Annotated in this window: 163 protein-coding genes (1 of these 163 running past the window's edge); 90 read left to right on the forward strand and 73 right to left on the reverse strand. The window is 65.7% G+C overall.

The genetic code is table 11. The features are described from left to right. Together C4S73_RS03600 and C4S73_RS03605 are read right to left on the reverse strand one after the other, a co-directional pair. Nucleotides 1–35: the 5' end (the start) of a pirin family protein gene (locus tag C4S73_RS03600; RefSeq protein WP_103871054.1), read on the reverse strand. 886 nt of this gene lie to the left of the window's left edge; the window shows 35 of its 921 coding nt (coding positions 1–35); its start codon is at nucleotides 33–35; the stop codon falls past the left edge of the window. 129 nt (nucleotides 36–164) lie between these two features. Continuing rightward, on the reverse strand, nucleotides 165–728 hold the full coding sequence (locus tag C4S73_RS03605; RefSeq protein ID WP_103871055.1) for an NAD(P)H-dependent oxidoreductase: 564 nt from the start codon (nucleotides 726–728) through the stop codon (nucleotides 165–167). A gap of 86 nt (nucleotides 729–814) precedes the next feature. Here C4S73_RS03605 and C4S73_RS03610 point away from each other — a divergent pair, with 86 nt between their 5' ends. Beyond that, nucleotides 815–1,738: a LysR family transcriptional regulator gene (locus C4S73_RS03610; RefSeq protein WP_103871056.1), complete on the forward strand. Its 924-nt coding sequence runs from the start codon at nucleotides 815–817 to the stop codon at nucleotides 1,736–1,738. 11 nt (nucleotides 1,739–1,749) lie between these two features. On the opposite strand, the gene C4S73_RS03615 is transcribed toward C4S73_RS03610, so the two are convergent. The 3 genes from C4S73_RS03615 to C4S73_RS03625 form a co-directional block, all read right to left on the reverse strand. Next, nucleotides 1,750–2,007, reverse strand: coding sequence for an exodeoxyribonuclease VII small subunit (locus tag C4S73_RS03615; protein ID WP_103871057.1), 258 nt, complete (start codon nucleotides 2,005–2,007; stop codon nucleotides 1,750–1,752). Nucleotides 2,008–2,070: 63 nt separating this feature from the next. Continuing rightward, nucleotides 2,071–2,535, reverse strand: a complete 465-nt coding sequence (locus C4S73_RS03620) for an Lrp/AsnC family transcriptional regulator (RefSeq protein WP_103871058.1) — start codon at nucleotides 2,533–2,535, stop codon at nucleotides 2,071–2,073. 150 nt (nucleotides 2,536–2,685) lie between these two features. Next, the gene (locus tag C4S73_RS03625) at nucleotides 2,686–3,198 is read right to left on the reverse strand and encodes a tyrosine phosphatase family protein (RefSeq protein ID WP_103871059.1); all 513 of its coding nucleotides are present in this window, start codon (nucleotides 3,196–3,198) and stop codon (nucleotides 2,686–2,688) included. 113 nt (nucleotides 3,199–3,311) lie between these two features. On the opposite strand from C4S73_RS03625, the gene C4S73_RS03630 reads away from it, so the two are divergent. Beyond that, on the forward strand, nucleotides 3,312–3,872 hold the full coding sequence (locus tag C4S73_RS03630) for a thioesterase family protein (RefSeq protein ID WP_103871060.1): 561 nt from the start codon (nucleotides 3,312–3,314) through the stop codon (nucleotides 3,870–3,872). Between the two features lie 179 nt (nucleotides 3,873–4,051). Here the strand turns inward: C4S73_RS03630 and C4S73_RS03635 are convergent, their stop codons facing one another. Continuing rightward, the gene (locus C4S73_RS03635) at nucleotides 4,052–7,624 is read right to left on the reverse strand and encodes a PAS domain-containing hybrid sensor histidine kinase/response regulator (protein WP_103871061.1); all 3,573 of its coding nucleotides are present in this window, start codon (nucleotides 7,622–7,624) and stop codon (nucleotides 4,052–4,054) included. Nucleotides 7,625–7,946: 322 nt separating this feature from the next. On the opposite strand from C4S73_RS03635, the gene mscL reads away from it, so the two are divergent. The 3 genes from mscL (at nucleotide 7,947) to C4S73_RS03650 (ending at nucleotide 10,884) form a co-directional block, all read left to right on the forward strand. Further along, nucleotides 7,947–8,366: a large conductance mechanosensitive channel protein MscL gene (mscL, locus tag C4S73_RS03640; RefSeq protein ID WP_103871062.1), complete on the forward strand. Its 420-nt coding sequence runs from the start codon at nucleotides 7,947–7,949 to the stop codon at nucleotides 8,364–8,366. Nucleotides 8,367–8,487: 121 nt separating this feature from the next. Further along, nucleotides 8,488–9,681 carry a pyridoxal phosphate-dependent aminotransferase gene (locus C4S73_RS03645; protein ID WP_103871063.1) on the forward strand — a complete coding sequence of 398 codons (1,194 nt, stop codon included), beginning with the start codon at nucleotides 8,488–8,490 and terminating at the stop codon, nucleotides 9,679–9,681. A 141-nt stretch (nucleotides 9,682–9,822) separates the two neighbouring features. Further along, entirely contained in the window at nucleotides 9,823–10,884 is a 1,062-nt protein-coding gene (locus C4S73_RS03650; RefSeq protein ID WP_160115661.1) for an AbrB family transcriptional regulator, read from the forward strand. A gap of 73 nt (nucleotides 10,885–10,957) precedes the next feature. Here the strand turns inward: C4S73_RS03650 and C4S73_RS03655 are convergent, their stop codons facing one another. The 3 genes from C4S73_RS03655 to C4S73_RS03665 form a co-directional block, all read right to left on the reverse strand. After that, entirely contained in the window at nucleotides 10,958–11,350 is a 393-nt protein-coding gene (locus C4S73_RS03655; protein WP_103871065.1) for a hypothetical protein, read from the reverse strand. 67 nt (nucleotides 11,351–11,417) lie between these two features. Then, nucleotides 11,418–12,350, reverse strand: coding sequence for an SMP-30/gluconolactonase/LRE family protein (locus tag C4S73_RS03660; protein ID WP_103871066.1), 933 nt, complete (start codon nucleotides 12,348–12,350; stop codon nucleotides 11,418–11,420). Nucleotides 12,351–12,410: 60 nt separating this feature from the next. Then, a complete protein-coding gene (locus tag C4S73_RS03665) occupies nucleotides 12,411–13,316 on the reverse strand; it encodes a LysR family transcriptional regulator (protein ID WP_103871280.1) in 906 nt (301 codons plus the stop codon). Nucleotides 13,317–13,549: 233 nt separating this feature from the next. On the opposite strand from C4S73_RS03665, the gene C4S73_RS03670 reads away from it, so the two are divergent. The 4 genes from C4S73_RS03670 (at nucleotide 13,550) to glcF (ending at nucleotide 17,972) form a co-directional block, all read left to right on the forward strand. After that, nucleotides 13,550–14,986: an FAD-linked oxidase C-terminal domain-containing protein gene (locus tag C4S73_RS03670; protein WP_103871281.1), complete on the forward strand. Its 1,437-nt coding sequence runs from the start codon at nucleotides 13,550–13,552 to the stop codon at nucleotides 14,984–14,986. Between the two features lie 80 nt (nucleotides 14,987–15,066). Next, a complete protein-coding gene (locus tag C4S73_RS03675) occupies nucleotides 15,067–15,330 on the forward strand; it encodes a GIY-YIG nuclease family protein (protein ID WP_244595415.1) in 264 nt (87 codons plus the stop codon). A gap of 69 nt (nucleotides 15,331–15,399) precedes the next feature. Further along, on the forward strand, nucleotides 15,400–16,587 hold the full coding sequence (locus C4S73_RS03680; protein WP_103871067.1) for an FAD-binding protein: 1,188 nt from the start codon (nucleotides 15,400–15,402) through the stop codon (nucleotides 16,585–16,587). Between the two features lie 8 nt (nucleotides 16,588–16,595). Continuing rightward, the gene (glcF, locus tag C4S73_RS03685; RefSeq protein WP_103871282.1) at nucleotides 16,596–17,972 is read left to right on the forward strand and encodes a glycolate oxidase subunit GlcF; all 1,377 of its coding nucleotides are present in this window, start codon (nucleotides 16,596–16,598) and stop codon (nucleotides 17,970–17,972) included. 206 nt (nucleotides 17,973–18,178) lie between these two features. On the opposite strand, the gene C4S73_RS03690 is transcribed toward glcF, so the two are convergent. Next, entirely contained in the window at nucleotides 18,179–18,880 is a 702-nt protein-coding gene (locus tag C4S73_RS03690; RefSeq protein ID WP_103871068.1) for a DUF3053 family protein, read from the reverse strand. 151 nt (nucleotides 18,881–19,031) lie between these two features. Here C4S73_RS03690 and hisS point away from each other — a divergent pair, with 151 nt between their 5' ends. The 5 genes from hisS (at nucleotide 19,032) to C4S73_RS03715 (ending at nucleotide 23,933) form a co-directional block, all read left to right on the forward strand. Continuing rightward, nucleotides 19,032–20,606 (forward strand): histidine--tRNA ligase, encoded by a 1,575-nt coding sequence (gene hisS, locus C4S73_RS03695; RefSeq protein ID WP_103871069.1) that lies wholly within the window; start codon nucleotides 19,032–19,034, stop codon nucleotides 20,604–20,606. Between the two features lie 83 nt (nucleotides 20,607–20,689). Continuing rightward, nucleotides 20,690–20,983, forward strand: coding sequence for a GIY-YIG nuclease family protein (locus C4S73_RS03700; protein ID WP_425290308.1), 294 nt, complete (start codon nucleotides 20,690–20,692; stop codon nucleotides 20,981–20,983). Between the two features lie 161 nt (nucleotides 20,984–21,144). Next, a complete protein-coding gene (locus C4S73_RS03705; RefSeq protein WP_244595416.1) occupies nucleotides 21,145–22,254 on the forward strand; it encodes an ATP phosphoribosyltransferase regulatory subunit in 1,110 nt (369 codons plus the stop codon). Next, a complete protein-coding gene (gene hisG / locus C4S73_RS03710; RefSeq protein WP_425290309.1) occupies nucleotides 22,251–23,261 on the forward strand; it encodes an ATP phosphoribosyltransferase in 1,011 nt (336 codons plus the stop codon). The genes C4S73_RS03705 and hisG overlap by 4 nt, the downstream gene beginning before the upstream one ends. Nucleotides 23,262–23,450: 189 nt before the next feature. Continuing rightward, on the forward strand, nucleotides 23,451–23,933 hold the full coding sequence (locus C4S73_RS03715) for an META domain-containing protein (RefSeq protein WP_244595417.1): 483 nt from the start codon (nucleotides 23,451–23,453) through the stop codon (nucleotides 23,931–23,933). A gap of 338 nt (nucleotides 23,934–24,271) precedes the next feature. On the opposite strand, the gene C4S73_RS03720 is transcribed toward C4S73_RS03715, so the two are convergent. The 3 genes from C4S73_RS03720 to groES all read right to left on the reverse strand — a co-directional run bounded on the left by C4S73_RS03720 (nucleotide 24,272) and on the right by groES (nucleotide 28,695). Beyond that, nucleotides 24,272–26,371, reverse strand: a complete 2,100-nt coding sequence (locus C4S73_RS03720; RefSeq protein ID WP_103871072.1) for an ABC transporter ATP-binding protein/permease — start codon at nucleotides 26,369–26,371, stop codon at nucleotides 24,272–24,274. Between the two features lie 354 nt (nucleotides 26,372–26,725). Then, nucleotides 26,726–28,363: a chaperonin GroEL gene (gene groL, locus C4S73_RS03725; protein WP_103871073.1), complete on the reverse strand. Its 1,638-nt coding sequence runs from the start codon at nucleotides 28,361–28,363 to the stop codon at nucleotides 26,726–26,728. A gap of 44 nt (nucleotides 28,364–28,407) precedes the next feature. Continuing rightward, entirely contained in the window at nucleotides 28,408–28,695 is a 288-nt protein-coding gene (gene groES, locus C4S73_RS03730; RefSeq protein ID WP_103871074.1) for a co-chaperone GroES, read from the reverse strand. A 232-nt stretch (nucleotides 28,696–28,927) separates the two neighbouring features. On the opposite strand from groES, the gene C4S73_RS03735 reads away from it, so the two are divergent. Next, nucleotides 28,928–29,395, forward strand: a complete 468-nt coding sequence (locus tag C4S73_RS03735; RefSeq protein WP_146071268.1) for a MarR family winged helix-turn-helix transcriptional regulator — start codon at nucleotides 28,928–28,930, stop codon at nucleotides 29,393–29,395. A gap of 75 nt (nucleotides 29,396–29,470) precedes the next feature. Further along, on the forward strand, nucleotides 29,471–29,950 hold the full coding sequence (locus tag C4S73_RS03740; RefSeq protein ID WP_103871075.1) for a PaaI family thioesterase: 480 nt from the start codon (nucleotides 29,471–29,473) through the stop codon (nucleotides 29,948–29,950). 60 nt (nucleotides 29,951–30,010) lie between these two features. Here C4S73_RS03740 and C4S73_RS03745 read toward each other — a convergent pair whose 3' ends face one another. Beyond that, complete coding sequence (locus tag C4S73_RS03745; RefSeq protein WP_342210558.1) at nucleotides 30,011–30,832, reverse strand: helix-turn-helix domain-containing protein; 822 nt, start codon at nucleotides 30,830–30,832, stop codon at nucleotides 30,011–30,013. Between the two features lie 184 nt (nucleotides 30,833–31,016). Here C4S73_RS03745 and C4S73_RS03750 point away from each other — a divergent pair, with 184 nt between their 5' ends. Further along, nucleotides 31,017–31,400: a VOC family protein gene (locus tag C4S73_RS03750; protein WP_103871077.1), complete on the forward strand. Its 384-nt coding sequence runs from the start codon at nucleotides 31,017–31,019 to the stop codon at nucleotides 31,398–31,400. Here the strand turns inward: C4S73_RS03750 and C4S73_RS03755 are convergent. Both C4S73_RS03755 and C4S73_RS03760 read right to left on the reverse strand, forming a co-directional pair. Then, entirely contained in the window at nucleotides 31,387–32,229 is an 843-nt protein-coding gene (locus C4S73_RS03755) for a DMT family transporter (protein ID WP_103871078.1), read from the reverse strand. The genes C4S73_RS03750 and C4S73_RS03755 overlap by 14 nt on opposite strands. Continuing rightward, nucleotides 32,226–32,729, reverse strand: coding sequence for a GNAT family N-acetyltransferase (locus tag C4S73_RS03760; protein WP_103871079.1), 504 nt, complete (start codon nucleotides 32,727–32,729; stop codon nucleotides 32,226–32,228). The genes C4S73_RS03755 and C4S73_RS03760 overlap by 4 nt, the downstream gene beginning before the upstream one ends. 224 nt (nucleotides 32,730–32,953) lie before the next feature. On the opposite strand from C4S73_RS03760, the gene C4S73_RS03765 reads away from it, so the two are divergent. Then, nucleotides 32,954–34,384: a lipopolysaccharide biosynthesis protein gene (locus C4S73_RS03765; RefSeq protein ID WP_103871080.1), complete on the forward strand. Its 1,431-nt coding sequence runs from the start codon at nucleotides 32,954–32,956 to the stop codon at nucleotides 34,382–34,384. Nucleotides 34,385–34,625: 241 nt separating this feature from the next. After that, nucleotides 34,626–35,444, forward strand: a complete 819-nt coding sequence (locus C4S73_RS03770) for a L,D-transpeptidase (protein WP_103871081.1) — start codon at nucleotides 34,626–34,628, stop codon at nucleotides 35,442–35,444. 39 nt (nucleotides 35,445–35,483) lie between these two features. Here the strand turns inward: C4S73_RS03770 and mbfA are convergent, their stop codons facing one another. The 4 genes from mbfA to C4S73_RS03790 form a co-directional block, all read right to left on the reverse strand. Then, entirely contained in the window at nucleotides 35,484–36,440 is a 957-nt protein-coding gene (gene mbfA / locus C4S73_RS03775; RefSeq protein WP_103871082.1) for an iron exporter MbfA, read from the reverse strand. A gap of 124 nt (nucleotides 36,441–36,564) precedes the next feature. Continuing rightward, a complete protein-coding gene (locus tag C4S73_RS03780) occupies nucleotides 36,565–37,365 on the reverse strand; it encodes a DUF2076 domain-containing protein (RefSeq protein WP_103871285.1) in 801 nt (266 codons plus the stop codon). A gap of 88 nt (nucleotides 37,366–37,453) precedes the next feature. Continuing rightward, nucleotides 37,454–38,155 carry a L,D-transpeptidase gene (locus tag C4S73_RS03785; RefSeq protein ID WP_103871083.1) on the reverse strand — a complete coding sequence of 234 codons (702 nt, stop codon included), beginning with the start codon at nucleotides 38,153–38,155 and terminating at the stop codon, nucleotides 37,454–37,456. A gap of 255 nt (nucleotides 38,156–38,410) precedes the next feature. Next, nucleotides 38,411–39,805 (reverse strand): MATE family efflux transporter, encoded by a 1,395-nt coding sequence (locus tag C4S73_RS03790; RefSeq protein WP_103871084.1) that lies wholly within the window; start codon nucleotides 39,803–39,805, stop codon nucleotides 38,411–38,413. A gap of 161 nt (nucleotides 39,806–39,966) precedes the next feature. Between C4S73_RS03790 and C4S73_RS03795 the strand changes: the two genes are divergently transcribed. From C4S73_RS03795 to C4S73_RS03850, 12 genes are all read left to right on the forward strand, one after another. Further along, a complete protein-coding gene (locus tag C4S73_RS03795) occupies nucleotides 39,967–41,196 on the forward strand; it encodes a M20 family metallo-hydrolase (protein ID WP_103871085.1) in 1,230 nt (409 codons plus the stop codon). A gap of 141 nt (nucleotides 41,197–41,337) precedes the next feature. Then, nucleotides 41,338–42,750 carry an amidase gene (locus C4S73_RS03800; RefSeq protein ID WP_103871086.1) on the forward strand — a complete coding sequence of 471 codons (1,413 nt, stop codon included), beginning with the start codon at nucleotides 41,338–41,340 and terminating at the stop codon, nucleotides 42,748–42,750. Between the two features lie 218 nt (nucleotides 42,751–42,968). Then, nucleotides 42,969–44,567 (forward strand): ABC transporter substrate-binding protein, encoded by a 1,599-nt coding sequence (locus tag C4S73_RS03805; RefSeq protein ID WP_103871087.1) that lies wholly within the window; start codon nucleotides 42,969–42,971, stop codon nucleotides 44,565–44,567. A gap of 27 nt (nucleotides 44,568–44,594) precedes the next feature. Continuing rightward, on the forward strand, nucleotides 44,595–45,536 hold the full coding sequence (locus tag C4S73_RS03810; protein ID WP_103871088.1) for an ABC transporter permease: 942 nt from the start codon (nucleotides 44,595–44,597) through the stop codon (nucleotides 45,534–45,536). A 14-nt stretch (nucleotides 45,537–45,550) separates the two neighbouring features. Beyond that, complete coding sequence (locus tag C4S73_RS03815) at nucleotides 45,551–46,444, forward strand: ABC transporter permease (protein ID WP_103871089.1); 894 nt, start codon at nucleotides 45,551–45,553, stop codon at nucleotides 46,442–46,444. Between the two features lie 196 nt (nucleotides 46,445–46,640). Then, a complete protein-coding gene (locus tag C4S73_RS03820) occupies nucleotides 46,641–47,576 on the forward strand; it encodes an N-carbamoyl-D-amino-acid hydrolase (protein WP_103871090.1) in 936 nt (311 codons plus the stop codon). 67 nt (nucleotides 47,577–47,643) lie between these two features. Next, a complete protein-coding gene (gene vapB, locus C4S73_RS03825; RefSeq protein WP_103871091.1) occupies nucleotides 47,644–47,880 on the forward strand; it encodes a type II toxin-antitoxin system VapB family antitoxin in 237 nt (78 codons plus the stop codon). An 11-nt stretch (nucleotides 47,881–47,891) separates the two neighbouring features. Then, entirely contained in the window at nucleotides 47,892–48,278 is a 387-nt protein-coding gene (vapC, locus tag C4S73_RS03830) for a type II toxin-antitoxin system tRNA(fMet)-specific endonuclease VapC (protein WP_103871092.1), read from the forward strand. A gap of 55 nt (nucleotides 48,279–48,333) precedes the next feature. Continuing rightward, the gene (locus tag C4S73_RS03835; RefSeq protein WP_103871093.1) at nucleotides 48,334–49,497 is read left to right on the forward strand and encodes an amidohydrolase/deacetylase family metallohydrolase; all 1,164 of its coding nucleotides are present in this window, start codon (nucleotides 48,334–48,336) and stop codon (nucleotides 49,495–49,497) included. A gap of 25 nt (nucleotides 49,498–49,522) precedes the next feature. Continuing rightward, nucleotides 49,523–50,047, forward strand: coding sequence for a GNAT family N-acetyltransferase (locus C4S73_RS03840; protein ID WP_103871094.1), 525 nt, complete (start codon nucleotides 49,523–49,525; stop codon nucleotides 50,045–50,047). 42 nt (nucleotides 50,048–50,089) lie between these two features. Then, nucleotides 50,090–50,548, forward strand: a complete 459-nt coding sequence (locus tag C4S73_RS03845; RefSeq protein ID WP_103871095.1) for a RidA family protein — start codon at nucleotides 50,090–50,092, stop codon at nucleotides 50,546–50,548. Further along, nucleotides 50,545–51,621, forward strand: coding sequence for a D-TA family PLP-dependent enzyme (locus tag C4S73_RS03850; RefSeq protein ID WP_103871096.1), 1,077 nt, complete (start codon nucleotides 50,545–50,547; stop codon nucleotides 51,619–51,621). The genes C4S73_RS03845 and C4S73_RS03850 overlap by 4 nt, the downstream gene beginning before the upstream one ends. Nucleotides 51,622–51,868: 247 nt before the next feature. Here the strand turns inward: C4S73_RS03850 and C4S73_RS03855 are convergent, their stop codons facing one another. From C4S73_RS03855 to C4S73_RS03875, 5 genes are all read right to left on the reverse strand, one after another. Next, nucleotides 51,869–52,597, reverse strand: coding sequence for a DUF1028 domain-containing protein (locus C4S73_RS03855; RefSeq protein ID WP_103871097.1), 729 nt, complete (start codon nucleotides 52,595–52,597; stop codon nucleotides 51,869–51,871). A gap of 13 nt (nucleotides 52,598–52,610) precedes the next feature. Further along, entirely contained in the window at nucleotides 52,611–54,410 is a 1,800-nt protein-coding gene (locus tag C4S73_RS03860) for a gamma-glutamyltransferase family protein (RefSeq protein WP_103871098.1), read from the reverse strand. Between the two features lie 184 nt (nucleotides 54,411–54,594). Continuing rightward, nucleotides 54,595–55,485 (reverse strand): ABC transporter permease, encoded by an 891-nt coding sequence (locus tag C4S73_RS03865; RefSeq protein ID WP_103871099.1) that lies wholly within the window; start codon nucleotides 55,483–55,485, stop codon nucleotides 54,595–54,597. Next, nucleotides 55,485–56,429, reverse strand: a complete 945-nt coding sequence (locus C4S73_RS03870) for an ABC transporter permease (RefSeq protein WP_103871100.1) — start codon at nucleotides 56,427–56,429, stop codon at nucleotides 55,485–55,487. Before C4S73_RS03870 ends, C4S73_RS03865 begins: the two co-directional genes overlap by 1 nt. A 217-nt stretch (nucleotides 56,430–56,646) precedes the next feature. Then, nucleotides 56,647–58,152 carry an ABC transporter substrate-binding protein gene (locus tag C4S73_RS03875; RefSeq protein WP_103871101.1) on the reverse strand — a complete coding sequence of 502 codons (1,506 nt, stop codon included), beginning with the start codon at nucleotides 58,150–58,152 and terminating at the stop codon, nucleotides 56,647–56,649. A gap of 394 nt (nucleotides 58,153–58,546) precedes the next feature. On the opposite strand from C4S73_RS03875, the gene otnK reads away from it, so the two are divergent. The 3 genes from otnK to C4S73_RS03890 all read left to right on the forward strand — a co-directional run bounded on the left by otnK (nucleotide 58,547) and on the right by C4S73_RS03890 (nucleotide 62,844). Beyond that, the gene (gene otnK, locus C4S73_RS03880; RefSeq protein ID WP_342210559.1) at nucleotides 58,547–59,821 is read left to right on the forward strand and encodes a 3-oxo-tetronate kinase; all 1,275 of its coding nucleotides are present in this window, start codon (nucleotides 58,547–58,549) and stop codon (nucleotides 59,819–59,821) included. Nucleotides 59,822–59,939: 118 nt separating this feature from the next. Further along, entirely contained in the window at nucleotides 59,940–61,274 is a 1,335-nt protein-coding gene (locus C4S73_RS03885; RefSeq protein ID WP_103871287.1) for a malonyl-CoA decarboxylase, read from the forward strand. 40 nt (nucleotides 61,275–61,314) lie between these two features. Further along, nucleotides 61,315–62,844 (forward strand): malonate--CoA ligase, encoded by a 1,530-nt coding sequence (locus tag C4S73_RS03890; protein WP_103871102.1) that lies wholly within the window; start codon nucleotides 61,315–61,317, stop codon nucleotides 62,842–62,844. A gap of 208 nt (nucleotides 62,845–63,052) precedes the next feature. On the opposite strand, the gene C4S73_RS03895 is transcribed toward C4S73_RS03890, so the two are convergent. Together C4S73_RS03895 and C4S73_RS03900 are read right to left on the reverse strand one after the other, a co-directional pair. After that, entirely contained in the window at nucleotides 63,053–63,817 is a 765-nt protein-coding gene (locus tag C4S73_RS03895) for an MBL fold metallo-hydrolase (RefSeq protein ID WP_103871103.1), read from the reverse strand. A gap of 269 nt (nucleotides 63,818–64,086) precedes the next feature. Further along, on the reverse strand, nucleotides 64,087–64,677 hold the full coding sequence (locus C4S73_RS03900; protein ID WP_200827907.1) for an NADPH-dependent FMN reductase: 591 nt from the start codon (nucleotides 64,675–64,677) through the stop codon (nucleotides 64,087–64,089). Between the two features lie 76 nt (nucleotides 64,678–64,753). Here C4S73_RS03900 and soxR point away from each other — a divergent pair, with 76 nt between their 5' ends. Then, entirely contained in the window at nucleotides 64,754–65,209 is a 456-nt protein-coding gene (gene soxR, locus C4S73_RS03905) for a redox-sensitive transcriptional activator SoxR (RefSeq protein WP_103871104.1), read from the forward strand. A 173-nt stretch (nucleotides 65,210–65,382) separates the two neighbouring features. Here the strand turns inward: soxR and C4S73_RS03910 are convergent, their stop codons facing one another. The 3 genes from C4S73_RS03910 to C4S73_RS03920 all read right to left on the reverse strand — a co-directional run bounded on the left by C4S73_RS03910 (nucleotide 65,383) and on the right by C4S73_RS03920 (nucleotide 68,340). Next, nucleotides 65,383–66,180 (reverse strand): creatininase family protein, encoded by a 798-nt coding sequence (locus tag C4S73_RS03910; RefSeq protein WP_103871105.1) that lies wholly within the window; start codon nucleotides 66,178–66,180, stop codon nucleotides 65,383–65,385. A 31-nt stretch (nucleotides 66,181–66,211) separates the two neighbouring features. Further along, complete coding sequence (locus C4S73_RS03915; RefSeq protein WP_103871106.1) at nucleotides 66,212–66,871, reverse strand: NAD(P)H-binding protein; 660 nt, start codon at nucleotides 66,869–66,871, stop codon at nucleotides 66,212–66,214. A gap of 77 nt (nucleotides 66,872–66,948) precedes the next feature. Continuing rightward, a complete protein-coding gene (locus C4S73_RS03920) occupies nucleotides 66,949–68,340 on the reverse strand; it encodes an FAD-binding oxidoreductase (RefSeq protein WP_103871107.1) in 1,392 nt (463 codons plus the stop codon). A gap of 234 nt (nucleotides 68,341–68,574) precedes the next feature. Here C4S73_RS03920 and C4S73_RS03925 point away from each other — a divergent pair, with 234 nt between their 5' ends. From C4S73_RS03925 to C4S73_RS03940, 4 genes are all read left to right on the forward strand, one after another. Further along, nucleotides 68,575–69,606 carry an ABC transporter substrate-binding protein gene (locus C4S73_RS03925; protein WP_103871108.1) on the forward strand — a complete coding sequence of 344 codons (1,032 nt, stop codon included), beginning with the start codon at nucleotides 68,575–68,577 and terminating at the stop codon, nucleotides 69,604–69,606. Between the two features lie 151 nt (nucleotides 69,607–69,757). After that, on the forward strand, nucleotides 69,758–70,573 hold the full coding sequence (locus C4S73_RS03930) for an ABC transporter ATP-binding protein (RefSeq protein ID WP_244595419.1): 816 nt from the start codon (nucleotides 69,758–69,760) through the stop codon (nucleotides 70,571–70,573). Then, nucleotides 70,570–71,460: an ABC transporter permease gene (locus C4S73_RS03935; RefSeq protein ID WP_103871110.1), complete on the forward strand. Its 891-nt coding sequence runs from the start codon at nucleotides 70,570–70,572 to the stop codon at nucleotides 71,458–71,460. Before C4S73_RS03930 ends, C4S73_RS03935 begins: the two co-directional genes overlap by 4 nt. 121 nt (nucleotides 71,461–71,581) lie before the next feature. Next, the gene (locus C4S73_RS03940; RefSeq protein WP_103871111.1) at nucleotides 71,582–72,970 is read left to right on the forward strand and encodes an FAD-binding oxidoreductase; all 1,389 of its coding nucleotides are present in this window, start codon (nucleotides 71,582–71,584) and stop codon (nucleotides 72,968–72,970) included. On the opposite strand, the gene C4S73_RS03945 is transcribed toward C4S73_RS03940, so the two are convergent. Continuing rightward, entirely contained in the window at nucleotides 72,958–73,851 is an 894-nt protein-coding gene (locus tag C4S73_RS03945) for a hypothetical protein (protein WP_103871112.1), read from the reverse strand. The two genes, C4S73_RS03940 and C4S73_RS03945, sit on opposite strands and share 13 nt — an antisense overlap. A gap of 343 nt (nucleotides 73,852–74,194) precedes the next feature. On the opposite strand from C4S73_RS03945, the gene C4S73_RS03950 reads away from it, so the two are divergent. From C4S73_RS03950 to C4S73_RS03965, 4 genes are read left to right on the forward strand one after another with little or no spacing between them, the layout of a single operon-like run. After that, complete coding sequence (locus C4S73_RS03950; protein ID WP_103871113.1) at nucleotides 74,195–75,343, forward strand: MlaE family ABC transporter permease; 1,149 nt, start codon at nucleotides 74,195–74,197, stop codon at nucleotides 75,341–75,343. Nucleotides 75,344–75,381: 38 nt separating this feature from the next. Then, complete coding sequence (locus C4S73_RS03955) at nucleotides 75,382–76,209, forward strand: ABC transporter ATP-binding protein (protein WP_103871289.1); 828 nt, start codon at nucleotides 75,382–75,384, stop codon at nucleotides 76,207–76,209. Nucleotides 76,210–76,212: 3 nt separating this feature from the next. After that, nucleotides 76,213–77,355, forward strand: coding sequence for an MlaD family protein (locus C4S73_RS03960; RefSeq protein ID WP_103871114.1), 1,143 nt, complete (start codon nucleotides 76,213–76,215; stop codon nucleotides 77,353–77,355). Nucleotides 77,356–77,362: 7 nt separating this feature from the next. Beyond that, nucleotides 77,363–77,962, forward strand: a complete 600-nt coding sequence (locus C4S73_RS03965) for an ABC-type transport auxiliary lipoprotein family protein (RefSeq protein ID WP_103871290.1) — start codon at nucleotides 77,363–77,365, stop codon at nucleotides 77,960–77,962. A gap of 34 nt (nucleotides 77,963–77,996) precedes the next feature. On the opposite strand, the gene C4S73_RS03970 is transcribed toward C4S73_RS03965, so the two are convergent. Together C4S73_RS03970 and C4S73_RS03975 are read right to left on the reverse strand one after the other, a co-directional pair. Next, nucleotides 77,997–78,824: a phosphogluconate dehydrogenase C-terminal domain-containing protein gene (locus tag C4S73_RS03970; protein ID WP_103871115.1), complete on the reverse strand. Its 828-nt coding sequence runs from the start codon at nucleotides 78,822–78,824 to the stop codon at nucleotides 77,997–77,999. A gap of 211 nt (nucleotides 78,825–79,035) precedes the next feature. Then, entirely contained in the window at nucleotides 79,036–85,155 is a 6,120-nt protein-coding gene (locus C4S73_RS03975; RefSeq protein WP_160115662.1) for an apolipoprotein A-IV repeat region-like domain-containing protein, read from the reverse strand. 263 nt (nucleotides 85,156–85,418) lie between these two features. Between C4S73_RS03975 and C4S73_RS03980 the strand changes: the two genes are divergently transcribed. Both C4S73_RS03980 and C4S73_RS03985 read left to right on the forward strand, forming a co-directional pair. After that, nucleotides 85,419–85,757 (forward strand): Hpt domain-containing protein, encoded by a 339-nt coding sequence (locus tag C4S73_RS03980; RefSeq protein WP_103871117.1) that lies wholly within the window; start codon nucleotides 85,419–85,421, stop codon nucleotides 85,755–85,757. 84 nt (nucleotides 85,758–85,841) lie between these two features. Beyond that, on the forward strand, nucleotides 85,842–86,162 hold the full coding sequence (locus tag C4S73_RS03985) for a 2Fe-2S iron-sulfur cluster-binding protein (RefSeq protein WP_103871291.1): 321 nt from the start codon (nucleotides 85,842–85,844) through the stop codon (nucleotides 86,160–86,162). 2 nt (nucleotides 86,163–86,164) lie between these two features. On the opposite strand, the gene C4S73_RS03990 is transcribed toward C4S73_RS03985, so the two are convergent. After that, entirely contained in the window at nucleotides 86,165–87,403 is a 1,239-nt protein-coding gene (locus tag C4S73_RS03990; RefSeq protein ID WP_103871118.1) for an MFS transporter, read from the reverse strand. A 205-nt stretch (nucleotides 87,404–87,608) separates the two neighbouring features. Here C4S73_RS03990 and C4S73_RS03995 point away from each other — a divergent pair, with 205 nt between their 5' ends. Beyond that, entirely contained in the window at nucleotides 87,609–88,031 is a 423-nt protein-coding gene (locus C4S73_RS03995; RefSeq protein ID WP_103871119.1) for a universal stress protein, read from the forward strand. 15 nt (nucleotides 88,032–88,046) lie between these two features. On the opposite strand, the gene C4S73_RS04000 is transcribed toward C4S73_RS03995, so the two are convergent. The 3 genes from C4S73_RS04000 to C4S73_RS04010 all read right to left on the reverse strand — a co-directional run bounded on the left by C4S73_RS04000 (nucleotide 88,047) and on the right by C4S73_RS04010 (nucleotide 90,678). Next, the gene (locus C4S73_RS04000; RefSeq protein WP_146071269.1) at nucleotides 88,047–88,649 is read right to left on the reverse strand and encodes a hypothetical protein; all 603 of its coding nucleotides are present in this window, start codon (nucleotides 88,647–88,649) and stop codon (nucleotides 88,047–88,049) included. 422 nt (nucleotides 88,650–89,071) lie between these two features. After that, a complete protein-coding gene (locus C4S73_RS04005; protein ID WP_103871121.1) occupies nucleotides 89,072–90,247 on the reverse strand; it encodes a vWA domain-containing protein in 1,176 nt (391 codons plus the stop codon). Nucleotides 90,248–90,330: 83 nt separating this feature from the next. After that, nucleotides 90,331–90,678: an HU family DNA-binding protein gene (locus C4S73_RS04010; RefSeq protein WP_342210560.1), complete on the reverse strand. Its 348-nt coding sequence runs from the start codon at nucleotides 90,676–90,678 to the stop codon at nucleotides 90,331–90,333. Between the two features lie 214 nt (nucleotides 90,679–90,892). Here C4S73_RS04010 and C4S73_RS04015 point away from each other — a divergent pair, with 214 nt between their 5' ends. After that, nucleotides 90,893–92,137: a flavin-dependent oxidoreductase gene (locus C4S73_RS04015; protein ID WP_103871293.1), complete on the forward strand. Its 1,245-nt coding sequence runs from the start codon at nucleotides 90,893–90,895 to the stop codon at nucleotides 92,135–92,137. A gap of 56 nt (nucleotides 92,138–92,193) precedes the next feature. Here the strand turns inward: C4S73_RS04015 and C4S73_RS04020 are convergent, their stop codons facing one another. The 14 genes from C4S73_RS04020 to C4S73_RS28435 all read right to left on the reverse strand — a co-directional run bounded on the left by C4S73_RS04020 (nucleotide 92,194) and on the right by C4S73_RS28435 (nucleotide 108,409). Then, nucleotides 92,194–92,556, reverse strand: coding sequence for a PilZ domain-containing protein (locus C4S73_RS04020; protein ID WP_103871122.1), 363 nt, complete (start codon nucleotides 92,554–92,556; stop codon nucleotides 92,194–92,196). Nucleotides 92,557–92,672: 116 nt separating this feature from the next. Next, nucleotides 92,673–93,131 (reverse strand): cupin domain-containing protein, encoded by a 459-nt coding sequence (locus tag C4S73_RS04025; protein WP_103871294.1) that lies wholly within the window; start codon nucleotides 93,129–93,131, stop codon nucleotides 92,673–92,675. A gap of 205 nt (nucleotides 93,132–93,336) precedes the next feature. Then, nucleotides 93,337–94,035 (reverse strand): ABC transporter ATP-binding protein, encoded by a 699-nt coding sequence (locus tag C4S73_RS04030; protein WP_103871123.1) that lies wholly within the window; start codon nucleotides 94,033–94,035, stop codon nucleotides 93,337–93,339. 160 nt (nucleotides 94,036–94,195) lie between these two features. Beyond that, complete coding sequence (locus C4S73_RS04035) at nucleotides 94,196–94,960, reverse strand: ABC transporter ATP-binding protein (RefSeq protein WP_103871295.1); 765 nt, start codon at nucleotides 94,958–94,960, stop codon at nucleotides 94,196–94,198. After that, nucleotides 94,953–95,945, reverse strand: a complete 993-nt coding sequence (locus C4S73_RS04040) for a branched-chain amino acid ABC transporter permease (protein WP_103871124.1) — start codon at nucleotides 95,943–95,945, stop codon at nucleotides 94,953–94,955. Before C4S73_RS04040 ends, C4S73_RS04035 begins: the two co-directional genes overlap by 8 nt. After that, a complete protein-coding gene (locus C4S73_RS04045) occupies nucleotides 95,942–96,868 on the reverse strand; it encodes a branched-chain amino acid ABC transporter permease (RefSeq protein WP_103871125.1) in 927 nt (308 codons plus the stop codon). Before C4S73_RS04045 ends, C4S73_RS04040 begins: the two co-directional genes overlap by 4 nt. Nucleotides 96,869–97,070: 202 nt before the next feature. Beyond that, nucleotides 97,071–98,240: an ABC transporter substrate-binding protein gene (locus C4S73_RS04050; protein WP_103871126.1), complete on the reverse strand. Its 1,170-nt coding sequence runs from the start codon at nucleotides 98,238–98,240 to the stop codon at nucleotides 97,071–97,073. Between the two features lie 295 nt (nucleotides 98,241–98,535). Then, the gene (locus C4S73_RS04055) at nucleotides 98,536–99,615 is read right to left on the reverse strand and encodes a BMP family ABC transporter substrate-binding protein (protein ID WP_103871127.1); all 1,080 of its coding nucleotides are present in this window, start codon (nucleotides 99,613–99,615) and stop codon (nucleotides 98,536–98,538) included. Between the two features lie 29 nt (nucleotides 99,616–99,644). Continuing rightward, nucleotides 99,645–100,568, reverse strand: coding sequence for an ABC transporter permease (locus C4S73_RS04060; RefSeq protein ID WP_103871128.1), 924 nt, complete (start codon nucleotides 100,566–100,568; stop codon nucleotides 99,645–99,647). Between the two features lie 202 nt (nucleotides 100,569–100,770). Then, nucleotides 100,771–101,835, reverse strand: coding sequence for an ABC transporter permease (locus C4S73_RS04065; RefSeq protein ID WP_103871296.1), 1,065 nt, complete (start codon nucleotides 101,833–101,835; stop codon nucleotides 100,771–100,773). Then, nucleotides 101,828–103,387 (reverse strand): ABC transporter ATP-binding protein, encoded by a 1,560-nt coding sequence (locus C4S73_RS04070; RefSeq protein WP_103871129.1) that lies wholly within the window; start codon nucleotides 103,385–103,387, stop codon nucleotides 101,828–101,830. Before C4S73_RS04070 ends, C4S73_RS04065 begins: the two co-directional genes overlap by 8 nt. Continuing rightward, complete coding sequence (xdhC, locus tag C4S73_RS04075) at nucleotides 103,371–104,237, reverse strand: xanthine dehydrogenase accessory protein XdhC (RefSeq protein WP_103871130.1); 867 nt, start codon at nucleotides 104,235–104,237, stop codon at nucleotides 103,371–103,373. Before xdhC ends, C4S73_RS04070 begins: the two co-directional genes overlap by 17 nt. Nucleotides 104,238–104,469: 232 nt before the next feature. Then, a complete protein-coding gene (gene xdhB, locus C4S73_RS04080) occupies nucleotides 104,470–106,812 on the reverse strand; it encodes a xanthine dehydrogenase molybdopterin binding subunit (protein WP_103871131.1) in 2,343 nt (780 codons plus the stop codon). Further along, entirely contained in the window at nucleotides 106,805–108,409 is a 1,605-nt protein-coding gene (locus C4S73_RS28435; RefSeq protein ID WP_200827908.1) for a xanthine dehydrogenase small subunit, read from the reverse strand. The genes xdhB and C4S73_RS28435 overlap by 8 nt, the downstream gene beginning before the upstream one ends. Before the next feature lie 281 nt (nucleotides 108,410–108,690). On the opposite strand from C4S73_RS28435, the gene guaD reads away from it, so the two are divergent. Next, on the forward strand, nucleotides 108,691–109,998 hold the full coding sequence (gene guaD, locus C4S73_RS04090) for a guanine deaminase (protein ID WP_103871132.1): 1,308 nt from the start codon (nucleotides 108,691–108,693) through the stop codon (nucleotides 109,996–109,998). A gap of 134 nt (nucleotides 109,999–110,132) precedes the next feature. On the opposite strand, the gene C4S73_RS04095 is transcribed toward guaD, so the two are convergent. The 6 genes from C4S73_RS04095 to C4S73_RS04120 all read right to left on the reverse strand — a co-directional run bounded on the left by C4S73_RS04095 (nucleotide 110,133) and on the right by C4S73_RS04120 (nucleotide 117,794). After that, nucleotides 110,133–110,990 carry a D-amino-acid transaminase gene (locus C4S73_RS04095; RefSeq protein WP_103871133.1) on the reverse strand — a complete coding sequence of 286 codons (858 nt, stop codon included), beginning with the start codon at nucleotides 110,988–110,990 and terminating at the stop codon, nucleotides 110,133–110,135. 134 nt (nucleotides 110,991–111,124) lie between these two features. Next, nucleotides 111,125–112,726, reverse strand: a complete 1,602-nt coding sequence (locus C4S73_RS04100; protein ID WP_103871134.1) for a peptide ABC transporter substrate-binding protein — start codon at nucleotides 112,724–112,726, stop codon at nucleotides 111,125–111,127. A 143-nt stretch (nucleotides 112,727–112,869) separates the two neighbouring features. After that, entirely contained in the window at nucleotides 112,870–113,976 is a 1,107-nt protein-coding gene (locus C4S73_RS04105; RefSeq protein WP_103871135.1) for an alpha/beta fold hydrolase, read from the reverse strand. A 63-nt stretch (nucleotides 113,977–114,039) separates the two neighbouring features. Continuing rightward, a complete protein-coding gene (locus tag C4S73_RS04110) occupies nucleotides 114,040–116,337 on the reverse strand; it encodes an NADP-dependent malic enzyme (RefSeq protein WP_103871297.1) in 2,298 nt (765 codons plus the stop codon). 343 nt (nucleotides 116,338–116,680) lie between these two features. Continuing rightward, entirely contained in the window at nucleotides 116,681–116,917 is a 237-nt protein-coding gene (locus C4S73_RS04115) for an Lrp/AsnC ligand binding domain-containing protein (RefSeq protein ID WP_038361355.1), read from the reverse strand. Between the two features lie 52 nt (nucleotides 116,918–116,969). Continuing rightward, nucleotides 116,970–117,794, reverse strand: coding sequence for an alpha/beta hydrolase (locus C4S73_RS04120; protein WP_103871136.1), 825 nt, complete (start codon nucleotides 117,792–117,794; stop codon nucleotides 116,970–116,972). A gap of 147 nt (nucleotides 117,795–117,941) precedes the next feature. Between C4S73_RS04120 and C4S73_RS04125 the strand changes: the two genes are divergently transcribed. Both C4S73_RS04125 and C4S73_RS04130 read left to right on the forward strand, forming a co-directional pair. Then, complete coding sequence (locus C4S73_RS04125) at nucleotides 117,942–118,940, forward strand: asparaginase (RefSeq protein ID WP_103871137.1); 999 nt, start codon at nucleotides 117,942–117,944, stop codon at nucleotides 118,938–118,940. Between the two features lie 322 nt (nucleotides 118,941–119,262). Further along, nucleotides 119,263–120,735, forward strand: a complete 1,473-nt coding sequence (locus C4S73_RS04130; RefSeq protein ID WP_103871138.1) for a vWA domain-containing protein — start codon at nucleotides 119,263–119,265, stop codon at nucleotides 120,733–120,735. A 150-nt stretch (nucleotides 120,736–120,885) separates the two neighbouring features. Here the strand turns inward: C4S73_RS04130 and C4S73_RS04135 are convergent, their stop codons facing one another. From C4S73_RS04135 to meaB, 3 genes are all read right to left on the reverse strand, one after another. After that, complete coding sequence (locus tag C4S73_RS04135) at nucleotides 120,886–122,250, reverse strand: TIGR03808 family TAT-translocated repetitive protein (RefSeq protein WP_146071270.1); 1,365 nt, start codon at nucleotides 122,248–122,250, stop codon at nucleotides 120,886–120,888. A 69-nt stretch (nucleotides 122,251–122,319) separates the two neighbouring features. Next, entirely contained in the window at nucleotides 122,320–122,937 is a 618-nt protein-coding gene (locus C4S73_RS04140; RefSeq protein ID WP_103871140.1) for a pyroglutamyl-peptidase I, read from the reverse strand. Between the two features lie 17 nt (nucleotides 122,938–122,954). Further along, the gene (gene meaB / locus C4S73_RS04145; RefSeq protein ID WP_103871141.1) at nucleotides 122,955–123,941 is read right to left on the reverse strand and encodes a methylmalonyl Co-A mutase-associated GTPase MeaB; all 987 of its coding nucleotides are present in this window, start codon (nucleotides 123,939–123,941) and stop codon (nucleotides 122,955–122,957) included. A gap of 147 nt (nucleotides 123,942–124,088) precedes the next feature. Here meaB and C4S73_RS04150 point away from each other — a divergent pair, with 147 nt between their 5' ends. Both C4S73_RS04150 and C4S73_RS04155 read left to right on the forward strand, forming a co-directional pair. Further along, complete coding sequence (locus tag C4S73_RS04150) at nucleotides 124,089–125,246, forward strand: alpha/beta hydrolase (protein ID WP_103871142.1); 1,158 nt, start codon at nucleotides 124,089–124,091, stop codon at nucleotides 125,244–125,246. Between the two features lie 149 nt (nucleotides 125,247–125,395). Next, nucleotides 125,396–126,394 carry an alpha/beta hydrolase gene (locus tag C4S73_RS04155; RefSeq protein ID WP_103871298.1) on the forward strand — a complete coding sequence of 333 codons (999 nt, stop codon included), beginning with the start codon at nucleotides 125,396–125,398 and terminating at the stop codon, nucleotides 126,392–126,394. Nucleotides 126,395–126,434: 40 nt separating this feature from the next. Here the strand turns inward: C4S73_RS04155 and C4S73_RS04160 are convergent, their stop codons facing one another. Then, entirely contained in the window at nucleotides 126,435–126,893 is a 459-nt protein-coding gene (locus C4S73_RS04160; RefSeq protein WP_103871143.1) for an Lrp/AsnC family transcriptional regulator, read from the reverse strand. A 158-nt stretch (nucleotides 126,894–127,051) separates the two neighbouring features. Between C4S73_RS04160 and C4S73_RS04165 the strand changes: the two genes are divergently transcribed. Next, on the forward strand, nucleotides 127,052–128,335 hold the full coding sequence (locus C4S73_RS04165) for a cystathionine gamma-synthase family protein (RefSeq protein ID WP_103871144.1): 1,284 nt from the start codon (nucleotides 127,052–127,054) through the stop codon (nucleotides 128,333–128,335). A gap of 27 nt (nucleotides 128,336–128,362) precedes the next feature. Here C4S73_RS04165 and C4S73_RS04170 read toward each other — a convergent pair whose 3' ends face one another. The 3 genes from C4S73_RS04170 to C4S73_RS04180 all read right to left on the reverse strand — a co-directional run bounded on the left by C4S73_RS04170 (nucleotide 128,363) and on the right by C4S73_RS04180 (nucleotide 129,754). Beyond that, nucleotides 128,363–128,686, reverse strand: a complete 324-nt coding sequence (locus C4S73_RS04170; RefSeq protein ID WP_103871145.1) for a type II toxin-antitoxin system PemK/MazF family toxin — start codon at nucleotides 128,684–128,686, stop codon at nucleotides 128,363–128,365. Continuing rightward, entirely contained in the window at nucleotides 128,683–128,904 is a 222-nt protein-coding gene (locus C4S73_RS04175) for an antitoxin MazE family protein (RefSeq protein WP_103871146.1), read from the reverse strand. Before C4S73_RS04175 ends, C4S73_RS04170 begins: the two co-directional genes overlap by 4 nt. An 82-nt stretch (nucleotides 128,905–128,986) precedes the next feature. Then, a complete protein-coding gene (locus C4S73_RS04180; protein ID WP_425290310.1) occupies nucleotides 128,987–129,754 on the reverse strand; it encodes a DUF3750 domain-containing protein in 768 nt (255 codons plus the stop codon). 111 nt (nucleotides 129,755–129,865) lie between these two features. Between C4S73_RS04180 and C4S73_RS04185 the strand changes: the two genes are divergently transcribed. From C4S73_RS04185 to C4S73_RS04205, 5 genes are all read left to right on the forward strand, one after another. Beyond that, complete coding sequence (locus C4S73_RS04185; protein WP_103871148.1) at nucleotides 129,866–130,978, forward strand: polyamine ABC transporter substrate-binding protein; 1,113 nt, start codon at nucleotides 129,866–129,868, stop codon at nucleotides 130,976–130,978. A gap of 40 nt (nucleotides 130,979–131,018) precedes the next feature. After that, nucleotides 131,019–132,173: an ABC transporter ATP-binding protein gene (locus C4S73_RS04190; RefSeq protein WP_103871149.1), complete on the forward strand. Its 1,155-nt coding sequence runs from the start codon at nucleotides 131,019–131,021 to the stop codon at nucleotides 132,171–132,173. A gap of 160 nt (nucleotides 132,174–132,333) precedes the next feature. After that, entirely contained in the window at nucleotides 132,334–133,233 is a 900-nt protein-coding gene (locus C4S73_RS04195; RefSeq protein ID WP_103871150.1) for an ABC transporter permease subunit, read from the forward strand. Continuing rightward, nucleotides 133,230–134,018 carry an ABC transporter permease gene (locus C4S73_RS04200; RefSeq protein WP_103871151.1) on the forward strand — a complete coding sequence of 263 codons (789 nt, stop codon included), beginning with the start codon at nucleotides 133,230–133,232 and terminating at the stop codon, nucleotides 134,016–134,018. The genes C4S73_RS04195 and C4S73_RS04200 overlap by 4 nt, the downstream gene beginning before the upstream one ends. A gap of 156 nt (nucleotides 134,019–134,174) precedes the next feature. Further along, nucleotides 134,175–134,444, forward strand: coding sequence for a hypothetical protein (locus C4S73_RS04205; RefSeq protein WP_103871152.1), 270 nt, complete (start codon nucleotides 134,175–134,177; stop codon nucleotides 134,442–134,444). A 59-nt stretch (nucleotides 134,445–134,503) separates the two neighbouring features. On the opposite strand, the gene scpA is transcribed toward C4S73_RS04205, so the two are convergent. The 4 genes from scpA to C4S73_RS04225 form a co-directional block, all read right to left on the reverse strand. Continuing rightward, entirely contained in the window at nucleotides 134,504–136,669 is a 2,166-nt protein-coding gene (gene scpA / locus C4S73_RS04210) for a methylmalonyl-CoA mutase (RefSeq protein ID WP_103871153.1), read from the reverse strand. Then, nucleotides 136,666–137,490, reverse strand: a complete 825-nt coding sequence (gene thiD, locus C4S73_RS04215; RefSeq protein WP_103871154.1) for a bifunctional hydroxymethylpyrimidine kinase/phosphomethylpyrimidine kinase — start codon at nucleotides 137,488–137,490, stop codon at nucleotides 136,666–136,668. The genes scpA and thiD overlap by 4 nt, the downstream gene beginning before the upstream one ends. 14 nt (nucleotides 137,491–137,504) lie before the next feature. Continuing rightward, on the reverse strand, nucleotides 137,505–139,484 hold the full coding sequence (locus tag C4S73_RS04220; RefSeq protein ID WP_103871155.1) for a methylmalonyl-CoA mutase subunit beta: 1,980 nt from the start codon (nucleotides 139,482–139,484) through the stop codon (nucleotides 137,505–137,507). Between the two features lie 173 nt (nucleotides 139,485–139,657). After that, nucleotides 139,658–140,044, reverse strand: a complete 387-nt coding sequence (locus C4S73_RS04225) for a hypothetical protein (protein ID WP_103871156.1) — start codon at nucleotides 140,042–140,044, stop codon at nucleotides 139,658–139,660. 149 nt (nucleotides 140,045–140,193) lie between these two features. Between C4S73_RS04225 and C4S73_RS04230 the strand changes: the two genes are divergently transcribed. After that, complete coding sequence (locus C4S73_RS04230) at nucleotides 140,194–141,753, forward strand: helicase HerA-like domain-containing protein (protein WP_103871157.1); 1,560 nt, start codon at nucleotides 140,194–140,196, stop codon at nucleotides 141,751–141,753. A 130-nt stretch (nucleotides 141,754–141,883) separates the two neighbouring features. On the opposite strand, the gene C4S73_RS04235 is transcribed toward C4S73_RS04230, so the two are convergent. Then, nucleotides 141,884–143,224 carry an Nramp family divalent metal transporter gene (locus tag C4S73_RS04235; RefSeq protein ID WP_103871158.1) on the reverse strand — a complete coding sequence of 447 codons (1,341 nt, stop codon included), beginning with the start codon at nucleotides 143,222–143,224 and terminating at the stop codon, nucleotides 141,884–141,886. 229 nt (nucleotides 143,225–143,453) lie between these two features. Here C4S73_RS04235 and C4S73_RS04240 point away from each other — a divergent pair, with 229 nt between their 5' ends. The 9 genes from C4S73_RS04240 (at nucleotide 143,454) to C4S73_RS04280 (ending at nucleotide 150,660) form a co-directional block, all read left to right on the forward strand. After that, complete coding sequence (locus C4S73_RS04240; RefSeq protein ID WP_103871299.1) at nucleotides 143,454–144,836, forward strand: dipeptidase; 1,383 nt, start codon at nucleotides 143,454–143,456, stop codon at nucleotides 144,834–144,836. Further along, a complete protein-coding gene (locus tag C4S73_RS04245; RefSeq protein WP_103871159.1) occupies nucleotides 144,833–145,414 on the forward strand; it encodes an LOG family protein in 582 nt (193 codons plus the stop codon). Before C4S73_RS04240 ends, C4S73_RS04245 begins: the two co-directional genes overlap by 4 nt. A 159-nt stretch (nucleotides 145,415–145,573) precedes the next feature. Then, nucleotides 145,574–145,969: a hypothetical protein gene (locus tag C4S73_RS04250; protein WP_103871160.1), complete on the forward strand. Its 396-nt coding sequence runs from the start codon at nucleotides 145,574–145,576 to the stop codon at nucleotides 145,967–145,969. After that, complete coding sequence (locus tag C4S73_RS04255; RefSeq protein ID WP_483189218.1) at nucleotides 145,911–147,215, forward strand: DNA-packaging protein; 1,305 nt, start codon at nucleotides 145,911–145,913, stop codon at nucleotides 147,213–147,215. Before C4S73_RS04250 ends, C4S73_RS04255 begins: the two co-directional genes overlap by 59 nt. An 83-nt stretch (nucleotides 147,216–147,298) precedes the next feature. Next, nucleotides 147,299–148,483 carry a phage portal protein gene (locus C4S73_RS04260; protein ID WP_103871161.1) on the forward strand — a complete coding sequence of 395 codons (1,185 nt, stop codon included), beginning with the start codon at nucleotides 147,299–147,301 and terminating at the stop codon, nucleotides 148,481–148,483. Then, nucleotides 148,480–148,680, forward strand: coding sequence for a hypothetical protein (locus C4S73_RS04265; RefSeq protein ID WP_342210561.1), 201 nt, complete (start codon nucleotides 148,480–148,482; stop codon nucleotides 148,678–148,680). The genes C4S73_RS04260 and C4S73_RS04265 overlap by 4 nt, the downstream gene beginning before the upstream one ends. Continuing rightward, on the forward strand, nucleotides 148,677–148,859 hold the full coding sequence (locus C4S73_RS04270) for a hypothetical protein (protein WP_103871162.1): 183 nt from the start codon (nucleotides 148,677–148,679) through the stop codon (nucleotides 148,857–148,859). Before C4S73_RS04265 ends, C4S73_RS04270 begins: the two co-directional genes overlap by 4 nt. Next, nucleotides 148,856–149,377, forward strand: a complete 522-nt coding sequence (locus C4S73_RS04275; protein ID WP_103871163.1) for an HK97 family phage prohead protease — start codon at nucleotides 148,856–148,858, stop codon at nucleotides 149,375–149,377. Before C4S73_RS04270 ends, C4S73_RS04275 begins: the two co-directional genes overlap by 4 nt. Before the next feature lie 23 nt (nucleotides 149,378–149,400). Next, on the forward strand, nucleotides 149,401–150,660 hold the full coding sequence (locus tag C4S73_RS04280; protein ID WP_103871164.1) for a phage major capsid protein: 1,260 nt from the start codon (nucleotides 149,401–149,403) through the stop codon (nucleotides 150,658–150,660). A 51-nt stretch (nucleotides 150,661–150,711) separates the two neighbouring features. On the opposite strand, the gene C4S73_RS04285 is transcribed toward C4S73_RS04280, so the two are convergent. Next, entirely contained in the window at nucleotides 150,712–151,554 is an 843-nt protein-coding gene (locus tag C4S73_RS04285) for a S1 family peptidase (protein ID WP_103871165.1), read from the reverse strand. A gap of 64 nt (nucleotides 151,555–151,618) precedes the next feature. Further along, nucleotides 151,619–152,395 (reverse strand): S1 family peptidase, encoded by a 777-nt coding sequence (locus C4S73_RS04290; RefSeq protein WP_103871166.1) that lies wholly within the window; start codon nucleotides 152,393–152,395, stop codon nucleotides 151,619–151,621. Between the two features lie 74 nt (nucleotides 152,396–152,469). Between C4S73_RS04290 and C4S73_RS04295 the strand changes: the two genes are divergently transcribed. The 22 genes from C4S73_RS04295 to C4S73_RS04400 all read left to right on the forward strand — a co-directional run bounded on the left by C4S73_RS04295 (nucleotide 152,470) and on the right by C4S73_RS04400 (nucleotide 174,710). After that, nucleotides 152,470–153,039: a head-tail connector protein gene (locus tag C4S73_RS04295; protein ID WP_103871167.1), complete on the forward strand. Its 570-nt coding sequence runs from the start codon at nucleotides 152,470–152,472 to the stop codon at nucleotides 153,037–153,039. 2 nt (nucleotides 153,040–153,041) lie between these two features. Beyond that, nucleotides 153,042–153,386, forward strand: coding sequence for a phage head closure protein (locus C4S73_RS04300; protein ID WP_103871168.1), 345 nt, complete (start codon nucleotides 153,042–153,044; stop codon nucleotides 153,384–153,386). Further along, on the forward strand, nucleotides 153,383–153,793 hold the full coding sequence (locus C4S73_RS04305; protein ID WP_103871169.1) for a DUF3168 domain-containing protein: 411 nt from the start codon (nucleotides 153,383–153,385) through the stop codon (nucleotides 153,791–153,793). The genes C4S73_RS04300 and C4S73_RS04305 overlap by 4 nt, the downstream gene beginning before the upstream one ends. A 24-nt stretch (nucleotides 153,794–153,817) precedes the next feature. Further along, nucleotides 153,818–154,228: a phage major tail protein, TP901-1 family gene (locus C4S73_RS04310; protein ID WP_103871170.1), complete on the forward strand. Its 411-nt coding sequence runs from the start codon at nucleotides 153,818–153,820 to the stop codon at nucleotides 154,226–154,228. Between the two features lie 10 nt (nucleotides 154,229–154,238). Then, nucleotides 154,239–154,598 (forward strand): gene transfer agent family protein, encoded by a 360-nt coding sequence (locus C4S73_RS04315; RefSeq protein WP_103871171.1) that lies wholly within the window; start codon nucleotides 154,239–154,241, stop codon nucleotides 154,596–154,598. Next, nucleotides 154,595–154,804, forward strand: coding sequence for a phage tail assembly chaperone (locus C4S73_RS04320; protein ID WP_280177569.1), 210 nt, complete (start codon nucleotides 154,595–154,597; stop codon nucleotides 154,802–154,804). The genes C4S73_RS04315 and C4S73_RS04320 overlap by 4 nt, the downstream gene beginning before the upstream one ends. 109 nt (nucleotides 154,805–154,913) lie before the next feature. Beyond that, nucleotides 154,914–155,435 (forward strand): phage tail tape measure protein, encoded by a 522-nt coding sequence (locus C4S73_RS04325; RefSeq protein WP_244595420.1) that lies wholly within the window; start codon nucleotides 154,914–154,916, stop codon nucleotides 155,433–155,435. A gap of 40 nt (nucleotides 155,436–155,475) precedes the next feature. Further along, entirely contained in the window at nucleotides 155,476–156,117 is a 642-nt protein-coding gene (locus C4S73_RS04330) for a DUF2460 domain-containing protein (protein WP_103871173.1), read from the forward strand. Nucleotides 156,118–156,126: 9 nt separating this feature from the next. Further along, nucleotides 156,127–157,008 carry a DUF2163 domain-containing protein gene (locus tag C4S73_RS04335; protein WP_103871174.1) on the forward strand — a complete coding sequence of 294 codons (882 nt, stop codon included), beginning with the start codon at nucleotides 156,127–156,129 and terminating at the stop codon, nucleotides 157,006–157,008. Continuing rightward, nucleotides 157,005–157,448, forward strand: a complete 444-nt coding sequence (locus C4S73_RS04340) for an NlpC/P60 family protein (protein ID WP_103871175.1) — start codon at nucleotides 157,005–157,007, stop codon at nucleotides 157,446–157,448. Before C4S73_RS04335 ends, C4S73_RS04340 begins: the two co-directional genes overlap by 4 nt. Beyond that, complete coding sequence (locus tag C4S73_RS04345) at nucleotides 157,448–161,362, forward strand: baseplate multidomain protein megatron (protein ID WP_103871176.1); 3,915 nt, start codon at nucleotides 157,448–157,450, stop codon at nucleotides 161,360–161,362. Before C4S73_RS04340 ends, C4S73_RS04345 begins: the two co-directional genes overlap by 1 nt. A 64-nt stretch (nucleotides 161,363–161,426) precedes the next feature. Then, nucleotides 161,427–161,747: a PepSY domain-containing protein gene (locus tag C4S73_RS04350; protein WP_103871177.1), complete on the forward strand. Its 321-nt coding sequence runs from the start codon at nucleotides 161,427–161,429 to the stop codon at nucleotides 161,745–161,747. Nucleotides 161,748–161,809: 62 nt separating this feature from the next. Beyond that, complete coding sequence (locus tag C4S73_RS04355) at nucleotides 161,810–162,478, forward strand: response regulator transcription factor (RefSeq protein ID WP_103871178.1); 669 nt, start codon at nucleotides 161,810–161,812, stop codon at nucleotides 162,476–162,478. Between the two features lie 9 nt (nucleotides 162,479–162,487). Beyond that, a complete protein-coding gene (locus tag C4S73_RS04360; protein ID WP_103871179.1) occupies nucleotides 162,488–163,867 on the forward strand; it encodes an ATP-binding protein in 1,380 nt (459 codons plus the stop codon). A gap of 76 nt (nucleotides 163,868–163,943) precedes the next feature. Further along, a complete protein-coding gene (gene ccmI, locus C4S73_RS04365; protein WP_103871180.1) occupies nucleotides 163,944–165,047 on the forward strand; it encodes a c-type cytochrome biogenesis protein CcmI in 1,104 nt (367 codons plus the stop codon). After that, the gene (gene ccmE / locus C4S73_RS04370; protein ID WP_103871181.1) at nucleotides 165,044–165,556 is read left to right on the forward strand and encodes a cytochrome c maturation protein CcmE; all 513 of its coding nucleotides are present in this window, start codon (nucleotides 165,044–165,046) and stop codon (nucleotides 165,554–165,556) included. Before ccmI ends, ccmE begins: the two co-directional genes overlap by 4 nt. A 7-nt stretch (nucleotides 165,557–165,563) precedes the next feature. Continuing rightward, nucleotides 165,564–167,546, forward strand: coding sequence for a heme lyase CcmF/NrfE family subunit (locus C4S73_RS04375; RefSeq protein WP_103871182.1), 1,983 nt, complete (start codon nucleotides 165,564–165,566; stop codon nucleotides 167,544–167,546). A gap of 5 nt (nucleotides 167,547–167,551) precedes the next feature. Next, nucleotides 167,552–168,019: a cytochrome c-type biogenesis protein gene (locus C4S73_RS04380; RefSeq protein ID WP_103871183.1), complete on the forward strand. Its 468-nt coding sequence runs from the start codon at nucleotides 167,552–167,554 to the stop codon at nucleotides 168,017–168,019. A gap of 163 nt (nucleotides 168,020–168,182) precedes the next feature. Beyond that, nucleotides 168,183–169,358, forward strand: coding sequence for a trypsin-like peptidase domain-containing protein (locus C4S73_RS04385; RefSeq protein WP_103871184.1), 1,176 nt, complete (start codon nucleotides 168,183–168,185; stop codon nucleotides 169,356–169,358). A 185-nt stretch (nucleotides 169,359–169,543) separates the two neighbouring features. Beyond that, nucleotides 169,544–170,227, forward strand: a complete 684-nt coding sequence (locus C4S73_RS04390; protein WP_103871185.1) for a response regulator transcription factor — start codon at nucleotides 169,544–169,546, stop codon at nucleotides 170,225–170,227. Nucleotides 170,228–170,255: 28 nt separating this feature from the next. Beyond that, nucleotides 170,256–171,740 carry a HAMP domain-containing sensor histidine kinase gene (locus C4S73_RS04395; RefSeq protein WP_103871303.1) on the forward strand — a complete coding sequence of 495 codons (1,485 nt, stop codon included), beginning with the start codon at nucleotides 170,256–170,258 and terminating at the stop codon, nucleotides 171,738–171,740. 15 nt (nucleotides 171,741–171,755) lie between these two features. Further along, complete coding sequence (locus C4S73_RS04400; RefSeq protein WP_103871186.1) at nucleotides 171,756–174,710, forward strand: bifunctional [glutamine synthetase] adenylyltransferase/[glutamine synthetase]-adenylyl-L-tyrosine phosphorylase; 2,955 nt, start codon at nucleotides 171,756–171,758, stop codon at nucleotides 174,708–174,710. Nucleotides 174,711–174,713: 3 nt separating this feature from the next. Here C4S73_RS04400 and C4S73_RS04405 read toward each other — a convergent pair whose 3' ends face one another. Both C4S73_RS04405 and pepN read right to left on the reverse strand, forming a co-directional pair. Further along, nucleotides 174,714–177,014, reverse strand: a complete 2,301-nt coding sequence (locus tag C4S73_RS04405; RefSeq protein WP_103871187.1) for a PAS domain-containing sensor histidine kinase — start codon at nucleotides 177,012–177,014, stop codon at nucleotides 174,714–174,716. A 214-nt stretch (nucleotides 177,015–177,228) separates the two neighbouring features. Continuing rightward, nucleotides 177,229–179,874, reverse strand: coding sequence for an aminopeptidase N (gene pepN, locus C4S73_RS04410; RefSeq protein WP_103871188.1), 2,646 nt, complete (start codon nucleotides 179,872–179,874; stop codon nucleotides 177,229–177,231). Between the last annotated feature and the right edge of the window lie 492 nt (nucleotides 179,875–180,366).

Below are 180,366 nucleotides of genomic sequence, written 5' to 3' on the forward strand. Positions count from 1 at the left end.
CCCGGGATGGGGTCTTCTGCGGGGAGTTGGGACATGGCGTGCTCCTCTGTCTGGCGCGGAGCCTGACGGGAACGGCGCGCTTCGGCAAGGGTGTGCTTCGGCAAGGGTGTGCTTCGGCAAGCGTGTACTTCCGGCAAGAGTGCGCCGGGCCAACCGCAGCATTTTCAGGCGCTCGCGCTTGCGGGCATGGCCCGCGCCGCGAGCCGGCCCAACCTTGCGACATAATGCTCGCCTGCGGCCTGCAAGGCTTCCTCGTCTGCCTTATGGGCATCGTAGATCAGGAAGGGCTCGGCCCAGTCGAGTTTGCAGCGGTGTGCCGTCGCCTGTAGCGGGCGCAGCAGCTCACGCAAGGGGAACAGGTTCTGGCCCTGTGGCGCATAGGCCTCCGGCACATTGCCGGCCGTGGCGGCGATCAACAGCGGCTTGCCGGCGAGCCTGGCTCCCTCCGCTTCGGGATGGATGTAGAACATCCGCGTCAATACGGCGTCCTGCCATGCCCTTAGCAGCGGCGGGGTCGAATACCACTGCACCGGGAACTGGAAGACGATGCGGTCGGCCGACAGCAACTGGCGCACCTCGGTATCGGTGTCGATCTGCCCATCGGGATATAGCGCCTGCATGTCGACGACCTCTGTGCCGGGCATGCTCCTCGCGGCCGCTGCGAGCGCCCTGTTGGCGCGCGAGCGCTCGAAATGCGGGTGGAACAGCAGGATCAGGGTCTTGGTCATGGCAATCTCCTTTGCGGTGATCAGGAGGATGCCGGCGTCAAGAAAATCATTCCAATGGATGGTTTGTATATCGTATTATCGATTTCATGAATTTACGTGGCGTTGATCTGAACCTTCTCGTCATCCTCGATGCGCTGCTCGACGAGGCGCATGTCTCACGCGCCGCCGAGCGTGTCGGCCTGTCGCAGCCGGCGGCGTCGAGTGCGCTGGAACGCTGCCGGCAGCTTTTCGGTGACCGTCTGCTGGAGCGTGGCGCCGGAGGCATGGTGCTGACGCCCAGGGCGCAGGCGCTGGCACAGCCGGTCAAGGACGTGCTGGCCGGCATGGCCGTGCTGCTGGAGCCGCGCCGGCCCGACCTTGGCGCCATCCGGCAGACGGTGAGGGTGCTGATGTCCGATCAACCTGCGGCAGCGATTGCGCCGGCATTGCAGGCGCAACTGGCGCGGACCGCGCCGGGCATCACGCTCGCCATCATGCCCTGGCATGGCGCCGACGCTGCGCTCGAAGGCCTCGCGCGCGGCGCTATCGATCTTGCGGTCTCGGTTTTTCCAATGGTCGAGGCCGATTTCACCCGCAAGGAATTGTTTCGCGAGCGCTATCTGGTCGCGCTGCGCCAGCACCACCCGGCGCTCGACGGGTTCGATCTCGACCGCTGGTTGGCTTTTCCGCATGTGCTGGTCTCGGGCCGCGGCGAGACGCAAGGGGCGCTCGACGAGGCGCTGGCCCGGCTTGGCCGGACCCGGCGCATCGGCTTCGTCGTGCCAAGCTTCCTGATGGTGCCGCCTTTGCTCGCGGGCTCGGACCTGATTGCGCTATTGCCGAGCCGCTGCCTGCCGCCAGCCACGCGCGCCGATCTCGTGGCCTTGCCGCCGCCGATCCCGGTCGAGGGCTTCCCGCTGCATATCGCCTGGCACAGGCGGCGCGGCAGCGACGCCGGCGTCCAGCATGTTGCGGGGTTGGTCGAGTCGCTGATCGGTGGGCTCGAAACCTGGGACGGCGCGGCCGCCTGAGGCCTGCGCGCCTATTTGTCGACGTCGAGTGCCGTCGCGCCCGTCGGCTTGCCATCGGCTCCGAGCGTGATCTTCTCGATCCGCGCCTCGGCATGCTTCAGCAGCGCATCGCAGCGGGCTTTCAAGGTCTCGCCGCGGGTGTAGATGTCGATCGATTCCTCGAGCGGCACGTCGCCGCGCTCGAGACGGGCAACGATCGCTTCGAGTTCCTTCAGCGCCGCCTCGAAGGGCAGGGTGGCGACATCGGCGTTGGTTTTGGCTTCGCTCACGGCATGATTCCCATTTGCGGCAAGCTTATCCGCCGGAGTGGCTCATGCTGCAACCCTCGGCGGTCAAACCGGCAGCGCAGAACTCTTCTTGATGGTGCGCAATGTCAGTGTCGACTGCACGCGGGTGACGCCCGGCAACTGCGTGATGATGTCGGTATGGATGCGTTCGAAATCGGCGCTGTCGCGATAGATCACCCGCATCAGATAGTCATGGGCGCCGGCAAGCAGATGACATTCCAGGATCTCGGGCAGGCTCTGCACGGCCTGCTCGAAACCTTCGAGCGAGGCGCGGCCCTGCTGGTCGAGCGTGACGAAGACGAAGGCCGTGCCCGGAAAACCCGCGATCTTGTCGTCGAGCATCATGGCATAGCCACGGATCAGCCCGCTCTCTTCGAGCTGGCGAACGCGGCGCAGGCAGGCCGACGGCGACAGGTGCACCTTTTCGGCGAGGTCCGAATTGGTGATCCGGCCATCCATCTGCAGGATGCGCAGAATGGAGCGGTCGCGGGAATCGAGTTCGATCGTCATGGCTTCGGCTGGCCCCCTCTTGCGCGATGCATTGTCGCAAATTTAGCCGGAGGCAAGCAATTTTCTGCATCATTCTTGAAATCGAGCGCTCATATCCGCGTCAGCATCGCGATGGGCCGCACGAAGCTGCATGGGCAAAGTGCCTGCCGCTCAGGCCAAGGCGAGGGCGAAAGGCGTGCCCTCGAAGGCATCCGCACCACGGCCAATCCGCTCGATCGCGCTGCTCATCCGGCCCTCCCGGCCTAGCATCTGGTCGGCGATCGCGACCAGCCGCGCATTGGGCGTGGCCGAGGGCGATGCGGCGCGCAGGATCTGCGCGATCTCATCCTCGTCGCGTGCGGGACCAAGCGCACAGGCCGCGATATAGGCGGCGGCCGTCGAGCGGCTGATGCCGGCCCAGCAATGAATGACCAGCGGGGCGTTGCGGTCCCACTCCCTGACGAAGGCCAGGAAACGTCCGACATGTTTTTCCGCCGGAATAACATGCCCGTCCATCGGCGCGACGATGTCGGACATGCCGAGAAACAGGTGGTTGGCCTTGTTGATCCCGGCGGGGCGCTCGACGACGGTGTCGACATTGATCAATGTCACGACATGGCTGGCGTGCACGGCGGCGACTGTTTCGTGCAGCTTCGACAGCGATGAGACATGCAGTGTCGGCATCGGCACAATCCTGATGGTGGCGAGGTTCGGCTAAGACAATACCATGATCGACTTCGCCGGGATCTCCTTTAGAAGCGCCTGAAATCCTCTCGCCCACATCATTTGGAGCCGCGATGAATCTCTGGTTCCGGCTGTTCTGGCTGCTGTTGTCGACGCCGTTTCGGCCCAAGCTGAAGGCGCCGCATGAGCGGTCCCTGCTTCCCTTCCGTGTCTGGTTCCACGATCTCGACACCAGCCTGCACATGAACAATGGCCGCTACTGGTCGCTGATGGACCTTGGCCGTACCGACCTGATGCTGCGCACCGGGCTATGGCGCGCGGTGCTGCGCCATCGCTGGCTGCCGGTGGTCAATGCGGGCACCATCCGCTTCCGGCGCGAATTGCGCCTGTTCCGCCGCTTCGAGGTCGAGACCACGATCCTGTGCTGGAGCGAATCCTGGCTCGTCATGCAGCATCGCGTCCTGGCGACGGGGCGGGACGGCAGCGAGATCGTGGCTGCGGTCGCTCTGGTGCGCGCGGCACTTTATGACAAGGCGGCCAAGAGCTTCGTGCCGGTCGAGCGCCTGCTGGGCGAGATCGGCGCCGCCACGCCAAGCCCCGAGCCTGCCCCGGAGGTCGCCGCATTCCTCGCCTCCGAAGAAGCGATGCGCAGCGCGGCCTCGCGCGGTCGCTAGAACGCGCTGCTTTTCAGCCGGAAGTAAGTCATCCCGGACAAGCGGCGTAGCCGCGCTGATCCGGGATCCATTCCGAAACCTTATCGACCAGCGCTCCGGAATGGATCCCGGGTCTCCGCTTCGCTACGCCCGGGATGACCGCGGGTTTCCTTATAAAAGCAGCCTGCTCTAGGCCGACGCTATTCCGCCGCGATCCGCGTTGCACGCCATTGCGCCAGCAGGGCGCGCAAGGCTCCGGGCTTCAGCGGCTTGTTGAGGAGGTGGATATCCAGGGCGGCCGCCGCCTCGCGCACATAGGGCGTGCGGTCGGCGGTGAGCAGGATTGCGGGCTTTGGCGATCTCGCCCGCTCGCGCAGCGCGCTGATCGCGCTGATGCCATTGCCATGGTCGAGGTGATAGTCCGCGATCACGACATCGGGTTCGTCCTTGCGTCCAACCAGAGCCAGCGCTTCGTCGAGGCCCGCCGCAGTCGCGACGACACAACCCCAGCCCTCCAGCAGCAGCTTCATCCCGTCGAGGATGGATGGCTCGTTGTCGATTACGAGCAGTTTCAGTCCGGCCAGTTGGGCGGCCGGGGTATGGCGAACGCCCGAACCCGTTGCCATGGCCGGTAGCGGCGCGGCGCGCGGCACCAGCACCGAGAAGCGCGAGCCCCGTCCCGGCACCGAATCCAGCGTCAGCCCATGATCGAGCGCCCGCGCGATGCGTTGGACGATCGACAGGCCGAGCCCGAGCCCGCGCGCCACCTTGGCGCCCTGGTCGAGTCGCTGGAATTCGCGGAATACCGTCTTCTGCTTGCTTTGGGGAATGCCGAGGCCGGTATCGATGACCTCCAGCGCGACTTGCGAACCACGCCGGCGGAAGCCCACCAGCACCTTGCCGCTCGGGGTATACTTGATCGCGTTCGAGACGAGGTTCTGCAGCAGCCGTCGCAGCAGCCGGCGATCCGAGCGCAAGGTCAGGGTCGTCGGCATGAAGACGAGCTTCAGGCCCTTCTCCTGGGCGCTTGGCTCGAATTCGCGCTGGAGCTGGCGCACAAGTTCGTCGAGCCGGAATGCGGTCAGCTCCGGCTTCAGCGCGCCGCCGTCGAGGCGCGAGATCTCGAGCAGCGCGGTCAGGATTTCCTCGACCGCGTCGAGGGAGGCGTCGATATTCTCGGCAAGGTCCGGGCTGCCGGCATGGCGATCCCGCTCCACCAGCGACGTCGCGTAGAGGCGCGCGGCATTGAGCGGTTGCAGGATGTCGTGGCTGGCGGCGGCGAGAAAACGTGTCTTCGAGGCGTTGGCGGCTTCCGCCTCGGCCTTGGCGCGCTGCAGCTCGGTATTGACGCGCAGGATTTCTTCGGTGCGCTCGACGACGCGGCGCTCCAGGCTTTCATTGGTGCGCTCCAGATCCTCCTGGGCCTGCACGGCTTCGGTGATGTCGGTGTAGGTCGTCACGAAGCCGCCATCGGGCAGCGGGTTGGTCCGGATCTCGATGACCTTCTTCGACGGGAACAGCTTGAGCCGCACCGGCTCGCGGTCGTTGACGAAGCTTTCGAGCCGGGCCGCCATAAGATCGTCCTGCTCGCCATCGCCATAGGCGCCGCGCGCCGCATTGAAGCGGACGATCTCGTCGAGCCCCGTGCCGAAGCGGACGAGCGAGGGCGGCAGGTCGTAGAGCTGGATGAAGGCCTGGTTCCAGGCGAGAAGGCGCAGGTCGCGGTCGAGCACCGTGATGCCCTGGCCGGCATGGTCGAGCCCGTGCTGGAGAATGTCGCGATTGTATTGCAGCGCAGCCGAAGCATCGTCGAGCAGCTTGAAGGCGGCTTCGGTGGTGAGGTTGCGCCGCTTCAGCAGCAGCGACAGCACGAGCCGCGACGACGCCGCCCCGATCGCCGAGGACAGCAGATGCTCGCCGAAGCGCAGCAGATGGATGTCGGCATCGCGGTTGGCGTTGGGCTCTTCGCCGCGCGATGTCGCAAACCCCTCGAAGGCGCGTTGCGTCCGCTCCTGCCCGAGATAGCGGCCGATGGTCGATTGCAGCTCCGCCTCGGTCACGGTCGAGCGCCAGAGCATGAAGGACTGGGCCATCGTGGCCCGGTCGGATTCGACGAAGGCGTTGGCCTGCAGGCGCTCCATCGCATTGGCCGGCCGCATCAGCGAGAAGCCGATATAGGCCATGATGTTGAGCCCAAGGCTCCAGACCACGCCATGGGCAAGCGCGGGCAGGTCGAGCCCCAGCATGGCTTCGGGCCGCAGCGCGGCCGTGCCGAGCGGTCCCAGCGCGACGATGTCGCTCCAATAGCTGCCGGGATACGCCAGGCTGGGCATCAGCAGCGTATAGGCCCAGGTCACGATGCCGATCACCAGCCCTGCTGCCGCGCCGAGCGCCGTGCCGCGCCGCCAGATGAGCCCGCCGAAGAACGCCGGCGCGATCTGCGCTGTCGCCGCAAAGGACAAAAGGCCGATCGACACCAGCGCCGCTTCGCCCGCCGCGCGGTAATAGGCATAGCCGAGCAGTATCACGACGAGGATGGCGCAACGCCTGATGATCACGATCTGCGAGCCGAGATCGCCGCCGGTCGTGCCGCCGGCTTCGCCCTGGGACTTGCTCGGGACGAGCGATCGGCGGGGGTCGCTGAGGCCGCCGCGGCCGCGCAGCAGCAGCGGCATCACGAGATGGTTCGAGATCATGATGGCGAGCGCGACCGAGGCGACGATCACCATGGCGGTCGCAGCCGAAAGGCCGCCGACGAAGACGAACAATGCGATCAGGCTGGCCTCGCGCTGCAATGGCAGCAGCAGCACGGTCATGTCGCGGTCGATATTGGCGCCGGGCAGCAGTGCCTCGCCGGCCATGGCAAGCGGCAGCACGAAGAGGTTGATCAGGATCAGGTAGAGCGGGAACATCCAGGCGGCGCGGCGGACATCGCGCGCATCGCGGTTCTCGACGATCGTCATATGGAACTGGCGGGCCAGCAGCAGGGCAGCGCAGGACGAGAGCAGCGTCAGCGTCAGGAAAGTCGGCCAGCTCGATGTGCGCTCCCATATCGGCGGCAGTCCTTCGGGAGGCTTCGCCACCTTCGCGAGAAAATCGGCTGCACCGTCGAAGAGGCCGTAGATGATGAACACGCCCAGCACGAGGAAGGCGACGAGCTTGATCAGCGACTCGACCGCGATCGCCAGGACCAACCCGTCCTGATGCTCGGTCGCATCGATATGCCGGGTCCCAAACGCGCAGGCGAAGCCCGCGAGCACGATCGCCACCAGGAAGGCGAGATCGCTGAGAACCGGCACATCGGGTGTCGGGGCGTGGCCTCCGGTTGCCGCCAGGAACACCGATAGCGAATTGGCGACGGCCTTGAGCTGCAGGGCGATGTAGGGCAGGGCGCCGATGACGGCGACGATGCAGACCAGCGCCGCGACGCGCTCGCTCTTGCCGTAGCGGGCGCCGACGAAATCGGCGATCGAGGTGATATTCTGCGATTTCGCGATGCCGACGATGCGCGCGACGAAACGGTGGCCGAAACCGATGACCAGGATCGGCCCGACATAGATGCCGAGGAAGTCGAGACCCGCCCTGTTGGCGAAGCCGACCGAGCCGTAGAAGGTCCAGGAGGTGCAGTAGACGCCGAGAGCCAGCGCGTAGATCGTCGTTCGCGCCCGCCCGGTAATCAGCCGGCGCCCGGACGTGTCGGCGATATGGGCGATGGCGAACAGCGCGCAAAGATACGCCAACGCCGCCAGCACGACGGACCAGGCCGGGATCATGGCGCGTCCCGCAGCAGGAGGCCGGAGCGATGGTCCATGCCGGTGCGTCGTGGGAGCCGGTCTTGGGGCGACATCATGCTTTCGTGGTTTCCAGCTGCCTCTGTATCGTTCAGACGTGCGCCAACTTTAACTTTGCTGGGACACTGTCACCATAGGCCATTCTGCGCAGATCAACGTGAATCTCGACCGGCTTTTGCCTGTGAACCGATCGCTTCGCGGCAATGATCCAGGCTTCTAAGCTGCACGTGGCTGGGTTAGCGTTCGGGTTCCTCAGTGGCACCGGGGCAGCCGGGCCGCGACTACGGAGCCGAAAGGGCACAGCATGCTTGAGGAATTCAAGAAATTCGCGCTGAAGGGCAATGTCGTCGACCTCGCCATCGGCGTGATCATCGGCGCATCCTTCGGCAAGATCGTCGATTCGCTCGTCTCCGACATCATCATGCCGTTCTTCGGGGCAATCGGCGGTCTCGACTTCTCGAACTACTATGTTGGGCTCAACAGCGGCGTCACCGCGCCTGTTCTCGATGAAGCGAAGAAGCAGGGTGCGGTTCTGGCCTATGGCTCGTTCCTGACCGTCGCCCTCAATTTCCTGATCATCGCCTTCGTCCTGTTCCTGGTGGTGAAGGGCATCAACCAGCTGCGCAAGAACGAGGCTGCCAAGCCGGAAACACCGGCCCCGCCGGCCGCCGACGTCGTCCTGCTCACGGAAATCCGCGATCTGCTCAGGCAGAAAGCCGTTTAATCCAGGCACGCCGGTCGCGGTGATTCATCACCGCGACCGATCGACCCGATCTCGCGATTTCATGCTTCCTTTCGCCGTCATCGGCTAAAGGAAGGGCTCCTGATCGCGAGGTTTGATACGCATGACCACCACGACGCTGCCGGGCGCGCGCCTGATCGCCGAATTGAGGCCCGAGGCCCGCAACGCGCCCGAGAGCGGCATTGTCGAGGTGATGAACCACGGCCGCCTCAAGCCGGGCCTGATCCCGCTCTGGGTCGGCGAGGGCGATCTTCCGACGGCCGATTTCATCGTGCGCGCCGCCAATGCCTCACTGGCTGCGGGCGAGACCTTCTACACCTGGCAGCGCGGCGTGCCCGAGCTGCGCCAGGCGCTCGCGGACTATCATGCCGCGCTCTATGGCCAGCCCTTCTCGGCCGAGCGCTTCTTCGTCACCGGCTCCGGCATGCAGTCGGTCCAGATCTGCGTCCGGCTCGTGGCGGGTCCAGGCGACGAGATCGTCATCCCGACTCCGGCCTGGCCGAATTTCGCCGCTGCGATCGGCGTCGCTGGCGCCAAGGCGGTCTGCGTGCCGATGGATCTGGCGGAGGGTCGCTTCACGCTCGACCTCGACAAGCTCGCTGCCGCGATCACGCCGAAGACCCGTGCGCTGGTGATAAACTCGCCGGCCAACCCGACCGGCTGGACCGCGACCAGGGACGAGATGGCGGCGTTGCTCGCGCTCTCCCGCAAGCATGGCATCTGGATCATCGCTGACGAGATCTATGGCCGCTTCGTCTATGACGGGTCGCCTCGCGCCGCGTCCTTCCATGACGTCATGGACGAGGAGGATCGCGTTCTCTTCGTCCAGACCTTCTCGAAGAACTGGGCGATGACCGGCTGGCGCATTGGCTGGATCGAGGCGCCCGCCGCCTTCGGCCAGATCATCGAGAACATGATCCAGTATTCGACCTCCGGTTCGCCGGTCTTCGTCCAGCGTGCCGCGACGGCGGCGCTGACCGAGGGCGAACCCTATATCGCCGAGCAGATCGCGCGCGCATCCGAGGGCCGCAGGATCGTCTCCGAAGGCCTGAAGGCGACGAACCGGGTCTCGCTCGCGGCTCCGGTGGGGGCCTTCTACCAGTTCTTCACGGTCGATGGCCGCAGCGATTCGCGGGCCCTGGCGATCGAACTGGTCGACAACGCCAATGTCGGTCTGGCGCCGGGCACGGCTTTCGGCCCCGGCGGCGAGACCGGCCTGCGGCTCTGCTTTGCCCGCAAATCCTCCGATCTGGTCGAGGCGGTGGCGCGGCTGCAGGGCGCTCTGGCCCAGAGCTGACACGAGTCTGCTGACAGGGGTCTCTCGCTCCGCGCAGGGCCGCCCTGCGCGGCAGGGCCGCATTCCAAATTGACCGGAATGGGCCGTGCCGTCATTAGCTCGTACGGGCGCCGTTCGGCTGCGGCGCATTGTCGAGACGCAATGGCACTGCTGGGCTACCCCACACGGCTGACGATCTGGTCGCGCGAAGCGCTGGTGATCGGCCTCGCCGCGCTGGGCGGCGGGCTCTTCGCATTGTTCGATGTGCCGGCGGCATGGCTGTCGGGTTCCATGCTGGCGATCTCGATCGTGGGCATGGCGCGGCCCTTGCCTTCGCTGCGCAAGCCCTGGTTCGACGCCACCATGCTGCTGTCGGGCGTGCTGATCGGCTCAGCTGCGACGCCCGAGGCGCTTGCCGCGTCCGCGCGCTATCCCGGTTCGCTCGCGGTCATGTTCGTCGGGCTTGGGGCCATCATGCTCACGACGGGCGCCTATCTCCGCTACGTCGCGCGCTGGTCCTGGATCGATTCTCTGCTTGCAGCCTCGCCGGGAGCGTTGGCGGCCGTGATCTCGGTCGCTCAGGCGAAAGGCGCGAATATCGGCCGTATCGCCGTCGTCCAGCTATTCCGAATCCTCGTGCTGGTGGCGATCCTGCCCACGATCATGCAGATGACGGGATCCAGCCCGCCCGGCCAGCTTCCGACCGTTGTGGTCGCCGGGGCGGGGGATTTACTGATTCTGCTCGTCTCGGGCCTTGCGGCCGGTCTCGTCTTCGAGCGCATCGGCGTGACCGCCCCGATCATCCTTGGCGCGACGCTGGCGAGTGCCGTGCTGCATGGAGCCGGCCTGGTCCACGGAACCCTGCCGCAATCAATCCAGATCGCGGTCTTCGTGTTGCTGGGTGCGTCGATGGGCGGCCGGGTCGCGCATGTGAAGCGCAGCGAGATCCTGGCGCTTTTTCCGCTCGCGATCGGGGGCTTCTTCGTCTCGGTCGCGGTGGCCTTCGCCTTTGCCTGGCCGGCCGCCTGGCTTGCCGGGGTGCCCTATGCCAGCGCCATGGCGGCGTTTGCGCCGGGAGGTCTCGAGGCGATGGCGATGCTGGCTTTCGCGATGGGGCTCGACCCGCTCTATGTCGGGGCCCACCACCTCGCGCGCTTCATGCTCGTGGGGCTCGCCATGCCTTTGATCGTGGCGAAGCTGAAAGCCGAACCGCCGAAGGGCTGAGCCTCCGGCAGCTGCGGCATCCGTCACGTCACAGAAGCGAAACCGCTATCCGTGATCGCATTGGTGAAGAGTCTTATCGCTGGTTGCCGCCATTGGCGTTGGTGCTTGGGGGAACCATGTTCGGGGCTGTGCCACGATTGAAATCACTGGGATCGACACCCCTGTCACGACGCGGATAGCCGCCGCCGCCATAGACCGGGCCGCGACCGCCATAGACGGGGCCGCCATAGGCGGGCGGACGCCCATAGCGACGATTGTCATAGCCGCCGCGATAGCGCGGGCCGTAGCCATTGCCGTAGACCCGTCCCACCGGCCGGCCGACACGGAAGCAGCCGCGCGCGTCGCAACGCACCTGGGCCTGCGTCGGCTCGATTCCGCCTGCCGGGACATGCATGGGCATGGCGACGACCGTGGTCACCGATCCCAGAATAAGCGCCGCACCGAAGACGATAGCTTTGAGATTCATGGTCTTTCCTCCAAGCCAACCCTTGTAGCGGCCTCTCCATGAACAGCAGCTGACGGGTAAAGTTCCCCTATTGCCAGCTCGCGCCGTTGGTGTTCGTCATCACCGCATAGAGCGAGGTCGTTCCGCAGATGAACAGGCGGTTGAGCTTGGGGCCGCCCCAGCAGACATTCGCGACGATCTCGGGGATCGCGATCTTGCCGATCAGGCTGCCATCGGGGTCGTAGATGTGGACACCGTCGGCGGCGCTGGTCCAGATCCGGCCGGCAATATCGAGGCGGAAGCCGTCGAACAGCCCGGCCGTGCAGGTGGCGAACACCTCCGATCGGCTGAGCGCGGTGCCGTCCTTGGTGACCTCGCAGGCGCGGATATGGCGTGGTCCGTGCTCGGGATCGTGGCTCGCGCCGGTATCGGCGATGTAGAGGATGCGTTCGTCGGGCGAGAAGGCGAGGCCGTTGGGCTTGACGAAATCATCGGCGACGATGGTCAGCGCGCCGGTCTGCGCGTCGATGCGGTAGACATTGCAGCAGCCGATCTCACTCTCGGATTTGTTGCCCTCATAGTCGCTCAGGATGCCGTAATCGGGATCGGTGAACCAGATCGAACCGTCCGACTTCACCACCAGATCATTAGGCGAGTTCAGGCGTTTGCCCTGCCAGTGATCCGCCAGCACCGTGATCGATCCGTCATGTTCCGTGCGTGTGACCCGTCGGCCGCCATGCTCGCAGGTGACGAGCCGGCCTTTGGGATCGACGGTGTTGCCGTTGGCGTTGCGGGCCGGCTGCCGGAAGACGCTGGTCTGTCCCGACATGGCGTCGAAGCGCAGCATCCGGTCATTGGGGATGTCGGACCAGACCAGCGTGTTGTGCGCGCGAAACCAGGCTGGCCCCTCCGACCAGCGCGCTCCGGTCCAGAGCCGCTCGACGCGCGCCGAACCTGGAATCACGCGATGGAAACGCGGGTCCAGAACCGAAAATCCGGTGCCTTCGATCACGCCGAACATGAGCTTCGTCTCCAGAAGAAAGGGGCGCGAAGATCGTCGATGGCGACGCGGCAGACAAGCTCATAATGCGAGGCCGGCATCCCAGTAGGGCGTCGCTCCATAGAGATCGCCGAGATAGTCGACGAAGGCCCTGACCTTCTGCTCCATATGCCGGCGGCTGGGATAAACCGCATGGACCGCGACGCGCCTGCCGACCGAATAGTCCGGCAGCACCCGTTGCAGGACGCCCGACTTCAGCTCCGGCCCGACATCCCATGTGGAGCGCAGCGCGATACCCAGGCCCGCGATCAACGCCTCGCGAACGACTTCGCTGGAATTCGTCCTGAGCGGGCCGTTGACGCGCACGGAAACGGGACCTTCCGGCCCGTCGAGCCGCCAATGGTCGGCGTTGTGGGCGATCAGCGTGTGTCGCGACAACTCCTCGATGTCGGTGGGCAGGCCCTGGGTTGCGAGATAGCTCGGTGCAGCGCAGAGCACGCGATGGTTCGGTGCCAGCCGTTTCGCCACCAGGCTGGAATCCTGCAGGTCGGCGATACGCACCGCGAGATCGAAGCCTTCGCCGACGACATCGACGAAGGCGTCGCTCAGAACCAGATCGACCGTCACTTGCGGGTTGGCATCGAGAAACGGCTTGAGATGCGGCGCGATGTGCAGCCGCCCGAAGGATGTCGGGGCCGAGACGCGCAGCGTACCGCGCACCTGCCCGGCGCCGCTCGCGACCCAGGCTTCCGCATCCTCGACCGAGGACAGGATCGAGACCACGCGCTCATAGAAGCCCTGGCCGGCTTCGGTCAGCGAGAGCTGGCGCGTCGTACGCTGCAGCAGACGCACGCCCAGCCGCTCCTCGAGCCGCCTGATTCGCTTGGATATGACGGCGGGCGAGAGATTGAGCTGGCGCCCCGCGGCCGACATGCTCTTGGCTGTCACCACATGCGCGAAGACATCGAGATCGCCGAACCGGTCCATGAGACATCCATCTTTTCCGAATTGGAAATAATCATGGACGAAGGCCACGCTGCAAGCGAGTTGGAATTGGTCTAGGGTCTTGACCATCCACTCCCGCGAGCCCTCATCCTGAGGAGCCGCGAAGCGGCGTCTCGAAGGATGCTCCAGCGCGCTCTGGATCATCCTTCGAGACGCGAGCTTTGCTCGCTCCTCAGGATGAGGGCTGAGGGGTGGCGAGCTGGAAGGAGCCTGCCATGTCCGCAATCGCATTTCCCATTCCAGACGCCGATATCCTCGCCCGTCGCGATGCGATCATCGCCGGCCTCAGCCTGCTCGTGCCGCCCGAGGCGCTGATCACCTCGGCCGATGAACGGCGGCCTTATGAGACTGACGCGTTGACGGCCTATCGCCGCCTGCCGCTCGCCGTCGTGCTGCCTTCGACCACGCAGCAGGTCGCGGCGGTTCTGTCCTATTGTGAGAAGCATGGCGTGCCCGTGGTCCCGCGCGGCGCCGGCACCTCGCTAGCCGGTGGAGCGATTCCGCAGGAGGATGCGGTCGTCATCGGCGTCTCCAAGATGAACCGCATCCTGGAGATCGACTACGCCAACCGTGTCGCCAAAGTGCAGGCCGGCGTGACCAATCTCGCGGTCACCGGCGAGGTCATGGCGGAAGGCTTCTTCTACGCGCCCGACCCCTCCTCGCAGCTGGCCTGCTCGATCGGCGGCAATATCGCGATGAACTCCGGCGGCGCCCATTGCCTGAAATACGGCGTCACCACCAATAATGTGCTCGGCGTCACGCTGGTCATGCTGGATGGCAGCATTGTCGAAATCGGGGGAGCGCATCTCGATGCGCCCGGCCTCGATCTGCTCGGCCTGATCGTCGGCTCGGAAGGCCAGCTCGGCATCGTCACCGAAGCGACGGTGCGGATCCTGCGCTCGGCCGAAGGCGCGCGCCCGGTTCTGTTCGGCTTCCCCACCAGCGAACAAGCGGGATCGGCAGTCGCCGCCATCATCGGCGCCGGCATCATCCCGGTCGCGATGGAGTTCATGGACAAGCCGGCGATCGAGATTTGCGAGGCCTTCGCGCATGCCGGCTACCCGATGGATGTCGAGGCGCTGCTGATCATCGAGGTCGAGGGTTCGGATGACGAGATGGACGCCCAGCTCGCCCGCATCGTCGCGATCGCCCGCGAGCACGGCGTCAAGACGGTGAAGGAGAGCAAATCGGCGATGGAGACGGCCGCGATCTGGAAGGGTCGGAAATCCGCCTTCGGCGCCACCGGCCGCATCGCCGACTACATCTGCATGGACGGCACGATCCCGACCGGCCAGCTTCCCCATGTGCTGCGCCGCATGGACGAGATCGTGAAGGGCTATGGCCTGCGCGTCGCCAATGTCTTCCATGCCGGAGACGGCAACCTGCATCCGCTGATCCTCTACAACTGCAACGATCCGGTCGAGGCGCAGAAGGCCGAGGATGCCGGCATGGACATCCTCAAACTCTGCGTCGAGGTCGGCGGCTGCCTCACCGGCGAGCACGGCGTCGGCATCGAGAAGCGCGACCTGATGACGGTGCAGTTCAACGAGGCCGACCTGCACCAGCAGATGCGGGTGAGGGCGGTGTTCGACGGCCAATGGCTCTTGAACCCGGCCAAGGTGTTCCCGCTCGAAGGGCGGGTGGCGGCGTAAAAACTGTCATTCCGGGGCTCGCAAAGCGAGAACCCGGAACCCACGACCGGGTGAGCGTGATGGCCTATTTCGTCTAACTGATGGCGAGCAAACGAAGCGGTACGCTTTATCTCGGCGTTACCAACGATATTGCGAGGCGAGTATATGAGCACAAGTCCAAGCAGAACGTCGGCTTCACGAGTCGCTACGGGGTCGACCGGCTGGTTTGGTACGAGCCATTCGCGGACATACGGGATGCCATCGATCGGGAAAAGGTTCTGAAAAAGTGGCGCAGGGCTTGGAAGATTACGCTGATCGAGGGGACGAATCCCGAATGGAAAGACCTCTATGAAGGGCTCGCTTGACGTCCGTCGCCCCATCGTGGATTCCGGGTTCTTCGCTACGCGAAGCCCCGGAAAGACAGGGAGAGGCGCGTGACCCTCCACATACCCACCACGGAGGCGCAGGCCTGCGCCGTCGTCAAATCCCTGATCGAGAACGCCACGCCGCTGTCCATCATGGGCGGCAATACCCGCGCGGGCCTCGGCCGCCCGACCCAGACGCAGAGCACGCTGTCCAGCGCCGGCCTCACCGGCATCACGCTCTACGAACCCTCCGAGATGGTGATCGGCGCGCGTGCCGGCACGCCATTGGCCCTGATTCAGGAGACGCTGGCCGATCGGGGCCAGATGCTGCCCTTCGAGCCGATGGATCATCGCGCGCTGCTCGGCACCTCCGGCGAGCCGACCATCGGGGCGGTCGCATCGGGCAACATCTCCGGTCCGCGCCGCATCAATGCCGGCGCGGCGCGCGACTCCCTGATCGGCATCCGGCTGGTCAATGGCCGCGGCGAGGCGATCAAGTCCGGCGGCCGCGTGATGAAGAACGTCACCGGGCTCGACCTCGTGAAGCTCGTCGCCGGCAGCCATGGCACGCTCGGTTTCCTGACCGAGGTGATCTTTCGCGTGCTGCCGAGGCCGGAGCGGATCGTCACGCTGGTCTGGCAGGGCCTCGCGGACGAGGCGGCCGTGTCGCTGCTGTCGGCGGCGCTGGGCTCGCCTTTCGAACCCTTCGCCGCCGCGCATCTGCCGGCGGGTATCGGCGGCGATCATGCCCGCACGCTGCTTCGGCTGGAAAATTTCTCCGCCTCGATCGACTATCGTGCCGCCGAACTCGCCAGCCTGCTGAGCGATCATGGCGTGCCTGTCATGATCGAGGGCGCAGACTCGCAGGCGCTCTGGGAGGAGGTTCGCGATGCCCGCTTTTTCGCGGGCACGCAGGAGGCGGTCTGGCGGCTTTCGCTAGCACCGACCAACGGCCCGAAGGCAACAGCCGCGATTGCGCGTGCGCTGCCCCAGGCGCGCTGGTTCTACGATTGGGGGGGCGGGCTCGTCTGGCTCGCGGTGCCCGATGCAGGCGATGCCGGCACTGCCGCGATCCGCGCCGCGATCAAGCCGCTCGGTGGCCACGCGACGCTGGTTCGCGCGTCCGATGGGCTGCGAGCCAGCGTCCCGGTCTTCGAGCCGCTGGCGGAGCCGCTGATGCGGGTGACCGCGGGCATCAAGCAGAGTTTCGATCCGGCCGGCATCTTCGAGCCCGGCCGGATGTATGCGGGAATTTGAGCGGCACCATGCAAACCAACTTCACCCCCGCCCATCTCGCCTCCGATCCGCGCCTGCCGGCGTCGGAAAAGATCCTGCGGACCTGCGTACATTGCGGCTTCTGCACCGCGACCTGCCCGACCTATCTGCTGCTCGGCGACGAACTCGATAGTCCGCGCGGGCGCATCTACCTGATCAAGGACATGCTGGAGAACGGCAAGCCGGCGACGCCTGAGGTGGTGAAGCATGTCGACCGCTGCCTCTCCTGCCTCTCCTGCATGACGACCTGCCCCTCGGGCGTGAACTACATGCATCTCGTCGACCATGCCCGCGCCCATATCGAGGAGACCTATGAGCGCTCCTGGCACGACCGGGCGCTGCGCCGCCTGCTCTCAGTGGTGTTGCCCTATCCCGATCGCTTCCGCCTGGCCATGCTCGCCGCACAGCTGGGCAAGCCCTTTGCCGGATTGCTGGGCGCGCTGCCGGTGGTCGGGGCGCGGCTGAAGGCGATGCTGGCGCTGGCGCCGGGTAGAGTGCCGACACGCTCGGCCATGGAAGGCCCTCAGGTTTTTCCCGCGCCCGGCCCGCGCGGCAAGCGCGTCGCCCTGCTTTCCGGCTGCGCCCAGCCGGTGCTCGACCCCGCCATCAACGAAGCGACGATCCGCCTGCTGACGCGTCATGGCGTCGAGGTCGTGCTGCCGAAAGGCGAGGGCTGCTGCGGCGCGCTCGTGCACCATATGGGCCGCGAGCACGATGCGCTCGCATTCGCCCGAGGCAATATCGACGCCTGGATGGCGGAGGTCGAGGGCGAGGGGCTGGATGCGATCCTGATCACCGCCTCGGGCTGCGGGACCACGATCAAGGATTACGGCTTCATGTTCCGCAACGAGCCGGATTATGCCGAGAAAGCGGCGCGGATCTCCGGTCTCGCCAAGGACATCACGGAGTTTCTGGAGACGCTCGAGCTTGCGCATGCTCGCGACGTCTCCCTGCAGATCGCCTATCACTCGGCCTGCTCGATGCAGCATGGCCAGCAGCTCAAGGACGGACCCAAGCGCCTGCTCTCGGCGGCCGGCTTCAAGGTCAAGGAGGTGCCGGAGGGGCATATCTGCTGCGGCTCGGCCGGTGTCTACAACATCCTGCAGCCCGAGATCGCGGGGCAGCTGCGCGAGCGCAAGATCGGCAATATCGAGAAGACCAGACCCATGCTGGTCGCAACCGGCAATATCGGCTGCATGACCCAGCTGGCGAAAGGTTTCGCGGACAAGGGCGCGAAGACGCCGGTCGTCCACACCGCCGAACTGCTCGACTGGGCGACCGGCGGCCCGCTGCCGGAGAAACTGGCACAGGTGGGAATCGCCGACCGGCCGATGAAGAGCCAGCCGAGCCTGATCGCGGCGGAGTAACGTTTCTTCGCCATGTGCGCGAGTATGGCACGGAACCTCGGCGTCATCCTGGACAAGCGGCGACGCCGCGCAGCTCCGGGATTCATCCTAGTGCGCCGTCCGGCCTATGATGGATCCCGGGTCTGCGCTTCGCTACGCCCAGGATGAAGGCGCGGTTCAGACGCGAACCCGTCTTGAATTAACCGTCTTGCCTCAAGCTCCTCTCCTCACCCGCCATAAAGAACCCGGCGCAGCTTCTGCTGCGCCTCCGTCATCGCGCGCTGCTTCGAACTCATCGCGGCCATCGCGTCCTGGACCTTGGCTCGCAACGCGGCATTCGCCACCTCGACCTGCGAGCCCCTGAGCTTGATCTCGCCCCGGTTGCGTTCGATCAGTTCGGCCAATGCCAGCACCGCGCCAAACGCCTCGTCCGTCGGCGGGAAGATCTCCCGGAAGGTGGTAGCGGGCTGGGTCACCAGCTTGTCGTAGGCGGCGGCATAGACACTGGCGAGATCGTCGGGCTGTTTCAGCGCGGCACGCTCGCTGTCCGCCACCGCGACGGACTGGTTGAGCGCCTCCAACATGCCGGTGAAGCCGGCGCGGACCGTCACGATATCGGCCTTGCGCGCGACGACCTCCTCGATGGAGCGCGGCATCGCATTCGCCATCGCCTGCTGCATCGGCTTGGCCACCGACGCGTCCATGCGGTCGTGAAAGCGGGTGATGACGGCGTAATGCGCGGCGTACTCACCGAAAGGCTTCTGCTTCTCGGCATCGGGGCGTGGCACGCGCGCGCCTTGCCTGGAGAGGACATCCGTCTGCAGGAAGGCGATGAAGGCCTTGCGCTGGTCGGCCTCGCTCGGGCTGCAGGCGCTGAGCACCAGAGCCGCGACCAGGCAGACCGACAGATGTTTGAACCATGACACCATACGTGCTTTTCCCTCGTTGGCGGTCGAGTTCTATGCTGCAAACACGTCGCCATCCAGCGCTGCGCTTGCCCCTGGCGCGCCAGCGGGCTAACCCGACGCGCGGCCTTGTCGAGTAGCCCTATAGCCGCGCATGAAGTGAAAGCAGACCCTTATGTCGAAGCCCGACAAGCTCAAAGCCCGCCAGCCGCGTGGATTCGTCGATCGCGGCCCCGCTGATGTCGCCGCCACCGAACGCATGCTCGGCGTCATCCGCGAGAGCTTCTCGCTCTATGGTTTCGATCCGGTCGAGACGCCCTTCGTCGAGTTCTCCGATGCGCTCGGGAAATTCCTGCCCGATCAGGACCGTCCCAATGAGGGCGTCTTTTCCTTTCAGGACGATGATGAGCAGTGGCTCTCGCTGCGCTACGACCTGACAGCGCCGCTCGCCCGCTATGTCGCCGAAAACTACGACGCGCTGCCAAAACCCTATCGCAGCTATCGCGCCGGATATGTCTTCCGCAACGAGAAGCCCGGGCCGGGCCGCTTCCGCCAGTTCATGCAGTTCGATGCCGATATCGTCGGCGCCGGCGGCGTGGCGGCCGATGCCGAGATCTGCATGCTCGCGGCGGATACGATGGAAGCGCTCGGCATCAAGCGGGGCGATTATGTCGTCAAGGTCAACAACCGAAAAGTGCTCGACGGCGTGATGGAGGCGATTGGCCTCGGCGGCGAGGAGAATGCCGGACGCCGGCTGACCGTGCTGCGCGCGATCGACAAGCTCGACAAGTTCGGGCCCGAAGGCGTGCGGCTGCTGCTGGGTGATGGACGCAAGGATGAGAGCGGGGATTTTACAAAGGGTGCGGGGCTGAGCGATGCTCAGAGCGACGTCGTGCTGGCGTTGCTGAATGCTGATTTCTCAAGCTTCGAGGGGCGAACAGCATTCCTCGATGTTTTGACCGCCGTCGAAGATTGGGCTGTCAGCAAGACAAGCTGGGATTCGATCGCCATGGAGAAGCCTGCTCTTTACGAGGGGGTCAGCACGCTTGATGACATGTCGAAACTGCTTGTTGCTGCCGGCTACGGGCCCGACCGCATTCGCATCGACCCCTCAGTCGTCCGCGGTCTCGAGTACTACACCGGCCCGGTCTACGAGGTCGAGCTGACCTTCCCCGTCACCAATGACGATGGCCAGATCGTGCGCTTCGGCTCGGTCGCGGGCGGCGGGCGCTATGACGGTCTCGTCGGCCGCTTCCGGCCCGAGCCTGTGCCGGCAACCGGCTTCTCGATCGGCGTCTCCAGGCTTTACTCGGCGCTGAAGGCGGTGAAGTCGCCGATCGTCGATGCCCGGAGCGAACTGCCGCTCGTCGTCGTCACCGCCATGGACAACAAATCGCCGGAGCATATGCCGGCCTATCAGGCGATGGTCTCGACGCTGCGTCAGGCAAAGGATGAGAATGGCAAGCCGTTCCTGCGCGCCGATCTCTATCTGGGATCGTCTGGCTTCAACGCCCAGATGAAATATGCCGACAAGCGCGGCGCGATCTGCGCGGTCATCCAGGGCTCGTCGGAGCGCGAGGCCGGCACGGTGATCATCAAGGACCTGATCCTGGGCGCCGAACTCGCTGCCGCCAGCCGCGACGTCAAGGATTCCGCCGAGCATAAGGAGCGGCAGGCGCAGGCGCAGTTCGCCGTGCCGGCTGAGGGATTGGTCGAGGGCGTGAAGCGGGTGCTGGCGCGACACGGCTGACAAGGGCGTCATGCTCGGGCTTGACCCGAGCATTTCTCGCAGGAAATTCTCCGTCTCACTCTGCACCGGGGTGGGGATCACGCGTGAATCTGGAGCCATCCTTCGTCTACATGATGGCGAACAAGCCGCGTGGCACGCTCTACATCGGTGTGACAGCGGAACTGGTTCGGCGAGTTTCGGAACATCGGCTGCTTCAAGGTCGCAACTTCACGGCGCGATACAACCTCGACAAGTTAGTCTGGTACGAGACGCATGATCATATCGACCTGGCGATCCAGCGCGAAACGAGCCTGAAGCGCTCGGAGCGCGCCTGGAAGATCGAGTTGGTCGAGAAGAGTAATCCGGATTGGCTGGATTTGTTCGAGAGCGTGATTTGAGCTCGCGAAGGGAGCCTCTTCCTGCCGGAGATTCTCGGGTCTTCGCTGCGCTTCGCCCGAGAATGACGCCGTGGCGAATTCCCGCTAACCCAATTCCGTCAAAACAGTCGAAAATGCGTGGCATCGCTGCTAGGACAGCGCCCGCAACAGGATGGATCGCCGTGCCCGGAAACAGCGCCAGCATCGAGACCGTGATCGCGCTGCTCGCAGCCGAGGGATATGGCCGCGCCGAGCCCGCGATCCTGCAGCCCGCCGATGTCTTCCTCGATCTGTCGGGCGAGGATATCCGCCGGCGCATCTTCATGACGCAGGATGCCGAAGGCCGCGACTGGTGCCTGCGCCCCGAATACACCATCCCCGTCGCGCTCGATCACATCGCCTCGGGCTCGACCGAACCGGCGGCCTATGCCTATGCCGGCCCGGTCTTCCGGATGCGCTCAGGCGAGCCTGGTGAGTTCGCACAGGCCGGGCTTGAATCCTTCGGCCGCGAGGATGTCTCTGCCGCCGATGCCGAGATCATGGCGCTGACCATCGAGACGACTGCCGCGCTGGGGCTAGCGCAGCCGCGTGTCGTGATGGGCGATGTCGCCCTGCTCAATGCACTGCTCGACGGGCTTTCGGTGCCACAAGGCGCGCGCCGCCGCCTGATGCGCGCCGTCGTGCAGGGCAAGGGCACGGACGCCGTCGAGGCGCTCGATCCTCCGACCGTCGACGGCGACGCGGCCCATGCCGGCCTGCTCAAGGCGCTGGAAGGGCAGGACCCCAAGGCGGCCAGGGCCTTCGTCGAGGACGTGCTCTCTATCGCCGGCATCTCGACGGTGGGTGGCCGCAGCGCTGGCGACATCGCCGAGCGCTTCCTGGCGCGCGCCGCCGAGCGCGAAAACCCTGTGAATGCCGACGTCAAGACGCTGCTCGGCCAGGTTCTGGCCGTGTCGGGCGATCCCGACAGCGCCTCGGCATCCCTGCGCGCGCTGGCCGATCAGGCCTCGCTCGATCTAGGGCAGCATCTCGACGCGTTCGACGAGCGCACCGGCTTTCTCGCGGCGCGCGGCGTCGATGTCGGCGCCATCGCCTTCTCGTCGGCCTTCGCCCGCAATCTCGACTACTACACCGGCTTCATCTTCGAGCTCCACGATGTCCGCCGCAGCGACGGCAAGCCCGTGGCCGGCGGCGGTCGCTACGACAATCTGCTGAGCAGGCTCGGCGCGAAGCGGCCTGTCGCGGCCGTGGGCGCCTCGCTCTGGCTCGATCGACTGACGGAACAAGCATGATGAGCCAAGCGCCGCAGGCCAACCAAGTCCCAGAGCCCGATCAGGCCCCGCTGGTTCTCGCGGTTCCCTCCAAGGGGCGGCTTCAAGAGAATGCCACCGCCTTCTTCGGCCGCGCCGGCCTGAAATTCGTGAAGTCGCGTGGCGAGCGCGACTATCGCGGCACGATTGCCGGGGTCGAGGGCGCGGAGGTCGCGTTTCTGTCTGCATCCGAGATCGTGGCCCAGCTTGCCTCCGGCGCCGCCCATCTCGGCATCACCGGCGAGGATCTGGTGCGCGAACAGCTCGCCGATGCCGATGCTGCAGTCGAAATGCTGACGCCGCTGGGTTTCGGCAACGCCAATGTCGTCGTCGCCGTGCCGCAAGCCTGGATCGACGTGCGCTGCATGGCCGATCTGGAGGATGTCGCCTCCACCATGCGCGCCCGCCACGGCCGCAAGCTCCGGGTCGCCACGAAATACGTCAACCTGACCCGCCGCTTCTTCGCGCAGCATGGGCTGGCCGACTACCGCATCGTCGAGAGCCTTGGCGCGACGGAGGGGGCGCCGGCTGCCGGCACCGCCGAGATCGTGGTCGACATCACCACGACCGGCGCGACGCTTCAGGGCAATGCGCTGAAGATTCTGGACGACGGCATGATGCTGGCGTCGGAGGCCAATCTCGTCGCCTCGGTGCGCGCGCCCTGGGGCCAGCGTGCCAGGGCCGCAGCCAATGCGATACTCTCGCGCATCGCGGCGGAAGAAGAAGCGCGCTCCGTGCGCGAAATTCGCGCCCGCCTGGACGCGGGGACGAATGCGTTGAACGATCTCGAAGCGCGGTTCGGCGCCCGGCTGCCCTTCGGCGCTGCCGTGCCGGGCGGGGTGCTCACCATCCATTGCCCGGAAAAGGCGGTGTTTGCGCTGGTCGATCACCTCGCGCGCGCGGGCGCCGATGATGTCACCGTCAGCGCGCCGGCCTATGTCTTCCGCAAGACCAACCCTCTGATCGAGCGGCTCTCGGCACGCATCTGAATCAGCGCTCCCGGACATGTCTCCGCCGTTTTCACGGCGGTTCAGCCTTGATCCGGGAACAATTGGCCTCTACGCGTTTTAACCACGTTCGGGTGAGCGCTGGGGCAGGATGCCGAACCATGGGATTCGGCGTGCCGAGACCATGATGCTCCGGTTCTGATGTTCCGCATGACTGCAGGTAAGACGACCATGAATCGACGCCTTGGCCTAGCCGCCGTTCTTGCCGCCCTGACGGCGCCCATGCTGATGCCCACCGACGCAGCGGCCCAGCGCCGCCAGCAGATGCCGTCCCGCAGCGACCTCGGCGAAAAGCCGGCGACGCCGATCCCGCCACAGGAAAAGAACTTTCCGCTCGGCGCCGCCTGGAGCGTGGTTTCGCTGAACGGCAAGCCCGTCTCCGACCGGCGCGCGACATTGCAGGTCGACAACAATCTCCGCGGCACCGGCTTTGGCGGCTGCAACACGTTCTCGGCTTCAGCCTATCCCCTGAGGCAGCAGGGTTTCGCCGTCGGGCCGATCGCCTTGACCAAGCGCACCTGCGACAAGGGTCTGGTCGATTTCGAGCGCAGCTTCCTGACAGTGCTGCGCACCGTCAAGAATTGGGACCTGGTCAACGGCAAGCTCGTCCTCAAGGGCGGCGCCGGCGAAGTGACGCTCGACCGCGCACTCTGAAGACCGTTAGAGCGTTCCGCGTTTAGGTTGATCTCGGTTGGTCATCCCGGATCGGCGGCTAGAGCCTGATGATTTTGCGTGGAAACACGCCGTCATCCTGGGCGACCGCAGGTCGACCCGGGCTTCATCGTAGAACGCTGCTCCCTATGATGGATCCCTGATCTGCGCGGCTTCGCCGCTCGTCCAGGATGACGTGGGGTTTCCAGATCAAATCATCGCGCTCTAATGCCGCTTGTCCGCGAGGATCCGCCCTCACCAAAGCCTCATCCCCAGAGGAGCCGCGAAGCGGCCTCTCGGCGGATGAGGCTTGAGCCTGTCCCGGGACGGGCCGGCCGCCGTCACGCCGTAGCCAACGCATCCTTGGCTGTCGGCGTCGGGCTGAAGGTGCCGTCCTCGTTGGGCTCCATCGTCACGATGGCATCGTGCATCTCGCGCAGCGTCGAACGATGGCCGATCGAGACGATATGGGCGTCGGGCAGCTCCGCATTGATCGTGGCGTAGATTTCGCCTTCCAGCTTTTCGTCTAGCGAGGCGGTCGCCTCGTCGAGGAAGAGCCAGTCAGGCTTTGCCAGAAGGGCGCGCGCGAAAGCCAGTCGCTGCTGCTCGCCGCCCGACAGACGCTGCCCCCAGAGGTCGATCTCGTCGAGCCGCTCGGCGAGATGTGCGAGCTTGACCTTGCCCATGGCCTCACGGATTTCAGCATCGCTGTAGCTGTCTTCGGCGGAGGGATAGGCCAAAGCTGCCCGCAGCGAGCCCTGCGGCAGATAGGGCCGTTGCGGCAGCAGCATGATCTGCGCACCGGCGGGGATACCGACCTCGCCCTCACCGAAGGGCCAGATCCCGGCAATGGCCCGGAATAGGGTCGATTTGCCGGATCCCGAGGGACCGATGACCAGCGTCGAGCGCGCCGCGCCGAGGTCGAGGCCATCGATGCGGACAATGGGCTGCCCGTTCGGCAGGTTCAGTGTCGTCTTGCCGAGGCGGACGGACTTCTCGGTCAGCGGCTCGCGACGCAGGCCGGCTTCATCGGCGGCGATCTGCTGAGCGTCTGCGATGGCGCTCTCGAACGAGGTCAGGCGGTTGATCGAGGCGAGGTAGGAGGCGATCGAGGAGTAGCTGTTGATGATGAAGGACAGCGCGGTCTGAACCCGGTCGAACGCGCCGGCGACCTGCATCATGACACCCAGCGTGATCGTGCCCGCGAAATAATAGGGGGCCAGGATCATATAGGGCAGGACGACGCTCAGCTGGTTGTAGGACAGGGTGAAGCTCGTCAGCTTCAGCCGGCGCCAGACCAGGCGGTAGAAGTTCGTGACGATGTCGCCGAAACGCTGTGCGAGATGCCCGCGCTCCGTCGGTTCGCCGACCATCAGCGCGATCTGCTCGGAATATTCGCGAAGCCGCGCGAGCGAGAAGCGGAAATTCGCCTCGCGCTTCTCCTGCTCGAACTCCAGCCTGATCAGCGGCCGGCCGATCACATGGGTGAGCCAGGTCGCCGCCACCGCATAGATGAAGGCGACCCAGAAGATATAGCCAGGAATCTCGAAGCTCGTGCCCGGCAGGGCGAAGGCCACCGGAATGTTCCACAGGATGATCGAGAAGGAGACCAGCGTGGAGACCTGCGAGAGCAGGGGCAGCGCGAAGCCATAGGTCTGATTGACGAAGGAGCGCGTGTCTTCGGCGATACGCTGGTCGGGGTTGTCGACGCTGCCGGCGAGGGCGATGCGGTAATGCGTGGCGTGGTTGAGCCAGCGCGCGCTGTATTCATTGGCCATCCACTGCCGCCAGCGGATCAGGATGGTGTAATTGGCGAACATCTCGATCAGGTTCGTGGCGACCCAGAGCACGGCCCAGAAGCAGAAGACATAGAAGAGCTGGTACCAGAAAGCCGCCGCGTCCTTGTTCTGGAGCGCGTCATACATGTCGCGGTTGAAGTAGCTCAGCCGCAGCGTGATGCCGACCTGTAGCTGGTTCAGCACGATCAGGAAGGTGAAGAGCGCAACGGCGAGCGTGCCCAGCCGGATGCTGAACGCGCCGATCGGCCACAGCCGCGCGGTGGTGATCTCGTCGGATTCGAAATAGGGCGAGGCCAGCCGCGCGATGCGCGCAATCACCGGCACGAAGGAGATGGCATAGATCAGCACGCCGAAGACGCCCACGGTGGTGGGCAAGCTCGTCGGAATCGGCGGTATCTGGAGCGCGGACGGCCACCAGCCGACCAGCGCCAGCATCGCGGCGCCGCCGAAGACGACGTATTCGATCCCGAAGACCCCGGAGAATATCCGTAGGAAGAACGGCAGCCCGGGCGATCGGAAGGTCACGACCGCGAGCAGCAATCCCACGACGCCCATGCCGATCAGGCCGGCATTGCCGCCTTGCTGACCGACGACGAGCGCTATCGCCGCAATTGCGGCTACGGCGAAACTCAACAGGCGCATGGGTGGTTCCTGGTCAATATTGAATCGCGGCGACAACCGCAGTTGCGACCATGTCGCAGCAGATGCGGCTGTTCAATGGCAACACGTGAAGATGAGCGAATTGTCATCCGCGCGACAGAAAAGCTTCGGCTCGCGCGGGGGGGGGTTCGATCGGCGCCGGGGGAGTGCTGAGCGGGATGGCGAGAATGACGACTTTCGTTGTGAGAGCCGGCGCCATCACGCGGCGACGCGCCGTGTATCCGCAGCGGCACAAGCGGGGACGTAGAGTTCGACAGGAAGTTTATGGAAGCGCGACAAAAAAGAAGGCCCGGCTCGCGCCGGGCCTCCGTATCGCTTTCGCGAGGATGGCTTGGATCAGAAATCCATGCCGCCCATGCCGCCGCCGCCCGGCATCGCAGGACCGGAGTCCTTCTTGGGCAGCTCGGCGATCATCGCCTCGGTGGTGATCAGCAGGCCAGCGATCGAAGCCGCGTCCTGGATCGCCGTGCGCACGACCTTGGTCGGGTCGATGATGCCGGCCTTGACCAGATCGCCGTACTCGCCGGTCTGGGCATTGTAGCCGTAGGCATAGTCCTTGGACTCGAGCAGCTTGCCGACCACGACCGCGCCGTCATCGCCAGCGTTGTCGACGATCTGCTTGGCAGGAGCCATGATCGCCTTGCGGACGATCTCGACGCCGGTCTTCTGGTCGTCGTTCTGGGTCTTGATCGCCTTGACGGTCGAGAGCGCACGCAGGAGCGCAACGCCACCGCCGGGAAGGATGCCTTCTTCGACCGCAGCGCGGGTCGCGTTCAGGGCGTCGTCGACGCGGTCCTTCTTCTCCTTGACTTCGACTTCGGTCGCGCCGCCGACGCGGATGACCGCGACGCCGCCAGCGAGCTTGGCCAGACGCTCCTGGAGCTTCTCACGGTCGTAGTCCGAGGAGGTCTCCTCGATCTGCGCCTTGATCTGCGAAACGCGGCCTTCGATGTCTTTCTTCTTGCCGGCGCCGTCGATGATCGTGGTGTTCTCCTTCTCGATGCGCACCTTCTTGGCGCGTCCGAGCATGGCGAGGGTCACGGTCTCGAGCTTGATGCCGAGGTCTTCCGAGATCAGCTGGCCGGCGGTCAGGATCGAGATGTCCTCGAGCATGGCCTTGCGGCGATCGCCGAAGCCCGGAGCCTTGACGGCCGCGACCTTGAGGCCGCCACGGAGCTTGTTGACGACGAGGGTGGCGAGAGCTTCACCTTCCACGTCCTCGGCGATGATCAGCAGCGGCTTGCCGGTCTGCACGACGGCCTCGAGGATCGGCAGCATCGCCTGGAGCGACGACAGCTTCTTCTCGAAGACGAGGATGTAGGGATCCTCGAGCTCGGCAACCATCTTCTCGGCATTGGTGATGAAGTAGGGCGAGAGATAGCCACGGTCGAACTGCATGCCCTCGACGACGTCGAGTTCGGTCTCGGCGGTCTTGGCTTCCTCGACGGTGATGACACCCTCGTTGCCGACCTTCTGCATGGCGGTGGCGATCATCTTGCCGACCGACTCGTCGCCGTTGGCCGAGATGGTGCCGACCTGGGCGACTTCGCCGTTGGACGTGACCTTCTTGGAGTTCTTCTTGAGGTCGGCGACGATGGCCTCGACAGCGAGGTCGATGCCGCGCTTCAGGTCCATCGGGTTCATGCCGGCCGCAACCGACTTCAGGCCTTCGCGCATGATGGCGGCGGCGAGAACGGTGGCGGTCGTGGTGCCGTCGCCGGCGGCGTCGTTCTGCTTCGAGGCCACTTCGCGCACCATCTGGGCGCCCATGTTCTCGAACTTGTCGGCGAGCTCGATCTCCTTGGCGACGGTGACGCCGTCCTTGGTGATGCGCGGAGCGCCGAACGACTTCTCGATCACGACGTTGCGGCCCTTGGGACCGAGGGTGACCTTGACGGCGTTGTTCAGGATTTCGACGCCGCGCAGCATCTTGTCGCGCGCATCGGTGGAAAAGCGGACTTCTTTGGCAGCCATGGAGCTACTCCTTATTGGAAGCGGGGAAGGACGGTCTCAGGCGTTCAGCCGATGACGCCCATGACATCGGATTCCTTCATGATCAGGAGATCCTGGCCATCGATCTTGACCTCGGTGCCGGACCACTTGCCGAAGAGGACGCGATCGCCCTTCTTGACGTCGAGCGGGGTCAGCTTGCCGGCTTCGTCACGGCCACCAGGGCCGACGGCGACGATCTCGCCCTCTTGGGGCTTTTCCTTGGCGGTATCGGGGATGATGATGCCACCCTTGGTCTTCTCTTCGCCATCAAGGCGACGGACCACAACGCGGTCATGCAGCGGACGGAACTTCATGGTTCTGTCTTCCTCTCGGTAGAATTTCGATGCGGGCGTCGTTTCCGACCCGCGATGGGCACCTGTTAGCAGTCTCAATTCCCGAGTGCTAACCGATGGCGCGGAGATAGGCGCGTGCCCCCCGAGAGTCAAGAAATCATCCCGACTTAAAGTGAATGCAGGCTGCGCCATCGCCGGGCAGCAGCGCAGATCTGCGGCTGCCAAGAGCTGTTGAACACGATAGCATGGCGAGATGACGACAACCTCGCCCGACCTCGCTCCAGATCCTCGCCTCGACGACATCGCCCGCTCCTGCATCGCGCTTCATGTCCGCATGACCGCGCGCGCCGTGACGCGGGCCTATGACGAGGCGATGCGGCCGAGCGGCCTGAAGACCACGCAATTCGTCCTGCTCTCGGCACTCAGCACCGGCGCCTGGCGCTCGGTGACGGAGCTCGCCGAACGTTTCGCGCTGGAGCGGACCTCGCTGACGCGCAACCTCCAGCTGCTGGCTGCTGCCGATCTCATCGAAGCGGTCGAATGCAAGGGCAGGGCCTCGATCTATGCCGTCACCGACAAGGGCCGCGCCGCGATCGAAGCGGCCATTCCCTATTGGCGCGCCGCGCAGGACCGGATCGAAGGCGGCCTCGGCAAGGAGCGCTGGAGCGAGACGCGCGACGGCCTGAAAGCGCTGCGCCGCGTCGCCAGGGAGACTCGTTGAGGAGACGCGCTGACTTGACCCCGGCCTCTGCCTGTCCGTATCGTGCATCTACACGAAAGCGAAGGGACGAAGGCAATGGCGCGGGAAATCGGCGTGGTGTCACGCGAGGTTCTTCTGGCGGGTGACGGCCTGAGCTTCCTGCGCGGCATGCTCGAGGGCAGGCATCCCGGTCCACCCTTCGCCGATGCCATGGATTTCGATCTCGTCGAGGTCGAGGAAGGGCGCGTCGTTTTCACCGGCAGGCCGTCGCCGCGCTTCTTCAACCCGCTCGGGACCATTCACGGCGGCTGGACCGCGACGATCCTCGATTCGGCCATGGCCTGCGCCGCCCACTCCACGCTGAAATCCGGCGAGGGCTACACGACGCTGGAGATGAAGATCAATTACGTCCGCCCCGTCATGCCCGAAAGCGGCATGGTGCGCTGCGAGGGCAAGCTGATCCATCGCGGCGGCACGGTTGCGACGACAGAGGGCCGGCTGATCGACGAACGCGGCAGGCTTTTGGCGCATGGCACCGAGACCTGCCTGATCTTTCCGGCCAAGGCGAAGGCCTAGACGGCTAGGCTCACCATCCTGTCCAGGGTGACGGCCTGGTTCGCAGCCAACACAGCGGCGCTAGCTCGCGCGGGGTCGATCGTGGTGCGTACGATAGGCGCTGGGACTTTTGCCCATTGCGAGGCGAAAGCGGCGGTTGAAGGTCGAGAGGTCTCCAAAGCCGCAGTCGAAGGCGATCTGCGCGACGCCATGCTCGGAGCGACGAAGCAACAACGCAGCGCGGTGCAAGCGCGTTCGGAGCAGAAATTGGTGCGGCGTCATGCCGACGACGCCCTTGAACGTCCGCAGAAAATGGTAAGGGCTCATCGCCGCCTCCCGGGCGAGCTGGCTCAATGTCAGTGTCTCGCCGGAGCACGCCTCGATGCGTCGCAGAGCCCGGGTGATGCGCCGTGCGTCGCGGGTTGTCGGCGCGGCCTTCGCCGGCTGTCCTTCCGCCAGCGTCGATGCCACCGCGCCGGCTAGCCTGATCGCAAGCTCCTCATAGGAAGCAGCGTCGCCGCCGCCGGCTTCCATCTCGGCCGTCAATGCGGCAAGCGCCGGGGAAGGCGGCAGATGCGGCCGGGAGAAGCCGAGTCGCCGGGCTCCGGGAACACCTGCAAGGATGCTTTCCAGATAGGCCGGGTCGAACTGGAAGGCGAGGCAACGGTCTCCGGTCGCATGCTCGTGGCCACACTCGAAACAGCTGCCGTGATTGCCGAGCAGAAGCGACCCCGGGGCTAGCAGCGCCGTCCCCTGGGCTGAACGGTACTGGAAGCTGCCGCTCGCGACGGCGGCGATGCAGCAATACGCGTGCTGTTCCTCGAAGACACGGTCGCCAGGCCCCGCCGTGCAGATGATATCCAGCACGCGCCAGCCGGCACCTGAGGCCAGAAGATGGGCCATCGTCATCCTCCCAGTTTAGCAATTTTCCCCAAGTGCGAGGAGAGGCACGTGGTCTAAGCCGGACCATATGATCCTGGCTGGAGCCCGAACATGACAGCAGCGCCAAGGATGCCAGATGGCGCCTTCAAGCCAATGTCCCGTCGCATCCCGGATTTCCCCGACCTACCCTGAACAGGAGACGACCATGCTCGATCATGTTTCCATCGGCGTCAGCGGGATTGCCCGCTCGAAGCGGTTCTACGATGCCGCGCTTGGCGCGCTCGGCTATCGCTGTCTCAGCGAGGACGAGACCACGCTTGGCTACGGCAAGGATGCCGTCGCCTTCTGGCTCGGCGCAGTCGCGACGCCGGTGCCGGCCGACTCCGGCTCAAACCTGCACTTCTGCTTCGTAGCGCCGAGCAGACAGAGCGTGGATGCCTTCCATGCCGCGGCTGTCGGACAAGGCGGATCGGATAATGGCGGCCCCGGCCTGCGGGAATCCTATGGGCCGAACTACTATGCGGCTTTCGTGGTCGATCCGGACGGCTATCGCCTCGAAGCCTATTGCGCGCGGCCTACCGCCGGCTGACCGCGATCGCGCCCGCGACGATCAACAGCGCGCCAGCATAGGTCGTATAGAGCGGCACTTCCGCGAAGACGAAATAGCCGAGCAGGCTCGCCCAGATCAGCGCGGTGTATTCGATCGGCGCGAGCCTGGAGGCTGCGGCGCGGGCAAAGGCGGAGGTCAGGACGAGATGGCCGGCGACACCGAGCGCGCCCGCTGCGAGATAGGCGCCCAGATCGCGCGCCGTCATCGGCACGAAAGCGAAGGCCGCGGGAATGGCAAGGCAGAGCGCCGGCCCACAATTCTGGAAGGCGACGATGACGGCCGGATGCTCCTTCACCGCGATGCGCCGCAGCAGGATGAGATTGAAGGCATAGGAGACCGCGGAGAATAACGCTGCCGCGACGCCGAGCCCGGCGCCGCTGACATGTCCCTGCAGTCGTGGCCACACCATCACCAGCATGCCGGCGACACCAAAGCCGAGCGCCTGCAGAATGCGCGAGTCGAGTTTTTCCTTGAGCAGCAGCGCGCCGAGCAGCGCCACGAAGACCGGCGCGAGGAAGGACAGGGTCAGCGCTTCCGCGAGCGGCAACACCGAGAGCGAATAGAAAAAGCTGCCGGCCGTAACCACCACGAGCGGGATGCGGATGGTGTTGCCGATCAGGCTGTCGCGCGTCGGGAAGGCCGGCCGCGCCAGCAGCAGCACGGCAAGCGCGCAAAGCCCACCCATGGCGAAGCGCATGAACAGCGCCACGATGAACGGCTGGTGCTGCATCTGCCCCTTGATCACGGCGTCCATGGCCGTGAGCAGGGCGATGCCGAGCGCGGCTCGCAGCGCGGTGTTGCCGGTCATGCCTGGCGGCCGCTAAGCGGTTTGCGGAAATGGTATTCCCAGGTCGCCGAGACATCCGCGAGATAGCGTTCGCCCGGCCAGCGGCGAAAGCCGAGCTTCTCGTAGAAGCGGTGGCCGCGCGCAAAGCGCGTATCGGACCACAGCATCATCTCGACATAGCCGCCGGCTTCGCTGAAACGCAGCGCCTCCGAAAACAGCGCCTGCGCCAGCCCCGAACCGCGAAAAGCCGGATCGGCATAGACCTTGGTGATCTCGACGGCGTTCTGCTCGGGCAGCGGCGTGACGCCAAGCGAACCGGCAATGCCGCCGCCCGGCGCGTCGGCGATCCAAAGTCTGCCACCCTTCGCGGCGAAGTGGCTGGCCGGGTGCCTGAGCTCGGGAAACTCGGACCATTCGAAGACGCAGTTCGGATATTCCGCGAAGCTCGCGGCAATCAATGTCGCAAGCGGCTGCGAATCGGTGTCGCGCGCGGCGCGGATCGGCGGGAGCAGGGCTGTCATCGGGTTCGCTTACGGCCAATAGCGTTGCGCGAATAGAGGGTGCGCAAGCACGCCCACCATGCCGTTACCGCAGCAGCGCCAGCGCCGCATGATGTCGCAAGCTTCCCCTTGGAAAAGCATGGCCGGCCCGCTACGCCATGGTGACGGCAGGTTCAACGCCCGCGCCTTGAGTCGCAAGGCCCTTGCCGGATTGGCGCCGTGATCGGGACCGCAGACCAAACCGCATGACCGTCCTGCTGCCCTTCGTGATCAATGCGGGACTGAACTTCGTCCTCGGACTGTTCATCGCCTTTTTTCTCGGCCCCGCCGAGTTCGGCCGTTACGCCATTGGCGCGGCCATCGTCGTTCTCATCAATACGGCGCTGCTCGACTGGCTGAAACTGTCCGCCGTGCGGTTTTATTCGTTGAAGACGCGCGAGACCCAGCCCGAAATCCGGGCGACGCTCGATGTGCTGGTGGCGGGGATCAGCGTCTCGCTCTGCGGCCTGCTGGTCATAGCCATCGCCGTCGGCATCGATTTCAGGCTGCCGGCGATGCTGCTGGCCGCCTCGGTGCTCGGCGGAATCGGGGCCGGATTGTTCGACTATCACGGCGCCATCGCCCGGGCCCGCTTCCTCGACGCCGCCTATGCCCGCCTCGTCATCGTCAAGAACGTGATGGCGCTGATCCTGATGGTCGGGGGCGCCTGGCTGACGAAGGACCCGACCGTGGTGCTGCTCGGCGGTTTGCTCAGCGTCGCCATCTCGTTGTTGGCGGTGCGCCGGTCGCTGGCGGATGCCCCGCTCTCGCTCGCTGCCGGCCGCAAGGATCTGGCATGGACGTTCGCTGCCTATGCGCTGCCTCTGGTCATCGGCAACGCGATCTATTCGCTGATCCCGCTGCTCAATCGCTCGCTCCTTGCAAATGCCCATGGCTTTGCCGAGGCCGGCTATTTCTCGCTCGCCTCGGACATGGGCCTGCGGCTGTTCGGGACCTTGGGCGCGACGCTTGAGATCGTCTTGCTGCGCGAGGTGATCCGGCTCGACGAGACGCGCGGGCGGCGCGCGGCGCAAAAGCGCATCGCCAAGAATATCGTCGTCGTGCTGATGGTTGCCCTGCCGATCGTCACGGGCTTCTGGATGGTGCTGCCGGCCTTCGAGCGGCTGGTCGTTCCCGCGAGTTTCCAAGGCCGCTTCTCGACCTATATGGCGCTGCTGCTGCCCGGTTTTGTCGCGATCACAATCTTTCACGCCGCTCTCTACCCGGTCTTCCTGCTGGGCAAGCGCACAGCGATCACCACCTTCGCCGCCGTGCTGGGGCTTGCCGTGAACCTTGCACTGGTGGCGGGCTTCGCGCCGAGCTCCGCGCCGACGGTCTATGCCGTCGCCCAGAGCGCGGCCTTCCTCGCCGTACTCGTGGTGACCGGTGTCGCGGCGTTGCGCACGCTGCCGGTGCCACCCTCGCTGCGCGATTGCGCCTGCGTGGTCCTGGCTGTGGGCCTGATGATTGCGGCGCTCTGGCCGCTATATGGCCTGTTCGCCGCGCCGATCGAACTCGCGCTGCAGGTCACGCTGGGCATGGCGGTCTACGGCGCGACGCTGCTGGCCTGCGACGTGATGCATTGCCGCCGCGGCCTCTTGTTCTGGTGGTCGACGCGCCGAATCGGTCGCAGCTGAGCGCGTTTCGGTGCAGGGTAATCTCGGTCTGCGCGTGACCTGGTGACGAGGGTCGAAGCATCGCCGCCGCCGATTGCTCTGGAAACGCTTCGTTGACTCTCTCCTTAGCAGGGTTGCTAAGGTTAATTCGTCGAATTCGGGCGATAGCGGGTCGAAAGGCGCCGCCGAATTCTCGGATTCACCAATCCTTTTAACGCTGCTCGGCAGGCTCGCTCACAGTTGATGTCGAGAGAGTTGCGTCATGCGTCCAGTCCTCTTCGTTCCGCTCCTTGTCCTGTCGGGAGCCTGCGTCCTTGCGGGGCCGGCCTCCGCGCAGAACTACGCCTATCCCAGGCCTGCCGATCCTATGACGACCGCCTCGTCGGGGCGCGGCAATTACGGTGGCGGCTTCATCGAGATGCTGATGACCGGCCGGGATCCCACGCCGCAGGGCGGCCGGGGCGGGGCGGTTTACAACCGGCCGGGCGGCTACTCCGCTTACGGACAGAGCGCGCGTGCGCCGGCAGGCTATGAGGCCGATCCCTTCGAGCAGGCGCGGCAGGCGCGCACACCCGGGCGGCGTATGGCGGCGCTGGGCGAGCCGATCGCGGCGGAACGCCCGATCGAGCGGGTCATCGACCCCCGCTTTCACAAGCAGGAGGTCGCTTATGACGGCCCCTACAAGCCGGGCACCGTCATCATCGACACGCCGCAGCGCTTCCTCTTCCTGGTCCAGCCGGGCGGGCGGGCGCTGCGCTATGGCATCGGGGTCGGCCGTCCCGGCTTTTCCTGGGCGGGGATGAAGACGGTCAGCCGCAAGGCCGAATGGCCGACCTGGACGCCGCCGCCCGAAATGCTGAAGCGCCGGCCCGATCTGCCGCGCTTCATGGCCGGTGGCCCGGAAAACCCGATGGGCGCGCGCGCGATGTATCTCGGCTCCTCACTATACCGCATTCACGGCACCAACGAGCCGCACACCATCGGCCAGGCGGTCTCTTCGGGCTGCATCCGCATGACCAATGACGATGTCACCGATCTCTACGAGCGGGTCCGCGTCGGCGCGAAGGTGCTGGTGATCTGAGGCCCGCGACAGGCGGGAGCGCAATCGCTTCCGCCTGCGTCACGAACTGCCGATGAAGATGCCGGTGGCCAGCACGAGCAGGCCGCCTAGCACGATCTGGACGATCGCCGAGGTGAACGGCGTCTCCATGTACCGCCAGCGAATCCACGCGATCGCGATGAGCTCGATCGCGACGACGATGCCGGCGATCGCTGTCGCCGTCCAGAAATCGGGAATGAGATAGGGCAGGGTGTGGCCGAGCCCGCCCACCGTGGTGGCGATGCCGCAGGCGGCTCCGCGCACCCAAGGGTGCCCGCGCCCGGTGATGGCGCCATCATCCGACAGCGCTTCCGTCAGGCCCATGCTGATCCCGGCTCCGATCGAGGCGGCGAGGCCGACGAGAAAGGCGTCCCAGGAGTTCTGTGTCGCGAAAGCGGCGGCGAAGATCGGTGCGAGGGTCGAGATCGAGCCGTCGATCAACCCGGCGAGGCCCGGCTGTACGATCTGCAGAACGAGAAGCCGACGGCGCGTCTGGCTTTCCTCGGCGGCAGCGTCGGGCGTCATGATGGTTTCGCCGAGCCGCAGCGCCAGGCTCTCATGGCTCTTCTCGATCTCGGCAAGGTCCGCCAGCAGCCTGCGGGTCTCGACGTCGCGCGCCCGCTCGGCGGCCCATGCGTAGAAGCGCGACGCTTCCTCTTCCATCAGACCCGCCTGCGCGCGGGCGGTATCGAGCCGCAGACCGTCCATTAACCAGACCGGGTTGCGCTTGAGGAAGCCCTTCACGTCCTGCCGCGTGATATAGGGCAGCTCCTTGCCGAAGCGGCGTTCGTAGAGCGTGAGCAGGCCGTGGCGATGGCTCTGCTCCTCCTTCGCCATCTCCTCGAAAACCCCAGCGGAATGGGGGTAGAGCGGCCGAAGCCGATTGGCGAAGGAGAGATAGATCCGCGAATCCTCCTCCTCATTGGCGATGGCGAGCGCAAGAACCTCGGCCTCGTCCAGCTCATCGATGCGTTTCATGGTTCACCATAGATTAGAATAATTCTAATCTAATACTGATGTCGCGCGATGGGAAGGCCGGAATATGAAAACGGCCCGCCGGGAGGGCGGGCCGTTCTTCGTCGTTTGGAATGGTGCTGCGCGATCAGGCCCAGCTATCGTCGTCGTCTCCGCCGAAGCTGGAGCCGTCGTCATAGCCGTCATCGACCGGCGCCTCATTGGCAGCCTGCTGATAGTTCGCCGCATTGGACGAGCCATCATCATAGTTGGTGGTGTCGCTGGCCGCCTGCGTATTGGTGTCGGCGGGCTTTTCCGCCGCGGTGCTGCTCGCTTCCGAGGCCTTCGCCTCGCCGGGCTTGTTGCCGCCGCCGAAGGCGTTGGTCAGCACATTGCCCAGCATCATGCCGCCGGCAACGCCGGCAGCTGTGGTGAGCGCGGTCGCCATGAAGCCGCCGCCGCCACGGGCCGGAGGCTGCTGAGCCGCCTGATTGGACCAGGGGCCGGGCTGCTGTGCTGCCGGGCCGGGCTGTCCGGGGGCAGGTTGCATGCCCGGTGCCGCCTGCATCGTTCCCGGTTGCTGTCCGCTCCAGGCGCTCGAAGGGGCCTGACCGGCGCGTTGCGGGAAGGACGGCACGGAGCGGGGACGCTCCGGCTGGGCGCCGCCACCGAAGATGCCGGAGAGGAAACCGCCGGACTGGGCGGGAGCCTCGGGCGGACGGGTCTGGAGGTCGCGAACCTGCGCCTGCAGATCCTCGACCTGCGCCTGCAGGTTGGTCAGCGCCTGCTCCTGCACATAGACGGCCTGTGCCATGGCATAAGGCGCGTAGGGCTGTGCCCGCAGGCGCTCGGCGATGAAGTTTTCAGCCTCGGGGTCGCGGGGCTGGTTGGCCGCCTGCGTCAGGCGGTCGAAAATCCCGGCGATCACGTCGCGTTCTTGCGGCGTCATCGTCATCTCCTCTCATTGCGGGCGGCGCGGTTGCGCCGCCGCTCAAGAGGTGGTGCCTGCCTGTGACGGTATCAAGGCGGTCCGAAAACTACAGAACGCCGTCGTCGGAAGGGTCGGAGGTGAATTCGTCGAAGGTCTCGCCCGGCTGGGGCTTCAGCAACGGCCCGCGGTTGAGCACCACAACGGAGGTGCCGGTCGGGACGCGGCTGTGCAGGTCGATGATGTCCTGGTTGAACATGCGGATGCAGCCGCTCGACACCGACTTGCCGATCGACCACGGCTCCGAGGTGCCATGGATGCGATAGAGCGTGTCGCGGTCGCCCTGGTAGAGATAGAGCGCGCGGGCGCCGAGCGGGTTGTCGAGGCCGGCCTGCATGCCGCCGGCCCAGGGGCCGTTCTTCTCGGGATCGCGCGCGACCATGGCCGCTGTTGGGGTCCAGCGCGGCCAGGCTGCCTTGCGGCCGACCGTGGCGCGACCGCGCCAGGACATGCCCTGCTTGCCGACGCCGATGCCGTAGCGGATGGCGCGGCCGTTCTCGCGAACGAGGTAGAGATAGCGGTTGTCGGTGTCGACGACGATCGTGCCGGGCTGCTCACGCGTCTGATAGGCGACGTCCTTGCGCAGGAAGCGCGGGTCGACCTCCGAGAGATCGGTTTCGGGAAGCGGAAACTTCTCGTCCGGCCGCTCGCCATACATCTCCAGATATTCCGGGCTGATGGCCGGAGCGCGGGAAACCTCGAAAGGCTGCGGCCGCGAACTGACGCATGCCGCGAGGAATAGCGGCAGCATCGCGACCGCGAGGCGTCGCGAAGGCAAGGGAGCGTGTGAAGGGGGAAGGCGGTCGGAGGCGTCGGCGGACATGAAGTTTGGCTCTGCTTATTGGTCTTGCGAAGGGCGAACACTAACGGTGAAAAAGCGCTTCTGTTCCATCAGCGGCGCCGTATGACCCTGTTCAAGGCGGTGGAGATGGCCGTGGGGTGGGCGTAATATGGCGAAAATGTGGCCGGCAACAGCTGTTGCGAAACGGCCACAGCACCAAATGGCTCAGCCCAGCGCAACCAGACCGAGCCGCTCGCGCGCCCACCAGCGCCGCAGCATCAGCACGGCGACGATCGCAAGCCCCACCGCAAGGCCGATCCAGATGCCGATGCCGGCCAGCGGGGTCCAGAACCCGAGCAGCATCGAGAGCGGCAGGCCGATCCCCCAATAACCGACACCGGCATAGATCATCGGCAGGCGGGTATCGCCCAGGCCCCTGAGAATGCTGGCGCCGACGACCTGCGCGCCATCGGCGATCTGGAAGATCGCCGCATAGAACAGGAAGGTTATCGCGAGTTCGGTGACGACGCGCGATCCCGGCTTGGTCGCATCAAGGAAGGGGCCGACAAGAACCTGCGGCGCCAGCAACATGACGAGCGCCGTCGCGGTCATGAAGCCGATGGCGAGCACGACTGCCGTCGTTCCCGCGCGCCTGACACCCTCCTTGTCGCCCGCCCCGAAGGCGCGCCCGACGCGGACCGTTCCGGCCTGGCCGATACCCAGCGGCACCATGAAGGTCAGCGACGCGATCTGGATGGCGATCGCATGCGCGGCAAGCGATGTCGGGCCCAGCAGGCCCATCAGGAAAGCGGCGCCGTTGAAGATCACGACTTCGAAGGCGAGCGTCGCGCCGATCGGCAGGCCGAGATGCCAGAAGGCCCGGTAGCGCTGCCAATCGGGAACCCAGAAACGGCCAAGCAAGCGATAGCGCCGGAAGCGCCGGTCGACCGACACGGCTATGACGAGCCCGAGGAACATCAGCGTCGAGGACAGGGCGGTCGCCAGGCCCGAGCCGGGCAGGCCGAGCGCAGGAAAGCCGAGCCGGCCGAACATCAGGCACCAGTTCGCCAGCACGTTGAAGCCGACCGCGAACAGCACGACGGCGAAGGCCCAGAACGGGCGCTGCAACGCCGTCACGAACCCGCGCAGTGAGAGATAGAGGAAGAACGGCAGCAGGCTCCATTGCAGCGTGTGGACATAGGAGGCGGCCGCCTTCGATAGCCCTGCGTCCTGGCCCATCGCCCGCAGGATCGGTTCGGCCTGCCAGAGGAACAGCCACATCGGGCCGACCAGCGTCGCCGCGGCCCAGAAACCCTGCCGCACCGTCCGGCGCAGATCCCTCACCGCATGGCGGTTGCGCCCGAGCTCGATCGCGATCATCGGCGAAACCGCACTCATCACACCGATGCCGAAGATCAGCACGGCCATGTAGAGATTGGAGCCGAGCGCACCGGCCGCGAGCTGATCGGGCCCGAGATGGCCCATCATCACGACATCGGTCGCCGTCATCGCCGTCTGCGCGACATTGGTCAGGACCATCGGCCAGCTCAGCGCGAGCATCGCCTTCGCCTCGGCAAGCCAAGGGTTCGTCGTCGCGGCGCGGATGGCGAGATCGGACATGGGGCGTCGCTTCTAGCGTTCCTTGCCCGCACAGGACAGCGACGAATGCGCCGGCCCGATGCGCGTGGGCGGGTCGACAAGCGCCAGCCCGGCCTGCATCTTGCCTGGGTGCCCACTTTTGATGCGCCTTGCCTTGCTGGCCTTGATGGAGACGAAAGCGAATGAGCAGCAATCTGCGGATCGACGGCGCGAGGCTGGTGTCGCGGCTGGCGGAGCTTTCGAAGATCGGCGCGACGCCTGAAGGCGGCTGCCGGCGCCTCGCCTTATCGGATGAGGACAAGCAGGGGCGCGATTGGCTGGTCGGGCAGATGCAGGCGCTCGGACTCGCCGTGAAGATCGACGCAATCGGCAACATCGTCGGCATCTTGAAGGGGCAGGAGGAGGGGCCCGCCGTCATCCTGGGTTCGCATATCGACACGGTCGGCACCGGCGGGCGCTTCGACGGCGCGCTTGGCGTCATCGCGGGTGTCGAGGTGCTGGCCGCATTGCGCGATGCCGGGCTGACGCCCAGGCGCGACATGGCCGTGATCGCCTTCACCAACGAGGAGGGCGCGCGCTTCCACCCGGATATGCTCGGCTCCTATGTCTGGGCCGGCGGCATGAGCGTCGAGGCCGCCCATGCAGAGAAGGATTCCGATGGTGTGGTGCTCGGTTCCGAGCTCAGGCGCATCGGCTATGAAGGCGCCGAGCAGCCGGGCTTCCTGAAAGCCCATGCCTATCTCGAAATGCATATCGAGCAGGGACCGGTTCTGGAGAGCGAAGGCGGCGGCCTGGGTGCGGTCACCGGAATTCAGGGCATCTGCTGGCTGGAGCTGACCCTGAAGGGCAGGCCCAGCCATGCCGGCACCACGCCGATGGTCTATCGCAAGGACCCGGGGCTGGCCGCCGCGCGCATCAACATCTTCGCCAACGAACTGACCAAGACGATACCCGGTCAGCTCGCCAATTGCGGCGTCATCCGTGTCCAGCCGGGTAACGTCAATGTCGTGCCCGAGACGGTGGTGATGACGCTCGATCTGCGCAATCCGCTCGATGCGCCGCTGGCGCAGGCGGAGGCGGCGGTGCGCAAGTTTTGCGCGGAACTGTCCGAGCGCGACGATATCGCGATCAGCTTCCGCGACCTCGCCCGCTTCCCCGCCACGCCCTTCACCGAAGAGCTGATCGCCGGCGTCGAGCAGAGCGCGACCGAACTCGGCCTGCCGATCCGCCGGATGATCTCGGGTGCCGGGCATGACGCGCAGATGATGTCGCGGCTGTGCCCGACGGCGATGGTCTTCATCCCGTCCATCGGCGGGCTCTCGCACAACCCGGCGGAGTTCAGCACCGACGAGGACATGGTCGCCGGAGCCAATGTGCTCCTCAGCGCGGCGTGGCGCGTGGCGAACGCGTGATTGATACGATCTCGTCGTCATTGCGAGCGCAAGCGAAGCAATCCAGGAACGGCAGAGCTCTACGTCCCCGTGGATTGCTTCGCTTACGCTCGCAATGACGGGATGCGGTTCACACTATCTCTATGATTGGAGCCCAGCCTCATGACGACAATCGCCTCGTTCTCCGCCGTCGAACTCGGCAAGCTCTACGCCGATCGTGAACTCTCGCCGGTCGAGGTCGCCAAGGATGCGCTCGACCGGATCGAGCGCTTCGAGCCCGATATCAACGCCTTCGTCGTGCGCGACGCAGAGATCACGCTAAACATGGCGGAAGCCTCGCAGGCGCGCTGGCTCAAGGGCGCGCCGCTTGGCCCGCTCGATGGTGTCCCCGTCACCATCAAGGACAATATCGGCGTCGCCGGCTGGCCGATGCGCCGCGGTTCCGCGCTTGCATCCTCCGCGCCCTGGCCCGAGGATTCGCCTGCCACGGCTCGCCTGCGCGAGGCCGGCACGGTCTTTCTCGGCAAGACGACGATGCCCGAATATGGCTGGAAGGGCGTCGGCGATTCGCCGCTATCGGGCATCACCCGCAATCCCTGGGATATCGCGACCGGCCCCGGCGGCTCGTCTTCGGGCGCAGCCGCCTGCGCCGCACTCAATCTCGGCTGCATTCATATCGGCACTGACGGCGCCGGCTCCGTGCGCATCCCCGCCGCTTTCACCGGCGTGGTCGGCCTCAAGCCGAGCTATGGCCGCGTCCCGGCCTATCCGGTGTCGACCATGGGCTTCCTCGCCCATCTCGGCCCGCTGACCCGCACCGTCACCGATACTGCGCTGGCCATGAACACGATCGGCCGGCCCGATAATCGCGACATGACCGCGATGATCGACGAACCGCCCGACTATGTCGCCGCCCTCGCTGGCGGCGTGAAGGGCCTGCGCATGGCCTGGTCGCCTCGCCTCGGCGGCGATGTGACGGTCGATCCGGAAATCGCGGCCCTCACGCGTGCCGCCGCCATGGCCTTCCGCGATCTCGGTGCGACGGTGGAGGAGGTCGATCCCGGCTTCGACGATCCCATCGAGACCCTGATGACGATCTGGTCATCGGGCGCTGCCCTCGCTTTGCGCAGCGCAAGCGCGGCGGATCGGGAGCGGATGGATCCAGGTCTCGTCGCGGTAGCGGAGCAGGGCGAGCGCATCCCGGCCTCTGGATATGTCGATGCCCTGCTCAACCAGCGCAATGCACTTGCCCATCACATGGCGCAATTTCATGCACGCTTCGATCTGCTGCTGACACCGACGCTGCCGCTGCCGGCCTTTGCTGTCAGCCGCAACACGCCCGGACATGGCGCCTATGGCGAGGACTGGACGCGCTGGACGCCGTTCACCTATCCCTTCAACATCACGCAGGCCCCCGCGATCTCATTGCCTTGCGGGCTGACGGCTGCCGGTTTGCCGGCGGGATTGCAGCTTGTCGGCGCTTTCGGGCGCGATGCACTGGTTTTACGCGCCGCTGCCGCATTTGAAAATTTGCGACCATTCGCGCGGGTCGATGCGCCCGTTAAAACGGTTTAGCCGATTCAACGCAATTTTCTGCCGTTCGCTATCGAAAGCAGGCACGCCCTGTCGAATTTCCCGGGGGTCCCCTGAACAGGTTCCGTCTGGCACGAACCCTGCACCGCCTCCTTTGACCATAGGTGCCGGGCCAAGCGTGTTGTCATGGACGATTTTTCTGCCCAAACTCGCGCCAAGGTTACCCGACTAGAGGTTGCCGCTTCAGGGGAGAACGAGTGATGGATCGCAGGACATTTCTGAAATCCGCGACGGGTGCCGGCGTGCTGGCCGCATCCAGCGGGCTGGCGATGCCAGCCTTGTCGCAAGGCGCGGCGGCCAAGACCCTGCGGTTCGTGCCGCAGGCGAACCTCGCCAATTTCGACCCGATCTGGGGGACGCAATATGTCGTCCGCAACGCGGCCGCGCTGGTCTGGGACACGCTTTACGGCATCGATTCGAAGTTCCAGCCCCAGCGTCAGATGGTCGAGGGCGAGGAGGTCTCGTCGGACGGCCTGACCTGGACCTTCAAGCTGCGCTCCGGCCTGAAATTCCATGACGGCACGCCCGTGCTCGCCAAGGACGTCGTCCAGAGCCTCAAGCGCTGGCAGGCCCGCGATCCGATGGGCCTGATGATCAAGGCGATCGAGAACGAGCTGGTGGCGGTCGACGATCGCAGCTGGAAGTGGTCGCTGAAGCAGCCCTACCCGAAGATGCTGCTGGCGCTCGCCAAGAACAACGCGCCGTGCTCCTTCATCATGCCCGAGCGCATCGCCAAGACCGATCCGTTCACGCAGATCACCGAATATGTCGGCTCCGGCCCGATGAAGTTCGCCCGCGCCGAATGGGTGCCGGGCGCCAAGGCCGTGTTCGAGAAATTCGCCGATTACGTGCCCCGTTCCGAAAAAGCGGACTGGCTCGCCGGCGGCAAGAACATGCTGCTCGATCGCATCGAATGGGTGATCATGCCCGATCCGGCGACGGCCTCGGCCGCCTTGCAGAACGGCGAGGTCGACTGGTGGGAGACGCCGCTGTCGGATCTCGTGCCGGTGCTCAAGGCCAACAAGAACCTGAATGTCGATATCGGCGATCCCCTCGGCAATATCGGCGCCTTCCGCATGAACCACCTGTTCCCGCCCTTCGACAATGTGAAGGTGCGCCGCGCGGTGCTGACCGCGCTGAATCAGGAAGACTACATGCGCTCGATCGTCGGCGACGACGACAAGCTCTGGAAGGCGCTGCCGAGCTTCTTCACGCCGGGCACCCCGCTCTACACCGAGGAGGGTGGCGATATCCTCAAGCAGCGCAATGTCGCGGCCGCCAAGAAGCTCCTGGCCGAGTCCGGCTACAAGGGCGAGCCTGTGGTCTGCGTCGTCGCGCAGGACATGTCCGCCACCAAGGCGATGGGCGACGTTACGGCCGAGCTCCTGAAGAGCATCGGCATGAACGTCGATTTCGTCGCCACCGACTGGGGCACGGTCGGCTCGCGGCGCGCCTCCAAATCGCCTCCGGGGCAGGGTGGCTGGAGCATGTTCCACACCTGGCATGCCGGCGCCGACTGCATCAACCCGTCCTCCTACACCGCGATCCGCGCCAATGCCGACAAGGCCTGGTTCGGCTGGCCCAACGTTCCCGCCGTCGAGACCGAGGTGACCAACTGGTTCAACGCCAAGGACGTCGCCGAGGAAAAGGCGGCGATGGCCAGGCTCAACAAGGCGGCCATGGAAGAGGTCGTCTATGCCCCGACGGGCTTCTACCTCGGCTACCAGGCCTGGCGGAAGAACGTCACGGGCGTGACCAGCGGCCCGCTGCCCTTCTTCTGGGGCGTCTCGAAAGCCTGACCTCGTAAACGGATTGAACGCGTCACGATGCTAGCTTTTATTGTCAGACGGATCATTACGACCATCCCGGTGATGGCTTTCGTGGCGCTTTTCGTCTTCTCGTTGCTCTATATCGCGCCGGGAGACCCGGCCGCCGTCATCGCCGGCGACCAGGCCTCCCCCGCGGATGTCGAGAAGATCCGGTTGAGCCTCGGGCTCGACCGGCCCTATCTCGTCCGCTTCGCCGAATGGTCCTTCAGGGTGCTGCAGGGCGACCTCGGCACCTCCATCTTCACCTCGCTGCCGGTGACGCAACTCATCGCCCAGCGCATCGAGCCGACGCTGTCGCTGATGGTGCTGACGCTGATCTTCGCGGTGACGATTGCCGTGCCGATGGGCGTCATCGCGGCCTGGAAGGCCGGAACCTGGATCGACCGCTCGGCCATGGCCTTCGCGGTGCTCGGCTTTTCCGTGCCCGTCTTCGTCGTCGGCTATCTGCTCGCCTATGTCTTCGCGCTGAAGCTCGACTGGCTTCCCGTGCAGGGCTACACGCCATTGTCGGAAGGCTTCTGGCCCTGGCTGCGCAACCTGATCCTGCCCGCTGTCACGCTCGGCCTGGTCTATATCGCGCTGATCGCCCGCATCACCCGCGCTACCATGCTGGAAGTTCTCCAGCAGGACTATGTCCGCACCGCGCAGGCCAAGGGCGTCGGCCAGCGCGAGGTGCTGTTCCTGCACGCGCTGAAGAATGCCGCGGTGCCGATCGTCACCATCATCGGCATCGGCATCGCCTTGCTGATCGGCGGCGCTGTCGTCACCGAGAGCGTCTTTGCCATCCCTGGTCTCGGCCGCCTGACGGTCGATGCCATCCTGAGACGTGACTATCCGGTGATCCAGGGCGTCGTCCTGATGTTCAGCCTGGTCTACGTGCTCGTGAACCTGGTCATCGACCTGACCTATACGCTCGTCGATCCGAGGATACGCTATTGACCACGCAGACCTCCATGTCGGCTCCGGCCGGCCTCGCCACCGCCCCTGAGGTGATCGCGCCGCTCGCCGGCCGCTGGACCCGGTTCTTCCGCTATCTGCGCCGGCACCCTTCCGTCGCCATCGGCGGCTCCCTCCTCGTGCTGATGGCATTGATCGGCATCTTCGCGCCCCTGCTCTGGACGGTTGATCCGACCGCGATCGCAACCTCGCGGCGCACCCGCATTCCCTCCGAACTCTACTGGTTCGGCACCGACATGCTGGGCCGCGACATCTACTCCCGCGTCGTCTATGGCGCGCGGGTCTCGCTGCTGGTCGGCTTCAGCGTCGCCATCCTCTCCTCGATCGTCGGGTTGAGCATCGGGCTCTTTGCCGGTTTCGTGCGCATCGCCGATGGCATCGTGATGCGCATCATCGACGGCATGATGTCGATCCCGCCGATCCTGCTCGCCATCGCCCTGATGGCCCTGACGCGCGGCTCTGTGCAGAACGTCATCATAGCCATCACCATCGCCGAGATTCCGCGCGTGGCCCGGCTCGTGCGTGGCGTCGTGCTCTCGCTGCGCGAGCAGCCCTATGTCGAGGCGGCGATCGCCAACGGCGCCAGGACGCCGCGGATCATCTTCCGCCACATCCTGCCCAACACTTTCGCGCCGATGAGCGTGCAGGCGACCTATATCTGCGCCAGCGCCATGATCGTCGAGGCCATCCTGTCCTTCATCGGGGCCGGTATTCCGCCGGCGACGCCGTCCTGGGGCAACATCATGGCCGAGGGCAGGGCACTGTGGCAGGTCCGGCCGCACATCATCCTGTTCCCCGCGATCTTCCTCTCGATCACCGTGCTCGCGGTCAACCTGCTCGGCGACGGCCTGCGCGACTCGCTCGACCCCAGGCTCGCCAAAAGCATCTGACGCGAGCGCATCTGACGACCGGCCCTGGACGCCTCGACAGGCAGTCCGTCAGAGCAACCCTACCCTCTCCCGCCGGCGCTTGACGCGCCGGCCATGCCCAGCCGAGCATCCCCACCATGCCTGACGCGCCATCCACCCTTTGCCGGGCCATCCTTTGCCGGGCCATCCTTCGCCGGCACACGCGAGACCTCCTGCGATGAGCCGCATCCTGACCGTCGCCGCAGCCCAGCTCGGCCCGATCCAGCGCGATGAAAACCGCGCCTCCGCCGTTGCCCGCATGATCGCGCTGATGCGCCAGGCCAAGGGCCATGGCTGCGATCTCGTCGTCTTTCCCGAGGCCGCGCTGACCGCCTTCTTCCCGCATTGGTGGATGGAGAATGAGGACGAGATCGACTCCTATTTCGAGAGCGCCATGCCCTCGAACGAGACCGCGCCCCTCTTCGCGGAAGCGGTGCGGCTCGAAATCGGTTTCCATCTCGGCTATCCCGAGCTCGCCTTCGAGGACGGCCGCAAGCGCCGCTTCAACACGGCGATCCTGGTCGACAAGACGGGCACGATCGTCGGCAAGTACCGCAAGATCCATTTGCCGGGGCATCCCGACCACAAGCCGGCCAACCCGTTCCAGAATCTCGAGAAGCGCTATTTCGAGACCGGCAATCTCGGCTGGCCGGTCTGGCGCACCATGGATGCCAATATCGGCATGATGATCTGCAACGACCGGCGCTGGCCCGAGAGCTATCGCACGATGGGCCTGCAGGATGTCGAGATGATCGTGCTCGGCTACAACACGCCCAAACACAATCCGCCGGCGCCCGACCATGATCGCCTCAGCAATTTTCACAACCAGCTCGTGATGCAGGCCGGCGCCTACCAGAACGCGACCTGGGTCGTCGGCGTCGCCAAGGCGGGGCTGGAGGCCGGCGTCGACCAGATCGGCGGCTCCTGCATCATCGCACCGACCGGCGAGGTCGTGGCGCAGGCTGTGAGCGAGGGCGACGAGCTGGTGATCGCCCGTTGCGATCTCGATCTCGGCAAAAGCTACAAGAACTCGACCTTCAATTTCGCCAGGCACCGCGAGCCGCAGGCCTATGGGCTGATCGTCGAGCGCAAGGGCGCGGTTGGGCCAACGTGAGTATGCGACTTGCCGGGAACAGGGGCAGGTTATATGTATATCCTAATGGGATATACGGAGGTGTCCGATGGTAGCGACCACAAAACTTTTCATGACCAACCGCAGCCAGGCCGTGCGCCTGCCTAAGGAACTCGCCTTTCCGCCGGAGGTGACCGAGGTCGAGATTATCAGACAGGGCTCGGGCGTTCTCATCGTGCCGAAAGGCAAAAGCTGGGACGACTATTTCGATCGGGGAACGCGGGCCAGCGACGACTTTATGGTGGAGCGCGTCCAGCCACCGGCCGATGAGCGGGAGCCGCTGTGACGCTCACCCATATGCTCGATACCAATATCTGCATCTATGTGATGCGAGATCGGGATCCGATTCCGAGGGACCGCTTCCTCGTCCTCGACGGCAAAATATGCATTTCGAGCGTCACAGTGGGGGAACTCGCCTATGGCGCAGAGAAATCGGAGCGCCGGCGTCAGAATCTCGACGAACTCGACGTATTCCTTTCGCGGGTCACGGTTCTGCCTTTCGACGAGGCGGCTGCGCGCCATTATGGCCAGCTCCGTACTGAACTTGAGCGGGCCGGAACGCCCTGCGGCCCCTACGACACCCAGATCGGCGCCCATGCCCGAAGCGAAGGCCTGATCATCGTCACCAACAACCGCCGGGAATTCGACCGTATGCCCGGCTTGCGCGTCGAGAATTGGGTCTGATGATGCCGCTTCCGTCCCGCAAATCCATTTCGAAGCCAGCCTGAGAGGACCCACCGTGACCCATGATCTCATCCTGAAGGGCGGCCGGGTCATCGACCCCTCGCAGAACCATGACGGCGTCCTCGACGTCGCCTTCACCGACGGCAAGGTCTCGGGCTTCGGCAAGGACCTCAAAGGCGCCACGGAAATCCGCGACGTCTCCGGCTACATCGTTTCGCCCGGCCTGATCGACCTGCATACCCATGTCTATTGGGGCGGCACCTCGCTGGGCATCGACGCCGACGAGTTCTGCCGCGCCTCGGGCGTCACCACCTCCGTCGACACCGGCAGCGCCGGGCCGGGCAACTGGCCGGGCTTCCGCAAGCACGTCATCGAGAAGAGCCAGGCGCGTATCCTCGCCTATCTCCACGTTTCGCATGCCGGCATCTATGGCTTCGACCATCGCGTCATGGTCGGCGAGAGCGGCGATCTGCGGATGATGAACCCGATCGATACCGTCGAGGTCGCCGACAAGAATCGCGATCTGATCGTCGGCATCAAGGTGCGTGTCGGCCTGCATGCCTCGGGCAATTCCAGCACCGTGCCGCTCAACATCGCGCTGCAGGTCGCCAACGAGGTCGGCATGCCCCTGATGTGCCATATCGACCATCCGCCTCCGTCCTATGAGGAGGTCATCAACATGCTCAGGCCGGGCGATGTGCTGACCCACGCCTTCCGCCCCTTCCCGAACGCCCCGGCGACCGCGCAGGGCACGATCAAGCCGGAGGTGCTGGCGGCCCGCAAGCGCGGCGTCATCTTCGACATCGGCCATGGCAAGGGCTCGTTCTCGTTCAAGACGACGCGCGCCATGCTGGCCAACGGCTTCGAGCCCGATGTGATCTCGTCGGACGTTCACAAGCTCTGCATCGATGGCCCGGCCTATGACCAGGTCACCACCATGTCGAAATTCCTCGTCATGGGCATGAGCCTCAAGAATGTCATCGCGGCCTCGACCGTGAATGCGGCGATGGCGCTGAAGCGCCCGGAATACGGCTCGCTCAAGGTCGGTTCGCTTGGCGACGCGACGATCCTGACGATCAAGGAAGGCAAGTTCGACTATGTCGACGTGGTCGGCGAGCATCTGATCGGCGACAGGAAGATCGCCTCCGAGGGCGTCGTCCTGAAGGGCAAGTGGTGGCATCCGAAGCGCTCGCGCAAATTCGCCGCCGTGCAGGGCTGAGCTGGAACGCGTAAATGCGACCGCGATGACGAAAGCAGCCGCAGCGGGGCAGGGAGCTGTCTGGCGTGCCATGACGCCGGCCGATCTGGCGGATGTCATGACAATCGCCGCAAAGGTTCACCCGGCCTATCCGGAGGAGGAGGCGGTCTTCGCCGAGCGCCTTCTTCTGTCGCCCTCCGGCTGTCTTTGCCTCGGGGATGGCGGGCGCCTTGTTGGCTACATCGTGAGCCACCGCTGGCGGCTCGGTCAGCCGCCAGAGCTGAACACGCTTCTGGGTGCCATCCCGGAGGATGCATCGAGTTGGTACATCCACGACCTCGCGCTTTTGCCGACGTCGCGTGGCCGAGGGGCGGCGGAGCAGGTGGTCCGGCGCCTTGCTGATCTGGCGCTGGAGGCGCGCTGCTCCAGCCTCTCGCTGGTCGCGGTCAACCAGTCGCTCGGCTTCTGGCAGCGCCAGGGCTTTCAGGCCGTGCAGGACGCCGCGCTCGACCGCAAGCTCGCAAGCTATGACGATACCGCGTGCTACATGGTGCGCGAACTGAATGCCTGACGTGAAACGCGCCGCAAATGCGGGCTGGATGAGGAGACGCCGATGAGCGCCGAACAGAAGTTGAAAGAGCTTGGCCTGGCCTTGCCGCAGGTCGCCTCGCCGATGGCGAACTATGTCCGCTTCAAGCGGGTGGGCGATGTCGTCTATCTCTCGGGCCAGGGCCCCCGCCTTCCCGACGGCACCATGGCGACCGGCAAGGTCGGCGGCGACGTCACCACAGCGCAGGCCTATGAGCATGCCAAGCTGGTCGGGCTCGGCCTGCTGGCGGCGATGAAGGAAGCCGCCGGCTCGCTCGACAAGGTCGAGGTCATCAAGCTGCTGGGCATGGTCAACGGGGTGCCGGAATTCGGCGAGCAGCCCCAGGTCATCAACGGCTGTTCGGATCTGCTGGTCGCGGTGCTCGGCGAGAATGGCCGCCATGCCCGCTCGGCCGTGGGCATGGGCTCGCTGCCCGGCAATATCACCGTCGAAATCGAAGTCATCATCAAGGTGCTGCCGTGACCGCGCTCGCAGAAGAAATCGCCCGCGTCTACGGGACGCCGGCCGTCGTCATCGATCTCGACAAGGTCGAGACCAATATCGCGCGCCTGCAGGCCGCCTGCGATGCGGCCGGCGTCGCCAACCGCCCCCATATCAAGACGCATAAATCGCCGGAACTGGCGCGCCTCCAGCGGGAGGCCGGCGCACGCGGCATCACCTGCCAGAAGCTGGGCGAGGCCGAAATCATGGCCGATGGCGGGATGGACGACATCCTGATCAGCTACAACATTCTCGGCGAGGAGAAGCTCGGACGCCTCGGCGCCTTGCAGCGTCGGGTCCGCATGATCGTGGCGGCCGACAACCCCGTCACCATCGCCGGCCTGCCGAGCGCGGCGGCGATCGCCGGGCGCGATCTCGAAGTCGTGGTCGAATGCGACACCGGCCGCAAGCGCGCCGGCGTGGAGACGCCGGCCGAGGCTGTCGAACTGGCGAAGATGATCGCGGGCTCGAAGGGACTGACCTTCGCGGGCTTCCTGATGTATCCGCCCGAGGATGGCTGGGAGCGCACGCAGATATTCCTCGACACTGCCAATGCCGGCCTGCGCGATGCGGGGCTGGAAGCCGGCATCATCTCGACCGGCGGCTCGCCCAATATCCCCAATATAGGCAAGCTGAAGGGCTCGACCGAGCACCGCGCCGGCACCTCGATCTTCAACGACAGGATGCAGGTCGCAGCCGGCGTCGCCAGCCTCGACGATTGCGCCCTGACCGTCTACGCGACTGTGGTGAGCCGGGCGGGACCAGAGCGCGGCATCCTCGATTCAGGCTCCAAGACCCTGACGAGCGACACCGGTGGCCTCGAAGGCCATGGCTACATCCTCGAATATCCGGCTGCGAAGATCGCCCGCTTTGCCGAGGAGCATGGCTTCCTCGACCTTGCGGCCAGCAATGAGCGGCCCAATGTCGGCGAGGTCGTGCGGATCATCCCCAACCATGTCTGCGTCGTCGTCAACATGGTCGACCGGCTGATCACCGTGCGCGGCGACAAGCTGATCGGAGAGCTGCCGGTGGCGGCGCGAGGCAAGCTGACCTGAGTATCAGGCTGGCTTGAGCCGTGCTCAAACCACGACGCTATGATGCCGCAAGGGCTCCGGAATTCTCAGTTCTGCAGAATTCTGGAGCCTTTCACGATCGAATCCGAAGCTTGCACGGGCGACCGAGCGCGATCTCCTGGCCGCCGCCAGCTTGATGCCGGCCTGGATCGTCATCGTTCCAGACCAGCCTTGCGCCAGGTCAGCCTTGCGCCAGGTCAGCCTTGCGCCAGGTCAGCCTTGCGCCAGGTCAGCCTTGCGGATGTCGCGCATTCCAGGCCGACGCGTAGTCCTCGCAGAATTTGTCGAGTTCGGCGCGATCGGTGAGGCCGGCGGGCCGGGCGCGCGAAGGCAGTGCCCGGTCGAAGGGGACGGCGCGCTGGTGCGCAAGCCGCCAAAGCCGGCGTAACTCGGCGAGCGGGTCGGCATGATCGTCGACGCGGATGTCGAAGCTCGGCACCGGTTCGCCGGCCCAGATCCGGATGGCGCAGGATTGCCGGCCGCGCTTGTCGCCGCCGGCCTTCTCGCCCGCTTCGAGCGCGACCAGCAGCCGCTCGTCGAAATCGAGCGCGGAGGCCGCGATATAGGCCTTCAGCGTGTCCTCCACGACCTGCGGGCCCGCGAGCATATTGCCGGCGACGGAGACCTGCGGCCCGTGCACCGCGCCGCACCAGTCGATGCAGGCCGAGCCGGTATGGGCCGCAATCCGTCCCTCGCGGTCGATGACATGCAACTGGCGATGGCCGCGGCCTTCATCGGCGGCCGTCAGCGTCGCGACGATCTCGACGGCCGAGCGCCCCTCCTGCAGCAGTCGCAGCCCGTCGACGCCATAGAGCGGGTTGACGAGGGCCTGCGTCGCGATCGCGCCGATCCGGCCGCCGCCATAAGGCACGCGCCAGCCGACGGCGAAGGCGCAGGTCGAGACTGCGACGCCGAAGGCGCCGGTTGCCGCATCGCGAGCGACGATGGACCATGTCATAGGCGCAGTTTCCTTACCGTCCAGCCGCGTAGGCCTGCATCAGACGCGGCGTCGCTGCGGCGCGCAAGAGGCCGTCGGCGCTCTTCTCTGCGGCAGTGAGCCGCCCCACCGTCCATTCCGGCGCGCGCTCGACGGCGTGGCCGCGCCGCTCCAGATCGGCCAGCGCCGCCTCGCCGATGCTCTCCTCGACCATCATATGGCCGGGCCGCGCCTCGCGCGGATAGAACGAGGAGGGGAAGTGCTGCGTGTGGAACAGCGGCAGGTCGATCGCTTCCTGGAGGTTGAGGCCGTGATGGACCCGGCGCAGGAACATGCCGAGCTGCCACTGCTCCTGTTGGTCGCCGCCCGGCGTGCCGAAGACGAGGCGCGGCTCGCCGTTCTCGAAAGCCAGCGAGGGCGTCAGCGTCGTGCGCGGACGCTTGAACGGAGCGAGCGAGGACGGCAACCCTTCCTCCAGCCAGAAGCTTTGCGCGCGCGAATTCAGCGGGAAACCGAGCTCAGGGATGACCGGCGAGGATTGCAGCCAGCCGCCCGAGGGGGTCGCCGCGATCATGTTGCCCCATTTGTCGATCACGTCGATATGGACGGTATCGCCGCGCCGCCCGGCCGCGACCATCGAGGCCATGGTGGGTTCGCCGACGCTGGCGCCGCCCTTACCCGACTGGCCGGCGATGCGCACGCCCGCCAGCATGCGCGCGACCTGATCCTCGAAGCCGGCGATCGTGCCCGGCCGCAAGTCATGCGAGGCCTTTTCGCTGATGAGGTTGCGCCGGCCGCGCGCATAGTCTTCCGAGAGCAGCGTCGTCAGCGGCACTTTCACGAAATCAGGGTCGCCGTAATAGGCCTCGCGGTCGGCGAAAGCGAGCTTCATCGCCTCGACGACATGATGGACGAACTCAGCGCTCGTCGGTCCCATCGCGGCGAGGTCGAAGCCCTCTAGGATCTTCAGCGTCTGCAGGAAGACGGGACCCTGTCCCCAGGGGCCGATCTTGAACACCTCCCAGCCATGATATGTCACGCTGGCGGGGGTCTCGTAGCTCGGCTGCCAGCGCGCCATGTCATTGGCGGTGAGCAGCCCCTTATGGCGCTTTCCAGACGAATCCAGCGCTTCGGTCGTGCGGCAGAACTTGTCCATCGCCTCGGCGACGAAGCCCTTGTACCAGGCGTCATAGGCCGCCTGGATCTGCGTCTCGCGATCGCCGCCTGCGGCTTCCGCCTCGCTCAGGATGCGCTTGTAGGTCTCGGCTGCCGCGGTGTTCCCGAACAGCTTGCGGCCTTCGGGAACCTTGCCGCCGGGCAGGTAGACAGCGCCCGATGTCGGCCAGTCCTTGGTGAACAGGTCGGTCAGCGTGCCGATCGTATCGGAGACGCGCGGCAGCATCGGATGCCCGTTCTCGAAATAGCCGATGGCCGGCTCCAGAACCTCGCGCAGGGGCAGGCGGCCATGATCGCGCAGCAGCGTCATCCAGCCGCCGAAGGCGCCGGGCACGACTGTCGAAAGCAGGCCCGAGCCCGGCACCAGATCGAGCCCGAGCGCCTTGAAGGCTTCGATCGTCGCGGCTTCCGGCGCCGGTCCTTGCGCGCAGAGGACTTCGACCTTCTTCGATTTCGCCGAATAGAACACCGCCGGCATGTCGCCGGCGGGGCCGACGAGATGCGGCTCGACCACCTGCAGCACGAAGGCGGCGGCCGCGCAGGCGTCAAAAGCGTTGCCGCCCTTTTCCAGCATGGCCATCCCTGAGGCCGTCGCGAGCCAATGCGTCGAGGTGACGACACCGAAGGTGCCGAGGATTTCGGGGCGGGTGGTGAACATGAGTGCAGTCCTGAAAAAAACGAAAGGCAAAAACGGGGTTGTGCCGTCATCCTGGACAAGCGGCGCAGCCGCGCAGATCCGGGATCCATCCTAGAGCGCGCCCTATGATGGATCCCGGCACTCCGCTTCGCTACGGCCAGGATGACAGAGAGTTGGCGGGTTCGCCGGCGAAAGATGCGTCATCTCACCCCTCCTTCGGGTCGAGCGCGTCGCGCAGGCCGTCGCCGAGCAGATTGAAACCGAGAACCGCCACGAAGATGGCGACGCCGGGCGCGACAGACATCCAGGGCGCCTGTTCCATGAAGTTCTTGGCGACATTCAGCATCTGCCCCCAGGACGGAGCGGGGGGCTGCTGACCGAGGCCGAGAAAGGACAGCGAGGCCTCCAGAATGATCGCCTGCGCCATGAACAGCGTCGACTGCACGACGATGGGCGACATCGTGTTGGGCAGCACATGCACGAACATGATGCGCAGGTCGCGCGCGCCGATCGAGCGCGCGCCTTCGACGAAATCCTCCGCCTTGACGCTCATGACCTGGCCGCGCACCAGCCGGATGAAGATGGGCACGGCCGAGAGGCCGATCGCGATCATCGCATTCGTCAGCGACGGCCCGAGGATGGCGGCAAAGGCGATCGCCAGGATCAGGAAGGGACAGGCAAGCATCGCCTCGGTCACGCGCGAGATCGCGATGTCGATCCAGCCGCCATACCAGCCTGCGAGCAAGCCGAAGGGGATGCCGATCGCCAAAGCGATCAGGACGGAGACGATGCCGGCGAGCAGCGAGGTCTGCGCTCCGTAGAACAGGCGCGAGACCTGATCGCGGCCAAGCTCGTCCGTGCCGAACCAGTAGAGTTCGGATGGCGGCTTGCGGATGGCGAGGAAATTCGACTTCAGCGGATCGGCCAGCGGCAGCAGCGGCGCAAGCACCGCCATCAGCACGAAGATGAGAACCACCGCCCCGCCGATCAGGGCCGAGCGATTGCGGAACAGCTTGGCCAGAGCGCTTCGGCGCGGGCGCGGCGCCGGCTCGATCGCGCCGGCCGGCGTGGCAGCCTCGAGGATCACATCCGCCATCAGCCGCTCCTCAGTCGCGGGTTGACGAGGACGTAGAGAATATCCGCCAGCAGGTTCATCAGGATGAAGCCGATCGCGGTGCACAGCACGACGCCCTGCACCACGCCATAGTCGCGGTTGAAGACGGCGTCGACGATGAGCTTGCCGAAGCCGGGAATGGTGAAGACCTGCTCGGTCAAGACCGCGCCGGCCAGCAGCTCGCCGAACAGCAGCGTCGACAGGGTGATGATCGGCACCAGCGCGTTGCGCAGGGCATGCCGGTTCACCACCGTATCCTCGTCCAGCCCCTTGGCGCGGGCGGTGCGGACATAGTCGGAGCGCAGCACCTCGAGCATCGCCGAGCGGGTATGGCGCATGATGAAGGCGGCAAGGCCGCCGCCGAGCACGAAAGCGGGCATGATCAGCCGTTCGATCGCGGCTTTTGGATCGACGAAGATCGATTCGAAGCCTGAGGCCGGCAGCAGCTTCCAATGCACGGAGACGACGAGGATCAGCATGATCCCGAGCCAGAAATGCGGGATCGACAGCCCGAACAAGGCGACCGCGCTCGCCGTATAGTCGGCCGCGGTGTCCTTGCGCCTTGCCGCGATGATGCCCGCCGGCAAGCCGATGCCGATCGCGACCAGCATCGAGGCGATCGCGAGTTGCACGGTGACGCCGAGCTTTTGCCAGATCAGTCCCAGCACCGGTTCGCCCGTGCGCAGCGAGCGCCCGAAATCGCCCTGCACGACCTGACCGAGCCAGGCGAAGAACTGAACGAAGATGGGATCGTCCATCCGGTAGATTTCGCGCAGGCGGGCGATCACCTCCGGGTCGCGTTCCTCGCCGGCTATGACGAGGAACGGATCCCCCGGCAGCGCGCGCTGCAGGGCGAATACGCCAAGTGACACCAGAAACAGCGTCGGCAGCGCGATCACGATGCGGCGGCCGATCAGGGTGAGCATGGCGGCCTTGTTCTCCTATGAGCCCTCATCCTGAGGAGCCGCGCAGCGGCGTCTCGAAGGATGCTCCAGATGGTTCGAGAGCCTCCTGAAACATCCTTCGAGACGCGCCTGGCGGCGCTCCTCAGGATGAGGGCTGAGGGTGGCTTTGGAGGTGACCCCAATCCCTTCCCCAGAAGGGGGAAGGGATGCGCGTTTGCCTGCATGGGCGCAGCGATCCTCACGAGCGCTTCAGCCCGGAAAGCCGGATCATCCCGTCGGGATTGATCACGAAGCCCTGGATGTTCGAGCGCAGCGCGAAGAAGACGGTCTGGTTGTAGAGATAGACGATCGGCAGTTCGTCCTGGAGGATTTTCTGCGCGGCGTCGTAGCGCTTCTTGCGCTCGGCGACGTCGTAGACTGTGCGGGCCTCGTCGAGCAGCCGGTCGACCTCGGCGTTGGAGTATTTGCCGTCGTTCTGGTTGCCCTTGGTGGTGACGAAGGGATGGATGTTGCCATCGGGGTCGATCCGGCCCGACCAGCCGATGCGGCTCATCTGGAACTTGCCCTGCTGCTGGTCGCGCAGCTGGCTGGCGAACTCCGTCGAGCGGATCTGAACGTCGATGCCGGCCTCCTGCGCCATCGCCTGGACGACCTGTCCGAGCTGCGCATCGACCGGGTTGTTGGTGACGAAGAGCTCGACCGAGACCTTCGACAGCCCGGCCTCCTTCAGCAGCGCCTTGGCCTTGGCCACATCGCGCGCCGGCACCGGGAAATCCGCGCTGAGATAGGGATTGCCGGGGTTGAAGGGCTGGATCATCGGCTCGTAGAGCCCCTCGAACACGACCTGGCTCAACACCTTGCGGTCGATCGAGAGCGAGAGCGCCTGACGCACGCGCTTGTCCATGCCCATCGGCTGCTTGGCGGCATCGCCATTATTCGTGTTGATGGTGATGCCCTGGTAGCCGAGATTGGCGGTGCTTGCGACCTTGAGCGACTTGTCGGCTTGCGCCGATTTCACGTCTGTCGGGGCCAGGCGCTCCAGCATGTCGAGTTCACCGGCGCGCAGATTGGCCAGGCGCACGGTGGTGTCGGGGATCGAGCGATAGAGAATGCGGTCGAAATGATAGTTCGCCGCCTCCCAATGCTCCTTGAACCGCTCCAGCACGATGCGGTCGTTCTGCACCCGCTCAACGAATTTATAGGGGCCGGAGCAGACCGGCTTGGCGGCGACATCGCCGCCCAGGCTCTTGGGCGCCAGCATCATGCCTGCCCGGTCGGTGAGCTGGGCCAGCAGGGTGGCGTCGGGGCGCTTCAGCTTCAGCACGATCGTGCTGGCATCCGGCGTTTCGATGCTGTCGACCGAGGCGAGTTCGGATTTGCGCAGCGAATCGGGCAGTGTCCGGGCCCGTTCGAGATTGGCCTTGGCGGCTTCGGCGTTGAAGACGTCGCCGTCATGGAACTTGGCGTCGGTCCTGAGCTTCATCGTCAGCGTCAGCCCATCGGCCGAGAAGCTCCATTCGGTGGCGAGCCGGGGCACGAGCTTCAGCTCCGGCGTGATGTCGAGCAGTTTGTCGCAGAGGCCTTTGAAGACGATGCGGCCGACGAATGTGCGCGCCTTGTGCGGGTCGAGCATGTCGGGGTCTTCCTGCAGCCCGATGCGCAGGGTCGAGGGCGCCTGTGCCGCGGCCGGCAGCAGGGAGAGCGTCAGGAAGGTGGCCGAGGCCAATACGGTCAGCAGCTTCATCAATATCCCCTGTTGTTATGCTTGCGCTTTTTGCGTCCGGTCGATGGCGTTGCGCGCTGGTGGCGAAGCACATGCGACGAAGACCTTTGGCCACGATGGCACGCAGCCCCGCAGCCTTCTCCTCGGTCTTTCGTCGCGATGCATCGCTGGCACGGTCACCACATCTCGTCCCGGTTGGTACCAACGTGACTCAGATCGAGGCTGGCGTCGATGCCGCGCCGCACCATTTCGTAGCTCGCTTTGCATGCCATTCTGGCCGGGCATTGCATGCAATTTAACGGCCAGTGACGGTTGTTGCCGGCGAGGCCGCTCTTGCGTCGATCTCTGTCGCTTCGCCGGCAATCTCTGACTACAAGAGGCGCGCCTTCGGATTTGGGCGGGAGATGAAAACGAGATGGGTTCGATGCTGCTGGGCGTGATCGCCGACGACATGACGGGGGCGACCGACGTTGCCCTCATGCTCAATCGCGCCGGCATGCGCACGGTCCAGGTGATTGGCGCGCCCAAGCCCGGCGCAGTGCTGCCCGAGGCCGAGGCGATCGTCGTCGCGCTGAAGTCGCGTACCAACCCGGTAGCCGAGGCGGTCGCGGATTCGCTTGCCGCCTGTGAGGCGCTGCTGGCCGCCGGCGCGAAGCAGATCCTGTTCAAATACTGCTCGACCTTCGATTCGACCGCTCAGGGCAATATCGGGCCGGTCGCCGATGCGCTGGCGCAGCGGCTGGGAGCCAGGCTCGCCATCATCTGCCCGGCTTTTCCGGCCAATGGCCGCTCGATCTATCAGGGCTATCTCTTCGTCGGGGCCGTGCCGCTGCACGAGAGCTCGATGAAGGACCACCCGCTGACGCCGATGCGCGATTCGAACCTGATGCGCCTGATGGCCGCGCAGACGAAAGCGCCGGTCGGCCATGTCGACTATGCGACGGTGCTCGCAGGCGCCGACGCCGTGAAGGCGCGCTTCGCCAAGCTGGAAGGCGAGGGCGTGCGTTACGTCGTGACCGACGCCCTCACCAATGACGATTTGCTGGTGCTGGGCGCAGCCGTCGACGGCCATGTCCTGCTGACCGGCGGCTCGGGCATCGCGATGGGACTGCCGCAGAACTTCCGCAAGGCCGGTTTGCTCTCCGAGCGCACAACGCCGGACAGCCTGAGCGCGCCCGCTGGCCGCGCCGGCATCATCTCGGGCAGCTGCTCGACCGCGACCCGCGGCCAGATCAAGGCGGCGGTCGAGGCGGGCTATCCCGCGCTGAAGGTCGATCCGCTCGCGCTGGTCGCGGGCGAGCAGGATGCCGCTGGCCTTGCCGCCTGGGCGCTGGCGCAGCCGCAGGACAAGCCATTCCTGCTCTATTCGAGCGATGACCCCGCCGAAGTCGCCGCCATCCAGCAGAAGCTCGGGCGCGATGAGGCCGGCCATACTGTCGAGCAGGCCTTCGCTGATACCGCCCGTTTGCTCGCCGAGGGCGGCGTATCGCGGCTGCTCGTTGCCGGCGGCGAAACCTCCGGAGCCGTGGTTCAGGGGCTGGGGATCAGGACGCTCGAAATCGGCCCCGAAATCGACCCTGGCGTGCCCTGGACCCGCGTGGTCGATGGGCCCGAACTGGTCATCGCCCTCAAATCGGGCAATTTCGGCACGCCGGACTTCTTCCTGAAGGCCTGGAACCTGCTGCGCTGAGACGCGGTTTCCGCCTGCCCAATCCCGTGTAGGATGCACTGCACATACGAGCATGATGCCGAGGATCGGATCCAGGTTTTCGGTCGATATCATGCTCCAACCCTTGGTGAGAGCCGGCATGGATATGGCGTTTCTCGGCGATCTCTTGACCACCGTGGCCGATCGCGGCCGGGCCTTGATCGGTTTCGAGCGCTTCTTGGGAGGCCGCAACCGGTCGATCGATCGCCTGTGCGAGGATTTGCTGTCGGGTCGTGGCGAGGCTTCCGGCATGGCGCTGGCGCAGGCCGTGCTCGAGGAGTGGGAGCGGCTGGACAAGCCGGCCAGGCTCGCCTTCTTCAGCCTGCTGCAGGAGCGCTTCGGCCCCGATCACGACAAGCTGAATAAGGCGATCGACGCCTATCGCGAGGAGCAGAGCGCCGCGAATATCGCGGCTCTGCATCTGGCGTCGGAACCGCGGCGGCAGGAATTGCTGCGCCGCCTCAATCTCGCGCCGGGCGGCACGCATGTGCTGGTGAGCATGCGCGAGGCGCTGTTCGAGGCGATGGAGGTGCAGCCAGATCTCAAGGCCGTCGACAGCGATTTCCGCCATCTCTTCGGCTCGTGGTTCAATCGCGGCTTTCTGGTCCTGCGCCGCATCGATTGGCGCACCCCCGCAAACGTGCTCGAGAAGATCATTCGCTACGAGGCAGTGCACGAAATCCAGGGCTGGGACGATCTGCGCCGGCGCCTGGAGCCGGGCGATCGCCGCTGCTTCGCCTTCTTCCATCCCCAGCTGATCGACGAGCCGCTGATCTTCGTCGAGGTCGCGCTGACCGGCGACATCCCGCGCAGCATCGGCGAGGTGTTGAGCGGCGAGCGCGAATTGTTGCCGGCGCAGGCCGCAACGACGGCGGCGTTCTACTCGATCTCGAACTGCCAGGAGGGCCTGCGCGGCATCTCCTTCGGCAATTTCCTGATCAAGCAGGTCGCTGAGGATCTGAAGCGCGAATTGCCGGGGCTCGACACCTTCGTCACGCTGTCGCCCGTGCCGGGCTTCGCCCGCTGGCTCGACGGTATCGTTGAGGATCCCGGCGAGTTCCGTCTGACCAATGAGGAGCGCGCCGAACTCGCGCGGCCGGCGGGCGAGACGATCTCGCTCGACGATCCCACCAAAGCGCGCCGCGACAAGCTGCTGGGCCAGATGGCCGCGCAATACATGCTGCGGGCGAGGACGGCGTCGGGACGCGTCATCGACCCCGTCGCGCGATTCCATCTCGGCAACGGCGCGCGACTGGAGCGTATCAATGTCGGCGGCAATCTCTCGGCGCGGGGCCTGCGCGAGTCGCATGGCGTGATGGTGAACTACCGTTACGACCTCGACGACATCGAGACCAACCACGAAGCTTTCGCGACACGAAACACCGTGGTTGCCTCGTCGGGGGTGCGCAAGCTGTTGCGGCCGGCGACGGCCTGACCCTGACCAACCGTAAAAACGCCTGAAAGGACCCGAAATCATGGGCAACTACCTCTTCGACCTCGTGAAGGCGCGCATCCCTGCGCCCGAGGCTCCGTTCGCGCTGCTCGATGACGGCCGCCGCTATTCCTATGCCGACATGCTGGATGCCTCGGCCCGCTCAGCCAATGCGCTGGTCACGCTCGGCGTGAAGCCGGGCGACCGGGTCGCCGTGCAGGTCGAGAAGAGCATCGAGGCTTTGATGCTCTATCTCGGCACGGTTCGCGCCGGGGCGATCTTCCTGCCGCTGAACAGCGCCTATACCCCCGCCGAGATCGAATATTTCCTGGGCGATGCCGGGCCGTCCGTCTTCGTGTGCGATCCCGCCAAGGCCGAGGCGCTGAAACCCTATGCCGAGAAGGCCGGCGCGAAGCTGGAGACCTTGGGCGTCTCCGTGGGCACGCTGTTCGACAAGGCCGCCGCTGCCTCGCCGGACTTCGCCGATGTCGAGCGTGGGGCCGACGATCTTGCCGCCATCCTCTACACCTCCGGCACGACGGGGCGCTCCAAGGGCGCGATGTTGAGCCATGACAACCTCGCCTCGAACGCGCTCGCTCTGGTCGATTACTGGCGCTTCACCAAGGACGACGTGCTGCTGCACGCGCTGCCGATCTTCCACACGCACGGTCTCTTCGTGGCGACGAATGTCGTGCTTTTCGCCGGCGCGTCGATGATCCTGCTGCCGAAATTCGATCCCGAGCAGGTCTTCAAGTATCTGCCCCAGGCGACCAGCATGATGGGCGTTCCGACCTTCTATGTCCGGCTTCTTCAGGATGCGCGTCTGACCAAGGAGGCGACCGCGCATATGCGCCTCTTCGTCTCCGGCTCCGCTCCGCTGCTGGCCGAGACCCATCGCGAATGGCGCGAGCGCACCGGCCACGCCATTCTCGAGCGCTATGGCATGACCGAGACCAACATGAACACCTCCAACCCCTATGAGGGCGAGCGTGTCGCCGGCACGGTCGGCTTCCCGCTGCCGGGCGTGGCTGCCCGCGTCACCGATCCCGAGACGGGCAAGGTGCTCGGACGCGACGAGATCGGCATGATCGAGGTCAAGGGTCCCAATGTCTTCAAGGGCTATTGGCGCAACCCGGAGAAGACCGCCGCCGAGTTCCGCGCCGACGGCTTCTTCATCACCGGCGATCTCGGCAAGATCGACCCGGCCGGCTACGTCCATATCGTCGGGCGCGGCAAGGACCTGATCATCACCGGCGGCTACAATGTCTATCCCAAGGAGGTCGAGACCGAGATCGACGAAATGCCGGGCGTCGTCGAGAGCGCTGTCTTCGGCTGCGCGCATCCCGATTTCGGCGAGGGCGTCACGGCGGTCGTCGTGGTGAAGCCGGGCGCCGACATCACCGCCGCCTCGATTTCCAGGGCGCTCGACCAGCGCCTCGCCAAGTTCAAGCTGCCCAAGCAGGTCTTCATCGTCGACGACCTGCCGCGCAACACCATGGGCAAGGTCCAGAAGAACCTGCTGCGCGAAACCTATCGCGACATCTACGCCCGGCAGATGAAGGCGGGGGAGTAGGGGCAGGCCACCCGCTGGTCGCGTCGCGCGCGAACTACCGCGTCATCCCGGACAAGCGGCGAAGCCGCGCAGATCCGGGATCCATCGTAGAGCTTCGCTTCTGGCAATGAATTGGCCCTCCGATGGATCCCGGGCCTCCGCTTCGCTACGCCCAGGATGACGGGTCAGGGGTTCGGAGCCAACGCTGCGCACAGCAAGACCGCTTGCTCTATGCAGCGACGACCGCTCTGATCTCGACCGTCTCGCCATCCGCGGGGATCAGCAGGCGGTCGGGACCTATCCCGCGCCCGTCGGCCGCCTCACGCAGGGCGGCCCGGCTGATCGTCGCATGGTCGAGCGCCTCCATATGGGTCGCGATCACCGTCGCGCCCGGCGCGGCTTCGCAGAGGTCGAGCGTCTGCTGCGCATCCATCACGATCAGCGTGCCATCCCAGAGCGCGCCGCAGGAATGCGTCACGATGACGTCCGGGTCGGTCGCTGCGATCGCCTCCTGCAGCGGCGGATAGAGCACGCTGTCGCCGCACCAGTACAAGGCCGGCTCGCCCGGCGCCTCCAGGCTGAAACCCATCACCGGCCCCATCGTCTCGACGACGGCGCCGGTTCCGTGCTGGGCCGGCTGCCATTTGATGATGATCGAGCCGAGCCGCTGATAGCAGTCGAGCGGCTTGATCGCGGTGAACCCGGCCTTGGCGATGGCCTCTTCATCGCCCGCCCGGCAGATCAGCGGCAGGTCCTTGGGGACGCACTCCTTGGCGACATCGTCGAAATGGTCCGCATGCAGATGCGACACGATCACGAGATCGACGCCGACAAGGATGTCCTCGATCGGCATGGGCAGGTCGACCATGGGATTGGCGGATTTGCCGGCGAGCGCGCGCCGACTGTGCCGCGCGCCGAAATCAGGATCGACGAGTATCGTCCTGCCGGCATAGCTGAGCTTGAGCGTGGCATTGCGGAGAAGCTGAAGCTGCATGGATTGACCTGGTCCCTGTGACGGTCATGGCATTGTTTCGCCATCGCCGCCCGGCAACCAGTTCGAATTTGTGAAGCACTTCCCACGGATCCGTGAGGTAACGGCAGGCGTCTCAGAGACCGCTCGAGAATTGAGCCCTCATCCTGAGGAGCCGCAAAGCGGCGTCTCGAAGGATGTTCCAGCTGTTTCCAGAGCCTCCTGAATCATCCTTCGAGACGCATCTCCGGCTGCTCCTCAGGATGAGGGCTGGAGACCTTCCCGGCGGTCTCTCAGGCCGCGAATTGCCCGTATGGCACGCTGTTGCGCGCATGGCGCAGCGCGCTTGCCCACCAGTGCAATTGCGCGAGCATCGTTGCCATCGCCTTCTCCGGCCGGTCGGCGTCCACAAGCCGGCCGGACGCGTCGAACAGACTCCAGGCATTGGAAAAGCAGACGCCGTCCCTGATCGTGGTCGCGTGGAGTTCGGAGAAGACGAGCCGCAATTGCTCGACCGCCCGCAAGCCGCCGGAAAACCCGCCATAGGAGACAAAGCTGACGGGCTTGCCGCGCCATTCCGTGCCGACGAGATCGATCAGGAACTTCAAGGCGGCCGGATAGCCGCGATTATACTCCGGCGTCACGATGACGAAGCCGTCGGCATCGTCGATGCGCTGCCTCAACGCCTGCACGGCAGCGTGCTCGGCTCGGGGATGTCGATCCGGCAGGTCGAGCAGGAGAGGGTCGATGATGTCGAGGTCGAAGGGGCCGTCGCCTTCGATCTGTTGCGCGGCCCAGCTTGCGACCCTGTCGCAGAGACGGCCTTCGCGAGTGCTTCCATAGATCAGCGCGAGCTTGATCCGGGGTTCGATCCTGCGGTGCATGGATAGGCTCCGGTTTGCATGTCGGGAGCGCGATCTATAAAACCTCAACCAAGGTTAAGGTCAAGAGGTCGCGTCGATGCCCGGAAACCCAATGCGGCTCGCCGAATTGAGCGTCGGCGACGTAGCCCGGCGCAGCGGGCTCGCCGTCTCCGCGATCCATTTCTATGAAGCCGAAGGGTTGATCCGCAGCCGCCGCAGCGCCGGCAACCAGCGCCGCTATGCGCGCGAGGTCCTGCGCCGGGTTGCGATCATCAAGGTGGCCCAGCGCACCGGCATTCCGCTCAAGACGATCCGCGAGGCGTTCAAGGCGCTGCCGGCCGAACGCACGCCGACCGCCGCCGACTGGGCGAAGATGTCCTCGCTATGGAAGGAGGATCTCGAACGGCGGATCGACCGGCTGACGCGCCTGCGCGACCACCTGACAGATTGCATCGGCTGCGGCTGCCTGTCGGTCAGGGACTGCCCGCTGCACAATCCGTGGGATCGACTAGCCGAGCAGGGGCCGGGCCCGCGCCTGCTCGATCCCGATTGATGTGCAGTCCTGGCTCGGAAACACACGTCATCCCGGACAAGCGGCGAAGCCGCGCAGATCCGAGATCCATCGTAGAGCGATGAGCCCTCCGATGGATCCCGGATCTCCGCTTCGCTGCGTCCGGGATGACGATGTGTTTCGAGCATAGGCAACGTCGTTTTCGCGGGCTGGCCTCAGCCCGCCTTATGCAAATTCGCGAGCGGGAACTTCGCGACATCCGCCAGAAGCTCGGCAAAACCCTTGGCCTGGAAAGCCGCCGTCGCCTTGCCCTTCTCGGCTGTGGCCAGGCTCGCATCGCCCGCTGCGCCCGAGGCGTTGACGTCCTGCGCCATCCAGGCGAACGCGTGCAGCCCGGTCGGCCTCAGCCATTTATAGTCGTTCTGCATCGCGACCGTCAGCGGGTCGAAACGCCCGGCCTGGGTCATGTCGACGAGGTCGGGCCGGAAATGCAGCATCAGCGAGGTCTCGATGTCGCCGGCATGGATGCCGTGATTGGCGTCGAGATCGGCATAGACCCCCTGTGGCAGGCCGAAGGCGCGCCAGGCGGTCGTCACCGCCAGCATGCCATGGCGCACGCGCAGCTCCCGCGCCACGACCTTCATCGGGTCGATATTGCCGCCATGCGAGGTGACGATCACCAGCTTGCGCAGCCCGGCGCGCAGAACGCTCTCGCCGATCTCGATCCAGCTCCGGGTCACGCTTTCCCAGGACAAGGTCAGCGTACCCGGCGAATGCAGATGCTCGTTCGATTTGGCGATGGCAACCGTCGGCAGCACCAGCACATCGAGGCCGGCGGGGACCAGCGGCATCGCTTCAGCCAGCATGGCGTTCATGATGGTGGTGTCGACCGAAACCGGCAGATGCGGACCATGCTGCTCGATCGCCGCCAGCGGCAGCACCGCGACGGTCCTGTCGGCGGACAACCCTTCGAAATCGGTGGTCTTCAGGTCGCCCCAGAAGCGTGCGGTCATGATGCTATCATCCTCGATACGGCCGATGGTCTCATAGGCGGTTGATGTCCTCGCATTCAAGGACGTGCTTGGGCGCGCCGCTGCGCACGACCTTCAGCATCGCCTTGCCGATCCTCTCGGTCGAGGTGACATAGCGCGGGAAGCGTTTTTCCAGCGGGGCCAGCAGCGGGCCGAGCGCCTTGTAGAGCACACGATACAGCGTCGTGCGCGACTGGATGCCATGCATCGGGCGGATCATGGCGGGGCGGAAGATATAGACGCCCTTGAACGGCATGCGCAGCAGGGCGTTCTCCGTCCTGCCTTTGACGCGGGCCCACATGACGCGGCCCTTTTCGCTGCTGTCGGTGCCGGCTGCAGAGGTGTGGACGAAGACCATGCCGGGGTTGAGCCTGAGCAGGGTCTGCGCGGCGGCGACCGGCATCTCATAGGTAATGCGGCTGTAATCGGCTTCGCTCATGCCGGCGGACGCAATGCCGAGGCAGAAAAAACAGGCATCGAAGCCTGTCAGCTCGCTTTCGATCGCGCTGTAGTCGAGCAGATCGGCATGAACGATCTCGCTCAGCTTGGCATGCTGTTGCCCGCTCGGGCTGCGGCCGATGGCGACGACCTCACCGACAGCGGAATCGAGCAGGCATTCGCGCAGCGCGCCTTGTCCGACCATGCCGGTCGCGCCGAAAATCAGGACCTTCACGACATGACCTTCACGACATGACCTTCAAGACATGGCCTTCACGATAGGGACCTTTCCGGCAGCAGGGACGGCATGGCCTACTCCGCGGCCTCGGCGGCCGTCGCCTCCCAGCCCAGCAGCTTGCCGGGGTTCATCAGTCCGAATGGGTCGGCGAGGCGCTTGAACTCGGGCTGCGGCGCATCGATCTGCTTCCAGCCGGCATTGTTGAGCACCCAGCTATGGGGGTTCGAGGCCTGGATGCCGGCGGCTTCTGCTTGCGCCATGATCTCGTGCAGCCGCTCGGCCGTCGAGAAACGCACCAGCGGCAGGCTGGAATGATAGACCTTGCCCTGCCGGCGCTGGAACTCGATGTGGAACAGCACGTCGTCGTGGAAATGCCTCTCGGCCCAGTCGAGCAGTTCGAGATTGCGGCCGGGCGGGAAGCGCAGCTGCAGATAGGTGATGTTGGGGTCGACCTTCAGCGCATGCAGGGTCGTGTGGTTCCAGGTGTATTCGTAGAGCGGCCCCGGCGCGCCCTTTTCGCGATGCTCGCCGAAAGCCGCCGCGCGCGCCTCGGCCGCGCCGCGCGAAAAGGTGACGGTGCCGCCCATCTCAACGATCAGCCGGTCGAGTTCGTCGGCCTGCGGCTCGGAGACCATGAGGATGGCGAAGGCCTTGTCCTCACCGAGATAGGGGCCGAGCCGGCGCAGATAAGGCGCAATGCGCGCGTCGTGGATGCTGACCAGCTTCTTGGCGATGCCGTCGCACTCCGTGAAGGCCTGGCCGAAGGCGGCGGCGGCTTTCAGCGTGTCGAAGGTCGCGATCCGCTCCGACCAGGCATGCGCGGGCGCGAGCGGAACCTCGACCTCGGTGATGATGCCGTTGACGCCATAGGCGTGCATCACCTTGAGGATCTCCTTGCCCTTTAGTTCGATCAGGCGCGGTTCGGGCTCGACGGTCATGACCTCGAGCGCGATCACGGCGCCGAGATTGTCGATCTGGCCCCAGGTGCAGGAGCCGGCGCCGGCCGCGCCACCGGCAACGAAGCCGCCGATCGTCGCCTGCGCCCGCGTCGAGGGGTGCATGCGCAGTTCCTGCCCCAGCGGCGCGAGCGCCTTGTCGATGTCGAGCAGGTTCGCGCCGGCCTCGAAACGGCCCGCGCCGAGCGTTGTCGAGACCACGCGGTTGAGCCGGGTCAGGTTCATGACCACGCCGCCTTCCAGCGGCACCGCCTGCCCGTAATTGCCGGTGCCGCCGCCACGGACCGTCAGCGGGACGCGATGGCGCGCGCAGGCCGAAGCGACACGCCGGACCTCGTCCTTGTCGCGGGGCAGCACGATCAGCTCGGCGTGCTTGTCCTCCAGATCGGGCTTGAGCACCGGCGAGAACCAGAAGAAGTCGCGGCTGTTCATGCGCAGTGACGGCGCATCGTCATAGAGCGTCAGGTCGGCGAGTTCGGCGCGCAGGGCGGCGAGGGCAGGGTGGGGCATGGTGTTACCGGTCACGAGAGTTGGCGTACCTTAGCCGGATGAGCTGCGCTGGGAAGCGCGTGCATGCATGTGCCGGTGGACGGAAACGACATGCCGATGATTTGGGCATATGCATGTTCTCTGTGCGAAAAGGCGCGATGACACATTTCCAGCGCCTTGCCCGGCATGGCATATAGTTTGCTCGCCCGCGGCCGAACACGGCGCTTGCCGAACCTGTTCAGGGAGGTTTCCTGCATGACGATGAAGTATCGCGTGAGCCGGCGCGCGGCGCTCGGCCTGATCGGCGGCTCGGCCGCCTCGGTCCTCGTTCCGGTTCCCGGGGCACGCGTCAACGCGCAGACGCTCGACAAGGTCAGCTACCAGACCAACTGGCGGGCGCAGGGCGAGCATGGCGGTTTCTATCTGGCGCTCGCCAATGGCATCTACAAGAAATACGGCATCGACGCCGAAATCCGCATGGGCGGCCCGCAGCAGAACCCCTCGCAGCTCCTGCTCGGCGGCCGAGTCGACATGATCATGTCGAACTCCTTCGAGTCGATCCGCTATGCCCAGGAGGACATTCCCTTCCTGACCATCGCCTCGATCTTCCAGAAGGATCCGCAGGTGCTGATCTCCCATCCGAACCAGGGCAATGACACGCTAGCTGCGCTCAAGGGCAAGCCGATCCTTGTCGGCGCCGGCGGGCGCGTCAGCTTCTGGCCGTTCCTCAAGGCGAAGTTCGGCTTCACCGACGAGCAGATCCGGCCCTATACCTTCAATATGGCCCCGTTCCTGGCCGACAAGACCATCTCGCAGCAGGGCTTCCTGTCCTCGGAGCCCTACGCGATCGAGAAACAGGGCGGCGTGAAGCCGGTCGTGCATCTCATCGCCGATGCCGGCTTCGAGAACTACAACACCACCATCAACATCTCCCGGAAGATGGTCGAGCAGAAGAAGGATCTGGTGCAGCGCTTCGTCACGGCCTCGCTCGAGGGCTGGGCGGAATACATGAAGGGCGGCCCCGCAGTCGCGGCTGCCAACGCCCTGATCCTGAAGGATAATCCCGACATGGATCAGGAAAAGATCGATTATGCCGTCAAGGTGATGAACGAGCGGGGCATCGTCCTCTCCGGCGATGCGCTGACGCTTGGCATTGGCGCCATGACCGATGCGCGCTGGGCGAGCTTCTACAAGACGATGACCGAGGCCGGCGTCTTCCCGCCCGGCGTCGACATCAAGAAGGCCTACAGCCTCGAATTCATCAACAAGGGCGTCGGCAAGGCATAGGCGCTCTTTCATATTGGCAGGGAAACTCACCGTCATCCCGGGCTTGACCCGGGATCCATCCTAGAGTTCGACGCCCCTCGATGGATCCCGGGGCAAGCCCGGGATGGCGGCGCGGTTGTTGCGATAGTCACAGACAATGGATCATCAGGCTTTGGACACAGCCTATCTGAGCACACCCACCATCAGACGCACCGACGGCAGCAAGCCGCTCGTCTGCATCCGCCACGTTTCCAAGCAGTTCGCCAACGGCACGCTGGCCGTGCGCGACGTCAATCTCGATCTTGGAACGGGTGAATTCATCAGCCTGCTCGGCCCGTCGGGCTGCGGGAAGTCGACATTGCTGCGCATGGTCGCGGGGCTGGGCACGCCTTCGACCGGCACGATCGACTGGCCGACGACGAACCATGACGCGTCGGGCAAACCGCAGCGCGATCTCGGCTTCGTCTTCCAGGACCCGACGCTGATGCCCTGGGCGAGCGCGCTCGCCAACGTCATGATGCCGCTGGTCCTGAAACATGTGCCCCGACGCGAGGCCGAGGCCCGCGCGGTGGAGATGCTGGCGCTGGTCGGCCTCAAGGGCTTCGAGACGTCGTATCCGCGCGAACTCTCCGGCGGCATGAAGATGCGCGTCTCGATTGCGCGCGCGCTGGTGATGAAGCCGAAGATCCTGCTGATGGACGAGCCGTTCGCGGCGCTCGACGAGATCACCCGCCATCGCCTGAACGACGATCTGCTCGAACTCTGGTGGCGCGAGAAGTTCACGGCCGTCTTCGTCACCCACTCGGTCTTCGAGTCCGTCTATCTCTCGAAGCGCATCGTTGTGATGGCGGCCAGGCCCGGCCGGGTGATGGCCGATCTCGATGTCGATGCGCCCTATCCGCGCGACGACCTGTTCCGGACATCGAGCGATTACGCCCATCTTTGCCGTGTCGTCTCGACCAAGCTCAAGGAGGCGATCGGCTCATGAGCTCGTCCCCCGTCGATGCCCTGCAGGCTCATGTTCCCCATGACGGCACCGATGCCGAGGCGCGGCCTGTCTTCGCTACTGAGGCGCGCATTCTCGGCCTGCCGGCCAGCGTGTGGCCGCGCATCCTGGCGCCGCTGGTCATCGGCGTCCTCGCGCTCGGACTATGGGAGTTTCTCGTCCGGTGGCGCGAGATCCCGCCCTATATCCTGCCCGGACCGCTGCTGGTCGGGCAGACGCTGATCGCCGACTGGGCGACGCTGTCGGCCTCGCTCTGGATCACGCTGCGCATCACCTTCCTGGCCTTGGCGGCCGCAATTATCGTCGGCGTCACGCTTGCCGTGCTGTTCACCCAGTCGAAATGGCTGGAAATGTCGCTTCTGCCCTATGCGGTCATCCTGCAGGTGACGCCGATCGTGGCGATCGCGCCGCTGATCATCATCTGGGCCGGCGACATCAACCTGTCCCTGCTGATCTGCGCCTGGATCGTCGCCTTCTTCCCGATCCTGTCGAACACGATCCTCGGGCTGAATTCGGCCGACCATAACCTCGTCAACCTGTTCCAGCTCTATGGCGCGACGCGCTGGCAAACGATGCGCTATCTGAAACTGCCGGCCGCCTTGCCCTATTTCCTCGCGGGCCTGAAGATTTCGGGCGGCCTGGCGCTGATCGGCGCGGTCGTCGCCGAATTCGTCGCCGGCACTGGCGGCAGCGCCTCGGGCCTCGCCTACCGTATCCTGGAGGCGGGATATCAGCTCAAGATTCCCCGCGTCTTCGCGGCCCTGATCATGATCTCGCTGTCGGGTATCGCGATCTTCCTGGCGACGAGCTGGATCTCGCATGTCCTGCTGCGGCGCTGGCATGAAAGCGCGCTGAAGCGGGAGAATTGATGCTTTCGCCGTCATTGCGAGCGCAGCGAAGCAATCCAGGGGGACGTCGAGCGTGCGCCTCTGGATTGCTTCGCTGTGCTCGCAATGACGACCGGCTAATGTCGAGAACACGAGGTACCAGATGAGCGCAATATCCGAGCGCAAGCCGCGCGTTCAGCAGCCTTCCCGCTACGATATCGCCGGCCTCAAGGCCGATCTCGACGGCATCCAGCTGATCGACGAGCCTCAGGTCGTGCGCAAGCGCTCGCGCGACTTCTTCTGGTATTCGCCGATCCTGAACACCGAACTGGCCGATAAATCGGCCGATATCATCGCCTGCCCGCGCGACGAGGCTGAGGTCGTGCGGGTCGCGGCGGCTTGCGCCAGGCGACGCATTCCGCTGACCGTGCGCGCCGCGGGGACGGGAAACTATGGTCAGGCCGTGCCGCTCGAAGGCGGTGTGCTGCTCGACATCACGGCCCTGACCGGCATCGAGTGGCAGAAGCCCGGTTCCGTTCGGGTGGCGGCGGGCGCGCGCCTTCTCGACATCGACATGGCCACGCGCGCATCCGGCTTCGAGCTGCGAATGCATCCCTCGACCAAGCGCTCGGCGACGATCGGCGGCTTCGTCGCCGGCGGCTCGGGCGGCGTCGGCTCGGTCACTTATGGCGGCCTGCGCGAGCCCGGCAACATCCTCGCCGCGCGTATTGTCACGCTGGAGGAGGAGCCGCGCATCCTCGAACTGCGTGACGACGCGGCCCAGAAGGTCAACCGCTCCTACGGCACGACCGGCATCATTACCGCCCTTGAAATGCCGCTTGCGCCGGCCTGGCCCTGGATCGATGTCATCGTCGCCTTCGACGACTATATGGACGCCTTCCAGGCCGGCTATGAGGTCGCGCTCGCCGACGGCATCGTCAAGAAGCTGGTCACGCCGATCTCAGCGCCGATCCCCTCCTATTTCGGGGCGTTGAAGCAGCATTGTCCCGAGGGGAAGAGCATTCTGATCTGCATGATCGCGGAGGCCTCGCTCGGCCCGTTCAAGGCGATCATCGGCAATCGCGGCACGACGACCTATGAGGCGCCATCCGAGGAGGGTCCGGGTACCGTTCCGCTCTACGAATACACCTGGAACCACACCACGCTGCAGTGGCTGAAGAGCGATCGCTCGATCACCTATCTGCAATGCCTTTTCCCGCATGACAGGCTGGTCGAAAGCGCGGCCGAGATGATCGCGCGCTTTCCCGACGAGGTTCTGGCGCATCACGAGTTCATCCGCTTCGGCGGACGTGTGACGGCGAGCGCGCTGCCGATCCTGCGCTACAGCACGCCTGAGCGTCTGAACGAGGTGATCGCGCTGCATGAGGATGCCGGCGTGATGATCGCCAACCCGCATGTCGTCTCATTGGAGGCCGGCAGCCGGCACAAGCGTGCCGATGCAGACCAGCTCGGCTTCAAGCGCGAGGTCGACCCCTACGGCCTGCTCAACCCCGGCAAGATGGCGAGCTTCACGGCAAGTCAGGCGAAATAGGCGAGCTTCTTCCCGACCGGCAGCATGTCGAGTTCGCGTAGCGCGGTCTCGGATGTGCCTCTTGGCGCACGCATGGGCTCGGGAGCAGCGAGGGGCTCGTCGCCGAAATCGCTGAAGACGATATCGTCTTCGAGCAGCTGGATCGTGCCGACCCGCTTTTCCGATGCCGATTTCGCCGGCTGAGGCTGCGGTTGCGGAGCGACGCCGACCGGCGCCGCATGGTCGCCGACCTCGACGATTTCGATATCGTCATAGTTGCTAAGCGGAGAAGCTGTCGGCAAGCGCAGATCGCTTGCGCGCGCTACGGTTGCAGCGGACACGTTCTCGGCGCTGCTGGCTTCCTGCGTCAGGTCGCTGAAGGCGCGCAGGCTTGAATCGAGCATCGCGATCGTATCGGCAATCTTGTCGATCCGCTGCACCGTGCCGTCGACGAGCGCTATCGCTGCGGAGACCTCGCTGGCGCGTCGGTCCAGCATGTCGCACATCGCATTGTCGGCTCCAGCCTCTCGCAGGCTCCACGCGACTTCCTGAATGCTCTCCGTTGCGATGATGATGGTTTCGGCGGCGTGTTCGATACGCACCGCAAGGCCCGACGAGCGCTCTTCGGCTCTGCCGCTGATCCGTTCGAGATCGATGCGCAGGTCGCCGATCAGTGCCGCGGCCTCGCCCAGATTAGGCGTATTGGCCGGTTGCTGGGTGCTCAGGCCCACGACACGTTCGATCCGCCCGATCGCATTCAGCAGCGTCATGGTGTCGGCCTGACGGTTGCGCTTGGCATATTCGGCCATGAACCAGCGGCCGCGCGCCGTCTCCAGGACGGCCGCCTCGATCGCCTCATAGTCGGTTTCGCTCAGCGGTGTCAGCGAACGCGCTTCGCTCATGGCCAATCTGCTCTCGAAGGACTGGCCGAATCACCATTCGTCAGCCGTGATGCTCCAATTGCGGAGCCTGCTCTCCGATTGCTTAAGGAAGTGCTGCCAAGGCGGCGCCACGAATCGCGGCAATCCCGATTTTCATGCGCCTTTCCTTGGCTCTATCGGCCTGTCTGCAGCGTTCCACGCCCTGGTCGGGCTTCGACCGGCCAGACTTGTCTGGTTATGCTTGCCAAGCGGAACCTGCCCGGCGATACAGAGTCCAAGGGGGTGCAAGCCGGCGCTTGGGTGCAAGCGCCGCGGGCTGATGCACGAACCGTCCCGGCTCGCGCGAAGGACACCACGGAGAGCCATGGCGAGCCTCGATACCGCCGAACCGCAAGCCGTCTTTCGCGATGATGCCGGCACGCTCGCCGTCGCTCTCGCGGGCTCGTGGAGTGCCGACAAGGCGCCCCGGATCGAGAAGCTGGTCGAGGAGATCGATCAACGGATCGCCAAGGACGGGACCGGCGCCAGGCTCGACCTGTCCGCTGTCGACAGGCTCGACACGCTCGGCGCCTATGTCCTGAACCGCCTGAAGGCGCGGCGGGAGGCCGCCAATTCCACTATCGAGATCTTCAGCCAGCGGCCCGAACACGCAATCCTGCTGGCCGAGGTGACGCTGCACGACCATGACGTGCCGCGCCCGCCGGAGCATTTCAGCGTCGTCAACGTGCTGGTCAATATCGGCGCCGCCGTGGTCCGTTTTGGCCGCGACATGGTCGGCGGTGCGATGTTCCTCGGCGAGGTGGTCGTCGGTTCGGCCAGTGTCGTGCTGGGTCCGCGCAAGTTCCGCGGCCCCTCGATGGTCAATCAGATCGAGCTGATCGCCTTCAACGGCGCGCCCATTATCATGCTGATTTCCTTTCTGGTCGGCTGCATCGTCGCCCAGCAGGGTATTTTCCAGCTCCAGCAGTTTGGCGCGACGGCCTTCGTGGTCAATCTCACGGGCATCCTGATCCTGCGCGAACTCTCGGTCCTGCTGACCTCGATCATGATCGCGGGCCGCTCAGGCTCGGCCTTCACGGCCGAGATCGGCTCGATGAAGATGCGCGAGGAAATCGATGCCCTGCGCGTGATGGGGCTCGACCCGATCGAGGTTCTCGTCGTCCCCCGCATTCTGGCGCTGGTAATCTCCCTGCCGATCCTGACCTTCATCTCGGCGATGTCGGGTCTGACCGGTGCGGCTCTGGTGGCCTGGCTCTATGGCGGGATCGGCATCGACACCTTCCTGGCGCGGCTGCAATCGGTCATCACCTGGAAGCATTTCGCCGTCGGCCTCATAAAAGCGCCGTTCATGGCTTTCGTCATTGGCCTGATCGCGTCCATCGAGGGGCTGGCGGTGAAGGGCTCGGCTGAATCGCTTGGCCGCCAGGTCACCGCCTCGGTGGTGAAGGCGATCTTCATGGTCATCGTCGTCGACGGGCTTTTCGCGATGTTCTTCGCCTCGATCGAGTTCTGAGGGCGATGAGCGAACAGAACGCCCAGCAGACCGGACAGATGCGTCACGGCAACCCGACTTCGGCAGATGTTGCCGGAAACGGCGAGCCCGAGGCGGTCATCCGCGTGCGCGATCTCAAGGTCGCCTTCGCCGAAAAGGTCATCATGGAGGGGCTCGACCTCGACGTGATGCGCGGCGAGATCCTCGGTTTCGTCGGCGGCTCGGGGCAGGGCAAGTCCGTGCTGACACGCACGATCCTCGGGCTGGTGAAGAAGGCCCGCGGCACGATCGAGGTCTTCGGCGAGAATGTCGACGAGCTCAATCAGGTGCAGCGCCGCGCGCTCGAGCGCCGCTTCGGCGTGATGTTCCAGCAGGGTGCGCTGTTCTCCTCGCTGACCGTCAAGCAGAACATCCAGGTGCCGATGCGGGAATACCTGAAGCTGTCGCCGGCTCTCCTCGACGAGATGGCGATGGTGAAGCTCGATCTCGTCGGCCTCAAGCCCGATGCAGCCGACAAGACACCCTCGGAGCTCTCGGGCGGCATGATCAAGCGCGCCGCCCTGGCCCGCGCCCTGGCTCTCGATCCGGAGATCGTTTTCCTGGATGAGCCGACATCGGGACTCGATCCGATCGGCGCGGCCGAGTTCGACGAACTGATCATGACGCTGAAGCAGACTTTGGGCCTGACCGTGTTCATGGTAACCCACGATCTCGACAGCCTGTACTCTGCCTGCGACCGAATCGCTGCTCTGGCGGATAAGCGGGTGATCGCGGTCGGGCCGCTGGCGACCATGCTGGCTTCCGATCACCCTTGGTTGAAGGCCTATTTCGGTGGCGAGCGGGCGAGGGCGCGCCTGCCCGCAGACCAGCGAGGACAAAGCGTCTAGACGATGGAATCGCGTGCAAACTATGCGCTTGTCGGGCTTTTTACCCTTGCGGTTCTGGCTGCGGTGTTCGGCTTCGTCTACTGGTTCAACAGTGGCGCAGGCGGCCGCAAACAGGATGTGCGGGTCATCTTCAGCGGAACGGTGACGGGTCTCGGGCGCGGCTCCAGCGTGCTGTTCAACGGCCTGCGCGTCGGCGAAGTCACGCGAATCGAGCTTCAGCCGGACGATCCGCGCCGCATCTATGCGGTCATTCAGGTCGACAATACGACGCCGCTGCGCGTCGACACCCGCGCCCGCATCGAAGCGCAGGGGCTTGCAGGCGTGGTCGCGGTCCAGCTTCTGGGCGGCGAGCCCAACTCCCCGGTTCTCACGGCCCAGCCCGGCCAGTCCATGCCGGTGATCGTTGCCGAGCGCTCCGAGCTTCAGGACATCATCGAGACCGTGCGCACCATCGCCAAGCGCGCCGACGAGATGCTTGGAAGCATCGAGGGGCTGGTCAAGGAGAATGCCGGCTCGATCAGCAACACCGTCAGGAACGTCGAGAAATTCTCGGCGGCTCTCGGCAATAATGCCGATGGCGTCGACAAGCTGATGGCGAGCTTTGGCACCATCGCCGATACGATTGCGCCGCTCTCGCAGAAATTGGGCACGCTGAGCGAGGAAGTGACGCAGATTGTCCGTTCCGTCGACCGGCGCAAGGTTTCCGATATCGTCGACAATGTCGACAAGTTCACGGCTGCTCTGGGCGGTTCGAGCGGCGATGTCGGCAAGGCCGTGAAGGATGTCGCCTCGATCACCGAAAAGCTCAACAAGGCCGCCGATCAGGTCGAGGGCGTCCTGAAGAGCGCACAGGCGTTCCTGAATACGGCTGCGGGCGAGGACGGGCGCAGTGCCTTCTCCGAAGTCAGCGATGCCGCCAAGTCGATCCGCGTGCTCGCCGACAATCTCGACAAGCGCACCGCCGAGATCACATCGGGCATCAGCCGCTTCACCGGACCCGGCCTGCGCGACATCGAAACACTGGCGACCGACGGCCGCCGGACGCTGACGGACCTAAACCGCACCTTGCGGAGTTTAGAGCGTAACCCGCAGCAATTCATCTTCGGCGGCAAGCCGCCGCTCCCTCAATACGGTGGATCCCGCTAGCCCTATGATGATCAAGGCTTTGTGCGCGCCTGCGAGGCTCTTCCGCAATCCCGCAATTCCGTTGGCTGTCGCTGGCGCGCTGCTGCTTGCCGGATGCAGCGGCCCGACGCCGACCACGTTCGATCTGTCCGCGCCGAGCAATTTCGGCCGGCTCGGCGGTTCGCGTGCGCCCCTCGTCGTGGCGGAGCCGACGACGGTTCAGGCGCTCGATTCCGATCGGCTGATCGTCAAGGATTCGACCGGCGCCCTGTCCTTCCTCGGCGGTGCGCAATGGGCCGACCGGGTGCCCAAGCTGGTACAGACGCGGCTCGTGCAAACTTTCGAGAACGGCAGCCGGATCGGTTCCGTGGCGCGCCCCGGCGAGCGCATCGTGCCCGATCTGCAGCTCAACACGGACATCCGCAGCTTCAACATCGACGCCGCCAGCGGCACGGCCGTCGTCGAGATCACGGCCAAGCTGGTCGGCGACCGAACCGGGCTTGTGCAGCGCGCGCGAATGTTCTCAGCCCGCGTGCCGGCAAGCGCGGTCGACGGGGCAGGGGCGGCGCATGCGCTTGATCGCGCCCTGTCTCAGGTCCTGATCGATATCGTCCGCTGGGCGCGCTGATTCTGCTCCGCCGACGGTAGCAGCCGATCCGTCGTCAGGTGATGCGCCTTACGCTTTCGGCGATCTCTTCCGGCTCGAAGAGCCTTTTCCAGTCGGGCTTCAGGATCGTATCCTTGCCGAAGACGATCGCCTTGTTGCAGGCGTCAGAGAACACGCCCTGAACCTGTTCGAAGGTCACCGCCGCCAGGATGTTCATGTGGCCGAGCAGGAAATCGCGCGCCGCCTCGCGCGGTACGCCGCGCGAGATCGCTTCTTCCATCGCCTCCCGCATCGCATCGAGCAGCGTGGCGCAGACCGTCTCCGACAGGCCGGGCTCGAGGATCGCCATCTGCTCCACCGTGATGCGGTGCGAGCGCATCACCGGCGCCCAGATAGTCCGGGCGACCTCTTCGCCGAGCGCGTAATGCGCTTCCGGCCCCTGCATCAGGGCATTGACGATGTGCTGCTTGGCGGCGATGCCGCCGAAATGGTCCGCCTTCGCCGCCGGGTCCGTCTCGTCATTGAAGATCGGCGGATGGCAGGGATGGGTGACGAAATAGGTGATGTCGGCGCGCTCGGGCAGGTGCCCGGCATGGGGAGCGGCGGCATCGAGGACGACCACGATCGTGCCGGTCTCCAATTTCGGCAGCAGATCCCGCGCAACCGCGCCGACCGCAGTGTCGGGTACCGCCAGCACCACCACCTCCGCGCCGCTTAAGGCGGCCTCGGCTTCGTAACACGCGACGCCGAAAGCCTGTTTGACGCGGTCGCGTCCTGCGGGGCTGACCTCGACATGCCGCGTCTCGAAGCGTGAGCCGGCGAGGTTGCGGCCAAGGCGCATCCCCATCTTTCCGCCGGCACCGAATAATGCGACCGCAGTCATGTCTTGCTCCCTGAATGCCGCCTGCCGTGCAGGTCTCTTGATATGATGAATCCGTCCCATGATCTTGGGTCGATCGTCAATCCGGCCTCCGTGATGGAACCCGGATTTGCGCGATGACGCTTGGTTCCAGAATCAATCAGCGCGCAATTGAAAAAGGCCGCCCTGGTGAGGGCGGCCTTTTCATTTTGACTGCGATACCGGGATTCGGCGCTTACTCGAACCGCCCGCTGGCATGGGCCAGCATCGTGTAGACCTTGCCCGTTTCCGAGGTGAGATAGGTCTTGGCGACCATCGAATCGCGGTCGTCCTTGGCGGCCTCCCCGAGCAGGCGCTCGAACTCGTCGATATAGCGGTCGACCGTCTCCTTGAACTCCGGATCGCGACGATATTTGCGCCGGATGTCGTCGAAGGTCTGCTGGCCCTGCAGGGTGTAGAGCCGGCGCGTGAAGACGTTGCGCTCGCCGCGCTTGTAGCGGTCCCACAGCTCGACGGCTGCGTCATGGTCGATCATCCGCGCGATGTCGACGGAGAGCGAGTCGAGCTTCTCGATCGAATGCGCGGTTGGCTTCGAGGTTTCCGGAGCCTTGTCCTCGCGCGAGGCGCGATTGAGCAGGTCGGAGAGCCAGCCCACCTTCGCAGGAGGCTGTTGTGTCGACGGGGCCTGCGGCTCCGGCGCCGGCTGGCGCCGCGGCGCCTCCTGTGCGGGGGCAGGGCGGGGCGTAGACTTGGCCTCGACGCGCGGCGGGGTGCGCTCCGGGGTCGGCTCAGGCGTCGCGTCCAGCGACGGGCGCAGCAGCGGTTCCGCCGCGGCGGTGCGGGCCTGCGCGGCCGGCGTATAGGCCGGCTGCGGCGGAGGAGCCGCGGGGGCGGGAGCGGGAGCGGCAGCGCGCCGGAGCTGGCCGTTATCGACCGGCAGGGCGACATCGCTGCGCCGGCCCGAGCGCGTGACGATCTCCGTCAGGTCGTTCAGGGCCTTGATCTGCTCGGCGACGACGCGGCGCATGGCCGAGGTCGATTCCTGCGTCTCGCGCGGCAGGTCGAGCACGCCGCGCTTCAGCTCGGCCCGGGTCTCTTCGAGCTCGCGTTGGATGTCGGCGGTGACGCCGCGCATGTCCTTGGCGGCGACCTGGAAGCGCTCGGTCACCTTGGCAAGCTCGGTGCCGACCTCGTTGGTGACCTGCTCATAGGCCGAGCGCAGGGCATGGGCGGTGCGCTCGCGCTCCTTGCTGCTGGTGGTCCGGATCAGCTCGAACTGCTGCGTGATCGCATTCGTCGATGCTTCCGCCGAATCGCTGAGGACGCCACCGATCTGGCGCGCCCGCGCCTCGGCTGTGCTCAGCGACTCATCCATCAGCGCCGCGAAGGAGCGGGTGATCGATTCCACATCGTCGGTGCGATGGGCGATCAACCCATGCAGCTCCTCGAGCGAGTCCTTGCGCTCGGAAAGCGCCTTGCCCACGCGTGTCTCGACCTGTTCCAGTCGCGTCGCGACTGCGTGCAGCGCGGCTGTGCTGGCCTGGGTGACCTCGCTGAGCGAGGCGCCCTTGTCGTCGAGCTGGCCAACCAGGGCCGTGGTCTCGCGCAAGGTGCCCTCGGAGAAGGTCTTGAGCTCGGCGACCTGCGCCGCGACCTGCTGCGAGGCGCGGTTGGTCTCGTCCATGACGGTGGCGATGACGCTCTGAAGCTCGCCGACGCGGGTCGACAGGCCGCCTTCGACGGCGGCGAGGTTCTTGTTCGCGCCGTTGACGATCTGCTGCATCAGCTTGTTGGCTTCGCCGAGGCGTCCCAGCATGCCGCCCAGCTCGCCGCGCAGCTGCTCATTGGTGTTGACCAGCGCGTCGATCGACTGCTGCGTGCCGGATTCCAGCGTCTCGCGCAGCCCGTTCGAGGACGTGTCGAGCGCCGTGGTGATAGCGGCGCCGCGCTGACGCAGCCCTTCGATCAGCGACGAGCCACGGCTGTCGAGTGCGCGCAGCACGGATTCGCCGACCGTTGCGACCTCGCTGGCAATGGCCTCGCCGCGCTGCCCCAGCGCGACGACCATGCCGCCGCCCTTGTCGTCGAACAGGACGCGGAATTCCTCGGCGCGTTCGCCCAGCGATGCCGCGATGGCTTCGCCGCTCTGCCCGAGCGCCGCGACCATGCCGCCGCCCTTTTCGTCGAACAGGTTGCGAAGCTGCTCGGCTCGTTCGCTGAGCGATGCCGCAATGGCGTCGCCGCGCCGCCCGAGTGCCGCGACCATGCCGCCGCCCGTCTCGTCGAACAGGTTGCGAAGCTCCTGGGAGCGTTCGCCCAGCGATGCCGCGATGGCTTCGCCGCGCAGTCCGAGGGCCGCCACCAGGCCGCCGCCCTTGTCGTCGAACAGGGCGCGGAGCTCCTCAGCACGATCGCCCAGCGAAACCGAGATCGCGTCGGACTTGGTCTGCAGCGTATCGGCGATCTGCTGGCCGCGGGTGTCGAGCGTGCCCGACACGGTGTCGAGCCGGTTGACGACGCGCTCCTCGAAGCGGGCGACGCTCTGGTCGAGCGTATCGGCGATCTGCAGGGCGCGGCCGCCAAGGGTCGCGTTGATCGTGTCGGCCTTGTCGCTGAGCGTGCGGGTGAGGGCCTCGCTCTTCGAGGAGACGACTTCGCCGATCTCGTCGGCCTTGGCTGCAAGCGCGCGGGTGACCTCGCGGCCGCCCTCGGCCAGCACCCGGGCGATGTCGACGGTGCGCTCGACCAGCGCCTCGTTCAGCGCGGTGGCGCGCGAGCCGAGATTGCCGTCGATGCGTGCGATCAGATTGTCGAGCGACGCGGCGATCTCGGCGCTCTTGGCGCCGGAGCGCTCCTCGAAGACCTTGATTTGGTTTTCCATCGAGTCGGCGGCGTCGCGTGTCCGCCCCGCCAGGATCTCGGCCGCCTCGGTGGCGCGGGCGCCGACCTTGTCGGCCAATGCGATGCCGTCCTCGCTGAGCAGCCGCTCGACCTGCGCGATGGCCGCCGCGACAGCGTCGGTGAAGTAGCGCGTATCGTCGGACAGCTTGTTGGTGAGCGCGCCGCCCTGGTGAATGATCACCTCCTCGAACGCGCCGAGCCGCGAGCCGAGAGCGCCTTCGATCTGGCGTCCCTGGACCTCGAACAATTGCGCGAAGGCGCTGAGACGCTGGCCGAGCGTCGTCTCCATCTCGTGGCCACGCTCGTCGAAGAGGCGGGTCAGCGCGTCGTGACGGCCAGCCAGCGCCTCGGTGAGGGCCTGGGCCCGGCCTTCGACCGAGCGCAGCATGGATTCAGCATTCGCCGACAGCGCCTCGTTGACGCGGCCGCCCTGCTGGGTGAGCGCGAGCACGATCTCCCGGCCGGTGCCGGCAAGCAGCGTCCGCGCCTCTTCTGCGTGAACCGTGAAGGTGTCGCGCAGGCCTTGCGTCGCCTCGGTGACACGCTCGGCGACATGACGGCCATCGACATTGATGGTTTCGGTCAGGGTGCGCGTGGCGTCGGTCATCCGGCGCGCCAGATCTTCGCTCTGCTCGCCCAGCAGCGTGTGGACTTCGCGGCCGGTGCTGACGAGATCGCGGATCATCGTCTCGCGCTGTTCGCCCAGCAGGACGCCGACCTGTTCGCTGGTCTCGCCAAGGCGCGACAGGAAGCCGCTCTGCTGGCGTTCCAGGGCCTCGTGGGCACTTTCCGCCGCATCCTTGACCCGGGCCACCAGCGCGATGCCGCGCTCGTCGAGTTTCTGGTCGAGGGTTTCGCCAGCTTCCGACAACCTGGCGATGAGCGCGCTGCTGCGCTCGGCGAGGACGCTGTGAACCGAGCGGCCGACATCGGCGACGCGCGTCGCCAGCGCCTGGCTCTCGTTGCCGAGCAGGTCCTTAACTTCGAGGCCAGCCTGCGAAACCTTCACGGTCATCGCGCCGGCCTGCTCTTCAAGCAATGCGCTGACCCGGATGCTCGTTTCCGAAAGGCCCGAGATCAATGCGTCGCTCTGCGAGCTGATCAGGCTGTGAACCTGTTCGCCCGCCTGGACGAGGCGCTCGACAAGGACATCGCCCTGACGCCCGACGAGGCTCGTGACCTCATCGCCGGCCTCTCCGAGACGCGACACCATCGCCGTGCTCTGGCCGGCAAGCATCTGCTCGACCTCTCTGCCGACGTTCGACACGCGCAGCACGAGACCATTGCTCTGATCTGCGAGCAGCTTGGCGACATCCGCGCCGCTGCCGGAAATGCGAGAGACCAGCGAGTCGCTCTGCTCGGCGACAAGCGCGGCGACGTCCCGGCCTGCCGTGGAAACACGCGAGACGAGACCATCGCTTTGCTCGGCGAGCAGTTTGGCGACCTCGGCACCCGTGTCGGAAACGCGGGAGACCAGGGTGTCGCTCTGCGATGCGACCAGTTCTGCAACGTCGCGGCCAGCGGTGGAGACGCGCGAGACGAGCCCCTCGCTCTGCTCCGCAAGCAGCTTGGCAACCTGCTCGCCCGAGCCCGAGACGCGGGAGACGAGCTTGTCGGCCTGCTGGTCGAGCAGCGTGTGAACGGTCTCGCCGGTCTCGGAGAGACGGGTGACCAGGCTGCCGCCCTGCTCGCTGAAGAGGCCGTGAACATTGGCGGCGACTTCGGTGATCCGGGCCGTGAGTTCGGAGCCATGGCGGCTGACGGTGTCGCCGATCGACTGGCCGGCATCGCCGACACGCAGGATGATCGCGTCGCTGCGCTCGCGCAGCACGTCGTCGACCGTCCGGGCGGTGTCGTTCAGGCGCGTGATCAGGCTGTCGCCCTGGTTGCCGATCAGGCTGTTGACGCTCTCGCCGACTTCGAGCAGGCGCGACGCGATCAGTTCGTTCTGGCGGTTGAGCAGGCCGTGCACGCCGCGCCCGACCTCGGCCAGACGCGTGGTCACGCTCTCGCCTTCGCTGGAGAGCGTGCTGCGCAGGCTTTCGCCGGTTTCGGCCAGTCGTGTCTGCAGGCTCTCGCTATGGCTCTCGATCAGCGCGACCATGCCGCGGCTGCTCGTCTCGAAGCGTTCTGCCGCCTCGTTGCCGCGCGCGGAGATGTCCTGCGCCAGTGTTTCGCCGGTGACCCGCAGGGTCTCGTTGAACGTCTCCACGCGGGCCGCCAGCGAGTCGGCGACCTGTGCGCCGGTCTCGCTGATCGCGCGCGTCACATTCTGTGCGCCGGTGGTCAGTTCGCCCGTCAGCGTAGCGCCGGTGCGCTCCAGCGACGAGGTGATCTCCCTGGCGCGCCCGTCGAGCAGGCTGGAGAGGTTGTCGCTCGCGCCCGAAAGCCGCTCGCTGACCTCGCCCGAGGTCAGCTGAAGCCGCTCGACCAGATCGTTGCCGCGGCCGCTGATCTCGTCGATCATCCGCTCGCCGGCACGGCCCAGCGCCAGCGTGATCTGGTCGCCCTTCTCGCCGAGAGAACCGGTGACCCGATCGCCCGCAAGCGAGACCGCTTCCGCGATGGTGCGGCTGGCGTTGTCGAGGTCCTTGGAGAGGCCTTCATGGGCGCCGCTGATGGCGAACTTGACCCGCTCCGCATTGCCGACGACGGCTTCGCGCTGCGTCACCAACTCGTCGATCAGGGAGCGCAGCCTGATTTCGTTGTCGGCATAAGCGCGTTCGAGCGTGGCGATCTCGCCCCGCACGATCGTCTCCAGCTCGCCGGCACGCGCGACGGCGCGCTCGATGCCATCGCCCATCGCGGCGACTTCGCGGCGGATGGTCTGGCTCAGCGACAGCACGGAATCGGCGCCGACGACCTCGGGCTCCGCCAGGCGCAGCGCGACTTCGGTCATCGCCCGCGAGACGAGCCGCATCTCGAGCGTCCTGCGATAGAGGGCAGCCAGCACGAAGAAGAAGACGACGGGCGCACCGACGCAAAGCGCGAGCAGCGTCCATTCGCCGATGCCGAAGGTGGCGAGCTGTTCGGGCAGGCCGCCGCTGGCCGAGCCGAACCGGCCGAAGAGAACGAAGGCGGCGCCGCCGAGCCAGGCAAGCGCGGCCAGCGCCGCGAACCAGTAGGGCTTCGAGGACGGGCGCGCCGAAAAGGCCTGCACGAGCGAACTTGAATCGCGCCGGTCGTCATTGGCGACGCGGCTGGTGTCGGGCGCGATCGCCGCGCGCGGCGCGGCTTGAGCCGTTGAAGAAGAAGCGGGAGCAGGGCTTGCAAGCGGCGCCGGTTCGATCCGCGGCAGGTCGAGCTTCAGATCGTTTTCCGTCGCCGATGGCAGTCTGGGCTCGGAACCATCCGCCTCGCCGGTTTCCGGCTTGGGCTGGTCCAGGCGGAGCGCTTCCTCGATCGCCGACATGGCGGCCTCAGTCGGGTCCTGGAGCTTCTTTTGCCGATTCATGGTGCCGCCTCGCCACGCTACTGAAGACAGGCGCATAATGTCATCGCCGCACCAGCACGAGCCGCCTCTGGCTCAGGCTGGACGAAGGACACTGCGCCCATCATTTACCAATTGGAAGGGTAGTGGACCCCCACCCCCTTGGAAACCCATTTAAGCTCGCGATTCACAAACGTCGTTAACGCCTCATTCACCATCATGGCGCTTCTTGTAGTGCAGAATGGCCGCATCTGCGGCCGAACACAGTCAGTTGTTTCGAGCGTCCGATGCCCCATTCCGCCATTGATCACGACCATCTCTCCCGCCAGACCGGCGGCGACCACGAACTCGAGCGCGAGCTGCTGGTGCTGTTTTCCCAGCAATGCTGCGGCCATCTGCGCACCATCCACCACGGCGAGAGTCTCAAGGCGCGGATGGATGCGGCCCACACGCTGAAGGGCGCGGCGCTCGCGATCGGCGCCTGGCAGGTCGCGGATGCAGCCGGCCTGATCGAGCAGCAACTGGCGCAGGCCGATCAGAGCCGCGCCGAACCCACCATGGACGCGCTGGCGCTTGCGGCGGCCGAGGCGCGCGCGGAGATCGCAAGGTTCGACTGCGCTGCCTGAATGCGGCTGCGGCCGAAAAGTCCATTCCTCGCGGCTTGGAAATGCTCTAAGCGGAGCGCGTCAAAAGCGCTGCCGGAGTTCATGATGCCGAATATCACCTTCATCGACGCTCAGGGAGAGAGCCGGACCGTCGAGGGCGAGACCGGTTCGACGGTCATGGAAACCGCCGTGCGCAATGGCGTTCCCGGCATCGAGGCGGAGTGCGGCGGCGCCTGCGCCTGCGCCACCTGCCATGTCTATGTCGACGAAGCCTGGGCCGCCAAGACCGGCCATGCCGAGTCGATGGAGGAGGACATGCTCGATTTCGCCTTCGACGTGCGCCCGACCTCGCGGCTCTCCTGCCAGATCAGGATCAAGGACGATCTCGACGGGCTCGTGGTTCGCACGCCGCTCCGCCAGGGCTGACGCTACTCGGCCGCGGCCGGGACAGCCGGCCGCATGACGGTCTCGCTGCCCGGAGCGGGATGGCGCGGCACCAGGAAGGCCAGCGACAGCGATACCGTCGCCACCGCCGCTCCGATATAGAAGACGATCGCCGGGTCGCGGATCCAGATCAGCCCGAAGGTCACCGGCAGCACGACCGCCGCGATGTGGTTGATGGTGAAGGCGACGGCGGATGTCGGCGCGATATCGGCCGGGTCCGCGATCTTCTGGAAATAGGTGCGCTGCGCCAGGGTCAGCGTGAAGAACACGCCGTCCGTGATGAAGAGCGCTCCGGCGATGAAGACGCCCCATCCGGCGAAATGTCCGTGGCTCGCCAGCGCATATCCGACGAAGACGATGATCAGCGAGATATTCTCGAGCTGGATCGTGGCGCGCTCGCCGACCTTGCCGACGAGATGGCCGAGCATCGGGCCCATGAAGGTGTTGATGCCATAGGTCGCCAGCAGCAGCGTTGCCGTCGCCGAGACGTCGTAGCCGAAGCGCTCGACCAGCAGGAAGCCGCCAAAGGCCATGAAGATCTGCCGGCGCGCGCCGGACATGAAGGTCAGCGCATAATAGAGCCAGTAGCGCTGCCGCAGCACGAAGCTCTTGTTTTGCGGCACTGCGCCCTGAAAGCGCGGAAACAGCAGCCAGGCCGCAACCGCGAGCACCACGACGATGGTGCCGGAAATCACGAAGACCGGAATATAGCCGGGCTGGAGCACCCGCCAGATCACTGCGATCGACCCGAAGGCCAGAAGCTGCGCCATGGCAGACGCCCCGGCGATCTTGCCGAGCAGGCGCGGCGCCTCCGCTTTGGGCAGCAGCTGAAGCTGGAGCGATTGCTGCGCCGTCTCGTAATAGTGGAAGCCGAGCGACATGATCGTGGTCGTCAGCAGCAGGCCGCCCAATGTCGGGTAGAAGCCGGTCAGCGCGACGCCGATGCCCAATGTGATCAGGCTTAGATAGGCCAGGATCTGCTCGCGCATGATCCAGAACAGGATGATGGCGGTGAAGGCGAGGAAGCCGGGAATCTCGCGCACCGATTGCAGGATGCCGATATCCTGCCCGGTGAAACCAGCCGCCTCCTTGGCGAAATTGTTCAGCAGCGCGCTCCAGCTCGCGTATCCCAGCCAGTTGATGAAGGCGAGCACCATCAGGAAGACGGTGGGCGAGTGCCGGAATGCCTGGAAGCCACGGGGAGCGGACGAAACGTCTGGCATCGGACTACCGGGCAAGAGGAACGGCGCCAAAACGCCGTTGCGGCTTCACAACCGTGGTCGTGTGCGGCGATAACTCTTAGTCTGCGGAATCGGAGCGTCAATTCCGGTGTGTCATGACGACCATGCAAATGCACCTTTGCGCTGGATCATCGCGAAGGCCTGACCGATCTCTATGATGTAGCGGCAAATCAGCGAGGAGGATGCGATGTACAAGTCGATTCTGGTTCCCGTGGATCTCGCGGAGGCCGACCTCGCGACGCCGGCCATCACGGCGGCGGTCTCCTTCGCCCAGGCTTCGGGGGGCGCCGTCAGGCTGGTTTATGTCCGGTCGCTGGTGCCGATCACCTATATGGAGTTCGTGCCCGCCGATTTCGACGCCGAGCAGCAGGACGACGCGGAGGCCAGGCTGGCAGCCATCGCCGCCAGCGTGCCCCTGCCCGAAGAGCGGGTTTCGGCGAAAGTCCTGATCGGCTCGGTCCATGGCGAGGTGCTGGCGGAGGCCGATGCCAGCGGCGCCGATCTGATCGTCATCGGCTCGCATGAGCCGGGCATGCTGGCCTATGTCATCGGCTCGAATGCATCCGCCATCGTGCGGCGGGCGAAGTGCTCGGTGCTGGTCGTGCGCTGAAGCCTGTGAGGGCGGTCAGTTCGCTGGCCGCCCGGGGACGAGGTCGTCGGGCACCTCGCCCGTCGCCAACTCGCGCGGCCGGTTGAGCTTCACCATCGGCCAGACCTGCCAACTGGACGCAGCGATCAGCAGCAGGCCCAGGAGTCCGGCCGAACTCGCGCCCTGCATGAAGGCGCGCATCGTGAAGAACAGCAACATCAGCAGCGAGAGCGTGCCGACAGCGGCCAGCGCCAGCCAGAAGGCGAAGGGCTTGCCGGCAACGAAGCTGACGCGCGGATTGGCCCGGGTGATGGCGGCCGAGAGCCCGCGGACGAAGCGGTGATAGCCGGCGTCGTCGCGGTCCATATCGGTCAGCGAGCGCCATGACAGGTTGCCGAAGGTGATGACCTTGCCGTCGGTCAGACGCAACTGCGTCCTGAATCCCTTCGAGCTGATATTGCTGGGTGCATAGACGAAGCGCACCTGCTCGACCGCGCCGAGCCGGACCCGGTCGATCTTGCGGGTGGTGTCGATCTCCAGAACGTCGCCATCGATCTTATAGGCGACCTCGAAGCCAACAGGCCTCGGGCGCTGGCGCCAGGAGGGGGGAGGGGCGTCGTTGTCGATATCGTCATGCATGCGGCGAGCCATAGAGCATCGCGCCGAAAAGTGGGAACCGGTTTTCGGTGGACTGTTAGAACATGCTGCATTTTGGTGGAAGCGCGGGTCATCCCGGCCGGAGCCCTCGGGTCCGACCTTCGGTCGGCCCAAGGATAAACTCCGCGCAGAGCCGGGATCCATGCCTGAACATCGATCGCAAGCGCTCCGGAATGGATCCCGGGTCAGCCCGGAATGACCGCGTGTTTCCCAGCGAAATCAGCGCGCTCTAGCCGATCCCCTTCGATCCCATGTTAGCATTTCCTCAGCCCTCATCCTGAGGAGCCGCGAAGCGGCGTCTCGAAGGATGCTTCAGGGGGCGCCAGAGCAATCTGGACCATCCTTCGAGACGCGCCTGCGGCGCTCCTCAGGATGAGGGCTGAGGGAATCTCGAAGCAGTCTTGTCAGCGCGCCAGAACCTTCATCGCGCCGTCGAGCCCATCCAGCGTCAGCGGGAACATGCGCCCGCCCATCAGTCCGCCGATCTGGCGGATCGACTGCGTGTAGCTCCAGAGGTGCTGCTGCACCGGGTTGAGCCAGACCGATTTCTGGAACCTGCCGGTCAGGCGCTCCATCCAGACCTGACCGGCCTCCTCGTTCCAATGCTCGACCGAACCGCCGGGCATGGCGATCTCATAGGGGCTCATCGAGGCGTCGCCGACGAAGACGATCCGGTAATCGGCCGGATAGGTGCGCAGGATATCCCAGGTCGGGATGACCTGATCGTGCCGGCGGCGGTTTTCGCGCCAGACCCGCTCATAGGGGCAGTTGTGAAAGTAGAAATGCTCGAAATGCTTGAACTCGGCGCGCGCTGCCGAGAACAGCTCCTCCGCCAGCTCGATATGCCAGTCCATCGAGCCGCCGACATCGAGGAAGAGCAGGACCTTGACGGCATTGCGCCGTTCGGGCCGCAGCTTGACGTCGAGATAGCCGTGCCGGGCGGTTTCCGAGATGGTTGAATCGAGGTCGAGTTCCTCGGCCGCGCCAGTGCGCGCGAATTTGCGCAGGCGGCGCAGCGCGATCCTGAGATTGCGCACACCGAGCTCGCGGGTGTCGTCGAAATCCTTGAACTCGCGCTTGTCCCAGACCTTGACCGCGCGGAAATTGCGGTTGCCGTCCTGGCCGATGCGGACGCCTTCGGGATTATAGCCGTAAGCGCCATAGGGCGAGGTGCCGGCGGTGCCGATCCATTTCGAACCGCCCTGATGCCGGCCCTTCTGCTCGTCGAGCCGCTGTTTCAGCGTCTCCCAGAGCTTGTCCCAGCCGAGCGCCTCGATCTGCGCCTTTTCCTCGTCGGTCAGGAATTTCTCGGCGAGCTTGCGCAGCCATTCTTCGGGAATGCCGGCCTGTTCGATCGCCTGCTGAAGCGTCTCCATGCCCTTGAACACCTGGGCGAAGACCTGGTCGAAGCGATCGAGATGGCGTTCGTCCTTCACCAGACAGGTGCGGGCGAGATAGTAGAATTCGTCGACACGGTGTTCGGCGAGATCAGCCTCGACCCCTTCGAGCAGCGCCAAGTACTCCCGCAGCGTGACGGGAACCTTGGCGGCGCGGAGATCGGTGAAGAGGCGAAGGAACATGCGCCTAATGTGCGGGCAAAGAGCCCGGGGTCAAGCAGCGCCCGCGCCCGAGGCGAAGGCGCTGCTCGAGCCGGATGGTCGCTTTACGCAACCGCCTCGGCGAGGTCCTTGGTGACCTTGAACTTGACGACGGTCTTGGCAGGAACCTTGATCGTGGCGCCGGTCGAGGGGTTGCGGGCCTCGCGGGCCTCGCGCTTGGCGGCAGACAGCTTGCCGACGCCGCCCAGCGTGATGTCGTCGCCCGACTTCAGCGTCTTTGCGACGACGGCGCCCAGCGAGGTCAGGATGGCTGTGACGTCGGCCTTGGTCTTGCCGGTCTCGTCAGCGATGGCAGCGATCAGTTCGTTCTTGGTCATGAAATCCTCCTTGAGAAGGGTGTTGTACGGCGTTTCGCGCAAGGCCGTGGCGGTTCGTGTCTGCTTATTCCACAAAACGTCACAACCGCAGCGCGATGCGCGAGTCTGGCAGTTGCCACGCTTGTTGTCGAAAGACGATGGCCGTGGCCGTAGATACGCACAGAAATCAGCTTCGTTCCCGGAAACCTAACCGTAAAAAGATACGATTGCGGCTTGGCGGCGGTCGCGATTGACAAATCGCGCCGTATTATTTCAAGCTTGAAATAATTAAGCGATGCTGGGGAACGGCATGAAAGTGATCATCGTCGGGGGTGGAATCGGGGGGCTCACCCTGGCCCTCATGCTGCATGCGCGGGGCATCGCGGCAACCGTCTACGAGCAGTCCTCCGAGATCCGCGAGGTCGGCGTCGGCATCAACACCTTGCCGCATGCGATCCGCGAACTGGCCGATCTCGGCCTCCTGCCGGCGCTGGATGCGGCAGCGATCCGCACCCGCGAATTGATCTACATGAACCGTTTCGGCCAGACGGTCTGGCGCGAACCGCGCGGCCTGCATGCGGGCGCACCGGTGCCGCAATTCTCGATCCATCGCGGCCGGCTGCAAGGCGTGATCCGCGATGCGGTCGTCGAGCGGCTCGGCCCCGGCGCGCTGCGCACTGGCAGGCGGCTGCAGGGCTTCCTGCAGGACGAGGGCGGCGTCACCGCCCATTTCACCGACGCGCGCCGTGGCGAGGCTGGTGAGACGGCACGTGCCGACATTCTCATCGCGGCCGATGGCATCCATTCGATGGTTCGGGGGCACTATTTCCCCGACCAGGGGCCGCCGCGCTGGAACGGTGTCCAGATGTGGCGCGGCGCCTGCGACTGGCCGGTCTTCCTCGACGGCGAGAGCATGATCATCGCCGGCGGCATGGCGGGCAAGCTGGTGCTGTATCCGATTGCGCCAGGAAGCACGCCGCAGACGCGACTGACCAACTGGGTCGTCAACATCCGCACCGGCGACCCCGCCAAGCCGCCGCCAAAGGAGGCGTGGTCGAAACCCGGGCGGCTCGAGGATGTGCTGCCCTTCGCGCGCCGTTTCACGGTGCCAGGCGTCGACATCCTCGCCTTGATCCAGCAGAGCCCCGGCTTCTGGGACTATCCGATGTGCGATCGCGACCCGCTGCCGCGCTGGTCCCATGGCCGCGTGACGCTGCTCGGCGACGCCGCCCACCCCATGTACCCGGTGGGCTCCAACGGCGCCTCGCAGGCGATCCTCGATGCCCGCTGCCTCGCCGATCTGCTGGTCAGGTCAGAGCATCCGCGTCATGCGCTTGCGGCCTATGAGGCCGTGCGCCTGCCCGCGACGGCGGAGATCGTCGCGATGAACCGCGTCGGTGGCCCGGAGCGCGTCATCGATGCCGTCGAGGCGCTTGCTCCCAACGGCTTCGACGATGTCGAGCGGGTGCTGAGCTATGCCAAGCGCGAGGCGATCGTGAAGTCCTATGCGGGGAAGGCGGGCTTTGCGCCCGAGCAATTGCTGAAGCACGCCTAGGCATCGGCCCGAAAAGTGGAATGCGGTTTTCGGAAAAAAGCCGATGCTCTAGGCGCTCAGCCGGCTTCGGTGAGCTGCCGTATCCGCGTCTTGAGCTGAGCATTGTTCTGTTCGGCAAGCTTCAGTCTGCGTGCGAGATCGAGCGGTACGATCTCGACCGCTCCGCCGCCAATCTCGAAGACAATGCCGATGCGCTCGCCGTCGCGCCAGCGCAGGCGCGCCGGGTACGAGCGCTGACGCTGGGGAATAGTGAGATCGAAGGCGATCGGCAGCGCGATGGAGTCGGAGATCAGCAGCAGCGCCCCGTCGTCCGAGATATTGCGAACAAGGCAATCCAGCGTCGACCGCTGCTGATTGAAGCTGACGCGCCCGCCTAGCAGGCTGCGCAGGCGAGGCGTCTTGCGGCGCTCGATCGTCATACTGCTGTCCCCACCGGCATTTGATTACGATACGTAATGCAACCTGTGGATGGTTATGCCCGAGGCGGCGGCGAAAGGCAGCCCTTAGCTTTGGTTAACCTTAACCGCCGCGCCGCTCACGCGCCTTCGGGCGGCGGCGGCAGGAAGTCGATCTCGTATTTCGCCGACAGCGCGACGACTTCGGCCGGGTTCTGCTGGGGCATCGAATGGATCGCCCAGAACAGATCGTAAAGCCGTCCGGTCGGGGCGACCCAAAACAGGCATTTCACGGTCGCGTCGCTCTTGTTGAACAGGCCGTGGGGGACATTGCGCGGCAGCCGGACCAGGTCGCCGGTGGTCGCGACGCTCTCCTGACCGTCGAGCACGAGGTCGAGACGGCCTTCGAGCATATAGACGAACTCATCCTGGGTCGGATGGATATGGGGCGGAACGAAGGTGCCGGGCGGGAAGGTCGCGTGCCAGGCGAATGAGTCCTCGCTCAGCATCTTAGGCACATAGGTCTGGCCCAGAATATTCCACGATATGGCGTCGAGGCCCTCATTGGCCTTGGTCACTCCGGCGGTCAGCGGCTTCATGGCGTTTTCCTCTTTTCGTTTCTTCGTGTCGGTGGGTTGCAAAGCACGACGTCATCCCGGACGCAGCGAAGCGGAGATCCGGGATCCATCATAGGGCGATGTCGAGCCTTACGATGGTCCCGGATCTCCGCGGCTGCGCCGCTTGTCCGGGATGACGGAGTGGATGGGGCATCTGAAAGACAGCCACTTCGATGTGTCATCGGCCTCAAAAATGCAGAAACCGATCCTTCACGGCGCTGTCGCTGCGCAACTCGTCGCTCGTGCCGCGCCAGACGACCCGGCCTTTCTCCAGCACGATGTGACGGTCCGCGAATTTCGCGAGCGCGTCGACATTCTTGTCGATCACGAGGATGGATTCACCCTCGTTCTTGAGGGCGGTCAGGCAGGACCAGATCTCCTGGCGGATGATCGGAGCCAGGCCCTCGGTCGCCTCGTCCAGAATGGTCAGCCGGGGATTGGTCATCAGCGCTCGGCCGATCGCCAGCATCTGCTGCTCGCCGCCCGAGAGCTGGTTGCCCCGGTTCGACCGGCGCTCCTTGAGGCGCGGAAAGAATGCGTAGACACGCGCGATATCCCAGCGCGCCTTCCCGAAGCGGCTGGCGGCGGTCGCGATCAGGTTTTCCTCGACGCTGAGCGTCGGGAAGATCATCCGGCCTTCCGGCACGAGACCGATGCCGGCCTGCGCGATCCTGAACGGCGCGGCGCCGGTGAGATCGCGGCCGGCGACGCTGACGCGTCCGCCCTTGGGGCGGATCAACCCCATGATCGCGCGGATCGTCGTGGTCTTGCCCATGCCGTTGCGGCCGAGGAGGGTGACGACCTCGCCCTCGGCAATCGAGAGGTCGATCCCGAACAGGATCTGGGCCTCGCCATAGCCGGCATCGAGATGTTCGACGATCAGCATGGCGGGGCGACCCCTCCCGTCATTCCGGGGCGCGCAGCGAACCCGGAACCCACGAACAGGCGCGACGCTCCGATGGCGTCATGACTGGCGTACCCGATCGTGGGTTCCGGGTTCTTCGCTATGCGAAGCCCCGGAATGACAGATGTGGAGCGTGTCACCATCATCCCTCCTCGCCGAGATAGGCTTCACGCACGGCGGGGTCGGCGCGAACGGTCGCCGGGTCGCCGGACGCGATCACGCGGCCATAGACCAGCACGGTGACCGTGTCGGCCAGTGCGAAAACGGCTTCCATGTCGTGCTCGACCAGCAGCATCGCATAGCGACCCTTGAGGCTGCGCAGGAGCCCGATCAGGCGTTCGCCCTCCTCGCGTCCCACACCCGCCAGAGGCTCGTCGAGCAGGATCGCGGCCGGCTCCAGCGTCAGGGCCATGGCGATCTCGAGCGCGCGTTTCTCGCCATGGGAAAGGCTGCCCGCAAGGACATGAGCGCGCTCGCTCAGCCCGACGGATTCGATCGCCGCCCAGGCCGGGCGGTTCAGGTTGTCGTCATCAGCCGCATTGCGGAACAAGGCCAGCGGATGACGCGCGCGCGCCTGCACGCTCAGCGCCACATTCTCCAGCACCGAGAGCGAGGCGATGGTGGAGGTGATCTGGAAAGTGCGGGCGAGGCCGGCCCGCGCCCGCTTCTCCGGCGTCAGCGCGGTGATATCCGTGCCCCGGAAGTGGATGCTGCCGGCGTCGGGCCGCAACATCCCGGAGATCTGGTGGACGAGCGTGGTCTTGCCGGCGCCATTGGGGCCGATCAGCGCGTGCAATTCGCCGGGCGCCACCGACAGGTTGACGCCATCCGTGACCTTCAGCGCGCCAAAGGCCTTGTTGAGGCCGGTCAGCGTCAGCACCGGCTCGCGGGCGCGGGACTCAGTCACGGCGCGCGACCCCGAGCTTGCCGAGCAGGCCGACGAGCCCGCCACGCGTGAACAGCACGAACAGCACGATCAGGGGGCCGAAGATCACCTTCCAGTGCTCGGTCCAGCCCGAGAGCACGTCCTCGGCGAAGAGAAAGACAAGCGCGCCGATGATCGCGCCATGCAAGGACCCGACGCCGCCCAGAACCACCATGAAGATCAGCTCGCCCGAACGCTGCCAGGACACGAAGGCGGGACTGACGAATTCGGTCTGGTTGGCGAGGAAAAAGCCGGAGAGACCGGCGATCATGCCGCTTATGACATAGGCGATCAGCCGTATGCGGCCGACATCGTAGCCCGTGACGGTCACACGCGTCGCATTCTCGCGCGCGGCGCGTAGCACGCGCCCGAAACGCGAGGCGACGAGCGTGCGGACGAGGATATAGCAGCCCGCCAGCGCCACGAGGACGGCATAATAGAGCCGGGTGCGGCTGCCGAAGAGGTCGTATCCCGCGACGGTGCTGCGCTCGTAGAGCGTCAGGCCGTCATCGCCGCCATAGCCGGAAAGCGCCTGCGTCAGGAAGAATGCCATCTGGCCGAAAGCCAGCGTGATCATGATGAAGGCGACGCCGCGCGTGCGCAGCGAAACCGCTCCTGTGATCGCAGCGAAAATGGCGCAGAGCAGCAGGATGGCGGGCAGGATCAGCAGGGCCTCGCCGCGTCCCTCGGTGATCATGATTCCGGTGACATAGGCGCCGATGCCGATGAAGGCGGCATGGCCGAAGGAGACGAGGCCGCCGACGCCGAGAATGAGATCGAGCGACAGGGCCGCGATCGCGAAGATCAGGGCGCGCGTCGTGAGCGTTAGCCAATGCGCGGGCAGGCCGACGGAAACGGCGACCGGCAGGAGGGCCAGCAGCAGGAACAGGACAAGGACGATCACCGGACGCCGGCGCGGCGGCGCAGCGGGAAGCGCGGCGTCGGCCGGAACGGGCAGGGCGCTCATGACCGGCCCTTGGCTGGCAGCAGGCCTTCGGGCCGCACGAACAGCACCATCGCCATGACCAGATAGATCAGCATGGAGGACAGCGCCGCGCCCGTCGCCCGGGCCGAGGGCGCGCTCATGAACAGGCGGAGCAGGTCGTTCATGAAGGAGCGGCCGAGCGTATCGACGAGCCCTACGATCAGCGCCCCGACAAAGGCGCCACGGATCGAGCCGATGCCGCCGACGACGATGACCACGAAGGCCAGGATCAGCACCGTGTCGCCCATGCCGGGCTCGACGGACAGGATCGGCGCCGCCATGGCGCCGGCAAAGCCTGCCAGCATGGTGCCGAAGGCGAAGACGATCATGAACAGCTTGCGGATGTCGACGCCCAGCGCCGAGACCATGGAGGGATTGGACGCGCCGGCGCGCAGCAGCATGCCGGTGCGGGTCTTCTCGACGATGAACCAGAGCAGGGCGCCGACGGCGAGGCCCGCGCCGATCAGTGCGAAGCGGTAGGTCGGGTAGAGGATGCCGTCCATCAGCGGGACCGAGCCGGAGAGGAAGGCAGGGACCGGCACGGAAAGCGGGGCCGCACCCCAGACCATCTTCACCCCCTGGTTCAACAGCAGGATCAGCCCGAAGGTGGCGAGCACCTGGTCGAGATGGTCGCGTTCATAGAGGTGTCGGAAGACCAGGAATTCGAGTGCCAGCCCAATCAGCAGCGCGGCGGCCAGCGCCAGCGCCAGACCCAGCACGAAGCTGCCGGTCAGACCGACGAAGGTGACGGCGAGATAGGCGCCGAGCATGTACTGCACGCCATGCGCCAGGTTGATGAAGTCCATCACGCCGAAGACGAGCGTCAGCCCGGCCGCGACCAGGAACAGCAGGATGCCGAACTGGAGGCCGTTGAGAATCTGGACGATGAGGAGGCTTGTGGTCATGGGAATCCGCGATCGCCTGCTCGTAAGGGCGCGGGGAACCCTCTCCCATAGGGAGAGGGCAGGGTGAGGGGTAGGCCCTTGGACGCTTGGGGTGATTCCGGCCCGCCGATCCGTTGCTTCTTGGTGCGCAACTGGTCGAACGGCCTACACCTCACCCCTGCCCCTCTCCTTACAGGAGAGGGGTTCCCCGCGGTTCAGCGGGTCACTTCAGCGCGCAATCCTTCGCGTGCGGATCGGCATAGTCCGTGAACACCTTCTGCGCGATCTCGGTCTGGAACTTGCCGTCGGCGCGCTTGGCGACCTTGACCAGATAGAAGTCCTGGATCGGGTAGCCATTGGTGTTGAACTTGAACTTGCCGCGCAGGGAGGTGAAATCGGCCTTCTTGAGCGCGGCGCGCAGCTTGTCCTTGTCGCCCGTGCCACCCGCCGCCTTGACGGCCGAATCGATCAGCATGGCGGCGTCATAGGCCTGCTGGGCATAGGAGCCCGGCACGATCTTGTAGGCGGCTTCATAATCCGCGACGAATTTCTTGGTCTGCGGGTTGTCCATGTTCGGGGCCCAGGTCATGCCGCCGAACAGGCCGACCGCCGCATCCTGCTGGGCCGGCAGGGTGGATTCGTCGACCGTGAAGGCCGAGAGGAACGGGATCTTGCCCTGCAGGCCAGCCTGCGACCACTGCTTGACGAAGTTGACGCCGAGCCCGCCCGGCAGGAAGGCGAAGACCACGTCGGGCTTGGTCGAGGCGATCTTGGCGATGTCGGAGGCGAAGTCCATCGAGGTCAGCGGCGCATAGACCTCGTCGACGATCTCGCCCTTGAAGTAGTTCTTGAAGCCCGCCAGCGAGTCCTTACCCGCCTGATAGTTCGGCGCGATGATGTAGGCGCGCTTGTAGCCCTGATCCTGCGCGTATTTGCCGAGAACCTCGTGGACCTGATCGTTCTGGTAGGAGGTCACGAAGAAATTCTGGTTGCAGGCCTTGCCCGCCATGGTCGACGGGCCGGCATTGGGGCTGATCAGGAAGGCGCCCGAGTCCAGCACCGGCTTGGCGATGGCGCCGAGGATGTTGGAGAACACCGGGCCGACGACGAAGTCGACCTTGCCGCCCTCGACGAAGCTGCGGACCTTGCCGACGGCAACGTCGGGCTTGAGCTCGTCGTCGATCACGGTGATCTGCACGGCTAAGCCACCAAGCTTGCCGCCGTTCTTGTCGACCGCGAGCTGGAAGCCGTCGCGCACCTGCTGGCCGAGCGCTGCGCCGGGCCCGGTCAACACGCTGACGACGCCGATCTTCATCGGCTCCTGCGCCTGCGCGCCGGCAACGCCGAGCGCGAGCAGGCCGGCACTGAGCGACAGGGTGAATTTGAGTGTCATGTCGAAGGTCCTCCCGGGACGAGCGAGAATGCGGCTGCGCAGCGGAGGTCCCTCAACCTCCTTGACCACGCGATGAGGGTATATTGTTTCAAGCTTAAAATATCTGCAAGGGGTTACGGCGCAAGAATTTTCAACCGTCGGATCCTCCGCCCGTCATCCCGGACAAGCGGCGCGGCTGCGCTGATCCGGGATCCATCAGAAGAGGTCATTCTCGGGCTTGGCCCGAGAATCTCATGACCAGTCAGCTGGTTTCCGAGATGGTCGGGTCAAGCCCGACCATGACGAAGACCGGTCCTCACGCCTGCACGCCGTCGACATACCAGTCCATCTTGGACAGGATCTCGTCGGAAGCGGTTTCGCCCGCTTTCACACGCACCTCGCCCTTCTGATCCTTCAACTCGCCGGTGAAGGGGTGGAGGGTGCCGGCCGTAATGCCCTTGACGAGCTCTTCGGCGGCGGCGCGCGCGGCCGGCGTCATCGCGGGGTTGAAGGGCGCCATCCTGACCATGCCTTCCTTGAGGCCGCCCCAGACGTCGCCGGTCTTCCAGGTGCCGTCCATGACCTCCTTGACGCGCTTGATGTAGTAGCCCGACCAGTCGTCGACGATCGCGGTCAGATGGGCCTTCGGCGCGAAGGCGCTCATGTCCGAGGCCTGTCCGAAGGCGAAGACGCCGCGCTGCTCGGCCGCCTGCAGGGGGGCGGCGGAGTCGGTGTGCTGGGTAATCATGTCCGCGCCCTGGTCGATCAGCGCCTTGGCGGCGTCGGCTTCCTTGGCCGGGTCGTACCAGGTCGAGGCCCAGATCACCTTGGTCTTGAAGTTCGGATTCACCTTCCTGGCCGCCAGATGGAAGGCGTTGATGCCCATCACCACCTCGGGGATGGGGAAGGAGGCGACATAGCCGGCCTGGCCCGACTTCGACATGTGTCCGGCAATCGTCCCGATCACGGCCCGGCCTTCATAGAAGCGGGCATTGTAGGTCGCGACGTTCTCGGCGCGCTGATAGCCGGTGGCATGCTCGAACTTGATCTTCGGGAACTGCTTCGCGACCTGGATGGTCGGGTTCATGAAGCCGAAGGAGGTGGCGAAGATGAGCTGGTTGCCGGCCTGGGCGAGCTGGCGGATGGCGCGTGCTGCGTCGGGCCCCTCGGCGACGTTCTCGATGAAGCTGGTCTTGATCTTGGCGCCATATTCCTTTTCGAGCGCCAGCCGGCCCTGGTCATGGGTCCAGGTGTAGCCATGGTCGCCAATCGGGCCGACATAGACGAAGCCGACGCCGAGCGGCGCCTGCGCCTGGGCGCCCCGACCGAGCAGCGGCAGAGCCGACGCCGCTGCCGCGCCAAAGGTCATCCGGCGGCGGGTGATGATCGAGGTCATGGTGGTCTCCCCTTGAATGCGTGGCGGCGTCACGACGCCGAGAAAGGTTTGCCGAGGCAAGCCGGCGCATCGAGCCGGCCGGTCTTCCGTCCTAGCGACATCATGGTCAGAACCGCAATCGTCGCAAGGTAGGGGGCGGTCGCCAGAAGCTCGGGCGCGAGCCAGGTGACGCCGGCAGCCTTGGCCTGCAGTTCGAGCGTCATGACCGCTCCGAACAGATAGGCTCCGAGCAAAAGGCGCCCCGGCTTCCATGCCGCGAAGACGACTAGCGCCAGCGCGATCCAGCCTCTGCCGGCGGTCAGCCGGTCTGCCCACATCGGCGTCAGCGCCAGCGAGAAATAGGCGCCGCCCAGCCCGGCGAGCGCCCCGCCAAAAGCGATCGCGCCATAGCGTATGGCGATGACGGGATAGCCGATGGCGTGCGCCGAGGCATCGTTCTCGCCGACTGCGCGCAGGATCAACCCGGCCCGCGTCCGGCGCAGGAAGAAGCCGACGCCGAAGACGAGCGCCAGCGAGAGATAGACGACGATGTCATGGCCGAAGACGGCGCGCAGCCAGGGATGGCCTGACAGGCTTTCGGGGAAAACCGGCCCGAGTCGCGTGATCGTCTTGCCGACGAAACCGGCCCCGATCAGCGAGGATGCACCGACGCCGAAGATCGTCAGGGCAAGCCCCGTTGCGACCTGATTTGCGGTCAGGCTCAGCGTCAGCACCGCGAAGACCATCGCAGTCGCGATGCCGGCGATGGCGGCTGCGACCAGTCCCAAACCCGTGCTGCCGGTCGAGAAGGCGACGGCAAAACCCGCGACCGCGCCGCACAGCATCATCCCCTCGACGCCAAGATTGAGCACGCCGGACTTTTCGACGACGAGTTCACCCAACGCCGCCAGCAGGATCGGGGTCGAGGCCGCGACCAGCGTCATCAGGATCGAGACGAGTATGGCGGAGGTCATGGGAGTGCCCCCCAGGAGGGCACGTTGCATCTCAACATTCGCGCCGTCATCCCGGACGCAGCGAAGCGGAGATCCGGGATCCATCGTAGAGCGCAGGAGCCCTCCGATGGATCCCGGATCTGCGCGGCTGCGCCGCTTGTCCGGGATGACGATGCGGGTGTTGGCAGGTGATGCGAAACTTCCGAGGTGCTCGTGCCAGTGCTCACGCCGTCCTCCCCCGCCACCCTATCCGAAACCGCACCAGCACGTCCGTTGCCAGCAGCATGAACAGCAGCAGCGCCTGGAACATCCCCGTCGCCGCCTGCGGTAGCCGCACCGTGGTCTGCGCGATCTCGCCGCCGACATAGGTCGCCGCCAGCACGATGCCGCCAAAAACGATGCCGATCGGATTCAGCCGGCCCAGAAACGCGACGATGATCGCGGTGAAGCCGTAGCCCGTCGGAAACTGCGGGGTGAGTTGACCGAAGGGGCCCGCCGCCTCGAACAGGCCGGCGAGGCCGGCCAGCCCGCCGCTGGCGAGCAATGTCGCCCAGGTGACCGTGTCGGCGTTGAAGCCGCCATGCCGTGCCGCCGCCGGAGCGAGGCCGACGACCTTGACCGCATAGCCGGCGGTCGTCTTCTCCATCAGCAGCCAGGCGATGACGGCGATGACGAGCGCCAGGGGAATGCCGAGATGGACGAGGGATTCCGGGATCACGATGGGCAGGGTCTGGTCGGCCGTGAACATCCGGGTCTGCGGAAAATTGAAGCCCTCGGGGTCCTTCCAGGGGCCACGCACGAGAAAATACAGCACCTGCACCGCGACATAGGTCAGCATCAGGCTGGTCAGGATTTCGCTGACCTGCAGCTTTACGCGCAACAGGGCAGGCATCGCGGCCCAGGCCATGCCGCCGACGATGCCGCCCAGCGCCATCGCGGGCAAAATCCACCAGCCGCTCATGCCATGCGTCGCCAGCGCCACGCCGGTGCCGGCGATTGCGCCCATGACGTACTGGCCTTCGGCCCCGATGTTCCAGACATTGGCGCGGAAGCCGATGGCGAGGCCAAGCGCGATCATCACCAGCGGCGCCGCCTTGACGCCAAGGTCGGGCCAGCGCTGCGGTTCGAGGAATGGGGTCAGGAAGATGTCGCGCACGGCATGGAAGCCGTCATAACCCATCGCGGTGAAGACGAGCATGCCGATCAGCATCGTCAGCCCGATCGCGATCAGCGGGCTTAAGCCCAGCATCAGCGTGCTCGGCTCGCGGCGGCGGCGCCATTCAAGCATGAGCGGCGGCTCCGCTGCCCGGGGCCGTGCCATGTACCCCGCCCATCATCAGGCCGATCTCCTTGATGCTCAGGCTTGCGATCGGCCGGGGCACGGACAGCCGGCCCTCATTGATGACGCAGAGCCGGTCGGCGAGTTCGAGCAGTTCGTCGAGATCCTGCGAGATCACCACCACTGCCGAGCCCTTGGCAGCGAGATCGACGAGTTCCTGCCGGATCGCGGCGGCGGCGCCCGCATCGACGCCCCAGGTCGGCTGCGAGACGACGAGCACCGAGGGTTGCTGGCCAATCTCACGGCCCATGATGAATTTCTGCAGGTTCCCGCCCGAGAGCGAGCGGGCAAGCGCGCTCGTCCCCGTAGTTCGCACGTCGAAGCGTTTGATCACGGCGTCGGAAAAGCGCTTCACGTCGCTTTGGCTGATGAAGCCGAAGGGCGCTAGTGGCAGGCGGTGGCGCGCGGTGAGCACGCTGTTGTCGGCGAGCGAGAAATCCGGCACCGCGGCATGGCCGTTGCGCTCTTCGGGCACGCAGGCGAGGCCGAGCGCCCGGCGTGGTCCTGCGCCGATCTGCCCGATGGGCTTGCCGTCGAGCAGGATGGCGTCGTTTCTCTCGGCCAGCCGCTCGCCCGACAGCGCCGTCAGAAGCTCGGCCTGGCCGTTCCCCGCGACACCGGCAATGCCGAGGATCTCACCGGCGCGCGCTTCGAAACCGACCTGCTTAAGGTCCGTACCAAAGGGAGGCTCGCCTGCCAGGGACAGGCCGGCAACGCTGAGCCGCACGGCCCCGGCGCCGGCGCCGGCGCTATGCTCGATCTGGCGCAATTCGGCCCCGATCATCAGCTCGGCCATGCGCTGGGTCGTCTCGGCTTTGGGGTCGCAGGTCGCGACCACGCGCCCGCCGCGCAGGATCGTGGCGCTGTCGCACAGCGCTTTGATCTCGTGGAGTTTGTGGCTGATATAGAGGATCGCGCAGCCCTGGCCGGCAATCTGCCGCAGTGTCTCGAACAGCCGCTCGACCTCTTGGGGCGTCAGCACCGAGGTCGGCTCGTCCATGATCAGGAGCTTCGGCTTCTGCAGCAGGCACCGAACGATCTCGATGCGCTGGCGCTCGCCGACCGACAATGTATGCACCTCGCGCTCGGGATCGAGCGGCAGGGAATAGCTGTCGAGCACGGCCGCGACGCGGCGCTTCAGCTCATCGCGATCCACGGCTTCGTCGAGCCCCAGCGCGATATTCTCGATCACCGTCATCGCGTCGAACAGCGAGAAATGCTGGAACACCATGCCGATGCCGAGCCGGCGCGCCGCCTTGGGAGAGGGGATCGACACCTGCTGGCCATCCCAGGCGATCGAACCCTCATCGGCCTGCTGCACGCCGTAGATGATCTTCACCAGGGTCGACTTGCCCGCTCCGTTTTCGCCGAGCAGCGCGTGGATTTCGCCGGGCCGGACGCTGAGGCTGATGTCCTCGTTCGCCTTTACGCCGGGAAAGCTCTTGGAGACATGGGCGAGCGCCAGCCGCGGCGGACCGTTGCGCTCAAGCGGCTGCGTCATGGCCGGCCCGTCTCCCCGATGCGATAGCCGCCTTCTCTAGTGAAGACGCCGATTTGTGAGCAAGCAAGCTCCGCACCAGCTCGGCTGCCGTCAAGGCCGCTATCACCTCCGGACGCTTGTCGTCCACATCCGCAGCCCCGATCGGGCAGGTCAGGCGAGCAAGCGCATCCGGCCGCCCCCCGCTGCGCAGAAAGCTGGCCTCGAAGCGCGCCCGCTTCGTGCCGGAGCCGATCATGCCGACATAAGTCGCGTCGCCGCGCGCCAGCGCAGCTTCCGTCAGCCGGTAGTCGAGAGCGTGGCTGTGGGTCAGGATGACGAAGGCCGTTCCGGCTGCCGCGCGCTCGACTGCCTGCACGGGATCGGCCATGCGCACGCAGGTGATCTTAGTCGGGAGGCCGCCAAGGACGTCGTCGCGATCATCGGTCAAGGTGACCGCGAAGGGCAGGGGAGCGAGCGCATGCGCGAGTGCGCGCCCCGTATGCCCGGCCCCGAAGATCATCACCGGGCGCCGCGCGACGGCCTGGGCCATCTCGCTCGCCGCCAGCATGGCCAGCGCCGCAGCATCGGCGCGTTGCAGCCGAACGCCGACCCGGCCGCCGCAACATTGGCCCATCTGCGGGCCGAGCGGGATGTCGAGGTGTTTTTCGCTCACGCCATTCGCCAGCATCTCGCGGGCGATGTCTGTGCAGTGGAATTCAAGCTGTCCGCCGCCGATAGTGCCGGCGCTGGCGCCGGGGCTCACCGCCATGGTTGCGCCGGCCTCGCGAGGGGTGGAGCCCTGTGCTCGCTCGATCAGCACGAGGATGACGCCCGAGCGCAGATGGCGTTCGAGAAATGCGGAGAGCGTCATGACCCACCTCCACCGGCTGAGCTGTAAAGGCACGGGGAACCCCTCTCCTGCAAGGAGAGGGGCAGGGGTGAGGTGTCGGCCCCACGACCAGTTGCGTGAGGGCGCTGCAGGGATGCCGCCGTGAGGTCACGGCCGAAGCTTTCAACGGCCGCCCCCTCACCCTGCCCGCTCCCTATGGGGGAGGGTTCCCGGCGCCTGATTTTTGCAGGGGCCTTGATTTGGCAAGCGGCACTCATGACGCCGCCTCCGCCCTTACCCGCTCGACCGCCTCGAGCACCCGCTCGGGCGTCGCGGGCGTGTCGAGACGCGGGCACACCCGGTGCCCGCCGACGCTGGCGACCGCGTCCGACAGTGCATGCAGCACGCTGATCGCCAGCATCAGCGGCGGCTCGCCGACAGCTTTCGAGCGGCCGATCGTCGGCTCGCGGTTGGGCGCATTCTCCAGCAAGTCCACATTGAAGATGCGCGGGCGGTCGGAAGCGACGGGGATCTTGTAGGTCGAGGGCGCATGCGTCTTGAGCCGGCCCTTCTCGTCCCAGACCAGTTCCTCGGTCGTCAGCCAGCCCATGCCCTGGATGAAGCCGCCTTCGATCTGGCCCCTGTCGATCGCCGGGTTCATCGAGGTCCCGCAATCATGCAGGATGTCGACGCGCTCGACCTTGTATTCGCCGGTCAGCGTGTCGATCGCGACCTCTGCAGCGGCTGCGCCATAGGCGAAATAGTAGAACGGATGGCCGCGCCCGGCCTTGCGGTCCCAGTGGATCTTCGGCGTCGCGTAGAAGCCGGTCGCCGAGAGCTGGACGCGAGCCATATAGGCCGCCGCGATCAGCTCTTTGAACGCGACCTCGCGCGCGCCGATGCGGATGCGGCCCGGCAGGAAGGCAATGTCGTCGGGCCGCTCCTGCCAGTGCTTGGCCGCGAAGGCGACGAGCCGCGCCTTGATCGTCTCGCAGGCGTCGAGCGCCGCCATGCCATTCAGGTCGGAGCCCGAGGACGCCGCGGTCGCAGATGTATTGGGCACCTTTCCCGTCGTGGTGGCGGTGATCTTGATCTGTTCGAGGTCGATGCCGAAGGACTGCGCCACCACCTGGGCGACCTTGATATAGAGCCCCTGGCCCATCTCGGTGCCGCCATGGTTCAGCGCCACCGTGCCGTCGGTATAGACATGCACAAGCGCGCCGGCCTGGTTGAACCAGGTTGCGGTGAAGGAGATGCCGAACTTGACCGGTGTCAGCGCGATGCCGCGCTTGACGATCGGGCTTGCGGCATTCGCCTCGCGGATCGCCATCTGCCGGGCGCGATAGTCGCAACGCCGCTCCAGCTCGGCGATGACGTCTCCGGCAATATTGTCCTCGACGGTCTGGTGATAGGGCGTGATATCGCGCCCCGCGTCGCCATAAAGGTTGAGGCGGCGGATTTCGAGCGGGTCTTTGCCGGTCGCGAAGGCGACCTCCTCGATGAAGCGCTCGGCCCCGACCATGCCCTGCGGGCCGCCAAAGCCCCGGAAGGCCGTGTTGGAGACCGTGTGCGTGCGCAGCGGCTCGGAGCGGGCGCGCACTGCCGGATAGAAATAGCAATTATCCATATGGAACAGCGCGCGGTCGGTGACCGGGCCCGACAGGTCGGCATTCCAGCCGCAGCGCGCGCCATAGACCGTGTCGACCGCGAGAATGCGCCCGTTATCGTCGAAGCCGATCTCGTAATCGCAGACGAAATCATGGCGTTTGCCGGTGATGACCATGTCGTCGTCGCGGTCTGGCCTGAGCTTCACCGGGCGCTTGAGCTTGCGGGCCGCCAGCGCCGCGACGCAGGCGAAGAGATTGGCCTGCGTCTCCTTGCCGCCGAAGCCCCCGCCCATGCGCCGGACCTCGACGGTGACGGCATGCGAGCCGACACCGAGCACGGCGGCGACCATGTGCTGGACCTCGGAAGGGTGCTGCGTCGAGGACAGCACCAGCATGTCCTGATCCTCGCCGGGAATGGCGAGCGCGATCTGGCCCTCCAGATAGAAATGGTCCTGTCCGCCGATCGCGATCGACCCCTTCAGGCGGCGCGGGCTGGCTGCCATGGCAGCAGCGACATCGCCGCGTTCGAGTTTCAGCGGGTCGGTGACGAGTTCGCCGCCCGCGGCGCGCGCCGCCGCGACGTCGAGAAGCGGCGCTGCCTCGTCATAGACCGCTTTGGCCAGCGCTGCCGCCTGCCTCGCTGCCTCGCGGGTCTCGGCGATGACCGCAAAGAGCGGCTGGCCGTGATGCAGGATCGCACCCGTGCTGAAGACCGGCTCGTCATGGCGATGGGTCGACGAGATGTCGTTGGCGCCGGGAATATCGGCCGCAGTCAGGACCGCGAGCACACCCGGCGCAACGCCAACGGGCTCCAGATCGAGCGAAAGTAGACGTCCATGCGCGATCTGCGCCAGGCCGAGATAGGCGTGGACGAGGCCTTCGGGGGCCGCGACATCGTCGATATACACAGCCTCGCCCGCGACATGTTTGGTCGCGGAATCATGGATGCGGGCCGTGCCGAGCGGCCCCGCGCTGGTCTCTTGATCCAACCGTTTGCGTGCGTCAGCCATGGGCTGCCTCCGCCAGCAGGCCCGCGACGCGGGTTTGGACCATCGGCTGCGTCGTTTCGATCAGGAAGCGCCGCAGCAGGTTTCCCGCGACCCGGAGCCGATACTCCGCCGAGGCGCGCATATCGCTGAGCGGGGTGAAATCGCGGGGCAGGGCGGCAATCGCCTCGTCGACGGCGGCCTCGTCCCATGTTTTTCCCAACAGCGCCGCCTCCGCAGCCTTCGCCCGTTTCGGGGTGCCGGCCATGCCGCCATAGGCGAGGCGCGCCTCGCTGATCCGGCCGTCGGCACCGCGCCGCAGGAAGAAAGCGCCGCAGATGGCCGAGATATCCTCGTCGAAGCGCTTCGAGATCTTCGAGACATGAAACAGCGCCTTAGCTGGCAGCCTTGGCACCAGCACGGCCTCGACAAACTCGCCCTTGCGCCGGTCCTGCTTGCGATAGTCGAGGAAGAAGTCTTCCAGCGGAAGCTCTCGCCGGACTATCGCAGCCGAGCCCTCATGCTGAGGAGCGATCGCAGATCGCGTCTCGAAGGATACATCAGAGCGCTCGGAACCCTCCTTCGAGACGCCGCTTTGCGGCTCCTCAGGATGAGGGCTGAGGGTTTGGCCGGAACGTGCCAGCACCAGCGTCGCCCCGAGCGCGATCAGCACCGGCGGCAGGTCGCCGATCGGCGAGCCATTGGCGATATTGCCGCCGATCGTGCCGGCATTGCGCACCTGCTCGCCGCCGAAACGGCGCATCAACTCGTCGATATGCGGCGAGAGGCCGGCCAGCGCCGCGCGGACATCGGCATGGTTCACCGTAGCGCCGATCCGCAGGTGATTGCCCTTGTCGCCTATCGTCCGCAGTTCCTCGATCCGCCCGAGATAGATCACGGGATCGAGCCGGCGCATGTCCTTGGTCACCCAAAGCCCGACATCGGTCGCGCCGGCGACAAGGGTCGCTTGCGGATGATCAAGCACAAGATCGGCAAGGGCTTCGATCGTCGCCGGAGCATGGAAGCGACCGTCCGGACCATCGAGTACAAGCGTCTCGCTGTCGCACAGATCGGCCAGTTGCTTCGCGACCCGCTCACGCTGGAGCGCGAAATGCTCCCGCTCGCCGGCATTCAGCCGATACATCCGCTGTGCCGCCGCGATGATCGGCTCATAGCCAGTGCAGCGGCAGAGATTGCCCGCCAGCGCATCCTCGATGCGCGCAATGCTTGGCGCATCCTCGTTCAGCCAGAGCGCGAACAGCGACATCACGAAGCCCGGTGTGCAGAATCCGCATTGCGAGCCATGGCAATCGACCATGGCCTGCTGCACCGGATGGAGCGTGCCGTCATCGCGCTTCAGATGCTCGACGGTCAGCAGATGGCAGCCGTCGAGTGTCGGCAGGAAGCGGATGCAGGCGTTGATCGCCTCATAGCGCAGCTGCCCGCGATCGAGCCTGCCGACGACCACGGTACAGGCTCCGCAATCGCCCTCGGCGCAGCCCTCCTTGCTGCCGGTCATGCGCTGGTCGAGGCGCAGCCAGTCGAGCACCGACAGCGTCGGATCGCAGGAAGCGATCTCGACCGGCCTGTCACCCAGGATGAAGCGCAGCGTCTCACGCATGGTGACAATGTCCTGGGACTGTTGCTCGGTGGGCTCCCGTCATCCTGGACAAGCTGCGTAGCAGCGCAGATCCGGGATCCATCGGAGGGCTCCGGAGCGTTACGATGGATCCCGGCGCTGCGCTGCGCTCCGGCCAGGATGACGGCGCAGATTGATGATCGCCTCGAACCAAAGACCATGGGCCAACGAAATTCATGCCCGCAGATTAGGCACGATCGAGGCTTGGCCGAAAGCTTTGATTTGGTGCAGATATGACCTGAATTTGAGCCGGAGCATCAGCTGTGAGCGAGACGAAAGCCATTCGTGCCCTGCGCGGCCGCCTGCTCTGGTTCGTGGATGATCCCGATGCGGCCGGCGACGCGGCGTATCGCTATATCGCGGATGGTCTGCTGGTCATGGCGGACGGGCTGATCGCGTCGGTGGGCGAGGCGGCGCAGTTGCTTGCCACGCTACCGCCGGGAGCCGAAATCGTCGACCACCGCCCGCATCTGATCATGCCCGGCTTTATCGACGCCCATATCCATATGCCGCAGACGCAAGTTGTCGCCTCCTATGGCGCGCAGCTGATGGATTGGCTGAACCGCTACACCTTCGTCGAGGAGCAGAAGCTCGCTCAGCAGGGCCATCCCGAGAAGCTGGCGCGCTTCTTCCTCGATGAATTGCTGGCGAACGGCACGACGACTGCGGCGGTGTATTGCTCGGTGCATCCGCAATCGGCGCAAGCCTTTTTCGCCGAATCCGAACGGCGCAACACCCGCATGGTCGCCGGCAAGGTGATGATGGATCGCAACGCCCCGGAGCCGCTGACCGATACCGCCGAGAGCAGCTACGCTGATTCGAAGGCATTGATCGCGCGCTGGCACGGCAAGGGCCGCCAGCTCTACGCGATCACACCCCGTTTCGCGGTGACCTCGACGCCGGAACAGCTCGCAGCGGCGGGCAGGCTGGCGGCGGAACATCCCGACTGCCATGTCCAGACCCATATCAACGAGAACCAGGCCGAGATCGCCTTCGCTTGCGAGCTCTATCTCAAGGCGGCCGATTATGCCGGCATCTATGAGGATTTCGGCCTGCTCGGCCCCAAGAGCCTGATGGGCCATTGCATCCACATGACCAAGCGCGAATGGCGCGCCTTCGCGCAGGCTGGCGCGGTGGCGGTGTTCTGCCCGACCTCGAACCTGTTCCTGGGCTCGGGGCTGTTCGATTGGGACCGCGCCAGGCGCGAGGGCGTGCGAGTCGCGGTCGCGACGGATATCGGCGGCGGCACCTCCTATTCGATGCTGCGGACGATGGCAGAGGCCTACAAGATCCTGCAGCTTCAGGGGCAGTCGCTCTCCGCCTTCGCGGCCTTGCACGCGATCACACGAGGCAATGCCGTTGCGCTCGGGCTCGACCATTGGGTCGGCTCGCTCGAGCCGGGCCATGAGGCCGATGTGGTTGTGCTCGATACGGCAGCGACCCGCGCGATGGCGCACCGGCTGGAGACGGTGCGCGATCTGGCCGAAGAGCTGTTCGTGCTGGTCACGCTCGGCGACGAGCGGAACGTGGCGGCGACCTATGTCGCGGGGGAGGCGATTGCCTCCCACTGACCGGCGTTTCCGTGAGCCACTACGTCATGGTCGGGCTTGTCCCGACCATCCACGTCTTCGTTTATCGAATGCGGTGTGCAAGACGTGGATGCTCGCCACAAGGGCGAGCATGACGTGGTGGGTCTGGGATCAATTCACCCGAGAACGCCACCTTTCCGCGCGAAGGCGATATAAATCTCACGCAGGCGCAGGGCGGTGGGTCCCGGCGCGCCGTTATGGATGGTGTGCCCGTCGATCGTGGTCACCGGCATGACCAGGCTGGTCGCCGAGGTGATGAAGGCTTCCTCGGCGTCGAGCGCTTCTTCGAGCGTGAATTCGCGTTCTTCGAAGGTGAAGCCGGATTCCGCGAGGAAGGCGAGCACCGCCTTGCGCGTGATCCCCGGCAGCACCTTGTTCGAGAGTGGCCGCGAGATCAGCGTCTTGCCCTTGACGATCCAGGCGGTGGAGGAGGCGCCCTCGGTGACAACACCGTCCTCGATCAGCCAGGCCTCCTGCGCGCCGCTCTCGGCAGCGAACTGCTTGGCAAGCACGGGCGCGAGCAGGTTGACGCTCTTGATGTCGCGCCGGGCCCAGCGCAGATCCGGCGTGGTGACGACCTTGATGCCGGTCTTCGCACCCGGCGCATCGACGAAGCTGCGGGCCTGGGTGAACATCACCAGCGTCGGCGCGACATCCTTGGGAAAGGCGAAGTCGCGGTCGGAGGCGCCGCGCGAGACCTGCAGATAGATGCCGCCCTCGTCGAGTTCATTGCGCTTGATAAGTTCCTCGTGAACGGCGACGAGTTCCGCCTTGGACCAGGGCAGCGCGAGGCGGATTTCGCCGCAGGAGCGTTCCAGCCGGGCCAGATGCGCCTCGCAATCGACGAGCTTTCCGCCGATGACCGCCGAGACCTCGTAGATGCCGTCGCCGAAGATGAAGCCGCGGTCGAAGATCGAAATCTTGGCGTCTTCTTCCGGGAGGTAGGCGCCATTGACGTAGACAATACGGCTCATCGCTGCGGTCTCGCTGGTTCAGGGAGAAGCGCCGTTTCTAGCGGACGCATCGGCGAGAGGCGAGCGCCAAAGCGGGGTGCGGATCGGCGTCTCACGCAAGGCGGGCGCATGTCGGCGCTGTCCTTGATCGAGCCTCAGGGCTTCAGGCTGAGAAACCTTGTCGGGATAGCGCCGCGCAAATTCTGCTCGAAGCCGACCAGCTTCGGCGAGACCAGATTCTTGGTGGTGTAGTACATCAGCGGAATCCAGGGCGTTTCCATCGCCAATATGCTGTCGGCCTCACGCAGGATGGCGGCACGCTTGCCCAGATCGATCTCGTCGGCAGCCTGTTTCAGCAGCGCGTCGAACCTTGGATTGTCATATCGGCCGGCGTTGAAGCTCTTGTTGTCGCTCTGGAACAGGAAAAGAAAGTTCTGCGGGTCGGAATAGTCGCCGATCCAGCCATAGCGCGCGACGTCGAAATCGCGGCCCGAATGCAGCAGGCCGAAATGGGTGCTGTTGTCGGTGTTGACCAGCGTCGTCTCGACGCCGACGGCTTTCCATTGGTCGGCGATGGCGACCATCGTGCCCCGGTTGTTTTCGGTGGTGTTGTAGCGCAGTTCCAGCCGGAGCGGCACGCCGGGCCCGAAGCCGGCGGCGGCCAGCAGCTTGCGGGCTTCGTCCTCGCGGTCGAGAATCGATGCGTTCTTGAAATCCGCCTCGGCGCGCTCGCCATAATTGCCGATATGCGGCGGGATCATGCCATAGGCCGGCAGCATCGTGCCGGCCCAGATCCTATCGGCGATGAACTCCCGGTCTATCGCCAGCGAGAGCGCCCGGCGCACGCGGACATCGTCGAACGGGCGCTTCGCGGTGTTGAGGATCAGGAAATAGGTGCCGAGATAGGGCGCGACCTTGACCTGATCTCCCAGCTTTTCGCGCAGCTGTTTGATCTGATCGACCGATATGTCGGTGGTGAGATGCAGCTCGCCGGCCTGGAAGCGCCGCGCCGCTGCCACGAGATCGGAGGAGGGATAGTAGATCGCCGTGTCGATCTTGACGGCTGCCGCGTCGTGGAAGGCCTTGTTCCTGTCCAGCCGGATATGGGAGTTCGGCACGTCCTCCTTGAGCACATAGGCGCCATTCGAGACCCAGTTTTCGGGCCTGACGAAATCCCTGCCGAGTTTTTCAACGGAGGCCGGATGCACCGGCAAGGCCAGTTGATGCGTCAGCAATTCCAGGAAATAGGGGGTCGGCCGCTCCAGCGTGATTTCGAGGTTGCGTGCGTCGAGCGCCTTGACGCCGAGCTCGTCGACGCCTGCGCCCTCCGAGGCCTTGTTGATCTTCTCGGCGTTCAGGATCGGGTAGAAGAGGGCCGCATATTTCGCGCCTGTTTCCGGATTGATCATCCGCTTCAGCGAGAAGGCGAAATCGGCTGCCGTGACCGGATCGCCGTTCGACCATTTTCCGTTGGCCCGGAGCGTGAAACGGTAGGTCTTGCCGTCCGGGCTCATCGTCCAGCTCTCGGCGGCGCCGGGGATGACCTCGCCCTTCATGCTGTGGATGACCAGCCCCTCCGACAGGTCGCGCAGCAGATGCGCCTCCGACACCGTCGAGCTTTTATGGGCGTCCAATGTCTCGGGGTCGGCGTCGTTGCCGCGATGGAACACGACCTGCGCCATGGCGGTTGCCGCGCTCGAAAGGGCGAGCAGCGTGGCAAATGCCCACGTTACGGCCCGGCGTCTTGCGTCGAACATGGAGGCCTCCGCTTCGCGACGGGAATCGCTACGAGGCGATGCCCGGCAGATGAAGTAGAGCCCGTGTTTCAGCGCCTGCCAAGGCGTAATGACGCGTGGAGCCGGTCATTCTTGCGTGCGGCTACCATGCCTCTTCTGGCGCTTCATTCCGGCAGCATCGACTGGTCGTTCTCGAAGGCAATGCTGCAGTCCGTTGCGGCCTTCGCACAATCGCGCAGCGCGCGTTCCTTGGCGAGGTCGAGCGAGCCGCTGCCGAACCAGTAATTGAACTGCTTGCGGCTCCGGCTGAGCGCCATCGCCTTTTCGCCGGGCGCGGCGAAGTAGCGCTCGAAGGCCTCGGCACGAGTCGAGAGCCCGAGATCGGCATAGATCTTTCGGGCGCGCAGCGGCGACCAGGTCGGTAGGTTCCAGGCGCGCAGCGATGCATCCATCTCGCGCAGCCAGACAAAGCGCGCTTGCCCATTGCGAAAGATCAGATGCCCCGTGGGCTTGATCTCGGGCAGCTCGACGAAGCGGATATTGCCTCCGCCATCGAGTGCGGCCGCGCGCATGCGGTCGACCAGAGAGGGCGGAAACAGTTCGTCGTTTTTGGCGTAGATCCAGAGCTGGGGCGGCGCGCCGGGCTTTTGCCAGCTCTTGACCACGTCGACGAGCGCATCGCGCGCCGTCTCGACGCAATCCTCGATATTCAAGCCGCCGGCGACATTGACGACGCCGCGCAGGCCCGCCGGTTTCCTTTGGGCCAAAGCCAGCACGGCCGCGCCGCCGGCGGATTCGCCGATTGCGATGACGCGGTCGGGATCGACATCGTCGCGAAGCTGCAATGTCTTGAGAGCGCCTTCGAGTTCGTCTGCATCCGTATTGAATCGCGCGGAGAAGTCGAGATTCGCGCAGGAGGTCGAGGCCGGGAAGGGGCCGTCCGACTGGCCGAAACCGCGCCGCATCACGACGACGGCGAGCCAGCCGCGCCGCGCGAGGTCGCGGGCGACCGTCGCATAGGATGAGGCCCGCAGGTCGCCCATGCTGATGCTGCTCGACGATTTGCCATGCGTGATCAAGGCCAGCGGCAAACGGCCTATCGCGGTTTCCGGCCTGACCACCAGGGCTTCGAGCCTGACATCGCGCTGGTCGAGCTTGATGCGCAGGAACGTATCCTCCTGCCGCAGGGGCTCCTGAGCCTGCGCGCCATAGAAAGGCACGAAAAGCAGTGCCAGGATCGCGATCCGCGCAAACATCCGGGCAACAGGCATCGCGACCTCCTTGGCGCGCTCAGGAGGATCGCGGGACGGCCGGGCCGGCCGCGCTGACGATCGTCATGGCGTCGCCGACGCCGCCCGCTCCTGCGCCTCCACCACCGCGACCGCCGTCATGTTGACGACGCCGCGCGCCGTGACCGAGCCGGTGAGGATATGCACGGGCTTGGCCGCGCCGATCAGGATCGGCCCGACCGGCAGCGCATCCGCCAGCACCTTGGCGAACTGATAGGCGATGTTGGCGGCGTCGAGATTGGGGAAGATCAGCACGTTCGCCACGCCCTTCAGCGTGGACGAAGGCAGCACCCGGTCGCGTATCAAGGGCAGAAGAGCGGTATCGGCCTCCATCTCGCCATCGCATTCCAGATCCGGGGCGCGCTCGCGGATGAGCGCCAGCGCCTTGCGCATCTTGAGCGAGGAGGGCGTGTCGGCCGCCCCGAAATCCGAATGCGAGAGCAGCGCGATCTTGGGTTCGATGCCGAAGCGAGCGACATGGCTGGCCGCCAGCACGGTCATGTCGGCGATTTCCTCGGCTGTCGGATTGTCCTTGATATGGGTGTCGGCGAGGAAGAACGCGCCCTTGTTGGTGATGATCAGGGTCATCGCCGAGATGTCGCAGACGCCTGGCGCGAGGCCGATGATGTCCTTGATGTGTCGCAGCCGCGACAGGAAGCGCCCCTCCAGCCCGGTGATCATGCTGTCGGCTTCGCCACGCACCACCGCCAGCGCCGCGATCACTGTATTGTTGGTGCGCACCAGCGAGCGCGCGGCCTCGGGCGTGACGCCGCGGCGGCCGGCGATGTCGAGATAGGTCTGGACGTAGTCGCGATAGCGCGGATCGTCCTCCGGATTGATCACCTCGAAATCGACGCCGGGGCGGATCGACAGGCCGAAGCGCTGGATACGCGCCTCGATCACGCTGGGCCGGCCGATCAGGATCGGAATGGCGAGCCCTTCTTCCAGCGCAATCTGGGCGGCGCGCAGCACGCGCTCATCCTCGCCCTCGGCGTAGATCACGCGCTTGGGGTCGGCCTTCGCCTGGGCGAAAAGCGGCTTCATGATGAAACCCGAGCGGAAGACGAAGCGCGACAGATCCTCGCGATAGGCCTCGATATCGACCAGCGGCTTGCGGGCGACGCCGGTCGCCATGGCGGCTTCCGCGACTGCCGGAGCAATGCGCAGGATCAGGCGGGGGTCGAACGGGTTCGGGATCAGCGAGGTCGCGCCGAAGGTCGAGGCCTCGCCGCCATAGGCGCGCGCCGCAATGTCGGAGGTCGCCTCGCGGGCCAAAGCCGCGATGGCGCGCACGGCTGCGAGCTTCATCGCCTCGTTGATCGTCGTCGCCTGAACATCGAGCGCGCCCCGGAAGATATAGGGGAAGCACAGAACGTTGTTGACCTGGTTGGGATAGTCCGACCGTCCCGTGCAGATCATTGCGTCCGGGCGCACTGCCAGCGCGTCCTCCGGGGTGATCTCGGGATTGGGGTTTGCCAGCGCCAGGATCAGCGGCTTGGGGCCCATGCGCTTGGCCATCTCCGGCTTCAGCACGCCGGCCGCCGACAGGCCGAGGAAGACGTCGGCGTTCTCGATTACGTCGTTCAGCGTGCGGGCATCGGTCTCCTGCGCATAGACCTCCTTCCAGCGGTCCATCAGGGTGTTGCGGCCCTTGTGGACGACGCCTTCGAGGTCGGTGACCCAGATATTGGAGCGGGAGGCGCCGAGCTCGACCAGCAGGTTGAGGCAGGCCAGCGCCGCCGCGCCGGCGCCCGAGACGACGATCTTGACGTCGCCGATCTTCTTGGCCGCAAGGTCGAGCCCGTTCAGGATCGCAGCGGAGACGATGATCGCTGTGCCGTGCTGATCGTCATGGAAGACCGGGATCTGCATCCGGGCCTTGAGCTGCTCCTCGATCTCGAAGCATTCGGGGCCCTTGATGTCCTCGAGATTGATGCCGCCGAAAGTCGGCTCCAGCGCCGCGACGACCTCGACGAATTTCTCGATGTTCTTCTGCTCGACCTCGATGTCGAAACAGTCGATCCCGGCGAATTTCTTGAAGAGGACGGCCTTGCCCTCCATCACCGGCTTGGAGGCGAGGGGGCCGATGTCACCAAGGCCAAGCACGGCCGTGCCGTTCGTGATGACGGCGACGAGGTTCTGCCGCGAGGTCAGTTCTGCAGCCTGTCCGGGATCGTCGACGATCGCCTCGCAGGCGGCAGCGACGCCGGGCGAATAGGCGAGCGCGAGATCGCGCTGGTTGCCGAGCGGCTTGGTCGCCTGAATCTCGATCTTACCGGGCTTGGGCAGGCGGTGGTAGACGAGCGCGCCCGAGCGGAGATCGTTGGACAAGGTGCTCTTCATCGCGTGCGTGCTCCCGACTCTGGCGCGTTGCGCCCATTCCGAGCCGAGGTCGCGCGGAAAGGGCAGCGGCGTCAAGCATCGGCGCGGCAACAATCATTCGTTCGCAACGAAAAGGCGCCACGCGACGTCGCCTCACCGGCACAGCTCGGCAGAGTCCGGCGCGCTGCCCCGTATCAAGGTGAGCCCGCGCGAGAACGTGGTTAATGAAATGATAAAATAGATGAGCACGTAACCCGATGAAGCGATTCAGGCTTTGAGGTTGAATCGATACATTAAGGGCGGCCCGTCGCGAGGCATGCGCGCGCAGCGCGAGGCTCGCGCTCGGGCCCGCAGAGAGAACGCCTCAGAACGCCTTGAAGGTGATGATCGTGTGCGTGTCGGCGATCTCGGGGATCGACTGCACCTTCTGTGCGACGAAATGGCCGATGTCGACATCGGCAGCGACATGGAATTTCGCCAGGATGTCGTAATTGCCGGCGGTCGAGTAGATCTCCGAGGCGATCTCGCGATCAGCCAGTTCGCTGGCGACCTCATAGGTCTTGCCGAGCTTGCATTTGATCTCGACGAAGAAGGTCTGCATCGCGCGCTCCGAAACTCTCTGCGTTCTCGATAGAGCCTCCTGCGCCGGAAGATCAAGCGCCCGCGAGCGCGGCGATCCTGCGGGTCATGGCGCTCTGCGGGTCGGGAAGCGAGGCGAGCACGGTGAAATGGTTCGCGCCGGCGATCTCCTCATAGCGCGTCTGCACGCCCGACAGCCCCCAGACATCGGTGATGCGGCGGCTTTGCTTGAGGTATTCGTCGCTCTCGGTCCCGCCGACGACGGCATCCATCACAAGCCGTGAAGGCGCCGGCCAGAACAGCGGGCTTTCCCGTTCCGCCTCCTCGAAGGTCAGCCGCAGTGCGGTATTGATGCTGGTCTCGGTCAGCGGCTTCAGATTGTAGAGCCCGGAGATGCCGTAGGCCGCCGGAACCAGATGTTCAGGCAAATCGGGTTCGACATTCGACCAGTCGGTGGCAAGCAGGCAGGCGGCCAGATGGCCTCCGGCCGAATGCCCGGTCGCGACCACCGGCAGGTTGAAGCGCTGCCAGAGCGCAGCCGCCGCCTGCTGCAGCTCCCAGACGATATGGCCAAGCTCGACCTGCGGGCACAGATCGTATCCCACGACCGCGACGGGAACGCCGAGCTGGTTGAGCCCGCGTGCCATATGCGAGAAAAACCCGCGATCGAGCGCCTGCCAGTAGCCGCCATGGATGAAGAGCGCGATGGCATTGCTCTTGACGTTTTCGGGCTTGAACAGGTCGTAGCGCTGCCGTTCGCTGTCGCCATAGGAGACGCCAAGCTCGCAATTTGCCTCTGCGCGGTAGGCGGCCGCATCGCTTGCCCAGCCGGCGATGATGCCGGGATGTTCGGGAACGCGGGCGCGGTTGTTATATTCGGTCTCGTAGTCCGGTGACATTCCTGGCTCCGGCTGGCCCGTGCGAAGCGCGGGCAAACATCTTGAATGGCAGTGACGCGCAGTTTGCGCCATGGCTTTTGACAGGTCGAGCGCCGAGCGCCAAAAGGCAGCGCGTTCGACGTATAGTCATCGGAGCTGGAGACAGACATGGAAAATCCCGTTCTCGCCGAGGTGACGCGTGGCAACACCGTCGAATCGCGCCATCGTGGCGCGGCGATCGTGCTCGATGCCGATGGCGGCGTGGTGTTTTCCGTCGGGGATGTCGAACGGCCGGTCTTCCCGCGTTCGGCGGTCAAGGCGATCCAGGGATTGCCGCTGTTCGAGAGCGGCGCTGCCGATCGCTATGGCCTCAGCGAGCCCGAGATCGCGCTTGCCGTATCCTCACATTCCGGCGAGCCTGAACATGCCGAAACCTCGCTCGCCATGCTCAGGAAGGCCGGCCGCGATGCCGGCTGCCTGGAATGCGGCACGCAATGGCCGATGGGCGAGGCGGCGGCCCGCGCCATGGCCAAGGCCGGGCAGGAGCCGAGCGCGCTCAACAACAACTGCTCCGGCAAACATGCCGGCTTCGTCTGCCTCGCCTGCGGCCTCGACGAGGACCCCGCCGGCTATGTGAAGGCCGGACATGCGGTGCAGCAGGCGGTGCGCGGTGCACTGGAGGAGGTCACGGGCGCGGCCCATTCGTCCGAGCGCATGGGCATCGACGGCTGCTCGATCCCTTCCTATGCCGTGCCGCTGAGCGCGCTCGCGCTCGGCTTCGCCCGTTTCGGCACGGGACATGGTTTCGGCCCCGAGCGCGCCAAAGCGGCTGCACGCATCCGCAAGGCCGTCGCGGCGCACCCCTTCATGGTGGCGGGCACCGGACGCTTCGATACGCGCGCTATGGAGCAACTCGGCGCGCGTCTCTTCACCAAGACGGGTGCGGAAGGCGTCTATTGCGGCGCGTTGCCCGAACTAGGCTACGGCATCGCGCTCAAATGCGACGATGGCGCCGGCCGGGCGGCGGAGATCGCGATGGCTGCGCTGATCGCACGCTTCCTGCCGATGAGCGAAGCCGAAGCGCAAGCGTTTGCACCCCTGCGCGAGAACATCCTGAAAAACTGGAACGGCGTCGAGGTTGGCCGGGTGCGCGCAGCCGCGTTCTGAGTCCGCTTTAGCCGCCCCGCTCGGCAATGCGCTAGCGGCCGACGCCATCGCCCGGGCGGGAACGTCGCGGGCGATGCTTGCTGTCGCGCGCTTCCTCCCTTCGATCAATGGTCGGCCCTGTCGCCGCTCCAGGCGAGCGGTTGCGTCGATTCGTCAGTGACGTAGCGGAAAAAACAGACCTTCATGTAAAACCTTGCCATATGCGGGATAGTGTTCTTTATATTTTAATATTTTTAACCGATCTTATTTCAACAGTCAGGAGAGCAATTATTAAATTGAAACATATAGTGTATTTGAAATACAAGACGGGATTCCATAGCAGATGTATTCCTCGGTGCGTTCGCGGTTTTATTTCACTTTCGGCAATTTTATGCGTTGCCGGCGCGGTGGGGTCCTCTTGCTTTTCGCCGGCGCGTTGATGCTGCTGCTGCTCGCCGTGGGCTGCGTCATCGATTTCGCTCGGCTGTCCGCGGCGAGAACGACGGCTCAGGCCGCGGCCGACGCGGGAGCGCTGGCTGCAGCGCAGGCGAATTCCGAGAGTCAAGCCGTCATGAGCAAGGCGGCGGAAGATTTCGTCCGCGCCAATACTACCGGCATGGTCTCGGCATCGGCGTCCTTCAAGAAATTGACGTATACTCCGGCGACGAACGACATCACCGTTGTGGTCGAAGGCGCTGCACGCACCTCGATCATGAGTATCGTCAATATTTGGTCGCTTCCGTTCTCCGTCACGGCGAGCGCGACGCGCAACCCTGTCGGATCCACGGAGGTCGTCCTCGTTCTCGACAATACCTGGTCAATGTCCGGCTCGAAACTGGACGCTCTGAAGAAATCCGCCAGTTCGCTCGTCGCTACCTTGAAGAAGGATCCGAAATCCGACGTGAGAATCGGTCTCGTGCCCTATGCCGACTACGTCAATGTCGGCGTAGGCAACCGCAACAGATCCTGGATCTCCGTCGTTCCCGACTACCAGAAAACCATTGGGGGAGCGTGCGAGACGGTTGCGGAAACATGCACGGAAAGCTGCTCGCGCGGACCTGCCCAGACCTGTACGCGCGTCGTCGATGGCGTTACGGAGCGCTATGACTGCACGCCGAAAGTCTGCGGCCAGAAAATCTGCACGCCGATCACGCCGGTGGAGCAGTGCGCGAAGAGTTCGATCAGGTATTTTAAGTGGTATGGCTGCGTCTATTCGCGCAATATCGGAGATCTGCGTCTCAGCGACGGGCAGCCCGACGTTCCCTATAAGTGGAAACCGAGGCTTGACTGGGCTCAGGTCTGCCCCAATCCGATCGTGCCTCTCACGGACTCGCTTTCCACCGTCACCTCGGCGATCAACAGCATGGTCGTCAACATTGGTGGTTACCGTCCCGAAACCTATATTCCCGCGGGGATGATCTGGGGCGTCAACGTCCTCTCGCCCGGCGAACCCTTCTCGGACGGCAAGGCCTACGACCCGGACAACAGGAAGCCGAGAAAGGCGCTCGTGCTTATGACGGACGGCACCAATACCATGCGCTACGAGGCATCGGATGGTAGCCATTTGCCGACCACGAAAACCTCCGATATCGCGCAGACCTACGCTGACATGCTCGCCATCTGCAACTACGCGAAACAGAAGAAGATAGATGTCTTTACCGTTTCCTTCGCGGTCGCCGACGAGCAGGCGAAGGCCGCGATGCAGAATTGCTCGTCGGGCGCGGGCTTCGCCTTCAACGCCGATAACGAGCAGGCGCTCACCGAAGCATTCAAAAACATCGCAGGCTCCCTGTCGAAAATCCGCCTGACGCGCTGAGGGACGAACCGCGCGTTTTGCCTCCGGCAATCGCATTGTTCTCCACCCTGCCGCTGATCGGCCTCGCATCGGCTGCCGTCGAACGAGCGCGCATGCCGATCATCTGCCGGCTGGTGCGGGCCGAGCGACGAGGATTGAGCAAAAGCGTGTTCACTGCACCGCGTTGTTCTCGACCCTGACCCCGGCCGCTCGTGCATCGGCGGCTTTGGTCAAATCTCCGGTCACGATCTTCCCATACTCGGTGCCGAGCACGGCGCCCTTCAGCGCCTCGGCGATGACGTTGTTGGCGATCAGGGTGTTGCGCTCCTTAGGCACCAGCGACACGGAGATGCCGATCCCGGTCTTGCGCACCATGTTGCCGGTGGCAACGAGGTTGCGCATGCCCCAGGACCAACCGAGCGAGATGCCGATCTCGCTGGCGTTCTCGATGACGTTGCCGGTCACCGTGGCTTCCGCCTCGACATGCACGCCGATGCCGCCGACCGGCCCCTTGCCCTTGGGGGCAAGGCCCTTCTGGGCGTTGCGGATGATGTTGTTGGCGAAGACCGAGAGCCGGCCGCCAAGGTCGAAATTGGTGATGTCGGCGCCCTGCGCGCAATCCTCGACGAGGTTGTTGGCGATGATCGCGCCCTCGAAGGCGAATTCGCTGTAGAGCGCGACCTCGCCGCAGCGCCGACCCTGATTGCCGAGGATCTGCACGCCCGAGCCGGAATTGTTGCGGATGAAGGTCAGCGCGCAATCGCGCAGGGTGTTGCCCTCGATGATGACCCCGCCGGCCTTGTAAAGGCTGATGCCGTTGCCGTTGGGGCCGTCGCCGCCGGCGTCCGAGCGAATGCGGTTGATGCGGTTGCTGCGCACGATCGACTGATCGTCTCCCGGCTGGCTGCGCCAGAGCTGGATGCCGTTATTGCCGCAATCCTCGACCTGGTTCTGCTCGATCGAGACGCCGCGCGAGTCCAGCGAGAACAGCGCGGAGTCTCGCATGCTGCGGAAGCGGTTCAATTGGATGCGACCGGCCGTGCGGCCCAGCACCAGGCCGACGGAGCCGGCATTGGCGAATTCGCAATCGCTCACGCTGAAATCGAGGACCTCCTCGGCGCTGACGAGCCCGCTCTTCTGGGTGGCTGGGATGTCAAGACCATCGAGCGACAGTCCGGAGAGCGAGGCCCGCTTGATCCGGCGTGCGAGCAGCATCGGTCCGCCCTGCGCCGTGACGAATTGCGTCGCGCCGGGAACGCCGATCAGACGCGCGCCTTCGGGCAGGATGACATTGGCGATCCTGTAGCGGCCGGGCGCGACGACGAGCGGTGCATCGCGCTTGGCGGCTTCACCGAGCGCATTCTGCAACTGGCGCGACTGGTCGTCCGTAGAGCCGGGACGCAGGCCGAACTGGGCCGCTTCCAGGCCGAATTGCCCAAGCGCACGCGCTTGGGCCTGCCCCGGCGCAGACAACAGCGGAACCGCGCCTGTGCCAAAAAGGGCCGCCGCCAGCAGCGAGCGCCTGGAAAGAGCCATGGAATCCTCCGTGATCGCCTGACGCTTCAAGCCGCATGCCGCGCCGGCCCGTGTCACCACGGGACGGCCTTAGCGTCCGGCGCGCGCCATTGTCCGGCCTATCGCCGCCAAGCTGCTCGCGAGAACCTGCATATCCGGCCTGAACGTCGCAACGCGATGCTTCGGCCGCACGCCCGCGTGAGGCCGCAGCCAGGGCACATGCACGAACAGGACAGACGTGTCGCTGCCTCTGGTTTGCGCCAGCACGGCGGCATAGCTGGCATCGCATAGATAGCGCCCCGCCGAAGGGGAGAGGTGGGCGCGGATGCCGCGTTGCCTGAGAGCCGCGAGCGCACCTTGCGCATTGGCTGTCGTCCTGCTGGGCAAAGCGGGCAGCGCCTTGCGTGCCTTCGGCGTTTCGCCCGTTGCGTCGGGATGAAGCGGGCTGGCATGCCCACGTGCGAAAAGCTCGACGCGGACGAAGCGGGCGCGGGCTGCAAGCCCGAGCATCAGGACGGCCTTTGGCTGCGCTGTCGCCAGATGCTCCCGCAGGGCGGGCAAGCCGGCGCAATAGCTGGTCTCGAGGACGAGCGCCCCAGCATTCAACCCGGAGCGGGCCAGGCGCGAGGCGACGGCGCGGGCCAGCCTTGCCGTCGGGTTGACCCGCACATGCGGGAAGGGGCCGAAGCCGGTGATCAGGATGTCCATCGCGCCAGCATCCCTCGTCAAAGCCCCAGCGCTTTCGCGATTTCCTCGGCCGCGAGCGTTGCCGTCAACTCGCCTGCCGCCACGGCACGCTCAAGCTCGGGCGTGCGCGCCTTCAGGGCGGGATCGTGCCGGAGTTTGGCCTGCAGCCTGTCCTGCACCATCGCCCACATCCATTTGACGTCCTGCCGGCGGCGGCGCTCCGCGATCAGCCCCTTGGCTTCGTGCCGGGCATGATGATCCATGATCTTCGTCCAGAGCGCATCGAGACCTTCGCCCGTCAGCCCCGAGATCGTCACCACCGGCGTCGACCACAGGGCCGATGCGGGCGCCAGGATGTGCAGCGCTGCCCTGTATTGCGCGGCAGCGGCGCGTGCGGCATTCGCCCCGTTGCCGTCAGCCTTGTTGACGGCAATCATGTCGGCCAGCTCGATGATCCCCTTCTTGATGCCTTGCAGCTCGTCGCCGGCATTGGGCAGCATCAGCACCAGGAAGAAGTCGGTGAGATCAGCGACGGCCGTCTCGGACTGCCCGACGCCGACTGTCTCGACCAGGATGATGTCGAAGCCCGCCGCCTCGCAAAGCAGCATGGTCTCGCGCGTCTTGGCGGCGACCCCGCCCAGGGTGCCCGAGGAAGGCGAGGGCCGGATATAGGCGTTGGGATCAACCGCCAGACGGGCCATGCGGGTCTTGTCGCCGAGGATCGAGCCGCCGGTGCGGCTCGATGACGGGTCTACGGCCAGCACGGCGACCTTGTGGCCCTTGGCGGTGAGATAGGTGCCGAGCGCATCGATCGCCGTCGACTTGCCGACGCCGGGCACGCCGGTGATGCCGACGCGCAGCGCACCACCCGTTCGCGGCAACAGCCGCTGGATCAGGGCCTGCGCCTGCTCGCGATGGTCGGCGCGGCGGGATTCCGCAAGCGTGATGGCGCGCGCCAGAGCTGCCCGCTCACCGGCGAGAATCGCGTCGTCCAGCGTAGCGGGAGGGGCGGTGACATCAGTCATATCGCCAAGTAGCAAGGCTTCCGGCCGCGCGACAAGGCTTCGTCTCGCTCATCCAGAGTTTCCCGCGATCTCCGCGTGCACCGGTAATTCATCACTGTGTCACGGAAGCATCTTGATCATCGCTGCCTTGGATGAGACCAGTTCGACATGATGTGCGCGGCGTTGCGGCTTCGGCTGTTTGGATTGGTTCTGGTCGCACCGTTGGCGCTTGGCGCATGCGGCACGCCGCGGACATTGCTGGTCACTTCGGCCCAGAAGGCTGACATCGCCGGCAGGGTCGAGGTCTTCGTCGCAACGACGCGCCAAACCTCGAATGAGCCGCAATATTTCAGCGGCGAGCGCGCGCCCCGTCTGGCTTTCGCGAAGCTCGAGGTCACCGTCCCGCGCGACCATAAGCCCGGTGAGCTGGAACTGCCCGACAGCGGCGCGACCGATCCCGCGCGCCATTTCGCGGTCACCTCGGTCAAGCGCCTCGATCTTGCGCCGGTTGTTGCCGAGGTCCGCAGGGAGATCCTGGCGCGCCCGGCCTCGGAGCGAGACGTCCTCGTCTTCGTCCATGGCTACAACACGAATTTCGCGGATGCGGTCTATCGCTTCGCCCAGATCGTCTATGATTCAGGCTTCAAGGGCGTGCCGGTGCTGTTCACCTGGCCTTCGCGCGGCGAGCTCCTGCAATACCCCTATGATCGCGAAAGCGCGTTCTACTCGCGCGATTTCCTCGAAGCCAACCTGCGCGCGATCTCCCGCGATCTCGGCACGACGCGGATCGACGTTCTCGCGCATTCGATGGGCACGTTCCTGACGCTGGAGGCGCTGCGCCAGGCCTCGATCCGCGGCGACGGCACCTTCGGAGGCAAGCTTCGCGATGTCATCCTGGCTGCGCCCGATGTCGATCTCGACGTCTTCAAGACGCAGATGCGCGAGATCAAGCGGCCGGTGACGGTCTTTGTTTCGGCCGACGACAAGGCGCTCGAATTCTCGCGCCGCTTCGCCGGGGACAAGACGCGGCTTGGCGCGATCTCCGCCAAGGACACCGAGATCGTCACCGATCTGTCGAAGCTCGGCGCGACGATCATCGACCTGTCGGAGATATCGAGCAGCGATTCCCTCAATCATGCCAAATTCGCAGCCTCGCCCAAGGTCGTGCAGCTGATCGGCCGCCGCCTGCAGGCCGACAAGGGCATCGCCACCGCCGGACCGCGCTTCGGCGACAAGCTCGGCGACATTGCCGGCGGCCTCGTGGGTACGGTCGGCTCGACCGTCGATCTGGTGGTCACCGCGCCCGGCGCCGTCATCGGCCGCTGAGGCTCTCCCATCCGGCTGTGGCCAATCGGCCACCGCCGGCCGCATTCCCCCGGCCGCCCATGCATCGCCGCATTCTGGCCGCGTTGGCCTTTGATTAAGGCCTGATTGGCTAGACCAGCCACTTCTCGATCTCATGGATGCCCGATTCGATGCCAGGTTCTCGGCACGCTATCTCTCGCCGGCTGGCGCTGGCCGCATCGCTTTCGCTCGTGCTCTCGGCCTGTGCCCAGACTGAGGCGAGCGTTTCGCCGTTTTCCGAGCCGACGCGCGCCGATGCCTCGGCTCTCGGCAAGGATCCGACGCTGCTCGTCGTCACCACGCGCAAGCCGTCGGGGCCTGTCGCTCCCTTCTTCGGCTCCGACCGTGGCAATCTGACCTTCGCGGAGGCGCAGATGTCGCCGCCCGGCCGCGGGATTGCCGGGCAGGTGTCCTCCGTCGTCAACGGGGACTGGGCCGTGCTGGGTGTCAGCAACCGCACATCGAATGAGGCCGCGCGCGCCTTCGCCGAGGCTGCGAACGGACGCGACGTGCTGCTCTATGTGCACGGCTACAACGAGACCTTCGAATCGGCGGCCCGCAGTGCCGCCCAGCTGTCGCACTCGCTCGAATTCCAGGGCCGCACCGCGATGTTCAGCTGGCCGTCCGGGGGCAAGCTCTTCGACTACGCCTATGATCGCGAAAGCGCGCTGTGGTCGCGCGACGGCTTCGTGCAGGCGCTCAAGGCGCTGGTTGCGAACCCGACGGTCGGACGCATCCATATCGTCGCGCATTCGATGGGCACGTTCCTGACTTTGGAAGGCCTGCGCGAATTGCGCGAATCCTCCGACGTCTATGCCCGCATCGGCTCAGTCATCCTGGCGTCGCCCGATATCGACATCGATGCCTTCGAGCAGACCGTCTCCAAGCTCGGGCCGCTCGCGCGCCGCATGACGCTGATCATCGATCCCGGCGACCGCGCCCTGGCGATCTCGGCCCGGCTTGCAGGCGGTGTCGCCCGCGCCGGCGCTGCCGACCGCTCGCGGCTGGAAGCGCTCGGCGTGCGCGTCGCCGACACTTCGGGACGCGGCTGGAGCATGCTCCGGCATGACCTCTTCCTCTCGAACAGCGAGGTCACGATGGTCGTCCGACGGGCGATGGACCGTTCCTGAAACCGGGGCAGCCGAGGCGTTGTTCGCTCGCCAGTGACGCTCAGATCGGCGGCAGGCCGATACGCTTCTTGATCGTCGCCATCGCGAAGTTGGATTCGACCGACTGGATGCATTTCAGCCGCGTCACCTTCTGCTTCAGGAAGCGCTCATACCCGTCGATGCCATCCGTCAGGACGCGCAGAAGATAATCCTGCGTGCCGGTCATCAGGTAGCATTCGGCGACCTCGCTCCAGCCTTCGACGGCCTTCTCGAACTCGGCGATATGCTCCTGCGTCTGCTGGGTCAGCCGCACCGACACGAAAACGCTGAAGGGCAGGCCATAGGCTTTCGGGTCGACGATGGCCGAATAGCCCTGGATGACGCCGGTCTCCTCCAGCCGCTTCAGGCGGCGCAGACAGGGCGTCGGCGAGAGCCCGATCTTCTGCGACAGCTCCTGATTAGTGATCCGGCCATCCTCCTGGAGCAATGCAAGTATACGGCGATCGGTCGTATCGAGCATGATATGCTCTCCGTTGAACGATTGTTGGCAGGAAGCTGCACAGGCCATTCTATGGTGAGTGCGATCAGCCAAGCAATGCTGCAACAATCCGATTATTCTGAAGGCGAGGCGGCCGGGCTTACGGGGACGGACCGCATGCGACAACGGAGGAAGCGACCATGAGCGGCGACAGCTATCACAAGGACCGGATTTCCAACCGCAAGCTGCATCCGGAAACGCTGATGATGGGCTTCGGCTATTCGCCGGCCATGTCTGAAGGGTCGCTGAAGCCGCCGATCTTCCTGACCTCGACCTTCGTTTTCGAGAATGCCCAACAGGGCAAGGACTTCTTCGACCTGACATCGGGCCGCCGCCGGCCCAATCCCGGGGAGAAGTCCGGCCTCGTCTACTCGCGCTTCAACCACCCCAACATGGAAATCCTCGAGGATCGCCTTGCGATCTGGGACGAGGCCGAGAAATGCGCCGTCTTCGCCTCGGGCATGGCGGCGATCGCCACGACCTGCTTCGCCTTCCTGAGGCCGGGCGACACGGTGATCCATTCGCGCCCGCTCTATGGCGGCACCGAAACGCTGCTGAAGAACCAGATGGGCGCCTTCGGCGTGATCCCCTTCGGCTTCACCGACGGTCTCGACATCGAGCAGATGCGCGCCACCGCCAAGGCCGCGGCTGCGAAAGGCCGGGTCGGCATGATCCTGGTCGAGACGCCGGCGAACCCGACCAATGGGCTGGTCGATCTCGCCGCCTGCGCGCTGATCGCCGACGAGCTTGAGAAGTCGCAGGGCCACCGCCCGCCGGTCGTGGTCGACAACACCATGCTCGGGCCGAAATACCAGAAGCCGCTGAAGCAGGGCGCCGATCTCTCGCTGCTCTCGCTGACGAAATATGTCGGCGGGCACTCGGACCTCGTCGGCGGCTCTATCAGCGGGTCGGAGGCGCTGGTGCGGCAGGTCAAGAGCTGGCGCGGTTCGCTGGGCACGCAGCTCGATCCCAACTCCTGCTGGATGCTGATGCGCTCGCTAGAAACGCTCGACATTCGCATGAGCCGCGCCAACGAGAACGCCAAGCTGGTCGCTGAGTATCTCTCAGCCCATCCGAAGGTGGCCAAGGTCCACTATCTCGGCGATCTCAAGGACGGCGATCCGCGCAAGGCGGTGTTCGACCGGCAGTGCACGGCGGCCGGATCGACCTTCGCCTTCGACGTGAAGGGCGGAGAGAAGGAGGCCTTCGCGCTCCTCGACAACCTCCAGATCATGAAGCTCGCGGTCAGCCTCGGTGGTACCGAGACGCTCGTGTCGCATCCCGCCGCGATGACGCATTCCGGCGTGGCGCGCGAACTGCGCGAGGAGATTGGCCTGACCGATGCCCTGATCCGCATCTCCGTCGGCATCGAGAACATCGAGGACCTGATCTCGGATCTGGCCCAGGCGCTGGAGGCGGTTTGAGGCTTCGGCCCCGGATCGCACCTGTTGTCAGGCGAGGCCCAGAAAAAGCGCAAGCGATCGATTGACCGCGATCGTCGTTTCCGGGTCGAGCCGGCCGAACCGTTGGCCGATCCGGCCGCGCTTCACGGACATGACCTTGTCGATCATGATCTGGGAAGGCAGCCGCAGGCCATTGGTTTCGTTCGGCTCGACAGACAGTCTGATCAAGGGCGCATCGACCGTCTCGCTCGATATAAGCAGGACGGTCACTGTACCGGTCAGTTCGAACTGGTCGGACTGTATAACGAGCGCAGGGCGGGGCTTTCCGAAGTCCCCGCTCATCGCGACAGTAACGAGATCGCCGCGTTTCATTCGCTGGGATCGTCCAGATCAGTCAGGGCCGCGTCCAGGAAATCGCCAAGGCCGACGTCGCGAGCGTCCGCAGACGCGACGAGCAACGATTGCCGGCGGCATTCCGCCGCAAAGCCGGGCTTGCGCGTATCCGGGACCCATATCTGCAAAGGTCTCAGACCTGCCGCCCGCAGAGCATCGCGGCGCTTTTGCACACGTTGATTGGTCGGCGTCGGCATGCGTCCTGCTCCGTCTATTCGTTACATGTAACAAATTGAAGGCACATTCTCAACAGGGTTTCTGCGCTCTGTGTTTGGCAATTCAAATTCCGACGCGTCCCCAGCCCGGCAGCTTCAGCGCCGGCTGGCGGATGTCGAGGCCGGCCACCAGCCCGAGCAGGTTGACCTCGACGCCCTCGACCCAGCCGAGCGTAAATCCGGCCAGCCCGAACAGCGAAGCCTGAATCCCGGTGCGGCTGGGCGTGAGCCCGGCAAAAAACCCGGCATCGCGGAAATCCTTGCCGATCGCGGTCGGCGGCAGCGCCTGGGAGAGTTCGGGCACCTCGGCCAGAACATGCTGGACGAAGCTGTTCGAGTTCGGTCCCGGCCATGCCGTGTAGCTACCGGGCTGCACATAGGCATAGCTTTTCACGGCGTCGCGAATGCGCGGGATGATGCGCTCGGCGGCCTCGCCGCGCAGTTCGGTGACGAGCTCGGGCACATTGCCGAACCAACGGCCATCGGCCTCGCGATGGTTGACGCGCACCGGCGTGCCCCAGCCGACCACGTCGAAGCGGGTATAGGCGCTGGCCCCGCGCTCCTTCACCACCAGCCAGGAGTGATGCGCGAAGACGCCGCGCCAGCGGCCGACGCGGGCGGCAAAGACATGCACCGTCGCTTCCGGTTCGATCGCGGCTGCGGGCAGCAGCTTGGCGCTCGACCAGTCGGCGTAACGCCAATCCTGCGCTGAGGGCTGCCAATACCACCAGGCGGCATGGCTTGCGACCGGCAGCAGGAATACCAGCGAGAACAGCAGGAGGAAATGGCGGGCGATGCGCATGGGAAAGGATATGTGGCCAAGTTGTTGCATCGCAAGATCGCTGGCGATTGCGGCAGCATGACGCGCGCTCGCTATTGCGGGTTGAGGCGCGCGAGCAAACTGCTAGCCTTCGCCGCGATATCAAGGGGGAGTCGAGATACTATGACGGGCCGTGGCTGGGTAAGGCGTGTTGTTTCGGGCGCGATTCTGGGTCTAGCGCTTCTTACGGGCGAGAGTGCCGTCGCGCAGAATGGCGAGCTGCGGATCTTCAACTGGTCGGATTATGTCGATCCCGAGGTGCTGGATGCCTTCAAGAAGGAAACCGGGATCACCGTCGTCTACGACACCTTCGACCAGATGGAGACTGTCGAGACCAAGCTCCTAGCCGGCAAGACGGGTTACGATCTGATCGTGGTCACGGCCTCGTTCCTGCCGCGCCATATCCCGCTCGGCCTGTACACGCCAATCGACGCCGCCAAGGTGCCCAACCTCAAGAACGCCTGGCCGGAGATCCAGGGGCGCCTGTCGAAATACGATCCCGGCAACAAATATGCCGTCAACTACATGTGGGGCACGACGGGCATTGGCTACAACGTTGCCAAGATCAAGGAGCGGCTCGGCCCCGACGCGGTGATCGACAGCTGGAAAATCCTGTTCGAGCCCGAGCAGCTGAAGAAGCTGTCCAATTGCGGCGTGCATGTGCTCGATGCGGTCGAGGAGATGTTCCCGGCCGCCCTGCGCTATCTCGGCCTGAATCCGGATTCGAAGGCTGAGGCCGACCTCAACAAGGCCGGCGAGCTGCTGCGCAAGATGCGCCCGCACATCCAGAAGTTCCATTCCTCGGAATACATCAACGCGCTCGCCAACGGCGATATCTGCCTCGCAGTCGGCTATTCCGGCGATATCCTTCAGGCCAGGAAGCGGGCCGAGGAAGCCAAGAACAAGGTCGAGATCGCCTATTCTATCCCGAAGGAGGGCGCGCTGATGTGGTTCGATTCCTTCGTCATCCCCAAGGATGCCGGCAATCCGGAAGCCGCGCTGAAATTCATCGATTTCGTCAATCGCCCGGCGATGGCGGCGAAGAACTCGGACTTCATCCAATACGCCAACGGCAATCTGGCTTCGAAGCCTCTGCTCTCTGCTGCCGTGCGGGACAATCCCGGCATCTATCCCTCGGAGGCGGTGATGAGCCGCCTCTACACGATAACCCCCTACGACCAGAAGACGCAGCGGCTGGTCAACCGGTTGTGGACCCGCGTCAAGACCGGCAAGTGAGCGCCGGCAAGTGAGCGAGGCCAAGAGGGGCGCCCCGGCCATGCGGAAAAGCTCGCCCGGCAGCGTGCGCCGGGCCTTTCAACCCTGGAACGATCCGGCGGCGAAGCCTCTCGTCGAGTTTCGCGGTGTTACCAGGCGCTTCGGCGCGGTGACGGCGGTCGGCGATCTGTCGCTGTCGCTGTATCCCCGCGAGTTCTTCGCCCTGCTCGGACCGTCGGGCTGCGGCAAGACCACGCTGATGCGCATGCTCGCGGGGTTCGAGCGACCCGATGCCGGCGAAATCCTGCTCGACGGCGTCGATATCACTGCCGTTCCGCCGCATCTGCGGCCGGTCAACATGATGTTCCAGTCCTATGCGCTGTTTCCGCATCTCAACGTCGCCGACAACGTCGCCTATGGCCTGAAGCGCGAGGGCCTGCCACGCGTGGAGATTGCGCGTCGTGTCGAAGAGATGCTGGCGCTGGTGAAGCTGGAGGGGCTGGGCAGGCGCCGGCCCGACCAGCTCTCAGGCGGTCAGCGCCAGCGCGTCGCGCTCGCTCGCGCGCTGGCGAAAAAGCCCAAGCTCCTCTTGTTGGACGAGCCGATGGCGGCGCTCGACCGCAAGCTGCGCGAAGCCACGCAATTCGAGCTGATGGACCTCCAGAGCGAACTCGGCATGACCTTCATGGTCGTCACCCATGATCAGGACGAGGCCATGACGATGGCCGACCGCATGGCGGTGATGGATCATGGCAAGCTCGTCCAGATCGGCCCGCCCGACGTGATCTACGAGGCGCCCGCAAACCGCCACGTCGCCGAGTTCGTCGGCGACATCAACCTGTTCGAGGGCCGGGTCGCGGCAATCGAGGGTGATCTGGTCAAGGTCGAGACGTCATTTGCCGGGACGATCGAACTCGACGAGGAGGCGCCGGCGCTTGGTGTTGGCGAGCCCGTTCTCGTCGGTCTGCGGCCTGAGAAGATCGACCTGGGCCATGACGAGCCCATCGGCGTCGCCAACAAGGTTGCCGGCGAAATCTGGGATATCGGCTATCTCGGCGATTTCACCATGATCCAGGTGATGATCGGCGGGGAGGACGGGCAGCTCCTCAAGGTCGCGCTGGCGAACCGGACGCGGCGGATCGCACGGCCCTTCGCCTGGGAGGACAAGGTCTGGCTCTCCTGGGACATCGAGGCCGGGCTGGTGTTGCGGCCGTGACCAGAGCGGACGATCCCCACAAGTGTAGTCCTCATCCTGAGGAGCGCCGCAGGCGCGTCTCGAAAGGTGGTTCCAGTGCGCGCTGGAACATCCTTCGAGACGCCGCTGACGCGGCTCCTCAGGACGAGGGCTGCGGGGGGCCCCGGACTAGCTTTGGGCAATGGCTGTGAGCGTCGCGACCTCTGCCCGCCGCCTTGTCGTGGCCGTGCCCTATCTCTGGCTCCTGCTGTTCTTCCTCGCGCCCTTCGTGATCGTGCTGCGCATGGCGCTGTCCGATGCCGCAACCGCATTGCCGCCCTATGCACCCCATTTCGAGGGCCTTTCGACGATCGGCAGCTTTCTGTCGCAGCTGGATCTCGAAAACTTCAGCCTGATCACTGACGATCCGCTCTACTGGCAGAGCTATCTCTACTCCCTGCGCATCGCTGCCCTGACCACCCTGATCGCGCTCGGCATCGGCTATCCGCTGGCCTATGCGATGGCGGCGGCTTCGCGGCGCTGGCAGGGGCTTCTGCTCGTCCTGGTCATCCTGCCGTTCTGGACCTCGTTCCTGATCCGGGTCTACGCCTGGATCGGCATCCTCCGGCCCGAGGGCCTGCTCGACATGGTTCTCGGCGGGCTTGGCCTTGCCGGTGAGCCGCTTCGGCTGCTGAACACCGAAACCGCCGTGCTGATCGGCATGGTCTATTCCTATCTGCCCTTCATGGTGCTGCCGCTGTTCACGACCTTGGAAAAGCTCGATCGCAGCCTTCTGGAGGCGGCCGCCGATCTCGGCTCCACGCCGTTGACCGCGTTCCTGACCGTGACGCTGCCGCTGTCCCTGCCGGGCATCCTGGCGGGATGCGCCCTCGTTTTCATCCCGGCTGTGGGCGAGTTCGTGATTCCCGACCTGCTCGGCGGACCCGATACGGTGATGATCGGCAAGGTGCTCTGGAACGAGTTCTTCTCGAACCGCGACTGGCCGCTGGCATCGGCCGTGGCCATCGTGCTGCTGATCGTGCTCGTGCTGCCATTGGTGCTGCTTCAGCGCGCGCGGCTGGCGCGGGGAGGGGCGGCATGAGGCGGCTCGGTCCCGGTCTGGTGCTGGTGCTCGTCGCCGGCTTCGCCTTCCTCTATCTGCCGATCCTGGCGCTGATCGCCTATTCCTTCAACGCCTCGCGGCTCGTCACGGTGTGGGGCGGTTTCTCGACGCATTGGTACGGCGCGCTCATGGCAAACCAGCCCTTGCTCGATGCTGCCTGGCTCAGCGTCCGGCTTGGCCTCGTCTCGGCCACGTTTGCAACAGTGCTTGGAACCCTCGCGGCACTGGCGCTCGTCCGGCATGGGCGCTTCGTCGGGCGCACGCTGTTTTCAGGCATGGTGCTGGCGCCGCTGGTCATGCCGGAGGTGGTCACCGGCCTGTCGCTGCTGCTGCTCTTCGTGGCCGTCGATGCGGAACGGGGCTTCTGGACCGTGACGATCGCCCACGCCACTTTCAGCCTGGGCTTTGCCTGCATCGTCGTGCAGTCGCGCCTCGCCGGTTTCGATCGCTCGCTGGAAGAGGCGGCGCAGGATCTCGGCGCCACGCCTTTGGTCACGTTTGCGACAGTGACCTTGCCGCTGATCTGGCCGGCGGTCGCTGCGGCGTGGATGCTGGCCTTCACGCTCTCGCTCGACGATCTCGTGATTGCGAGCTTCACCACCGGCCCGGGCGCGACCACGCTGCCGATGCGGCTCTATTCGGCGGTCAAGCTCGGTGTCTCGCCTGAGATCAACGCCGCCTGCACGATCATGATCGGCGCTGTTGCACTGGCGGTGATTGCCGCCTCGCTGCTCCTGAAGCGCGAGCAGGTGGCCGGGAGCTGAAGCATGGCGCAAAAAGCTGGGGACCGGTTTCTCGTGCGAGCCATGCTCTGATCTAAACGGCGTGTGAACGACGTCCTCAAGGGTCATTCAGCCGTGACCTGCGAATGTCCATGTCAGGCAAGGGGATGTCCCCTGCCACCAGACAGGACAGGGACCATGTTCCGCAAATTCGCCGGTGTCAGCCTCGCCACCTTCGTCCTCGGTGCGACCGCTGTGGCGGCTGCAAGCTTCGTGAATGTCAGTTCTGCCGAGGCCTTCGGCGGGCGCTATGAGGCGGGCTACGATCGCCCGGCCTATGGCTGGCGTCGGCCGCCCCCGCCGGCATTCCATGGCTATTGGGGCCAGCGCCGCTGGCAGCGCTACAATGATGGCTACGGCTCCCGCCCGCAGCCACAGCGTTACGGCTATGGCTACGGCTGGAGGTAGTGTCGCGCACCGACAGTCGTGACCATGGGACAGGCGCGGCCTTTGGCAGCGCCTGTCTGCTATTCGGCGGCCGTCCGCTGCACATAGCCAAGCCGGCTGTTCAGCTCCTCGAGCAGTTTTTCGGCCGCGTCGGCGATCACGGTTCCCGGCGGGAAGATCGCGCTGGCGCCCGCTTCCATCAGCGCCGCGAAATCCTGCGGCGGGATGACGCCGCCAACCACGATCATGATGTCGGGCCGCCCCGCCTTGGCGAGCGCGCCCTTGAGTTCGGGTACCAGCGTCAGGTGGCCGGCTGCCAGCGAGGATACGCCGACGATGTGGACGTCGTTCTCGACGGCCTGTCGCGCCGCCTCGTCCGGCGTTGCGAAGAGCGGCCCGATATCGACGTCGAAGCCGAGATCGGCGAAGGCCGAGGCGATGACCTTCTGGCCGCGATCATGCCCATCCTGGCCCATCTTGGCGACGAGGATGCGCGGGCGGCGGCCATCTGCCTCCTCGAAGGCCTGCGTCATCATCTGCACGCGCATGACGGCTGGATTCATCGTGCCGACCTCCCGCTTGTAGACGCCCGAAATCGATTTGATCTCGGCCCGGTGGCGTCCGAAGACCTGCTCCATCGCCATCGAGATCTCGCCGACGGTGGCTTTTGCACGCGCTGCCTTGACCGCAAGGTCGAGCAGATTGGCATCGCCCTTCGCGCCATTGGTCAGCGCCGTCAGGGCGGCCTGCACATCCGCTTCGACGCGCTCCGCCTTGAGCCGCCGCAGCTTTTCGAGCTGCTGGCTGCGCACGGAGGCGTTGTCGACCTTGAGTACGTCGATCGAGGCCTCGTTGTCGGGCTTGAACATGTTGACGCCGATGATCGCCTGCTGGCCGCCATCGATGCGCGCCTGTGTCTTGGCGGCGGCCTCCTCGATGCGCAGCTTCGGGATGCCGGCCTCGATCGCCTTGGCCATGCCGCCGAGAGCCTCGACCTCCCTGATATGGCCCCAGGCCTTGGCGGCGAGTTCCGCAGTGAGGCGCTCGACATAATAGGAGCCGCCCCAGGGGTCGATGATCCGGCTGGTGCCGCTCTCCTGCTGCAGCACGATCTGCGTGTTGCGGGCGATGCGGGCGGAGAAGTCGGTCGGCAGGGCCAGCGCTTCGTCGAGCGCATTGGTGTGCAGCGACTGCGTATGCCCCTGCGTCGCCGCCATCGCCTCGATCATGGTTCGCGGCACGTTGTTGAACACGTCCTGCGCCGTCAGGGACCAACCTGACGTCTGGCAATGCGTGCGCAGCGGCAGGGACTTTTCGTTGGTCGGGCCGAAATCCTTGACCAGCTTGGCCCAGATCAGGCGACCGGCCCTGAGCTTGGCGACTTCCATGAAGAAGTTCATGCCGATGGCCCAGAAGAAGGACAGGCGTGGCGCGAAGACATCGACGCCAAGCCCCGCGCGCTGGCCGGCGCGGATATATTCGACGCCGTCGGCGAGCGTGTAGCCGAGTTCGAGGTCCTGCGTCGCTCCCGCTTCCTGCATGTGGTAGCCGGAAATCGAGATCGAGTTGAATTTCGGCATGTTCTGCGACGTGTAGGAGAAGATGTCGCCGATGATCCGCATCGAGGGGGCGGGCGGGTAGATATAGGTATTGCGGACCATGAACTCCTTGAGAATGTCGTTCTGGATGGTCCCCGAGAGCTTCGCCGCCGGGACGCCCTGTTCCTCGGCCGCGACAATATAGAGCGCCAGCACCGGCAGGACCGCGCCGTTCATCGTCATCGACACGCTCATCTGGTCGAGCGGGATGCCTGAGAACAGCGTGCGCATGTCGTAGATCGAGTCGATCGCGACGCCGGCCATGCCGACATCGCCACCGACGCGCGGATGGTCGCTGTCATAGCCGCGATGGGTCGCGAGATCGAAGGCGACCGAAAGGCCCTTCTGCCCGGCGGCGAGATTACGCCGGTAGAAGGCGTTGGAATCCTCGGCCGTCGAGAAGCCGGCATATTGCCGGATCGTCCAGGGCTGGTTGACATACATGGTCGGGTACGGCCCGCGCAGATAAGGCGCGATGCCCGGCAGCGTATCGACGAAGGGCAGGCCTTCGCGATCAGCGGCCGTGAACATCGGCTTCACCGGAATACCTTCCGGCGTCAGCCAATCCTCGCCGGTGGGCAACGTGGCGGAGGCAGTTGCCGGCCCGTCGGCAAAGGCCAGTTTCGTGAAATCCGGGATCGACGTCATGGCTGTCTCCCGTCGGTCATGTCCCACCAATGGTGGAAATGATGCACCGGTCCGTGGCCATGGCCAACAGGAACCTGATCGGCCGCCGCAATGGCGGCCGTGATATAGGTTTTTGCCTGGGCGACCGCCTCGGGCAGCGCCAGCCCCTTCGCCAGACCGGATGCGATCGCCGAAGACAGCGTGCAGCCCGTGCCGTGCGTGTTGCGCGTCTCAAACCGGGGCGCGTTGAAACGCTGCCGCGCGCCGCCGGCGAGTAGCAGCAGGTCGCTGCTGGTCTCACCGCTGCCATGGCCACCCTTGATCAGCACGTTGGCGACCCCGAATGCGGCGAGTTTCTCGGCCTGCTCATCGACGGCGTCGTCGGTCTCGGCGATGCTCGTGCCCAGCAGCGCGGCGGCCTCGGGCAGGTTCGGCGTCACCAGCGTCGCCAGCGGGAAAAGGTGGCGACGGATCGCGTCGACCGCATCGTTTTCGAGCAGCCGCGCGCCCGACGCTGCGATCATCACGGGATCGAGCACGATATTGCGCGCGCCGTGGCGCTTCAGTCCTGCCGCAACCGTCTCGATCAGCTCGGTCGTCGCCAGCATGCCGATCTTGACGGCAGCCACATCGAGATCCTCGAAAACGGCATCGATCTGCTTGGCGACGAAATCTGCCGGCACGGCGTGAATGCCGCTGACGCAGCGGGTGTTCTGCGCGGTCAGCGCCACGATCACGCTGGCGCCATAGACCTGATGGGCCGCGAAGGTCTTGATGTCAGCCTGGATACCGGCGCCGCCACTGGAATCGGAGCCGGCGATCGTCAGGGCGATGGCGGTCAAGATAGGCTCTCCATTCAAACGGTCGTGATGGCGTGCGCGCGCCCGAGGGCATCGAGCACGTCGCAGCCTGCATAGATGAACGACGCCACGCCGGCTTTGTTCAGGGCGGCCTCGCTCTCCCCCGGTCGTCCGGCCAGCCAGACGGTCGCGCCGGCCTGGCTCAGGGCTTCGGCGGCCGCGCTGCCTTCGCTGGCATAATTGGCGTCCGAGCCGCACAAACAGGCGAGGCGTGCGCCCGATGCCTTGTAGGCCGCGATGAGAGCAGGAAGATCGGTGGCGCCGTTCGTGGCAAAACCCTCGGTGCTCGGAGCCGCTAATCCACCGGCTTCGAACAGGTTCCGTGCAAAACCGGCTCGCGTCGCGAAATCAGCGATTGGACCGAGCGTGGCGAGGAAGACGACCGGCCGCTGCGCAAAGGCGTCGGCCTTGTCGCGCAGGGCCTCGAACGGCTCTGACAGGCGCAAGGACGGCAGGGGTTCGGCCCGCAAGCCGTCTTCGGCCGCCGTCAGCGCCTCCGCGCGGGGCGCCCCCTTGATGAGGCGGTCGATCAGCGCGTTCTGGTCCTGCTTGGAGGCTTTCGTCGTCGCAGGGGATGCTTTCGGGCGCTTGACCGGCGCGAAATCGAGCACGGCCACCGCCGTTTCCCTGAGATTTGGAAACTCGCTGGTGCCGGTGATCGGCTCGCGACGGCTGGCAATGGCTTTCGCCCGCAGCTCGCGCTGCTTGGCAAGGCCCGCCTGAACATGACCATTGGCGAGCGCGGCAACGATACCGGGCAGGCCGTCCCGGGCCTCCCGTTCCAGGTCCTGAAGCTTCGTCCAGGCCTGTTCGCACAGCGCCTGTGTCAGCGCCTCGAAACTGCCGGCGCCGGCCGCTGGATCGGCTACGCGCCAGAGGTTCGCTTCTTCGAGCAGTACGAGCTGGGTGTTGCGCGCGATGCGCCGCGCGAAAGCGTCGGACAGGCCGATTGCGGCGGTAAAGGGCTGCACCGTCAGCGAGTCGGCCCCGCCGATGCCGGCCGAAAAGGTCGCGATCGTGCCGCGCAGCAGGTTGACCCAAGGATCGCGTTTCGTCAGCGAGCGCCACGCGGTTTCCGCATGCAGGATCATTGGCTTGGGTTCGAGGCCGCAGGCGCTCTGAACGCGCTCCCAGAGCAGGCGCGCCGCGCGGAACTTCGCGATCGTCAGGAACTCGTCGGTATCCGCGACAAGCACGAAGGAGATCGCATCCCGGGCTTCACTGAGCGTCAGACCCTGCGCTTCCAGCGCGCGCAGATAGGCGATTGCGGTCCCAAGGACTGCGCCGAGTTCCTGCGCCTCGCTGGCGCCGGCCTCGTGATAGGGTCGTGCATCGGCGGTCAGGAATGGCCCCTTGAAGCCACGCCCCTGCAAGGCCCGGATCGTCTCAGCCAGTCGGCGGCCGATCTCAGGCCAAGAGGCCGCAAAGGCGCCTGCGCTGGCCAGAAGCCCGATCGGGTCCAGCCCGAAATCGATCATGGTCGCATCGGGCGTCAATCCGCGCTTTTCGACGAGCGCCGCGAGCATCAGGGCATTGACGCGGCCTTGCGGCGCAGGGTCGATCCGCAGCCGGATCAGATCCAGCATGGCACCGTCGAGGGCTGTGTCGAGCGCAGCGACATCCTCGGCCACGAGCCCGTAGCCCCGCGCGGCACGCGCTCCCGCGAAGGTCAGGACGAGCGAATCCGCGCCACCTTCGAGATCGGCGAGCGCGAGTTTCTGCGCCTCTGCTGGCTCTGGATGATCGACGCGCGCCGCGACATGCCAGCGGCCTGCCTCGCCACGAAGCGGCCGCATCGCCGGATGAGCGGCAGGGTAGAGCGGTTCGATACGGATGCCGTCGGCACTGCGGCCGACCAGCCGCTTCTCGAAATCCCCGCCCTTCAGGACCTTGTCGACGGCCGCACGCCATGTCTCATGCGACGGCGTGGCAAAGGCGTCGAGATAGAGCAGGTCGGATGCTGCGGCCGAGTTCATGCGCGTCGGTGCTCCTCTCTCCGCATTGTGCAATTGCGAGGCGCTGATTGCCATGGGTGCGGGCGCACCGCCATCCCTACTTCGTCGCAGCCGGGGTGCGCAAATGCGGGCGATACGACAACGCCGCCCCGAAGGACGGCGTTGAACGAACTCTGTGGCTGGTAAATGTTGGCTCAGACGAACTGCCCGAGACCGGGAATGGCGCCGACGATCGCGCCCATCGCGTCCTCGCCCGCCTTTTCGCGGCCGACCGCGAACATCTCCTTGGAGACCGACTGGATCTGTCCCATCGACAGGCCGGCACCCATCAGCTGGCCGCCGAGCGCCATCACGCCACCGCCGCCGCCCATCAGGCCGCCGACCATGCCCATCAGGCCGCCCTTGGCGCCGCCCTCGGCATCGGCGAGTTCCTGTGCGCCGGGCAGCGCTGCCATGAGCTGGCCGATCTCGGCGGGAGGACCTTCCTTCTGGAGAAAGGCGAGGATGATGCCGAGCGCCTTGCGTGCGAGAGGCTCGTCGAGCCCGGAAGCGGCGATGATGCGCGAGATCAGTTCATCCATGGTCTTGTCCCTGTCATTGGCGGCGTGATGCGGCCGGGAGATAGTTCATATATTAACGATCTAATCAAGCGGGTATCGGGCTTCCGCCCGCTGGCGCGTTTCGCTAAACCCTTGACCCTGACTTTTCGATAACACAACAGGCGGACACAATGGCGGATGCAGATCTCGTGACGGACAAGGACGCCATCCTGATCGGCAAGAGCTGGAAGCCGGAGAACCTGCTGCTCAAGCTCGCCAACCGCCATGGCCTCGTCACCGGCGCGACGGGCACGGGCAAGACCGTGACGCTGCAGGTGATGGCAGAGGGATTCGCGCGCAACGGCGTTCCGGTCTTCGCCGCCGACATCAAGGGCGACCTTTCAGGCATTGCGGCGCCCGGCGATTCCAAGCCGCCCTTTGTGGCCCGCGCCAAGGAGCTTGGCATCCCCTACGTGCCGGACCAGTTCACCACCGTGTTCTGGGATGTCTTCGGCGAGCAGGGCCACCCGGTTCGCGCAACCATTTCCGAAATGGGGCCGCTGCTGCTCGCCCGCCTGCTCGATCTCAACGACACCCAGGAAGGCGTGCTCAACATCGCCTTCCGCATCGCAGACGAGCAGAAGCTGCTCCTGCTCGATCTGAAGGATCTCCGCGCGATCCTCTCCTTTATCGCGGAGAACGCCTCGGACCTGACGACGAAATACGGCAATGTCACCGCCCAGTCGGTCGGCACGATCCAGCGCTCGCTGCTCGTTCTGGAAAACCAGAAGGGCGACATGTTCTTCGGCGAGCCGGCGCTCGAGATCAGCGACCTGATGAAGACCGACCGCGACGGGCGCGGCATCGTCAACATCATGGCCGCCGACAAGCTGATGGCGAATCCCCGGCTCTACGCCACCTTCCTGCTCTGGCTGCTCTCGGAGCTGTTCGAGCAGTTGCCGGAGGTCGGCGATCTCGACAAGCCAAAGCTCGTCTTCTTCTTTGACGAGGCGCATCTGCTGTTCAACGGAGCGCCCAAGGCGCTGCTGACGGCGGTCGAACAGGTCGTGCGCCTGATCCGCTCCAAGGGCGTCGGCGTCTACTTCGTGACGCAGAACCCGCTGGATATTCCCGATACGGTGCTCGCCCAGCTCGGCAATCGCGTCCAGCATGCGCTGCGCGCCTTCACCCCGCGCGACCAGAAGGCGGTGCGCGCAGCCGCCGAGACATTCCGCCAGAATCCGAAGTTCAAGACGGAGGAGGCGATCACGCAGCTTGCCGTCGGCGAGGCGCTGACCTCGACGCTCGAAGGCAAGGGCACGCCGACCATGGTCGAGCGCACCCATATCGCGCCGCCGATGGCGCAGGTCGGGCCCTGCAGCGTGCAGGAGCGCCAGCAGGCGATGAGCAATTCCGGCTTCAAGGGCAAATACGACACGATGGTCGATCGTGAGTCCGCCTATGAAGATCTGATGAAGCGCAAGAACCTCAACCCGGACGGCAGCGCCGTGGAGGCCTCGGCGACGGGGGACGGCGGCATCATGGACACGATCGGCGGCTGGTTCGGCGGCGGCACGCCCGCGCCTCGTCCCAAGACCGGCCCGGGCAGCCGGGGCGGCGCCCTGCCGCAGAGCATGACCGAGAAGATCATCACCTCGGCGGCGCGCTCGGCTGCGACCTCAATCGGCCGGCAGGTCGGCACCGCGATCCTGCGCGGCGTGCTGGGGTCGATGATGGGCGGGAAGCGCTAGGCATCGGCCCGAAAAGTGGATTGCGATATTTGAAGAAAATCGATGCGAAAACAAGGAGCTGGATCATCGGGTCGGATGCGATGTCCGGCCCGATGATCCAGCGGAGCGCGCCGCCCCCCGCGCGGCGCCTTCAGCCCATCGCGAGGTCGGTCAGTAGCTTCAGATTGAGCAGGATGATGATCGCGGCGATGGTGGCGGCGAAAATGCTCAGCCAGCGCGGTGCGACAAGTGCACCCATCTTTTCCTTCGAGCCGGTGAACATCACCAGCGGGACCACTGCGAAGGGGAGCTGAAGGCTCAGGACGACCTGGCTCAGGATCAGCAGCTTGCCGGTCTGCCCCTCGCCATAGATCATGGTGACGGCAATGGCGGGCACGATCGCGACCAGCCGGGTCAGGAGCCGGCGCAGCCAGGCCGGAAGCCGGATCTCCAGGAAGCCCTCCATCACGATCTGGCCGGCCATGGTTGCGGTCACCGTCGAGTTCAGCCCGCAGCAGAGCAAGGCGATGGCGAACAGGGCAGGGGCGATCGAAAGGCCCAGAAGCGGCGCCAGCAATTCCTGCGCACGGCCGAGTTCCGCGACGTCGGTCTGACCGGTCTTGTGGAATGTCGCGGCGGCGAGGATCAGAATCGAGGCGTTGATCAGCAGCGCGAACATCAGCGCCACCGTCGAGTCTATGGTGGCGAATTTCAGAGCCTCGCGCTTCTCCGGCAGGGTCTCGCCATAGGCCCGGGTCTGCACGATTCCCGAATGCAGATAGAGATTATGCGGCATCACCGTCGCGCCGATGATCCCGAGCGCGATGTAGAGCATGTTGGGATTGGTGACGATCTCGGTCGTCGGGGCGAAGCCGCGGATGACCTGGCCCCAATCGGGGTCGGCAAGCGCGATCTGGATCGCGAAACAGACCGCGATGACGCCGAGAAGCGTGATGATGAAGGCTTCGACCCAGCGGAACCCCTTGGTCTGGAGCCACAGAATAAGAAAGACGTCGAGCGCCGTGATCAGGACGCCGATTTCAAGCGGAATACCGAACAGCAGGTTCAGGCCGATCGCCGTGCCGATGACCTCGGCGAGATCGGTGGCGCAGATGGCGAGTTCCGCCAGAAGCCAGAGCGGCCAGGCCAGGGCGCGCGGATAAGCGTCGCGGCAGGCCTGCGCGAGATCGCGCCCCGTAGCGATGGCCAGCCGCGCGCAGAGCGATTGCAGCACGATCGCCATGATGTTGGAAACGAGCGCGACGACCAGCAGCGTATAGCCGAACTGCGCGCCGCCGGTGAGCGATGTCGCCCAGTTCCCGGGGTCCATATAGCCGACGGCGACGAGATAACCGGGCCCGAAGAAGGCCAGGAACTTGCGCCAGGAGGACGCGCCGGACGCGACTTTGACGGTACGGAACACGTCCGCGAGCGAGGGCTCGCCGCGGGCACGCAACCAGATCGATTCGGGAGGCGGGGGCTTTGTCAGCATGGAAAAACCTTGTTGCGATCTGTTTGCAATAACCAAGCTAGAGGTGGCAGGCTCCCGCTGTCAATGCAGTTGCGAAGCAGTCGCAATAAAACATCTTGGATGCGGTGTCGAAACGCGATGCGCAAGAGGATGCGCAAGAGGACGCGCAAGAGGCATGAGCTATTGAGGGCTGACGCGGGCAGCGCGCCTTGCCATGATGGCGCCATCTGAATCGCACCCGATGGATGCCATGTCCAAGCTCCCCGCCGTTCTCTCCCGCCTCGACGCCGATCTCGAAGGCTCGCTCGCGCGCCTGTCGTCCTGGCTTGAGATCCCTTCGATCTCGACCGATTCAGCCTATGCCGCCGAGAGCCGTCGCGCCGCCGAATGGCTGCGGGTCGATCTTGAATCGCTTGGCTTCAAGGCGTCGTTGCGTGAGACGCCCGGCCATCCGGTCGTGGTCGCCCATCGGCCCAAGCCCGGCGCCCCGCATGTCCTGTTCTACGGGCATTACGACGTGCAGCCGGTCGATCCGCTGAATCTCTGGGATACCGAGCCGTTCAAGCCGATGGTCAAGGAGATCGCGCCGGGCCGCAAGGTCATCGTCGCGCGCGGGGCCTGCGACGACAAGGGACAGGTCATGACCTTCGTCGAGGCGCTGCGCGCGACGCTGGCCGAGACCGGTGATCTGCCTGTCGGTGTCACCATCCTCGTCGAGGGCGAGGAGGAGTCGGGCTCCGTCAATCTCCCGGCCTTCGTCAGGGAGAATGCCGAGGAGTTGAAGGCCGATTTCGCCCTCGTCTGCGATACCGGCATGTGGGACCGCGAAACCCCAGCGATCACGGCTTCGCTGCGCGGCATGGTCTATCAGGAGGTCACGATCACCTGCGCCGATCGCGATCTTCATTCGGGCCTGTTCGGCGGAGCGGCGGCCAATCCCGTTCACGTGCTCTCGCGCATCGTCGCGGCACTTCACGACGAGACCGGCCGGATCATGATTCCCGGCTTCTATGATGGTGTCCTGGAACCTTCGCCCGAGCAGAAGGCGGAGTGGCAGGCGCTGGACCTGACCGAAGAGGAGTTTCTCGGCCAGATCGGGCTGAAGCATTCCATCGGCGAGAAGGGACGCCTGCTGATCGAGCAGATCCAGTCGCGCCCGACCTGTGACGTCAACGGTATCTGGGGCGGCTATACCGGCGAGGGCAGCAAGACGGTGATCGCGGCGAAAGCCTCGGCCAAGATCTCCTTCCGTCTCGTCGGCAAGCAGGATCCCGACAAGATCGCCGCCGCTTTCCACGCATTCGTGCGCGAAAGGCTGCCGGCGGACGCCACCGCCGAGTTCATCGGCCATAGCGGCTCGCCCGCGATCGTGGTGCCCGCGGATTTGCCGGCGCTGACCAAGGCGCGGGCTGCCCTGACCGAGGAATGGGGCCGCAAGGCCGTCAGCATCGGCTCCGGCGGCTCCGTCCCGGTCGTCGGCGATTTCAAGCGCCTGCTCGGCATGGATACGCTGCTGGTCGGTTTCGGCCTCGACGATGACCGGCTACATTCGCCCAACGAGAAATACGATCTCTCGTCTTTCCATAAGGGTCAGCGCTCCTGGGCGCGCATCTTGCAGGCGTTGGGTTCATGAAATCGATTTGTGTCTTCTGCGGTTCGAACCCCGGCAATGAGCCGGTCTATGCGGCCGGCGCACGCGCCATGGGCACCGAGATCGCGCGTCGCGGGCTCGTCCTGGTCTATGGCGGCGGCGCTGTTGGGCTGATGGGCATCGTCGCGAATGCGGCGCTGGAGGCCGGCGGCGAGGTTCACGGCATTATTCCCCGCGCCTTGCGCGAAAAGGAAATCGGCCATTTCGGGCTGACGCGGCTCGAAGTGGTCGACACCATGCACACCCGCAAGGCGCGGATGGCTGAGCTCTCGGATGGTTTCATCGCCATGCCCGGCGGTATCGGCACATTCGAGGAGCTGTTCGAGATCTGGACCTGGGGCCAGCTCGGCATCCATTCCAAGCCGCTCGGGCTCTTGAACATTGCCGGCTTCTACGATCCGCTCGCCAGCTTCCTCGACGGCACGGTCGAAGCCGGCTTCCTGAAGCAGACGCACCGCGCCATAGCGATGACCGATACGGAGCCGGCGACCCTGCTCGACCGCATGGAGCAATATGTCCCGGCGGCAACGATCAAATGGGTCGAGAAGGAGCAGGTCTGATTTTCTTTCGGCCATGCGCCCTAGGGTTGTAGGAATATTATCTTGACATCGTGACGCTGATCGGGTAGACATCAGGAACGCTCACGAAGTGTGACCAGACAGCAAAGCCGCCGCGCTCTCAGCCGGCGGCTTTTGCGTGTCCGGCCGACGGAGATCCCCATGTCCAACGAAGACGACGACGCGCCGGCCTTGCCGGCCGCGCCCGCCCGGCGCTTGCCGGTCGCCCGCAAGGCCGTGATCGGCAAGCTCTGGCGAGCGGCCAAGCGGCAGCTGGAGGCGCACGAGGCCCATCTCGACGAACTGCCGAAAGGCGCTGCCGCGAGCGAAAGCGACGCGAAGGCGCTGGCGACGCTCGCCCGCACGGTCCGCGAACTGGTCGCGCTGGAAGCTTCGACCGTGAACCAGGGAGGCAAAGCCACCGATGACCTCTCGCCTGCCGCTGGATTGCGCCACGTCGCAGAGCTTCGCAAGGAACTTGCACGACGTCTTGAAGTCCTTGCCGCCGAAGAAGCGGGTTCCGCTGCTTCGGCAGCTGCTGGAAACGGCGTCGCCTGACGAATACGAGGTCATCGTCGCCGAATGGATGATTTGGGCACGCCCCGACCAGAAGCCGCCGGAGCAGACCGATTGCTTCGTCTGGCTCGTTCTGGGAGGGCGTGGCGCCGGCAAGACCCGAACCGGAGCCGAGTGGATCAAGGGCATGGCACTGGGGCAGCGGCCTTTCGCCGATGCTCCGACCGGCCGGATCGCACTGGTCGGCGAGACCCAGGGCCAGGTTCGCGATGTCATGATCGAGGGCGTCTCCGGATTGCTGTCGATCCATACGCGCTGGGAACGTCCCACCTGGTCGCCGTCGCGGCGGCGGCTGGAATGGCCCAATGGCGCGATCGCGCAGGCCTTTTCTGCCGAGGACCCCGAAGGGCTGCGCGGGCCGCAATTCGCCGCAGCCTGGTCCGACGAGCTGGCGAAATGGCCGAACCTTCAGGAGTGCTGGGACATGCTGCAATTCGGACTGCGCCTCGGCGACCGGCCCCGGCAGGTGGTGACGACGACGCCACGGCCGGTCCCGCTGATCAAGCGGCTGCTGGTCGATCCTCATGTTGCTGTCAGCCGGGCGGCGACACGGGCCAACCGTTTCAATCTCGCAGCCGATTTTCTGCGCAGCGTCGAGGAAACCTATGGCGGAACGCGGCTGGGCCGGCAGGAGCTCGATGGCGAGATGGTCGAGGAAAGCGCCGATGCGCTCTGGACCCGCGCCATGATCGAGGGCTGCCGCGAACCGGCCGCTCCTGCGCTGGCCCGGATCGTCGTGGCGGTGGACCCGCCGGCATCGTCGTCGCAGCGGGCCGATTCCTGCGGTCTGGTCGTCGCCGGTATCGATCGCGAAGGTCTCGGCCATGTGCTGGAAGACGCGACGATCTCGGGCGCACGTCCGCATGAATGGGCGGCCAGAGCCGTCGCGCTCTACCAGCGGCATGAAGCGGACGCGCTCGTCGTCGAGGTCAACCAGGGCGGCGAGATGGCGAGCAGCGTCATCCGCGAGGTCGATGCCGGCGTGCCGGTGACGGCGGTCAGGGCCACGCGCGGAAAATACCTGAGGGCCGAGCCGGTCGCCGCCCTCTACGCGCAAGGCCGTGTCCGCCATGCCGGGCGCTTCCCGGCACTGGAGGATGAACTCTGCGATTTCGGGCCGGGCGGCCTGAGCTCCGGCCGTTCGCCCGACCGGCTTGACGCGCTGGTCTGGGCACTGACGCATCTGATGCTGGCGGCGAGAGGCAGGCCGCGAGTGCGTGGGATTTAAGCCGCGACGTTCCGGCCGGGGCAGCGCCAGGCTCCGCCCCGGCGGTCACAGCAAGTCGTTCACCGCTCAATAGCGAGACATCCATGCTCAATTTTCTTCGCAACCTGCGCGGGAACCCCGCGCCGGATCAGAAACGCTCGCGCGTCGGACCGCTGATTGCGCTGCACGAGGCGGGGCGAGCGGTCTGGACTCCGCGCGACTATGCCGGGCTTGCCCGCGAGGGCTATGAGCGCAATCCGGTCGTGCATCGTTGCGTGCGGCTGATCGCGGAAGCTGCGGCTCAGACGCCGCTGATCGCCAAGGTGGGCGAGCGCGAGATGCCGGAACACCCGGTGCTGGCGCTGATCGACAAGCCCAATCCCCGTCAGGGCGGCATCGCCTTCCGCGAAATGCTGTTCGGCCACCTGCTGGTTGCCGGCAATGCCTATGTCGAGGCGGTCAATGTCGGCGCCGAGCCGCGCGAGCTCTATGCCCTGCGCCCGGACCGAATGCGGATCGTCCCCGGTCGGGACGGTTGGCCGGAGGCTTACGACTATACGGTCGGCGGCGACACGATGCGCTTTCGGCAGGACGACAATGCACTGCCGCCGATCCTGCATCTGACGCTGTTCCACCCGGTCGACGACCATTACGGGCTGTCGCCGATCGAGGCTGCCGCCTGCTCGCTCGACATCCACAACGCCGCCAGCAACTGGCACAAGGCGCTGCTCGACAATGCCGCGAGGCCCTCGGGCGCTCTGGTCTATGACGGCCCGGACGGTGCGACGCTGAGCGATGCCCAGTTCGAGCGGTTGAAGCAGGAGCTGGAAGAAAGTTTCCAGGGCGCCCGCAATGCCGGCCGACCCCTGCTTCTGGAAGGCGGGCTCGACTGGAAGCCGCTCTCGCTCACGCCGGCAGAACTCGATTTCGTGGCGGCGAAAGGCGTGGCGGCGCGCGAGATCGCGCTCGCCTTCGGCGTCCCGCCACTGCTGCTGGGGCTGCCGGGCGACAATACGCATGCGAACTTCGCCGAAGCCAACCGCGCCTTCTGGCGCCAGACGGCCATCCCGCTGGTGCGGCGCACGGCACAATCGCTGGCGCAGTGGCTGGGCCCGTCATTCGGCGACGAACTCACCCTCGAGCCCGACCTCGACGCCATCGAGGCACTGGCGGAGGAGCGCGAGTCGCTCTGGCGGCGGCTGAGCGCCGCGACCTTTCTCAGCGAGGACGAGAAACGCGAAGCGGTCGGCTATGGCCGGACCGTCAACAAGGGGGACATCGCGCCATGAACGCAATCGACCAGATCCTGACCGCCTTTGTCGGCCGCGCGGATGTCGGCCATCTCGGACTGCTGCTCTGGGCGGGGTCGGCCTCTGCCTTTGCCTATTTCATGCTACGCGAGATGACCGCCGCCAACCGGCGCTTCGACGAATTCGTCCGCGAGCTCAATCGCTTCAATGCCCGCCTCGAGGGAGATCAATCATGAAACGCTCCGGTGAGAAAAAGCCGCAGCCATCCGCATCGTCGGGCCCCGGTCGTGCGCCGCCCGCAAAGCCCGGCCGTTCAGGCGCCAATGCCGAGACGATCGGCCGTTTCGTCCAGAATCTCGCCCGGCTCGAAGGTGGCGCAGGCGAGGGGCGCAAGGCGCGGGAGACCACGCGATGAGGGTGGCGCTATCGGGCGGCCCTTTCGCACGCGAGGCGAAATTCCTGGGCGAGCCACTGATGCGAACCAGGCTCGACGGCATGTTCGAGGGCTATGCCAGCCTGTTCCGCATCGCCGACATGGGCAAGGACGTGGTCGAGCCTGGAGCCTTTCGCGAGAGTCTGGTCCGACGTGGACCGTCGGGCGTGAAACTGCTCTGGCAGCATGATCCGGCCGAGCCGATCGGCCGCTGGCTCAGCCTCGTCGAGGATTCGCGCGGCCTGTTCGTGCGCGGCCAGCTTTCGTTGGCAGTCGGGCGCGCCCGAGAGGTTCACGTGCTGATGCGTGAGGGCGCGATCGATGGGCTCTCCATCGGCTTTCGCCCCGAGAAGGCCCGAACCGAACCTCGCACCGGCCTGCGCCGGCTCGAGAGGGTCGATCTCTGGGAAGTCTCGCTCGTGACCTTCCCGATGCTGCCGCAGGCGCGCGTCTCCGCCGTCAAGGCCGTTCGCCGTGCCCCCGCTTTCCGCAACGCCTGAATCCATTCCACCGAGGAGAGACCATGACCACCTTGAACCATGCTCCCGCTATAAAGGCTCCCGAGACCAAGGCTGCCGGCGCCGATCTGTCGCTCGCATTCGAGGACCTGCGCTACACGCTGGAAAGCTACCGCGTCAGCAATGACGAGCGTCTGGCCGATATCGAGACGCGTCGTGGCGCTGATCCTCTCACCGAGGAGAAGATGGCGCGAATGGATGCCGCGCTCGACGACACCATGCGCAGGATCGACCGGCTGACGCTCGACCGCAGCCGCCCCGCTCTCAGCCATGACGGCCCGCGTGATCCGCTGGTCAGCGAGCACAAGGCCGCTTTCGCATCCTATGTCCGCAGCGGCGAGGCCGGCGGGTTGAAGCGGCTGGAAGGCAAGGCGCTGTCGGCCGGCTCCGGTCCCGATGGCGGCTATCTCGCTCCGTCCACCGTCGAGGGCGAAATCCTGAGGCGCCTCGTCGCCGCCTCGCCGATCCGGGCGATCTCGACGGTGCGGACGATCTCGTCGGGCACCTACAAGAAGGCGTTCTCGACCACGGGCCCGGCTTCCGGCTGGGTGGCGGAAGCCGCGGCGCGTCCGCAGGGCGGCACGCCGACGCTGGCGGAACTGTCCTTCCCGGCCATGGAACTCTACGCCATGCCGGCGGCGACCCAGACCCTGCTCGATGACGCGATCGTCAATATCGACCAGTGGATCGCCGAGGAGGTCGAGAGCGCTTTCGCGGAGCAGGAAGGGGCGGCTTTCGTCTCAGGCGATGGCAGCGACAAGCCCAAGGGCTTCCTTGCCTATCCGACCGTGGCTGATGCCAGCTGGAGCTGGGGCAATATCGGCGTGCTCAACACCGGCGTTGCCGGAGCATTCGCCGCCTCGAACCAGTCCGACATCCTGGTCGACCTCGTCTATGCGCTGAAAGCCGGCTACCGGCAGAACGCGTCCTTCGTGATGAATCGCAAGACGCAAAGCATCATCCGCAAGTTCAGGGACTCGACGGGCCAGTATCTCTGGCAGCCGCCGGCCGCTGTAGGGGCTCCGGCGACGCTGCTCGGCTTCCCGCTGGTGGAGGCCGAGGAGATGCCCAACCTCGCCAACAATGCGATCTCGCTGGCGTTCGGCGATTTCCGGCGCGGCTATCTCGTCGTCGACCGGGCCGGCGTGCGCATCCTGCGCGATCCCTACTCGGCCAAGCCCTATGTGCTGTTCTACACGACCAAGCGCGTCGGTGGTGGCGTGCAGGACTTCGCTGCGATCAAGGGTCTGAAGTTCGCGGTCTGAGCCGCGGATAATCAGCTGGGGCGAGTGGATAGGGCGCTTTGCGCTCTATCCTCAGCGCGAAAACCACCAGCTGTAGCCGGCGTTGGGCGGCGCCGGCGCGTCCTGCTGTCCGTCGGGGCCGCGCGCGAGCAGCCGTGCGCTCGCCTCCGAAATCCAGCTTCGGTACTCGCTGATCGGGGTGATCGCGGTGAAGCCACCGCAAATGCGCCGGACGCGTGAGTTGAGCGGGCCGCTCGACCAACTGACGATGCCGACCAGATCGCGCGAATTGGCATCGCCGCGCAGGACCGGGCCGCCGGAATCGCCGCGGCAGGCGCCGGCACCGGGGCTTTCGCCGCGCGCTTCGATGTCGACGGCGACCTTGACGGTGTTCTGCGTGGTGTAGCTGCCGGCATTCACCAGCGGCGTTTCGCGCAGCCGCCGCGCGGTCTGCTTGTTGTTCTCGGCGGAGAGGCCAAAGCCCGCCATGGTCACGGTCTCGCCCTGCCAGAGCCCGCCGCCGAGCGAAACGGGCTCGATGTCGCGCGGCAGTGGCGCGGCAAGCCTGAGCACCGCGAGGTCGGCGCCAGGCTGTGTGCGCGGCGTCGTGCCGGGCACGAAGGTCGGATGCGGCAGGACAGCGACGACCATGTGCCGGCGGGCGCGAAACCGCGTGTCGAGGCTGACGACGCTGACGGAGCCGCCGCCCATTAGGCAGTGCGCAGCCGTGAGCACGAGTTCGGGCGCGATGGCCGCGCCCGAGCAGAGTTCGCCCCGGCTGGTTTCGACGCGCACCGTCGAGGCGCGCGCGCCGCCGATGTCGCGCGAGGTCGTGCCGCCGACGACGGCCAGGGCCGGCTGCGCGGCGGCGCTCAGTGCGATAGCGATGCCGAAGGCAAGAGAGCGCAATGTCATGATGCGGACCAGTTGGAAGCTCTCGTCAATCTATGGACTGTGGCGTCACAGTCCAGTCCTTCCGTCAGCGGCGTGTCGTCCAGCTGGCGCTTTCGCCCCATTGCGACAGCGTCCGGTCGATCCAGCTGCGTTGCGGCGCGACGAGCACGCCCTGGCTAAGCAGGCCGCAACTCTTGGCTGACGGTCCGGTCGACCAGCTCGTCACGGCGGTGATGGCGCCGTCGCCAAGCATCATCGGACCGCCGGAATCGCCCTGGCAGGCACCGGCGCCCGGGCGCTTTCCGGCTCCTGCAGGGTCGGCCGCCCAGATCAGGATGCTCCCTGGCCCATAGGGTTCGACCGCGACCAGCCCGGCCGAGCGGTATGTGCCGGTGCTGCGCGCCTCGCCCTCGCGCAGAACGCCATAGCCGGACAGCGTGATCTCGGAGCCCGCCCGCGGCAACGGCCCATCGACCAGCTGTGCGGGAGCAAACCGCGCCGGCAGCGGAGCCGACAGACGCAACAGCGCGAGATCGATCGAGCGGCGCCGCGCCGTGATCGCCTTGGCATTGAACTCGGGATGAAGGCTGATCGCGGCCGGCGCGATCAGCACCGGCTCGCCGGCATCCTTCCAGTGAACGCGCAGATCGGTGCCGCCATCGGCGCAATGGGCTGCGGTCAGGATCGCGCGCGACGACAGTACGATGCCCGAGCAGACACCGCCGCGCGCGTTCAGGACCATCAGGGTCGAGCCCGCGGCCGGGCCACCATCGCGGCCGCCGACGACAGCTCCGGCCGGCCAGCAGGCCAGGCCGACGCCGAAAGCGAGGCCGGCGGCAGCGATCAAACGTCCGATGCGCATCACGCGCTCCTCTCGTCGGGGAGGCGCTGGATAGCGCGTCGCATCTCGAAATTGAACCCTGAATCGGAGCGATCATGACGCCGCTTGCCCTGACACCTCCGGCGTTCGAGCCGGTCTCCCTTCCCGAAGCCAGGATGTTTCTGCGGCTCGATGGCAACGACGAGGACAGCCTGCTCGGCACTTTGATCACCGCAGCGAGGTTGATGATCGAGGCGACGTCCGGCCGCTTCCTGATCGATCAGAGCTGGCGCATCGTGATCGACCGCTGGCCACGTGGCGGCGAGATCCGCCTGCCGCTGTCGCCGGTCAGCGCGATCACGGCAGCGCGTGTCTATGACGTGCTCGGCGCCGCGCAACCAGTCGCGGCGACCGCCCTGCTGCTCGACAAGACCGCCGATCCGCCGGTCATCCGCATGGCCGGCGAGTTGCCGGAGATCGGCCGGGCACACGGGGCGATCGAGATCGATGTCGTCGCCGGCTACGGCCCGACCGCCGTCACGGTCCCGGCCCTGCTGCGACAGGCGGTGTTGCGCCTCGCCGCACGCTGGTTCGAACAGCGCGGCGATGTCGTCGGCAGAGATGCCGAGGGGTTGCCGGCCGAAATCATCGCACTGGTCGCGCCGTTCCGTCGCGTGAGGCTTTGAGCATGGCGGGGGCAAGCAATGGAACCGCTCCGATCGGCGCGTTGCGACGCAGGCTGGTGCTCGAAGCGCCGGTTCTCGTTCCCGATGGCCTCGGCGGTGCGACGCAAAGCTACGCGACCGTCGCGGCGGTCTGGGCGCAGGTCGAGTGGCTCTCAGGCAGCGAGCATTGGCGCATGGGGCGGCCTGAGCAGGTCGCGAGCTGTCGCGTGACCATGCGCTGGCGGGCGGGCGTCGATGCGGGCCAGCGCCTGCGCGACGGCGAGCGCATCTTCGATATCCGCGCGGTTTCCGATCCCGAAGACGGGCGACGGCGGCTTGTCTGCCTTGTCGCGGAGGTCGGGACATGAGTGACGCCATTCTTGCGTTGCGAGCTGCGATCCAGGCCCGTCTGGCGGCAGACCCGGCACTGACCGCGCTCATAGGAGCGGGCCGCATCCATGGCGAGGCGCCGCGCGCCGCGCGAGGCGTCTATGTCGTCCATGGCGATGTCGACGCCCGCGACTGGTCGACCGGCAGTGACGGCGGCTGCGAGCAGGACGTCGCGCTGGTGGTCTGGGCCGGCGAGAGCAGCTCAGCGAAACAGGCGCTGGAGGCTGCAGCACTCATCGTCAAAGCGCTCGATGACGCACCGCTCGCGCTCACGGGGCACAGGCTCATCAATCTGAAATGGCAGTCCAGCCGATTGGCGCGTGAAGCCAAGGCCGGGCTCGCTTTCGTCACCATCCGCTTTCGCGCGGTCACGGAAACACTCTGAACTCTTGAGACAGGGAGGCGCCGGATGTCGGCACAAAAGGGCAAGGATCTGCTGCTCAAGGCGGCGGATGGAGGCGGGGCCTTCGTCACCGTCGCCGGGCTGCGTGCCCGGCAGATCGCGTTCAACGCCGAAGCGGTCGACGTCACACATTCGGAATCCGCGGGACGCTGGCGCGAATTGCTGGCGGGGGCTGGCATGCGCCGGGCCAGCATCAGCGGCGCCGGCATTTTCAAGGATGAGACCTCGGACGCGCTGGTGCGCCAGATCTTCTTCGATGGCGCGATCCGGAACTGGCAGGTGATCGTTCCCGATTTCGGCACGATCACCGGCCCGTTCCAGCTTTCGAGCCTGGAATATCGCGGCGACCACGCCGGCGAGGTGACGTTCGACCTCTCGCTGGAATCCGCCGGTCAGCTGACCTTCACGCTGCTTTGAGGAGCCGGACATGATCAACCGCCATCGCGGCGAAACCGCGCTCATGGTCGAGGGCGAGGCGCTCCCGATGCGCCTGACATTAGGCGCGCTCGCCGAACTCGAACATGCCTTCGCCGTCGACAGCCTGCCGGCGCTGGGCGAGCGCTTCATCGGCGGCCGCCTCTCTGCGCGGGACGTGACACGTATCCTCACTGCCGGGTTACGCGGTGCCGGCAGCAGCGTCAGCGAAGACCAGGTCGCGAACCTTGCGTTCGACGGCGGGCTGAACGGGGCGATCAAGGCGGCGATCGGCCTGCTGGAGGCGACCTTCGGCGACGCAGCCGCCGTCGAAGGGGAGCCGGCGCGCCCTCCGCAGCCGCCGGCGATGTGAGCCCGTTGCCGGCGGCACAACCCTTTCCCTGGCGCGACATCATGGCATTCGGACTCGGCCGGCTCGGCTGGACGCCCGAGGCCTTCTGGAAAGCGACGCCGCGCGAGATCGGTGCGGCGTTGCGGGCTCACCAGAGCACCCAGCCATTGGCCGCACCGGAACTCTCGACGCTTCGTAGCCTGATGGCCGCTCATCCCGACGCCTGACGCAGCGTGCTGCTCCCATTCCGAAGAGGCAATTACAATGGCCGATGAAGAGGTCGTCAGTTCATCCCGCCTGGACAATCTCAAGTCCCTGGGTTCGCTGACTCAAAATTTGAACAGATCGGCGGAAGCCTTTGGGAAATCGATCAGCAACGCGTTCGCCAAGGGCATCGTCGAAGGCAAGCGCTTCGAGGATGTGATGCGCAGCGTCGGCAAGTCGATGACCGAAAGCCTGCTCAAACCCGCTCTGAAACCGTTGCAGGGCAGCCTGTCGAGCCTGCTGAGCAGCGGCGTGAAGAGCCTCACGGGGCTCGTCACCAACGTCAACCTCGGCTCGCCCGCCGCGAGTCTGCCGGTCAACGCCTTCGCCGAAGGTGGCGTCATCGCGTCACCCGCCTATTTTCCGCTTGGTCGGGGGCTTGGCCTGATGGGCGAGCGCGGCGCCGAGGCGATCATGCCGCTGTCGCGCGGGGCCGATGGCAAGCTCGGCGTGCGGGCCGGCGGCGAGGCTCGAAGGCCGTTGAGCGTCACGGTCCAGGTCTCGACGCCGGATGCCGACAGCTTCCGCCGCTCTGAGGCCCAGGTCTCCGCTGCGATCGCCCGAGCGGTGGCGCGAGGCAGCCGCGCGCTGTGAGCAATGCGGCGCAAGGCACTGAGCGCAAAGGATAAAGCCGATGACCGATTTCCATGAGATCCGCTTCCCGCTCGACATCGCCCGAGGCGCGCGCGGCGGACCTGAACGCCTGACGCAGATCGTCACGCTGGCCTCGGGACGCGAGGTCCGCAACAGCCGCTGGGCGCATTCGCGAAGACGTTATGATGCTGGTTCCGGCGTGCGGACGCTCGATGCGCTCGCTGCCGCCGTCGCGTTTTTCGAGGAGCGGCGTGGCAGGCTCTACGGCTTCCGCTGGCGCGACCAACTCGACTGGAAAAGTTGTCCGCCTTCGCAGAAACCGACCGCCACCGATCAGGTCATCGGCATCGGCGATGGCGTCACCACCACTTTCCAGCTCTGCAAGGACTACGGCACGGGAATCGCGACCTATCGCCGGGAGATCACAAAGCCCTGGTCCGGCGAGGTCCTGATCGCCGTCGACGGCTTTGTCCAGCCTCAGCCGGGATCGGTCGCCTGCGATCCCGCGACCGGGCTTGTGACCTTCGCCAACGGGCATGTGCCGCCGTCCGCTGCGGTCGTAACCGCCGGCTTTCTCTTCGATGTGCCCGTCCGCTTCGACATCGATGCGATCGAAGTCGATCTCTCGGCTTTCGAAGCCGGCGAAATCCCGAAAATCCCGATCGTCGAAATCATGCCCTGAAGGTGGTCCATGCGCGACATCCCCTCTTCTCTCGCCGCCCATATCGAGCAGGGCGCGACCACGCTCTGCCGCTGTTGGAGCCTCACCCGCCGCGACGGCCTCGTACTCGGCTTCACCGACCATGACAGGCCCTTGAGTTTCGACGGCATCGCTTTCGCGGCGTCGACGGGGCTCGAAGCGGCCGAGACAGCGGCCGAACTCGGCTTCGCCATTGGCGGTGGCGACGTCAGTGGGGCCTTCGCGGCATCGGGCCTGAACGAGGCCGATCTGTCGCGCGGACTTTACGACGATGCCCGCGTCTCGATCTGGCTGGTCAATTGGGCGGCGGTTTCGCAGCGGCTCCTGCTCGAAACCGGTTTCGTCGGTGAAATCCGCCGCGGCGATCTGGCCTTCACAGCCGAGATCCGCGGGCCCGCCAAGGCCTTCGACGAAGAGCGCGGCCGGCTTTACATGCGCTCCTGCGCGGCCGATCTCGGCGATGCGCGCTGTGGCGTGACGCTGACGGCGGCCGAGGGAACGGTGGCCACGAGTGACGGCCGGCTGGGGCTGACGGCGCCGGCGCTCGCTTCCTATCCCGACGGTCATTTCACCGGAGGGCGCCTCGTCTTCACTGGCGGCGGCAATGTCGGCTTCGCGGCCGAGGTGAAGCGCCATGCTGCGGGCAGCGGGCTGATCGCGATCCAGCTCTGGCAGGCCGCTCCTGCGCCTATCATCGCTGGGGACGCCTTCACCGTGACGCCAGGCTGCGACAAGAGCTTTGCGACCTGCCGGTCAAAATTCGGAAACGGCGTCAATTTTCGCGGGTTTCCGCACGTACCCGGCAATGATTTCATCATCGGGGGTGTCAGGCCGGGCGATGGCGCGCTCGATGGCGGGAGCCTGTTTCGATGAGCGGGCCGGTCTCTCGAACCGACATCGTCGAAGCTGCACGGCACTGGCTGGGCACGCCCTACCATCATCAGGCGTCGCTGCGCGGCGTGGGTTGCGACTGCCTCGGCCTGGTTCGTGGCGTCTGGCGCGATCTCTACGGCCCCGAGCCGGAAGCCCCACCGCCCTATTCGCCGAGCTGGGCCGAAAGCCTCGGCGAGGAGACGCTGGCAGTCGCTGCGTCGCGCCATCTGCTGCCGTTGCCGCGCGAGGAGGTTCGCGCGGGCGATGTCGTGCTCTTCCGCTGGCGCGGCCATCTCCCGGCCAAGCATTGCGCGATCCTGACCGCGCATGACCGCATCCTGCACGCGCATGACGGCGCGCAGGTCAGCGAAGTCGCGTTCACATCATGGTGGCGGCGGCATCTGAGCCACGCCTTTTCCTTTCCGGAGGTGACAGACTGATGGCGACGCTTGTTCTGCAAGTCGCCGGAGCCGCGCTCGGCACGGCCTTGGGCGGACCGATCGGCGGGATGATCGGCCAGGCGATCGGCGGGATTGCCGGCAGCCAGATCGACCAGTCCTTTTTGGGTGGCGGCGGCAACCGGAACGTCGAGGGGCCGCGCCTGAAGGAGATCAACGGGCTTGCCTCGACGGAAGGAGCGGCGATCCCACGCGTCTATGGCCGCGCCCGGCTGGGTGGGCAGCTGATCTGGGCAACGCGCTTCGAGGAGGAGATCAAGGTCGGGATCAAGCGCAGCAAGAGCGGCGGCAAAGGCGGCAAGCCGCAGAAGACCTATGAGACGACGTATAGCTACTACGCCAATCTTGCCATCGGGCTTTGCGAGGGGCCGATCGCCTTCGTGCGCCGCATCTGGGTGGATGGTCGCGAGCTCGACGTCACCACAGTTTCGATGCGCGTCCATAACGGCCATGAGGGGCAGGAGCCCGATCCGCTGATCGCGGCCAAGGAGGCAGGTGACGCCCCGGGCTATCGTGGTCTCGCCTATGTCGTGTTCGAGCGCTTTCCGCTCGCAGACTACGGCAACCGCGTCCCGCAATTCGCCTTCGAGGTGGTGCGCGCGGTCGAGGGGCTCGGCGGGATGATCCGGGCGGTGACGCTGATCCCTGGCGCCAGCGAATTCGTCTACGAGACGCGCGCGGTCAGCCATGAGCCGGAACCGGGCGTCACCGAAAGCCAGACGCGCCATCAGCTCTATGGCGGCGCCGACGTCGATACCGCGCTCGGCCATCTCCTCGCGCTCTGCCCAAGCCTGCGGCGGATTGCATTGGTCGTTTCGTGGTTTGGTGACGATCTGCGGGCCGGCAACTGCACGGTGGCGCCGCGCGTCGAGATCGCCCAAAAGCCGACGACGGGAGCGGAGTGGTCGGTGGCGGGCCTGACGCGGTCCTCTGCCCGGGTGGTCAGCGAGGTCGAAGGTCGCCCGGCTTTCGGGGGGACGCCGTCTGATGAAAGCGTCATCAACCTGATCCGCCGGCTGCGTGACGATTACGGCCTTCAGGTGGTGCTTTACCCCTTCCTGATGATGGATATCCCGTCCGGCAATGCGCTGCCCGATCCGGAAACAGGAGAGACAGGCCAGCCCCACTACCCCTGGCGCGGCCGTATCACTTGTGATCCGGCGCCGGGCCGTCCGGGCAGCGCGGAAGAAACGAGCGCGGCCAGCACACAAATCGCGGCCTTCATCGGGACGGTCGGCCCCGCCGACATGTCCGCTCTCGGCGAGCAGATCGTCTGCGCGAAGCCCGACGAATGGAGCTATCGTCGCCTCGTCATGCACAGTGCCATGCTCGCCCAGGCTGCTGGAGGCGTCGACAGCTTCATCATCGGCTCTGAAATGATCGGCTTGACGCAGATGCGGGGAGCGTCGAGCTACCCTATGGTCGACCACCTCGTCGCTATCGCCGACGATATTCGCGCGCTGGTGCCCTCGACAAAACTGACCTATGCGGCGGATTGGACCGAGTACGGCGCTCATATCCGCAATGGCGGGCAGAATGTCAGCTTTCCCCTCGATCCCCTCTGGGCTTCGCCGGCAATCAGCGCGATCGGCATTGACTTCTATCCGCCGCTCTCCGATTGGCGGGATTCCACCGATCATGCCGATGCGGCGATTGCGCGTGGGCCCAGCGACCTCGCCTATCTCCGCGCTCGCCTGAACTCCGGCGAGGCGCATGAATGGTACTATGATGGCGATGCTGGGCGGGTGGCGCAGCAACGCCAGCCGATCACCGACGGTACCTATGGCAAGTCCTGGATCTTCGGGCCGAAGGATTTGCCGGGCTGGTGGAGCAACCTCCATATCGAACGTGTCGGCGGTGTCGAAACGGCCGCCACCGCCTTCGTTCCCGGCGCCAAGCCGATCTGGCTGACCGAGATCGGTGTGCCCGCCGTCGACAAGGGCGCCAATGCGCCCAATGTCTTCCCGGATTCGAAATCGGCTGAAAGCGGCTACCCGCATTTCTCCAGCGGAGCGCGCGACGATCTCGTGCAGGCGCGCGCGCTCGAGGCGATCATTTCGGGCTTCGATCCGGCGCGGGCCGGTTTTGAGGCCAGTCGCAATCCGGTCCATCCCGGCACGGGCATCCGCATGGTCGATCCGGCCAACATCTTTGTCTGGAGCTGGGATGCCAGGCCTTTTCCTGCCTTTCCAGACCTAAACGCGGTCTGGGCCGACGGAGCGAATTACGAGACCGGACACTGGATCAACGGCCGTATCGAGGGAACGCCCGTCGACCGGCTGGTGCGCAAGGTCCTCGCCGATTTCGGCCTGCCGACGGCGGATGAGATCCGGATCGACGGTTTCGTCGATGGCTATGTGCTCGACCGACCGCTCTCCGCGCGACAGGCGCTCGAACCGCTCGGTCAGGCCTTTGGCTTCGACGCCACGATGAGCGCCGGCAAGCTGCGCTTCCATGCCCGCGGCGGCAAGGTCGCTCGTCAGCTCGGCACTGACGACCTGCTGCTCGACCGTGACGGCCGCCCCTATGAATTGCGCCGCGCCCAGGAAAGCGAATTGCCGCGCGAACTGCGCCTGGGTTTCAGCGACGGCGAAGAGGATTATCGCAATGCCACGGCGCGCTCGCGTCGCCTGGCAGGCGCCGCGCGGCGCGAGGTCTCCGTCGAGACCGCTATCGTGACGCGGCCGGCGGAAGGGCAGCGTCTTGCCGATCAGCGCCTGCAGGAGGTTTGGGCAGGGCGTGAAACGCTGGAGATCGACCTGTCCCCGCGCTGTATGGATCTGGAGCCGGGTGACGTGGTCTCGCTGCCTGTCGATGGCAATGATCGTCTCTTCCGCCTGACCCGGATCAGCGATGGCCCTAGCCGAAAGGCCAGCGGTCGTGCCGTCGAACCGGCGATCTATATGACTGCCGGGACGCGGTCCGCGCTACGTCCGCCGCACGTCGCTCCAGCCCTGCCGGGGCGGCCGATGGTGGTGCCGCTCGCTTTGCCGGTCGCGCACATGCAGCCGCCGCCCTTGCTGTCGGTTGCCGCCTTCGCCGCGCCATGGCCCGGCGCTCTGGCGATCTGGCAGGCCGACGGGGAGGGGCTGTTCGAATTCTTACGTCTGATCGAGGCGCCCTCGATCGTCGGGGAGACGCTGACGACGCTGCCGCCCGGACCACTCTGGCGGACGGATCGGCGCGCTGTGCTTGATGTCCGGTTGCGCGGCGGCGTGTTGTCTGCCGTCTCGGCCGAGGCTGCGCTTGCGGGAGCCAACGCTCTTGCGTTGCTCGACGAGGCCGGCGAGGTCGAGATCGTGACGGCATCGCAGGTCGAGCTGATCGGGACGCAGCAGTTTCGCCTGTCCGGCCTGGTACGCGGCATCGGAGGTTCGGAGGTGGCGGCCATGCGCAGCCTTCCGCCGGGCTCACGTATCGTGGTGCTCGACGGTGCCGCCGTGACATTGACGAGCGGCCTAGCCGATCTCCGGCAGTTGCTGCGCTATCGGATAGGCCCTTTGCAGCATGATGTCGGCGATCCCTCGATTGTCGAGATCGTGGCGGGGGTGAGCGACGTGGCGCTGAAACCCCTCTCGCCCGTCCGCCCGACTGCGCGCCGCGTGCCCGGAGGGATCGATTTCGATTGGGTAAGGCGCACGCGAATCGATGGCGATTCCTGGGAACTGGCAGAGGTGCCGGTCGGTGAGGAGGGCGAACGCTACGAAGTCGCGATTCTCGATGGCGACGAGCCGCTGCGCAGCATCGCCACCACCACTGCCGGCTGGACATATTCGACCGAGCTGGAATTGGCCGATTTCGGCACCGCTCAGGCCGAAATCGCGCTGTCGATCGTCCAGATCAGCGCGGCCGTGGGGCGCGGTCACGAATGGCGTGGACGCGTGCCGGTCCGCTGACATAGTCTCCTCAGCGGAACATGGCACTGCATTCATGGCGCGTTCACGCGCGCGGGACTAGCTCATGTCGATGATGCCGGTTGAATCTATTTTCGCCCTAACCCTGTTGGCCTCGCCGCTGCCGATCGTCCGGATTGACGATCCGACGCCTATTTCCTGCTTGTCCGCGGACGAGATGCGCGACGCTGTCGCAGAAGGGCGGGTCATGCAGCCGGCCCAGGCGTCCCGTCACGCCCGCCATGCGGCGCCGGGCGAGGTCGTGCGCATCCGGCTCTGTCGGCAGGGCGAGGATTTCGTCTATGTGGTAACGACGCTGAAACGTGACGGGCGCGTCGCGCGCGTTACGCTCGAAGGCCAATCCGGCAAGGTTGCGACCATACGCTGACCCCTATACCCCGACGCAGCCGGACCGGCGCGCGCCGCATCGCCAACAGGAGCTAGCCGACAGTGAGATTGCTCGTCGTCGAGGACGACAAGGACCTCAACCGCCAGATCGTCACCGCGCTTGAAAACGCCGGCTATGCCGTCGACAAGGCCTTCGACGGTGAAGAAGGCCTGTATCTCGGCGAGACCGAGCCCTACGACGCCGTCATCCTCGATCTCGGCTTGCCGAAGGTCGATGGTGTCGCCGTGCTGCAGGGCTGGCGCCGTGCCGCCAAATCCATGCCGGTCCTGATCCTGACGGCCCGAGACCGCTGGAGCGACAAGGTCGCAGGCTTCGATGCAGGCGCCGACGACTATGTCGTGAAACCCTTCCACATCGAGGAATTGCTGGCTCGCGTCCGCGCGCTGCTGCGCCGTGCCGCCGGCCACGCCACATCGGAACTGATCTGCGGACCCGTGCGGCTCGACACCCGCGCCAGCCGCGTCGTCGTCGACGGCAACCCGGTGAAGCTGACCTCGCATGAGTACCGTCTGCTTGCCTATCTGATGCATCACCAGGGCCGCGTCGTGTCCCGCACCGAACTTGTCGAGCATCTCTACGATCAGGATTTCGACCGGGATTCCAATACGATCGAGGTCTTCGTCGGCCGCTTGCGCAAGAAGCTCGGCGTCGAGGTCATCGAGACCGTTCGGGGGCTGGGCTATATCGCAGCTGCGCCTGAAAAGGTCTGATCGCGGGCGATGCCCTTCAAGCCGCATCGCTATTCGCTGGGGGCGCGCCTCTTCCTCTCGGCGGCGATCTGCTGCGCATTGGTACTGATGCTGGCGGGCTTCGGCCTGACCACCTTCTATCGCCGTTCCGCCGAACGCGGCTTCGACGAGCGTCTCAGCGTCTACATCAAGGAACTTGTCGCCGATCTTGCCGCGCCGCCCGAAACGGAGCGCCAGGCGATCGGCGATCTCGGCGAGCCGCGCTTCGACCTGCCGCTGTCCGGCTGGTACTGGCAGATCATCCGGCTCGACGGCGAGCGGCCGACCGTCCGTTCCTCGCGCTCGCTTGTCGGCGGGCAGCTCCCGAAGCTGCTCGACCAGCCGATCCTGCCTAATGCGCGTGGCCTGCGCGAGAGCTATATTTCCGGCCCGGACGACCGGGCGCTGCGCATTCTCGAGCGCGAGATCGATGTCGGCGAAGATGGCCGGTTCACGGTCGCGGTTGCCGCACCATCCGACGAGATCGAAGGCGACATCCGCGATTTCCGCTTCGCGCTGACGATGACCTTCGTGCTCCTTGGGCTGGCGCTCGTCGCGTCGACCATCATCCAGGTGCGGTTCGGTCTGCGCCCATTGGTGCGGCTGGGTGCCGCCGTCGGCATGGTGCGGACCGGCGAGACGCCGCGGATCGTCGGGCAATACCCGCCCGATCTCGCTCCGCTTGCAGGCGAGCTGAATCAGCTCATCGATGCCAATCACGAAATCCTCGACCGGGCCCGCACGCAGGTCGGCAATCTCGCCCACGCCCTGAAGACCCCGCTGAGCGTCATGCTGAACGAAGCCGAGGCGGGCTGCGGGGATGACCAACTGCCGCAGACTGTGAAAACCCAGGCCGCAATCATGCGCGACCAGGTTCAGTACTATCTCGACCGGGCCCGGGCTGCGGCGCTGTCGGGCGCTCTCGGTGGCGTCACCGAGGTTGCTCCCTCGCTGGACGCGCTGATCCGGACCTTCACCAAGATTTCGCAGGGCAGGGGCATCGCAGGAAGCCACTCCGTTCCATCGCGGATCCGCTTCCGGGGAGAGAAGCAGGATCTCGAGGAAATGCTCGGAAACCTGCTCGACAACGCCTTCAAATGGGCGGAATCGACCGTTGAAGTCAGCTTGGATGCGAAGGAAACATCCCAGGAGCGGATGGCCTTGCTGATCGACGATGACGGGCCGGGCCTGCCCGATGGTGCCATGGCCGATGTCCTGAAGCGTGGCCGGCGGCTCGACGAGACGACACCGGGCTCGGGGCTGGGTCTCTCGATCGTGGCCGATCTGGCCAAGCTCTACGGCGGCGAGCTGTCCTTGCAGCGGTCGCCGCTGGGGGGGCTTCGGGCCCGACTTGCCTTGCCATCGGTTTGAAGGATGCTGGCCCGCGTGACCCTTTGTCGCCATCTTCGGACATGAACCGGGCCGCGCGATTGGCTAAGAACACCGCATGCTGATCTGGATCATCTTCGCGATTATGACTGGAGCGGCGATTTTCGCCCTGCTCTGGCCGCTGAGTCATGGACGCGCGGGTGCCTTCGCCGATGCTGCCGATGCCAAAAGCCTCTATCGTGCACAGATCGGCGAGATCGAGCGCGACATCGCACGCAAGCTGATCGGCCCCGCCGAGGCCGAGGCTGCGCGGGCCGAAGCGGCGCGGCGCCTGCTGCGCGCCGCCGGCGATGAAGGCAGTCCCGCCGGCGAAACTGAATCCTCCCTGCGCCGCCGCCGCGCCAGCTCCGCGCTGGCCTTGTCCTGCGTGCCGCTGCTGGCGCTGCTGGTTTACGGCGCCTACGGCTCTCCCGACAATCCCGACCAGCCGCTCTCCGCCCGCTTGCAGGACGATCCGTCGAAACAGGACTTCGCCCTGTCGTTCGCGCGGATCGAGGCCCATCTCGCCGCCGCCCCGACGGATGCCAAGGGCTGGGCGATCGTCGCGCCGATCTATCTGCGCGAGGGCCGCTACGATGATGCCGCCCGCGCTTTCGCCGCGGCGGTTCGCTATGGGCAGCCAGACACGGAGACGCTGGCTGGCCTGGGCGAGGCGCGCATCATGGCCGCCGGAGGCGTGGTCACCGAAGAGGCGCGCGCAAGCCTGGCCGAGGCGGTCAAGCTCGACCCCAAGAACGCCCGCGCCCGCTACTTCCTCGCCCTCGCAAAGGAACAGGACGGCGACGGCAAGGGGGCGATCACCGCTCTTCGAGACCTGCTCGCTGATGCCGCGCCCGACGCCCGATGGGCCCAGGGCGTTCGCCGCAGGCTGGAGCAGATGGAGGCGGATGCAGGCCGCAATGCCATCGCCGCCCTTGCTCCCGCCGATCAACAGGCTGCGATCCGTGCGATGGTCGACAGTTTGGCAGAACGACTGAAGGCGGATGGCGGAACTCTCGCCGAATGGACGCGGTTGATCCGGTCGCAGACGGTGCTCGGTGACAAGGCGGCCGCGCGCGAGACGGTCGCTATGGCGCGTGAGCGCCTGTCGCAGGATGGTCCGGCGCTCACTGCGCTCGACGTCCTCGCCGGCGAATTGGCGCTGAAGGAGACCGCGCCATGACGATAGCCCAACCGTCTCGTCCCGTCGCCGCAAGGCGCCGCAGCACCCGAAAGCAGCGGCGGCTGATGCTGATCGGAGCCGCCGGCGCCGTTCTGTCTCTTGCGGCCGGTCTGGTGCTGTTTGCGATGCGTGACACCATCGTCTTCTTTTACGGGCCAACGGAGATCACCCAGAAGGGGATCGCGCCGGGAACGCGCATGCGGCTGGGCGGCCTTGTCGAGAAGGGCTCGGTCGAACGCGGGCCGGGCCAGCGCGTCGCCTTCTCCATTACCGACACCACCACCACCATAAGGGTGAATTATGAGGGGCTGCTGCCGGACCTGTTCCGCGAAGGTCAGGGTGTCGTCACCGAAGGCGTGTTCGAGGGGGCAGGGCGCTTCCGGGCCGATTCCGTCCTTGCCAAGCATGACGAGACCTATATGCCGCGAGAGGTTGCCGACACCTTGAAGAAGCAGGGCCATTGGCAGCCTGGCGCTGCCGGTCCCAGCCCCGTTCCGGCAACGCGATGAGGCACGCATGATCGTCGAGATCGGCCATTTCGCGCTAGCCCTCGCACTCGGCGTTGCTGTCGTTCAGTCTTTGGTGCCGCTCTGGGGCGTGTCGCGTCAGGACCGCGCGCTGGCCTCTGTCGGTTCGATGGCGGCGGTCACCTGCTTCCTGCTGGTCGCGCTGTCCTTCGGCGCGCTCGTCGTCTCCTATGTCCGCTCGGATTTCTCGGTCGAGAATGTCGCCTCCAATTCCCACTCGACCCAGCCCCTGATCTACAAGCTGACCTCGGTCTGGGGGAACCATGAGGGCTCGATGCTCCTATGGGTTCTGATCCTGACCCTGTTCGGGGCCATGGTCGCCTTGTCGCGCCGCTCGCTGCCGGCGCGCCTGAGAGCGGGCACATTGGCTGCGCAGGGGCTCGTCACCGTCGCCTTCCTGGCTTTCACCCTGCTGACCTCTAACCCTTTCAGGCGGCTCGTTCCGGCGCCCGCGGAAGGCCAGGATCTCAACCCTATCCTTCAAGATCTCGGTCTCGCGATCCATCCGCCGCTGCTCTATGTTGGCTATGTCGGCTTCTCGATCACCTATGCCTTTGCCGTGGCAGCCTTGATAGATGGTCGCATCGACGCGGTCTGGGCGCGGGCGGTTCGGCCCTGGACGCTGCTGGCCTGGGTCTTCCTGACGCTTGGCATCGCGATGGGCTCGTACTGGGCCTATTACGAACTCGGCTGGGGCGGCTGGTGGTTCTGGGACCCGGTCGAGAACGCCTCGCTGATGCCCTGGCTCGCCGGGACGGCGCTGATCCATTCGACGGTGGTGATGGAGAAGCGCGACTCGCTGAAGGTCTGGACGATCCTGCTGGCGATCCTGACCTTCTCGCTGTCGCTGCTGGGCACCTTCATCGTTCGCTCGGGCGTGCTGACCTCGGTGCACTCCTTCGCCAGCGACCCGCAGCGCGGGCTTTTCATCCTGGGCATCCTGATCTTCTTCGTCGGTGGTTCGCTGGCGCTGTTCGCCTGGCGGGCCCCGCTCCTGCGGCAGGGCGGCCTTTTCGCGCCGGTCTCGCGGGAAGGCGCGCTCGTCGTCAACAACGTCTTCATCGCGACATCCTGCGCCACGGTCTTCATCGGCACGCTCTATCCGCTGGTTCTGGAGATGGTGACCGGCGACAAGATTTCGGTCGGACCGCCCTTCTTCAATGCGACCTTCGTGCCGGTTCTCGTGCCTTTGCTGCTGGTCCTGCCGCTTGGCCAGTCGCTGGCGTGGAAGCGCGGCGATCTGCTGGGCGCGGCGCAGCGCAACGCGGCAGCCTTCGGATTCGCAGTCATCGTGGCGCTGGCGACGGTGGCGGTCACGCAGGGCGGTCCGGTGATAGCCCCTCTGGGCATCGGCCTCGGCGTTTTCCTCGTGACGGGCGCGATCATGGATCTTGGCGAGCGCATCGTCGCACGCGCCAGCGGCTGGCCGGCAATACTGTCCCGCGCACGTGGCCTGCCGCGTTCGGCCTGGGGCACGGCCTTCGCCCATGCCGGCGTCGGGCTCAGCGTGATCGGCATCGCGGCGGCGGCCTGGAGCACGGAGGCCATCGGCGAACTGAAGCCGGGCGAGCGGCTGACGAGTGGCCGCTACACCATCGTGCTGGAGTCGGTGACACCACGCAACGGGCCGAATTTCCGGGCGGAGGTCGCGCGTTTCCAGCTCTTCTCGGGCAATCGCGAACTGGCTCCCGTCGAGGCGGCCAAGCGCGTCTACGTGGCGCGAGCCATGCCGACGACGGAAGCCGGCATCCGCACGGACTGGCTGAGCCAGGCCTATATCGGGCTCGGCGACACGCAGCCAAATGGTGCCGTGGCAGTCAGGCTTTACGACAAGCCGCTGATCCTGCTGATCTGGCTGGGCGCGATCGTGATGGCCTTCGGTGGCGCGCTGTCGTTGACAGATCGGCGCTTCCGCCTGGCTGCTCCCCGCCGCGCGACGCCGTCTCCCGTCGCGGCGCAGCCGGCGGAATGACCGGCATGCGCCGCATCGCGATCATCCTCGTGCTTGGTCTTGCTTTCGCCGGCTCGGCAAGGGCGGTCCAGCCTGACGAGATCCTGCCCGATGCCAAGCTCGAACAGCGTGCGCGCGGAATCTCGGGCGGATTGCGCTGCCTCGTCTGCCAGAACCAGTCGATCGACGAATCCGACGCACCTCTCGCCCGCGACCTGCGGATTCTCGTGCGCGAGCGGCTGACCGCGGGGGACAGCGACGCCGGCGTGCGCGATTTCGTCGTGGCGCGCTATGGCGATTTCGTCCTGCTGCGGCCGCCTTTCAACATCAGGACGCTGCTGCTCTGGGCGGCGCCTTTCCTGATCCTGTTGACCGGGCTCGGCTTCATCTGGCGGCGAGGCCGGCGCATGACGACATCGGTCGGAGTGGTTGCGCCGCTGTCGGAGGATGAAAACCGGCGCGTCGATCGCCTGATGCAGGACGATCGCGGCTGAGCGTCGCTTCCTTGCGGGGGCTGCTTGGCCAGAGTTTCTCGGCCTGCCCCGCTGCAACCTTACGAAAACGTCATCTTCGCGCCAATTCCGGGTAAGGCGGCATCCGCCATGGTCCTCGTCACGAGCAGGGAAGGCCCTGCTGATCGTTTCGAGGTTTTTAGCGATGACCGTCACCACCCCTTCAAAGTCCATCCTGAAGCGCGGCGCACTGATCGCTGGCGCAGCCACCCTTGGCATCGGCCTTGCGGCCGGCCTGGCCGACGGCGCGCTGAAGCTCAACCACAATGCTTTCGCCCAGCCGATCCAGCTGTCGGGCGTCCAGACCCAGCTGCCCTCCTTTGCCGACATGGTCGACAAGGTGAAGCCTGCGGTCGTCTCGGTTCGCGTGAAGACGCAGTCCGTCGCCTCCAATGACGAGGACGGCCAGGGCAGCCTGGACGATCTGCCTCCGGGCCTGCGCCGCTTCTTCGGCGAGCAGGGCCAGCAGCGCGGTGGCCGGCCGCAGCCGCGCCAGGGCATGTCGCAGGGCTCGGGCTTCTTCGTCAGCCAGGACGGCTATGTCGTCACCAACAACCACGTCGTCCAGAACGCCGTCGAGGTCCAGCTCGTCACCGATGACGGCAAGACGCTCGCCGCCAAGGTCATCGGCACCGATCCGCGCACCGATCTTGCGCTGCTGAAGGTCACCGATGGCGGCAACTACCCCTTCGTCCAGCTGGCGTCGGGCAAGCCCCGCATCGGCGACTGGGTGCTCGCGGTGGGCAACCCCTTCGGGCTCGGCGGCACGGTGACCGCAGGCATCGTCTCGGCGCAGGGTCGCGATATCGGCTCGGGCCCCTATGACGACTTCCTGCAGATCGACGCTGCGGTGAATCGCGGCAATTCCGGCGGCCCGACCTTCAACCAGAAGGGTGAGGTTGTCGGCGTCAACACCGCGATCTTCTCGCCGTCGGGCGGCAATGTCGGCATCGCCTTCGCGGTTCCCGCTGCGACCGTCGAGCAGGTCGTCGCGGCCCTCAAGAAGGACGGCACGGTGTCGCGCGGCTTCATCGGCGTGCAGATCCAGCCGGTGACCACCGAGGTTGCCGACGCGATCGGCCTCAAGGATGCCCATGGCGCCCTCGTGGCTTCCGCCGAGAAGAACGGCCCGGCCGCCAAGGCCGGCGTCAAGCGCGGCGACACCATCACCGCCGTCAATGGCGAGAAGGTCACCGATGCGCGCGACCTGTCGCGCAAGATCGCCAAGTTCGCCCCGGGCACGAAGACCACCATCACGGTCTGGCGCGACGGCAAGGAGCGCGAGCTCAGCTTCGAGGTTGGTCGCCAGCCGGCCGCCTGAGGCTCGCGCCTCGAGGAACGTGCGATGCCGAAAGCGGCTTCCAGCCCTTCGGCATCACGCAAATAGAGGTAGGGCAGTTTCCTGGCAGCGTGTCGCCCCCTCCAGGATATTTGCCTTCACCGCGGCAGGCCGGATGCGTAACGTCCGGCCTGCCGTTTTCGCTTTTCGTAAGCTAGAGTTCCGACATGCGCCTCCTGATCGTCGAAGATGATGCCGAAGCAGCGGCTTACCTCGTCAAGGCCTTTCGCGAGGCCGGCCACATTGCCGACCACGCCGCCGACGGCCTGGAAGGCTACGCAATGGCCGAGGGCGGTGGCTACGACGTGCTGGTGGTCGACCGCATGCTGCCGCGCCTTGACGGCCTGTCCTTGATCCGGTCGCTGCGGGAGCAGAGCGACACGACGCCGGCTTTGATCCTCTCGGCCCTGGCGCAGGTCGATGACCGCGTGAAGGGCCTGCGCGCCGGTGGCGACGACTACCTCCCCAAGCCCTACGCATTTTCCGAGTTGCTCGCCCGTGTCGAGGTGCTGTCCCGCCGTCGCGCGGCGCCCGCATCCGAGCCGACGACCTATCGCGTCGGCGAACTGCTGCTCGATCGTCTGGCCCATCGCGTCACGCGCGGGGACCAGGAGATCGTGCTCCAGCCGCGCGAGTTCCGCCTGCTCGAATATCTCATGAAACATGCCGGCCAGGTGGTGACGCGCACCATGCTGCTGGAAAACGTCTGGGACTATCATTTCGACCCCCAGACCAACGTCATCGACGTGCATGTCAGCCGCCTGCGCGGCAAGATCGACAAGGGTTTCGAGCACCCGATGATCCATACCATTCGTGGCGCGGGATACATGGTTCGTGACTCAGCCCGATAACGCTACCGCGCCAGGCGCGGCGGGACAGGTGGCGCCGCGAAAGCGCCAGCGCCTGTTGCCGAACCTGTTCCGCACGACGGCCTTCAAGCTGACGGCGGTCTATCTCGTCGTCTTCGCGATTTTCGCCGGCGTGATCCTCGGCTATGTCGCCTGGAACGCCCAGCGCCTGCTCGACGACCAGATCCGCTCCACCATCGATGCCGAAATCCAGGGGCTGGCCGAGCAGCAGCGGCTTGGCGGGATCAGGCGCCTGGTCAACATCATCGAGCGCCGTTCGCGCGGACCCGGTGCCTCGCTCTATCTGGTGACCACACCCGCCGGCGAAAGGCTCGTCGGCAATGTCGAGGCCCTGCCGCCCGGCGCGCTCGACCGGCCCGGCGAAAGCGAGATCGAATACGCCCGCAACAGCGACGGCGTCGACAAGCCCAGCCGCGCGATCGTGCGGGTGTTCCAGCTTCCGGCGGGCTTCCGCCTGCTGGTCGGCCGCGATGTCGAGGAGCGGGATCGCCTTGGCGTGGTGATCCGGCGGGCGGCAGGCTGGTCGCTGCTGCTCGTCTTCGTGCTCGGCTGCTTTGCCAGCTGGTTCGTGGCGCGGCGCGTCCTGAAGCGCATCGACGACATGACCGAGACGGCGCATTCGATCATGGCGGGCGACCTGAAGGGCCGCCTCGCGATTGCGGGCACCGGCGACGAACTCGACCGTCTCGCGCTGAACCTCAACGCGATGCTGGATCGCATCGGCGAACTCATGGCGGGGATGCAGCAGGTCTCGGACAATATCGCCCATGACCTGAAGACACCGCTGACGCGCCTGCGCAACCGGGCTGAGGAGGCGCTGCGCACGGCCAAATCGCCCGACGAACTGCGCGCCGCGCTCGACGGCTCCATCGACGAGGCAGACAACCTCATCCGCGTCTTCAACGCATTGCTGATGATCGCGCGGCTCGAGACGGGGCGCCTGAATGACAGCATGACCGAACTCGATCTGTCCGAGATCGTCTCCGGCCTGGCGGAGCTTTACGAGCCGCTGGCCGAGGAGGCGGGGCTGTCGCTGGTGACGGCGGTGGCACCCGGGCTCCAGGTTTCGGGCAATCGCGAGCTCATCGGGCAGGCGCTCGCCAATCTGATCGACAATGCCCTGAAATATGGTGAGCCGGCCGAAGGCGGGGATGCGGCCGTCACTGTTTCGGCCACGCAGACAGGAGCGGAGATCGAGCTTGCGGTCGCCGATCACGGCGTCGGCATTCCCGAGGCCGATCGGGCCCGGGTGCTCGAGCGCTTCGTCCGGCTGGACCAAAGTCGCAGCAAGCCGGGCTTCGGCCTGGGACTTTCTCTGGCAGCCGGCGTCGTGCGCCTGCATGGCGGAGAGATGCGGCTGGAGGACAACGCCCCGGGCCTGCGCGTGGTCATCCTGCTGCCGGCATTGCCGCCCAAGCCTGTGGACATAGCCGCGCCGACAGGGCTTCCCGCCTCGACAGAGCTGACAAACCCTGCTGGCCTCCAATCCGTCTGACGGACGGGGAATCTCATGGGCGGGCTGCTGTGTGACAGGCTGGAGGCGGCGTCGGTTTTGCCGGCTCGCGTCAAGGCGGAGGCGGTGCTCACGCGCGAGCTGATCGAGCGGCTGCATGATGACGCGGCCGCCGAGGCGCTGCGTCGCCATTTCGCCGATCACCCACGCTCCACTGCCCTTGTTGCCGGGGTGCTCGCGCATGCGCCCTTCCTCACGCAGATCACGCGCTTCGATCCCGATGGCCTGCTCGCCTGCCTGGCGACGGAGCCGGAAGCGCGCCGCGATGGCCTGCTTCAGGGCATGCTCGCCTACGGCACAACAGCAACGGACACCGCCGATCTGATGCGCGAGTTGCGGCGGTTCCGCCGGGCGATGGCCCTGCTCATCGCTCTGGCGGATATCGGCGGCGTCTGGGACGTCGAGACGGTGACGTCGGCGCTGACCGCGACAGCCGACATGGCAGTCAAGCTCGCCACAGATCACGTCCTGCGACAGGCCGCCGAACTCGGCCGCATCAGGTTGGCCGATCCCGCTACGCCCGGCATCGGCTCCGGTCTCGTCGTGCTGGCGCTCGGCAAGCACGGCGCCGGCGAGCTGAACTACTCCTCCGACATCGATATCGTCGTTTTCTTCGATCCCGACGCAGCCGAGGCCGCTGGCGTCGCCGAGCCGTCGAGCCTGTTCGTCAAACTGACGCAGCAGATTGCCCGCATCATCCAGGAGCGCACGCCGGACGGTTATGTCTTCCGCGTCGACCTTCGGCTGCGTCCCGACCCAGCCTCGACCCATGTCGCGGTCTCGCTGCCATCGGCCTATTCCTATTACGAGACGGTCGGGCAGAACTGGGAACGGGCCGCCATGATCAAGGCGCGCCCGGTGGCCGGCGACATCGCGGTCGGCCAGCGCTTCATCGGGGATCTCGCGCCGTTCATCTGGCGCAAATATTTCGATTTCGCGGCTATCGCAGACATTCATGCGATGAAGCGCCAGATCCAGACCGTGAAGGGCCACGAGACGATCGCGGTCGCCGGGCATAACGTGAAGCTGGGCCGTGGCGGCATTCGCGAGATCGAGTTCTTCGTGCAGACACAGCAGCTCGTCTTCGGTGGGCGGCGGACGGCGTTGCGCGGTCCGCGCACGCTCGAAATGCTGGCCGAATTGACGAAGGAAGGCTGGATCACACCGCAGGCGCGCGATGAACTGGCCGAATCCTATCGGTGGCTGCGCACCATCGAACACCGCCTGCAGATGCGCCATGACGAGCAGACGCAGACCCTGCCCAAGCAGGCCGCCGATCTGGAAGCCTTCGCCCGCTTCTGCGGCTATCCCTCGACCGCGGCCTTCGGCAAGGCGCTGACCGCTCATGCAAGACGCGTCGAAGGGCATTACGCGCTGCTCTTCGAGGAGGGGCCGAGCCTTGCCAGCGAAGCCGGCACGCTGAGCTTCACCGGCACGGAGCTTGATCCCGACACGCTGGAGACGCTGCAGAAGCTTGGCTTTCGCGATGCCAGGACCGCGGCCGAGACGGTGCGCGGCTGGCATTTCGGCCGCCGTGCGGCCGTGACCAGCGCGCGGGCCCGCGAGGTGCTCACCGAGCTCACTCCGGCGCTGCTGGTCGCGCTCGGACGTACCGCCGATCCCGACGGCGCGCTCGCCCATCTCGACAACGCCTTCGTGCGCATGCCCGCCGCTGTCGAACTGCTGACGCTGCTGCGCTCGCATGGCTCGCTGCTGACGATCTTCACCGAAATTCTTGGCAGCGCCCCGCGTCTCGCCAAGGTCGCTGCGCTCCACCCCCATGTGCTCGACGGGATCATCGACCCGGCCTTCGGCTCGGCGACGCTCGATGCCGATGCCCTGACGAAGCGCGTCCGCAGCGTGGTCGGCGCGCCGCCGCCAAGCGTGGAGGATGGGCTCGACCGGCTGCGCGATGCCGCCCGCCAGGAGAATTTCCTGGTCGGAGCCCGGCTGCTTTCGGGCGTCTATCCGGCGCAGGCCGCAGGCCAGGCCTATTGCGCCGTGGCGGAGGCCTGCCTGCGCGTGGCTTTCGAGGATACGCGCGACGCCTTCGCCACCGATCATGGCGTGGTCGAGGGCGCGCAGGCCGTGGTGCTCGGGCTGGGACGGCTCGGCGCGGGTGAACTCACGCCTTCCTCCGATCTCGACCTCATGCTGATCTATGATCGGCCCGAGGAGGCCGAGGCCAGCAATGGCCGCAAGCCGCTCGACCCCGTGACCTGGCATGTCCGTTTCACGCAGCGCCTCGTCGCCGCGCTGACCGTGCCGACGCGGCGCGGCACGCTCTACGAGGTCGACATGCGGCTGCGTCCCTCCGGCAACAAGAGCCCGGCGGCGACGCAGTTCGCCGGCTTCGAAGCCTATCACTCCGGCGAAGCCGAAATCTGGGAGGAGATGGCGCTGACCCGTGCTCGCGTCGTGGCGGGCGACGACGCTCTTGCAGCGCGGGTCGAGACAGCGATCCGGGCGATCCTGACGCGCCAGCGCGATCCCGCCAAGGTGGCAGCGGCTGTGGCCGAGATGCGGGTGCTGATCGCCAAAGAGAAGGGCGAGAAGAACCCCTGGGATCTGAAGCTCGCGGCCGGCGGCCTGACCGATCTGGACTTTCTGGCTCAATTTCTGGTGCTGGCCTATGCCAGCGCGCATCCGGGCCTGCTCGTCAAGGATACGGGCTCGATCTTTATGGCTGCGCGCGAGGCGGGCCTGCTGTCGCCGGCTGATGCCACGGCGCTGGGCGAGGCGCTTCGTCTGATCGGCGATGTTCAGCTCTGGCAGCGCTTCACGGTCGAGGAGGCCTTCGATCCCGCCGCTGTCCCGGCCCGTGTGCTGCGTCGCATCGCGACGGCGGTCGGGCGGCCCGACGTCAAGGTGCTGCGGGCGGAAATGGATGAGGTGCGCGGCGGCGTTCGGGCGATCTTCACCCGGATACTCGGCGCTGCCCGCTCAGGCTGAGGCTCACGCCGCCTTGGCGGTGATCCGCCCGGCGCCGCCATCCAGCGGCAGATGGACCATGACGATTGTGCCGGCGCCGATCGCCGAGCGCAGGCGCAGCGAGCCGCCATGCAGTTCGGCAAGCGAGCGGGCGATGGCCAGACCCAGCCCCGAGCCCTTGTAGCTGCGGGTGAGGTCGCCCTCGACCTGCTCGAAGGGGCGCCCGATGCGGTCGATCTTTTCCTTGGGAATGCCGATGCCGGTGTCCTCGACATAGATATTGATCGCGCCGGGGACGTGGCGGGCGCGGATCGCGATCTTGCCGGATTCGGGCGTGAACTTGACCGCGTTGTCGAGCAGATTGCCGAGGATCTGGTAGAGCGCGTGCGGATCGGCCTCGATATGGGTGTCCAGCGGGCCTTCGATCGTGAGCGCGAGCTGCTTGCGCACGATCTCGTCCTGAACCCGGCGAACGGCCTCGTCGAGCACGGGGCCGACCGAGATGTCCGACTTCTCCAGATGCAGGCGGCCGGATTCGATACGCGACATGTCGAGGATGTCGTTGATGACGCTGAGCAGGTAGCCACCGCTGGAGCGGATGTCGCGGACATAGTCGAGATAGCGGTCGCAGCCGAGATTGCCGAAGAGGCCGTTCTCCATGATCTCGGAGAAGCCGATGATGGCATTGAGCGGCGTGCGCAGTTCATGGCTCATATTGGCCAGGAATTCCGATTTGGCGCGGTTGGCGGTCTCGGCCGCCGCCTTCTGTTCGAGATAGCGCTCGGCCATGTCGGCCAGCTGCTGCGCCTGCGCTTCCAGCTTTTGGCGCGAGGCCTTGAGATCGGTGACGTGCATCAGGAGCTGGTGCTCGGACTGCGTCAGCCGCTCTTCCTGCTGCTTGAGCTTGGTGATGTCGGTGCCGACCGAGACCGAGCCGCCATCCTTGGTGCGGCGCCCGTTGATCTGGAGCCAGCGGCCGTCCGAGAGGCGCGCTTCGTAGGACGAGGAGCCGACCGTGCCGCGCATCGTGCGAACCGGCTCGCGGTCGATATTGGGCTGTGCGCTTAGAGCCATGATCTCTTCATGGCTGGCGCCAAGCTGGAGGGCGTCGCCCGGCAACTGATGCAGTTGCTGGTATTTGGCGTTGCAGAGCACGAGCCGATTGTCGGCATCCCAGAGCACGAAGGCTTCCGAGATCGCCTCCACCGCATCGCGCAGGCGGGCATCGGCGGTCGCGGTCTGCTCGGCCATGCGGCGCTGTTCGGAGATGTCGACGACGATGCCGACGAGATGCTGAGAATGGGTGCGCCGGTCGACGACGAGCTCGGCGCGGGCCTTGAGCCAGACCCAGCCGCCGGCGCTGTCGCGGACACGGAATTCCTGATCGAGATGGCTTGCCTCGCCGCGGCTGATCGCGTCGGCCAGGGCATAGAGATCGACATCGTCGCGATGGATGAAGCCGCTGACCTCGCCGAAGGACATGTATTGGCCGGTGCGGTCATAGCCCAGCAAAGCGTACATCGAATCCGACCAGTAGATCCGTCCGCGCGCCAGGTCCCAATCCCATAATCCGCAATGGCCGCGGTTGAGGGCGGTGTCGATGCGCTCGCGAACCCGGTCGCAATCCTCGTCGGCGGCGCTGGCGCGCTTGGACTGCAGGATGAAGGCAAGGGTGATCATGCCGAGAACCAGGGTGGCCGAGCCGAAAAGCACGGCGAGCCCGTTGCGGCGGTCCTCCCAACCGGACAAGGCACGCGACACCGGCTGGAACACCGCGACCTGGCCGAGGGGGGCAGCCAGATTGCGCACGGTCGCGAACACGTCGGCGCCGCCCGGCAGGGTGATCCGCATCACGCCGGCGCGATCGCCGAATACGGTGAGGGGCTGGGTCTGGCCGAGGAAGTCGACGAGCGTCCGCTGGGTCTGGCCGATCACCGGCTCGCTGGCGACGATGCGACCGTCGGCCGAGCTGACATGGACGATACGGCCCTGTGTGGCGAGGTGCTTCGAGGCGATGCCGGCAAGGACGGCGCCGAGCTCCTTTTCCGCCCGCGATGCGGCGTCGAGTTCACGTGCGATGAGCGAGGAGATGAGGTCGATATCCGTGCTGGCTTTTGCCAGCGCATCGTCCCGCATCGCCGTGGCCTGGATCACGGCCCCGGTGCCGAGGATCGCCATGAACATCACGACGAGCGCTGGGATGACGGTGCGGAATGTCGGTTCCAGGCTCTCGAACCGCTGGAAAAGCGGATGTGTGAGCGACCTGGCCACACCCAGAATCGAATCTGCGCGCACAGGTGCGCAGCTCGCGTTGGCACGCGTCATGCCCGTCCCCCTTCGGAAGTCATACCGTAAGTAAGATCGGGAGACGTGCCGCATCCCCGCGAATCACGTTCAATAGAATCCGAGGACGTTGCTTTGTCTAGCTTTGAGTTGAGTAAACCCGTACGAATTCGCCTTAAGGTTGTGGGGATTGGGCGAATGAATCCTGTGCGGGTAATAAAACGTTAATGTTTCGGACAGGTGCCGCCGAACGCGCTCAGGCGAGCGCGCGTTCGGCGATGTCGGAGACGTCGCGGGAGAGGTTCGGCGTCCGCGCGACCATGGCCAGCGCCTGCTCCGCCAGAGCCTTTCTGCCGGGCTCGAGCATGCGCCAGCTCTTGAACGATCCGAGCAGCCGCGAGGCGACCTGCGGATTGCTCCGGTCGAGCGCGATCACGATATCGGCGACGAAACCGTAGCCGGCGCCGTCCGGCCGGTTGAACTGGGTCAGGTTGGCGGCAAAGCCCCCGATCAGCGAGCGCACGCGATTGGGATTGCCGAGCGAGAAGGCCGGATGCTGCATCAGGCTCTTCACGCGCTCCAGCGTTCCAGCCTCGGCAATCAGCGCCTGCGCCATCAGCCATTTGTCGAGCACGAGCGGCTCGTCCGCATAGGTCTTCGCGAAGCGCTCGATCAGCTGCTCGCGCGCCGCGCCGGGGATCAAGGTCATCGCCGCGAGCGCCGCCAAGCGGTCCGTCAGGTTGTCGGACTCCGCGAACTGGCTCTCGGCAAGCTGGGTTCCTCTAGCCGGATCGGCGATTGCGATCAGCCCGAGCATCTCGTTGCGCAGGGCTCGTCGACCGGCCGATGTCGCATCGGGCTTGTAGTGTCCGCCGGTCCCGAGCGCTTCGCGCAGTTCAAGCAACACCGGCACGAGCGGGGTTCCGATGGTCGCCGCCAGGCTGCGATGAGCCGCGTGGATGGCCGAGGGATCGACATCGCCGCCGATCTCGCGGGCGATATCGGCGAGTGCGGGCAAGCGCAGCACCTGTGCGGCGAAAGCCGGGTCCGCCAGTGCCTGCTCGCGCAGGAAATCGTCGAGCGCCCCGGCAAGCGCGCCGGCAGTCGCACTGAGCGCACGCTGGTCCGCGCCCTTGCGACCGGCGGAGACGAGCGCGCGGGTCGCGACGCTCTGCAGGGCCTGCCAGCGATTGAAGGAATCGCTGTCGGCTGAGAACAGCCGCAGCAGATCGGCGTCGGCGAGATCGAGCTCGAGCCGCACGGGTGCGGAAAACCCGCGCAGCAGCGATGGGATCGGCGGCTCCATGACATCGGTAAACGTCACCGAGACCGATGGCTGGTCGAGTACGATCAGCCCGTCGCCGGCATAGGCGTTGGAGCCGGTCTTCAGCGGGATGTCGCCGGCCTTGCCGACGAGACCGAGCGAAACCGGCAGCACGACGGGCTGCTTTTCCGGCTGGCCCGGCGTCGGAGGCGTGGTTTGGGCGAGGTCGAGCGTGTAGCTCCTAGCCGCCGCGTCATAGCGGCCCGTGGCCACGATGGTCGGCGTACCCGCCTGCTCGTACCAGCGCGCGAAATGCCCGAGATCCTTGCCGGAACTCTCCGCGAAACAGGCGAGGAACTCCTCGATCGTGGCGGCCGTGCCGTCGCAGCGCTCGAAATAGAGGTCCATCCCGGCCCGGAAGGCATCCTCGCCAATGAGCGTCTTCAGCATGCGGATCACCTCCGCGCCCTTCTCATAGACGGTCGGCGTGTAGAAGTTGTTGATCTCCTTGTAGGCGCGCGGCCTCACCGGGTGGGCCAACGGGCCGGCATCCTCCGAGAACTGCGTCGTGCGCAGCGTCCGCACATCGGCGATCCGCTTCACCGAGCGCGAGCGCTCGTCGGAGGAGAATTCCTGGTCGCGGAAGACGGTGAGCCCTTCCTTGAGACAGAGCTGGAACCAGTCGCGACAGGTGATGCGGTTGCCGGTCCAGTTATGGAAGTACTCATGCGCGATGATCGCCTCGATCGAGGCGTAATCGCCATCGGTCGCGGTCTGTGGGTCGGCGAGCACATATTTGTCGTTGAAGATGTTGAGGCCCTTGTTCTCCATCGCGCCCATGTTGAAGTCCGACACGGCGACGACGTTGAACACGTCGAGATCATAGTTGCGGCCGAAGACCGCCTCGTCCCAGCGCATGCAGCGCCTGAGCGAATCCATCGCCCAGCCGGCGCGGCCCGCCTTGCCGGGCTCGACATAGACAGCGAGTTCGACCTTGTGGCCATCGGCCGTGACATAGTCTTCGCGGACCTTGTCGAGCGCCCCGCCGACCAGCGCGAAGAGATAGGCCGGCTTCGGATGCGGGTCGTGCCAGACGGCGAAATGGCGGTCGCTGCCCGCGACTTCGCCGGCCGCGACGAGGTTGCCGTTCGAGAGCAGTACGGGCGCTTCGGCCTTGGCGGCCTCGAGCCGCACGGTATAGACGCTCATCACGTCCGGCCGGTCGAGGAAATAGGTGATGCGGCGGAAGCCGTCGGCCTCGCATTGTGTGCAGTAGACCTTCGAGGAGCGATAAAGCCCCATCAGCTTCGTGTTGACGGCGGGATCGAGCGTCGTCTCGATCGTCAAGGTGAAGCCGCGCTGCGGCGGAGCGTGAACCGTCAATGCCTGCGACGTCGCGCTGTATGCGGCGTCATCGAGAGCGGCGCCGTCCAGTTGTACCCGGCCTAGCGTGAGATCGTCGCCGTCGAGGACGAGCGGCGCGCCCGGCTGGCCCGCGGGATTGGGGCGCAGGCCCAGCAGCGCCCGCACCTGCGTCTGGTGCGGATGAAGGCTGATGTCGAGATCGACCGTGTCGATCAACCAGTCGGAGGGGCGGTAATCCTCGAGGCGGATCAGCGGGGCGTCGTCGGTGCGCATGGAAACCCTGGATAGGCGAAGCTCGGGTTTCGTATGTAGCCCCTGCACGGCGATGCCGGAAGAGCGGGCGGCGACTGTGGCTACTGCCGTGTCGCCTCTAGTTTTTCGCGTTTAGGTCGCTTTTAGAGGGCTGGTCATCCCGGACAAGCCGCATAGCGGCGCCGATCCGGGATCCATTCCAGAACCTCCATCGTCAAAAGCTCCGGAATGGATCCCTGTTTGTCAGATTCGTGTCATGTTTGGTGCGGGCGGGAAGCCGTTGGATCCCTGGTGGGGAACACCGTGTTCCGGCTCGGTTCCCGCCCGCGTTTGCGTAACCCCATCCTGAACAGTTGACCGAGGCCGCTAGCACCGGACCTCGCAGCACAGGGACAGGCACCATGACCATACACCCCTGCTTCATCGGTTGCGATATCGCCAAGCATCATCTCGATCTGTTCGACGAGACGAGCGGGCAGAGCCTTCGCATCGCCAATACGGGCGCGGCGATCG

The organism is Allobosea lathyri (assembly GCF_900108245.1).
Classification (GTDB): Bacteria; Pseudomonadota; Alphaproteobacteria; order Rhizobiales; family Beijerinckiaceae; genus Allobosea; species Allobosea lathyri.

Bases quoted from the DNA above. Each gene is read 5' to 3' on its own strand.
- C4S73_RS03820 (WP_103871090.1), top strand. From the start codon at position 46,641: ATGAGCCGCATCCTGACCGTCGCCGCAGCCCAGCTCGGCCCGATCCAG.
- C4S73_RS03610 (WP_103871056.1), top strand. From the start codon at position 815: ATGAATTTACGTGGCGTTGATCTGAACCTTCTCGTCATCCTCGATGCG.
- C4S73_RS04115 (WP_038361355.1), bottom strand. From the start codon at position 116,917: ATGCAGACCTTCTTCGTCGAGATCAAATGCAAGCTCGGCAAGACCTAT.
- C4S73_RS04235 (WP_103871158.1), bottom strand. From the start codon at position 143,224: ATGCTGACAAAGCCCCCGCCTCCCGAATCGATCTGGTTGCGTGCCCGC.
- C4S73_RS04125 (WP_103871137.1), top strand. From the start codon at position 117,942: ATGGAAAATCCCGTTCTCGCCGAGGTGACGCGTGGCAACACCGTCGAA.
- C4S73_RS04270 (WP_103871162.1), top strand. From the start codon at position 148,677: ATGAAACGCTCCGGTGAGAAAAAGCCGCAGCCATCCGCATCGTCGGGC.
- C4S73_RS03990 (WP_103871118.1), bottom strand. From the start codon at position 87,403: ATGCCAGACGTTTCGTCCGCTCCCCGTGGCTTCCAGGCATTCCGGCAC.
- C4S73_RS03975 (WP_160115662.1), bottom strand. From the start codon at position 85,155: ATGAATCGGCAAAAGAAGCTCCAGGACCCGACTGAGGCCGCCATGTCG.
- C4S73_RS04070 (WP_103871129.1), bottom strand. From the start codon at position 103,387: ATGACGCAGCCGCTTGAGCGCAACGGTCCGCCGCGGCTGGCGCTCGCC.
- C4S73_RS04140 (WP_103871140.1), bottom strand. From the start codon at position 122,937: ATGGACATCCTGATCACCGGCTTCGGCCCCTTCCCGCATGTGCGGGTC.
- C4S73_RS04050 (WP_103871126.1), bottom strand. From the start codon at position 98,240: ATGACACTCAAATTCACCCTGTCGCTCAGTGCCGGCCTGCTCGCGCTC.
- C4S73_RS03780 (WP_103871285.1), bottom strand. From the start codon at position 37,365: ATGACGCCGCAAGAACGCGACGTGATCGCCGGGATTTTCGACCGCCTG.
- C4S73_RS03665 (WP_103871280.1), bottom strand. From the start codon at position 13,316: ATGGACCGGTTCGGCGATCTCGATGTCTTCGCGCATGTGGTGACAGCC.
- C4S73_RS04405 (WP_103871187.1), bottom strand. From the start codon at position 177,014: ATGACGCGTGCCAACGCGAGCTGCGCACCTGTGCGCGCAGATTCGATT.
- C4S73_RS03910 (WP_103871105.1), bottom strand. From the start codon at position 66,180: ATGACCGCACGCTTCTGGGGCGACCTGAAGACCACCGATTTCGAAGGG.
- C4S73_RS04225 (WP_103871156.1), bottom strand. From the start codon at position 140,044: ATGGATGAACTGATCTCGCGCATCATCGCCGCTTCCGGGCTCGACGAG.
- otnK (WP_342210559.1), top strand. From the start codon at position 58,547: ATGGGTTCGATGCTGCTGGGCGTGATCGCCGACGACATGACGGGGGCG.
- C4S73_RS03800 (WP_103871086.1), top strand. From the start codon at position 41,338: ATGACGACAATCGCCTCGTTCTCCGCCGTCGAACTCGGCAAGCTCTAC.
- C4S73_RS03875 (WP_103871101.1), bottom strand. From the start codon at position 58,152: ATGAAGCTGCTGACCGTATTGGCCTCGGCCACCTTCCTGACGCTCTCC.
- C4S73_RS03740 (WP_103871075.1), top strand. From the start codon at position 29,471: ATGGCGCGGGAAATCGGCGTGGTGTCACGCGAGGTTCTTCTGGCGGGT.
- groES (WP_103871074.1), bottom strand. From the start codon at position 28,695: ATGAAGTTCCGTCCGCTGCATGACCGCGTTGTGGTCCGTCGCCTTGAT.
- C4S73_RS03805 (WP_103871087.1), top strand. From the start codon at position 42,969: ATGGATCGCAGGACATTTCTGAAATCCGCGACGGGTGCCGGCGTGCTG.
- C4S73_RS04155 (WP_103871298.1), top strand. From the start codon at position 125,396: ATGCCAGGTTCTCGGCACGCTATCTCTCGCCGGCTGGCGCTGGCCGCA.
- C4S73_RS04220 (WP_103871155.1), bottom strand. From the start codon at position 139,484: ATGAACTCGGCCGCAGCATCCGACCTGCTCTATCTCGACGCCTTTGCC.
- C4S73_RS03735 (WP_146071268.1), top strand. From the start codon at position 28,928: ATGACGACAACCTCGCCCGACCTCGCTCCAGATCCTCGCCTCGACGAC.
- C4S73_RS03920 (WP_103871107.1), bottom strand. From the start codon at position 68,340: ATGCCCCACCCTGCCCTCGCCGCCCTGCGCGCCGAACTCGCCGACCTG.
- meaB (WP_103871141.1), bottom strand. From the start codon at position 123,941: ATGACTGATGTCACCGCCCCTCCCGCTACGCTGGACGACGCGATTCTC.
- C4S73_RS03945 (WP_103871112.1), bottom strand. From the start codon at position 73,851: ATGAGCGAAGCGCGTTCGCTGACACCGCTGAGCGAAACCGACTATGAG.
- soxR (WP_103871104.1), top strand. From the start codon at position 64,754: ATGCCCGGAAACCCAATGCGGCTCGCCGAATTGAGCGTCGGCGACGTA.
- C4S73_RS04170 (WP_103871145.1), bottom strand. From the start codon at position 128,686: ATGAAACGCGGCGATCTCGTTACTGTCGCGATGAGCGGGGACTTCGGA.
- C4S73_RS04285 (WP_103871165.1), bottom strand. From the start codon at position 151,554: ATGACATTGCGCTCTCTTGCCTTCGGCATCGCTATCGCACTGAGCGCC.
- C4S73_RS04300 (WP_103871168.1), top strand. From the start codon at position 153,042: ATGGCGGGGGCAAGCAATGGAACCGCTCCGATCGGCGCGTTGCGACGC.
- C4S73_RS03890 (WP_103871102.1), top strand. From the start codon at position 61,315: ATGGGCAACTACCTCTTCGACCTCGTGAAGGCGCGCATCCCTGCGCCC.
- C4S73_RS04280 (WP_103871164.1), top strand. From the start codon at position 149,401: ATGACCACCTTGAACCATGCTCCCGCTATAAAGGCTCCCGAGACCAAG.
- C4S73_RS04180 (WP_425290310.1), bottom strand. From the start codon at position 129,754: ATGCAACAACTTGGCCACATATCCTTTCCCATGCGCATCGCCCGCCAT.
- C4S73_RS03630 (WP_103871060.1), top strand. From the start codon at position 3,312: ATGAATCTCTGGTTCCGGCTGTTCTGGCTGCTGTTGTCGACGCCGTTT.
- C4S73_RS04250 (WP_103871160.1), top strand. From the start codon at position 145,574: ATGTCCAACGAAGACGACGACGCGCCGGCCTTGCCGGCCGCGCCCGCC.
- C4S73_RS03785 (WP_103871083.1), bottom strand. From the start codon at position 38,155: ATGCTGCCGCTATTCCTCGCGGCATGCGTCAGTTCGCGGCCGCAGCCT.
- C4S73_RS03795 (WP_103871085.1), top strand. From the start codon at position 39,967: ATGAGCAGCAATCTGCGGATCGACGGCGCGAGGCTGGTGTCGCGGCTG.
- C4S73_RS04100 (WP_103871134.1), bottom strand. From the start codon at position 112,726: ATGTTCGACGCAAGACGCCGGGCCGTAACGTGGGCATTTGCCACGCTG.
- C4S73_RS04065 (WP_103871296.1), bottom strand. From the start codon at position 101,835: ATGCTTGAATGGCGCCGCCGCCGCGAGCCGAGCACGCTGATGCTGGGC.
- C4S73_RS03720 (WP_103871072.1), bottom strand. From the start codon at position 26,371: ATGCGCCTGTTGAGTTTCGCCGTAGCCGCAATTGCGGCGATAGCGCTC.
- C4S73_RS03790 (WP_103871084.1), bottom strand. From the start codon at position 39,805: ATGTCCGATCTCGCCATCCGCGCCGCGACGACGAACCCTTGGCTTGCC.
- pepN (WP_103871188.1), bottom strand. From the start codon at position 179,874: ATGCGCACCGACGACGCCCCGCTGATCCGCCTCGAGGATTACCGCCCC.
- C4S73_RS04130 (WP_103871138.1), top strand. From the start codon at position 119,263: ATGTATTCCTCGGTGCGTTCGCGGTTTTATTTCACTTTCGGCAATTTT.
- C4S73_RS04040 (WP_103871124.1), bottom strand. From the start codon at position 95,945: ATGAGCGCCCTGCCCGTTCCGGCCGACGCCGCGCTTCCCGCTGCGCCG.
- C4S73_RS03690 (WP_103871068.1), bottom strand. From the start codon at position 18,880: ATGGTGTCATGGTTCAAACATCTGTCGGTCTGCCTGGTCGCGGCTCTG.
- C4S73_RS04295 (WP_103871167.1), top strand. From the start codon at position 152,470: ATGACGCCGCTTGCCCTGACACCTCCGGCGTTCGAGCCGGTCTCCCTT.
- C4S73_RS04240 (WP_103871299.1), top strand. From the start codon at position 143,454: ATGTCCAAGCTCCCCGCCGTTCTCTCCCGCCTCGACGCCGATCTCGAA.
- C4S73_RS03900 (WP_200827907.1), bottom strand. From the start codon at position 64,677: ATGCACCGCAGGATCGAACCCCGGATCAAGCTCGCGCTGATCTATGGA.
- C4S73_RS03955 (WP_103871289.1), top strand. From the start codon at position 75,382: ATGCGTCACGGCAACCCGACTTCGGCAGATGTTGCCGGAAACGGCGAG.
- C4S73_RS03760 (WP_103871079.1), bottom strand. From the start codon at position 32,729: ATGACAGCCCTGCTCCCGCCGATCCGCGCCGCGCGCGACACCGATTCG.
- C4S73_RS04020 (WP_103871122.1), bottom strand. From the start codon at position 92,556: ATGACGATCGAGCGCCGCAAGACGCCTCGCCTGCGCAGCCTGCTAGGC.
- C4S73_RS04340 (WP_103871175.1), top strand. From the start codon at position 157,005: ATGAGCGGGCCGGTCTCTCGAACCGACATCGTCGAAGCTGCACGGCAC.
- C4S73_RS03625 (WP_103871059.1), bottom strand. From the start codon at position 3,198: ATGCCGACACTGCATGTCTCATCGCTGTCGAAGCTGCACGAAACAGTC.
- C4S73_RS03770 (WP_103871081.1), top strand. From the start codon at position 34,626: ATGCGTCCAGTCCTCTTCGTTCCGCTCCTTGTCCTGTCGGGAGCCTGC.
- C4S73_RS04290 (WP_103871166.1), bottom strand. From the start codon at position 152,395: ATGCGCATCGGACGTTTGATCGCTGCCGCCGGCCTCGCTTTCGGCGTC.
- C4S73_RS03675 (WP_244595415.1), top strand. From the start codon at position 15,067: ATGGCGAGCAAACGAAGCGGTACGCTTTATCTCGGCGTTACCAACGAT.
- C4S73_RS04025 (WP_103871294.1), bottom strand. From the start codon at position 93,131: ATGAAGCCGCTGACCGCCGGAGTGACCAAGGCCAATGAGGGCCTCGAC.
- C4S73_RS03950 (WP_103871113.1), top strand. From the start codon at position 74,195: ATGGCGAGCCTCGATACCGCCGAACCGCAAGCCGTCTTTCGCGATGAT.
- C4S73_RS04310 (WP_103871170.1), top strand. From the start codon at position 153,818: ATGTCGGCACAAAAGGGCAAGGATCTGCTGCTCAAGGCGGCGGATGGA.
- vapC (WP_103871092.1), top strand. From the start codon at position 47,892: ATGCTCGATACCAATATCTGCATCTATGTGATGCGAGATCGGGATCCG.
- C4S73_RS04005 (WP_103871121.1), bottom strand. From the start codon at position 90,247: ATGTTCCTTCGCCTCTTCACCGATCTCCGCGCCGCCAAGGTTCCCGTC.
- C4S73_RS04265 (WP_342210561.1), top strand. From the start codon at position 148,480: ATGAACGCAATCGACCAGATCCTGACCGCCTTTGTCGGCCGCGCGGAT.
- C4S73_RS03960 (WP_103871114.1), top strand. From the start codon at position 76,213: ATGGAATCGCGTGCAAACTATGCGCTTGTCGGGCTTTTTACCCTTGCG.
- C4S73_RS03925 (WP_103871108.1), top strand. From the start codon at position 68,575: ATGACGATGAAGTATCGCGTGAGCCGGCGCGCGGCGCTCGGCCTGATC.
- C4S73_RS03870 (WP_103871100.1), bottom strand. From the start codon at position 56,429: ATGCTCACCCTGATCGGCCGCCGCATCGTGATCGCGCTGCCGACGCTG.
- C4S73_RS03940 (WP_103871111.1), top strand. From the start codon at position 71,582: ATGAGCGCAATATCCGAGCGCAAGCCGCGCGTTCAGCAGCCTTCCCGC.
- glcF (WP_103871282.1), top strand. From the start codon at position 16,596: ATGCAAACCAACTTCACCCCCGCCCATCTCGCCTCCGATCCGCGCCTG.
- C4S73_RS03715 (WP_244595417.1), top strand. From the start codon at position 23,451: ATGAATCGACGCCTTGGCCTAGCCGCCGTTCTTGCCGCCCTGACGGCG.
- C4S73_RS03965 (WP_103871290.1), top strand. From the start codon at position 77,363: ATGATCAAGGCTTTGTGCGCGCCTGCGAGGCTCTTCCGCAATCCCGCA.
- C4S73_RS03855 (WP_103871097.1), bottom strand. From the start codon at position 52,597: ATGACATGGTCCATCGTCGCTCGCGATGCGGCAACCGGCGCCTTCGGC.
- C4S73_RS04385 (WP_103871184.1), top strand. From the start codon at position 168,183: ATGACCGTCACCACCCCTTCAAAGTCCATCCTGAAGCGCGGCGCACTG.
- C4S73_RS03620 (WP_103871058.1), bottom strand. From the start codon at position 2,535: ATGACGATCGAACTCGATTCCCGCGACCGCTCCATTCTGCGCATCCTG.
- C4S73_RS04095 (WP_103871133.1), bottom strand. From the start codon at position 110,990: ATGAGCCGTATTGTCTACGTCAATGGCGCCTACCTCCCGGAAGAAGAC.
- scpA (WP_103871153.1), bottom strand. From the start codon at position 136,669: ATGACGTCGATCCCGGATTTCACGAAACTGGCCTTTGCCGACGGGCCG.
- C4S73_RS04360 (WP_103871179.1), top strand. From the start codon at position 162,488: ATGCCCTTCAAGCCGCATCGCTATTCGCTGGGGGCGCGCCTCTTCCTC.
- C4S73_RS03885 (WP_103871287.1), top strand. From the start codon at position 59,940: ATGGATATGGCGTTTCTCGGCGATCTCTTGACCACCGTGGCCGATCGC.
- C4S73_RS03935 (WP_103871110.1), top strand. From the start codon at position 70,570: ATGAGCTCGTCCCCCGTCGATGCCCTGCAGGCTCATGTTCCCCATGAC.
- C4S73_RS03845 (WP_103871095.1), top strand. From the start codon at position 50,090: ATGAGCGCCGAACAGAAGTTGAAAGAGCTTGGCCTGGCCTTGCCGCAG.
- hisS (WP_103871069.1), top strand. From the start codon at position 19,032: ATGTCGAAGCCCGACAAGCTCAAAGCCCGCCAGCCGCGTGGATTCGTC.
- C4S73_RS03605 (WP_103871055.1), bottom strand. From the start codon at position 728: ATGACCAAGACCCTGATCCTGCTGTTCCACCCGCATTTCGAGCGCTCG.
- C4S73_RS03670 (WP_103871281.1), top strand. From the start codon at position 13,550: ATGTCCGCAATCGCATTTCCCATTCCAGACGCCGATATCCTCGCCCGT.
- mbfA (WP_103871082.1), bottom strand. From the start codon at position 36,440: ATGAAACGCATCGATGAGCTGGACGAGGCCGAGGTTCTTGCGCTCGCC.
- C4S73_RS03660 (WP_103871066.1), bottom strand. From the start codon at position 12,350: ATGTTCGGCGTGATCGAAGGCACCGGATTTTCGGTTCTGGACCCGCGT.
- C4S73_RS04305 (WP_103871169.1), top strand. From the start codon at position 153,383: ATGAGTGACGCCATTCTTGCGTTGCGAGCTGCGATCCAGGCCCGTCTG.
- hisG (WP_425290309.1), top strand. From the start codon at position 22,251: ATGATGAGCCAAGCGCCGCAGGCCAACCAAGTCCCAGAGCCCGATCAG.
- C4S73_RS04110 (WP_103871297.1), bottom strand. From the start codon at position 116,337: ATGAAGAGCACCTTGTCCAACGATCTCCGCTCGGGCGCGCTCGTCTAC.
- ccmI (WP_103871180.1), top strand. From the start codon at position 163,944: ATGCTGATCTGGATCATCTTCGCGATTATGACTGGAGCGGCGATTTTC.
- C4S73_RS04380 (WP_103871183.1), top strand. From the start codon at position 167,552: ATGCGCCGCATCGCGATCATCCTCGTGCTTGGTCTTGCTTTCGCCGGC.
- C4S73_RS04060 (WP_103871128.1), bottom strand. From the start codon at position 100,568: ATGACCTCCGCCATACTCGTCTCGATCCTGATGACGCTGGTCGCGGCC.
- C4S73_RS04200 (WP_103871151.1), top strand. From the start codon at position 133,230: ATGAGGCGGCTCGGTCCCGGTCTGGTGCTGGTGCTCGTCGCCGGCTTC.
- C4S73_RS04390 (WP_103871185.1), top strand. From the start codon at position 169,544: ATGCGCCTCCTGATCGTCGAAGATGATGCCGAAGCAGCGGCTTACCTC.
- C4S73_RS04205 (WP_103871152.1), top strand. From the start codon at position 134,175: ATGTTCCGCAAATTCGCCGGTGTCAGCCTCGCCACCTTCGTCCTCGGT.
- vapB (WP_103871091.1), top strand. From the start codon at position 47,644: ATGGTAGCGACCACAAAACTTTTCATGACCAACCGCAGCCAGGCCGTG.
- C4S73_RS04275 (WP_103871163.1), top strand. From the start codon at position 148,856: ATGAGGGTGGCGCTATCGGGCGGCCCTTTCGCACGCGAGGCGAAATTC.
- C4S73_RS03840 (WP_103871094.1), top strand. From the start codon at position 49,523: ATGACGAAAGCAGCCGCAGCGGGGCAGGGAGCTGTCTGGCGTGCCATG.
- C4S73_RS04330 (WP_103871173.1), top strand. From the start codon at position 155,476: ATGACCGATTTCCATGAGATCCGCTTCCCGCTCGACATCGCCCGAGGC.
- C4S73_RS04345 (WP_103871176.1), top strand. From the start codon at position 157,448: ATGGCGACGCTTGTTCTGCAAGTCGCCGGAGCCGCGCTCGGCACGGCC.
- C4S73_RS04055 (WP_103871127.1), bottom strand. From the start codon at position 99,615: ATGACCTCGATCATCACCCGCCGCCGGATGACCTTTGGCGCGGCAGCG.
- C4S73_RS03650 (WP_160115661.1), top strand. From the start codon at position 9,823: ATGGCACTGCTGGGCTACCCCACACGGCTGACGATCTGGTCGCGCGAA.
- C4S73_RS04315 (WP_103871171.1), top strand. From the start codon at position 154,239: ATGATCAACCGCCATCGCGGCGAAACCGCGCTCATGGTCGAGGGCGAG.
- C4S73_RS03995 (WP_103871119.1), top strand. From the start codon at position 87,609: ATGTACAAGTCGATTCTGGTTCCCGTGGATCTCGCGGAGGCCGACCTC.
- C4S73_RS03980 (WP_103871117.1), top strand. From the start codon at position 85,419: ATGCCCCATTCCGCCATTGATCACGACCATCTCTCCCGCCAGACCGGC.
- C4S73_RS04400 (WP_103871186.1), top strand. From the start codon at position 171,756: ATGGGCGGGCTGCTGTGTGACAGGCTGGAGGCGGCGTCGGTTTTGCCG.
- mscL (WP_103871062.1), top strand. From the start codon at position 7,947: ATGCTTGAGGAATTCAAGAAATTCGCGCTGAAGGGCAATGTCGTCGAC.
- C4S73_RS04195 (WP_103871150.1), top strand. From the start codon at position 132,334: ATGGCTGTGAGCGTCGCGACCTCTGCCCGCCGCCTTGTCGTGGCCGTG.
- C4S73_RS04165 (WP_103871144.1), top strand. From the start codon at position 127,052: ATGAGCGGCGACAGCTATCACAAGGACCGGATTTCCAACCGCAAGCTG.
- C4S73_RS04120 (WP_103871136.1), bottom strand. From the start codon at position 117,794: ATGTCACCGGACTACGAGACCGAATATAACAACCGCGCCCGCGTTCCC.
- C4S73_RS03750 (WP_103871077.1), top strand. From the start codon at position 31,017: ATGCTCGATCATGTTTCCATCGGCGTCAGCGGGATTGCCCGCTCGAAG.
- C4S73_RS04175 (WP_103871146.1), bottom strand. From the start codon at position 128,904: ATGCCGACGCCGACCAATCAACGTGTGCAAAAGCGCCGCGATGCTCTG.
- C4S73_RS04160 (WP_103871143.1), bottom strand. From the start codon at position 126,893: ATGCTCGATACGACCGATCGCCGTATACTTGCATTGCTCCAGGAGGAT.
- C4S73_RS04335 (WP_103871174.1), top strand. From the start codon at position 156,127: ATGCGCGACATCCCCTCTTCTCTCGCCGCCCATATCGAGCAGGGCGCG.
- C4S73_RS03810 (WP_103871088.1), top strand. From the start codon at position 44,595: ATGCTAGCTTTTATTGTCAGACGGATCATTACGACCATCCCGGTGATG.
- C4S73_RS04230 (WP_103871157.1), top strand. From the start codon at position 140,194: ATGGCGGATGCAGATCTCGTGACGGACAAGGACGCCATCCTGATCGGC.
- C4S73_RS04350 (WP_103871177.1), top strand. From the start codon at position 161,427: ATGTCGATGATGCCGGTTGAATCTATTTTCGCCCTAACCCTGTTGGCC.
- C4S73_RS03755 (WP_103871078.1), bottom strand. From the start codon at position 32,229: ATGACCGGCAACACCGCGCTGCGAGCCGCGCTCGGCATCGCCCTGCTC.
- C4S73_RS03865 (WP_103871099.1), bottom strand. From the start codon at position 55,485: ATGGCGGATGTGATCCTCGAGGCTGCCACGCCGGCCGGCGCGATCGAG.
- xdhC (WP_103871130.1), bottom strand. From the start codon at position 104,237: ATGACGCTCTCCGCATTTCTCGAACGCCATCTGCGCTCGGGCGTCATC.
- C4S73_RS04245 (WP_103871159.1), top strand. From the start codon at position 144,833: ATGAAATCGATTTGTGTCTTCTGCGGTTCGAACCCCGGCAATGAGCCG.
- C4S73_RS28435 (WP_200827908.1), bottom strand. From the start codon at position 108,409: ATGCGTGAGACGCTGCGCTTCATCCTGGGTGACAGGCCGGTCGAGATC.
- C4S73_RS03970 (WP_103871115.1), bottom strand. From the start codon at position 78,824: ATGACTGCGGTCGCATTATTCGGTGCCGGCGGAAAGATGGGGATGCGC.
- C4S73_RS03895 (WP_103871103.1), bottom strand. From the start codon at position 63,817: ATGCAGCTTCAGCTTCTCCGCAATGCCACGCTCAAGCTCAGCTATGCC.
- C4S73_RS04375 (WP_103871182.1), top strand. From the start codon at position 165,564: ATGATCGTCGAGATCGGCCATTTCGCGCTAGCCCTCGCACTCGGCGTT.
- C4S73_RS04045 (WP_103871125.1), bottom strand. From the start codon at position 96,868: ATGACCACAAGCCTCCTCATCGTCCAGATTCTCAACGGCCTCCAGTTC.
- C4S73_RS03860 (WP_103871098.1), bottom strand. From the start codon at position 54,410: ATGTTCACCACCCGCCCCGAAATCCTCGGCACCTTCGGTGTCGTCACC.
- groL (WP_103871073.1), bottom strand. From the start codon at position 28,363: ATGGCTGCCAAAGAAGTCCGCTTTTCCACCGATGCGCGCGACAAGATG.
- C4S73_RS04105 (WP_103871135.1), bottom strand. From the start codon at position 113,976: ATGCCTGTTGCCCGGATGTTTGCGCGGATCGCGATCCTGGCACTGCTT.
- C4S73_RS03745 (WP_342210558.1), bottom strand. From the start codon at position 30,832: ATGGCCCATCTTCTGGCCTCAGGTGCCGGCTGGCGCGTGCTGGATATC.
- C4S73_RS04150 (WP_103871142.1), top strand. From the start codon at position 124,089: ATGATGTGCGCGGCGTTGCGGCTTCGGCTGTTTGGATTGGTTCTGGTC.
- C4S73_RS03635 (WP_103871061.1), bottom strand. From the start codon at position 7,624: ATGATCCCGGCCTGGTCCGTCGTGCTGGCGGCGTTGGCGTATCTTTGC.
- C4S73_RS03645 (WP_103871063.1), top strand. From the start codon at position 8,488: ATGACCACCACGACGCTGCCGGGCGCGCGCCTGATCGCCGAATTGAGG.
- C4S73_RS04260 (WP_103871161.1), top strand. From the start codon at position 147,299: ATGCTCAATTTTCTTCGCAACCTGCGCGGGAACCCCGCGCCGGATCAG.
- C4S73_RS04030 (WP_103871123.1), bottom strand. From the start codon at position 94,035: ATGCTGATCGTCGAACATCTCGATGCCGGCTATGGCGAGGCCCAGATC.
- C4S73_RS04185 (WP_103871148.1), top strand. From the start codon at position 129,866: ATGACGGGCCGTGGCTGGGTAAGGCGTGTTGTTTCGGGCGCGATTCTG.
- C4S73_RS04000 (WP_146071269.1), bottom strand. From the start codon at position 88,649: ATGCATGACGATATCGACAACGACGCCCCTCCCCCCTCCTGGCGCCAG.
- xdhB (WP_103871131.1), bottom strand. From the start codon at position 106,812: ATGGCTGACGCACGCAAACGGTTGGATCAAGAGACCAGCGCGGGGCCG.
- C4S73_RS03655 (WP_103871065.1), bottom strand. From the start codon at position 11,350: ATGAATCTCAAAGCTATCGTCTTCGGTGCGGCGCTTATTCTGGGATCG.
- C4S73_RS03765 (WP_103871080.1), top strand. From the start codon at position 32,954: ATGACCGTCCTGCTGCCCTTCGTGATCAATGCGGGACTGAACTTCGTC.
- C4S73_RS04015 (WP_103871293.1), top strand. From the start codon at position 90,893: ATGAAAGTGATCATCGTCGGGGGTGGAATCGGGGGGCTCACCCTGGCC.
- C4S73_RS04135 (WP_146071270.1), bottom strand. From the start codon at position 122,250: ATGGCTCTTTCCAGGCGCTCGCTGCTGGCGGCGGCCCTTTTTGGCACA.
- C4S73_RS03985 (WP_103871291.1), top strand. From the start codon at position 85,842: ATGCCGAATATCACCTTCATCGACGCTCAGGGAGAGAGCCGGACCGTC.
- C4S73_RS03815 (WP_103871089.1), top strand. From the start codon at position 45,551: ATGTCGGCTCCGGCCGGCCTCGCCACCGCCCCTGAGGTGATCGCGCCG.
- ccmE (WP_103871181.1), top strand. From the start codon at position 165,044: ATGACGATAGCCCAACCGTCTCGTCCCGTCGCCGCAAGGCGCCGCAGC.
- C4S73_RS04190 (WP_103871149.1), top strand. From the start codon at position 131,019: ATGCGGAAAAGCTCGCCCGGCAGCGTGCGCCGGGCCTTTCAACCCTGG.